The organism is Bernardetia sp. Wsw4-3y2, from assembly GCF_037126295.1.
Lineage (GTDB): Bacteria > Bacteroidota > Bacteroidia > Cytophagales > Bernardetiaceae > Bernardetia.
This window is the reverse complement of record NZ_CP147017.1, coordinates 1,739,556-1,970,241: the sequence shown is the minus strand read 5'-3', so window position 1 is coordinate 1,970,241 and position 230,686 is coordinate 1,739,556. Positions and strand designations below refer to the sequence as shown.

General features: G+C 31.3%; 181 protein-coding genes and 8 tRNA genes (1 of these 189 running past the window's edge). 80 read left to right on the top strand and 109 right to left on the bottom strand.

Annotated elements, in window-relative coordinates; translation table 11 throughout:
• Positions 1-301, bottom strand: partial view of a tetratricopeptide repeat protein gene (locus V9L05_RS07820; RefSeq protein WP_338793551.1) — the 5' portion only. The gene continues 2,927 nt to the left of window position 1, outside the view; only the first 301 of its 3,228 coding nucleotides appear in the window; its start codon is at positions 299-301; its stop codon lies off the left edge, out of view.
• A 307-nt stretch (positions 302-608) separates the two neighbouring features.
• A complete protein-coding gene (locus V9L05_RS07815) occupies positions 609-6,191 on the bottom strand; it encodes a translocation/assembly module TamB domain-containing protein (RefSeq protein ID WP_338815030.1) in 5,583 nt (1,860 codons plus the stop codon).
• Between the two features lie 395 nt (positions 6,192-6,586).
• Here V9L05_RS07815 and V9L05_RS07810 point away from each other — a divergent pair, with 395 nt between their 5' ends.
• Positions 6,587-9,670 carry a glycosyl hydrolase gene (locus V9L05_RS07810; RefSeq protein ID WP_338815029.1) on the top strand — a complete coding sequence of 1,028 codons (3,084 nt, stop codon included), beginning with the start codon at positions 6,587-6,589 and terminating at the stop codon, positions 9,668-9,670.
• Positions 9,671-9,763: 93 nt separating this feature from the next.
• On the opposite strand, the gene V9L05_RS07805 is transcribed toward V9L05_RS07810, so the two are convergent.
• The 3 genes from V9L05_RS07805 to V9L05_RS07795 form a co-directional block, all read right to left on the bottom strand.
• Positions 9,764-10,225 (bottom strand): macro domain-containing protein, encoded by a 462-nt coding sequence (locus tag V9L05_RS07805; RefSeq protein WP_338815028.1) that lies wholly within the window; start codon positions 10,223-10,225, stop codon positions 9,764-9,766.
• A gap of 95 nt (positions 10,226-10,320) precedes the next feature.
• On the bottom strand, positions 10,321-10,842 hold the full coding sequence (locus V9L05_RS07800; protein ID WP_338815027.1) for an outer membrane beta-barrel protein: 522 nt from the start codon (positions 10,840-10,842) through the stop codon (positions 10,321-10,323).
• A gap of 639 nt (positions 10,843-11,481) precedes the next feature.
• On the bottom strand, positions 11,482-12,003 hold the full coding sequence (locus V9L05_RS07795) for an outer membrane beta-barrel protein (RefSeq protein WP_338793546.1): 522 nt from the start codon (positions 12,001-12,003) through the stop codon (positions 11,482-11,484).
• Between the two features lie 498 nt (positions 12,004-12,501).
• Between V9L05_RS07795 and carB the strand changes: the two genes are divergently transcribed.
• On the top strand, positions 12,502-15,315 hold the full coding sequence (gene carB, locus V9L05_RS07790) for a carbamoyl-phosphate synthase large subunit (RefSeq protein WP_338815026.1): 2,814 nt from the start codon (positions 12,502-12,504) through the stop codon (positions 15,313-15,315).
• A 54-nt stretch (positions 15,316-15,369) separates the two neighbouring features.
• Here the strand turns inward: carB and V9L05_RS07785 are convergent, their stop codons facing one another.
• Both V9L05_RS07785 and V9L05_RS07780 read right to left on the bottom strand, forming a co-directional pair.
• Positions 15,370-17,040, bottom strand: a complete 1,671-nt coding sequence (locus tag V9L05_RS07785; protein ID WP_338812234.1) for an IS1182 family transposase — start codon at positions 17,038-17,040, stop codon at positions 15,370-15,372.
• Between the two features lie 128 nt (positions 17,041-17,168).
• Positions 17,169-18,734 (bottom strand): choice-of-anchor D domain-containing protein, encoded by a 1,566-nt coding sequence (locus V9L05_RS07780; RefSeq protein WP_338815025.1) that lies wholly within the window; start codon positions 18,732-18,734, stop codon positions 17,169-17,171.
• 280 nt (positions 18,735-19,014) lie between these two features.
• Between V9L05_RS07780 and V9L05_RS07775 the strand changes: the two genes are divergently transcribed.
• The 8 genes from V9L05_RS07775 to V9L05_RS07740 all read left to right on the top strand — a co-directional run bounded on the left by V9L05_RS07775 (position 19,015) and on the right by V9L05_RS07740 (position 32,642).
• The gene (locus V9L05_RS07775) at positions 19,015-19,947 is read left to right on the top strand and encodes a hypothetical protein (protein WP_338815024.1); all 933 of its coding nucleotides are present in this window, start codon (positions 19,015-19,017) and stop codon (positions 19,945-19,947) included.
• 218 nt (positions 19,948-20,165) lie between these two features.
• On the top strand, positions 20,166-23,462 hold the full coding sequence (locus V9L05_RS07770) for a carboxypeptidase regulatory-like domain-containing protein (protein WP_338815023.1): 3,297 nt from the start codon (positions 20,166-20,168) through the stop codon (positions 23,460-23,462).
• Positions 23,463-23,762: 300 nt separating this feature from the next.
• Positions 23,763-26,015 carry a GAF domain-containing protein gene (locus V9L05_RS07765; protein ID WP_338815022.1) on the top strand — a complete coding sequence of 751 codons (2,253 nt, stop codon included), beginning with the start codon at positions 23,763-23,765 and terminating at the stop codon, positions 26,013-26,015.
• Positions 26,016-26,262: 247 nt separating this feature from the next.
• Positions 26,263-27,483 (top strand): S41 family peptidase, encoded by a 1,221-nt coding sequence (locus V9L05_RS07760; protein WP_338815021.1) that lies wholly within the window; start codon positions 26,263-26,265, stop codon positions 27,481-27,483.
• Between the two features lie 267 nt (positions 27,484-27,750).
• Positions 27,751-30,348: a cytochrome c biogenesis protein CcsA gene (gene ccsA / locus V9L05_RS07755; protein ID WP_338815020.1), complete on the top strand. Its 2,598-nt coding sequence runs from the start codon at positions 27,751-27,753 to the stop codon at positions 30,346-30,348.
• A 126-nt stretch (positions 30,349-30,474) separates the two neighbouring features.
• Positions 30,475-31,491, top strand: coding sequence for a phenylalanine--tRNA ligase subunit alpha (pheS, locus tag V9L05_RS07750; protein WP_338793791.1), 1,017 nt, complete (start codon positions 30,475-30,477; stop codon positions 31,489-31,491).
• Between the two features lie 87 nt (positions 31,492-31,578).
• Entirely contained in the window at positions 31,579-31,986 is a 408-nt protein-coding gene (locus tag V9L05_RS07745; RefSeq protein WP_338815019.1) for a DUF3127 domain-containing protein, read from the top strand.
• Positions 31,987-32,099: 113 nt separating this feature from the next.
• Positions 32,100-32,642, top strand: coding sequence for an NADPH-dependent FMN reductase (locus V9L05_RS07740; protein WP_338815018.1), 543 nt, complete (start codon positions 32,100-32,102; stop codon positions 32,640-32,642).
• On the opposite strand, the gene V9L05_RS07735 is transcribed toward V9L05_RS07740, so the two are convergent.
• Positions 32,639-34,846 (bottom strand): tetratricopeptide repeat protein, encoded by a 2,208-nt coding sequence (locus V9L05_RS07735; protein WP_338815017.1) that lies wholly within the window; start codon positions 34,844-34,846, stop codon positions 32,639-32,641. The two genes, V9L05_RS07740 and V9L05_RS07735, sit on opposite strands and share 4 nt — an antisense overlap.
• 317 nt (positions 34,847-35,163) lie before the next feature.
• Between V9L05_RS07735 and trpA the strand changes: the two genes are divergently transcribed.
• The 5 genes from trpA to V9L05_RS07710 all read left to right on the top strand — a co-directional run bounded on the left by trpA (position 35,164) and on the right by V9L05_RS07710 (position 38,121).
• Positions 35,164-35,970 (top strand): tryptophan synthase subunit alpha, encoded by an 807-nt coding sequence (trpA, locus tag V9L05_RS07730; RefSeq protein ID WP_338815016.1) that lies wholly within the window; start codon positions 35,164-35,166, stop codon positions 35,968-35,970.
• A gap of 40 nt (positions 35,971-36,010) precedes the next feature.
• On the top strand, positions 36,011-36,679 hold the full coding sequence (locus V9L05_RS07725) for a DUF4328 domain-containing protein (protein WP_338815015.1): 669 nt from the start codon (positions 36,011-36,013) through the stop codon (positions 36,677-36,679).
• A gap of 110 nt (positions 36,680-36,789) precedes the next feature.
• Positions 36,790-37,110 carry a hypothetical protein gene (locus V9L05_RS07720; protein ID WP_338815014.1) on the top strand — a complete coding sequence of 107 codons (321 nt, stop codon included), beginning with the start codon at positions 36,790-36,792 and terminating at the stop codon, positions 37,108-37,110.
• On the top strand, positions 37,067-37,471 hold the full coding sequence (locus V9L05_RS07715; protein WP_338815013.1) for a DUF983 domain-containing protein: 405 nt from the start codon (positions 37,067-37,069) through the stop codon (positions 37,469-37,471). Before V9L05_RS07720 ends, V9L05_RS07715 begins: the two co-directional genes overlap by 44 nt.
• A 137-nt stretch (positions 37,472-37,608) precedes the next feature.
• Complete coding sequence (locus tag V9L05_RS07710) at positions 37,609-38,121, top strand: acetyl-CoA carboxylase biotin carboxyl carrier protein subunit (protein WP_338815012.1); 513 nt, start codon at positions 37,609-37,611, stop codon at positions 38,119-38,121.
• Positions 38,122-38,181: 60 nt separating this feature from the next.
• Here V9L05_RS07710 and V9L05_RS07705 read toward each other — a convergent pair whose 3' ends face one another.
• The 3 genes from V9L05_RS07705 to V9L05_RS07695 all read right to left on the bottom strand — a co-directional run bounded on the left by V9L05_RS07705 (position 38,182) and on the right by V9L05_RS07695 (position 40,171).
• Positions 38,182-38,844 carry a hypothetical protein gene (locus V9L05_RS07705; RefSeq protein WP_338815011.1) on the bottom strand — a complete coding sequence of 221 codons (663 nt, stop codon included), beginning with the start codon at positions 38,842-38,844 and terminating at the stop codon, positions 38,182-38,184.
• Between the two features lie 273 nt (positions 38,845-39,117).
• Entirely contained in the window at positions 39,118-39,411 is a 294-nt protein-coding gene (locus V9L05_RS07700) for an RNA-binding protein (RefSeq protein ID WP_338793801.1), read from the bottom strand.
• Between the two features lie 238 nt (positions 39,412-39,649).
• Positions 39,650-40,171: a 3-hydroxyanthranilate 3,4-dioxygenase gene (locus V9L05_RS07695; RefSeq protein WP_338815010.1), complete on the bottom strand. Its 522-nt coding sequence runs from the start codon at positions 40,169-40,171 to the stop codon at positions 39,650-39,652.
• A gap of 254 nt (positions 40,172-40,425) precedes the next feature.
• Here V9L05_RS07695 and V9L05_RS07690 point away from each other — a divergent pair, with 254 nt between their 5' ends.
• On the top strand, positions 40,426-41,763 hold the full coding sequence (locus V9L05_RS07690; RefSeq protein ID WP_338815009.1) for an amidohydrolase family protein: 1,338 nt from the start codon (positions 40,426-40,428) through the stop codon (positions 41,761-41,763).
• 300 nt (positions 41,764-42,063) lie between these two features.
• A complete protein-coding gene (locus V9L05_RS07685) occupies positions 42,064-47,361 on the top strand; it encodes an AAA family ATPase (RefSeq protein ID WP_338815008.1) in 5,298 nt (1,765 codons plus the stop codon).
• Positions 47,362-47,415: 54 nt separating this feature from the next.
• Here the strand turns inward: V9L05_RS07685 and V9L05_RS07680 are convergent, their stop codons facing one another.
• Positions 47,416-48,189 carry an ATP-grasp domain-containing protein gene (locus V9L05_RS07680; RefSeq protein WP_338815007.1) on the bottom strand — a complete coding sequence of 258 codons (774 nt, stop codon included), beginning with the start codon at positions 48,187-48,189 and terminating at the stop codon, positions 47,416-47,418.
• Between the two features lie 140 nt (positions 48,190-48,329).
• Here V9L05_RS07680 and V9L05_RS07675 point away from each other — a divergent pair, with 140 nt between their 5' ends.
• Positions 48,330-48,980, top strand: coding sequence for a peptidylprolyl isomerase (locus V9L05_RS07675; protein ID WP_338815006.1), 651 nt, complete (start codon positions 48,330-48,332; stop codon positions 48,978-48,980).
• 87 nt (positions 48,981-49,067) lie between these two features.
• On the opposite strand, the gene rimK is transcribed toward V9L05_RS07675, so the two are convergent.
• On the bottom strand, positions 49,068-49,943 hold the full coding sequence (gene rimK, locus V9L05_RS07670; RefSeq protein ID WP_338793807.1) for a 30S ribosomal protein S6--L-glutamate ligase: 876 nt from the start codon (positions 49,941-49,943) through the stop codon (positions 49,068-49,070).
• Positions 49,944-50,090: 147 nt separating this feature from the next.
• Between rimK and V9L05_RS07665 the strand changes: the two genes are divergently transcribed.
• Positions 50,091-51,593: an FMN-binding glutamate synthase family protein gene (locus V9L05_RS07665; protein ID WP_338793808.1), complete on the top strand. Its 1,503-nt coding sequence runs from the start codon at positions 50,091-50,093 to the stop codon at positions 51,591-51,593.
• Positions 51,594-51,668: 75 nt separating this feature from the next.
• Here V9L05_RS07665 and V9L05_RS07660 read toward each other — a convergent pair whose 3' ends face one another.
• The 3 genes from V9L05_RS07660 to lpxK form a co-directional block, all read right to left on the bottom strand.
• A complete protein-coding gene (locus V9L05_RS07660; RefSeq protein WP_338815005.1) occupies positions 51,669-52,271 on the bottom strand; it encodes a hypothetical protein in 603 nt (200 codons plus the stop codon).
• A gap of 189 nt (positions 52,272-52,460) precedes the next feature.
• Positions 52,461-53,270, bottom strand: coding sequence for a helical backbone metal receptor (locus tag V9L05_RS07655; RefSeq protein WP_338815004.1), 810 nt, complete (start codon positions 53,268-53,270; stop codon positions 52,461-52,463).
• A 1-nt stretch (position 53,271) separates the two neighbouring features.
• The gene (gene lpxK, locus V9L05_RS07650) at positions 53,272-54,348 is read right to left on the bottom strand and encodes a tetraacyldisaccharide 4'-kinase (protein WP_338815003.1); all 1,077 of its coding nucleotides are present in this window, start codon (positions 54,346-54,348) and stop codon (positions 53,272-53,274) included.
• A 348-nt stretch (positions 54,349-54,696) separates the two neighbouring features.
• Here lpxK and V9L05_RS07645 point away from each other — a divergent pair, with 348 nt between their 5' ends.
• Positions 54,697-56,661 (top strand): ABC-F family ATP-binding cassette domain-containing protein, encoded by a 1,965-nt coding sequence (locus V9L05_RS07645; RefSeq protein WP_338815002.1) that lies wholly within the window; start codon positions 54,697-54,699, stop codon positions 56,659-56,661.
• 652 nt (positions 56,662-57,313) lie between these two features.
• Here V9L05_RS07645 and V9L05_RS07640 read toward each other — a convergent pair.
• Genes V9L05_RS07640 through V9L05_RS07630 form a run of 3 tightly spaced genes read right to left on the bottom strand, consistent with a single transcriptional unit; the run spans position 57,314 to position 58,073 of the window.
• Entirely contained in the window at positions 57,314-57,505 is a 192-nt protein-coding gene (locus V9L05_RS07640) for a hypothetical protein (RefSeq protein WP_338815001.1), read from the bottom strand.
• A gap of 23 nt (positions 57,506-57,528) precedes the next feature.
• Entirely contained in the window at positions 57,529-57,837 is a 309-nt protein-coding gene (locus V9L05_RS07635) for a hypothetical protein (RefSeq protein WP_338815000.1), read from the bottom strand.
• Entirely contained in the window at positions 57,825-58,073 is a 249-nt protein-coding gene (locus V9L05_RS07630; protein ID WP_338814999.1) for a hypothetical protein, read from the bottom strand. The genes V9L05_RS07635 and V9L05_RS07630 overlap by 13 nt, the downstream gene beginning before the upstream one ends.
• Positions 58,074-58,249: 176 nt before the next feature.
• Here V9L05_RS07630 and purS point away from each other — a divergent pair, with 176 nt between their 5' ends.
• Positions 58,250-58,510, top strand: coding sequence for a phosphoribosylformylglycinamidine synthase subunit PurS (gene purS / locus V9L05_RS07625; protein WP_338814998.1), 261 nt, complete (start codon positions 58,250-58,252; stop codon positions 58,508-58,510).
• Between the two features lie 70 nt (positions 58,511-58,580).
• Here purS and V9L05_RS07620 read toward each other — a convergent pair whose 3' ends face one another.
• The 6 genes from V9L05_RS07620 to V9L05_RS07595 form a co-directional block, all read right to left on the bottom strand.
• The gene (locus V9L05_RS07620; protein ID WP_338793815.1) at positions 58,581-59,411 is read right to left on the bottom strand and encodes a hypothetical protein; all 831 of its coding nucleotides are present in this window, start codon (positions 59,409-59,411) and stop codon (positions 58,581-58,583) included.
• A 58-nt stretch (positions 59,412-59,469) separates the two neighbouring features.
• A complete protein-coding gene (locus V9L05_RS07615) occupies positions 59,470-59,796 on the bottom strand; it encodes a nucleotide pyrophosphohydrolase (RefSeq protein WP_338793816.1) in 327 nt (108 codons plus the stop codon).
• Positions 59,797-60,015: 219 nt separating this feature from the next.
• A complete protein-coding gene (locus V9L05_RS07610; protein WP_338793817.1) occupies positions 60,016-60,507 on the bottom strand; it encodes an Hsp20/alpha crystallin family protein in 492 nt (163 codons plus the stop codon).
• A gap of 346 nt (positions 60,508-60,853) precedes the next feature.
• Positions 60,854-61,768, bottom strand: coding sequence for a mechanosensitive ion channel family protein (locus V9L05_RS07605; protein WP_338793818.1), 915 nt, complete (start codon positions 61,766-61,768; stop codon positions 60,854-60,856).
• Between the two features lie 115 nt (positions 61,769-61,883).
• The gene (locus V9L05_RS07600) at positions 61,884-64,064 is read right to left on the bottom strand and encodes a TonB-dependent receptor (protein WP_338814997.1); all 2,181 of its coding nucleotides are present in this window, start codon (positions 64,062-64,064) and stop codon (positions 61,884-61,886) included.
• A 271-nt stretch (positions 64,065-64,335) separates the two neighbouring features.
• Positions 64,336-65,280 (bottom strand): glutamate--tRNA ligase family protein, encoded by a 945-nt coding sequence (locus tag V9L05_RS07595; RefSeq protein ID WP_338814996.1) that lies wholly within the window; start codon positions 65,278-65,280, stop codon positions 64,336-64,338.
• A 156-nt stretch (positions 65,281-65,436) separates the two neighbouring features.
• Here V9L05_RS07595 and tsaD point away from each other — a divergent pair, with 156 nt between their 5' ends.
• Positions 65,437-66,438, top strand: coding sequence for a tRNA (adenosine(37)-N6)-threonylcarbamoyltransferase complex transferase subunit TsaD (gene tsaD / locus V9L05_RS07590; RefSeq protein ID WP_338814995.1), 1,002 nt, complete (start codon positions 65,437-65,439; stop codon positions 66,436-66,438).
• Between the two features lie 244 nt (positions 66,439-66,682).
• Here tsaD and V9L05_RS07585 read toward each other — a convergent pair whose 3' ends face one another.
• Together V9L05_RS07585 and V9L05_RS07580 are read right to left on the bottom strand one after the other, a co-directional pair.
• Positions 66,683-67,186, bottom strand: coding sequence for a hypothetical protein (locus V9L05_RS07585; RefSeq protein WP_338814994.1), 504 nt, complete (start codon positions 67,184-67,186; stop codon positions 66,683-66,685).
• 3 nt (positions 67,187-67,189) lie between these two features.
• On the bottom strand, positions 67,190-67,597 hold the full coding sequence (locus tag V9L05_RS07580) for a helix-turn-helix domain-containing protein (RefSeq protein ID WP_338814993.1): 408 nt from the start codon (positions 67,595-67,597) through the stop codon (positions 67,190-67,192).
• Between the two features lie 153 nt (positions 67,598-67,750).
• Here V9L05_RS07580 and V9L05_RS07575 point away from each other — a divergent pair, with 153 nt between their 5' ends.
• From V9L05_RS07575 to V9L05_RS07540, 8 genes are all read left to right on the top strand, one after another.
• Positions 67,751-68,053, top strand: coding sequence for a hypothetical protein (locus V9L05_RS07575; RefSeq protein ID WP_338814992.1), 303 nt, complete (start codon positions 67,751-67,753; stop codon positions 68,051-68,053).
• 63 nt (positions 68,054-68,116) lie between these two features.
• Complete coding sequence (locus V9L05_RS07570; RefSeq protein ID WP_338814991.1) at positions 68,117-68,542, top strand: hypothetical protein; 426 nt, start codon at positions 68,117-68,119, stop codon at positions 68,540-68,542.
• Between the two features lie 126 nt (positions 68,543-68,668).
• Entirely contained in the window at positions 68,669-70,099 is a 1,431-nt protein-coding gene (locus tag V9L05_RS07565) for a primase-helicase family protein (protein WP_338814990.1), read from the top strand.
• A 386-nt stretch (positions 70,100-70,485) separates the two neighbouring features.
• Positions 70,486-71,373 (top strand): toprim domain-containing protein, encoded by an 888-nt coding sequence (locus V9L05_RS07560; protein ID WP_338814989.1) that lies wholly within the window; start codon positions 70,486-70,488, stop codon positions 71,371-71,373.
• Between the two features lie 42 nt (positions 71,374-71,415).
• On the top strand, positions 71,416-72,678 hold the full coding sequence (locus V9L05_RS07555; RefSeq protein WP_338814988.1) for a site-specific integrase: 1,263 nt from the start codon (positions 71,416-71,418) through the stop codon (positions 72,676-72,678).
• A 1,273-nt stretch (positions 72,679-73,951) separates the two neighbouring features.
• A complete protein-coding gene (locus V9L05_RS07550; protein WP_338814987.1) occupies positions 73,952-74,434 on the top strand; it encodes a hypothetical protein in 483 nt (160 codons plus the stop codon).
• A gap of 5 nt (positions 74,435-74,439) precedes the next feature.
• The gene (locus V9L05_RS07545) at positions 74,440-74,886 is read left to right on the top strand and encodes a hypothetical protein (RefSeq protein ID WP_338814986.1); all 447 of its coding nucleotides are present in this window, start codon (positions 74,440-74,442) and stop codon (positions 74,884-74,886) included.
• A 24-nt stretch (positions 74,887-74,910) separates the two neighbouring features.
• Positions 74,911-75,168, top strand: a complete 258-nt coding sequence (locus tag V9L05_RS07540; RefSeq protein WP_338814985.1) for a hypothetical protein — start codon at positions 74,911-74,913, stop codon at positions 75,166-75,168.
• 94 nt (positions 75,169-75,262) lie between these two features.
• On the opposite strand, the gene V9L05_RS07535 is transcribed toward V9L05_RS07540, so the two are convergent.
• From V9L05_RS07535 to V9L05_RS07465, 15 genes are all read right to left on the bottom strand, one after another.
• Entirely contained in the window at positions 75,263-76,384 is a 1,122-nt protein-coding gene (locus V9L05_RS07535; RefSeq protein ID WP_338814984.1) for a site-specific integrase, read from the bottom strand.
• Positions 76,385-76,510: 126 nt separating this feature from the next.
• A tRNA-Leu gene (locus tag V9L05_RS07530) sits at positions 76,511-76,584 on the bottom strand.
• An 86-nt stretch (positions 76,585-76,670) separates the two neighbouring features.
• A tRNA-Pro gene (locus V9L05_RS07525) sits at positions 76,671-76,742 on the bottom strand.
• 6 nt (positions 76,743-76,748) lie between these two features.
• Positions 76,749-76,843, bottom strand: a tRNA-Phe gene (locus tag V9L05_RS07520).
• Between the two features lie 8 nt (positions 76,844-76,851).
• Positions 76,852-76,922 (bottom strand) — tRNA-Trp (locus V9L05_RS07515).
• 6 nt (positions 76,923-76,928) lie between these two features.
• Positions 76,929-77,000 (bottom strand) — tRNA-Gln (locus V9L05_RS07510).
• Between the two features lie 14 nt (positions 77,001-77,014).
• Positions 77,015-77,086 (bottom strand) — tRNA-Asn (locus V9L05_RS07505).
• 133 nt (positions 77,087-77,219) lie between these two features.
• Positions 77,220-77,292 (bottom strand) — tRNA-Glu (locus tag V9L05_RS07500).
• A 6-nt stretch (positions 77,293-77,298) separates the two neighbouring features.
• Positions 77,299-77,372, bottom strand: a tRNA-Ile gene (locus V9L05_RS07495).
• 149 nt (positions 77,373-77,521) lie between these two features.
• Positions 77,522-78,316, bottom strand: a complete 795-nt coding sequence (locus V9L05_RS07490; RefSeq protein WP_338814983.1) for a heavy metal-associated domain-containing protein — start codon at positions 78,314-78,316, stop codon at positions 77,522-77,524.
• A 41-nt stretch (positions 78,317-78,357) separates the two neighbouring features.
• Positions 78,358-80,919 (bottom strand): multicopper oxidase domain-containing protein, encoded by a 2,562-nt coding sequence (locus tag V9L05_RS07485; RefSeq protein WP_338814982.1) that lies wholly within the window; start codon positions 80,917-80,919, stop codon positions 78,358-78,360.
• A 77-nt stretch (positions 80,920-80,996) separates the two neighbouring features.
• Positions 80,997-81,317 (bottom strand): four-helix bundle copper-binding protein, encoded by a 321-nt coding sequence (locus tag V9L05_RS07480; protein ID WP_338814981.1) that lies wholly within the window; start codon positions 81,315-81,317, stop codon positions 80,997-80,999.
• Between the two features lie 72 nt (positions 81,318-81,389).
• Positions 81,390-81,854, bottom strand: a complete 465-nt coding sequence (locus V9L05_RS07475; protein ID WP_338814980.1) for a DUF305 domain-containing protein — start codon at positions 81,852-81,854, stop codon at positions 81,390-81,392.
• Between the two features lie 107 nt (positions 81,855-81,961).
• Positions 81,962-82,540 (bottom strand): AraC family transcriptional regulator, encoded by a 579-nt coding sequence (locus V9L05_RS07470; protein ID WP_338814979.1) that lies wholly within the window; start codon positions 82,538-82,540, stop codon positions 81,962-81,964.
• Positions 82,541-82,689: 149 nt separating this feature from the next.
• Positions 82,690-83,316, bottom strand: coding sequence for a hypothetical protein (locus tag V9L05_RS07465; RefSeq protein WP_338814978.1), 627 nt, complete (start codon positions 83,314-83,316; stop codon positions 82,690-82,692).
• Positions 83,317-83,577: 261 nt separating this feature from the next.
• Here V9L05_RS07465 and V9L05_RS07460 point away from each other — a divergent pair, with 261 nt between their 5' ends.
• Positions 83,578-85,107, top strand: coding sequence for a TIGR00341 family protein (locus tag V9L05_RS07460; RefSeq protein ID WP_338814977.1), 1,530 nt, complete (start codon positions 83,578-83,580; stop codon positions 85,105-85,107).
• Here the strand turns inward: V9L05_RS07460 and V9L05_RS07455 are convergent.
• Positions 85,104-85,559 carry a hypothetical protein gene (locus tag V9L05_RS07455; protein WP_338814976.1) on the bottom strand — a complete coding sequence of 152 codons (456 nt, stop codon included), beginning with the start codon at positions 85,557-85,559 and terminating at the stop codon, positions 85,104-85,106. The genes V9L05_RS07460 and V9L05_RS07455 overlap by 4 nt on opposite strands.
• Before the next feature lie 230 nt (positions 85,560-85,789).
• Here V9L05_RS07455 and V9L05_RS07450 point away from each other — a divergent pair, with 230 nt between their 5' ends.
• A complete protein-coding gene (locus tag V9L05_RS07450) occupies positions 85,790-86,281 on the top strand; it encodes a sigma-70 family RNA polymerase sigma factor (RefSeq protein WP_338793830.1) in 492 nt (163 codons plus the stop codon).
• 55 nt (positions 86,282-86,336) lie between these two features.
• Complete coding sequence (locus V9L05_RS07445; RefSeq protein ID WP_338814975.1) at positions 86,337-86,927, top strand: hypothetical protein; 591 nt, start codon at positions 86,337-86,339, stop codon at positions 86,925-86,927.
• Between the two features lie 210 nt (positions 86,928-87,137).
• On the opposite strand, the gene V9L05_RS07440 is transcribed toward V9L05_RS07445, so the two are convergent.
• Positions 87,138-87,719 carry an IS982 family transposase gene (locus tag V9L05_RS07440; RefSeq protein ID WP_338814974.1) on the bottom strand — a complete coding sequence of 194 codons (582 nt, stop codon included), beginning with the start codon at positions 87,717-87,719 and terminating at the stop codon, positions 87,138-87,140.
• A 183-nt stretch (positions 87,720-87,902) separates the two neighbouring features.
• Here V9L05_RS07440 and V9L05_RS07435 point away from each other — a divergent pair, with 183 nt between their 5' ends.
• A complete protein-coding gene (locus V9L05_RS07435) occupies positions 87,903-89,180 on the top strand; it encodes a hypothetical protein (RefSeq protein ID WP_338812774.1) in 1,278 nt (425 codons plus the stop codon).
• Between the two features lie 112 nt (positions 89,181-89,292).
• On the opposite strand, the gene V9L05_RS07430 is transcribed toward V9L05_RS07435, so the two are convergent.
• On the bottom strand, positions 89,293-89,523 hold the full coding sequence (locus V9L05_RS07430) for a hypothetical protein (RefSeq protein ID WP_338814259.1): 231 nt from the start codon (positions 89,521-89,523) through the stop codon (positions 89,293-89,295).
• Positions 89,524-89,663: 140 nt separating this feature from the next.
• Between V9L05_RS07430 and V9L05_RS07425 the strand changes: the two genes are divergently transcribed.
• Positions 89,664-90,299, top strand: a complete 636-nt coding sequence (locus tag V9L05_RS07425; protein WP_338814973.1) for a DUF1801 domain-containing protein — start codon at positions 89,664-89,666, stop codon at positions 90,297-90,299.
• A 69-nt stretch (positions 90,300-90,368) separates the two neighbouring features.
• Here V9L05_RS07425 and V9L05_RS07420 read toward each other — a convergent pair whose 3' ends face one another.
• The 3 genes from V9L05_RS07420 to V9L05_RS07410 form a co-directional block, all read right to left on the bottom strand.
• Positions 90,369-91,190, bottom strand: a complete 822-nt coding sequence (locus V9L05_RS07420; protein ID WP_338794192.1) for a C4-type zinc ribbon domain-containing protein — start codon at positions 91,188-91,190, stop codon at positions 90,369-90,371.
• 252 nt (positions 91,191-91,442) lie between these two features.
• Positions 91,443-92,258 carry an SDR family oxidoreductase gene (locus V9L05_RS07415; RefSeq protein ID WP_338814972.1) on the bottom strand — a complete coding sequence of 272 codons (816 nt, stop codon included), beginning with the start codon at positions 92,256-92,258 and terminating at the stop codon, positions 91,443-91,445.
• Positions 92,259-92,302: 44 nt separating this feature from the next.
• Positions 92,303-92,782, bottom strand: coding sequence for a MarR family transcriptional regulator (locus V9L05_RS07410; RefSeq protein ID WP_338793833.1), 480 nt, complete (start codon positions 92,780-92,782; stop codon positions 92,303-92,305).
• Between the two features lie 385 nt (positions 92,783-93,167).
• Here V9L05_RS07410 and V9L05_RS07405 point away from each other — a divergent pair, with 385 nt between their 5' ends.
• Complete coding sequence (locus V9L05_RS07405; protein ID WP_338814971.1) at positions 93,168-96,212, top strand: bifunctional acetate--CoA ligase family protein/GNAT family N-acetyltransferase; 3,045 nt, start codon at positions 93,168-93,170, stop codon at positions 96,210-96,212.
• Positions 96,213-96,496: 284 nt separating this feature from the next.
• On the opposite strand, the gene V9L05_RS07400 is transcribed toward V9L05_RS07405, so the two are convergent.
• Together V9L05_RS07400 and V9L05_RS07395 are read right to left on the bottom strand one after the other, a co-directional pair.
• Complete coding sequence (locus tag V9L05_RS07400) at positions 96,497-97,012, bottom strand: hypothetical protein (RefSeq protein WP_338814970.1); 516 nt, start codon at positions 97,010-97,012, stop codon at positions 96,497-96,499.
• 99 nt (positions 97,013-97,111) lie between these two features.
• Positions 97,112-98,080 carry an acetyl-CoA carboxylase carboxyltransferase subunit alpha gene (locus V9L05_RS07395; RefSeq protein WP_338815417.1) on the bottom strand — a complete coding sequence of 323 codons (969 nt, stop codon included), beginning with the start codon at positions 98,078-98,080 and terminating at the stop codon, positions 97,112-97,114.
• An 882-nt stretch (positions 98,081-98,962) separates the two neighbouring features.
• On the opposite strand from V9L05_RS07395, the gene V9L05_RS07390 reads away from it, so the two are divergent.
• Positions 98,963-101,452 carry a GEVED domain-containing protein gene (locus V9L05_RS07390; protein WP_338793837.1) on the top strand — a complete coding sequence of 830 codons (2,490 nt, stop codon included), beginning with the start codon at positions 98,963-98,965 and terminating at the stop codon, positions 101,450-101,452.
• A gap of 186 nt (positions 101,453-101,638) precedes the next feature.
• Positions 101,639-102,118, top strand: coding sequence for a hypothetical protein (locus tag V9L05_RS07385; protein WP_338793838.1), 480 nt, complete (start codon positions 101,639-101,641; stop codon positions 102,116-102,118).
• A gap of 93 nt (positions 102,119-102,211) precedes the next feature.
• On the opposite strand, the gene V9L05_RS07380 is transcribed toward V9L05_RS07385, so the two are convergent.
• The 4 genes from V9L05_RS07380 to V9L05_RS07365 all read right to left on the bottom strand — a co-directional run bounded on the left by V9L05_RS07380 (position 102,212) and on the right by V9L05_RS07365 (position 106,224).
• A complete protein-coding gene (locus V9L05_RS07380) occupies positions 102,212-102,511 on the bottom strand; it encodes a type B 50S ribosomal protein L31 (protein WP_338793839.1) in 300 nt (99 codons plus the stop codon).
• Between the two features lie 189 nt (positions 102,512-102,700).
• The gene (locus V9L05_RS07375; RefSeq protein ID WP_338814969.1) at positions 102,701-103,291 is read right to left on the bottom strand and encodes a hypothetical protein; all 591 of its coding nucleotides are present in this window, start codon (positions 103,289-103,291) and stop codon (positions 102,701-102,703) included.
• A gap of 528 nt (positions 103,292-103,819) precedes the next feature.
• Positions 103,820-105,157, bottom strand: a complete 1,338-nt coding sequence (locus V9L05_RS07370; protein WP_338793841.1) for a tetratricopeptide repeat protein — start codon at positions 105,155-105,157, stop codon at positions 103,820-103,822.
• A gap of 407 nt (positions 105,158-105,564) precedes the next feature.
• Positions 105,565-106,224, bottom strand: coding sequence for a hypothetical protein (locus tag V9L05_RS07365; RefSeq protein ID WP_338793842.1), 660 nt, complete (start codon positions 106,222-106,224; stop codon positions 105,565-105,567).
• Between the two features lie 167 nt (positions 106,225-106,391).
• Here V9L05_RS07365 and V9L05_RS07360 point away from each other — a divergent pair, with 167 nt between their 5' ends.
• Positions 106,392-107,564 carry a DUF1573 domain-containing protein gene (locus tag V9L05_RS07360; RefSeq protein ID WP_338814968.1) on the top strand — a complete coding sequence of 391 codons (1,173 nt, stop codon included), beginning with the start codon at positions 106,392-106,394 and terminating at the stop codon, positions 107,562-107,564.
• Positions 107,565-107,570: 6 nt separating this feature from the next.
• On the opposite strand, the gene V9L05_RS07355 is transcribed toward V9L05_RS07360, so the two are convergent.
• From V9L05_RS07355 to V9L05_RS07345, 3 genes are all read right to left on the bottom strand, one after another.
• On the bottom strand, positions 107,571-108,131 hold the full coding sequence (locus tag V9L05_RS07355) for an NUDIX hydrolase (protein WP_338814967.1): 561 nt from the start codon (positions 108,129-108,131) through the stop codon (positions 107,571-107,573).
• A 100-nt stretch (positions 108,132-108,231) separates the two neighbouring features.
• Complete coding sequence (gene smpB / locus V9L05_RS07350) at positions 108,232-108,693, bottom strand: SsrA-binding protein SmpB (protein WP_338793845.1); 462 nt, start codon at positions 108,691-108,693, stop codon at positions 108,232-108,234.
• A 117-nt stretch (positions 108,694-108,810) separates the two neighbouring features.
• Positions 108,811-108,951, bottom strand: a complete 141-nt coding sequence (locus tag V9L05_RS07345; protein WP_338793846.1) for a DUF2256 domain-containing protein — start codon at positions 108,949-108,951, stop codon at positions 108,811-108,813.
• Between the two features lie 143 nt (positions 108,952-109,094).
• Here V9L05_RS07345 and V9L05_RS07340 point away from each other — a divergent pair, with 143 nt between their 5' ends.
• Positions 109,095-109,988 (top strand): dienelactone hydrolase family protein, encoded by an 894-nt coding sequence (locus V9L05_RS07340; RefSeq protein ID WP_338814966.1) that lies wholly within the window; start codon positions 109,095-109,097, stop codon positions 109,986-109,988.
• A 102-nt stretch (positions 109,989-110,090) separates the two neighbouring features.
• Here the strand turns inward: V9L05_RS07340 and V9L05_RS07335 are convergent, their stop codons facing one another.
• The 3 genes from V9L05_RS07335 to V9L05_RS07325 all read right to left on the bottom strand — a co-directional run bounded on the left by V9L05_RS07335 (position 110,091) and on the right by V9L05_RS07325 (position 113,502).
• On the bottom strand, positions 110,091-111,575 hold the full coding sequence (locus V9L05_RS07335; protein ID WP_338814965.1) for an outer membrane beta-barrel protein: 1,485 nt from the start codon (positions 111,573-111,575) through the stop codon (positions 110,091-110,093).
• Complete coding sequence (locus tag V9L05_RS07330) at positions 111,556-112,221, bottom strand: RNA polymerase sigma factor (protein WP_338793849.1); 666 nt, start codon at positions 112,219-112,221, stop codon at positions 111,556-111,558. Before V9L05_RS07330 ends, V9L05_RS07335 begins: the two co-directional genes overlap by 20 nt.
• A gap of 531 nt (positions 112,222-112,752) precedes the next feature.
• Positions 112,753-113,502, bottom strand: coding sequence for a hypothetical protein (locus V9L05_RS07325; protein WP_338793850.1), 750 nt, complete (start codon positions 113,500-113,502; stop codon positions 112,753-112,755).
• 203 nt (positions 113,503-113,705) lie between these two features.
• Between V9L05_RS07325 and V9L05_RS07320 the strand changes: the two genes are divergently transcribed.
• The gene (locus tag V9L05_RS07320) at positions 113,706-116,810 is read left to right on the top strand and encodes a PD-(D/E)XK nuclease family protein (RefSeq protein ID WP_338814964.1); all 3,105 of its coding nucleotides are present in this window, start codon (positions 113,706-113,708) and stop codon (positions 116,808-116,810) included.
• A 107-nt stretch (positions 116,811-116,917) separates the two neighbouring features.
• Here the strand turns inward: V9L05_RS07320 and V9L05_RS07315 are convergent, their stop codons facing one another.
• Positions 116,918-117,142, bottom strand: a complete 225-nt coding sequence (locus tag V9L05_RS07315) for a hypothetical protein (RefSeq protein ID WP_338814963.1) — start codon at positions 117,140-117,142, stop codon at positions 116,918-116,920.
• 383 nt (positions 117,143-117,525) lie between these two features.
• Between V9L05_RS07315 and V9L05_RS07310 the strand changes: the two genes are divergently transcribed.
• Entirely contained in the window at positions 117,526-117,783 is a 258-nt protein-coding gene (locus V9L05_RS07310; protein ID WP_338793853.1) for a hypothetical protein, read from the top strand.
• 97 nt (positions 117,784-117,880) lie between these two features.
• On the opposite strand, the gene V9L05_RS07305 is transcribed toward V9L05_RS07310, so the two are convergent.
• From V9L05_RS07305 to V9L05_RS07290, 4 genes are all read right to left on the bottom strand, one after another.
• Complete coding sequence (locus tag V9L05_RS07305; protein WP_338814962.1) at positions 117,881-118,819, bottom strand: hypothetical protein; 939 nt, start codon at positions 118,817-118,819, stop codon at positions 117,881-117,883.
• A gap of 122 nt (positions 118,820-118,941) precedes the next feature.
• Positions 118,942-120,789, bottom strand: coding sequence for an AAA family ATPase (locus tag V9L05_RS07300; protein ID WP_338814961.1), 1,848 nt, complete (start codon positions 120,787-120,789; stop codon positions 118,942-118,944).
• 61 nt (positions 120,790-120,850) lie between these two features.
• Positions 120,851-121,942 carry a PDDEXK nuclease domain-containing protein gene (locus V9L05_RS07295; protein ID WP_338814960.1) on the bottom strand — a complete coding sequence of 364 codons (1,092 nt, stop codon included), beginning with the start codon at positions 121,940-121,942 and terminating at the stop codon, positions 120,851-120,853.
• A 211-nt stretch (positions 121,943-122,153) separates the two neighbouring features.
• The gene (locus V9L05_RS07290) at positions 122,154-124,205 is read right to left on the bottom strand and encodes a DUF3857 domain-containing protein (RefSeq protein ID WP_338814959.1); all 2,052 of its coding nucleotides are present in this window, start codon (positions 124,203-124,205) and stop codon (positions 122,154-122,156) included.
• A 775-nt stretch (positions 124,206-124,980) separates the two neighbouring features.
• On the opposite strand from V9L05_RS07290, the gene V9L05_RS07285 reads away from it, so the two are divergent.
• Positions 124,981-127,071 (top strand): hypothetical protein, encoded by a 2,091-nt coding sequence (locus tag V9L05_RS07285; RefSeq protein ID WP_338814958.1) that lies wholly within the window; start codon positions 124,981-124,983, stop codon positions 127,069-127,071.
• A gap of 141 nt (positions 127,072-127,212) precedes the next feature.
• Here V9L05_RS07285 and V9L05_RS07280 read toward each other — a convergent pair whose 3' ends face one another.
• Positions 127,213-127,965, bottom strand: coding sequence for a hypothetical protein (locus V9L05_RS07280; protein WP_338793858.1), 753 nt, complete (start codon positions 127,963-127,965; stop codon positions 127,213-127,215).
• A 237-nt stretch (positions 127,966-128,202) separates the two neighbouring features.
• On the opposite strand from V9L05_RS07280, the gene V9L05_RS07275 reads away from it, so the two are divergent.
• Both V9L05_RS07275 and V9L05_RS07270 read left to right on the top strand, forming a co-directional pair.
• Positions 128,203-129,693: a UvrD-helicase domain-containing protein gene (locus V9L05_RS07275; RefSeq protein ID WP_338814957.1), complete on the top strand. Its 1,491-nt coding sequence runs from the start codon at positions 128,203-128,205 to the stop codon at positions 129,691-129,693.
• Between the two features lie 231 nt (positions 129,694-129,924).
• Positions 129,925-131,397 (top strand): hypothetical protein, encoded by a 1,473-nt coding sequence (locus V9L05_RS07270; RefSeq protein WP_338814956.1) that lies wholly within the window; start codon positions 129,925-129,927, stop codon positions 131,395-131,397.
• Between the two features lie 62 nt (positions 131,398-131,459).
• Here the strand turns inward: V9L05_RS07270 and V9L05_RS07265 are convergent, their stop codons facing one another.
• Together V9L05_RS07265 and lysM are read right to left on the bottom strand one after the other, a co-directional pair.
• Positions 131,460-132,353, bottom strand: a complete 894-nt coding sequence (locus V9L05_RS07265; RefSeq protein WP_338814955.1) for a lytic transglycosylase domain-containing protein — start codon at positions 132,351-132,353, stop codon at positions 131,460-131,462.
• Positions 132,354-132,666: 313 nt separating this feature from the next.
• Positions 132,667-133,158, bottom strand: a complete 492-nt coding sequence (gene lysM, locus V9L05_RS07260) for a peptidoglycan-binding protein LysM (protein WP_338814954.1) — start codon at positions 133,156-133,158, stop codon at positions 132,667-132,669.
• A gap of 143 nt (positions 133,159-133,301) precedes the next feature.
• On the opposite strand from lysM, the gene V9L05_RS07255 reads away from it, so the two are divergent.
• The 5 genes from V9L05_RS07255 to V9L05_RS07235 all read left to right on the top strand — a co-directional run bounded on the left by V9L05_RS07255 (position 133,302) and on the right by V9L05_RS07235 (position 143,142).
• Positions 133,302-134,495, top strand: a complete 1,194-nt coding sequence (locus tag V9L05_RS07255) for an ISL3 family transposase (protein WP_338812543.1) — start codon at positions 133,302-133,304, stop codon at positions 134,493-134,495.
• Positions 134,496-135,216: 721 nt separating this feature from the next.
• Complete coding sequence (locus V9L05_RS07250; RefSeq protein ID WP_338793865.1) at positions 135,217-135,675, top strand: hypothetical protein; 459 nt, start codon at positions 135,217-135,219, stop codon at positions 135,673-135,675.
• Between the two features lie 243 nt (positions 135,676-135,918).
• Entirely contained in the window at positions 135,919-137,106 is a 1,188-nt protein-coding gene (locus tag V9L05_RS07245) for a hypothetical protein (protein WP_338793866.1), read from the top strand.
• Positions 137,107-137,196: 90 nt separating this feature from the next.
• A complete protein-coding gene (locus V9L05_RS07240) occupies positions 137,197-142,203 on the top strand; it encodes a C25 family cysteine peptidase (RefSeq protein ID WP_338814953.1) in 5,007 nt (1,668 codons plus the stop codon).
• Positions 142,204-142,503: 300 nt separating this feature from the next.
• Positions 142,504-143,142 carry a DNA-3-methyladenine glycosylase gene (locus V9L05_RS07235; protein WP_338793868.1) on the top strand — a complete coding sequence of 213 codons (639 nt, stop codon included), beginning with the start codon at positions 142,504-142,506 and terminating at the stop codon, positions 143,140-143,142.
• Positions 143,143-143,148: 6 nt separating this feature from the next.
• Here V9L05_RS07235 and V9L05_RS07230 read toward each other — a convergent pair whose 3' ends face one another.
• Complete coding sequence (locus V9L05_RS07230) at positions 143,149-143,697, bottom strand: Crp/Fnr family transcriptional regulator (protein ID WP_338814952.1); 549 nt, start codon at positions 143,695-143,697, stop codon at positions 143,149-143,151.
• 230 nt (positions 143,698-143,927) lie between these two features.
• Entirely contained in the window at positions 143,928-144,383 is a 456-nt protein-coding gene (locus tag V9L05_RS07225; protein WP_338814951.1) for a PaaI family thioesterase, read from the bottom strand.
• 165 nt (positions 144,384-144,548) lie between these two features.
• Between V9L05_RS07225 and V9L05_RS07220 the strand changes: the two genes are divergently transcribed.
• Both V9L05_RS07220 and V9L05_RS07215 read left to right on the top strand, forming a co-directional pair.
• Entirely contained in the window at positions 144,549-145,805 is a 1,257-nt protein-coding gene (locus tag V9L05_RS07220) for a chromate transporter (protein WP_338793871.1), read from the top strand.
• A gap of 180 nt (positions 145,806-145,985) precedes the next feature.
• Positions 145,986-147,380 (top strand): hypothetical protein, encoded by a 1,395-nt coding sequence (locus V9L05_RS07215; protein ID WP_338814950.1) that lies wholly within the window; start codon positions 145,986-145,988, stop codon positions 147,378-147,380.
• Between the two features lie 328 nt (positions 147,381-147,708).
• Here V9L05_RS07215 and V9L05_RS07210 read toward each other — a convergent pair whose 3' ends face one another.
• Both V9L05_RS07210 and V9L05_RS07205 read right to left on the bottom strand, forming a co-directional pair.
• The gene (locus V9L05_RS07210; RefSeq protein WP_338815411.1) at positions 147,709-148,572 is read right to left on the bottom strand and encodes an IS3 family transposase; all 864 of its coding nucleotides are present in this window, start codon (positions 148,570-148,572) and stop codon (positions 147,709-147,711) included.
• 32 nt (positions 148,573-148,604) lie between these two features.
• Positions 148,605-148,988 (bottom strand): transposase, encoded by a 384-nt coding sequence (locus V9L05_RS07205; protein WP_338811880.1) that lies wholly within the window; start codon positions 148,986-148,988, stop codon positions 148,605-148,607.
• Between the two features lie 262 nt (positions 148,989-149,250).
• Between V9L05_RS07205 and V9L05_RS07200 the strand changes: the two genes are divergently transcribed.
• Positions 149,251-150,921, top strand: coding sequence for an IS1182 family transposase (locus V9L05_RS07200; protein WP_338812234.1), 1,671 nt, complete (start codon positions 149,251-149,253; stop codon positions 150,919-150,921).
• A 48-nt stretch (positions 150,922-150,969) separates the two neighbouring features.
• On the opposite strand, the gene V9L05_RS07195 is transcribed toward V9L05_RS07200, so the two are convergent.
• Complete coding sequence (locus tag V9L05_RS07195; protein WP_338793873.1) at positions 150,970-153,249, bottom strand: RelA/SpoT family protein; 2,280 nt, start codon at positions 153,247-153,249, stop codon at positions 150,970-150,972.
• 427 nt (positions 153,250-153,676) lie between these two features.
• Between V9L05_RS07195 and V9L05_RS07190 the strand changes: the two genes are divergently transcribed.
• Complete coding sequence (locus V9L05_RS07190; protein WP_338793874.1) at positions 153,677-154,273, top strand: NUDIX domain-containing protein; 597 nt, start codon at positions 153,677-153,679, stop codon at positions 154,271-154,273.
• Positions 154,274-154,351: 78 nt separating this feature from the next.
• Here the strand turns inward: V9L05_RS07190 and lysA are convergent, their stop codons facing one another.
• Entirely contained in the window at positions 154,352-155,632 is a 1,281-nt protein-coding gene (gene lysA, locus V9L05_RS07185; RefSeq protein ID WP_338793875.1) for a diaminopimelate decarboxylase, read from the bottom strand.
• 254 nt (positions 155,633-155,886) lie between these two features.
• A complete protein-coding gene (locus V9L05_RS07180) occupies positions 155,887-156,042 on the bottom strand; it encodes a hypothetical protein (protein ID WP_338793876.1) in 156 nt (51 codons plus the stop codon).
• A 743-nt stretch (positions 156,043-156,785) separates the two neighbouring features.
• On the opposite strand from V9L05_RS07180, the gene V9L05_RS07175 reads away from it, so the two are divergent.
• Positions 156,786-157,610, top strand: coding sequence for an IS5 family transposase (locus V9L05_RS07175; protein WP_338814949.1), 825 nt, complete (start codon positions 156,786-156,788; stop codon positions 157,608-157,610).
• 237 nt (positions 157,611-157,847) lie between these two features.
• On the opposite strand, the gene V9L05_RS07170 is transcribed toward V9L05_RS07175, so the two are convergent.
• From V9L05_RS07170 to V9L05_RS07135, 8 genes are all read right to left on the bottom strand, one after another.
• A complete protein-coding gene (locus V9L05_RS07170; RefSeq protein ID WP_338814948.1) occupies positions 157,848-158,999 on the bottom strand; it encodes a substrate-binding domain-containing protein in 1,152 nt (383 codons plus the stop codon).
• Positions 159,000-159,048: 49 nt separating this feature from the next.
• A complete protein-coding gene (locus V9L05_RS07165) occupies positions 159,049-159,486 on the bottom strand; it encodes a hypothetical protein (protein ID WP_338814947.1) in 438 nt (145 codons plus the stop codon).
• Between the two features lie 8 nt (positions 159,487-159,494).
• Positions 159,495-159,953 carry a hypothetical protein gene (locus V9L05_RS07160; protein ID WP_338814946.1) on the bottom strand — a complete coding sequence of 153 codons (459 nt, stop codon included), beginning with the start codon at positions 159,951-159,953 and terminating at the stop codon, positions 159,495-159,497.
• Positions 159,954-160,041: 88 nt separating this feature from the next.
• Positions 160,042-161,544: a 1-hydroxycarotenoid 3,4-desaturase CrtD gene (crtD, locus tag V9L05_RS07155; protein ID WP_338814945.1), complete on the bottom strand. Its 1,503-nt coding sequence runs from the start codon at positions 161,542-161,544 to the stop codon at positions 160,042-160,044.
• Between the two features lie 81 nt (positions 161,545-161,625).
• Positions 161,626-162,063: an SRPBCC domain-containing protein gene (locus tag V9L05_RS07150; protein WP_338814944.1), complete on the bottom strand. Its 438-nt coding sequence runs from the start codon at positions 162,061-162,063 to the stop codon at positions 161,626-161,628.
• Between the two features lie 117 nt (positions 162,064-162,180).
• Positions 162,181-162,768 carry a Crp/Fnr family transcriptional regulator gene (locus V9L05_RS07145; RefSeq protein ID WP_338814943.1) on the bottom strand — a complete coding sequence of 196 codons (588 nt, stop codon included), beginning with the start codon at positions 162,766-162,768 and terminating at the stop codon, positions 162,181-162,183.
• A gap of 18 nt (positions 162,769-162,786) precedes the next feature.
• The gene (locus V9L05_RS07140; protein ID WP_338814942.1) at positions 162,787-165,711 is read right to left on the bottom strand and encodes an MSEP-CTERM sorting domain-containing protein; all 2,925 of its coding nucleotides are present in this window, start codon (positions 165,709-165,711) and stop codon (positions 162,787-162,789) included.
• 108 nt (positions 165,712-165,819) lie between these two features.
• On the bottom strand, positions 165,820-167,052 hold the full coding sequence (locus tag V9L05_RS07135; RefSeq protein WP_338793884.1) for a M14 family zinc carboxypeptidase: 1,233 nt from the start codon (positions 167,050-167,052) through the stop codon (positions 165,820-165,822).
• Positions 167,053-167,222: 170 nt separating this feature from the next.
• Here V9L05_RS07135 and V9L05_RS07130 point away from each other — a divergent pair, with 170 nt between their 5' ends.
• Positions 167,223-167,360, top strand: coding sequence for a hypothetical protein (locus V9L05_RS07130; RefSeq protein WP_338793885.1), 138 nt, complete (start codon positions 167,223-167,225; stop codon positions 167,358-167,360).
• A gap of 36 nt (positions 167,361-167,396) precedes the next feature.
• Here V9L05_RS07130 and V9L05_RS07125 read toward each other — a convergent pair whose 3' ends face one another.
• A complete protein-coding gene (locus V9L05_RS07125; RefSeq protein ID WP_338814941.1) occupies positions 167,397-168,251 on the bottom strand; it encodes a mechanosensitive ion channel family protein in 855 nt (284 codons plus the stop codon).
• Positions 168,252-168,706: 455 nt separating this feature from the next.
• On the opposite strand from V9L05_RS07125, the gene rnr reads away from it, so the two are divergent.
• Positions 168,707-171,124 carry a ribonuclease R gene (gene rnr, locus V9L05_RS07120; RefSeq protein WP_338814940.1) on the top strand — a complete coding sequence of 806 codons (2,418 nt, stop codon included), beginning with the start codon at positions 168,707-168,709 and terminating at the stop codon, positions 171,122-171,124.
• Positions 171,125-171,255: 131 nt separating this feature from the next.
• On the opposite strand, the gene V9L05_RS07115 is transcribed toward rnr, so the two are convergent.
• From V9L05_RS07115 to V9L05_RS07105, 3 genes are all read right to left on the bottom strand, one after another.
• Positions 171,256-171,891, bottom strand: coding sequence for an NAD(P)-binding oxidoreductase (locus tag V9L05_RS07115; RefSeq protein WP_338814939.1), 636 nt, complete (start codon positions 171,889-171,891; stop codon positions 171,256-171,258).
• A 126-nt stretch (positions 171,892-172,017) separates the two neighbouring features.
• Positions 172,018-172,614: a DUF6134 family protein gene (locus tag V9L05_RS07110; protein WP_338814938.1), complete on the bottom strand. Its 597-nt coding sequence runs from the start codon at positions 172,612-172,614 to the stop codon at positions 172,018-172,020.
• 424 nt (positions 172,615-173,038) lie between these two features.
• Positions 173,039-174,442, bottom strand: coding sequence for a hypothetical protein (locus V9L05_RS07105; RefSeq protein ID WP_338814937.1), 1,404 nt, complete (start codon positions 174,440-174,442; stop codon positions 173,039-173,041).
• 1,167 nt (positions 174,443-175,609) lie between these two features.
• On the opposite strand from V9L05_RS07105, the gene V9L05_RS07100 reads away from it, so the two are divergent.
• Positions 175,610-177,130: a T9SS type A sorting domain-containing protein gene (locus tag V9L05_RS07100; protein ID WP_338814936.1), complete on the top strand. Its 1,521-nt coding sequence runs from the start codon at positions 175,610-175,612 to the stop codon at positions 177,128-177,130.
• Positions 177,131-177,200: 70 nt separating this feature from the next.
• On the opposite strand, the gene mfd is transcribed toward V9L05_RS07100, so the two are convergent.
• Positions 177,201-180,644, bottom strand: coding sequence for a transcription-repair coupling factor (gene mfd, locus V9L05_RS07095; RefSeq protein ID WP_338814935.1), 3,444 nt, complete (start codon positions 180,642-180,644; stop codon positions 177,201-177,203).
• Positions 180,645-181,109: 465 nt separating this feature from the next.
• On the opposite strand from mfd, the gene V9L05_RS07090 reads away from it, so the two are divergent.
• The 3 genes from V9L05_RS07090 to V9L05_RS07080 all read left to right on the top strand — a co-directional run bounded on the left by V9L05_RS07090 (position 181,110) and on the right by V9L05_RS07080 (position 183,234).
• Complete coding sequence (locus tag V9L05_RS07090; protein WP_338793893.1) at positions 181,110-182,003, top strand: S1-like domain-containing RNA-binding protein; 894 nt, start codon at positions 181,110-181,112, stop codon at positions 182,001-182,003.
• 318 nt (positions 182,004-182,321) lie between these two features.
• On the top strand, positions 182,322-182,834 hold the full coding sequence (locus tag V9L05_RS07085) for a SiaB family protein kinase (RefSeq protein WP_338793894.1): 513 nt from the start codon (positions 182,322-182,324) through the stop codon (positions 182,832-182,834).
• Between the two features lie 13 nt (positions 182,835-182,847).
• Entirely contained in the window at positions 182,848-183,234 is a 387-nt protein-coding gene (locus V9L05_RS07080) for a DUF1987 domain-containing protein (protein ID WP_338793895.1), read from the top strand.
• Positions 183,235-183,336: 102 nt separating this feature from the next.
• Here V9L05_RS07080 and V9L05_RS07075 read toward each other — a convergent pair whose 3' ends face one another.
• Positions 183,337-184,899: a hypothetical protein gene (locus V9L05_RS07075; protein WP_338793896.1), complete on the bottom strand. Its 1,563-nt coding sequence runs from the start codon at positions 184,897-184,899 to the stop codon at positions 183,337-183,339.
• A gap of 314 nt (positions 184,900-185,213) precedes the next feature.
• Between V9L05_RS07075 and V9L05_RS07070 the strand changes: the two genes are divergently transcribed.
• The 4 genes from V9L05_RS07070 to V9L05_RS07055 all read left to right on the top strand — a co-directional run bounded on the left by V9L05_RS07070 (position 185,214) and on the right by V9L05_RS07055 (position 189,502).
• A complete protein-coding gene (locus V9L05_RS07070; protein ID WP_338793897.1) occupies positions 185,214-185,858 on the top strand; it encodes a riboflavin synthase in 645 nt (214 codons plus the stop codon).
• Between the two features lie 222 nt (positions 185,859-186,080).
• The gene (locus tag V9L05_RS07065; protein WP_338793898.1) at positions 186,081-186,767 is read left to right on the top strand and encodes a LytTR family DNA-binding domain-containing protein; all 687 of its coding nucleotides are present in this window, start codon (positions 186,081-186,083) and stop codon (positions 186,765-186,767) included.
• Positions 186,768-187,184: 417 nt separating this feature from the next.
• Positions 187,185-188,546, top strand: a complete 1,362-nt coding sequence (locus V9L05_RS07060; RefSeq protein WP_338815416.1) for a (Fe-S)-binding protein — start codon at positions 187,185-187,187, stop codon at positions 188,544-188,546.
• A 161-nt stretch (positions 188,547-188,707) separates the two neighbouring features.
• A complete protein-coding gene (locus tag V9L05_RS07055; protein WP_338793899.1) occupies positions 188,708-189,502 on the top strand; it encodes a (Fe-S)-binding protein in 795 nt (264 codons plus the stop codon).
• A 233-nt stretch (positions 189,503-189,735) separates the two neighbouring features.
• Here V9L05_RS07055 and V9L05_RS07050 read toward each other — a convergent pair whose 3' ends face one another.
• Positions 189,736-190,335, bottom strand: coding sequence for an arylesterase (locus V9L05_RS07050; protein ID WP_338793900.1), 600 nt, complete (start codon positions 190,333-190,335; stop codon positions 189,736-189,738).
• Between the two features lie 403 nt (positions 190,336-190,738).
• On the opposite strand from V9L05_RS07050, the gene V9L05_RS07045 reads away from it, so the two are divergent.
• Positions 190,739-191,539, top strand: coding sequence for an IS5 family transposase (locus V9L05_RS07045; RefSeq protein ID WP_338811837.1), 801 nt, complete (start codon positions 190,739-190,741; stop codon positions 191,537-191,539).
• Between the two features lie 73 nt (positions 191,540-191,612).
• Here V9L05_RS07045 and V9L05_RS07040 read toward each other — a convergent pair whose 3' ends face one another.
• Together V9L05_RS07040 and V9L05_RS07035 are read right to left on the bottom strand one after the other, a co-directional pair.
• Positions 191,613-192,779: a SpoIIE family protein phosphatase gene (locus tag V9L05_RS07040; RefSeq protein ID WP_338814934.1), complete on the bottom strand. Its 1,167-nt coding sequence runs from the start codon at positions 192,777-192,779 to the stop codon at positions 191,613-191,615.
• Between the two features lie 116 nt (positions 192,780-192,895).
• Positions 192,896-194,014 carry a glycosyltransferase gene (locus V9L05_RS07035; RefSeq protein WP_338814933.1) on the bottom strand — a complete coding sequence of 373 codons (1,119 nt, stop codon included), beginning with the start codon at positions 194,012-194,014 and terminating at the stop codon, positions 192,896-192,898.
• A 182-nt stretch (positions 194,015-194,196) separates the two neighbouring features.
• Here V9L05_RS07035 and V9L05_RS07030 point away from each other — a divergent pair, with 182 nt between their 5' ends.
• The 6 genes from V9L05_RS07030 to V9L05_RS07005 all read left to right on the top strand — a co-directional run bounded on the left by V9L05_RS07030 (position 194,197) and on the right by V9L05_RS07005 (position 201,609).
• Positions 194,197-195,246 carry an NAD-dependent epimerase/dehydratase family protein gene (locus V9L05_RS07030; protein WP_338814932.1) on the top strand — a complete coding sequence of 350 codons (1,050 nt, stop codon included), beginning with the start codon at positions 194,197-194,199 and terminating at the stop codon, positions 195,244-195,246.
• Between the two features lie 89 nt (positions 195,247-195,335).
• Positions 195,336-195,908, top strand: coding sequence for a hypothetical protein (locus V9L05_RS07025; protein WP_338814931.1), 573 nt, complete (start codon positions 195,336-195,338; stop codon positions 195,906-195,908).
• Between the two features lie 288 nt (positions 195,909-196,196).
• Positions 196,197-198,575 (top strand): TonB-dependent receptor, encoded by a 2,379-nt coding sequence (locus tag V9L05_RS07020; RefSeq protein ID WP_338814930.1) that lies wholly within the window; start codon positions 196,197-196,199, stop codon positions 198,573-198,575.
• A 178-nt stretch (positions 198,576-198,753) separates the two neighbouring features.
• Positions 198,754-199,680: an ABC transporter substrate-binding protein gene (locus V9L05_RS07015; RefSeq protein ID WP_338814929.1), complete on the top strand. Its 927-nt coding sequence runs from the start codon at positions 198,754-198,756 to the stop codon at positions 199,678-199,680.
• A complete protein-coding gene (locus V9L05_RS07010) occupies positions 199,667-200,725 on the top strand; it encodes an iron ABC transporter permease (RefSeq protein WP_338814928.1) in 1,059 nt (352 codons plus the stop codon). The genes V9L05_RS07015 and V9L05_RS07010 overlap by 14 nt, the downstream gene beginning before the upstream one ends.
• A 47-nt stretch (positions 200,726-200,772) precedes the next feature.
• A complete protein-coding gene (locus V9L05_RS07005) occupies positions 200,773-201,609 on the top strand; it encodes an ATP-binding cassette domain-containing protein (protein WP_338793908.1) in 837 nt (278 codons plus the stop codon).
• A gap of 17 nt (positions 201,610-201,626) precedes the next feature.
• On the opposite strand, the gene V9L05_RS07000 is transcribed toward V9L05_RS07005, so the two are convergent.
• Together V9L05_RS07000 and V9L05_RS06995 are read right to left on the bottom strand one after the other, a co-directional pair.
• Positions 201,627-202,157, bottom strand: a complete 531-nt coding sequence (locus V9L05_RS07000) for an N-acetyltransferase (protein ID WP_338814927.1) — start codon at positions 202,155-202,157, stop codon at positions 201,627-201,629.
• A gap of 311 nt (positions 202,158-202,468) precedes the next feature.
• Entirely contained in the window at positions 202,469-203,320 is an 852-nt protein-coding gene (locus tag V9L05_RS06995) for a hypothetical protein (protein ID WP_338814926.1), read from the bottom strand.
• Between the two features lie 300 nt (positions 203,321-203,620).
• Here V9L05_RS06995 and V9L05_RS06990 point away from each other — a divergent pair, with 300 nt between their 5' ends.
• Positions 203,621-206,260, top strand: coding sequence for an AAA family ATPase (locus V9L05_RS06990; protein WP_338814925.1), 2,640 nt, complete (start codon positions 203,621-203,623; stop codon positions 206,258-206,260).
• A gap of 182 nt (positions 206,261-206,442) precedes the next feature.
• Here the strand turns inward: V9L05_RS06990 and V9L05_RS06985 are convergent, their stop codons facing one another.
• Positions 206,443-207,387 (bottom strand): DMT family transporter, encoded by a 945-nt coding sequence (locus tag V9L05_RS06985; RefSeq protein ID WP_338814924.1) that lies wholly within the window; start codon positions 207,385-207,387, stop codon positions 206,443-206,445.
• Between the two features lie 102 nt (positions 207,388-207,489).
• Positions 207,490-208,053: a hypothetical protein gene (locus V9L05_RS06980; protein ID WP_338814923.1), complete on the bottom strand. Its 564-nt coding sequence runs from the start codon at positions 208,051-208,053 to the stop codon at positions 207,490-207,492.
• A gap of 208 nt (positions 208,054-208,261) precedes the next feature.
• Between V9L05_RS06980 and V9L05_RS06975 the strand changes: the two genes are divergently transcribed.
• Positions 208,262-209,149, top strand: coding sequence for an RluA family pseudouridine synthase (locus V9L05_RS06975; RefSeq protein ID WP_338814922.1), 888 nt, complete (start codon positions 208,262-208,264; stop codon positions 209,147-209,149).
• Positions 209,150-209,345: 196 nt separating this feature from the next.
• On the top strand, positions 209,346-211,436 hold the full coding sequence (locus tag V9L05_RS06970; RefSeq protein ID WP_338814921.1) for a M13 family metallopeptidase: 2,091 nt from the start codon (positions 209,346-209,348) through the stop codon (positions 211,434-211,436).
• Between the two features lie 548 nt (positions 211,437-211,984).
• Here V9L05_RS06970 and bioD read toward each other — a convergent pair.
• From bioD to V9L05_RS06930, 8 genes are all read right to left on the bottom strand, one after another.
• On the bottom strand, positions 211,985-212,623 hold the full coding sequence (gene bioD / locus V9L05_RS06965) for a dethiobiotin synthase (protein ID WP_338814920.1): 639 nt from the start codon (positions 212,621-212,623) through the stop codon (positions 211,985-211,987).
• A 17-nt stretch (positions 212,624-212,640) separates the two neighbouring features.
• Positions 212,641-213,150 (bottom strand): hypothetical protein, encoded by a 510-nt coding sequence (locus V9L05_RS06960; RefSeq protein ID WP_338814919.1) that lies wholly within the window; start codon positions 213,148-213,150, stop codon positions 212,641-212,643.
• Between the two features lie 68 nt (positions 213,151-213,218).
• A complete protein-coding gene (locus tag V9L05_RS06955; RefSeq protein WP_338814918.1) occupies positions 213,219-214,256 on the bottom strand; it encodes a saccharopine dehydrogenase NADP-binding domain-containing protein in 1,038 nt (345 codons plus the stop codon).
• Positions 214,257-214,268: 12 nt separating this feature from the next.
• The gene (locus V9L05_RS06950; RefSeq protein WP_338814917.1) at positions 214,269-214,691 is read right to left on the bottom strand and encodes an SRPBCC domain-containing protein; all 423 of its coding nucleotides are present in this window, start codon (positions 214,689-214,691) and stop codon (positions 214,269-214,271) included.
• A gap of 21 nt (positions 214,692-214,712) precedes the next feature.
• On the bottom strand, positions 214,713-215,075 hold the full coding sequence (locus V9L05_RS06945) for a hypothetical protein (protein ID WP_338814916.1): 363 nt from the start codon (positions 215,073-215,075) through the stop codon (positions 214,713-214,715).
• 36 nt (positions 215,076-215,111) lie between these two features.
• On the bottom strand, positions 215,112-215,561 hold the full coding sequence (locus V9L05_RS06940; protein WP_338814915.1) for a DUF2147 domain-containing protein: 450 nt from the start codon (positions 215,559-215,561) through the stop codon (positions 215,112-215,114).
• A gap of 38 nt (positions 215,562-215,599) precedes the next feature.
• Positions 215,600-216,415, bottom strand: a complete 816-nt coding sequence (locus V9L05_RS06935) for an SDR family oxidoreductase (RefSeq protein WP_338814914.1) — start codon at positions 216,413-216,415, stop codon at positions 215,600-215,602.
• Between the two features lie 160 nt (positions 216,416-216,575).
• Positions 216,576-217,151 (bottom strand): TetR/AcrR family transcriptional regulator, encoded by a 576-nt coding sequence (locus V9L05_RS06930; protein WP_338814913.1) that lies wholly within the window; start codon positions 217,149-217,151, stop codon positions 216,576-216,578.
• A 298-nt stretch (positions 217,152-217,449) separates the two neighbouring features.
• Between V9L05_RS06930 and glyA the strand changes: the two genes are divergently transcribed.
• Positions 217,450-218,739 (top strand): serine hydroxymethyltransferase, encoded by a 1,290-nt coding sequence (gene glyA, locus V9L05_RS06925; protein WP_338814912.1) that lies wholly within the window; start codon positions 217,450-217,452, stop codon positions 218,737-218,739.
• A 166-nt stretch (positions 218,740-218,905) separates the two neighbouring features.
• Here glyA and V9L05_RS06920 read toward each other — a convergent pair whose 3' ends face one another.
• Complete coding sequence (locus V9L05_RS06920) at positions 218,906-219,706, bottom strand: hypothetical protein (protein WP_338814911.1); 801 nt, start codon at positions 219,704-219,706, stop codon at positions 218,906-218,908.
• Between the two features lie 138 nt (positions 219,707-219,844).
• Positions 219,845-221,719, bottom strand: a complete 1,875-nt coding sequence (locus tag V9L05_RS06915; protein ID WP_338793926.1) for a potassium transporter TrkG — start codon at positions 221,717-221,719, stop codon at positions 219,845-219,847.
• A 342-nt stretch (positions 221,720-222,061) separates the two neighbouring features.
• On the opposite strand from V9L05_RS06915, the gene asnS reads away from it, so the two are divergent.
• Together asnS and V9L05_RS06905 are read left to right on the top strand one after the other, a co-directional pair.
• Entirely contained in the window at positions 222,062-224,074 is a 2,013-nt protein-coding gene (gene asnS, locus V9L05_RS06910) for an asparagine--tRNA ligase (RefSeq protein ID WP_338814910.1), read from the top strand.
• 2 nt (positions 224,075-224,076) lie between these two features.
• Positions 224,077-224,505 carry a hypothetical protein gene (locus V9L05_RS06905; RefSeq protein ID WP_338793928.1) on the top strand — a complete coding sequence of 143 codons (429 nt, stop codon included), beginning with the start codon at positions 224,077-224,079 and terminating at the stop codon, positions 224,503-224,505.
• A 441-nt stretch (positions 224,506-224,946) separates the two neighbouring features.
• Here V9L05_RS06905 and V9L05_RS06900 read toward each other — a convergent pair whose 3' ends face one another.
• Positions 224,947-225,564 carry an SET domain-containing protein-lysine N-methyltransferase gene (locus V9L05_RS06900; RefSeq protein WP_338793929.1) on the bottom strand — a complete coding sequence of 206 codons (618 nt, stop codon included), beginning with the start codon at positions 225,562-225,564 and terminating at the stop codon, positions 224,947-224,949.
• A 457-nt stretch (positions 225,565-226,021) separates the two neighbouring features.
• Positions 226,022-226,738, bottom strand: coding sequence for a YceI family protein (locus V9L05_RS06895; RefSeq protein WP_338814908.1), 717 nt, complete (start codon positions 226,736-226,738; stop codon positions 226,022-226,024).
• Between the two features lie 225 nt (positions 226,739-226,963).
• Here V9L05_RS06895 and murF point away from each other — a divergent pair, with 225 nt between their 5' ends.
• Both murF and V9L05_RS06885 read left to right on the top strand, forming a co-directional pair.
• Positions 226,964-228,322 (top strand): UDP-N-acetylmuramoyl-tripeptide--D-alanyl-D-alanine ligase, encoded by a 1,359-nt coding sequence (gene murF, locus V9L05_RS06890; RefSeq protein WP_338814907.1) that lies wholly within the window; start codon positions 226,964-226,966, stop codon positions 228,320-228,322.
• 73 nt (positions 228,323-228,395) lie between these two features.
• The gene (locus V9L05_RS06885; protein ID WP_338814906.1) at positions 228,396-229,226 is read left to right on the top strand and encodes a hypothetical protein; all 831 of its coding nucleotides are present in this window, start codon (positions 228,396-228,398) and stop codon (positions 229,224-229,226) included.
• Positions 229,227-229,361: 135 nt separating this feature from the next.
• Here the strand turns inward: V9L05_RS06885 and phaC are convergent, their stop codons facing one another.
• A complete protein-coding gene (gene phaC, locus V9L05_RS06880) occupies positions 229,362-230,441 on the bottom strand; it encodes a class III poly(R)-hydroxyalkanoic acid synthase subunit PhaC (protein ID WP_338793933.1) in 1,080 nt (359 codons plus the stop codon).
• Positions 230,442-230,686 lie beyond the last annotated feature (245 nt).

The following is a 230,686-nucleotide window of genomic DNA, read 5'->3' as shown; positions in this document are numbered from 1 at the left end:
GAGCTTGTAAATACCAACGCAAACTACTTGTAAACTGCTTTTTACCTCTATAAATATGAGCAAAATGAATAATGCTTGTTGTTAGTTCAGTTTGTGCATTAGATTGAAGTGCAGAACTAAATCCTTGTTGAGCATGTAAAAGTCCACGTTCATAGTTTTTTTTCTCAATCTCAATGGCAGCCATTTGATTTTTGAGGTGTGCTTTTACACTATCAGAATTTGTTTTTTGAAACTCTTCTTCTAACTGCTCCATGTCTAAGGTCTGAGCAATTCCATTAGTAGTAGAAAAAATAAAAAACATAAAAAAAAGCAATCCAAAATTCAATTTTGAATAAAAATTACTTTTTATATGATTAATGAGAATGATATTCATAAAATGAAAAAACAGAGTGGAAAGCTACATAAAAAAATAAATTACTGACTATCATTTGATTGGTATTAATAATAGTTCAATATGTTAAATAATATTCACACTTACAAAAATTTAGAGTGAGATTATATATAATACTTTTAATAGTAATAGACTATCTGATTATTTTACATTAAAACAGAAATTTTCACACAAAAAATACAAGGTAGAAAACTTATGTTAGCTATTTATGAGGCTTTTAGAGGAAAACATCAATTTCCAAACCAAAGTCTTCTTTTCGGTTCTGTAAAATCAAATCTAATGAAGAAGATGTTGTATTTTCTTCTTGGTTTTTGCGTTCTTCTTTCTCCTTTTCTTCTTCCTCTTTTTTACGTTTCTGTTCTTCTTTACGCTGTTTTTCTCGCTCTTTATTTTCTTTTTTTATTTTTTCAAGTTCTTTGTCTTTTTCGAAAAGCTCACTAAACTCATCATATTCTCTTACAAAAATAAGAGAAGCTCCTGTTTGAATAATCTGTCCATCAATTACACCAGCATAACTATTTTCTCTAAAAATCTGAACTTTATAACGCCCATCTTCTGTAATTAGGTAAGAAATAATAACATCACCTGCAATACTACTCAGACCTTGTTGTTGTTGCTGTGATGCTGCATCACCTTCCAAATCTACATTTGTACCTACTTGAAAAGTAAGACGGTCGTCTAAAAACGATTTTGAAAGATTGATTCCTAATTCTGTTCTATTTTGTGACTCTCCTGTTGAATAATCTTCATACGAGTTGAGATCAAAAGAAAGACCAATACCTGAAAGGTTTTTGTCAGCTAATTTATTTAACTGGTCTGTCAAAAGTCCACTTACTGTATTTCTTGCTGTTGATTCTGCAAAACCCATTTCTCCTTGCGCTCTATCCAATGGATTTTCTGAAATAAATCCACCCAAAATAAGAAGTGCAAAAACTTGTTTGTTGAGTTCAGACTCTTGTTTGTTTAAAAGTTGCAAACGTGTATTTATTGTTCCTCCCATTGCGCCACGTTCTGCATCAGCAATATCAATATCAAAATTAATATTTGGATTCAAAACTTCACCATTCATATTCAAAACAACCTCAAAAGGTAATTTTTGCTTGTATTTATTAAGTTCTGACTCTGAAGCACTACCAAGTTGATTTGCCATAAGCTCATACGATGCAGCTTCAACTGTATGAATTGCTGTAATATCAGCTTTCATGTCCATTATATCTCCATAAAAAGTAATTGCACTTCCTTTTTGAATCTTGAAATCTCGCTTAGCAATATTAAAGAAATTGAGTTTGTAAATTCCATCTGTAATTTCATAACGTCCTGTTAAAGACATTTCCCCACTAGGATTCAGATTGAAATTAATATCTCCTCCTCCTTGTACTTCCAAACGATTAGAAGGATCTATTTCTACATTTACTTTGGCAGCAGGATTAATCGTAATGACAGCACGAATATCCATATCTGTTCCATATTGTGTACTATCTTCATCAACAGGTGCAACTGAAATAAGAGAATCACTATAAAAGTCTCTATCTACAAATTCTACAACCCCTTCTTTATCAATCGTTGCTATCTCTGATTCAGGTAATAAATATGTTAAATCTGTTCCTTCTAAAACATTTACATTTGCTGTCACTACTGGACTTGTGGCACTTCCCTTTACATCTACGTTCAGACCAGCAAGAGCTTTTCCAAAAAACATTTGCTTCGCTTTTGGATTGTCATTTTTTTCACTATCTACAAACAGAAATTTATCACTCTTTACATTCAAATTCAGTTTTAAGTCTGTAAAAGTAGGTGTGTTTATTCTACCATTTATATAGAGTGCATTTTCTTTTTTATCTTGAAGAGTAAAGTTTTTGAAAGCGATTCCATTATTATCAAAATTGATAGTTTCTTTTTCTAACTCAAGATATGTTCCTGTAGCTGTAAGAAAGAAAGAAGTTTGATTAAAATCTAATTTCCCTAAAATAGCTGGTTTTGTAGTTGTTCCTTTTATTTTCAGATTTCCTGTAACTGTTCCTTCCATATCTTCTAAATTTCCCATAGTGAGATTTTCTAAAGTCGGAAGTGAAAGCCTTTGAATATCCAAATTCATATTTAGAGCATCGCTTGCATTTTGTGCAGCATTATAATAACCTGTCAATTCGAATTTATTTTCTCCAGTCAGATTTACCTTTACATCATAACGATTTAAAGCATTACTATTTTCTGCATTGATAGATAAATTTCCTAGTTTACTATTCAATACACTAAGCTCATCAATTCTTAAATCTGCCAAAAACTGCAATTCAGTTTGAAAGTTTTGTAGATTTACTTTTCCGTTTAATCTACCTGCTGCTAGTTTTGTAGTATCATTTGGTGCAGCAATATCTGTAATAGTTGCGAGTTCAAAATTTGTAAAATTAGCTACTAGATTTTTATCATTATCAGTAGTTTGTGCACTAAGTGTTTGATTTTGATTACTCAATAAAAAGTCTTTTATACTCAAATTTTGATTTTCGCTACTTGGCAAAATAATTTGATTTCCTTTTCTTACTGTCCAATTATCATAATTCAGAATTTGAGTGGGAGCAAGAGAAACAATAAATTTTGTTGTGTCTGGACGTTCTAAAAAGGTTGTAATTTCAAAACGCTCTTTTCCTTCTTCATCTTTGAGGTTTATAGTTAAGTCAGCTTTATTATTGGCTGCTTTTCCAGAAATGAGTGGATGTTCAAACTGATATGTTCCGTTAGTTACTTCTGCTACACCGATTCTATAATTCAAGGCTTCTCTATCTGAGTCAATATTAATTGTCAAAGAATCCATTGTAATTCCTGCATAAACAATAGAAGGAAAATCTCCATTTAGCTCAAATTTTTTGGAATCACTACGGTATTTTCCATCAAACGAAGCAGGTTCAAATTTTGTTAAATCAGGAACTAAAGCTGTCAGCAGTTCAGATTTATGAATCTGAATAGAAAAATCCATTTCTTGAGTTCCGATTTCTTTATTGGGCTGCACAGGGTCAAGTTCAATATAGGTATTGATATGGTTTTTGAGAGTCGCTACAAAGGTAGAAAAGTCTAAATTTCCTTCAATTTTGGCAGAGACAATATCTGAACGAAGATTGATATTTGTTTCCCCTTTTTGAGAAATAGATACAAAAGCTGCCGAATCTATTCTGAAATTTTTATTTTTTGTATTGATAACTACTTTTTGAAGTCCGACATTTCCTCTGATATTATCCAAATCCATTCCTGTAATATCTCCATTCAGCATTAGGGCAACTGTTAGAGGTTCTTTATATAAATTTAGAGCCTGTAAATCAGCTTTTTTCAAATCCAAATCAACAACAAACTTAGGATTGAGTGTATCCCAAACTACGTTTCCATCAAAATCAAAAGTGAGGTTTTTGTCTCTCATATTTAACTTTCCATTGTAAGACATTCCATCTACTATTCCATCAATTTTTAAATCTTTATAGATATATTTCTGATACTCAAACTTATTTACGTTTCCGTCAAGAGTAGCTTTCATAATTTCAGGCTCAAAACCACTTCCATCAGCTGTAATCTTCAAATCAGCAATTCCTAATGTTGTGTCTTGCAAAATTTTTCCTAATTGTGCATTTTCTACTAAAGCTGTAATGTTATAAATAGGCGTTTGTGTTTCAGAAATGGCGTTTTTCATTGTTCCTTTTGCACCCACATTTCCTAATGCTGTATTAAATTTTGTATCCGTTTCAAAATCATTCAATAATCCTGTAAAGACAATATTTCCATCTATTTTTGGAGGAAGATTAAGATTTGAAGGAATAAGCGTATCGGGTAACCAATTTTTTACATCACTCAAATAAACTAAAAATTGCTTTGTTGAAATATCTAAATACATTTTTTGTGGGTCAGTCGGATTTTTGACTGTTCCACCTAATTCTATTTTTGTATTATCCAAATTTGCCAAAAACTCTACAAACATATCATTCATAGAACCTTTGGCAGAAGCTGTCATAGAAATTTTTTGAGGAAAATTATAACCTGCTGGAAGTGTTCCAGTAGGAATTACTTTTCTTAAATCTTCTCGTGAAGAAGTCAGTTTATTGATTTTGGCATCCAAATACATATTCTCTACATTTGGCAATCCTTTCACTTTTCCATTGACAATTAAATGGGTATTATTTAATCCTTTTATTTGAAAATTTTTGAGAGTAGCATCGTTTGCTTTTCCTGTGGCTTGCCCAGATATTTTGATAGTTTCGGTTGTTTGTCTTGATAGGCTAACTTGTTTTGCCAAATCAGGAACAAAATAAAATACGTCAGCTAAAGCGATTTCTGTTCCATCTAAATTAATATCTAAGTCAGCATTTTGCCAATCATTAGCAATATTTTCTAATGAAGCTGCTAGTTTTACTTTCTGTCCTATTTTGCTTCTTGAAGTTTGAATGTATAAATCTGTAACAGCCACGCCATTCGAATCCATTCGAATATTTCCATCAAAATCTTTGAGTTCAAATTGTTCTCTGTTGTCTGTTGCTTGAATTGTTTTTATGTCTGCTGCAATGGTAGTAGGATAGAATTTGAAATTTTCAGCTTCTAATGCAATTCCTTTAAAATGAATATGATTAGTATCAAAACCATAGTCAATTTTGTCAATTTTATCATTATCAAACACAATTTCATTATCCTCTAACAAAACATTTTTGACTTCGATAACCCAAGGTTTTCCTTCATCTTTTTTTGTTCCTGCTACTTGTTGTGCTTCTTCACTTACTGTTTTGGCTGACTCATTTATGGCAGAATCTAAAGCTGTTGTTACAATGCCTTGCTTATAAGAAAGATATGTTTTTTTGAGTTCTACATCTTGAATAATAATTTTTTGAGTTCCTAAATTGGTTTGTTGTGCATTTATAAAAAGACTGCCAACTTTTCCATCTACTTGTTGCCCTGTCACATTGCTTTGATAAAAAGCTGTTACGTTTTCTATATTAATTTTATTCAGATCAATCTGAAAGCCAATTTCTGAACTTGTTGTATCAGGTTCTTCGGGCTTTGGAGGTGGCATTTTGGTCTGAACATAACGCAAATCAGTGTCTTTGAGCAAAATGTCTTTTACAGTAAAGCTCAGATTATTCAAATCAAAATCATCAACATCAATTTTGAGTTGTCCTATTTTCCCCTTAATATCGTTTCCATTGTATCTGTCATCAAATTTCAAATTGATATTTTTGAAGTCTGCACCACCCAAAGAAATAACAAAACCTACACCTGTCGTGTCATTAGATTCAATTTGAGTAGTTGTTTGGTCTTCACTCATTTTTGCCGAATCAGTAGGCGCAAAAGCAGCATTTACAAAATCAATATTCGAAACACTGTCTTCATCTATCCAAATATTTGCATAGACATCATCTAGTTTTATTTCTGTAATTTGGAGTTTTTTCTTTATTAAAGCAAAGGGATTAATATCAGCCTCAAAATGACCTGCATAAAGTAATGTATCTTGTTCTAAATCCTCAATATAAAGTCCATTGATAGACAAACCCAAAGGCAAACTAAGTCGAATCGTTTCTACGTCTACTTTTGTAGTTAATTTTTTACTCAAAAAATCCTCTGCTTTGTGTGTCAAAAAATCTTGAACTGGAGGAAGAAAAAGAAGAACAAAAACAAGGGCTAAAAGTCCGAAAATAGAGCCAAAAATCCACATAAAAACCTTTGCTATTTTCCACAAAACACGTTTTATTTTAGATTGAGGTTTTTGTGGAGTAGTGGTTTGGTTTTCAGTAGGTTTATTTGAAAATTTATTTTTTATTTTTTGAAAGAAATTCATAAAAGTACACTAGATAGTAAGCTGAAAAAATGGACGTTAAAAATAGTATTTTAATCTGTAATGAAAATACTTTACGTCATAGCCTATCTAACGTGTAGATTAAGGTTTTTGTTTGGTGGTTTATATAGATTCTGTATAATCAGAAAATATAGAAAAAAGTGGATAGTATAATTTAATGAGTGGTTTGTTATCTTTGTTTTATTTCCTAGGTTTTACTTTTTGACAGATGATTACTACTCCACTTGCTTGCTATAAATAAAGAAGCTGAGCGAAAATATTTGAAATTACTCAAAATGTAACACTAAAGAGTTTTCTTTGCTATCCTTATCTTAGCAAAAAGACAAATCAAGAAAACCATATTCTATAAACACACCTTTACAAACAAAACCCAAAAAATGAAACAACAATTAAAAACGTACTTCATAGCAATATTGCTTCTAGGAAGTACAATCACATTTACAAAAGCACAAGAAGTTTTCAAACCTGACACCACTTATTTTTCTTCTACAAAATGGCGGCAAGTAAGTCCTTTTCGTGGTGGACGTTCAGCAGCTGTAACAGGTGTAGCAGGAAATCCAGACCTTTTTTATTTTGGTGCAACAGGTGGTGGAGTTTGGCGAACTGAAGACGGAGGAATGAGCTGGAACAATATTTCTGATCCAGATTTTGGAGGCTCTATTGGTGCGATTGCAGTTAGTGAATATGACAATAATGTGATTTATGTAGGAGGAGGAGAAAAAACAGTTCGTGGAAATGTTTCGCATGGAAATGGAGCTTGGAAAAGTCTTGATGCAGGAAAAACATGGCAAAAAATAGGGTTAGAAGATTCTCGTCATATTACACGCATTCGAATTCATCCAAAAAACCCAAACTTAGTTTATGTTGCTGTTTTGGGTCATTTATTTGGTTCTAGTGAACAAAGAGGCGTTTTTAGAAGTAAAGACGGAGGCAAAAATTGGGAACAGATTTTATTTTCAACTAAAGATGCAGGCGCAGTAGATTTGATTTTAGACCCAACCAATCCACGAGTAATTTATGCAAGTACGTGGAAAATTAGAAGAACTCCATATAGCTTAGAGAGTGGTGGCGAAGGGTCTGCATTGTGGAAAAGTACAGACGGTGGCGATACGTGGAAAAATCTTACAAAAGAATCTAAAGGACTTCCAAAAGGAGATTTGGGAATCATTGGTGTAACTGTTTCTCCTGCTCAAAAAGACAGAGTTTGGGCAATTATTGAAGCAAAAGAAGGTGGTGTTTTTCGTTCTGATGATGGTGGAGAAACATTTGCAAAAATAAACGATGAACGAAAATTACGTCAAAGAGCGTGGTATTATACTCGTATTTATGCACATCCAACTAATCCAGAAGGCGTTTATGTTTTGAATGTAAATTTTCATTTTTCGTCTGATGGAGGAAAAAGTTATACAGAAATAGGCACACCACATGGCGACCACCACGACCTGTGGCTTGACCCTCAAAATCCAGAACGCATGATTATTGGAGATGACGGAGGGGCACAAGTTTCGAAAAATGCAGGAAAGAGTTTTTCTACGTATATGAATCAACCGACAGCGCAATTTTATAGAGTAAGTACTGATAATCATTTTCCATACAGGCTTTATGCAGGTCAGCAAGATAACTCTGCACTTCGTATTTCTTCACAAGACCAAGGCAAATGGGAAGAAACAGCAGGAGGAGAAAGTGGACACATCGTAGCCGATCCAAAAAATAATGATATTGTTTATGGTGGGTCGTATGGTGGTTTTTTGATGCGTTATAATCACAAAACAGAAGAAACTCGTTTGGTTGATATTTATCCTGATAATCACATGGGTTGGGGAGCTGCTGAATTGAAATATCGTTTTCAGTGGAATTTCCCTATATTTTTCTCGCCAAACAATCAAAATACGCTTTATGCTGCTGCAAATGTTTTGTTCAAGACTACCAATGAAGGGCAAAGTTGGGAAGCCATTAGTCCAGATTTAACACGAAATGATAAATCAAAAATGCAGCCTTCGGGAGGAGAAATCACAAAAGATAATACAAGTGTAGAATATTATGGGACTATTTTCGCTGCTGCCGAATCGCCTGCTGAAAGTGGTGTTATTTGGACAGGATCGGACGATGGACTTATTCAGATTACAAAAGATGGAGGCAAGAATTGGGAAAATGTTACGCCAAAAATTCTCCCAGAATGGGCAATGATAAACTCTATTGATTTGCATCCAACTAAAAAAGGTGTTGCTTATGTGGCAGCTACTCGTTATAAGTCGGATGATTTTGCACCTTATTTGTACAAAACAAAAGATTATGGCAAAACATGGACAAAAATCACAAACGGAATTCCAAATACTGATTTTACTAGAGTTTTACGTCTTGACCTTGTGCGTGAAGGTCTTTTGTATGCAGGAACAGAAAGTAATGTGTATGTTTCTTTTGATGATGGTCAGAATTGGCAACCGATGCGCTATAACTTGCCGATTGTTCCGATTACAGATTTACAAGTAAAGGAAAATGATTTGATTGCAGCTACCCAAGGCCGAAGTTTTTGGATTTTTGATGATTTGAATCCTCTTCGTAATTTTGATAAAACAACTTTAGAAAAAATCAAAACCGAAAATTTCTTAGTCTTTAAGCCATCTGATACCTATTTGAGCGAACGAAATATGAAATTGAATTTTTATCTAAATCAAAAACCAGATACATCAAAAATTTTAGAAATTGAAATTTTGAATAAAGATGGAAATTTAATTCAAAAATATTCTTCTGATGATAAGGTAACAAAGGATAAAGATTCTAACATTAAAAAATTAGATGCTCAAAAAGGCGCAAATACAATCACTTGGAATATGCGTCATGAAGATGCAAAGAAGTTTGATGGAATGATTCTTTGGTTTGGTGGAACGCAAGGCGTTCAAGCTATGCCAAACGACTATAAAGCAAAAATTACTTTTGATGGAAAAACCCAAGAAACGGATTTTAAACTCTTGAAAGACCCACGTTGGAGTGTTTCTGATGAAGGTTTACAAGAGCGTTTTGTGTTTTTGAACGAAATAAGAGACAAACTTACCGAAACGCACGAAGCTATTATTAATATTCGTAAAATTCGCTCTAGTTTGAATGATTGGAAAACAAAAGCGAGTGCAAAAGAAGAATGGAAAGTAGTGGCAGATTCGGCAGAAAGTATCGTCAAAAATCTAACAAAAATTGAAGAAACTTTATACCAAACTCAAAACAGAAGTGGACAAGACCCTTTGAATTTTCCTGTTCGTTTGAATAATAAATTGAGTGCTTTAGCCACTACGGTAGGTTATGGGAATTTTCCTCCCAATGAAGGAGCAAAAGAAGTAAAAGCTGATATTACTAAGAAAATTGATGAACAATTAGAAAAGTATTACGAAATCTTGAAAATAGATATTCCTACTTTTAATAGACTAGTAGCTGACAAAAATATTCCTGCTATTGAGGTAGAGAAATAAAGAAATGGTATTTTTAATTCCCTATTTAATTTTTACTGATTAGATGGGGAGTTTTTTACAATTGTTCTTTGTACAACCTTTACAAAACATTTTTTAAGAAGGTTCATAAATTGTAATTTTAATCCCTTCTATTTTTTCTAAATATTTCTCCAATAAAAAACGTACATCTTCCCATTCTAATCCTCCCAAGCCACATCCTAAAGCAGGAATAGCCATACTTTCAAATTTTTGTGTTTCTATAATTCTAACTAAATCTTTTAGACCTTCTTCAATGTATTCTATTTTGGACGGATTGCGCCAATGTTTTTTTGTAGGAAAGTTTATGATAAATTGTTTTCTCTCCAAATTAGATTCATTTTTAAAATCACTGACCAAAAGCAACTTTCCAATATCGATAGTTTTGTTTTTACAGGCTTCCTTATAAATTTTATAATTGGTAGGGAATTTTTGTTTGAATTGTAAGGCAAGACCTTTTCCCATCACTCCAACTGTATTTACAGGATTGATGATTACTTCTGTATTTGATTCTAATATATTTCCTTTTGTGTAGTTCATAGAATGAGGTAACATAAAAGACCATTCCAATAAATTATTAGAATGGTTTTTTTATATGCGAGCAAATTATGCTCAAACTTGATTGCAAATCTTGATTAGAATTTCAAATTCAATCCTAATTGAAGTACAGAAATACCATAACCTAATTCTGCAAAAGCGCCAAGATTATCTGTAAATCTATATCTACCACCTAAGAATACAGAGAAAGCAGCAGCACTAGCAGCAGCTCCTGTAAAACTATCATCTCCACTAAAAGAAACAATATTATAACCTAATAAACCACCAGCATAGGTATCAAACTTTTCACTACCTACATCGAAATGATAGGCACCCCTTACTCCAATAATAGTATAATTATAACCCCAATCGTCAAAACCATCAATTTTAGTAGAAGCATAAGCAGCATACCCTCCTATACTAATTTTATCAGAAACACCATAATCTACACTAAGACCAACAGGTGGAATGGCTTGAGTAGTTCCACTTCCATAGAAAGTAGGAAGAAGTCCAACACCAAGATTTACATCAAGTTGTCCTTGCTCATATTGAGCTTGAGCAGTAGAAAAACTAAAAATAAACAAAGCACACATGATTACTGAAGCAAATAATTTTTTCATTGAAATGTAATAATTAAAGTTTAAGATGAATAAATTGCAAATGAAATGCAATATTAAGTAAAAAAACAAAAGAAACAAATACCAATAAACACTTATTTTAAAAAAATAGCTTTTAATTGGGATTCTCTTGAGAAACGTGTTTTTTTTGATTTATTATAAGTTTATACGTTGTTTTATAATTTTTTGTTCAAAAAAGTTGTTTTTTTTTTCTAAAAAAAATAAATTTTAGCAAATATCTGATTGTTTTCAAACCACAGAATAAAATAAATATTTATTTTTAACTCTTAACTTACGCCATTTTTTAATAAAAAATCTAATGTTTGTTTTTTCATCAAAAACTACTTATTTCTGAATTTTAGTATTTAAGCATGTTTTATTTTGAAAAATTTTGTTTTCAGCAAAAAATAATCTTTGTTTATTTAAATACTCAGAGTAATGATTAATGGATTATTTGAATTGTAAAGTCTTTTACCATCACACACTATATTTATTAGGATTGATGATTACTTCTGTGTTTAATTCTAGGATATTTCTTTTTTTGTAATTCATAGAATAAGCTAACATAAAAAACCATTCTAATAATTTATTAGAATGGTTTTTTATGTTAGCAAATTATGCTCAAACTTGATTCAAAGAAGTTTAGAACTTTACATTTAAACCAAGTTGAAGAACAGATATGCCATAACCCAACTCTGCAAAAGCTCCTAAGTTCTCTGTAAATCTGTATCTACCACCCAAAAATACAGAGAAAGCAGCAGCACTAGCCGCAGTTCCTTGAAAATAATCATCTCCACTAAAAGAAATAATATTATATCCTAACAAAGCACCACCATAAGTATCAATCTTTTCATGGCCTAAATCAAAATGATATGCACCTCTAACTCCTATAATAGTGTAAGTATATCTCCAATCATCAAAAGTATCAAACTTAGTAGAAGCATAAGCAGCATAACCACCTACACTAATATTATCTGTAACACCATAGTCTACACTAAGACCAATAGGTGGGATACTTTGAGATAATCCAGAACCATAAAAAGTAGATAAAAAACCTACTCCAAGATTTGCATCAATTTGACCTTGTTCATATTGAGCTTGAGCAGTGGATAAAGTAAAGGAGAAAGAGAAGCATACGATTAAAAATACAATTAATTTTTTCATTAAAAAATGTGATAGTTTATTTGTAAGAATTATATAACAAAGTGTAGTCGTAAAGTGACTACATCTTACCTTACAACTTTAAATTGAAGAATAGGTCATTTTAGCATAAAAAATTTTTACAGTAGTTATTTAACTATAAGCTTTGTTTATTGGTTGAAATCAATTAATAAAACATAAAAAAGGTTGTATTTTCCATGAATTAAAGTTTGTAAATTCATTCTACTGAAAAATTCAATTTTCGTTTTTGTTCTATAGTCAGTATGAATATTTTTTTTCAGAAAACTTCACTAACAAATCAAATAATAGAGAAAGCTTTCTCCTAATAAAGATTTTTATACGATAAAGTGAATCTGAGAACTGGGGAGTAATTAGAAATATATTTCCTTTGTACTTACAACAATTTCCTCAAAAAGAAATTTTTCAAAAACCATAAAGTTGTTACCTTTGTAGAATTTATAGATACAACCATCATAAAAAGGAAACCAAAAATCTGTTCTCATGCCTAGAAATAAATCTATTCGTCATATTCTCATTATTGGAAGTGGTCCTATTGTCATTGGACAAGCCTGTGAGTTTGATTATGCAGGTTCGCAAGCTGCTCGTTCGCTTCGTGAAGAAGGAATAAAGGTCTCGCTCATCAATTCCAATCCTGCAACGATAATGACCGACCCTATCAATGCAGACCACGTCTATCTGTTGCCACTCACACCAGATTCTATCGAAACTATTTTAAGAGAACAAGAAATTGATGCCGTTTTGCCTACTATGGGAGGTCAGACGGCATTAAATTTATCCATAAAGTGCAACGATATTGGACTTTGGGAAAAATACAACGTCAAAGTAATTGGTGTGGACTTTGAAGCCATCGACACAACAGAAGACAGAGATAAGTTTAAAGCCTGTATGGAAAATATGGGTGTTGGAGTAGCTGTTGGACAAACAGCAAAATCATTTTTGCAAGGAAAGAAAATTGCTCAACAAATAGGTTTTCCTTTGGTAATTCGTCCATCTTTTACACTTGGAGGAACAGGGGGAAGTGTTGTTTATGACAAAGAAGAATTTGATAGCTCACTTTCAAGAGGTTTGCATACTTCGCCTATTCACGAAGTTTTGATAGAACAATGTGTAGTAGGTTGGAAAGAATTTGAGTTGGAATTATTGAGAGACTCGGCAGGAAATGTAATCATTATCTGTTCGATTGAGAATTTTGACCCAATGGGTGTTCATACTGGAGATTCAATTACAGTTGCACCAGCAATGACATTGCCTGACACTGTTTATCAAGAAATGCGTAGCCTTGCTATAAAAATGATGAACGGAATCGGAAATTTTGCAGGTGGTTGTAATGTTCAGTTTGCTGTCAATCCTGACAACGATGATATAATTGCTATCGAAATTAACCCTCGTGTTTCTCGTTCGTCTGCACTTGCTTCAAAGGCAACAGGTTATCCAATCGCTAAAATTGCTGCAAAATTAGCTATCGGTTATAATCTTGATGAGCTAGATAATGCCATTACAGGAACAACTTCTGCATTTTTTGAACCTTCTATTGATTATGTAATTGTAAAAGTTCCTCGTTGGAATTTTGATAAATTTGAAGGTTCGGATTCTCGTTTGGGCTTCCAAATGAAATCGGTAGGAGAAGCAATGGGAATTGGTCGCAATTTCCAAGAGGCACTACAAAAAGCCTGTCAGTCTTTAGAAATTCGCAGAAATGGATTAGGTGCAGACGGAAAAGAAGTTACAAATCAAGAAGAAATTCATCAAAAACTAAAAGTGCCTTCTTGGGATAGATTATTCAGAATTTATGATGCTTTCAAATTAGGAATACCAATGAAACGTATTTTTGATTTGACAAGGATTGATAAATGGTTCTTACACCAAATCGAACAAATTGTAGAATTAGAAAACGAAATTCAAAAGTATAAGCTAGATTCAATTCCTTACGATTTACTTCTAAAAGCAAAGAAAAAAGGATTGGCAGATCGTCAAATAGCACATTTGATGAACTGCTTAGAAAGTGATATTCATAAAAAAAGAACTGATTTAGGAATAAATCGTGTTTGGAAAATGGTCGATACTTGTTCAGCCGAATTTGAAGCACAAACGCCTTATTATTATTCTACTTTTGAAACCGAAAACGAATCTATCAGAAGTGACAAGAAAAAAGTTGTCGTTTTGGGTTCAGGGCCTAATAGAATCGGACAAGGAATTGAATTTGATTATTCGTGTGTTCATGGTGTTTTGGCTGCAAAAGAAGCAGGTTATGAAACCATTATGATAAATTGCAACCCTGAAACGGTTTCTACAGATTTTGATATTGCTGATAAACTCTATTTTGAACCTGTTTTTTGGGAACACATTTATGATATAATTCTGAATGAAAAACCAGAAGGTGTTATCGTTCAATTAGGAGGACAAACAGCCTTAAAACTTGCCGAAAAATTAGAGCGTTACGGAATTCCAATTTTAGGAACAAGCTATGAAGCACTAGATTTGGCAGAAGATAGAGGTCGTTTTTCTGATTTATTGAAAGAAAATGATATTCCTTATCCAAAATACCACGCTATCAAAACGGCAGAAGAAGCCATCGAAAAAGCTGCTGAAATGGAATTTCCTTTGCTTGTTCGTCCTTCTTATGTTTTGGGTGGACAGCGTATGAAAATCGTTATCAATGAGCAAGAATTAGAAGAACACATCATCAATATTTTTAAAGATTTAGGACAACAAACCATTTTGATAGATGAGTTTTTAGATGGTGCAATCGAAGCCGAAGCCGATGCAATTTGTGATACCGAAGACGTTTATATTATTGGAGTAATGGAACACATTGAGCCTGCTGGAATTCACTCTGGCGATTCGTATGCCGTTTTACCTCCTTTTGATTTGGATGAAAACATCATGAAACAGATTCATGACCACACCAAAAAAATTGCATTAGCTCTCAAAACAAAAGGTGTCATTAATATTCAGTTTGCCATAAAAGATGGAATAGTTTATATCATTGAAGCCAATCCACGAGCATCACGAACTGTTCCTTTTATCTGTAAAGCCTATCAAGAACCGTATATCAAATATGCCACTTGGGTAATGCTAGACCATAAAAAGGTAAAAGATTTTGATTTTAAGCCCCAACAAAATGGTTATGCTATCAAAATTCCTGTTTTCTCGTTTGATAAATTCCCTAATGTAAATAAAGAATTAGGACCTGAAATGAAATCTACTGGAGAAGCCATTTATTTTATTCATCACTTAAAAGACCCATTCTTTAAAGAGATTTATAATGAACGTAATTTGTATTTGAGTCGTTAATTCTTTCATTTTCTTGTAACTTAAAAGAGGCTGTCCGAAAAGGTCAGCCTCTTTTTATGCAGCTATTTTTTGTAATTCTTCTTTTTGGTTGATTTTTTTGATGATGCAAACAAATTTTGTCTTTTGGTGATTTTTTTGAGTATAAAAAAAGGTGCAAAAAGATGATTTTTTAGAATTGAAAGTATTTTTTAGCTTATCGGCAGTTTTTGCCACCATTTTTCTAAAATTATGCCCAAGAGCCATCAATAGAAACTCCATTTCTACTTTTACTAATCCCTTAAAAGTAAATCGATTAAACTTATTATTATATTTGAGATGCCCAAAAACAGCTTCTACTTCTATAGGGCGTTTACTGCGCTGCTCTAATCCTTTCTCACTAGTTAGTAAATTTCTAGCTTTCTCTTTTAGTTGGTTTAAACGATGATTCACTTGTATTATTCTATTGCCTTCAGCTTTATGACATAAATTGCGAAGAGGACAATCTTGACACCTTTTTGCTTGATAATAAGATACTTGCGATTCGTATCCATTACTTGAAGTACGTTTTCCATCTCTTATTTTCTTCATTCTTTGCCCCATCGGACAGACATAAAAATCTAATTCTTTGTTGTAAAATAAATTCTGAACTAAAAAAGGATTATTTTTCATTTTCCTTTTTTGCTCTTTATGGAAATAATTGTACTTAACGTAGGCAGTAATTTCTTTTTTTTCAAGTAATTCATAATTTTCTTCACTTCCATAACCTGCATCAGCTACTACTTCTTTACTTTGTTTATTGTACTGATTTTCAAATCCTTCTAAATGAGAGGATAAAGTGGTGGTATCTCCTGCCGTTTGATGAATAGAAACGTGGGTAATAAATTGATTTTCTGTGGACACTTGAGCATTATAAGTAGGTTTGAGTTGTCCATTTTTCATGTGATCTTCTTTCATCCGCATAAAAGTAGCATCCGTATCTGTTTTACTATACGAGTTTCTACAACCTAAAATTTTCAGAGACTCTTCATATTTACTTAATCTAGGAAGATATTCATCTTGCATTTTTTTTAGTTCTCTTGCCTGTTGTTTACTCGGTTCTTTTAGTTTTTTATTGATTTGAGCGAGTTTTTCTTTTAATAATTCTGAATCTAATGGAGTAGATACTTCTTCTTTATTTTCTTCTTGATTATCTGATTGAATACTACTTTCAATATCAGATAAAATTTTATTTACTTTAGTTTCTAACTTTTCTTTATTTTTTTCAATACTACCACGCCAAACAAAAGTATAACGATTAGAACAAGCCTCTATTTTTGTTCCATCAATATATTGAACATCAAGACTTACATAACCCATTTCAACCAACATTTTAACAACTTCTCCAAATAAACGATGAATGTGTGCCTTCAAAATTTTACCTCTAAAGTCATTAATTGTTCTAAAATCTGGTGTAGAATTGCCTGATAAATACATAAAATGAATATTCTCCCCAAGAGCTTTAGCTATTTTACGACAAGAATAAATATTGGATAAATAAGAATAGAATAGCACTTTAACGAGCATTCTTGGATGATAAGCTGAACAACCTCCACCTTTGTATTGAGAAATCAAATCGCTAATATCCAATGAATCAACCACCTTTTCAACTAAACGAACAGGATGGTGAGCTGGAATTTTGTCAAATATATTGACAGGAAAAAGTTCGGGCTGCTTACCACTTTGGTTTTTGAAAACTACTTTTGCCATAGGCTATATAACGTTAGTATAAAAGTATATATACCTCGAAAATAAAAAAAATTAACCATAAAAAAAAGGCTATCCGTACTTTTCGGACAGCCTCTTTTTTTTGTGATTTGAAAAATGAAAGTATCATTTTAATTAGCTCCATCTGGTCTTCTTAAACGATAACCTTCTAAGTTACTGCGCTCTCCTGTTGGAAGCTGTAAATAAACTTCAAAATCGATAAAAGTTGCTTCTGCAAAGCGAATACTTTGTCTATAAAAAAGGTCATCAAAATCATTATCAAAGAAAATTCTGCGTCCATCTGTCCCTGAAACAGTTACAGTAAAAGAATCTCTAATTCCTCTATTTGTAATTATAGTAACTCTCAAAAAGGCATTTTCAGTAACTAGGTTTTGTGGATCAATTACTTGAAATTCTTTTTGAAAAAGTGTGCGATTTTCTCCTGTATTAGAAGGAATTGTATTTAGTCCATCAGGAACAGTAACTGTCAAATAATTAATACGAAAAGCAGGTTCTTTTACAGTAAAACGAATTTTGAAAGTAAATGGGTTTTCATCAGAATCATTGCTCTGAATGCTTATCGTTCCTATGTTTTCTCCTAAAGTAATTGCTGTAAAACGAACCAAAAAACTCGTTTTTTGACCACTCTCTAGGCTATTTGTCAATATATTAGAAACCTGAAAGTTTGGATTATCGCTCTGTAAAGTTGAAATGTTAAGAGTTCCATCTCCTTGATTTTCAATTTCAAATTCTAAAATTTCTCGAAAACTTGTTTCTAAATCTCCTCCTTCTATAAATTCAAAACCATTTTGTAGTTCTGTATTTTGATTGTTTTTTCGATGAAAAACAGCTATTTCAGGTGTAGGTGCAGGGTTTGGATTAGCAACTATTTCAAAAACATAAGGGTTTTCTTCATTATCTGGGTCATTATTTTCAATCTGAATTTGTGTAAAATAACTTCGAACACTTATAGGTTCAAAAATGACTACAAAAGTAGTTTCTTGATTTGGTAAAAGTTCATTTTGAGCTATATTCTGAACATCAAAATCACTTGTCGTAGAAATAATATCTGAAATAATAAGTTTTGCTTCTCCTTCATTCTTAATCGTAAAAATAGTTTCATATCGCTGTCCTACTTCTGTATCATTAAAAGTATAACTTCCTGTTTGAGTTGGAATAAATGTAGTTTCTTGATACACTTTTATGTTAGGCAACTTTGGAGGAGGTGGGGCATTTACAATTATTTTAATAAAAAAAGTAAAAATGGGTTCATTCCAATCATTCGAAAAAATAGTAATCGGAATTTGATGTTCTCCTTCCGTCAAGCCTTCAAAATTTACTTTAAAAGAATCACTCTCATTTTTCTCAAATCTATTTTTTAGAGGTTGTACAAGCTGAAAGCTGATTGTAGAATCTATAGAAATCGACTCTATTTCTCCTATTTTAAGGGTATTTCCTCCTTTATTTTCTAGTAAGAAAGCTAATTCGAAGGCTTTCTCGGCTTCTATTTCATAATACAGAATCTGATTTTCAGCTATTTCATTTTTTGCAGAAATATCTATTTCACTTTGTAAAGAATAAACCTCTAATTCGGGACAAAGAAGTTCTCCATCATCCTGACAACCCACTAAAAGTAAACTAGAAAGTAATATTGAAAAAATTAGAAACTGAAAATATTTTGAAAGAATAGAATTCATAACAGATTGGTGGTTTTGATAAAGAAAGCAAAATACAATTTATCCTCATTACAAGTATAAAAAGCAATTATAAGGAAAAGAGTTTTACAGAGTTTTTGAAATTTATATCAAAACAGAATAACATTTTCTCAAAAAATTTCGTTAATATTAATCAAATGTTACTAAATTGTTAATATATTTATTTATTTAATCCCTATTTATTTTGGAATCTCCATCAAAGAGCCTTTTAAATTCTTCTTGATTTACTGATTATTCTGATTACCTTTTAAATTTTACTGCTTTGAAACACATTAAACACCCATTACCTTATTGTAAAAACTTTTTACTTGATTCAACAAATATAGAAACTACATTTTTTTCAAAGAAGAGAGTTTTACTTCTTGTTCTTTATTTGTTCACATTGGCAATTCCAAATTATAGTTTTGCTATACCTATTATTTCTTCAAACTCTCATAATGAGCAGAAAATGTCTTCAAGACTCTCTAGTTTTTTAGATGCTCAAGATTCTATTACTCCTGAGATGAAGGAAAAAGCAATTCAAAAAGTGATTGATTTTAATAAAGATTTTAAAATTACACCTACCAATGAATCAAAAACATTGAGAAGATTATTTTTTGCTGTTCAAGAAACATTTTTAACAGAATATGTTTTGTACTCTAGTTTTTTTCAAACTATTGATAGTGGTAAATATGATTGTTTGACAGGTTCGGTATTATACGCTGTCTTTTTAGAAGAAATAAAACAAAAAGGAAATTTTAATTATACCTATCAGATTATTCAAAATCCTATTCATGTTTTTATAAAAATAAAATTATCTGATAACAGTGAGATTATTTTTGAGAGTACTAGTTTGGAAAAAGGATTTATTGCTACCCCAAAAGGAATTGCGTTTTATTTGCAAGAGCAAGCAAATAATGTTCAGAAAGAAGTACAAAATCAGAATGTAGTTTTGTTAGATAATAAGATAATTAACAATTTGGTAACATTAGAAACAGCTTCTGCTTTACTTTATTTTAATCAAGGAGTTTTGTTTTTTAACCAAAGAAAATTTGGAAAATCTCTCTTAATGGCTAAAAATGCACTTTTTTTTCAAAAAAATGAAGCATTTTATGATTTGATTATTCTTTCTTTACAAGAATTGTTGAAAAATAATTTAATTTCAGAAAAAGAATATGATTTAAATATAAAAAAGTGTATTGTGATAAATAATTAAAATAAAATTATAACTTTTGGTAAATATAATTTGAAGTTTTATGTCTTGTTAAAAATCAATAATTTGAATAACGATTATTCTTAATTTGTTAATAATGTTGAAACGTAAAGATTGCTAGGTGTGTCTTACCTTTGTGGAAACTTAAATCAAAATCTCTAACTACTTTGGTTAGAGTTACTTAATTTTACTCATTCAGCAACCTTTTATACAATCTTATGATGAAGCATTACATCTTAAGCCTTATCGCTTTCGTATTTGCTTGTTCGGTAGCATTCAATTCCTTCGGACAAGGCTCTACGACGGCAGCCCTTAGTGGTGTCGTAAAAGACAAAAATGGAGAAGAACTTCCAGGTGCTACTGTTTTGGCAGTGCATACTCCAACAGGTTCTCAATTCGGTGCTGTTACTACACTTAGTGGTAATTATACAATCCTTAATATGAATGTTGGTGGCCCTTACACTATTACAGTTCAGTATGTTGGATATGAAGACCAGAAAAAAGAAAATGTATATCTTTCTTTAGGACAAACACTTCGTATGAACTTTGACCTTGCAGAAGATGTAGAAACAATTGGTGAGGTAGTAATAACTGGAAATGCAGAAATTATTGATGGAGAGCAAACAGGTGCACAAACAACCGTTTCTCAAGAACAAATCAATGCTTTGCCTACTATTTCCCGTGAGTTATCAGACTTTACTCGTACAACTCCTCAAGCTCGTGTAACTCCAAATGGTGGTATCACTATCGCAGGACAAAACAACCGTTATAACTCTATCATGATTGATGGAGCTGTAAATAATGATGTTTTTGGTCTTTCTGAGTCAGGTACAAATGGTGGACAAGCTGGGATTTCTCCTATCTCTTTAGATGCTATTGAGCAAGTTCAAATTGTAGTTGCTCCTTTCGATGTTCGTCAAGGTGGTTTCTCTGGTGGTGGTGTAAATGCTGTTACTCGTAGTGGTTCTAATAAAGTGGAAGGATCTGTTTACTACCTTTTCCGTAATGAAGGATTAGCAGGAAAAACTCCTACCGATGATGAAAATTTTGATCGTCAGAAGTTAGATGATTTCTCATCTTATATAACAGGTTTCCGTGTAGGTGCTCCACTTAAAAAAGATAAATTATTTCTTTTTATAAATGGAGAAATTGAGCGTCGTGAAACTCCTCAGCCTTTTAATTTTTCTGATTATAGAGGAGCTTCTTCTCAAGCAGAAATTGAAAACTTACGTTCTCAACTTCAATCTAAATACGGATATGATGCTGGTACCTTCTTAGATAATCCAGAAGAGGTAGAGTCAAATAAGTTATTTGCTCGTTTGGATTGGAATATTAATAAAGACCATAAACTTACTGTGCGTCATAGTTATACACAAGGAGATTTCTTAAATCGTTCTCGTTCTTCTTCAAATACTATTAATTTTGGTAATAATGGTATTGCTTTTCCTACTGTAACTAACTCATCAGCTTTAGAGTTGAAGAGTCGTTTCGGTGATAACAAATCTAATAGTTTGATTATTGGTTATACAAGCGTAATTGATGATCGTGATCCTATTGGTAGTGATTTTCCTCGTGTTGGTATTAATGATGGTTCTGGTTTTATTTCATTCGGTTCGGAAGCTTTTTCTACTGCTAACAAACTAGAACAATCTACTTTAACTATTACTGATAACTTCAGTATTTTTAAAGGTAAACATACTATTACTATTGGTACACATAATGAGTTTTATTCTACATATAACTTGTTTGTTCGTCAGAATTATGGAGAATATCAATTTGCATCTGTTAATGATTTCTTAAATGATTCATTATCTACCAATTACAACCGTAGTTATTCTTTAGTAGATAATGTTACTGGTGATGGTTCTGCTGCTGCTGCTGATTTTACAGGGATGCAATTAGGTTTTTATGCTCAAGATGAATATGCTGCTTCTGAAAAGTTAAATGTTACTTTTGGTCTACGTGTTGATATTCCAATTTTTGCAGATCCTACTACAAACCAAGGATTTAATGATAGTACACTTGCTAAAGTGAAAGAATTTTATCCTGAAATAGGCAATCAAGTTCAGTCTGGACAACTTTGGAAAACACCTATTTTATTGTCTCCTCGTATTGGATTCAATTATGATGTAAAAGGTGATAAATCAATTCAAATTCGTGGTGGTGTAGGTATCTTTACAAGTCGTATTCCTTTAGTATGGCCTGGTGGAGCTTATAACAATAATGGACTTGTGGTAGGTTCAGCTCGTTCAAGTAATGCACCTTTCCGTCCAGATCCATTCAATCAATATACTGCAGAAGACTTTGGTCAAACAGTAAGTCTTCCTAGTGGGCAAATGGATTTATTTGTAGATGACTTTAAATTACCTCAGGTAGTTCGTGCTTCATTAGCTATTGATAAATCATTGCCTTGGGGAATGGTAGGTACTTTAGAAGGTATTTATACTAAAACAATGAATAACGTTATTTATTACAATGTAAACGTAAAACCTGCTACACGTAATTATTCAGGTGCTGATGATCGTCCTTACTATGATAGAGGAGATGCAATAGAATCTGGTTATGATCGTATTATGGTAGGTGATAACACAAACAAAGGCTACTCATATAATGTTACTGCTCAACTTCAAAAACCATTTGATAATGGATTTATGGCTAGTCTTGCTTATACATATGGACGTACAATGGCTGTAAATGATGGTACTTCTTCTCAAAATTCTTCTCAGTGGAGATATATTGAAAATGTAAGAGGTAAAAACGATTTGGATTTGACTTACTCTGACTTTGATTTGGGCTCTCGTGTAATTGGTATGTTATCTTACCGTTTAGATTACCTTGACCATGCAGCAACAACTATTTCATTATTCTATGAAGGACGTTCTGGTACTCGTTACTCTTATATTTATGGTACACCTAACAGAAGACACTTGTCTAATGATGATACTGGTTCTAGTTCTACTAATTCGGATCTTATTTATGTTCCTGCTAACCAAAACGAAATAGTATTTGTTCCAATTACTCGTGAAGTTGATGGTGCAACAGTAACAGTAACTCCAGAACAACAATGGCAAGCATATAATAATTATATCCAAAACGATGAATACTTAAATTCTCGTCGTGGTGATTATGCAGAGCGTAATGGTTCACGTTTGCCCTTCATAAATACATTAGATTTACGTTTGTTACAAGATTTTTATATCAAAACTTCTAATGGTACAAAACATAATCTTCAATTGTCTTTTGATATCTTCAACTTTACAAACTTGTTGAATAAAGATTGGGGGCGTATGTATTTCTTAGGTAATGATAATTTCTCTCTTGCTAATTTGAATGGTGTAACTACTACTACAAATACTGATGGTTCTAAATCATATGTTCCTAACTTCACTTTTGGTAGTATCAATAGTGATGGATCATATCAAACTATAAAAGAAACAAAAGATATTTATAGTATTGATGACTCTGGTGTAAATAGTTCTCGTTGGCAAATGCAAATCGGTGTTCGTTATTCGTTCTAATCCGATTGTATAAATCAATAAACTTCATTCAAAACCCTTTCAGAAATTTTTCTGAAAGGGTTTTTTGATGCCTGTTATTTTTAGAAAAAATTGGACAAACCTAATTTTTTATCTAAATTGTATTACCCTTTTAAGATAACCTGTCTAAATTCCTATCGAAAATCTTTTTTAATCTTTTTTATTAAGTAGCTTTTTGGTTATCTTTCCCATTCAGTTAGGTCAATTATTAAACTACAGATTACAAATTATAATTTCATAGTAATCATTAATCACTAAAAACTAATCACTATCTAAGTGTTTATGTGGAAACTCAATACTATTGGCAAGCGTGTCTTGGCTGGTAATCTTATCATTGTTATTGTTGCTTTACTTAGTTCTTCACTAAGTTTGGTTATGCTTACCCGTAGCCAAAGTATGCTTCATCAATCCTTTTCCGTAATTACTCCTTCGGTAGAGGCTATTAATGATTTGCTTTTGCTTGTAACACGCTCAAAGATGTATATTACCAATTGGATTCATCTGCCTGATAATATTGATGATAAAGAAGACTTGATTTTGCTACATAATGAGCAGTTTCCTGAGGTTAAAGATAGAATAAGCCGACTTAAAAGAGACTGGCAAAACAAAGAAAATGTATATCGTGTAGACTCTATTATTATTGCTTTTGATGATATTCTTCAAACAGAGCAAGAAGTAATGAATACACTTAATCGTTCGGAGGATTATAATGATGGAACAAAAAGAGAAAAAGCAATTCGTCTAGTCAATGAAATGATTATTCCCAATAGCAATACGCTTATAAAGAATTTAGAAGACTTAGAAACTAGTAAACTAAAAGAAAAACAAGCTGATGGAGATTCCGTCGAACGATCACTAAATTGGCTATATAGAATTATTCTTGTTCTAGGATTGACTACACTCACTATTGGTACAATTGCAAGTATTGTTTCTCTACGAATTGTGTCAAAACCTATTCAAAAATTGAATCAAATACTAGGACAACTTGCAAAAGGTTCTATTCCTAATTCAGATTTTGGATTACGAATAGGTAATCATGAAATTGGACAAATGACACGCTCTTTACAAGAACTTATCAAAAGTCTGAAAAATACCTCTGAATTTGCTCGTAAGATAGGAAATGGAAAATATAATAGTGCTTTTGATGTTTTGGGTGAAAATGATATTCTTGGAAATTCGCTCTTAGATATGCGTAATAGTTTAGCAAAAGTGGCTGAAGAAGATCGTCGAAGAGCTTGGATAACAGAAGGAATTGCCCAGTTTGGAGATATTCTCCGTGCTAACTATGATGATACAGAAGAATTTGCTGCTGCTATTGTTCAGCGTTTAGTGAAATATACCGAAGCCAATCAGGGAGGTGTTTTTGTAATTTCTGAAACTCCTGATTCAGAAGGTGAATTTATGTACTTAGCTGCTGCTTATGCGTGGGATAAACCTAAATACTTAGAGAAAAAAATCCGAAAAGGGGAAGGGCTTACAGGACAAGCATGGCAAGAAGGCGAAACGGTATTTTTGTCGTATGTTCCTGATGATTATATTCATATCACTTCTGGACTCGGAAATACAAACCCATCTTCTATTTTGCTTGCTCCTCTAATTTACAATCAAAAATTATATGGAGTAGTAGAATTAGCCTTTTTTAATCCTCCAGAATCGTATCGTATAGAGTTTGTTGAAAAAATTGTTGAAAGTTTTGCTTCTACACTTTCTTCAGTAAGAGTTAATCAACGTACTCAACTTCTTTTGAAAGAATCACAAGAAATGACTGAACAGATGCGAGCGCAAGAAGAAGAAATGCGCCAAAATGTCGAAGAGCTACAAGCAACACAAGAAATGGTAGAAAGAAAAAGTAGAGAGTTAGAAAACCAACTCAATGCTATCAATCAGGCTGCTGCTATGATAGAGCTAAATCCAAGAGGTATAATTACAGATATAAATGGACTTTATTTAAAAATATCTCAATACTCAAAAGAAGAAATACAGGGACAACCTCATACTATTTTATTGAAAGATGGCTATGAAACATCTAATAAATACATGCAGCTTTGGGAAAACCTAACACAAGGAATTGTAGTAGAAGGAGAATTTGAACGTCAAGCAAAAGATAAATCTTCGTTTTGGCTCAGGGCTACTTATTACCCAGTTATGGATGACTACAAAAATTTGGAACGTGTCATTCATATTGCAACCGATATTACGGAACAAAAACTACAAGCAATTCGCTTAGAAGAAACTCTAACTGAACAAGCAGAAGCAGTAGAACAGATGCGTATGCAAGAAGATATTATGCAACAAGCTATGGAACAAATGCAAGAAGCACAACAAGAAGTAGAGAAAAGAGAGGAATTACTAGCAGAGGCACATAAAGAACAAGAGCAGTATATCGAACAAATGAATTCACAAGAAGAGATGATGGCAATGAGTATGGAGGCTATGAACGAAAGTATAGAAACACTTGCCAAACAAAAAGAAGAAATAGAACAAAAACTGGTAACTTGTCAGAAAAAAGTAGAAGAATTAGAGAATAAAAAATAAACATTAGGAATGAAAAGTAAATAAACTCTACAAGTTATTTTGTGAGCAAACGAATAAAATGCTGAAGAATTTCATTCAGTTCTAAGGAACTGAAAGCACACACAAAGAACAGTTCTAAATGTATATCTTATTTAATTCTTGTTACTTAACTTGCTAATTTTAAAAATAAAATAAAATAAAATAAAATAAAATAAAATAAAATAAAATAAAATAAAATAAAATAAAATAAAATAAAATAAAATAAAATATGAAAATTATAATTACTATCATTTATCTTTTTACACTCTCATTTTCTAGTTTTGCCCAAGCTCAAGTAGATAAAGAAAAAGCAAGAAAAGACTTACAACAAATTATAGGTGATATTTCTACTGATTATGTTTACTTAAACGATAAAAATATAGATTTAGAGTGTGTCAAGAGATTTTATAATAAGCAGATTGATAGTAGTAAAAACAAAACAGATATAGTTTTATTGTTCGAAAATCTTTTGAACGAGTTTTATGATAGTCATCTTATTCTGAATACCAATACTAACTCTTCTTTTCGATTATATTCACCTATTTATGCTATTTTCGAAAAAGAAAAAGCAGTTATTACAAATGTATGGCAAACTGAATTAGAAAACTTAGAAAGTAATATTATTGGGTATGAAATACTGAAAATTAATGGTAGAAGTATACAAGAAAATATCGAAAGATTTCCTACACATTGTCAAAATAAAAACTTGCCTCAAGTAAGAGAATGGATACTTAATAAACTATTAGCTGGACAATATGATAAGCCTAGAATACTTACTCTAAAAACAAAAAATAATGCTGTAATAGAACTTGATTTAGATAAACTCAAATTGAAACAATACAACGAGTTGATAAGTAGTAAAAAAGTAAATAATATTGGAATTATAGAAATACATAATTCGCTGGGTGCTAATAATCTTATTGCCAAATTTGATAGTGTATTGAATAGTTTGATGAATACAGAAGGATTAATAATTGATTTGAGAAACACAGTAGATGGAGGCAATTCGTATGTAGCTCGTGCAATTATGGGACGGTTTATTAATGAATCTTTGCCTTATCAAGTTCATACAGTAGAAGAAAAATATGATAATAATCCGAAAGTGGATAGAAAATGGATAGAATATGTAAATCCTAGAGCAGAACAGTATAAAAAGCCTTTAGTAATTTTGGTTGGTAGATGGACAGGGAGTATGGGCGAAGGAGTAAGTATCGGCTTTGATGCTATGAAACGAGGAAAAATTGTAGGCTCAGAAATGGAACGTTTGGCAGGAGAAATATATTATTATCCTTTCGAAAATCAAAGTTTTGGATATAGATTGTCAACAGCAAAATTGCTTCATGTAAATGGCACTCCAAGAGAAAAATATATTCCAAAACATTATATAAGACAAACTACTACACAAAAAGATGAAGTACTTCAAAAAGGACTAGATTTGATTGAAAATTAGAGGGAAAACGAATACTACAACTTAAAATAAGTGAAAAGAACACTTTCTACAAACCCTTACTTTCTGTTTGTATTGATAATGAATGTTTTAGGTCGTACCTTTGCACAAAATTAAGTGGCAGAACTATAATTTGTTGATTTATAGATTTTTAACCAACAAATTTTATCTACAACTTATTTGAATGTAGCTCACTCTTTAGAGTGAGTAGCAAAGCTCCGACTGCTTTAGCTTTCGGATAAAGTATAAAATTATAGATTTTGTTCCTCTATGAACTTACTAATTGGTCAGATAGGACATTTATTTGTCATCATTTCCTTTGTTACTTCCATTGTGGCTGCGATTGCCTATTATTTTGCAAGTCAAAACACACATTTAACTTCTCCTAAAAAAATACAAGAAATACAGTCTTGGAAAAAAATGGCTCGTGCTGCTTTTGGAGTTCATGCTTTTTCTGTAATTGGTGTGGTAGTCGTTCTTTTTTCGATTATCTACAATCATCAATACGAATACCATTATGCGTGGAGTCATTCATCGAATAATTTGCCATATTATTATATGATTTCTTGTTTTTGGGAAGGACAAGAAGGAAGTTTCCTGCTTTGGATTTTTTGGCATGTCTGTATTGGCAGTATAATTATTTTGCGTTCCATTTTCGTCAAACACAAAAAAGAAAATACATGGGAAGCTCCTGTAATGATGGTTTTTGCAACTGTACAGGCATTTTTGACTTCTATGGTTTTGGGCGTAATTGTTCCTTTAGCTAACCTTAAAATAGGTAGTTCGCCTTTTATTTTGTTGCGTGATGCTATGGATGCGCCTATTTTTCAATCTCAACCTGACTATATTCCTGTTGATGGAACGGGGCTAAATCCACTTTTGCAAAACTATTGGATGGTTATTCATCCGCCTACCTTATTTTTAGGTTTTGCGCTTTGTCTTGTTCCTTTTGCTTTCGTAATTGCTGGTCTTTGGAAAAAAGAAACAACTAAATGGCTTAAACCAACTTTTGCATGGGCATTATTAGCTGCTGCTGTTTTGGGAGTAGGTATTGTAATGGGTGCTTATTGGGCGTATGAAACACTTAATTTTGGTGGATATTGGAACTGGGATCCAGTAGAAAATGCTGTTTTCATTCCTTGGCTCGTTCTGATTGCAGGAATACACGCCATGACGATGCAGCAAAAACGCCCTTCGATGGCAAAACTTTCTGCTATATTGATGCTTTCAACTTTTCTTCTGATTTTATATTCTACTTTTCTTACTCGTAGTGGAATTTTGGGAGATAGTTCGGTTCACTCATTTACTGATTTAGGACTTTCAGGACAACTTTTAATTTACCTTTTATTTTTTGTTTTAGGAGCTAGTGTTTTATTCTTTATGAATTGGAATAATTTTCCAAAATCAAAAGCAGAATCTAGCTTTTATTCAGGCGAATTTTGGGTTACTCTTGGCGTAGTGGTTTTAGGACTTTCGGCTTTACAAGTTTTAGTTCCAACTTCAATTCCTGTTTATAATGCGATTTTGGATAATTTAGGAATAGACTCAAATGTTGCTCCTCCAGCTGACCCAGAAAGTTTTTATACAAAATGGCAACTTTGGTTTAGTGTCGGAATTGCTTTTCTTTCTGCAACAGCACAAGTATTTTGGTGGAAAAGAATTGAAAAATCAAATATTAAAGATAATTTTGTTATTCCTCTTATTCTGACTGCCATTGGAACGACACTAATTATTGCAATCGCTCAAATAAAAGATGCTTCTTATATGATTTTGGTTCTGACTTCGGTCTATGCACTTGTCAGTAATGGAATTTCTATTGCAAGAACAATAAAACTGAATCCAAAATTAGCAGGTGGTGCATTGGCGCATATTGGTGTTGCACTTATGTTTTTTGGTATTTTGTCTTCTTCGGGATATGATGAAATTGTATCTATGAACATGTCAGGACTTTTATATAATAAAGAATTTTCTGATGAGGTAAACCGAGAAAATGTTTTACTTTTCCGTAGTGAACCTACCAAAATGAATAAATATACTATTACCTACAAAGGTCAATATTGGGATTCTCCAGATTTCTCAGAGTATGTAAATAAAGAAGATGTAAAAGCAACAGCCTATTCCCATAAAGTAGTTGCTAAAAAAGATTTGGTGCATAATGATAAAATAGAAGTAAAATTAGGAGACACACTCCGAATTTTTGAGGAAAATACGTATTACAAAATTGATTATGTAGATACACTTACACAAGAAACTTTTACACTTTTTCCTCGTGTTCAGCAAAATCCTCAAATGGGTTTTGTGGTAAGTCCAGATATTTCGCAAGGCATTAAAAGTGACCTTTATACGCACCTTAGTAGTCTTCCAGACCCTGCCGAACAAAGAACATGGGCAGAAGCTGAAATGAAAACCTTATCTCCTATGGATACATTCATCGTAAATGATTTTGTGGCAGTTTTGGACGGAGTGCATCGTGGAAAACCTTTAGCTGATGAAGATTATATGGTGTATGCCGAAATTAGAATTTTGGATAAAGAAGAAACTTATACTGTAAAACCTGTTTTTCAGATAAAAGGAAATGAAGTGCGTGGTGTTCCCAAAATTGTAGAATCAGCAGGTGTAGAATTTACAATGATGAACATCAATCCAAAAACAGAAGAATTTACCTTTAAAATCCGAACCACTCAAAGGGATTGGATAATCATGAAAGCCTTAGAAAAACCGTATATTAGTTTGCTTTGGCTGGGTGTAAATGTAATGACTTTAGGGATTTTGGTGGCAATGTGGAGAAGATATACAGAAGCAAGAAAAGTAACTGTTTCTAAAAAGTCAGATTCGAAGAAGCCAAAAAATGAAATGGAATTGGTTTAGAAGGTTTATAATTAATGAACTTCCAAATTCCAATATTTGCACAAAACCACTTTTTTAACGAAATTGCAACCTAATTTTAGTTGAAAAAATAGTCTTCATTCATCATCGATCATTGATAAAATTTTTATGTTACAAGAAAAAGTAAATTCACTACTTTCGGAAGTAGAAAATTTTGAAATTCAAAGTGTGGAACAGTTAGAAACCTTTCGTTTAGATTTTATTAGTCGAAACAGCAAACTCTCTTCGCTTTTTGATGAATTTAAGACCGTTCCTGCTGAAGAAAAACGTACTTTAGGACAAAAAATAAATGTCTTAAAACAAGCTGCTGAATCAAAATTCCGTACTAAAAAACAGGAAATTGAAGATGCACAAGATGCAAATACAGGTACAGATTTAGATATTACCTTGCCTTCTGCTTACGAGCCCTTGGGAAGTTTGCACCCAGTTTCACAAGTTCGTGATGAAATTATTCAGATTTTTGAAAGAATTGGTTTTAATCTTTCTGAAGGACCCGAAATAGAATTGGATTGGTACAACTTTACAGCTCTTAATTTCCCTGAAAATCATCCTGCTAGAGAAATGCAAGATACTTTTTTCATTGAAAAAGACCCTGATATTTTGCTCAGAACACATACTTCGCCAGTACAGGTACGTGTCATGAAAAACCAAGCACCACCTATCCGAACTTTATCGGTTGGGCGAGTTTTTCGTAATGAAACTATTTCTTCTCGTTCGCATTGTATGTTTCATCAGATTGAAGGATTGTATGTCAATGAAGGTGTTAGTTTTGCACAATTGAAGCAAACACTTCTTTATTTTGCAAAAGAATTTTTCGGACAACATGCCAAAATTCGTGTTCGTCCTTCTTACTTTCCATTTACAGAACCAAGTGCAGAAGTTGATGTTTATTTAGGAACAAAAACAGAATCCGATTATCGTCTTACAAAAGGAACAGGCTGGCTAGAAATTTTGGGTTGTGGAATGGTTCATCCCAACGTTTTAGAAAATGTAAATATTGATTCTAAAAAATATAATGGTTTTGCTTTCGGAATGGGAATTGAAAGAATTGCCCTTTTGCGTTATGATATTCCAGATATTAGAATGCTCTTCGAAAATGAAATGCGTTTTCTAAGACAATTCTAAAAATTAAAATCTCGTTCAAGCGTCGACGCTTGAACAAGATTTTGCAAATAAAATAAAAAATTAAGAACTCCAAAAACTCCAAATAAAATGCCTTCATTCGAAACAGAGGGAACACTCGTAAAAATATTTCCTACTAGCGTAAAATCAGAACGCTTTCAATTAAGAGAATTTGTACTCAATGTAGAGGAGGGAAATTACCCACAAGAAATTATTTTTCAATTTACACAAGATGATTGTGATAGATTAGACAAATTTAAAGAAGGAGAAAAAGTAAAAGTAAGTAGTTGGGTACGTGGCAAAAAATGGCAACGTTCGCCTCAAGACGAACCTCGTTGGTTTAATAGTTTGGCTGCTCGCTCAATTGATCATTCTGACCCAATGATGAATGATATGAACCAAGATACTGGTAGTAATGATAATCCTTTTGCTGGTGATATTCCACCTCCAACCGAAGATACTTCTTCATCAATGGGAGATGATGATTTGCCATTCTAATTTTTTATAGATTTATAATTATGCTAAAACCCTAAGAATTTTTAAAAAAGTTATCAAAACAATTTTGAAGATTTTTAGGGTTTGTATTTTATCTTTCAAATGAAAAAATAATTATGAAAAAAAAGAAAAAAGTATTTATAATTATAGGAAGTGCAAGCGATAATTCTACCAATCAAAAATTGATTGAAAATTTTGTCAATAGTACAAAAGACGACTTAGATTGTCTTGTTTATAATGAATTAAAGTTACTTCCACATTTTGATCCACTACTTTCTTCTCAAAATTCTCCAAAAGAAATAGTAGAGTTTAGAGAAAAGATACAAAATGCAGACGCAATAGTAATTTGTACTCCTGAATATGTTTTTAGTATTCCAAGTGGGTTAAAAAATGCCATTGAATGGTGTGTTTCAACTACAGTTTTTTCAAATAAGCCTACTGGACTAATCACAGCTTCTGCAAATGGACAAAAAGCACATGAAGAATTACAATTAATTATGAAGACAGTAATGGCAAAATTTACAGATGATACTGTTTTATTAATTGAAGGAATAAAAGGGAAAATCAATGAGCAAGGACAAATTACTGATTCAAAAACGAGTGAAGATTTGACACTATTTATCAATCAGTTCAAAAATTTATTAAATACAATTTCTTAATCTACATTTCCTATCTTGAATCCCATAAACGAAATATCATCACGCTGTTGTTCTTTATCTTGATGTATTTTTAGTTTTTCTACTAAAATTTGATGTTGTTGATGTAATGGTTTTTGATGATTTTGCAATAAAACTTCTTTAAGTTGGTTAGTACCAAATTTTTTGCGTTGTGGATTGTGTTGGTCGGTTAATCCATCTGTAAACATATAGAAAACGGCATTTTCATTTACTTCAAAGGAAGTATTTTGAAAAATACCTGATTTGTAACTTGCTCCTCCGATATGTTTATTATCACCTTTTACTTCAGTAATTTGATTGTTTTCGATAAAGTACATTTTTGATTTTGCTGCTGCAAACGTAATTTTAATTTTATTTTGGATAGGCATTTTTTCAAAAACACAGATTGATATATCCATTCCATCATCATTTTTTCCTGTTTCTTGTTTTAGTATCTTATATATTCCTGCATTTAGGTTATTTAAAATACGAGCAGGATCGTCGTGTATTTTTTTAATATTGACAATTTCGTGAAGAAGTGTACAACCCAACATAGACATAAATGCCCCAGGTACACCATGTCCTGTGCAATCTGACATTGCCAAAACTCCCATTTGTGGATTGATTTGAGAAAACCAATAAAAATCACCCGAAACAATATCCTTAGGTTGGTAGATCAAGAATAGATTATTAAAAAAAGAAGTAAGCGTACTCAGTTCGGGCAAAACAGCTTCTTGCATATCAGAGGCATATCTTATACTTGCATTAAACTTTTCTGTTGTCATTTGAAGTGCGCTATATGTTTGTTCTAATGTTTCCTTTTGAGATTGCAACTCTTCATTGGTTACATTTAACTCTTCATTTTGGGTTGCTATTTGAGTTTGTTGAAGTTTGATAGCTTCATTTTGTTCTTCAAGTTTAGAATTTGCTTTTCTTTTCTGATTATAGCCTATCACTAAAAGTATAGCAATAATAAGAGCTGTAAATAATCCTCCTAGATATATGTTTCTTATACGTTCTTCTTCTGCTCGTTCGGTGCGTCGTTGTAATTCTTTTTTCTCCTGTTCAACTTTTAACTGTTCTTCTTTATAAGTAGCCTCTTTTTGTAAAAGCTCTCTCAAGTTATCTAGTTTAGACAGGCTGTCTCCCCAAACAACATATTCTTTGTAAGTCTGATAAGCCTTATCACTATTGCCTTGCTTTTCATAGGTTTGATAGAGTATTTCGAGTACATTCAATCCTTCACTATTTTGTTGAGTTTCTTTAGCAATACGCAACCCTTCTTCTAATTCTATGAGTGCTTTTTGTATTGCATTTGTATTAAGATAACTGTCTCCTAATATAGTTTTACTTCTAACAAGTCCACGCTTAAAATCAATTTTTTCAGCTAACTGAATGCTTTTAGTTGCATAAATAATAGCAGAATCATATTCTTCTAAGTCATTATATGACTCTGCAATGTTACCTAGCATAATAACATCTCCTATGGAGTGCTTTACTATTTCATTAATTTTTAATCCTTTTTGATAGCTATTTAGTGCTTCTCTATAATTCTTCTCAGCTCTGTAAACAATGCCTAAGTTATTATAAGCACGTATTTGAAAATTAAGATTACTTTGCTTTTCACTAATATCAAGAACTTTTTTGTGATATAATTTTGCTTTTTCTAGCAACTGTTGCTCATAATAAAGTATTCCAATATCTGTATAAATAGAAGTTAACATACCTTTCATTTGATTCTGCTCGTAATATTTCATTGCAGGAAAAAGATTGTTTGAGGCTTTTTCGCTATCTCCCATTTCAGAATAAAATACACCACTTTGATGTTGAATACGAGCTAATAAAAATTTATCTTCAATTTCTTCTGCTAGTTTCTGTGCTTCATCAAATACTTTTATTCCCTCTAGATTCTCTGTTTTATACCAATAATACCTACCCATCAATAACTTTATCTCTGCTTTCCATTTCACACTTTCAAGTCTTTTTGCTTCTTGTAAAGATTTATCTAAGTAAAACAGTGCTGAATCAATTTGTCTTTCTAATAAGATTTCTCCCAAACGAACATGAGTACGCAAGTGTGAGGTATCTGATACTTGTTGTGTCCAAACAATTTGTTTTAAGCTATCAATAGAACTTTTTTGAGCAAAAGCTAAAGAACTAACTCCTATCAAAATAATAAGACAGACAAGACGGAAAAAAAGAATCATATAAGTTTCTTGTTAAAAATAAGAAGGGGTAACAAGCAGAATAAAGCAGAGAAACTAAACTCCGTATAAGATAATAAAAAAATAAATAGAACACAAAAAAATAAATGATACTACGATTATTTATAGAGTTGAATATCAATAAGTTGCTCAAAAGTTTTCAATGGTTTTAGAAGTCACAAATAAAAAAAACGTATATTTGCCTCTCAAAACACATATAAGGAAACATATAAAAGAAGAGTATGATAGTTTAAAACACATTTATTTTAGATTTCTTCTTACTTTATATAAAATATTTTCGTGCTGATAATTATTTTGCCATGATAACCACTACTACAACAAACCGTATAGATTCTCTCTTCCAAAAAAAAACAAACGGAGTTCTGACTATTTATTTTACAGCAGGTTTTCCAAAATTAGATGATACTCGTCGTATTTTGGTAGAACTTTCTGATGCAGGAACAGATTTGATAGAAATTGGAATGCCTTTTTCTGATCCAATTGCAGATGGTGAAACTATACAATACAGCAACAAAATAGCTTTAGATAATGGAATGAGCATCAAAAAGATGTTCGAACAATTAGAAGGAATTAGAAATGAGAATGGCAAAATAAAAGAAACTCCTATTGTCTTGATGGGATATTTGAATCCTGTTTTACAGTTTGGAATAGAAGAGTTTTGTAACAAATGTAAAGAAATAGGAATTGATGGACTAATTTTGCCAGATTTACCATTATTTGAATATGAATTGACATATAAAGCTGTTTTTGAAAAATATGGTCTGCACACTATTTTCCTTATCACTCCTCAAACTTCTGAAGAGCGTATCAAAAAAATTGATGAACTAAGCAATGGCTTTGTCTATATGGTTTCTTCAAACAGCACAACAGGAAATACAACTGAAAAAAGTGCAGAAGTATCAGAAAAACAAAGTGATTATTTCAAAAAAATAAAGTCGTTACAACTCAAAAATCCAACACAAATTGGTTTTGGTATTTCGGATAAAAAATCTTTTGAGCAAGCTACTTCTTATGCGAATGGCGCAATTATAGGCTCTGCTTTTATTCGTCATTTGGAAAGTGGAAAGGCTGTTAAAGAGTTTGTAGAGTCAGTTATTGGTCATTAGTTTATTTCTTAATTTTTAGCTCCTAATCCTTAATAATAAAATGGAAACTCAAATCCTTGATGATAATGATTTTGGCAACAAAAAAGAAGAGTCAATGCGTAATAACATTGATAGAGCAAATTATACCATTTATGCATATAGTTTTATTTTTATTTTAAGTATTATTGTATTAATAATAAATGTTTATTCTATTAGTAGTCCTTCAAATGCCAATTCGGTACTATTTATTAAAGATATTATACTGGGTTTTAATTTATTAATATTTGTTGTAGCTTTTATTTTGTTTTTAATGTGGTTTAGAAGAGCGTATAAAAATATTCAAATCATAGGCTATGAAACCAAACATACAGATGGTTGGGCAGTAGGAGGTTTTTTTCTTCCTTTCAAAGGGTTATATTATCCCTACAACATAATGACAGAGATATGGCAAAAGATGAAACTTACAGCAGAAGGAAATGGAATAAAACATTATTTAAAAGGAGGAATACATGGTTGGTGGTGGTTCTTTTGGTTAATGAGTTTTATTGGCTATTATTTTTCTTTTAAAATGGAAATGAGAGGAGAACTTGAAAATTTTACTACTGTTATACCTACGTTTGGAGATGTGTTTTTGAATATAATAGATGTTCTTGATGCTTTATTTACTGTCTTGGTGGTAAAGAGTCTGAGAGATACAGAAAAAGAACTAAGAGAACATGGAGGTTTTTAGAACATTATGATTTCTATCATAGAATAAATCTATAAAAACACCGAACTTTGTGTATATCAGTCTGTTATTAGATAAATTAATTTGATTAGAAAATAAAATAAATAAAAATTATGAAAAAGATAAATAAAAACATATTTTCAAGCATTATTTCAAAACTTCTTTTTTTATTTTTCGTTTTAATGATATTTACTTTTACATTTGGAATAACAGATGCAGAAGCGCAATGTGCTATGTGCCGAGCTACTGTAGAAACCAATTATAATAACGGGGCAGGAGAAGCCAGTACACGCCTTAATTCAGGTATCTTGTATTTGCTTTGTATGCCTTATCTGCTTATCGGAACAGTCGCTTTTTTCTGGTATCGCAACAAACAAAAAAACGAACGCAATGGAAAACGAACTCTCAAAATCTCAAGCAATCCTTCAATGTAAATGTCCTAGATGTAGAAAAGGAGAAATTTTTGAAAATTCTGCTTTTAGTCTAAACTTTGCTAAAACACACAAAAACTGTCCTGTTTGTAACCTTAAGTATGAACGAATATTAGGCTTTTTTTGGAGTGCTATGTATGTGAGTTATGCCTTTACCGTAGCCCATATGATTACACTTATGGTAGCTATTAATGTGCTGACAGATGAACGTCCTGCTTTATGGGTCTTCTTTGCAGCTATTATAGGAAGTTTTGTGTTTTTTGTTCCTGTTTATTTTAGATATTCAAGAGTAATTGTTTTGTATTTTCTAGGAGGTATAAAATATAATCCTAATCCTAAAGTTTGGGAAGAGCAGGGAGAATAAATCTAATTACGAATTATGAAATAATCAGCGTAGCTAATTAAAAATTATGAATTACGCTACTTTTTTATTAAAAATAAATCCTTATTTCTTAATTTCATATTCGTAATTTTTAATTTTTAATTCGTAATTGAAATAATATGCAAATCACAACCAAATCAACTACATATCAAGTTAGAAAAGAAAAAAATACTTCTGCCAAAACAGAGTCTCTTTTCTTAAATGATAATTTAATAGAAGCAGATATTCAACGTATTTCTGAAAGAGAGTTTCATATCTTGAGAAATAATATATCATATAGAGTGGAAGTATTGAAATCTGATTATGAAGCTAAAGAATTTGAAATCCGTATCAATGGAAATATTCATACGCTGACAGCAAAAGACAGAATGGATTTGCTTTTGGAAAGCTTAGGAATGGAAAATGCAGCTTCTGCAAAAGTAAGTGACTTAAAAGCCCCTATGCCTGGACTCGTTTTGGATATTTTGATAGAAGAAGGTGCAACTACCGAAAAAGGAACTCCTCTAATGATTTTGGAAGCCATGAAAATGGAAAATGTTTTGAAAGCAACAGGAGAAGGAAAAATAAAAAGTATTGCTGTAAATAAAGGTCAAAACGTAGAAAAAGGAGCTGTTTTGATAGAATTTGAATAAAAATAAAAAAGCCTTTTCAATTTATTTTGAAAAGGCTCTTTTGATAGTAAAAAATGAAAACTATTTAATAGAATAATCTATCAAACGAGAATAATCTCCATCTTCATATTCAATGGCAATAATACCAATTCCTTTAGCAAAATACCATGTCGACTTATCTGTGGTTATACCATCAACTAAAGGCGTAAAACTCTCATCTTGCTTAACAACCATTACATTATCATAACTTTTGCCGTTAATAGTTTTTGTAACATCTTTTTCTAGTAAGGTCATTTGATAGCTTAAAGTAAATCCATCATCTTCAAATGTATCACTCCAAGTATCTCCTATTTTGGCATCTAAATCTGCAATAGCAGTTACGAAAAGTACTCCTTCATCATCTGTAAAATCATATCCATAATACACTTTTTGAGTAGATGGGTCAATACGGACTAATAACTCTTCATCTATATTATTAGGTTCTACACTAATCATATTCCAAGTAAAACCACCCACACTTTTTGTTTGGCTAGTAAGAGTTTGAATATAAGTTTGGTTTTCTTCATCTTGATATGTCCAAGTAGAAGTTGTTGTTAGAGGAAAATAACTTCCTTGTTCTTTTGGATTTTCATCTTCATCATCTTTTTTACAAGATGAAAATAAGAATGAAAAACTGATTGAGAAAATAAGAACGAGAATGAAAAAATGATACTGTGATTGAATTTTATTTTTAGTGAATTGCATAATAAAAATGAGTTAGTTTTATAAATTTGGATTAAAAAATAGAATTAATTCTGTCTTTACATACAAAAATGCAATTCAAAAAGGCTCATTATTCTAAATATTTCTACACGATTAAAATTTAATCATAAAAAAAAGCAACTCTCTTGTGAAAGTTGCTTTTTGTGTCGTCAATGTATAAAATAAAATTTTTTACACTGAGCTAAACATATATTGATTCAATTAAAAACAGATTCAGTACGAATACTTCTATTGATAACTAATCAATTTGTTTGTTTAGTAATCACGTGATGGACGTCCACCACCGAAGTTTCCGCCACCTCTGTTTTCTCTAGGAATGGCTTTTTTTACTTGGATCTCACGACCTTTAAGTTCGATACCGTTCAATTCTTCAACAGCTGCTTCGCCATCTTCTTCTGATTCCATTTCAACGAAACCAAAACCTCTTGAACGATGTGTTTCACGGTCTGTGATAATTTTTGTTGATGTAACTACACCAAGCTCTGAAAATACTGCCTCTAATTCTTCCTCTGAGATAGAATAAGGCAAATTTGATACGTAAAGATTCATAAAACTAATTAACGAAAAAAACTAATAAATGAAGGATCTAAGTTGTTCCTTCGCTTCAAATATACAAATAAATTTTTTATAAAACTACTACTTGTATCAATTAATTTTTAATTATTTTCAAGTATTTCGTGTGTTTTTTATGAAATACTTCCAAATAACTCTTTATTTAAGGGTTTTTTGAGAATATAAAAATAAAATATAGCCAATTAATTTCTAGAATTTATGTTACATTTTTAATTTATTTCGATTTTTGAGGAGGCTGCATAACTACTTGGCAATTATTACATGTTCGTAATTCTTCTGAATTATAAAAAGTTTGCATTACTTTAGGCAATTGTTCCACAATATCAGTCAGTTCAAAACGCTCTTCATACAGTTTGTTTCCACAGTTTTCGCAATACCACATAAAGCCATCTTCTTCTCCTTCTCTTCTATAACGCTCAATGACAAGCCCAATAGAACCTTCAGTACGCTGTGGAGAGTGAGGAATTTTAGCAGGTAATAAAAACATTTCGCCTGCACCAATAGGTACATCAACAAATTTTCCGTCTTCGATAATCTTGACAACAATATTTCCCTCTAGTTGATAAAAAAGTTCTTCACTTTCATTATAATGATAATCTTTTCGACTATTTGGTCCTCCAACAACCATTACAATATAATCTTCATTATCCAAATATACTTGCTGATTGCCAACTGGTGGTTTTAAAAGATGACGATTATCATCGATCCATTTTTGAAGGTTAAAAGGTTTTTTCATGAATAAATTTAGAATTGGTGTGTTGGATAAAAAATTATACTACTTTAATCAAAAAGAACTTATTTATGTTTGTCTAAATTAATAAATTCTTGCTGTATTCTCCAATTTCAAATTTCACTTATTTCATTTCTATGTCTTTTCACAATTTATAACATTCTTTCAAAAAAATAATTTCGCATATTGCAGAGTAGCTCAAAGCTATTAAATTAAGAATTAAAATTGCTCTCATCTCTTTTTTATTAAAATATAGAACTATGCAACTCAAAAAAATACCCATTTTCATCTTTGTCCTTTTACTTTTTAATTGTTTTTTTATATCTCCCAAAAGTTATTCTCAATCTCCTTTACCAGCTCAAAAACAAAATCAACCCATTGTACTCAAAAATGCAACACTTCATATTGGCGATGGAAATACCATTATCGAAAATGGTTCTGTTCGTTTTGAGAATGGAAAAATTACTGCGTTAGGAGAATCTTCAAGTGTTTCTCAAGAAGGTGCAAAGGTTGTTGATTTGTTTGGAAAACATATTTATCCTTCTCTTATTTTGGCAAATACAACACTTGGGCTTAAAGAAATTGATGCAGTGCGTCCTTCAGTAGATGAGGCTGAAGTAGGGGATATGAATCCTAATATTAGAGCCATTAGTGCATACAATGCAGAGTCTGATGTTACCACAACTGTTAGAACAAATGGTGTTTTGATTGCACAAGCAACTCCTCGTGGGGCGTTAGTAGCAGGACTTTCTTCTATTGTAAATCTTGATGCATGGAATTGGGAAGATGCTGCACTTAAAATAGATGATGGTTTACACATTTATATGCCTGCTTATATGCAACAAGGTGGTTGGTGGGCTGCTCCTGCTGAACCTAAGAAAGCAAAGGAGGAAGAACGAAATGCAGAAATAGCAAAAATAAAATCTCTTTTGAGTGAAGCAAAAGCCTACAATCAAATTGAAAATCCAACTACAAAAAATTTGAAACTGGCAGCTGTAAAAGGTCTTTTTGATGGAACAATGCGTCTGTATTTGCATGCCGAATGGGCAAAAGATATTATTGAAGGAGTTAGCTTTGCAAAAGAAATGGGGGTTCAGAAAGTTGTTGTTGTGGGTGGATACGATTCTTGGCAAGTAGCTGAGTTTTTGAAAAAAAATAAGGTTCCTGTTATTGTAGGACGTACTTTAGAATTACCTCAACGTACTGATGATGATATTGATGCACCTTTCAAACTGCCTTATCTATTACAAAAAGCAGGTGTAGAGTATTGTTTGAATTATGCTGGTGATATGGAAACAATGGGTGCAAGAAACCTTCCTTTTTCAGCAGGAATGGCAGTTGCTTTCGGACTGACTAAAGAACAAGCCTTGGCAGCTATCACAAGCAAAGCAGCTTCTATTTTAGGAATTAATGAGCGTGTTGGAACATTAGAAGTAGGAAAAGATGCAAGTATAGTGGTTTCAGAAGGTGATATTTTGGATATGACTACCAACAAAGTTATTCATGCTTTCATTGAAGGACGAGAAATTGATTTGGCAAACAAACAAAAAGTTCTCTATCAAAAATATAAAACACGTATTGAGAATGTGAAGGAGTAGGTTACCCAAACAAATTTCTTCTTTATCAAACAAAAAAAAGGATTCTCTATGTAGTATCCTTTTTTTTGTTTAGAAGAAGAAGTATAGAAAATGATATAAGTATTATTCTTAGAAACGAATATCTGATTTGCTAAATATATTTTTTATTCTCTATAAACTCATATTTATTCTTCTTATATCCTTATTTTTTTGTAGAAAAGTGGTATATTGACTACATATTAGCTATTTCATTAGATACCTATATTGCTTGTCTTTTGTACTTTCGAAAAACTAATCCTCTTTTTAGTAAAAAATATTTATATGGACAATCTATTTCCCTTTGCAGAAAATATAAAAGAAATACATGTCGGACAAATTACAATTGTTTATGAAGGTTGGCATAAACAGTTAAATAAAAAAATCGCTATCAAAGTATTGCGTGATAGCCTGCCATCACTAAAGAATATTGCCAAATTTAATGAAGAGTATGTCCTCACAAATAATATAAAATCTAATATAATACGAAAAGCAATCAGTCAGCATCGAATTAATGACCGACATGTTCTTGTTTTAGATTATATAGATGGCTATTCATTGAAAGAATATATAGAAAACAATGGACTTTCTTTAGAAGAAAAATTAAATATTGCCATAGCCATAACAATTGCTTTACAAGAAGTACATCAGTTTAATATCATTCATAAAGATATTAATCCTAAAAATATACTCATTGGAAAAGATAATCAGATTTATATTATAGATTTTGGGATTGCGTCACAGTTCAAACGTCAAAAAAAAAATGCTGAAATAGCCAATACAATGGAAGGCACAATAGCCTATATTTCGCCCGAACAGACAGGAAGAGTAAACCGTTCGATAGATGTTCGTACTGATTTATATTCTTTGGGAGTTACCTTTTATGAGCTGTTTACAGGTGTTTTGCCTTTTCAGTTTTCTGATATAATGGAGCTTATACACTCACATATTGCACTTACTCCTACACCTACACACGAAAAAAATCCAAAAATCCCTTTGATGCTTTCTAAGGTATTGGAAAAATTACTATACAAAAATGCAGAAGCACGTTATCAAACAGCTTTTGGCTTACAAAAAGATTTAGAAAAAATTCTTAATAGTCTAGAAACTGGAAAAGAAATAATTGATTTTGAGTTAGCTCAACAGGATTTTACAACTACTTTTCAAATTCCTGAAAAACTATATGGAAGAGAAAAAGAAATTCAACTACTCACTAAAACATTTGATAAAGTAAGTTTGGGTGCAAATTATCTTGTTCTTTTAGGGGGGTATTCAGGAATTGGAAAAACAGCGTTAGTAAACGAACTTTACAAATCAATTACTCAAAAAAGAGGCTATTTTATAAAAGGAAAATTTGACCAATTTCAAAATGATGTTCCTTATAGTGCCATTATTGAGAGTTTTAAAAATTTTATAAATCAAATACTTACCGAAACTCAGGCAAGAATAACGGCATGGTCAAGAAAAATAAAAAAGGTTTTGGATGTCAATGGAAGCGTACTGACAGACGTTCTTCCTTTATTAGAATTAATAATAGGAAAACAAAATCCTGTTCCTAAATTAAGTCCTAGTGAATCCCAAAATCGTTTTAATTTAGTTATTCAAAGTTTTGTCAGAGCAATTAGTAAACAAGAACATCCTTTAGTTATTTTTATAGATGATTGGCAGTGGGCTGATAGTGGAAGTTTGAGTTTACTAGAGCTTTTGATGACAGATATAAGCAATACACATTTGATGCTCATCGGAACATATAGAGATAATGAAGTAGATGCTTCTCATCCTTTTTCTATTCAACTAAGAGAATTAGAAAAGCTAAATATTCCCCTTTCTAATATAATTTTAGAACCATTAAGTTTTGAGAATATTTCCGTTTTGGTAAACGAAACACTCCATCAACAAAATAAATCTAGCCATTATTTAGCTAAGGTAATTTATAAAAAAACACAAGGAAATCCGTTTTTTACAAATCAATTTTTAGAATCCCTTTATAATCAAAACTTACTAGAGTTTTCTCATCAGAAAAAAGAATGGATATGGAATATTGATAAAATAAAAGAAAAAGATAGCACTTCTAATGTAGTGGATTTGATGAGTCAAAAAATACAAAAATTAGACAAACAAACTCAAAAAACTTTGCAATATGCTTCTTGCATTGGAGGAAAATTTGACCTTCAAATCCTTGCTCATATTTTGGGTTATTCAATCAAAGAAACAGTTGAAAAACTTATTCCAGCTCTTAAAGAAGAATTGATTCGTTCAGAAGATGATAGTTATAAAGGTCTTGATAAAACAACAAAAAAAGTACGTATTGCTTTCCATTTTTTGCACGACAGAGTCCAACAGGCTGCTTATTCTGTAATAAACGAGCAACAACAACAAGAAATAAGTTTGAAAATAGCTCGTTTCGTTTATTATGAAAGAAGTCAAAAATATATCAATGAATGGATTTGTGATATTGCAAATCACTACAACAAAGCAAGAGGCTTAATTCAAGATAAAAAAGAACAAAAGGAACTCATTCAGGTAAATTTAAGGGCTGCAAAAAAAGCAAAACAATCATTAGCTTATCTACCTGCAATTAATTATTTAAAAATAGCTGTTTCATTATTAGAAGAGGATGCTTGGAAGAATACTTACCAAGAAACCTTTGAAATATATAGTCTATTGGCTGATTGTCTATTCTTAAAAGCAAAAAAAGAAGAAGCAGAAGAAATTTTTAATCTATTACTAGAAAAGTCCCAATCTAGATTAGATACAATTAAGATTTATAGTACTCAGATTATTCTGTTAGAAAGTTCGCTTAAGTTTGTAGAAGCTATAGAGTTAGCCCGAAAAGCTCTTGCCATTTTGGATATAGAGTTGCCTAGAGAAGAAAATAAAAAAATAGAATTTTTTCAAAATGAAGTGGCTTTTATCAATTCTAATTTAGAAGCAAAAGGAGGAACGGAGTTTTTAGAAAATCTTCCTATCATGCAAAATGAAGAAATTGATGAAGCTCTCAAAATACTTTATCTTACTTGGTCATCTTGTTATATGTCTGGAGATATGAATTTGGTTGTACTGACGGCTGCTAAAATGGTTTTTTTAGGTATTAAATATGGAAATACTGCTGAAACTGCTTGGGCTTATACAGCTTATGCGATTTTTGTTTCTTCAGGAATGGGAAATTATAAGTTGGGTTATGATTTAGGACAATTGTCACTCAAACTAAATAAAAAATTTGGAGATTTACGTACTAAAGGACCTTTAAATCATTTGATAGGAATTTTTTTACATCATTACAGAAAACCTATAAGAAATGGTTTTCATTATTTCAAAACAGCTTTCGAAGCAAGTCTAGCTGTAGGAAGTTATGGATATGTAGCTTATGCACATTGTGTTTTGGCAAGACATCAGGTTTTGGCAGGAGTGAGTTTGGAAAAGGTGGCTTCTGAAACAGATACAAATATGGCTATTCAATATAGTTTGAAAAATCAAGGAACTGCACAACTTGGAATAGTAGTAAATGCTTTTGTGAAAAATATGTTAGGGCAGAGTAAAAGTCCTGATAGTTTTGATAATGATGAGTTTGATGAAAATGCGTATTTAGAAGGTTTCAAAACTCTTCCAATTGGTGCAGCCATTTACGAACCTCTCAAAGCAAGAATGTATTTGTATCAAGCAGATTATCAAAAAGCCATCGAACATTCTGAAAAAGCAATACCTGTAATGATAGCTCTTTTTGGTTCAGAATGGAATTGGTTTCATAATAATAATTATAGCTTGGCTTTGTGTGGTATAATTATCCAAAATCCTGATCATCCCAAGAAAAAAGAATATTTAGACATAATAGAATCTAATCAAGTACAAATGAAGATTTGGGCAGAGAATTGTCCTGAAAATTTTTCTCATCTGTATTTGATAATTGAGGCACAATTGGCTCAAATTAACCAAGATATTCTTGCTGCTATGAATTTGTATGATAAAGCTATTCTTGCTGCACAACAAAATCAGTTTGTACAAGATGAAGCTCTTTCAAATGAACTTGCAGGGAATTTTTATTTGAGTTTAGAAAAAAAGGAATTCGCACGTATTTATATTCAAAAAGCACATTATTTATATAAAATTTGGGGAGCAACCAAGAAAGTAATTCTATGTCAGAAACAATATAGATTACTTCTTGATGATACTAGAAATGGAGATGTATTTTTGTTATCTCCTACTATCCAATCATCTTCTAGTATTTCTTCTACTTCTTCGTCAAAGGGAACGTCAATAGGAAATTCATTAGATTTAAACACTATTTTAAAGGCAAGTCAAGCCATTTCTAGTGAAATAAAATTAGAAAATTTACTTGCCAAAATGATTCATATTATTGTAGAAAATGCAGGAGCTGAAAAAGGATATTTGATTCTGAAAAAAGAGGAAGGATTTCAAATTGATGCCTATTATTCGTTAGCTGATAAGATTATAGAAGTAATGCAATCAGAATCTGTTACAGACAATGAAAGTTTGCCCAAAAATGTTCTTAATTATGTAATTCGTACTAAAGAAACCCTCATTTTAGACAATGCACATAAAAATATGAACTTTAAGCAAGACAATTATATTCAAAAAAATGAAGTTAAGTCTTTGCTTTGTATGCCAATTATAAAACAAGGAGAAATACTAGCTTTAGTGTTTTTAGAAAATAACCAATCACATACTATTTTTAATAAAGAACGATTAAATATACTTAATCTTCTTTCTGCACAAATTGCTGTTTCAATTGATAATGCTTTAGTATATGAAAATCTTGAGCATATTATAACCGAACGAACTACTGAACTCAAACACTCTCAAGAACGCATTACATCAAGTATTCGTTATGCAGAAACAATTCAGAAAGCTATTTTTCCAAATCAAAAAGAATTTAACTCATATTTTGATGATTCTTTTCTTATTTTTCTGCCCAAAGATATTGTAAGTGGAGATTTTTATTGGACAACAAAAATTAATGGATATGTATTTATTGCTGTCATTGATTGTACAGGACATGGCGTTCCTGGGGCGTTTATGTCTATGATAGGAAATACCCTACTCAATGAAGTTGTTTTACAAAAAGAAATAACAAAACCCTCATTAATTTTGGAAGCATTGCACCAAGCCATTCGAAAAGCATTACGACAAACCACAACAAGAAATAGAGATGGTATGGACATGGTTATTGCAAGAGTAGAATATACAAAAAATGAACTAGTAAATATAGAAATGGCAGCTGCAAAACGTTCATTATTATATTCAAAAAATGGTGATTTTTTGAATATTAAAGGAGATAGACGCTCTGTAGGAGGAATTCAAAGAGAAGACAAACGTACTTTTAAAAACCATAAAGTTCAGCTCAAAAAAGGAGAATGTTTGTACATGTTTAGTGATGGTTTTAGCGACCAAGCAGATAAAGATTTAGAGAAATTTGGTTCTAGAAGACTAATAGGATTACTTGAATCTATAAGTAAAATCAAATCTATGAAAATACAGAAACAAACCCTACTAAAAGAACTAGAAAATCACATGGAAAATACCGAACAACGAGATGATATTACACTTATCGGTATTCGCTTATAATATTCTTTTATACCAAAAAGGAGTTTGATTGTTTTCAAACTCCTTTTATTTTTATCAAAACTTGAAATAATCTTTACATTCTACCAATTCGCTCCAACGTGTATAATTCAGTTTTGCATAATCTAAAAAATTAAGTCCATACTCTCCCAATGAAAAACCATCGTTTACTTCTAAAAGTAATGTTTTGCCTTTGTCAGTTACACAAAAATCAATTCCATACGCCAAAGGACTAGAACTAAAATCTTTAATACACTTTTCAATGATTTTATAATCTGGATTGATGTCATAATTGCCTCTGTATCTTCGTATATCTAAAATTTCTCCATATCTGACAAAAACTCTGAACTCTGCAACAGGATTGATAAGCTCTGAACACCAAACCTGATAATTTTGTCCTTGAATACCTTTTCCTATCAAATCTTTTGAAGAACTGATAACCAAACCTGTAAAGAATTTTTGTTTGTCTTCTCCTTTTGGTTTAATGAAAATATTTGGAAGTGTTCGGCTGATTTCATCAATGGTAGCAGTCCAAATTTCTCTTCCTAAATAATTTCTAAGTTCAAGAGGGTAATCCAAATCTGATTCTAATTTATGGCTATAACCTAGATATTCTAATCTGCTTTTTACAAAACCTATTCCACCAACAGCAATATTTTCTTTATTATCTATATCAGTTTCTTGGTTATTTTTTAAATTTTTCATTCCTACAATATTATCTACAAGAATGTTTTTTGCTCCCATAAACTCAAAACCTTTCATAGCTGTAAAAGCTCCAAGTTGAGGGCGATTAGAAACAAGTGTCGGATTTAGAACATATACATCAATCATTTTTAAAGTAAATTTTAATGAAACTATTTTTAGTGGTAAATTTGAATGTAAATTTTACTTAGTGTATAAACTACAAATCTAATTTTATAAAAGTTCTGAGACTTTCTAAAAAACAATTCATACTAAAATCATTTATTACAATGAAAAAGAATAATTTAATTCGTTTACTATTTTCATTTATTTTAATTTCAACACTTATGAGCAGCAAATGTAGCCCAGACAAAGACCAAGTAGTAACCCTTACTACAAAATTTGGTGATATGAAACTTATCCTTTTTGATGACACACCACTTCACAAAGAAAACTTCATCAAATTAGTAGAAAATGGAACTTATGATGGAACAATTTTCCACCGAGTAATCAAAGGATTTATGATTCAGGGAGGAGACCCATTTACAAAAGATGAGTCAAAAGACCCTAGAGAATATGGAACAGGAGGACCTGGTTATACAATTCCAGCCGAAATCAAAGATAATCATCCACACCGTAAAGGGGCAGTTGCAGCAGCAAGAATGGGAGATAATGTAAACCCAAAAAGAGAATCTAGTGGTTCACAGTTTTATATTGTTGAAAAAGACAATGGTGCAAATCACCTTGACGGACAATATACTGTTTTCGGGCAAATTATTGATGGATTTGATGTAATTGATAAAGTGGCACAACAAACAACACAATATCCTGATCGTCCTGTAGAGAAAATTGTAGTTAATTTCAAAGTAGAAGAAATTTCTAAAGAAAAAATTACAGAAGAATATGGTTACAAATATCCTGAAGTAAAAGAGGAGAAATAATAATTTGTACTATAAAAAATGGTTAATGAAAGAACAAATGTTCTTCATTAACCATTTTTTTATGACTCTATAAATGAAAAATCTTCTTTATTCTACATTACGTTCTATATATTTTATTATTGCTGTTGCAATATCTTTTCCTGTTGCTGCTTCAATTCCTTCTAATCCTGGAGAAGAATTTACTTCCAAGATAAGAGGTCCTCTTGCAGATTGCAACATATCCACACCAGCAACTCCTAAACCTAATACTTTGGCAGCTTTTAAGGCTGCATTTTCTTCTTGGTCTGTTAGTTCGATAACATTTGCGCTTCCTCCTCTATGAAGATTCGAACGAAATTCGCCTTCTTTTCCTTGTCGTTTCATTGCACCTACCACTACACCATCAACGATAAAGACACGAATATCTGCTCCTCCTGCTTCTTTGATAAATTCTTGTACAATAACACGAGCTTTTAAGCCATTAAATGCTTCTAGCATAGATTCAGCTGTATTTCTATTATCTGCCAGAACTACTCCTAATCCTTGTGTTCCTTCCAAAAGTTTGATAACTAAAGGTGCACCACCTGCTTTATCTACTACACTTGTGACATCTTTTGAATAATTACTAAAAACAGTTTTTGGTAAATCAAGACCAGCTCTAGCCAAAATTTGAAGACTTCTTAGTTTGTCTCTTGAACGAACTAATGCTTGGGATTCAGTAGAAGTAAAAATTTTCATCATCTCAAACTGACGCACAACAGCAGTTCCGAAAAAAGTGACAGAAGCACCAATACGTGGAATTACACCATCAATATCAGACATTTCTTCACCTTTATAAATGACACTTGGTTTCTTTTTTTGTATTACTAAATCACATTTTGTGTGATCTATAACTACCATTTGATGCCCTTTTTTTTCTCCAGCTTCAATAAGTCTTTTGGTTGAGTAAAGATTTTTATTTGCTGATAAGATAGCTAATTTCATGAATTTTATTTTAAATAATTTTGTTTTAAGTTTTATCCACAAAAGATAGTCATTAATCTATCAAATCCAAAAAAAACAAATCTTAGTACAGGTTGTTTCTTTGTTAATTAACAAATCTCATCTAACTTTATCTTTATTACTTTCTCAATGAAACATGTTGTTGTTTTTATAGGAGCTATATTTTTTGTTATTATAGCTGCTTATTTATTATTTTTCTTTCCTATTTATACACTTATAGGGATTTTGGTTTTAATAATTTTAGTAGGTATTTATGATTTGAACCAAAAGAAACATGCTATTCTACGTAACTTTCCTGTAATTGGACATTTTAGATATATCTTAGAAAGTATAGGGCCTGAAATCCATCAGTATTTTATAGAATCAGATACAGATGGAAAACCACTCAATAAAAATCAAAGAAAGTATGTATATTCAAGAGCAAAACTAGAGAATGATAACCATCCGTTTGGAACAGAACATGATTTACAAACTGAAGGAATGGAATGGACAGCACATTCTATTTACACTACTGAAAAACTAGAAACTCCACCACGAGTAAAAATAGGAGGTAAAGATTGCAAACAACCTTATGAAGCAAGTTTATTAAATGTGTCAGCGATGAGTTATGGTTCTTTGAGTAGCAGAGCTATTGAATCTTTGAATTTGGGAGCAAAAGAAGGAAATTTCTACCACAATACAGGAGAAGGAGCAATCTCTGACTACCACAGAAAAGGGGGAGATGTAACTTATCAAATTGGTACAGGTTATTTTGGTTGTAGAGATAAAGAAGGAAATTTCTCAGCAGAAGAATTTATCAAAACCATTGATTTTCCAGAGCTCAAAATGGTAGAAATAAAATTATCTCAGGGTGCAAAACCAGGTCATGGAGGAGTTTTACCAGCCAAGAAAAATACGGAAGAAATAGCAAAAATTAGAGGAATAGAACCTAATACTGTTGTAAAATCACCTAATTCTCATAAAGAATTTCAGTCTGCTGAAGGGTTATTGCGTTTTGTACATACATTAAGAGAACTCTCAAAAGGTAAGCCTATTGGTTTCAAACTTTGTATTGGTAGCAAAATGGAATTTGGAGATATTTGCAAAGCAATGGTAGAAACAGGAATAAGACCTGATTTTATTACTGTAGATGGTGCAGAAGGAGGAACAGGAGCAGCACCAATTATTTTTTCTGACCATGTTGGAATGCCTTGGGAAAATGCACTTGTCTTTGTAGATGATACACTCAAAAAATATGATTTGAGAAAAGATATACGAGTGATTACATCAGGTAAAATAGTTGATGGATTTGATATATTTAAAGCCCTTTGTTTAGGTGCAGATTTATGTAACTCAGCTCGTGCTATGATGTTGTCTTTAGGTTGTATTCAAGCTTTAGAATGTCATATGAATACGTGTCCGACAGGAGTTGCTACTTCAGATCCATCAAAAATGGGAGGTTTAGTAGTTTCAGAAAAATATAAAAGAGTAAAAAATTATCATGAAGAAACTCTAAAAGATTTCTTAGCCTTATTTTCTGCAACAGGCTGTAAAGATTTATCAGATCTTAATCGTTCACTTATTTTTAAGCAAATACAAGGAAAAGAAGTTTGTTTTGCAGAACGTTATCCAGAAGTAAAACTATTGGGTTAAAATTATAAAATAAAAAAAGGGACTTCTTTAGCTGAAGAAATCCTTTTTTTGTAAGTAAGTGAAACGTATTTTCTTTTACAATTTCATCATTTTTGGATATTTGTAAATTGCATAAGCAATAGAAGCTGCAGCATGGCGTACAAATGTATCAGTGAAATTTGGATTTAAATCCGTTTTTTGTTTGAACTGTGATGCTGAAAGTCCGTGTCCATTATCTTCAAATTTAGACATCTGTCCTGTTGCTTGATAATCTACCGAACCATCTTTTTTATATGTGATTCTAAGCATTGTATTTCTGTCCATATCCCATTTATAGCCTTTATTTACAGAATAAAATATTTTAATTATATATTCTCCTGTTGAGCTACGTTTGTCGATAGCAACCATTGTTGTATTATAAACAAGATTGGATTTTCCTCCTCTTTCTCTGTGTACAAAATAAGTATATTGCCCTGGACGTGCAGATCGCTCTAATTCCCATTTGTATTTTACGCCCTTGCGAACTAAATAGCCACGAGGATTGTCTTTTACTTTATTAATTTCACTTCTAGCATTCAAATCAGTAAAAATAGAATTGTAATATTCATTAAATGAAGTGGTTGCGTAACTACTTCCTACAAAGCAAGCAAAAATAGAAGCTAAGATAATTGTCTGAATTTTTTGAATCATTTTTGTCATTTTATAAATAAGATTTGGGGAAAGAATAATAATATTTTGATAGAGTAATTTATGAAAAAAGTAAGTGGAATAAAATCTTTTTGTTACTTTGTTAATTTTTTGTAACAATGTACTTCATTAAAAAACACAAACCACGCCAACTATTAGTTTTTGAAGGAAAAAAACGGGGAAAAGGTGGTTTTAATTTAATTAAAACTTACTAAAGTGCAATTTAATGTCTTTTTGTAGATTTTTTAAATAATCTATAGTATAGTTTAGTCTACTTCCATACCACGAAAAAAGTTCGCCATCCACTACCCTAATATAGGCATTTGGCAACATTTGAGCAAATTCTTGAATGTGTTTTTCTTTAAAAGGATAAGGTTCAGAGGAAAGCAAAATAATTTGAGGATTCAATTCTTTTATTTTTTCTTCATCAAGAATAGGATAACGAGTTGAAGTTGTGCTATTTTCTAAATTTGTTCTTTCTAAAATATCTTGAATAAAAGTATCTTTCCCTGCCACCATAAACGGGTCTTTCCAAATAAAATAAAGGACTTTATACCTTTCAGGTAATGAATCTGTTTTTGCTAATTCTTTAAAATCTTGATTCAATTTATAAACTAAATTTTTAGCTTCTTTTTGCTTTCCTACCAATTTTCCAACTTCTGAAATCATTTCAAAAGAGGATTTCAAATCATTTATATCACTTATCCAAACAGGAAATTGTTTTTCTAACTGCTCAACTCCCTCCTTATAATTTTCTTCTTTGTTAGCAATAATCAAATCAGGATTCAATGCAATTATTTTATCGATATCAAAATCTTTTGTTCCTCCAACTTTAACTATTTTCTTTACATTTTTTTTAGGATGAATACAGTATTTTGTAATTCCAACAACATTTTGACCAACTCCCAAATCAAAAAGAAGTTCTGTTTGAGAAGGAACAAGCGAAATAATACGTGTTGGAAATTCTGTTACTTCTACTTTACGATTGAGCTGGTCTGTATAAATAGGCATTTTAGTATTGTTGTATCAATTTTTGAAACTGTTTTTCTTCATTCTGATCTAAAAAAACAACTTTTATAGGAATATAAAAAATAGAAATTTTATTTTGTTCTTCTTGACTAAATGATTCTAACAATGGACGAAGTTTGACAGCGTCTTTTTCTGTGGTAAACCAAATAGTATCTGATTTTTTCAGAAACTCAATATCTTTTTCTGTATAATTATAATGGTCTGGAAAGTGTTTATTCTTTTCTGTTTTTCCAAATGTTTTTTCTATATACTTTTGAAAAGGTTGATAATTTGCAATTCCTGTTAAGATTCCAAAAGAATATTTTTTATCAGTATTCGATTTTAGTTCTAATTCCAAAACTTCATTATTCAATAAATCAATAGGTTTATCATAATCAAAACTCGTAAAGAAAACAGGCGATTTTGTGTAATTATTAATTTTCTGACGAATAAACTCTCTTTTCTCAGCTGTCAAATCTAAAGGACATTTACTTACCAAAACTACATTTGCACGTTTTGCACCTTTTCTATTTTCTCTAATTCTTCCCATTGGCAATAAAAAATCTTCATAAAAAGGACGATTATAATCAGAAAGTAAAATCGAAAAATGGGGTTTTATGGCTCTATGTTGAAAAGCATCATCTAATAAAATTGTTTTTGTTTGGGGAAATAACTCAAGAATTTTCTGCGCTCCCAAAACTCGTTTTTCACAAACAGTAATATTTACTTTTTCTAATTTATTATTTGCTACAAATTTTTGATAAAACTGCATCGGTTCGTCGCCTATTTCAGAAGCTGTAGTTTTTGGATTTGCTAAAACAAACCCTTTTGTTTTTCGTCCATATCCTCTTGAAAGGGTAGTTAATTTATAATTTTCTGCATTTTTATTTTTCTCTAGAAAATATCGAATCAAATATTCTATGTGTGGCGTTTTTCCTGTTCCTCCTACGGTCAGGTTTCCGACTGAAATAGTAAAAACAGAAGGCTGGATAGACTCAAACCATTTTTTATCGTAAAAATAATTTCTGATTTGGGTTATCAAATCGTATAAAACGGCAAAAGGAAAAAGGAGGTATTTCAAAATATAAGAGGATTAAAGTAGTGTAAGTAGTAAGACATTATTAGCAAGTGATTTTTATGATTACTATGATAATTACAGGATAATACAATAAAATTTAAATAAGTATTAAAAAGATATTATTATTTAGCTTCACTAAACTTCATTTGTATTTATCTTGCATTTCATCTTAAAAATCAGGTAAATCACTCGCTAATCAGTTATATGTATTATTAATTTTGTACGACTACTTACAGTATATAAAAGTTTAAACAAAAATAGAATCAAAATACCTCAAAAGTATCAAATAATTTAATCTAGCAAGTTGTTTTCCTTTTGTTTTGACAAGAAACTATCGTAATTTTGCTGATTATGCTTAGTATCAACAATCTCTCGTTTTATTTTGCCGATCGCCCTATTTATTTTGAGGCTTCTTTACACGTTAAACCTAAAGAACGTATCGGTCTTATTGGTGCCAATGGAACTGGCAAATCTACACTTTTGCGTCTTATCGATGGCGAATATACGCCCGACGAAGGCGATATTAGCAAGGCTAAAGACTGTACACTTGGTTTTCTGAATCAAGATTTATTATCTTATGAAAGTCATGAGCCGATTATCAATGTGGCAATGCAGGCTTTTACTCGTGAAAACGAACTTTCTGCACGTATCAATAAAATTCTATCCAAGATAGAAACAGAATATAATGACAAACTTTTAGACGAACTCGCAACGCTTCAAACAGAATTCGAAACGCTAGGAGGATATTCTATTCAAGCTAGAGCAGAAGAAATTTTGGAAGGCTTGGGCTTCAAAACGGCTGAACTTACAAAACCACTTGCTCAGTTTTCGGGAGGTTGGCGTATGCGTGTAATGCTTGCAAAATTATTATTGCAAAAACCTGCACTTTTGATGCTAGATGAGCCTACCAACCACTTGGATTTGCCTTCGATTGAATGGTTAGAAAGTTATTTGAACAACTATGAAGGTTCGATAATGATTGTTTCTCACGACCAAGATTTTTTGAATAATTGTTGCAATGTAATTGTTGAGGTTTGGGGACAAGATTTGATTCGTTATTCTGGAAATTATGACTTTTATAGAGAAGAAAAAGCATTAAGAGCCGATTTGCAACAAAAGGCCTACGAAAATCAGCAATCAAAGATAAAAGAAGCAGAACGTTTTATTGAGCGTTTTAAAGCAAAGGCATCAAAGGCAAAACAAGCACAATCAAGAGTAAAACAACTAGATAAAGTAGAAAGAATTGAAGCTGTAGAATCAGATGCTCCGACAATGAGAATGCGTTTTACCTTCCAAAAACCATCTGGAAAAATAGTAGCCGAATTAGACCATGTATCAAAAAGTTATGGACAACTTCAAATTTTAAATGAAGCAGAAGCCATGATAGAAAGAGGCGACAAAATTGCCTTAATTGGTGCAAATGGAAAAGGAAAATCTACTGTTTTGAGAATGCTCGCAGATGCAGAAAGCTATAACTCTGGAGAACTCAAAGAAGGACACCACGTAAGACAATCATTTTACGCACAGCATCAATTAGAAGCCTTACATTTAGATAATGACCTTTTAGAAGAACTTCGCAGCGCAGGAGCAGACCGAACAGAAGCAGAATTGAGAGCTGTTTTGGGTTGTTTCTTATTTGCTGGAGATGATATTTATAAAAAAATCCGTGTTCTTTCAGGTGGTGAAAAATCAAGAGTTGCACTTGCAAAAATGTTGCTTTCAGAAGCAAATTTCCTTTTGCTTGATGAGCCTACCAACCACTTGGACATGAAGTCTGTCGATATTTTGATAGAAGCTGTCAATAATTACGAAGGAACTTGTATTGTTGTTTCTCACAATCGTCATTTTATCCAAAGTATAGCAAATAAAATTTGGTGGATTGAAGAAGGTAAAATCAAAGTTTACCCTGGTACGTATGACGAGTTTAAGTATTGGAAACAGCTACGAGATGCAGAAGAAAAAGAAAATAAATCAACTAGCTTAGAAGCAAAGAAAGCTAAAGAAGAAAAACAGGCAAAACAAGAAGAGTACAAAAATAGTAAACAAAATAATCAACATCTTTCACAAGAAGAGCAAAAAGAACTTCAAAGAAAGGTTCGTCAAGCTGAACGCAATCTTGAAAATGTAGAGAAAGAAGTCAATAAATTGGAAACCGAAATTAAAGAATTGGAGAAAGAACTTGCCTTACCAAGCACTTACGAAAACCCAGAAAAAGCTGAAAAATTATCTAAAAAACATGCTTCTCTCAAAAAGAGTTTGGAAATAAGAACTGCTGAATGGGAAAATGCAATGTTAGAAGTAGAAGATTTGAAGTAAGAATTTTATTTAGTAAGAAAGTCATTTTAAGAACACTTATTTTTTTTCAGAAAAATAAGTGTTTTTTGTTTTAGTATACATACCATCAATAAAAAAACACACCCTTCACATGAAAAGTGCGTTTTTGATAGGTTTGCCCCATAATAATTTTCACAATGAGATTTTTACAGATTTTAATGTCACCAACTAAAAATATTTTTTGTTAGTTTATATATAGCATTGATTTTCTGATTTTTTTTAATTAAGAAGGTCAGAGAAATTTAATGTATACAGCAGTATTCCCCTTACTTCTGCATACGTTTCTTTTTCATTTAATTAAATACTGATATTCAATTTATTTGAGTACTCGTCCCCTTAAAATTTTCCTCAAACAAAAAAAGAAACATTCTCTGACCTACTGCCTGTTTGAAATAATAATATCTCCAAACGAAGGACTTATATATCCCCTTGTTACTACTTAATGTCAAAAAGTAGGTAATCATTACAGAATATTTGTAAAATAATTCGATTAATTTTAAATTTTTATTTTAAGTTGCTGATTTTCAGTGATTTAATAAGTAAATATTTTTTTGTTTTAGGTATAAAAAAACTCCTGTAATTGTTAATAAATATTAATTTATACTCCTTCAAATTAATTTCTTTTCTGTATAATTTAAAAATCTGTATTAATTACTCTTAGGTTATAGGGAAGTTGGGAAATAAAGTTACTCCACTCTGGAATAGTTTCTTTATGAATAGTAGCGTAGTAAGTTATTGCTGCGTAGCCCTCTATTCTTAATTTTAGCTGACAAAATAATTTTGAACTAAGATCTTGAGTAGGATGATAATTAATAAAATACTTCAATTCGTGTATATTTTCAAATAGAATTAATTTTTCTTTATAACTATTCCTTGTTTTTTTAGATTTACTCCAATATTTAGATGTGATTTTGTGTTCTCTATTTGTTTTCTTGTTGGATTTTTGAGTTTTAAAGGTTTGCCATTATGCCATTCTATCCAACCAATAAAACCTATCACAGATAAGAAAAATAAAATAGCTATAGCCCAACCCAATGTTATTCCTACGATGGGAAACAAAATAGGAGAAACTACCAACATTAGAAAACCTAAAACCTTTAAACCACTATCGGGAACATACATAGGACGATAGGCAAAACCAAAATTCAAAAACTCCATTGGTTTGCTTCTAAAAATAAATTTTTTGAAATAGGAAGCTCTTTGAGACTATCAAACTGTTCACAGTGTGATTCATTAATATATTGCCAGCTTTCTATAAAAAAAGCAGATTTGCAGGCTGCACAAATTACGATAGTATGTCCTTCTTCTATTTTTTCGCCTGTAATGGGGTCAGTTCTGTCTTGATTCAAAAAATCCTGATGAGTTTCTGAACTAATAGTATGTGTGTATGTCATAGAGCAATTTTACGTAAAATTACTTTTAGAAGTTTAATTAGGTTTATTTTAATCTATGAAAAAAAGGTAAGTTATTAACTTAGTTGTATATTTGTTGTCATAAATGGTTTTGTACAAACATTGCTGATTCAACCTTATTCATCAATAATTAACCTCACTCAAAATTACATAAAACTATGAAATTCAGAGCAGAAATTGACGTAATGCCACTCAAAGAAATCTTAGATCCACAAGGAAAAGCTGTAAAACTAGGCTTGGATAATTTGGGAGTAAAAGAAGTACATGATGTACGTATCGGAAAACATATTCAGTTGGAAATTGAAGCAACTGATAAAGCTGAAGCCGAACAAAAAGTAGAACTGGCATGTAAAAAATTATTAGCTAATTTGATTATGGAATTCTACGAATACAAAATATTTGAGGCAGAAATGGCTTAATTATTTAAGAAAAATAAATATTAACCGTTAATAATTAGTTTATTGACGGTTTTTTTGACATATTAAGAGTTTATACAATATTCAAAAAACCCACAGCTAAAAGTTGTTCTTCCTCTTTAAAGATAGAAATACGATAAGTTCCTTTTAACTCAAAGGCTTGCTCAAAAAATGAAAAACGCAGTTGTTTATCTATAAAAAAAGTTTCTTCTGTATATTTTTGATAGATTCCTTCTTCATTTTGTTTTTCAATTACAACTTTTAAGGATTGCGAATTAAAAGGAGTTTCATCTTTTATAAAAATATAAATTCCTTCTTTTGCCTTCTCTAATTTGAATGTTTTTTGATGTGAAATAGGATACTTCTGTTGGTTTAAATCATTACTAAATAAAATTTTTGATTTATAACTAATTGTTATTTCCTTAGAAATAATGATTTTTTTATCAGCATCTGCAATCGAAATTTTATAAACTCCTGCTTGCAAAAAAGTATATTGAAGAACTGCCCAATTTCGTTTTTTATTGATATAAATCTTTTTGTTGTCATACTCTTCAAAGCTAGATGTTGTCTCATTCTCTTGCTTAGAAACTACTTTTTTATCTATAAAAAGATATAGTTTTGGATCAGTAATCTGCTTTTCACTTCTAAACAAAACATACAAAAAACTACCTTCAATGGCATCAATTTTCCATTCGTTACTAGTATAATTTGGGTCAGCAGTTCCATTTTCATTGTATTTGGCTGTCAGAAAAAGCTCTTGTGCAGACAGAGAGGAAGTCAAGAAATAGAAAGTCAGAAACCATAATACATAACAATATACTTTCTCAAACTTGGGTTTAGAAATATATTTATAAATGAAGGATAATAAAAAAAATGTTGAGAAATTCGCTAGAAAGCGATTCATAAAATTAAATTATTGATAGGTAATTAAAGTAATTATTTGATTAGAGAGTAATTTTGAACTATTGCAATTTTTTGTTTTCCTTGTGTCTTGTACTATCTCGTTGTGTTTTTTTGTCCAAATTTTTCTGTAATGCTTCGGTCAAATTTACGCCTGTTTGGTTTGCCAAACAAATAACCACAAAAAGAACATCAGCTAGTTCATCAGAAAGCTCTTTGTCTTTATCAGACTCTTTGAAAGACTGCTCACCATATTTTCGTGCAATTATTCTAGCCACTTCTCCAACTTCTTCGGTCAGCATTGCCATATTGGTAAGTTCATTAAAATATCGTATTCCAAATTGGTTTATCCAATCATCAACTGTTTTTTGAGCTTCTTCTAAAGTCATTTGAAATGTGTTTTTTGTGAGAACAATAATAAAGATTACAAAAACAAAGGCTATTTGTTTAGAGCTATTCGAACAAAAATCGAACAAAAAAACCGTTTCAAGGAAACGGTTCTTTTGGATTTCACAACTTAACTACTGTTGATCTTAAATATTTTTAGTATTTTCTAATGTCTATATATTTTCTAGTATTTCTACTTGTTGGTAATTTTCTCAACAAATTTATGCAATACTTACTTTTTTCTTGTTAACTACTTCAGCTTTCTTTGGTAAAACGAGTTTTAAAATTCCGTTTTGATAAGAAGCTGCAATATTTTCGCCATCTACATTTTTAGGAAGTGTAAATGAACGTTTGAAAGAAGAAGAACGGAACTCACGACGGGTGTAATAGTTCTGTCTTTTTGATTCTTTCGCTGTATTATCAGATTTTTTATTATCTGAATCTTCATTTGATTTTTCTTCTTTTTCCTCTTTCATTTCTGCTGAAATAGTAAGTTTATTATCTTCTATTTCAACATTAAATTGGTCTTTTTCAAAACCTGCTGCCGAAACTTCAATTAAATGTTCGTTTTCATTTTCACTGATGTTAACGGCTGGTAATGAAAGTTCTGAACCAAATTTAGTCATTCCATTTGAAAGGAAATCTTGGTCAAAAAACTCTGCAAAAGAGTTAGGCAAAAAAGAATTGCTAGGTCTATATTTTATAAGTGTCATAATAATAAAAATTTAAGTGATTAAGGAATAAATTATAAAAAGATTCTTTAAATAAATGTGACTACTAATAAATAATTATATTATTCGTAGTTACATTTGACTTATATTATTCAAATTATGAACCAAAATGCTTTTAAGCTATTTTGTAATAAAAAAATGACAAATTGACATTTTTGATTGTTTTATCTGTGAAAAGTATATTTTTAATATGTCAAAATGACTGTGTCTATTACGCAATCAATATGATATATGAAAATTTAATGCCAAAAAATCGATGTTACTTTTTTTAACTTCTCTTTTAGCTGTTTTCTATACTATTAACAAGCTCTACTTCAAATTGTTTGATTTACTGCTTTTCTGAACTTTCTGACCCGTTTTGTTGAGATTTAGAAGGTTCTACTTCTGAATTGAAACTTTGGCTTAAATGACGATGAGGAACGCCTATTTTTATTCCTTCTTCATCGAAACGGTATTTTATATCTCTAATCAAGTCGCAATACATATCAAAAGAAGTTGAAAGATCTTTTGCCCAAACGCTTGCTCTTATTTTTATTCCTCTCTCATCCATTCCAGTAGTTCTTACCAAAACAACAGGCTCTCCCTTTATTTTTTCTTCTAATGTTCTTCCATCTATCATATCAGGGTGTTTCATAGATTCTTCTTCCATTATAGATATTGCTTTTCTCAAATCAGTATCATAGGTAATCCAAATTTCTACGAAACGTTGAATGGTGGGGTCTTCTATAGTAGAATTAACAATTACATCACTACTAATATTGGAATTAGGAATAATAATACGTTTGTTTTCAAGTCCTTTTATGACAGTATGACGAAGTGTAATGTCTTCTACCACTCCAAAGTAAGTTCCCACAACTACAATATCTCCGACTCTAAAGGGTTTAAACCAAACAATGAAAATTCCACTCACAATATTACTAAATGCTTTTTGAGAAGCAAAAGCAATAAAAGCAGCAAAAATACCAGCCCCAGCAAAAAGCGTAACAGCTAATGCACGTAATGAAGGAATTGTATAAGTGATAAATAAAATAGCCAAAATGACAATAATAAAATTTACGCCATTTTTGAAAAAACGAAGGCGAGTCGCATTATCATAGTCTTTTGATTCTTGAGAGTCTGCAATATTTCGCAAATGCTTATTGATAGCTGATTTTGCCAAACGAGAAGTAACCCCTGAAACAATGAGAATCAAAATAATGGTTAGTAATAATCCTGTATCGAAAGGAATAATTTTGTCTATCATAAAACAAAGTTAGAAATCAGATATATGAAGTTAGAAGTGAATACAAAGGTAAAGTTTAGAATTTAAAGTTAGTATAGCTAAAAAAGAAAAATAATTCTACCTTCTAAATTTATTTTCAAAACTTCCAATTAATTCCAACATTCCATCTCAAAGGATCTTGTGGAACGCCTACAAAAGTAGTTACATTAGGAACAGATGTATTGTAATAACGAGTATCTAATAAATTTCTGAAACGAGTAAAAATAGTAAAGTTATCTTTGATGTGATAACCTGCATATAAAGAAGCCACCCAAAAAGGCTCATTTCCAAGCGCATTTCCTGCATCATCTTTGAAAGTTGTGTGATAACTTGTACTTCTATACAAAATAGATGGTGTAACATCAAAATTCTTATAAGAAAACTCACCTATCAATCTCAACGTGTGCATAGCACTAAGAGGAAGTTGTCCTTCATTTAATTCTCCACCTGAATAGGAATAGGCTAGATTTGTATGTACTTTCCAATCTCCAAATGTTTGATGATAAATAGCTTGAAAAGTTCCTCCATAGGTTGTAGCATCTCCTTGATTTATGGATACTTCAGCAGCACTGACTTCAATTCCTTTAAATGTCTTACCTGATTGAATAACATCTGTAATCAAATCTGTAAGTGTATTGTAATAAATATCACCACTAAAACGAAGAGTAGTCATTGGAGCATAAGACGCATTGACTTCAAAAGTTTGATTTCTTTCTGGGCGAAGCTCTGAGTTAGGAAGATGATAAAAAGGTAACGTAAAACCAGTAATCTGATTATTATCATTTGTGGTAGGAATAAAATCACCAAACTGCTGAAATGTCTTTTGATTAGAAGGAGCTAAAAATGCTTGTCCATACAAAAGTTTGATATTGAATTTTGCATCAGGCGAAAAAACAAAACCTACACGAGGATTGAAAGCACCTTGATAGCGAGTATTATAGTCGTAACGAGTTCCTAAAGTCATGTACAAACGGTCTGCAAAGCTAGTTTTAAACTGTGCATAAACGCCATAATTTTGATATTGTGTCCAATAGAAATTTTGAAAAATCGTCAAATCTTTTCCTAAAGAATCTGTTACATTTGTTCCAATATAATATTGTTGTGTCGAAAACTCAGGTATATTTCCATCATAAGGCAAAGGCAAATCTCCTGTTTGTGGAAGTGCTTTCGAACTCTGAAAAAGAACGCCAACAGTAAGATTTGTTTTTTCTGTAAAATAATATTGAAATTGTTGGTCAAACTGAAAAGCTGCTTCTGAAGCATATTTATAACCTTTTTGATAACCTGAATATACATTTTCAAAATTAGAATCTTCATCTACTGTAAAAGAGTTAAAAGAGGCAATTGTTCGAAAATAAAACTTGTCTATTGTTCTTTGAAAGGAAGTATAAATGTTTGTCAGATTTGTACCATAGCGAATATCTTTTTTGAATAAAGTATATTCTGGACGATTAGCTACTGAAGTAGAATGAATTTGTTTGTGATGTGTAAAACCAACTGTAAAATTTTCTCCTACACTTACTTTTGCACCCACATTATAGGCTTGTGTAGGCATTGCAAAAGGCTCTATTTCTACTGTTCGTGTTACATCTGGCACAAACTGACTTGCCAAAACTTCGCCATTAGTTTGATAACGATTGATATACCAATCAAAATCTTCTTGATAAAACTCTGGAAAATTTGGCTCAGCAGAATAATACTGTTTTCCATAAATCATAACTGAAATATCTTTGATAGCTGCACCTGCAACGAATGAATTGTCAGCCGTATTAAATCTTCCAAACGAAGAGTTTATCTCAGCTCCTTTTATTTCAGCTCCATTTTTGGTAATAATATTTATGATTCCTGAAAAGGCATCTGCACCATAAAGAGCTGAGGCAGGCCCTAAAATAACCTCAATTTGTTTTGCATGATAAATTGCAAAATTATGTTGAACAGGATGCAAAACGCCAGTAATTGAACTAATTCGGATTCCATCTTGCAAAATAACAAAACGCTCGTTGCCACCAATTCCACGAATGGAATAATAACTATTGGTATAAGTATTTGCTTTTTGTTGAATTTCAATTTCTGGAATGTCTCCCAAAACATCTTCCAAAGATGTATAGCCTCGCTGTCTAATTTGATCTTCTGTAATTACATAAATTGTAGCTGGAGCAGTTCCAATACGCTCTACACTTCTACTAGCTGTCATTACTCGTGCGTTTGACCATAAATTTTCATAATCAACTTCTTCGTCTAAAAGCTCTTGCAGACTTGCTTCAAAAGAATGTCTCATAGTCGAATCTGGAGTCGCTTTTTTTATATTGTCTTGATTGTTATCCTGACTATAAGAAAAACTTATTTTTGTGAAAAAAAGAAAGACGCAAAAAGTAAGAAAGTAATAATTTTTAGTCATAATCAAGAGCAATTTTTAGGAAAATAAAAGACAGAAAGCAATCACAGAATAAAAGTAAAGTTTTTGCTTATCAAATTACTCATAACTAATCTTTTTTCAAAATTCTAATTCAGAAAATCAACTTTTTATATGACTGTTTCTAAAGAGTCAGTTACAGCAAATCTAGAATTGTTTGCAAACTTTGTTTTGGTTCTATCTTTATCCATTCACAAAACTGTTTTAAAAATTGTTCTTTTGTTCCTCCATTTTCTCTAAAATACTTAACAGAAAAAGAATCATACCTACTTCCTGCTGATTTAGAAATTTTATTTCCTGCTGTATCTTCAATCAAATCATGATGCAAAAATATAATTTCTGAAAAAGAATTTTTTTCTAAAATTTCTGCTAAAAAAAGCTGTGCTGCTGTTGAGTTTATCAAATCTGAACCTCTGACTACAAAATTTATATTCATTCTAACATCATCTATCAAAGAAGTGATTTGATAAGCTGGTAGTTTTATATCTCTCTGAGCTTTTTTCTGTACAATAAAGAAAGGTATTTTCTTTTCTAAATTAATTTCAAAATTACCTCTATTACAATCATTGATTAGAATATTTTTTTTATCAAAATAGTTTGTATTTATTCGAAGAGCAGACTTTTTTTGATTTTCTGTATGTAGTGAGTTTAAGCAAAAGCCATCATAAATATTTTTGTTATATAAGTTCCTTTGTTGAATTTCTGAACGAGAACAGAAACACTCAAAAACAGCATTTTTGTGTTTAAGAATTTCAATTTCTTTTTGATAAATTTCTAAAAAATGATGCTGTGAATAATTAGATTCGAAGTCAGTTGGGGTCTTTGCTCCTTTATCCCAATCTATTCCCAAAAAATCAAGTGTTTCGAAAATATCCTGTAAATACTCTGGTCGTTTTCTAGTCTTATCAATATCATCAATACGCAAAGTAAGTGTTCCACCTGTTTTTCTTACCAAAATCCACGTCAAAAGGAAAGAAAAAGCATTACCTTTGTGTAAAAATCCAGAAGGTGTGGGCGCAATTCTTGAATGAATCGGTTTTTGAATAGAATTTAATACTGATTTGATTTTTGAATGGTTCATATTGATTTGTGTGTTCAGTTTAGCTTCTCTGAGGACTACGTCGTTCTCAGAACTGAATAAAACGCTTCCTCAGAAGCGTGTTTTTTTATTTGTTTATCACGCTTTTGAGAAAGCGTAAAGTTCGTTTCTGAGGAAACGAACACACTTTACAAAAATATGACAAAAATATTAGCTATTGAGTCAAGTTGTGATGAAACTTCGGCTTCTGTAATTATAGATGGGCAAGTAAAAAGTAATTTGATTGCTACACAGGCAATTCATCGTGCTTACGGTGGTGTTGTGCCTGAACTTGCTTCTAGGGCACATCAACAAAATATAGTTCCTGTTGTGATGGAAGCCTTAAAAGAAGCTCAAATTACGACAAAAGATTTAGATGCAATTGCTTTTACTCGTGGACCAGGTCTTTTGGGTGCACTAATTGTTGGGACAGCTTTTGCAAAATCGTTGGCTCTTAGTTTAGAGATTCCATTGATTGAAGTCAATCACATGCAAGCACATGTTTTGGCACATTTTATTGATGAACCAAAGCCAAAATTTCCGTTTTTATGTCTGACGGTTTCGGGTGGACATACACAGATTGTTTTGGTAAAAGATTATTTAGAAATGGAAGTTATTGGAACTACACAAGATGATGCCGTAGGAGAAGCATTTGATAAAACAGCTAAAATGTTGAGTTTGCCTTATCCAGGGGGAGTAGAAATTGATAAATTAGCTCAAAAAGGGAAAGTTCAAGATTATGGTTTGCCAAAAGTAGATTTACCAAATCTTGATTTTTCATTTTCTGGACTCAAAACGGCAATTCTTTATTTTATAAGAAAACAAGAACAGAAAAATCCGAATTTTATAAAAGAAAATATAAATGATATTTGTGCTACCATTCAACATACACTTATCGAAACGCTTTTGAGAAAAATTATTCAAGCTGCTGAACAGAAAGGGATAAATCAAATTGCAATTGCTGGAGGAGTTTCTGCCAATTCCGAACTTAGAAAAAGAATGACAGAGTTAGGAGAAGAAAGAAACTGGGATATTTTTATTCCCAAAATGGAATACTGTACTGATAATGCTGCTATGATTGCGATGGCTGCTCACTATAAATTTTTGAAAAAGGAATTTAGTAATCAAACTGTTGCTCCACTTTCAAGAATGAGTTTTTAATGGTACACCTGAATCCTTGTAAGAATAGAAAATATGGATTATGTTCTTTAATTTTGTAGCGATAAAGGGAATACAACGAAACACACCAAAAACACGCATACAAGCACATAGGCGTGTTTTTTTGTTAGACCTAAGTTTGGCGACTGCATAAAAAGTGCGTTTAGAGTGTATAAATGGCTATTTTTTGGCGATAGCGAAATAAGGAAAACACTTTGATTTGTGGTACTTTTTCAAGAAATTAAAATTAGTTAGGACTATATTCTTTAGCATCTAATAAACGAACATCCATTTTACGAGTACCTTTTGGTAATTCAGTTTCAAAGGTTACTTTTTGTTGTGTTCCATTGAGTAAAATTATATCATAAGTTTTATCTCTTTGTGTAAAAACATAACCACTAGAATTAATAAAATCTACTTGTATTTGTAAATAAGAGTAGTTGTACATTTTTGAAAGATTAGTAAGTGTAATGTATATCTTATCTCTTTTGAATGTTTTTTGACTTACTCTATATTCTAAAACAATATCTTTTCTCCAGTCGCTTTTTTTCTTTTTATTTATCTTGTTTGGAGGAGTAACAATCATTTGAGGTTCATTATTTTGCTCATTTGTTTGAGTATTTTGAGCTGCTTGTATTGAATCCCTTATATATTGTCCATACTCTTCTAAAGCTACTTGTTGGTTATAATCTGTATTACTACTACAAGAACAAATAAAACACGTCAAAAAAAACAGTAAAAAATATTTCATAGTTTATTGATTTTGAGAGTTAGCTTTTTCTAAATTTTTGATTTTTTCTTGTAATAAAGAAATAATCATTTCCTTATCTAATATAGTTTTTTCTAGTTCCTTTATATACTTGTTTTTGTCTTTTAATTGGTTCTCAATTACCTCTTTTTCCCTTTCGTGTTGCTCCGAAATATCTTGATACATAGCCGTAAACTCATTTTTATCATTAGTTATTAGTTCTGTATAAGGTACTTTCAAAATAGTAGCTATCTCTTTTATTCTATCAATAGTGAGTTTTGTTTCTCCTCTTTCAATACGACTATAAGCATTTTGACTAATACCTAAAATTTCGGCTATTTCTGTTTGTGATAGCTTCTTTTCTTTTCTTAGGTAAGCTATTTTCAGATGAGTTTCTAATGGTGTAAATATCATAATTGTACTTTTTAAGCAAATATAAAACCTTTGTAGGAGTTATATAAACCAATTTAGTTTTAAATATGCGTATTTGTTTTAAAAACTTGAAACTTTATTTGTTAAATATGCGTATTTGTTTTAACTTTGAACCAGTAAATAAAATTAAAACCTATGAATACAATAATAGCAAACAAACTCTCTCAAATTATTGAGAGCAAAGAAAGTAAAGAAAACAACGTTTTTAAACCTAATAGGCAATTTTTTAAAGATGTAGAAATAGGTCAAAAACGTTTTTGGCAATTAGTAAGGAATGAAAAGAACCTTACTATTTTAGAGATGAAACGGTTAGCTTCTTATTTTGGTGTCCATATTTTGGAGTTGCACGATTTTACACTCAAGTATTTATCAGAAGACAATCCAATATCACAAAAAAATAAGCTAGACTACAAAAAATATGGTTTAGTAAAATCATAACTAAAAAAATAGTTTTCCCACTATCAAAACAAAGTTTTCCCACTTTATTAAAATTCATTTATTATGTTAGATTCCACAAAAGCAATTCTCAAATTAACTGATATAGGAAGGGTTTGTAGAGAGCTAAACGCTATTTGTATAGACTGTAAAGACAATGATTTGGAACAATTCAATTATTATAGTTCAATGTTCAGGTTATTACTTCCTGAATATGAATTTTTACACTCCGAAGCCAAAATCCAAAACGACTTGCAAACCGAAATTTGGGAGAAGGAGCGCATAAAAAGAGAAAATAGTAGCTATTATCTTGAAGGAAAAAGGCTAACCTATGAAGCTGAAGAAGTAGCTACTGACAGCAAAAAAACTACTCCAGTAGTAGAACAAATTATTTGTACAACAGAACCAAAGAAAATGCCTTTCGAAAGGCAAGTACAATTTAATTTTTTTGGCTACAAAATATATTCTTTTTTAGAAATAGAAAAAATGTAGTATAGGCACAAAAAAACCGTTCAGAAAGGTTCTGAACGGTTTTATTAGTGTCTAATTTGAAAGGAAAAAGTTTTTTGAGCCGACCAAGACATCAAAATTTTTATTCATTGATAACACCGTAAATATATGGAATTAAACGCAAAAAACAAAGATATTGTTTCAAATAACGAAACAAATACAACTACTCAAAAGCCTCAAAATGAAGTAGTTAAGAGTAGAAAAAATAAAGAAAAAAATAAAGAATCTGAATACATACGAGTAGGTATAAAATATTACCGTATTGCAAAAATGCCAACAGGCAAACACCCAGTAGAACAGGGTAAATATATTTATGAAAATGTCCTTTTGCATTGGGATAAACAGACTATTAAAGATGATTATAATAATAGTTTTGTCCACGATGTGCCAAAATATACAGGATTTATAACTTTTCCTTCACACACAAATTATCAGCAAAATGTAAATGGTTTTTATAACCAGTATCACAAATTGAAGTTTGAACCACAAAAAGGAGAATGCCCTACTACACTCTCTTTTATTGAACATATTTTTGGCGAACAGTATGAATTAGGTTTGGACTATTTGGCAATTTTATATTTAGAGCCTATGCAAATTTTACCTATACTTTCCTTAGTCAGTAATGAAAGAAGTACAGGAAAAAGCACTTTTATTTTTTGGCTCAATGAGTTGTTTGGCTCAAATGCTACTGTCAATGATAATAATGATTTTGAAGGGCGTTTTAATAGTGATTGGACTTCCAAACTAATCATTGCAGTAGAAGAAACACTAATAGAAAAAAAGGCAGTTTACGAACGCATAAAAAGCCTTTCTACTGCAAAAAGCCACAAAACAGAAGCCAAAGGAAAAGACAAAACAGAAGGTAAATTTTTTGGTAAATTCATTTTGTGTTCCAATTTCGAAGAAACTTTTATGCCTATTGGTTCAGATGAGATACGTTTTTGGGTTCGTAAAATTCCAACATTCAAAAGCAAAGGAGTAAAAGAAAATGTAAAAATGTTAGCCACTCTAACAAGTGAAGTTCCTTATTTCCTTCATTTTCTGAAAAATAGAGGTATCAAAAGTAAAAATGAAAGTCGTATGTGGTTTACTACAAAACAAATCCATACAGAAGCATTACAGCGTGTTATGGATGCTAATATGCCAAAAGTTCATAAAGCACTAAGGAACTACATAGGAGAAATTTTAGATACCTATGATTTGGATTTTGTAGAATATCCAATGAAGGAGCTTATTGAAATAATGAAAGAGGAAGGTTTGAAAAATGTAGAAAAGTCGTATTTGAAAAATGTTTTACTTAAAGATTTTTCTTTGACTTCCAGTAACACCAAAAAGTATAAATACTATGATGAGAATAATGAAGCTATTAGTAAAACAGGCAGGTGTTACCGTTTTACTCGTGAATGTTTAGGATTAGAAGTAAAAACAGAAACTTTGAAAAAAGAAGTTTCTGAAAATGAGCAAGTTGAAGCTCCTGATAATCCTTTTGTTGATGCTACTGAACAAAATACCAAAAACTTAACAAAAAACTTATTTTAATAATTTCTTACACGATAAAAATACACTCTAATTTTACGACCTCAAAAAAACGTTACTTTTGTTACTTTGTTACTTTTTTTTATAAAATCTAACTCTAATACATTTTAAAGCTACTTTTTTCTAAAAAATAAAGGTAACAAACACGGTAACAAATCGGTAACAAATTGAGATTCTTTGAAAGTGAATGGTAACAAAAAAAATAAATTGTGATTTTGTTACCAGTTTGTTACCACTTTTGTTACCGTGTTAAGCAATTGTTTTTCAGTTATTTAAGGTCTTAAAATGGCAAAAGGTAACAAAGTAACGTTTTTTTTTACTTCTCCACACACACTTTTTAAAACTAGGTTTTGAAAGAAAAAAGTACAAGGCTTTAAATTTATACAATTATGCAAAATAACAGATTTACACCCCAGCAAATAGAGAAAGCTAATAAAACAGATTTAAGAGCTTTATTAGTAGAATTTGGTTTTATAAAACTTTCAAACTCACTTTTTGAAAATCCTTTTCGAAAAGAAAAAAGTAGTAACAGCTTTTCAGTATTTGAACACCAAACGCAAAATATTTGGATAGCAAAAGATTTGAGTAGTGGAAGAATTTGGAACGTCATGACGCTCACAATGGAATACAAAAGAAAATCATTTGTAGAAGCCATGTATTTTCTTTTAGAGTTTAATAAGGAGTTTGTCGAACAACCAAAAGAAGATAACTTTTTTCTTTCAAAACCTCATTTCAATCAGCCATTACCAAATCACAAAGAAGCAACCGACAAACAAAAAAATAATCTAAACTACTATCTAAAAAAAGAACGTGGTATTAGTCCATCACTTGCTAGAGAATACATAAAATACCAACAATACGAAATAAAAAGTAAATGGTATTACGGTTTGTTTTTCTCAAATGATTCAGAAGGTTATGCAGTCAGAAACAAGAGTTTTAAAGGCAATTTTGGAAAAGCTGATGTAACTACCATTTTATATAAAAACTCTAGTTTGTGGGTTGTTTTTGAAGGCTTTATAGATTTTCTAAGTGCAATCACTCATTACAAAAAGAATTTTAAGGCAAATATTTTAATTCTGAATTCTACTAGCCACTTAGAAAAAGCAAAACAGATACTAAAATCATTGGCAGCTACCAAAATTTATACTTTCCTAGACAATGATAAAGCAGGAAAAGAAGCCACAAATGAACTAAAAAAATTATCTATTCAATTAATTGACAAGTCAGAAGTTTACGAAGGATTCAACGATTTTAACGAATTCCTCACAAAAAAATAATCAATTCTTAAAACAAAGTTTTCCCACTTTAAAAATAATAATATGTTTCAAAAAAATAGATTTATGAATGTTGTCTTTTCAATCAGGAAAGACCAAAAAAACACAAATGGACAAGCTATGATTTATTGGTATCTTTCAAATAATGGTCAGAGGTCAAGGAAATACTCTACTGGAATAAGAGTAAATTATAAATTTTGGGAACGTAACCACGCTACAGGAATAAATGCAAAACCAATCAATGATGCTTTAGATAATTTGAGAGCAGATTTGACAAGTAAATTTAATCAGTATCAGGATACTATCAGCAATATTCAAGAAATTGCAGATTATCACATCAAAGGATTTGAAAAAGTTACAGTCATCGAATTGTTTGATTTTCTCATTGAAAGAAAAAAAACAGAAAACTGGACGAAAGGAACATTAAAAGTATACCAATCTTTTCGTAATGTTTGGCTAGTTCCTTTTTGTAATTCTGTAGGAGTTCCTTTTTATGCCGAAAATTTCAGACCTCTACATCTTGAAAATCTTTGTACAGAAATGCGTAAACGGTGCAAAGAGGAATTTATCAGGAAGTCAATAGGAATGGTAAAAGCTGCTTTTAATTTGGGTTTTTCATTAGAAAAAATAAAAATCAATTATTTGAAAGACTACAAATTATTTCATTACTCCAATACTGTAAAAGAGTATGTTTATTTAGATAGTGATGAACTAGAAAGATTTGCAGCTCTTACATTTACAGATAAGGAACAAATCTTGGAAAGAGACAGAGATTTATTTTTGATACAATGTTATACTAGTCTTGCTTTCAGCGAAATAAGTAGTTTAGATTTTTCAAATATAGAATTTGATAAAGATTGGAATTGGATAAATATAAGGCGTGGAAAAACAAATACTTTGCAGCAAATCCCCTTATTACCTCAACCAATGGCAATTTTAGAGAAATATAATTTTCAATTACAAGTAACTGCAAATTATAGATATAATTCAAATATTCGTATTTGTGCTTATCGTGCCAAAATTGATAAACATTTACATTCTCATTTGGGGCGCACTACATCAGGAGCATTTTTCCTAAATAGTGGAATTGATATAAATGTAGTTTCTCGTGTGATGGGACATAAGTCATATAAAATGACTGAAAAGCATTATGCAAAAATTATCGATAAATGGAGAGTAAAAAATGAATTTAACAAAGTCTTTCGTAGTGAGCAACTACAGGAACAACAAAAGGAAAAGCCGAACAAAAACGAACCTCAAAAAAGAGTTACTACAAATTTCAATTTCATTTATTCTTATCAAAAATAAATCAATAGCCAAAAAAAACGCCTAAGCAATAAAGCAAAGGCGTTAGTTTGGTCTTAAAACAAAGTTTTCCCACTTTTTAAAAAACCACATACAAAGTTATGCAAAAATTAAGCAAAAACAGAAAACAAAAACAACACAAAAACAGAAACAAGCCAAACCACAGCCGTACAAGGCGAAAACAGAAAATAAAAAGATAGGCACATACCAAAAAACCTACCAGTAACCAGTACATATACCTACTACATTAAAGGTTTATATATAGGTTTCTGATAGGTTTTTCTAAGGTTTTATAATGGTTTTCATAAGGTTGCTATTTATCTCTAATTAGTCAAAAACAGACTATACAACAAGGAAACGCATATAATAGAGTGCAAAAGCCGTATATCATTGAAAAAAGGCAAAATCAAGGTTTCAGCAAGGTTTATTTTGAGGTAAAAATGGCAAAAAACATCCTTTATACTATCAAAAATAAAGATTTTATACAAAATATAGTCAGAATCACTAAAAAAGGCAAAATCAAGGTTTTACTAAGGTTTTTCATAGGTTCTCATTATCATAGACAGAACTAATGAAGATAAACACCGACCAACAACAGTCGAAAAGCTCCCAAGAAACACCAAAACGAAACAGAAACAGAAACAAGAAACAGCCGAAACAACACCGTAAAGGCGTGTTTCAATAAAAAAATAATAAGACACACACAGGAAAATCAAAAAAATAGGTTAGAAATGAGAGTCAAAAAACAGAAAGATAGGAAAATCAAAAAACGTCCTCAATTATCTTGTAATAAGGTTTTTATAAGGTTTTATGAAGGTTTATAAGCATAATCAGAAAGATAGAATAGCAAAAAGATAAAAGTTACTATTTTTTCTATTCCTTACAAGAGAAAATATTTTTAATTCAACCAGGAGCATAACGAGCTGAGAGCATGACAAAATTTAAAAAATGCGTTTGCAGCCTATGAATAAGGATTTGTAAAAATAACAGTTTTTGAAGTAGTACATTTTTGTAAAATTACTTACTTCAAATCTGAACTATTATAAAAGTTAATCAAAAACCATCTTACCCTATCTGTTCCTTTTTTTGCTAAGTGTGAAAATTTGCAACTTCAAAAAACTGTATTTATGCCTATCAGGAGTTTTATTTGATATAATTGTTAATTATTGACATTTGGTAAGTGTGAACAAAAGATTGAAAAACACATCTTTCCAGTACAGAAAGCCGTATATTTGTATATGATTTAATAAGAATACAATAGAAAATTTTAAAGAGAATGCAATTTAAACCAAATAGAGAAATTACAGGTTTAGGCAATTTTGATGCGTTAATAGGAGCAGATGACAATAAACCAGTTTTCACACCTAGAACACAAGAAGAAATAAATAATCATTTCCAAGATAATCCAATAGTAGGACAAGGCAACCCTCCAAGTTTTTCAGATGAAGCACAAAAGGAAATTGATAATTATTTTAAGGATAAGCCAAAAACACCAGTAAGTAATACTATTACTACACCAACTGTAACAACACCAGTTTATACACCACAAACAAGCATAAATACTCCAGTAGTACAGAAAGCTCCAGTTTATACACCACAAACGAGTGTAAACACTTTAGTATCACAACAACAATCAAATGAATCTGCAACACCTCAAAAGCAATGGATAAAAGGTCTTACAAATATGCAAACAGGTTTAATTGGTTTTGGAATTTTGGCAGGTACAGCAACCGTAATAATAGTAGTAGCTAAAAAATAATCTCAATGGGAAAAGAAGTAATCAAAGAAAGGAAGTGTTTAGCATGTGGACAGATTCTACCAAGAAAATCAAGGTCAGACAAAAAAACGTGTGATGATAAATGTAGAAAGAAATATAATGATTGCATTGCAACTGTAGGAAATACCGAATATAAAAGAAGCGAAATTTCAAACGAAGGTAAAGAACTATTTGCATCATTAGGAGAAATAACAGAATACGTAGAATACGCTCAAAACTTAGTATTATTTAGTGATACGTTAAAAACAGAAGAAGACAAAGAAAATTACAAATCTAAATTCAAACTTCATTTAGTTTATTTCTTAGAAAGAATTAAATATTTAGCAGAACAAAAAGTAGATGAGGTATTAGGTGTAGAAATTACAGAAGTACAAGAAATTTTAGACGAATTAGACGACAGAGACAACGACAGAAACGACAATTTATATTTTTAAACAATCAATAATTTCAATAGAAAAATGGCTAAAAAAGCAACAACAACAAGCGATAAAATGAACGGTTTTAATATTTACCGAGTAACAGGTGGAGGCGTAAGAAAACAGTTTATGGATGCAGAACCAGCACAAAAATATTTTGAGACTCGTGAACGTGCATTAAAGAAAAAAGAAGAAGGTTTTAGCCTTAAACTTTATGCAGCTATCAAAGTAGTAGGCGAAAAAACAGAATGGATATTACTCCAAGAGACTAGTTACTCTGATGATTCTTTTGAGGACTAGAAAAATATGTAAGACGGTTTTTTTGGACTTGCCATAGTCTGATAAATAAATTAAGTGTAGAGTAAAAACTCTATGCTTTTTTTGTGTCTAAATTTTAAAGCTCAGGAAAATTATTTTTTATTTTTTCACTTGAATAAACTCCTAAACCTCTCAAATAGGTTCTAGTTTGGTCTAAATCATGATGCCTACATTGTTGGCTAATTTCCAGTATATCCACTCCATTTTTATATGCTGCTATAGCTCCCGTATGTTTCCAACTGTATAAAGTGTATTTATCTGAAAGTTTTAATCTATCCTTTATTATTTTATATTCCTTTGTGAATTGACCTTCTTTTGTTGATTTATTTGAAGGAATGCCATCTATTCCAAACAGATAACAATCTGAATGATAGGACAAAAAACCACTTTCTATAAAAGCATGCATCAAATAGTTAGGTATATCTACTCTTTCACTTTTTCCATTTTTTGATATTTCAGCAGGTATATATAACTTGTTAGTTTCTTTTTCTATATAGCCAACTTTTAAAAATCTTATTTCTTGAGGTCTAACAAAAGTGTAGAATATAATTTGACATACTAGCCATAAATTAGGGTTTTCTTTGCTTATTATATCCTTTATTATTTTTTTCTGATCTGAATTATAGAATTTATGAGCCATTGTTTTTTGAACCTTTAATTTTTTGAAATTTTCCATAACATTACTATCTATATAACCTAGTTCCTTTAGTTCAGATAAAAGGATAGATATAGTTGAAGCATATGCGTTTCTAGTAATGTTGCTGACTTTTTTGGTTCGTTGCAAATCATTCAAAAACTCTTTGACATGGATTTGTTGTAGACTTCTTATATTGAGTTCTTTATAGTTTTGATATAGGAACAGACAGAAGTATTTTTTATGACTTCTATAACTACTTATTGACCTTTTTCGAAGTCGTGGTTTTGCATTATTAAAAGCAAGTTCAAAAGCATTTATAGCTGTTTCAGACCGTCTCTTTTTTTCCTTTTCTATAAGCAATTTATCATTACTTGTAAGAATACGCAAGCCGTTTTCTAAATCCGTATTTATCTGTTTGGCTAAGTCTTCACTAGCATTTTTATAGATTCTTTTTCTGACAATTTTTTGTTTGTCTATATCCCAGGCCCCGAAATCTATATACGGTTTTTTTGCATTGACAAATTGAGCAGCTTTATAAGGGTATTTTTCGTTTTTATCCATTCCTAGGTTTTTGTACAAATCAAAGGTTATTAGAAATACCAATGAGTTAAGTAATAATAGTAGTTGGCAATGATTTGGCGATAATAATACTAAATATAGTTCTATAATACTTAAAAACCTATTTTGTAGCGATAAAGGGATTCGAACCCTTAAAACTTAGTTTCTAAAACTAATACGTATGCCAGTTCTGTCATATCGCTATTTAATTAAAAAACTAACTCTTCTTACCCTAAAGATTTTCTCACTCCATTGAATGAAGATTTCAAATAAGACCAAATTAGTTTAGTATAACAGGCAAGATTCGAACTTGCGACCTCTTCATTCCAAATGAAGTAAACTACCACCGTTATCCTGCTATATGTTGTGGAAAAGATTGGATTAGCTTCGCTGAATACTTATTTCGAACCAATGCCCAACAGATTTTTAGTCTGTCACTCTACCTGTCTGGGTTACTTCTCCATTTTTTGCACGTTCTAGAGGAATCGAACCTCTCTTTTCGGTTTTGGAGACCGAAACATTACCACTATGATAAGAACGTAGTTTGTTACCTCGTCAAGATTCGAACTTGAAAAATCAGACTCAAAATCTGATGTGTTACCAATTACACCACAAGGCAATAGTTATTTTTTGCGAGAATGGTAGGTTTCGAACCTACGACCAATTGATTAACAGTCAATTGCTCTACCACTGAGCTACACTCTCTTTTATTTTATTTTTTTTTGTGGGAACGCTAGGATTAGCTTCGCTGAATACTTATTTCGAACCTAGAAAGTTTCACAACTCCAGATTTACAGTCTGGTGCAGATTGCCATATCTACAAAGTTCCCTTTTTTTGTACTCCATAAGAGATTCGAACTCTTTTTATATCTTAGAAAGAGATATGTGATAACCAATTACACTAATGGAGCAAATTGTAAGATTAATAGGATTCGAACCTATGACCTTCTGCTTATCAGACAAACACTCTAACCGACTGAGCTATAATCTTGTGGTATGCTAGTAAAACCACTATTGAGTTTTTATAGTTCCTGACAGTTTAAAAATTCCAAAAAAACACCTTACTAGGCTTTGCTAATAAGGTGTTTAATTATTGTATAACTAATTTGAATAAAATGGATTTCGTAGTTCTCTTCAATTTTAAACCACAAAAAGCATCACTACAGCCATTGCTACCATTGATAAATCTTCAATAATCGTAACGGTACTCATTGGCAAATTAAAAACATCTCCCAAACAAGCACATTTGATTTTTTTCTTATCCAAATTACTTTTTATAACACCAATACTACTAATTCCCAAAACAAAAATTGTAATTAGATTGACATAGAAAGGAAAAATATTGATTAAATAAGCAATACCTAAAGTAAGTTCGACAAACGGATAAATCAATCCCCATCCTTTCCATTTTGCTGCTACGATGTCATACATTTGGTAAGAGTTTGCAAAACCTTCCAAGTTAAGGAGCTTGAAAAATGCAAAGACAATAAAGAATCCAGCCATAAAATGACGCATTAAAAGCATTCCTGAAAAATCAGTAAACGGATATTGAACCAAAATACTTGTTCCCAAAATAAAAGCAACAATCAAGAAGAGAGGTTTGTAAGTAGAAAATGATTTGTTTGGTAAATCTAATTCTTCAACATTACTAGCATCTTTTTTTTCTATTTCTTCATAAACGATTTCATTCTGACTTGGTAAATTTTCTTTTTCTATAATGGTATAATTTCCTATTTCAGAGAGTTTTTCTTGTAAAACATTTATAGAAACATCTTCTTCAAAATAAATTTTCCCATCAGAATTTTCTACACTAATATCTGCTTTTTCTATTTCTGTAAATGCTTCTAATGTTTTTTTTACTTTTGCTTCGCAGCCTTTACAGGTCATTCCTGTAATATTATATTGTTTTATTTGAGTTTTTTCTAAAGTATTCATAGTGGTTTTGTGTTTAGACCCAAAGGGCTTTAATAAATTATTTAATACATAATCTGCAAACCTGCTCCCCATTTATAACGGTTGTCATAATTAGCAGAAAGCGCAAAATATTGTCCTAAGATATAACTCGTTCCTATTGTATATCTAAATTCATCTTGATTGATAAGATACTCTACACTTGCATTTGCTCTCCAACGTTTAGTAAGAGGAAAATCTTCTCGTTCTAGTTCTACTTGAAAATTTCCTTCGTTATCGGCTCTAAAATCTGACCATACGTGCATCGGTAAAAAATATCGAATACCAACTAAGCCTTTCATTTTTGCATCTGTAATAGGTTGATCGTCGCTTGTTCTGTTAATTTCTTCTTGTTCAATTTCTGTCCCTAGATAAGCCGTAAAAAATTGTTTTGCTCCAAAATAATGCATTGCTTTTGCTTCTACTTCAAACTCTTCGGTATAATTTGTATTTCCTTCTATACTTATTTCATTTCTGAAATTAAAAATACTTGCATCTGCCCAAAGTCCGTTTGTTTGTCCTGTTAGGTTTGCCATTGCATACCATTTTTTATCTTCTCTAGCAAAACGTCTATAACCTGCTTTTGTAGTAATCATTGGTGTAGTATTTTGATAATTTACTACTCTAGCCATTCCAGACATCATGTGATACAACAAATGACAATGAAAAAACCAATCTTTTTCCTCAATTGCATCAAATTCTATAATTGTCGTTTCCATAGGAGCAACATTGACAGTATGTTTGAGAGGAGCAAAATCGCCTTGTCCATTTATAATTCTAAAAAAATGTCCGTGCAAGTGCATTGGATGGCTCATCATGGTTGTATTGTGCATCACAAAACGAACCGTTTCACCTTTCGTTATTTTTATTTTATCAGCTTCTGAAAGTGGCGTATTATTTATCATCCAGACATAACGCAACATATTTCCTCCTAAATACAAATGAACAATTCTGACAGGTTTTTCTTCATTTTGTTCACTTATTTTGGTAGAATTTGGAGATTTTAGCATTGTATAATCAAAAATAGTTTCGTCAGGATTCTGTTCTTTGAGTTGTTTGTAACCTGTCATCATTACACCAATTGGTTTGAGTATAGATTTCATCATATTTGCTTTAGGGTCATCTTTGCTCATCATCATTCCTTCTTTTTCTGCCTCATGAATTTTTCCTTCTTGCATTTTCATGTTGTCATGATTCATTCCGTCATGATTTTGATGATTCATTTTTGAAGTGTCCATTTCCATTTTATCATGCTTCATTTCATTATGGTTCATCTTGTCATGATTCATTTTCTCACTTTCGTTATTCATTTTCATTCCTCCATGTTCCATTTCCTCATTCCCATGTCCCATTTGCATTCCCATTCTATTCATATCTTCCATCAAAATATCGTGATTGGTAGGAGCTTTTCCATTTTCATAAAATCCATTTTCCATTCTGTTTTTGGGAGCTTTACCCATCTTCATTTTGGGCATCATTTTCATCATATCTTTCATTTCGTTTACCAAAGCAAAATAATCTAATGGTGGTAAATCAGTTGCAGCTTTTTGAGTTGCATTTTTGTCGCCTAACCAAACCGAAGTATATTTGTATCTATCCCAAGAAGTAGCACGAAATTCATATTTTTTTGTATCAGAATCAGCATTTTGAGGAATTGTAACTTCAATATCATAGGTTTCAGCCGTTGCAATGAGTAATTTATCTACTAGGGTAGGCTCAACATCAATTCCATCGGCAGCCACAATTTTCATTTTGCCACCTGCGTAATGCAGCCAAAAATGTGAAGAAGCCGAACCATTTATTATTCTAAGACGAATCGTTTCTCCTGCTTTGAGATTTTCTACTTCTTCTTTTATTTTTCCATTTGCCAAAAAAGCATCATAATATACATCTGCTAAATCCATATCAGGCATTCTTTTCCATTCTAACCACGCTTTTGCAGCCAAATTTCCTGTTGCAATCGCTTTTCCATAACTCTGAATAGCATTTCTTTTGATGGCATACCAATCCGTATGACGCTTTAAAAGGCGAATTACATTATGTGGATTTTGGTCTGTAAAATCTGAAAGAACAATTACTTTTTCCTTCGTTTTTATAGGTTCTTTGGGCGCAATAGAAATTCCTCCATACAATCCTTTTTGTTCTTGATACATGGTGTGAGAATGATACCAATATGTTCCGTTTTGAATAATTGGAAATTTGAAAATATGCGTTTCTCCTGCTTTTATAAGTTCGGTTGTCAAGAGTGGAACTCCATCATATTGATTAGGTAAAATTAATCCATGCCAATGAAAAGAAGTTGTTCCTTTTGTATTATTTTTGACATAAATAAGTGCAGTGTCTCCTTCTACAAATTCTAAAGTAGGCGCAGGAATTTGTCCGTTTGTAGTAAGCATTTTAGCTTTTTTTCCTGCAATTTCCATAACAGTATCATTTACATTGAGATGATAAATGACTGTTTTGTTTTGAATTTTACTATCCTTTTTTTTGGTAGAATGATTTGAATGTTGAGAATGTTCGTGCTGTGCTTCTGCATTTTGAGTAAAAAGAAAAGTAAGAAATAAAAATAGTAGTATTTGATTTTTCATAATTGTTTTTTAGTTTAAAAAATGGTGGAAAAAACCCTAAGGGACTCTGAAGACCCTTAGGGTTTGGGAACTAAAAATTAAGCTGCCATTTTACGACATTCTTCGGCACATTTGCGACACGATTCTGCACATTTTTTACAATGTTCGTGATTGTGTTCTCCACATTGTTCGGCACACCATTCACAAATTTCTGCACAGATTTTACAATAGTCTTTTGCCCATTTGCTATCGTTTATCATTGCTTTAATAGCAACTTGACACGAATCAACACATTCTATGCAACAGCGAGGACAGTCATTCATACTTTCTTTGGTTGCCATTTGATACAAACAACTTTGGCAATCGATAAGACATTGTTGGCAGGCTTCTATACACGATTGAAATTTTGAATTATTCATAATTTTGGGGTTTTAGGTTTAAAAATTTAGATTAAAAAATCGTAAAGGGGATTTTATTTTTTTTAGTGAAAATTATTCTACTACTTCAAGCAGTTTTTTCATTTCGGCAATTTCTTTTTCCTGTGCCTTTATAATTTCTACTGAAAGCTCTTTTACTTCTGAATTTTTGAAAGTAGCATTTTCACTAACTAAAATAGCTGAAGAATGATGAGGAATCATAGCTTTCATATATTGCTCATCAGAAATAAAGGTTTGAGTTCTCAAAAAAAGCAAGGCTGTTATGAAAATATAAACACTCAAAAAGACAATTCCAATATTGAGTTTTTTGTCTTTGTACATGTCACTCATAAAAAACAGTTTCAAAATTGCCATTGGAGAAACCATCAGCAAAGTCATATACAAACGAGTATTGCTTAGGTAAATATGATTCAGTTCTGCCACATTCAAAAACATTACGCCATACATAATGACAAATGAAACAGTTAGCATCAAAGCAAATTTGATATAAGGTTGGTAAGAAGAAGAGTGCTTTTGCATAAAAATGAAGTTTAAAAAGTAGAATAATTGGTTTCTACTTTATTAAACGCTACTAAAGCCAATCAGTTTTTCAGAATTTTGACAAAAATTTATACTATTTTGACTTATTATTGTAAAGCATCTATTGTTTTACGTTTCTCTGAAATATTTTTTTGATAATAAGAAGGAGTTTGTCCTGTTACTTGCTTGAATTGTGTAGAAAAATGAGAGGTATTTTTATAATATAAAAAGCTCGCTATTTCATTTATTCTATACTTTTTGAGAGATAAAAGTTCTTTGGCTTTTTCTATTTTTTGTAACACAATATATTTTTCTATGGTCATATTTTCAGAGGTAGAAAAAAGACGACTCAAATACGAATATTCGTGATACAGTTTTTGAGAAAGATATTCAGAGAAATTGATATTTAATGGTTTTTCTGAATAATGAATTTGATTAATGATAGCTGTTTTGATAGAGTTGATAAGGCTTTTTTTATCTGACTCTATCAATCGTAATCCTATTTTTTGTAATTCTTGTTTTAATTTTTCTTGTTTTTCTGCTGAAATTTCTGTGTTTTCAATAAGGTAAATTTTACCTAACTCTACTTTTTCAAAATCAATATTTAGCTCTTGACATAGATTTTCTACTGCCAATACACAACGTGGGCAAACCATATTTTCTATATCTAAGACAAATTTGTTCATTCTTTTTCTAAAAAAAGTAATCTATAGGAAAGAAGTAAAAGAGAGCTTTTTGTGTGAAAAATATCTTCATTCAGACTAAGAAATCTGAACTACTTATAATCTACAACTTAAATTAGATATACACTCTCAGTACTATAAATGTTTTTATTCTAAAAACTAAGCGCAGAAAGAGCAAGTATAAGAAAACCAATAGCAAGAAGCGATAAAAAAGCCAAAATACCTCCAATTAATGCTAAAGTAATGGTGTGTGATTTATGATAAAGTGTTGTATCATTACTTGCCACAACTGAAATACCAATAATACTTGCAATAAGAGAAACAACTAATAACCCTATTGCAAAAGGGACTAAAAAACTAAAAATAGCATACATAGTTGCAAAGAAAAAAGCTGCTACAAAAATACCTAAAGCAAGTAAAGTGGCAAAAAAAGACAAATAAGCAGCCCAATGTATTTTTGGTTTTGTATTTTTGATTCCTACTTGTTTATTTGCTTTATTTATTTTGCGTTGTTCTTTAAGAGCTTTCCAAACTGTTTTTCTCAATTGCTTTTTTTGTGTTTTGGCTATTTTGCGTTGCTGTTTTTTCTTTATTTTTGAGTTTGGCTTATAAGTCTGCTTTTCAGTGTTTACTGTTTTTTCTGTAGCAGAATTATGTTTCTTTACAGTTGATTTAGGTTTTTCAGAATAAGAACTAGAAGAGTATTCAGATAAAAAGTGAGCTTTCGTAGTAGTAGTGAAACTCAAGAATAGAAATAGAAAAACAAAAAAATGGCGCATAATTGAAATAGTTTAAAAAATGAAATAACGAAAAGGCAAAAAATGAATCATCAGAAAATAAAAATAATTGTTTTTTCTGAGATTATTCAAATTTATGTTCTCAAAAAAACAGAAAAAATCTTTATTAGAAAAATAATACTTGTTAGAAGCCTAAAAACCAACTAAATTTCGGTTCTTAATTAGAAAATAGTATTTTAGAATCTCAAAATAGCAAGAACTCATTATAACACAACGATTTATAAATTAGTAAGTTATTTTATTATGAATGAAGAACAAAATTCTACTCCTAAAAGTGATTACGATTCAGAAAGTATAAATCATGGTTATCCTGAATGGCAACATGGTTTTCGTGATTCGTGGAACTTTATTAAAGATTTTTTCTTTCGTCTGACTCACTTGGCTTCTGACACAGATTATGTTGGAACAGTAAAGAGCATTAAATCAGGTGTTGTTTTGGAAGGTTCAAACCTTTGGGTGTTGATTTGTTCGGTCATGATTGCCTCTATTGGTCTTGATTTGGATTCAGCTGCTGTTATTATTGGAGCGATGCTTATCTCTCCCTTGATGTCGCCTATCTTGGGAATTGGTTTGGGTGCTGCAATTAATGATAGAGAAACACTAATAAAATCGGTTCGAAATTTTTTGAGTGCCATTATTCTGACTTTAGTAACAAGTGTTGTTTATTTCAAAATTACTCCTCTAGGACTTCTGACAGACCAAATGCTTTCTCGTACAGAACCTAATTTATTAGATGTTTTGGTTGCCTTTTTTGGTGGTTTGGCGGGTATTATTGCAGGCTCTCGCACAGAAAAAACCAATGCCATACCAGGGGTGGCAATTGCAACTGCTTTAATGCCTCCTTTGTGTACTGCAGGTTTTGGATTAGCAACAGGAAAATGGGATGTTTTTGCAGGAGCATTTTATTTGTTTTTCATTAATGCTGTCTTTATTAGTCTTTCTACCTACATGATTGTGCGTTTTTTGAAGTTTCCGTATGTGGAGGTTTTAAATCCTGTTTTGGCAAGGCGAGCAAGGCTTACAGCGTATGTTGTTCTGACAATCTTACTTATTCCGAGTGTGATGTTTTTATTCAGAAAACTGACAGAAAACTTCCGTAATCAGCGTATTGCTACTTTTATTACTCAGAATATAAATCCAAATTATGATTTGAATTCGGTACAATGGAAAGTAAAACTAGATTCTACCAATATTTATAGGCTTCGTGTGATTAGTTTTGGAGCAGGAAGTTATATCAATTATGATTCTTTGCTTAGCCTAGAAAAAACATTTAATGATGAAGTAAAAACTTCTTGGAAACTTACAGGTTTTGATGCAGAAGATAGCATTCATATTGAACTTGTTCAGTCAGAAGAACCTGCCGATTCTGAAACTCGTGTCGAACGTACTGTGATGAACAATGCAAAGCGTTATATTGAGATAAAATTTAGAGAAGAAATGGGAACTTATAAACAAAAAGATGAAATCATAACAGGAAAAGACAAAGAAATAGAAGACCTAAAACAAGAGCTTTTATATGCGAGAGGAGATACATTACCTTTTGAAACTATAAAAAACGAACTCAAAGCTATCTATCCAGAACTGAAAGAAATTGGTGTGGCTAGAGTAAGACAAACTGATTTTAAAAATGATTCTTTGGCATTTATGTTATTGGTAAAATGGGAAGGCGAACCAGCAAGAAATAAATATACACGCAAAAAATATGAAGACCGTTTGAAGAATTTTATTAATGTAAAACTCAAAGACAAGAAAATTGGAATTATCAATTATTAATAATACAATCTTCTCTCAACTATTTTTTGAGTCCTATTTTCTAAAATAGTAATATAAACATAGCCAATCGCAAAAAAATGACTAACTCCATAGATATAAAAATAACCCACAACACCCAGTAACCACATCATATTAAAAGTAAGGGCAACTAAATATCCTAAAATACCAATAGCTAAATAGGCTAGAATAGCAAAGGTGTAATTTTTACGAAGTGCATGAGTTTCATCAGAATAGTTTCCCAAAATTAAATGCAAAATATTCATTATTGGATTTGTCAAACCCAAAACTGCTAAAGCTAAAACAGGAAAAAGAAAAGCAAAACTAAATTCTGATAAAGCAGAGATTTGCGAACCCAAAAAAGTCAGTCCATAGCCACCAAAAAGAATTACTAAAAAAAATAATTGAATAACTAAGTCTATTCGTAATAAAGGTTTTTTGTAAGGAGAGACCATAATTATACTATTTGAGATTAATTTTAAATTGTTTTATAGTTTTACTAAACGAAGAGAAGATATAGAAGTTTCACTTCTTTCAAAAAAAAATGAAAGTTTGTAAAAATAGTTATTTCTTTAACTTTAATTACTAAACTGATTTTATAAATTTGTACTTTAGACGTTCTATTTTGAATGAATTTTATTTTATCTATTTTCATTCTCACCAAAAATAAACCTTCTTACTCATTTTGGAAAAAGATTTTGTAACATTTATTCAGAAACATCAAGGTATCATACATAAAGTATGTCGCATGTATTGTGATTCTGAAGATGATAGGCAAGATTTGTTTCAAGAAGTTTTGTTCCAACTTTGGAAATCCTATCCAAAGTTTAGAGGTGATTCCAAAATTTCTACGTGGATGTATCGTATCGCTCTTAATACAGCAATTGCACGTCTACGTAAAGTCAAACGTAAACCTTCTGAATTTTCTATTTCAGATTCTACACTACAATTTCCTGATACTCCGACAGATACTGAAAAAGAAGAACAACTCAAAAATCTTCAACTCGCTATTCAGAAATTATCAAAAGTAGAAAAAGGAATCATCATGCTTTACCTAGAGGAGAAAAGCTATGATGAAATTGCCGAAATTATAGGTATTACCAAAACAAATGTAGGTGTGAAAATCAATCGAATAAAGAAAAAACTCAAAGAAACATTGGAAAAATTGCCTCAATAGAAAAAAAATCACAACTATAAAAAAATCATTTTATAAAAGATAAGTACAATCTAAAATGGATATAGACAATCTAAAATCTACTTGGCAAGCACTTCAAACACAGCCAGAACCTGTTCTTGAAAATGAGCAAATTAGAAAACTGCTGAGAGGAAAAGCAAATGATAGCATTTCTAAAATCAAACGCAGTATTTTGATAGAAGCAGCATTTGTAGTTGTATTAAGTGTTTTTTTAATGTTTAATCAACAATGGTTTTATTCGCCTTTTGTCATTCCTTATTTGGGTTTTGTGATGGTGCTTTCCCTAATTTGGTACACTTTCAAATATCTCAAAATCAGAAAGATAAATTTACAAGAAAATCTCAAACAAACTCTAAATCAACTCATTTCTACACTAGATTTGTACCTAAAGGTATATTTATATGGCTCATTAGTATTAGGTGTTTTTGCTGCCATGTTGCCCTTGCTTTGGAAAAATGTATCTTTTGAAGATTTTACTTTGACTAGAGTGCTTTTGATTGTGATAATTGCTTTAGTTGCTGTTCCTGCATATTACTTTGTGATAAAATGGTATATCAAAAATTTATACGGAAACTATGTGGAAGAGCTAAAAGAAGAATTAAAGGAACTTGAAGACTTAGAAGATTAAATATAATAGCTATTTTAGAGAATAAAGGTTGTCATGTTTATTTTTGCATAATACTCTTCCAAACTTTTGAATAGGATAAAGTACTGTTTTTTTATGTTCAGACAAGATGTCTGAATTACCTTAATGCAAACAGTAATAAGGTTTAATGTGAAATCAAGAATATAGTACTGTAAAAATTGTATTACTCATTAATTGAACGTGAACTCGGTATTATTTAGGTACAAATATTCTAGGTTTTTCTGGGTAGAAATGATAAGCTACTATTGTAGCTGCCATATGCGTAAATGCGTTTATAGGCTTCCTATGTCTAGAATGTTCTAAGTCAAAAACAGAAATTAAAATATCATTTACAGATTCAATAATGGCTCTTTTTCTAAGTGTGTATTTTTCTTTCAATGTGATGAGTTGATTCTTCATATTTTTTTTTGTTTTAGTTATCATTTTAAGTCCCTTTTCATAGAGTTGTTCCCAAAGTTTTGTCAAATACCCTTTATCACCAAAGCAATTTCCTTTCAAATTTTTTAATAAATTTTTGAGTAGATCGTGGTTATTATCAGCCTTATTTGCTGCTGTAATTTCAAAAGCCATTACCTCTCCTAAATGATTGATGACTAAGTGAAGTTTAAATCCAAAAAACCACCCCATTGACCCTTTTCCTCGTTTTGCAATGTCTTTGAACACTTTATGAGAGTGAATACGACGATTATCAGAAACAACTATTTTCTTAGAATCAATGAAGTAAGTACCTGTTTCTTCACTTTTAGCACACAGGAGTTTGGCGAGTACATACATAGGTAAACTTACCCTTTCTATTAATTTGTAGAGTTTAAAATTGCCGTATTTTGCTGAATATCAACTCTGTACGGCAATTATATTTTGCAAAAGTCCTATATTTGTTTTTACCACAAAATAAATAATTAGATTTTGTAAAATACACTACAATGATAAAAAAAAATAGCCACAAAAATAGTTTCTTTGACAAAAAAATATTTTGAACAGGAATTTTCAGCTACTTCTACTCTTTTTCAGAACTCTTTTTCAGAATTAGATATTTCTAATGTAGATGAATCTGATACATTACTTTTTGAAAAAATGCAAACTGTATTTTTTCTAGGTCAATTACTAGGTTTGCCTACCTTGAAAAGTATTTTAGTCAAATTTGGTATCACAAGTAGTCAAGTATCCATCAATTACAAAAAGTTGTATAAAAAACTGACAATCAACAAAATACGTGTACTTTATGAATATGTATTTAAAACTCAAGTGGTTCATTTATTGAAAGAAATGGCTTCAAAAGATAGTAGTATTTGGTCAAAAAAAAGAGTTACGGCAGTTTTAGATGACAGTATTTTTCGTCAATGGCTCTCTGAGTTAGGTAGAGAAAATGATTATTTTGGAAGTTTCTTTAGTGGACAGTATCGTGCTACTACTCTAGGCTTTAAAGTGGTTTGTTTTGGATTATATATTGAAGATGTTTTTTATCCTTTATTTTTTGATTTTGTTAGAAAAAAAGAAAAAGCTGATAAAAAAGAACCTATTCAAATAGCTAAAAAATTAGTGAATCGTTGGGGAAAGTTACAAGAAAAATTAGCTAAAGAAAATAGTGTATTACCTTCTATTCATTTTAGTTGTGATAGTGGCTATAGTGATGTTTCATTGAGTGAAGAATGTACCAACCAATCAACAAGTTTGATTTATATTAGTGTACCTAAAAAAAATCATATTATTATAGTAAATAATAAAAAAACAAACTCAAAAGAATATATAGATCGTGTTTTTTTAGAACAAGAAAAAAAACATCAAGAAGCGCAAAGACATCTCAAGGAAGAAGAAAAAACACCTTTTACTTTACGTCTAAAAGCGTTCTATCAATGCCAAAAAAGAGAAGTTGTTTTATTATTTTTTAGGTTAAATGGCTCAAAAAAAGTAAGTGTTATATATACCCCAAATTTGACCGTTTTTGCAAAAACATTACGAAGACATTGGTTCAATAGAACCTATATAGAACAGTTTTTCAAAACACTCAAACACGTATTAAAAATTAGTGAACCTAGAACAAAAAATAAAGAAGAATTTGAAAATAAACTTTTAAAATTTGCATTTTTGGCGATTGAAGTTCAAAAAATAGTCCGATTTATTAGAAGAAAATGTAAACAATTTAAACAAAAAGGATTTATTTCTTTACAAAGGATACTCTGCTCTAACAAAGAAATACTAGACCTTTTGCAAAATCAAATCAATATAAAAACTTGATAATCAAAATAGTAAACTAAAATCAAACTCTACAAATTAATTCTAAAAATCGGTTATAGGAGCAAAGTTTAGGAAAATAAGGGACTAAATCGTTACACACAAAACGTTGATACTAGTATTGAAAATTCTTATAACCTGAGTAATTATAATATACTAAAATAGTCATTATTTCACTAGCTGATAACTGGGGAACACGAGTAGGAGAAGGGGTGAAAGTAGAACTGCTTTTTGTTCCCACCCATTTACTAGATACATAAGATTGAGCTTGTAAACAGAACTCATCTACTAAATAAAAAATACCGATTAGGTGGTCTTCGTCGAATTTTATAGTTTTGTCAAACATAAGGCTAAAGAGGTTAAAGTTGAGTAGAGCTATTCAAAAATAACCTTTTTTAGCCTTTTTTGACAAAAATAACTGAAATAAGTAAACAAAACACTGAAAGTCAATTAGTTAAAAACCGAGTTCACGTTAATTGAATGAAAATGAATATAAAAGTTGATGAATTTTTAAGCAAAACTAAAAAGTGGAGTCTAGAATTAGAAAAACTGAGAAGTATTTTTATTTACTGTGGACTTACTGAAGAATTGAAATGGCGAGTTCCTTGTTATACGTTCAATGATAAAAATATAGCTTTATTGGGAGGTTTTAAAGAATATTGTGTAATTAGTTTTTTTAAAGGTGTTTTATTGAAGGATAAAAGTAATATTTTAGTTTCAGTAGGAGAAAATACACAATCTAGTAAAGTGATTAAATTTACTCATCTTGAAGAAATAATTGAATTAGAATCTATTATTAAAGCCTACATTTTTGAAGCCATTGAAATTGAGAAACTAGGACTAAAAGTAGATTTTAAAGCAAATGAAGATGTGATACTTGTTAAAGAACTTCAAGACAAATTAGATGCAGATAAAGAATTCAAAACTGCTTTTGAAAAACTAACAAAAGGAAGGCAAAGAGGATATAATCTTTATTTTTCTGCTGCAAAACAATCAAAAACAAGAATTGTAAGAATTGAAAAATATAAAAATCAAATTTTTGAGGGCAAAGGAATAAATGATTGTACGTGTGGGTTATCCAAAAAAATGCCTTCTTGTGATGGTTCACACAAATTTATTTAATCAAAAAAAAACTCCTATTCTGTCAAATAAACAAAATAGGAGTTTTTGCTACAAAAAATAATACTAGAATTATTTTTCTTTGCTTGCAGCTTTTTCTTCTGCTTCTTTTTCTTTCTTAGTAACACGTTTACGGCGAGTAGTACGTTTTTTCTCTACTACTTCAACAGCTTCCACATCAGCGAAAACACGTCCACAGTGTTCACAAACTACTAATTTCTTTCTTTCTTTAATATCAACTTGACGTTGTGGAGGAACAATATTAAAACAACCACCACAAGCATTACGCTTTACATTAACAACAGCAAGACCATTGCGAGCATTTTCACGAATACGCTCGTAAGATAAGTATAAGTTATCAGCAACATTTTTTCTACGTTTTTCACGCTCTTTCATTAATTTTGCTTCTTCTTCTTCACTTTCTTTTACGATACCTTCTAGCTCATTTTTCTTGTTCTCTAAATCTTTTTTACGCTCTTCTAAGGTAGCCGTTGTTTCTTCGACTTGCTTTTGTTTGCGTTCTATTTTGTATTGTGTATCTCTAACAGCTTTTTCAGCAAGACGAATATCAAGTTGTTGATTTTCTATTTCACGAGCAATGGCTTGAAATTCACGGTCATTGCGAACGTCCATTTGCTGTTCTTCGTATTTTACGATTAATTTTTTATGATCTTTAATAGAATTATCTTGTGTTGCTTCAAGGTCGTCTAATGATTTCTTTTCAGATTCGAATTTTGCAATTCGTGTCTGATACCCTTCTATTTCGTCCTCCAAATCTTGGACTTCTTCGGGCAAATCGCCTTTTATCTTACGTAATTCATCTAATTTAGAATCAACTTCTTGAAGTTTTACTAGGGCATCTATTCGTTTGGCTACTGGAGTAGGTTGTTCCATAAAATCGGTTTGGGACTCAGGTGATTGTAGAATGAGTTTTGGAATATCTTTCATTCAAATCTAATTTTAGAATCAGAATTGAATGAAAGACAATGATTTGCAAAGGTACGTTTTTTTGTTTAATAAATGAAATTGATAAAGATGCTTTATTTTTCTAAAAATGATATTAAACACAGAGAGATGGCAAAGAATGCAGAAGAATAAAAATATTGTTTATTGTGTTTTATTTTCGAAGATGCTTATTTCCTAACTTTACTTAGGTATTTCGCCTTCTTTTGCAATAGCATTCAAAACTAATTTATCCATAAAAGAAGGAAATAATTTATTCAAAAAAACTGTCATTTTACCTTGTAGGGTCAGTATTAAAATGTTTTTACGTTTTTTAGTAGCTTTCAAAATATAGTTGGCACACTCTTCAGAAGTCATCATTTTACCTTCATCTTTGGGCGAATCACCTTGTGCTCTGCCATCTTGTAAAAGAGCTGTATTTCTGATATTAGAAGAGGTGTAACCAGGGCAGGCAATCAAAACATGTACGTTTTCAGCCTTCATTTCTGTTCTTAATGCTTCCAAAAACCCCTGCATTGCAAATTTAGAAGCTGAGTAACCCGTACGAGCTGGCAAACCTCTAAATCCTGCAATAGATGAAATTCCTACTATTGAACCTTTTGTTTTGATAATATGAGGAATACAGTATTTAGTAGCATAAACAGTTCCCCAAAAGTTAATATCCATTAAGCTTTTCAAAACTGATAAATCTAAATCTTTGAATAAAGCACGCATCGAAATACCTGCATTATTTATCAAAATATCTATTTTTCCAAATTTTTCAACTGTCTTTTCTGCTAATTCTTTATTATCACTTTCCTTACTGACATCTAGCTGAAGAGGCAAAACTTCTATATGCTGATTTTCTAAAAAATCTTGTGCTTCTTTTAGTTTTTTACTATTTCTACCTGTAATAACTATTTTAGCACCTTCTTTTCCAAAGGCTTCTGCACAAGCTCTACCAATTCCAGAAGTTCCTCCTGTAATAATAACAACTTTATTATCGAATGTTTTGCTCATATTTGTATTTAGAATTTTTTGCAAAATTAAGAACTTTATAAATATTATATTCTTCCGTGCAAACGGTCAAGACAGTGCATAAGTTTGGCAAGCAAATCGTCTTTTTCTTCCTCTGTAAAATCATTCAATAATCTCATATTTGCATTTTCTCTCAATGGAGCAACTTTTCCAATAGCATCCTTGCCTTTTCTTGTCAATACCAATACTTTTCGACGTTTGTCTTTTGGGTCTTTGTCTTGTTTGATTAGTCCTTTATCTGCTAAAACTTGTATTAGATTTGTAATATTAGGACGAGAAACATTCAATGCTTCAGCAATGTCAGAAGCCAAAATTCCTCCTTGTTGAAGGCGTTCTTCAGCATAAGGAATATTTTGATCTCCTTGTACATACAAGAGAACCATCCACTGCTGAGTAGTTAAACCAATGATGTTAGTGAGGTTTGAGCCTTTTTTGAGCATTTGCGCAGCTATTTCAATTATAGCAAGCACAATCGATTCATTGTTTGTTTTCTGAATTGTAGTCATTTTTTTGGTAGTAATTTGTTAATAATTAATTTACACGTTTTTTGTACGGCAAACAAAACTTATTTGCAAAAATAGCGTTTCTAACTTTATAAGTAGTAAAAGCAGTCAAAAAATTCAAAAAAATATAACTTTAATTGAATAAAATCTGAGAGTAACTATATTTACCTATAAAAAATGAGCGTAAGGTTTTTTCTATTTGATTTAAAAAAAAAGTCTTAATATGACTAAGGGTCATTTTTTAACAACTTTTTATAAAAAAAAGGAGCAAGTACACAGTGGCAACCAATTAGATTTGGTTTCTTGATAGGAATACAAAACATACACAAAACACTCACAAATAGCAATTTTCATTAATTTTTATCTGTTTACATTACATTTTTTACAGATGCCTGTTGTATATTTGAGTAATAAAGATTCGAAAAGGAAAGAAGTTAAATCATCACAATCATCTCAAAATAAAATAAATATTTTTGAGATAAATAATACTAAAAAATCAAATTCTTTTCTACCTTTAAAAAGAAATTATAATTACCTAGCCAATCAATTGGCTATCGGAATCCAAACTGTCATGCAGCATTCTTTTCAACGTATTTTAGAACGAGTTTTGGAAGGTATTCGCTCTTGGGGCGAAGGCGTTTCGGCGCATCATTTTCATCCTTCTTACGATAAAAGTAAAATGGAAGCTCTTTTTCATCCCAAAACTATTGCAGTTATTGGAGCAAGTAAAAGAGAGAATTCTTTAGGAAAAAGATTATTCGAAAACTTAACTTTATTAGATTATAAAGGAGAGGTGTTTCCTGTTAATCCAAAGTACGAAGAAATTAATGGTTCTGTTTGTTATAAAAGAATTGAAGATATAGATGAGTTTATAGATTTAGCAATTATCATTACACCTGCCAAAACAGTTGCCGAAATAATCAGAGAGTGTGGACAAGCCAATGTAAAAAATGCACTTGTTCTTTCAGCAGGGTTTAGAGAAACAGGGGAAAAAGGAGAAGAGTTTGAAGCCGAAGTATTATTAGAAGCAAGAAAATCTGGTGTTCGTGTTATTGGTACAAACTCTATCGGTTTTATACGTCCCCATCTCAATTTGTTTGCTACTTTTTCCAATCAAAGACCAAAAGAAGGAAGTATTGGTTTTGTTTCTCAAAGTGGAGCAATGGGAGAAGGTGTTTTAGATTGGGGCAATAGTCAGAATGTAGGTTTTAGTGCTTTTGTTTCGATTGGTGGAATGATTGATATAAGTTGGGGAGATGTAATTCATTATCTAGGGGATGATACAAGAACAAAGGCAATTGTTTTATATATGGAAACAATTAATTATGCTCGTTCTTTTTTATCAGCAGCTAAAGAAGTTTCTTATTCAAAGCCCATTATTGTACTCAAAACAGGTAAAAGACAACAGATAGAAAATGATAGTTCTAGTCAAGCAGTTTCTCCTATTCGTTTTGAAATAGATGAAGACTTAATTTTTAATGCTGCTTTTCGTCGTTCGGGAATGCTTCGTGTTGATACAATGGCAGAAGTATTTTTTATGGTAGAAGTAATTTCTAAACAACCTCGCCCAAAAGGAAAGAATTTAGCCATTCTAACCAATGCAAATGCGCCAGCACAGCTTGCAACAGCCATGCTCACAAAAGGTGGTGGGCAGTTGGGACAACTTTCAGAAAAAACAATTGAATCACTTTCTGAATTCCTACCTAAAGGCTGGGTGTATGAAAACCCATTAGATTTACATCAGTTTGCTACTCCTGAACTCTATGAAAAAGCTACTGAAGTTTTATTAGAAGATACAGCTATTGATGGACTTTTGGTAATTCTTGCTCCTCAAGCAGTCAGTAAACCTACTGAAACAGCCAAAAACTTATTGCGTTTTGCTTCTCTCAAAAAGAAACCTTTGTTAGTTAGTTGGATGGGAGGAGACACAACAAAAGAAGGACGAAAATTACTTTCGAAAGCAGGAATTCCTAATTTTCAATATCCTGATGCAGCAGCACATATTTTCAATTATTTGTGGAAATATGCCTATAATTTGAAAGGGATTTATCAAACACCTCGTATTTCGGATTCAATGAAAAAAAATCCACCAAATAGAGTGACAGTAACTCAAATTATAGCAAATGCAAGATTAGAAGGACGTACAATTTTGACAGAATGGGAAGCAAAGTTGATTTTGGCAGCCTATAATTTACCTATTGTTGATACCCGTTTGGCTCTTTCAGAAGATGAAGCATGGCAACAAGCAAAAGCAATAGGAAAGCCAGTTGTTTTGAAAGTTCACTCTCACTCTATTATTAATAAGAGTGAAGTGGGTGGAGTGCGTCTGTATCTTAAAGAGGAACAAGCAGTTAGAAGTGCCTATCAAGAAATTAAGAAAAATATAGAAGAGCGTGTAAGTCCTAATGAATTTTTGGGTGTAACTGTTCAAGAAATGAACACACATGATTCTATTGAAATGCTAATGGGAAGCAAAGTAGATGTACAATTTGGATCTATTATTTTCTTTGGAAATGGTGGAAAATCATTGCAATATTATCAAGATAGAGCTGTTGCTTTGCCTCCTCTCAATGCTACTTTAGCAAGAAGAGCAATAGAACAAACAACAATTTTCAAAAACCTTGTAAAAACAGAAGATTTACATGAACCTACTTTGATACTTTTAGAGCAATCAATGGTTCGCTTTAGTCAGTTAATTATTGAGCAACCTTTTATAAAAGAAATTTATCTTAATCCAATTTCTGTTTCTCGTACAGAGGGCGTTTCGATTCTTGATGCTGTCATGATTTTACAACCTAATGAAGTAAAAGGAGAAGAACTTATTCGTTTGGCAATTCGTCCTTATCCTTCAGAATATGAAGAAAAATGGATTTTACCAAAAAGTAAACAGCAAGTTTTGATTCGTCCTATTCGCCCAGAAGACGAACCTTCAATGGCAGAGTTTCATAAAAAACTCTCTCCTCAAAGTGTTTATTTTAGATTCTTTCATGCTGTTAGTCTTGACCAAAGAACATCTCATGAAAGACTTTCAAGAATTTGTTTTGCTGATTATGACCGACAAATTACACTTATTATAGAAAAAGAGAAAGAAGAGCTACTAAATACAAATACTACTCAAAACGAAATTATAGGAGCAATCCGAATAATAAAGGTGCATGGAACAAAAGAAGCTGAATTTGGAATGACTATCGTCGATGGTTATCAAGGCGAAGGACTAGGTTTTGAGCTTTTGAATAGAGCTGTCGAAGTGTGTCGTAGTGAAGGAATAGAACTATTAACAGCCGATATTTTGTCAGAAAATAGAGCTATGAAAAGAATTTGTGAAAAATTAGGTTTTGTAATGGAATATAATTCTGACGAAGGAACAGTAAAGGCTTCACTTTACATTCAAAATGTTTTTGATAGTGAAGATATAAATGATGAAGAAGAGTAAGTTGAATATTTATTTCTATTTCTGTCTAGAAATATACTACTGTACTCTACTTTTTAAAAATGCTTTTTAGTTGCAGAGCAACGTTATATAATTTATAATATTCAGACAAAAAGAATATCAATATTGCGTTGCGCTGCAACTTTTATAACTTTACACTTTTACTTTTTTCTACAAATATTTCGTTGCTCTGCAACTTGAATGTCAAAGCAAAAAAAAGTAGAGTACAGTAAAAATATACCACTATAGGGAAGTTTAAATGACTTTTTTTTTTGAAAGATTGAAAGTTAATTCAAAAACTCATTATATGAATTGAATACTTCATCAAAAATATCTTCTAGTATTTTTTTTTGTCTTTGGATACTCAAAATACAGACAGTTGTATGAGCCAACGTAAAAATACCTGCTAAAATGCCGTAGAGAACATTTATTTTATAAAAACTAAAATATAAAGTCATGCAAAGACCCAAAACTCCCCAAAACCAAATAAGTATTCTAGTGAATTTGAATGTTTTGTATTTGATTTGAATAAAACAACCCTTCGAAGTTGATTCAATTGTTCCTTCTGCAATACTCAAAAAATTATTGGGTTCTAGAACTGTTCTTGAGAGGCGAAATTTGTTTTTTTCTATTTTACCTGTAAAACGGTAACGCTCATAATCTTTTTTGCGTTTGGGTTTATCTCCATAAGGTTTTGTTAGCTGTTTTAGATAAGTAAGCAAACGGCTTTTTTCAAAGGGCAAGACATACGTTCGTTGGTTAAGATTCCAATTATGAGAATGAAAATTTTGCAACTTTTTCATTTCGTTTGTATTTGGCGTTAGTTTTAATCCTAATTTATTAGAAACTGGATAAAATCATATACTCATTATTGATATATCTTCCTTTTTTAGATTTCTGTTTTAGCTCGCCTTACTGATTTGTGCTTCTTCAAACTCACCCATTTTAGAGAATTTCTCTGTGCGTTGTTGTTTTAATGTCTTGCTATCTAGTTTTGAAAGCTCCTCTATCATTTCTAAAACGGCTTTTTTTACAATGTGCATTGTTTCTTCTTGATGACGATGTGCTCCACCTAAAGGTTCTTCAATTATTCTATCAATCAAACCAAATTTGTGCATATCTAAAGAAGTAAGTCGTAATGCACTTGCAGCTTGTTCTTTATAATCCCAACTACGCCACAAAATAGACGAACAAGATTCAGGGGAAATAACCGAATACCATGTATTTTCAAGCATACAAACTCTGTCTCCAATCGCAATACCAAGCGCACCACCCGAAGCTCCTTCACCAATAACAATACAAATAATAGGAACATCTAATAAAAACATTTCCTTCAAGTTTCTAGCAATTGCCTCTCCTTGTCCTCGCTCTTCGGCTTCTATACCAGGATAAGCACCAGGAGTATCTATAAGTGTAAGGATGGGCATTCCAAATTTATTTGCAAGCTGCATCAAACGCAATGCTTTACGGTATCCTTCTGGGTTTGCCATTCCAAAATTACGATATTGTCTTTGTTTGGTATTTCGTCCCTTTTGTTGTCCAATAATCATTACAGACTGTCCATCAATTTGAGCAATACCTCCAATCATAGCTTTGTCATCACCAAAACCTCTGTCTCCGTGTAGTTCCACAAAATTATCAGTCAAGTGAGCAATATAATCAAGTGTATAAGGACGGTCTGGATGACGAGAAAGTTGTACACGTTGCCAACGAGTAAGATTTTTGAAAGTTTCTTTTTTTAAATGAACTATACGGTCTTCTAATAATTTTACAGCCTGACTCACATCCATATTATTTTTGGCAGCAAGACTCTTTGTTTCCTGTAGTTTTTCTTCTAATTCAAAAATGGGCTTTTCAAAATCTAACAACATAGCAATAAAAATAAACGGATTGACAATTAATATAACAAAAGACAATAAGTAAAAAAGGATTAGATCAAAATCTGATAAAATCAACTGCAAATATACTAAAAAAAGAATGAGAATAAATTACTGATATTACGTAGTTATGTCAATCGAATCTAAATTTGAGCATTTTTTTTATTTATGAATGAATTTAACATTGATTTTTTTGAAAAAGTAAGTAGAAATTCCACAATACTGTTGCTGATGTTAGCGAAGTGACACCAACAACCAAATAATTTTGTACAACAGACCAACAAGTGAAGTAAAAAATAGAACTCATGTTTACCAATAATTGAGCAAGCTCTTAGCAACTATTTTTAGAGTAAGATGTATTTTTATAAAGTTTAGCTGAGAAGCATTGTTTTTTGTGGTTGCAGCTATCTGTATAATGTCATTCAGTGAGTTATAGAAATTGCTTTACGAGATTAACTAAAAAAAGTTGCGTTTTTATTGCAACCTTGTTGCATTTAGAGGTGTTTTTTGAGAGTAACTCTACCAATTTGAGTACTTTTTTTATCTAAAAAGTTTAAAATTTTGATTTTTTTCAAAAAAATGAAATTTATTTTGGTTAAATTTAGATTATTCAATATAAAATATTATTTGGAATGTTGAGCTATATACGTATAATTAAGAATATTATTTGGTTTAAATGGTTGTTTTTGTTTTAAATATTTGGTTTGTTGTGTTTTTGATGTGTTTTGTGTTGTTAAAAAATGGTTTTGCAGAATTTTGTTTTTCTAAAAAAGCGTCGTATGTTTGCAACACCTTTCAAGAGTAAGGTTTAATTAAGGATTTAACACAATCTAATTAATAAATTCATTTCCCCTTTAACACTTTTATAGATATACAATGACTTTTACAAAAACAATCAAACACACACTTTTTAGCTTTGGACTCGGCATAGGAATGCTTGCAAGTTCAACATCATTTGCTCAAGATTCACATGGTCACAAAGATGGTCGTTCTTGTACTACAGACCACAACTTAGAGCGTTTGCTTTCTATCAACCCAGAAGCAAAACAAAAAATGCGTAACATCGAAACATTTACGCAAAATTATATTCAAAATCAAAAAAATCAGCGTACAGAAGCTACAGTTTATACAATTCCTGTTGTAGTTCACGTAATTTATAATACTTCAGCTCAGAATGTGAGTCAAGCACAAATTCAATCTCAAATTGATGTATTGAATCAAGATTTTAGAAGAACAAATAGTGATTATACACTTACACCTTCTGAATTTGCTGGTTCAGTAGCTGATACAGAAATAGAGTTTGTTTTAGCATCTACTGACCCTAATGGAAATCCTACAACAGGTGTTACACGTACTCAAACTAGCAAAACATCTTTCTCTACAAATGATGCAATGAAATTTACTTCTCAAGGTGGTAAAGATGCTTGGAATACTCAAAAATACTTAAATATTTGGGTATGTAATATGAGTGGTGGAATCTTGGGTTATGCTCAGTTTCCAGGTAGTGGTGCTGCAAACACTGATGGTGTTGTAATCCTTACTACTGGTTTTGGTTCTACTGGAAATGTAGGTGCTCCTTTTAATTTAGGTCGTACTACAACTCACGAAGTAGGTCACTGGTTAAATCTTCGTCATATTTGGGGAGATGGTGCTTGTGGAGCTGATGACTTTGTAAGTGACACTCCTATTGCAGCAGCTTCAAATGGTGGTTGCCCTTCTTATCCTTCAAAATCTTGTTCTAACAACGGAGGTTTTTCAAGTGATATGTTTATGAACTATATGGATTATACAAACGATGCTTGTATGTATATGTTCACAGAAGGTCAAAAATCTCGTATGCGTGCTGTTCTTACAGGTTTTCGTTCTGATTTAGTTTCAGGTGGTACAACAAATCCTCCAACAACTTCTTACTGTGCATCTAAAGGAAATAGTGTTTCTGATGAGTGGATTGCTGGTGTAAAAGTTGGTTCTTTAAACAAAACAAGTGGTGCTAATGGTGGATATGCAGATTTTACTTCTAATTCTGTAACTCTTTCTCAAGGAAGCTCTAATGCTCTTACTCTTACTCCTGGTTTTTCTGGAACTTCATACAATGAATACTGGAAAGTATGGGTTGATTTTAATAAAGATAATGATTTTGATGATGCAGGTGAGTTAGTTTATGATGCTGGTTCTGCTTCAAGTGCTGTTCGTACAGGAACATTAGCTATTCCTTCAAATGCTCCAACTGGTTCTACTCGTATGCGTGTATCTATGAAATATAATGGCGCACAAACTTCTTGTGAAACATTCTCGTATGGTGAAGTTGAAGATTATACTATAAATATCACTAGTGGTTCTACTCCTTCTTGTGGTGTTCCTGCTGGTTTATCGTCTTCTTCTGTAACAAGTTCTTCATTTACAGCTTCTTGGTCTTCTGTATCAGGTGCAACTTCGTATGATGTTCGTGTTCGTACAGGTGGTGGTTCTTGGAATGTGCTTAATTCTACTTCGACTTCTCTTGGTCTTACTGGTGCAAGTGCTTCTACTCAGTATGAATTCCAAGTTCGTGCAAACTGTTCGGTAAGTAGTGCATACTCTTCTAGTGCTTTTGTAACTACTTCTTCTGCTCCAGTTGTTTCTTACTGTGCATCTAAAGGAAATAGTGTTTCTGATGAGTGGATTCAAAGAGTACAAGTTGGTTCTATCAACAACAACTCGGGTGCAAATGGTGGATATGCTGACTTTACAAATCTTTCTACAACATTTGCTAAAGGAACTGCTTATACAATCACAATCACTCCAGCGTGGGCAAGTCGTACTTATAGCGAAGCATATGATGTTTGGGTAGATTATAATCAAGATGGCGATTTTGATGACTCTGGCGAGAAAGTTTATACTCGTACAAGAAGTACAAGCTCTTCTGTAAGTGGCTCATTCACAATTCCTTCTTCTGCTGCAAACGGTTCTACTCGTATGCGTGTATCTATGAAATATAATGGAAATGCAACTCCTTGTGAAACATTCTCTTATGGTGAAGTTGAAGATTATACAGTAGTAATTGGTAATACAAACAGAATCAATCCTTCTCCAATGGCTTATCATAATGATAAAGCTCAAGATGCTAGAGTGGATGGAACTAAAGATGGAGATGTTGCTTTTGTAGCATTCCCTAATCCTGCAAGCCAAACATTGAATATTCGCTTAGGATACTTTAGCTTAGACTCAGAAGTTGTTATCTACAGTGTAACAGGTGCACGAGTTTTAAATACTACACTTACTTCTCAAGAAACTTCTATCAACGTTTCAAAACTTCCTAAAGGAATGTATATCTTGAGCGTTAATAATGGTCGTGAGATAGAAACAATGAAATTTATCAAAGAGTAACTCAAACTATAATTCAAGTATAAATAAGTAAAATTATTTATCTTTGTATAAAATAAAAAACGCCTAACCTAGTTTATTCTAGTAGTTAGGTGTTTTTTTGCTATAACTTTTGAGTAATACTATTCTGAACATTATTATTTAATATGTTATTCCCTTATTTTCAATCCCCCAATATTTAAAACAAAAATGAAAAAATCAATAAATTATTCCGTTTCTTTTATACTACTATTTTTTATATTTCTTTCTGTTGTAGCGTGTAAAGATGATAAAGAAGAGGTAGCACCTATAATTAGTTGTGAAAACTCAGTTAGTCAAGTTGCAGAAGCAAATGCTATTCTTACTGAAAGTAGCTGGGAATGGGTAGAATCTCGTCGTCAAACAAGAAATGGTGAAATAGTAAGTACGCCAGAGACAGACCAAAAAACGATGTCTTTAGTCTTTAACTTAGGTGCAACAGTAGAAGAACTTGAAAATGGTCAAGCAACAGGAATTTGGGAGTATAGAATAACTGCTTCTTCAGATACTACCTTAGGGGCATTTAGTTTTGTTTGGTTAGATGCAGGAAATACTGATCGTAGTTATTTTGTAGATGTTTGTCCAGAGCTTCTAAAACTGACAGATACCTCTAATAGTTTAATGACAGTATCTACTTATAAGAAGAAATAAAAAAATGAAAATTTTCTAAAAATAAAAAGCCTTCAAAAATCTAAATAATACTTAGAATTTGAAGGCTTTTTTAGTGCTAAAGAAAAATAAAGATTACTTTTCAGTAGACTCTTCTGTTGTTTCTGCTTGAGCTTCTGCATTTTTATCAGTACGCTTATAACGACGATTGAAACGCTCAACACGTCCAGTAGTACGTCCAAAGTTTCCTTTTCCACCTGTATAGAATGGGTGAGATGCAGAACTAACCTCTACTTTAACTAATGGATACTCTTTTCCATCTTCCCAAGTGATAGTCTCTTTTGTAAGGATAGTAGAACGAGTCAAAAATTTGTAGTCGCTTGAAGTATCTAAAAATACTACTTCACGATAATCTGGGTGAATTTCTTTTTTCATTTTATAAACAGTTTAATGTAAGAGGATTGCGCCACTTACCCTATAAATTTAATTTAAATTTTTCTAATTAGAGCGTGTAAAACTACAAAACTCTAAAAAACGAACTGCAAAATTAAACATTTTATTCCAAATTACAAGAATCAAAAAGCCTTTAATTCAGTAAATTATCAAAAAATAAGTCTAAAATTACTATTTATAAACCTCATTATAATAACGAATCATCTGTAATAAATCTTCTCTATTACGCAGTTTGTTGTTGTGGTCTATTAAATAAAGTTCCATTACGTCTTTTTTCTTTCCAAAAAGATTCATAATTGCTTCTCTATCTTCCTCTACATCAACAACATTTCCTTCATTATTTAATAAAAAATAATCATCTTCTTGAACTACATAACTTCCTCCATTTGTCCAACCTCCCCACATATAAGGCGAATAGTAACCTACTTGTTTTACTACAAAGTTTTCTCTACAAAGAAGTGTAATTTTGCCTTCAGTCAATAATTCAAAGAAATAAAGGACTCTATAATCATCTTTAGTAATCTGCGGAAGAGAATAAAAATAACGAACTCGCTTTTGAAGTTCGTCCTCAATCCAAAATTGTTCTACTTGTGAAGCATTATAAGAACGCAATTTGTTATCAGGCGTTCGGATAGTAATATTATTTTGGTCTAGGTCATATCTAATACTTCCTTTTATACTTTCTTCTGTAAATAAATAGACTTCTCCTTTGTGCCAATATTCTTTTGAAAAATTTTGTGCAATGACTGTACTTAGAGTCATTTGAAAAATTAGGATAAAAACGGATATATAAAATCGCTTTTTCATAAGGGTTTTATCAAATTAAAAAATAAAAGTGTGCTATTTGCAATATAAACACTTTTTAGTTTAGACAAATTGAGATAAACTAACTATTTTATGCAACAGTAGTTTTACCAAATTCTATTTTATGCAGTTATTAACTGATTATACCTTTCTTAATCAAGTTACTACTTTATATTTAGAAGCAAAAAAATAAATAAAATCAGTTTCAGACTACTGCTAAAAAAAGACAACAATTCATCCAAAATATGACTATTAAAATGGATTCATCCAAAAATATCTTACAAAATATAAAATGTTATGTTGATTTAAAACCTGATGACTAAGAAATGTTTTTCTATAATTCGCAGAAGTAGAATAAAAAAAAGGCAGAATTTTTTTATAGCACAAATAAAAAAGCCATTTTTATATATTTAAAATCTGAATGATTTAATTATATAAAATGGCTTTAGATAGTAATAGTAGTAAGTGAAATTTATCTTTAAAATCTTATAGTTCTTCTTCGCCTTCTGTAGCTTGCTGTATTAGTTTTACTTCGTTAGTAGCTGCCATTTTGAAAGGCTGCGCTTGTACATTTGCAAATGCTCTACGAGCAATATCTAATTTGTCTCCATTGCGATAAACTAATCCTAATAAAAACATACAACGAGAATGTTCAATAGGGTCTCTCATCTGAGCAAGAGCTTTCTGAAGTGCTTCAGCAGCTTCTTGATGTTTGTGTAGATGAAAAAGAGTAAGTCCATTTAAGTAAAGCAAATTTTTATTTGCTGAATTAAATGTTAAACCATTTTGTGATGCTTTAAGTGCATTATCGTAATTATCTTTAGAAAGTTCTAGTCGTGCTATTTGCTCATAAATCTGTGTACTGCGTTTCAAATCTTTCTCAAACTTAGCTGATTTATAATAGAGTTCTAGCGTTTTGTCTACATTTGCTGTTGCTTTGTTATCTTGTAAATTAGCTAGAGTAAAATAAGCACTTGCATTATTTGGGTCTATTTTTAGAGCTTGTTGAGCATAGGCTTGCGCTTCATTAAACTGACGAACTTCTACATAAGCCTCTGCTAGATACGCATAACGAGCAGGAGAAAATTCTTCTATCTTATTTTTAAAGTTACCATAGCTTGCCTTTGACCACGTTTTGAAAGCCTCTTCAAAATTATCTAAATGATAGTAAGCATATCCTTTTTGATAATAATAACGAGCATTTTCGCTAGGATGTAAGGTTGTAATTTTGGGTTCAATAGTTTCGATAGCTTCAATAGCTTCTCTATATTTTCCTAAATAATTAGCTACCTGAGATTCTAAATAATAAAGTTCAAGATTTTCAGGAAATTCAGTTTTGGTAATTTTGATTTTTTCATAAGCTGTTGCCCAATTTTTTTTAGCTAAACTTTCTTTAATCACAAAGAAACGATAGAATTGTTTTTTGTCTTTTTCTTGCTCATAACGTGCTGCAATATCATAGAGTTGAGCAGCTTTTTCATTGTCATTCTGATCTGCATAAATTTTGGCAAGCAAAGCATAAGCAGGAGAGTAATTACTGTTTAAGCGAATAACATAACTTAATGATTGTGCTGCTTCTTTTGGCTTTTTGAGTTGGTATTCACATTGTGCTTTTGAGTAAATATAAAGATGATTACGTGGCTCTCTCTGAACAGCTTTGTCATATTCTTGTAAGGCTAAGTCATAACGAGCTTGTTGTTTATGACGCTCTCCATTAGCAAACCAATCTAAACCTTCATGTTGGGCATAAGCGAAGTTAGTAAAAGTAGTAAAACTAAAGACGCTACCTAGTAAAATAAGTGTAAAGTAAATCGTCTTTTTCATAATTTTTTAGTTATTTATTGAATTGATGAGTAGTAGTATTTTATATAGATATTTTTTTTGTTAAAGTGATAATTACAAATAGTTGTTGGGTTTACTTTGTTAAACGAGTAAATCAGGTTAAAAGGTTACCTAAAAATCAGTTTTTATACTAAAGCACTAAACATTTTTGCTAATAGTTTGATACTTCAAATTATTATCTGAATATTGTGTCATAAAAACTTTAAATATTTCAATTCAAGCCAAGCGTTTTTCATTTTGAAACTTTTAAAAAGCTCTTTAACTTATTGGAAAATAGAGTTTTATATTTTAGTGATATACAAAAATTGACAAAAAAAACATGCACTATTTATAGATAATGCATGTTTTTTAGAAGGTACTCTTATTAAAGCTTGCTTGATTATTTCATCTTATAAACTATCTAATTCCTCTCTAATATTTTCTCGTGCTTGTTTTTCTAATTGCTCTTTAAAAAATGTAGTTTGATAAATAGTAGGTCTATCTAAAAAGTTTTTTAAAACTAGCTTTCGACCTCTTTTGTATAAAAAATTAGGAACATAACCAAACTCTTCTCTTACTTGCTTAGAGTAGTTCTGATATACCGTTGGTGATTGCCCTAAAATCGCTAAATCTAAATCTAAAAGCACTTGTAAATCTCTATCTGTTGTTTTAGAATGATTTTTGGTAGCTTCAATATAATTCATCACTTTTCGCACTCTTTCCATAGGTAAGTATAGAGATAATTGTTCGTGAAAAAATTTTGCGCTCCTGCTTTCGTTATCTTTACGAAGTGGGACGTAAATAGCATCGTGAAACCAAATAGCTAACTCAATAGAAAGTATGTCATTTATTTCTTCTGGATAATCATACAAGCCTTTAATCATCGTTTTGATATGTGTCCAGTTGTGATAATAACGAGTATTTTCTTTGTATTGAGAACCTAGAAGTGTAAAGATTTCTATGTTTTTATCTTCAGGAAGTGAAAAATTAGCTACCATATCTACCCAACTTACTAATAAAAAATTAGCACCTTCAAAGTTGTTTTTTGTTACTTTTGTATTCAAATCCATAATTTTGCTTTAGAAGAAAACTAGTTGTGTCAGCTTTTATAGGATATATTCTAATAAAAGTTTTACAATTATTTTAAAATATTTTTCCCAGTTCTATTTCTATTCTTTTTCTGAAAAAATAATAATTTATACTCATTTTATAAAGACAAGTTAATAAGTAATCAGCTATGTACAAAATCCAATTTGCATTAAAAGAAGCATTTCTATCTTCTATGTTTTCTAAATTCCCTTTTAAAGTTTTCTCTATTTCTGTTTTTAGTTTAGCTTTTATTCTATTTTCAACAGAGCTTTTGGCTCAAAATTCTACCTTAGATTTTGAAGAAACAGAATTTGATTTTGGAAAAATAGAATTTCAAGACACACTTACTCATCGTTTTTACTTTACAAACAATTCAGAAAATGAAATTAAAATATTAGATATTTCAACGGATTGTGCTTGTAGTTTTTCGAATCAAAACTCAAATAGAAGTATAGAAAAAGACGAGCGTAGTTTTATAGAATTAGTTTTTTTACCTTATAATTACGGCAATTTTGTTAAAGTGTTTACAGTAAAGACAGACAATGCAGGGACACAAACACTAATGTTGAAAGGAGAACTACAACCTGTTTTGGATAAGGATAGAGATTTTAAATATAAGTTAGAAAAAACACCACAAATTCGTACCCGAACTAAATATCTTCATTTTGGGAATATGTTGAATAAAGTTCCGATGACTAAAAAGTTTGAGTTTTATAATTCAAGTAAAGAGGACTTTGTATTTACAGGAAAGATGGAAATGCCAAAACATTTGCAAGTGCGTTTTGATTCTACACATATTTTAAAGGCAGGAGAAACTAGTGCTATCTATGTTATTTATGATCCACTTTTAAAGAATGATTTTGGTTATTTAGAAGATATTGTACTGCTTTTTGGGGAACAAAATAAAAAAACAATTAAGTTAGAGTTTAAAGTAACAGCCAATGTAGAAGAATACTTTCCTAGCTTAAATATTGAAATGTTAGAAGCCTATCCAGAGCTTAAAATAGAAGACGATTACATAAACTTAGGCAGTCATTATCTAAAAAATTTGGAAGGAAAGGATTCTTTAGAAGCTACTTTTGTACTCAAAAATGAAAGTAATATGCCTTTGAGAATTCATAAAATAATAGAAGGATATGGGTGCAAACTACTTACAGAAAAATCAGAATGGAACGAGGTTGCACCTCATAGTAATGCCATTGTAAAAATTATCTTTCAAACACCAGAAGACAGAGGAACATATATTCGTTCTCTGACTGTAATTTGCAATGACCCTAGAAAACCTATCAGAACAATGAAAATACAAGCTATTTTGAAGTAAACTAGCTTACAAAGCTATCATCTTATCAACCATTCTTTTCATAGATTGATTTATAGAAGTGTTTGATTCTGCTAAGTTTTGAACTTCATGTAAATTATACCATTTAATATCCAAGATTTCGTCATTTTGAGGAGTCAAATCTTCATTTTCATCTGCTTCTACAATTAGGCGAATGTCAAAATGTAAATGCTCTGTAACTTCCTTTTTTGGAGGAATAGTATGAATGTCAATATCATAAATAGAAGAAGAAAGTAGTTTTAAATTTTTAAGACCACTTTCTTCTTTTACTTCTCTCAAAATAGTTTCTTCAATAGTCTGATCAGTATCTTCTATATGTCCACCAATTTGTAACCATTTATTTAGTTTCTTATGATGAATCAAAAGAACTTTTGTACGTTCTTTATTGACAATCCAAGCTGAACCTGTAATCTGTCCAATTAGATTAGAACGTAAGGCAAAATCATCATTCTCTTCTAAAAATTTAATTATCTGTTTTTGAAATTCTATTTCTTCATCAAATGAAGTTTGATGTTTTTTTATTAAATCTAAAATGGATTTTTTGTTCATAAACATATAAGAAAATCAGAGTTAAAACCCTGCTCAATTGGAAAAAAGTTTTTTGTATTTTCAAAAATGTATTTGAAATTAATTGGTAACTGATTACTTACTAAAAACGGTCAAGTTCTCTTTTTGCATCTTTTGCTTTTAGGTCTTGGCGTTTGTCATATAGTTTTTTACCTTTTGCAAGCGCAATTTCTATTTTTGCAAGCCCTCTATCATTAACATATACTTTTGTCGGAATGATTGTCAGACCAACATCTTGAGCATCATATTGAAGTTTTTTTAGTTCTTTTCGCTTCAAAAGTAATTTTCTATCTGCTTTTTCTTCGTGATTATGTACATTTCCCATATCGTATTGCGAAATATGTAGATTACGGAGAAACAATTCATTTCCAATAAACAAGCAAAAGGCATCACTTATCGTAACTTTTCCCATTCGGATAGATTTGATTTCTGTTCCCTGCAAAACTACTCCAGCTTGATAAATATCTATAAAATGATATTCATGGGAAGCCTTACGATTTTTGATACTGACTGACTTTTGTATTTCTTTCTTTTTACCTGACATATTTATTTGATTTAATTATTAGTGAGTATTTCTCTTCAACTTATTTTGACGACTATAAGTTCGCTTTATTTTTTACTTATGATTTAACAAAATTACAAATTTAAACACAGAGTTAATTTATTTTGCTCTTCTACATCTTTCACTACAATATTTTACATCCTCCCAAACTTTTTCCCATTTTTTTCTCCAAGTAAATGGTTTTTGACACACAAGACATATTTTTTGAGGTAAATCTGATTTTTTGATATGCTTACTCATCTGTATTGCTTTTATAAAAGATAACTGTTTTAGATTCTGTTTCAAAACAACTTGCTATTACTTTTTGTTCGCACTACGTATTTCTAAAAAATACACTATTTTTCAATTATCTTTTTTGCATCTATAATCTAAACTACTACAAAATGTTCTTCTCAAAAAATTATCTCTTTCTATCACTTATTGCTGTTTTTACAGGGATAGGTTCTTATTTTTTATTATTCAATGATTCTGAATCAGAAAACAACGCATGTTGTGCTGTTGATGAGTTTGCTAAATTCACAACAGATAAAGAATTTGTAAACAAACATCCAAATCCTATTGCATTTGATTTTACTCCTCAATATGGCAAAATGTCAGAAATAGCAGTAGAAGGTGGCGAAGCTGCCAATGTCTTTATGGTACAAGCCAAAAAACCAACAGGAAAATATTTATTTGTTTTTCACGAATGGTGGGGACTTAATGATTATGTGAAAAAAGAAGTAGAAAAATACTACGAAAATTTTGGAAAAAAAGTAAACGTAATTGCTATTGATTTGTATGATGGAAAGGTTGCCACAACACGAGAAGAAGCTCAAAAATATATGCAAGGAATGGACAATGCTCGTGCAACTTCAATTATTGAAGCTGTGACAAAACATGCTAAAGAAAAAGCTATTGAAGATGCAAGCGCACCTTTAGAAATTGCTACAATTGGTTGGTGTTTTGGTGGTGGTTGGTCATTACAAGGTTCTATTATCTCAAATGAACATACAAAAGCAACCGTTATGTATTACGGAATGCCTGAAAAAGATATGGAAAGAATCAAGACAATCAAGTCACCTGTTTTGGGAATTTATGCTAATAAAGACAAATGGATTACACCAGAAGTAATGAAGGAATTTGAAAAATCAATGAAAGAAGCAGGTAAAACAATTACTATTTTAGGATATGAAGCAGACCATGCTTTTGCAAATCCAAGTTCACCAGCTTATAATGAAACGGCAGCTAAAGAGGCTCGCAAACAAACCATTAAATTTTTGAAAAAGAATTGGTTATAAAAGTACAACAGACTTCCTAGTCTGTTTTGAACAAATATAAAAAGCAAGAAAGCCTATTCACTAAAGAAATGAATAGGCTTTTGTATTTTTTTTTAAACAAAATTATTTTCCACTCTTAAAAATCGTAAAACGAGTTCCTACTTGCCAGCCGTAAGCCTGTGAAGAAAAAGTAACTCCATTTTCATTGATGAGTGAAGAAAGTGAAGATTTATAAGTTCCTCCTCCCCAAAGTGTCCAACGGTTTGTAATGTGATAATTAATTCCTGCTTGAGTCCAAACCTGTGTGTTTGTAGTTCTGTGATTTCCTAATGCATAGGTAAAAATAACATCTGGGTTGAGACTTGTATAAGAATAACTACTCAAAAATTCTATTGCTGTTCCGAGCTGTGCAAAACCACTAAATTTTTTGACTCTACTTTCTCCAAATTGATAGCCAATAGCTATAGGAAGTTGCAGCCATTCATATTTTGCTTCAACTTGATTATTTGGATATTCTCTCAAGTTTAATGGATCTGTTAAATCTACATATATACGCACATAATTTGTAGAACTAAAAGAGTAATTAGCTTTTCCCATTCCAAGTCCTGTATTGATACTCCAACGTTTATCTTTTCCAAACTGTAAGGCTACATCAAAACCTGTTTGTTGATAAGTTCCACTAATGTTGGTTTTTGGAAGTGTATCAGCAAGATTTGAACTATATGCTTCAATTACTGTTAGACCAGAGTGAAGAGAATCAGTTCTGAAAGTAGGTTTATAAACTCCTTGGGTATGATTAATACCAAAAGTGATGGCTATTCCAGATGATTTTTTTATATTTTCTGTTGGGTTCTCACTCTCTTGATTACTTGCAATAGCTTCATTTGTACTATCCATTTTTAGAATAACTTCTTTTTCAAAGTAAGGATTTCCAACAGGTAAATATTTTGACCAATCAATTTCTTTTAAGACAACAAGTTCTAGTGTATCATTTGCTTCTGCAATTACTTCATCCAAATTACTATTTGTATCTAAATCCTTATTTTTATTCTTGTCTTTATCATTTAAGGAAATAGAAATAGCTACATCAGTATTTTCTTTACTTGTGTTTGTAGAAGTATTTTGTGAGAAAGTAGAGTTTTTATCAGAATTATTTTTGTGAGAAGAATTAGAATGTATTTTTTTTGTATCAGATTTACTAACCCATTCAGTTTTTTGAGTTGGATTATTTGCTTCTACATTACCAAAAGCTGTATCATTAGGCGTTTGAATAGTACGAATTCCTTCATTCTTTGAAGAAGAATTTTCTGTATTATTATCTATATTATTTTGAGTATTTTCAATTTTATCAGAATTTGCAACATCGTTGTTTGAAGGCGTATTTGAATTATCATAAACTAGCGTAAACCAAAACATAACCACCAATAGGAGTGCTGCCACTAGCCCAGAAGTCCAATAAAATAAAGGACGTTTGTACCAAGGCTTTGCATCTAAAGCAGCATCTATTTGTTCCCATAAGTGAGCAGGTGGACTAAATTGAGCATTTTCGAATTTGTTCTTAAATTGCTCCTCCAACTGCTTTCGGTTATTAGTTCCGAAGTTGTTCATAGCTTTCATCTTCTTTCAAGAGCATTTCTTGTAATTGTGCTCTTGCTCGTGCGTACTGTGATTTCGATGTTCCTACACTGATTCCTAATAGTTCTGCAATTTCTTTGTGTTTGTATCCTTCAATAGCATACAAGTTGAAAATTTGCTGAAAACCATCAGGCAGTCTACGAATGATTTGTAAAAGTTCCTCTAAGTCAAATTGATCCAAAATTATATTTTCTTCTGAATTATAATTTACATCTGTTACTTCTTCTTTGAAGGCTTTATCATATTTGTTTCTACCTGTTTTGAGTGCTTGATTGACAACAATCCTACGAATCCAAAATTCTATTGGACAATCTTGTGCAAAACTATCTATATGTTTGAAAACATTGATAAAAGATTCTTGCAAAATATCATCAGCTTCTAGTGTCGTTTTGGCATAACGCATTGCGATAGCATACATCTTTGGAGCAAATTGTTCGTACAGAGTACGTTGCGCCTGACGTTTGCCCTTGATGCAATCATTGATAAGTTGAGATTCTTCAGAAGAAGGAATATGAGCAGTACGAGTAGTCGTATTCTCATTATCTAGTTCCTGATTTTCTTGTTGATTTTCAACATTTTCAATGGATTGACTTCCGTTATGTTCAGAAATGTTTGACATAAAAGGAAATTCACTCATATAAAAGACCCACAGTGAGTATAAAATGGTTGCACGAAAAATTAAAATAGCCAAAATAAATTAGCTCACTTAATCGATACTATTACTTTTCTTTAAATAATTATATTTATTTACCTAAGGAAAACTAATTAGTATAACTTTATTCTAATACAAAATCTATACTAAATCAACTTATCATCAGTATAAATTGTTGAAAATGAAGGGGATAGATTTTTAGTCGTTTTTTTTTTTCTCTAAAAAATTAATTTTGATTATTAAATTGAATCATATTTGGTACGAAGATAGAAACAAAAGTGCAGCACAAATTCATAAAAAAATGAAATAAGTCTGTCAATAATCTAAAAAGAATTTAATTTTAGATTCGTTAAGAATAAGATAAAAATAGTAATTGGGTAGTAGTAGAACGCAAAAATACAAAAAAAAATCTTGTTTTGTAAGTTTTTATAAAAAAAACAACATTTTTCCTCAAAGGCTAAAAATGTTGTTTTTCTATTTATTAATAAGATGAATGCATTATTGAGCGACTTCAAAAGAAATAGAAGTAATTTCTACTCCATTATTATCACTAGAGTGCATTCTGAAATCATATTTTCCTTCTTTTGTAGGTGACATAAATTCTATAACTCCATTCTCTTGATTATCAAAATATTGGTAAGAAACATCATGCATATCGTTTCTAGATTCATCGCCATGTTCTATTTCAGAGGGAATAATACCAATCCAAGGGCGTTTGTCTAGCTTCTGACTGACCTTAAAAGTAAGCATAATTTTTTCCCCAGGTGTGAACATAGTTCTTTCCAAACTCAGTTCGCCAGTTACATCAGAAGTATTTGTATCTTCTACTTCAAAAGAAATAGAGGTAATTTCTACTCCATTATTATCACTAGAGTGCATTCTGAAATCATATTTTCCTGCTTTTTTAGGTGTATAAAATTCCAATGTTCCACTTTCTTGGTTATCAAAATATTTATAAGAGACATCGTGTTGGTCATTTTTAGATTCATCACCGTGAGGTATTTCAGACGGAATAATTCCAATCCAAGGACGTTTATCTAATTTCTGATTTACTTTGAAAGTAACATTAATTGGTTCTCCTGTCTTAAATTTTGTCTGTGTCAGACTCAATTCTCCTGTAACTTCGCCAGCTACGTTTGTTTCTACAGTTTCTTCTTGAGTTTCTGCTTTCTTTTCGCCTCCACATGAAGCAAGCGTTCCTACTAAAAAAGCACTAATCAAAATTGATTTGAATGAAATAATACTCATAGTTTTTCTAAGTTAAAATGATAAAATAAATTTGGTAATAATGAAGTTCAATTAAAAACTTGATTAAAAATAAGAATTTTTTTTGAAAAAACATATTTTGCTAATTTTTATCAGTGAATCTAAAATAATTAGAACTCAATTAAAAAATATGCGTAATTTGTAATTCCAAATCAACAAAAAGTAGTTTTTTATAAAATAAATATATGTCTTTATCTTCTCCTTCTTTCCTCCACAAAGTAGCAACCGAATTATACCAAGAATGGAAAACAGAAATTTCTGATTTGCATATTGTTCTTCCAACTAGAAGAGCATGTTTGTATTTCAAGACTTTCCTTTCTGAAATAGCAGAGGAAACTATTTTTTCTCCAAAAGTAATTTCTTTAGAAGATTTTATTGTGGGTTCTTCGGGTTTGGAAATTGAAGATACAAGCGCACTTGTTTTTGAATTGTATGATTCTTACCAAAATTTTGATAAAGGTGTAGCAGGTTCTTTAGAGCGTTTTGCACCAATGGCAATTACGATGCTATCAGACTTTAATTTGATTGATAGAAATTTGATAAAATCACATGAGCTTTTTGAGTATTTGGACGAAGTAAAAACGCTAGAACGTTGGGGAGATATGTTTGGAGAAGAAGGACAAGAAGAAGCCATAAGTTCGCTAAGTAGAATTACAGAATATTATCTTTTTTGGCAAAATGTTGAAAAGACCTACAATCATTTTAGAGAAAAATTAGAAAGTTCGGGTCGTGCTTATAGTGGTTTGGCTTTTCGTTGGGTTTATGAAAATTTGGAACAAGTAATTGAAGACCAAAATATAAAATGTGCTGTTTTTATAGGCTTCAATCAACTTTATAAAGCTGAAGAATTAATTATTCGAAAACTAGAAAAGCTAGGAAAAGCAAAAACGTTTTGGGATATGGATTCTTTTTATATCGATGCTAAATGGCATGAAGCAGGAAATTATTTTCGAAAATTTACTCAAAACGGATTTATAAAAGGTAGAAGAGAAGAAGTTAGTTTTGTAGAAAATTTGATACAAACTCAGAAAAAGGAAATTGAGGTAATTAGCGTAGTCAATACAATTACACAAGCCAAAACAGCAGGACATCTTCTTAATGAAATGATTGAGAGAATGATTTATAAAAATGAATTTTTCAAATTTTCAGAAGCACGAAATCATACAGCCGTTTTATTGCCAGATGAAACAATGCTTTTACCGATGCTTTATTCTCTTCCAAAAAGTAGCGAAGGCGTAAATATTCAAAAACTCGTCAATATTACAATGGGTGTTTCGCTTCGAAATACGCCACTTTTTTCTCTAATAAAAAATCTTTTTCAGGCACAGGAAAATATGTTGCGTGATGAAGACCAACCTCTTAGTGTTTATCACAAAGACTTACAAAGAATTTTGCAACATCCTTATATTCGTCCGATTGATGAAGATGAAAATCCACCCTTGAAGCGAATGCACGACGAAAATATCATTTATTTTTCTGTAAAAGAATTATCTGATTATAAGAAAAATGGTTGGTTGTACGGACAACTCTTCGAAGATTGGGGGAAAAATGAACGAAATCCGAAAGAAAAAGATACCAATAATTCGGGAAATATCCATAAGGCTTTACGTTCTTTTTTCAAGATTATTGAGGCTTTGGCGCATCGTTTTACACAAGAAGAACATTCTTTGGAAAGTGAATATTTGTTTGAGTTTTATAAGCTCTTAAAACAGATTGAAAGAATGATAATTACTTATGCACCAAATAAAGAAACACATATCGGAAATTCTATTTTTGGAGAAATTGATGAAGAATTAGATAGAAAATTAAATAAAGATAAGTTTAAAAATGAATCTGAAAATCAAAGTGAAAATAAAAAAGGAAAGCTAAAAATTCCTTTAAAAATAGAATCTTTTGAAAGACTGCTTTTGGAACTTATGAGAGATAGAAAAATTCCGTTTACTGGAGAACCTATTGCCCCTATTCAGATTATGGGAATGTTGGAAAGTAGAGCTTTAGATTTTGAAAATGTAATTATTATTTCGGCAAATGAAGGAATTTTTCCTCGTGGAAAAGTGCTGACTTCTAGCATTCCGTTTGATATTCGTTTACAGTTCAATCTTCCGACACACACCGAAGATGATGCTGCGTATTCCTATAATTTTTACAGACTTTTACAACGCAGCAAAAAAATAACACTTATTTACGCATCTGATATGGAGGGAATGCGTGGAGGAGAACCGAGCCGTTATGTCAATCAAATAAAGAGTGAATTGTCTCATTTAGAGAATATTAGTTTTTATGAGTCTCGTTTAGAATTGCCTTTACCAACTTTCGAAAATAGCACTAGAATTGTAGAAAAAACACCTGCAATTATTCAACGACTAGAAAAATATTTGACTCAAGAAGGATTGTCGCCAAGTTATATTAGTCGTTATTTGGAAGAACCGATGCGTTTTTATGAGCAGAAAGTTTTGAAACTCAATGAGCCTCCAATGATGGAAGAAGATTTGTTTCAACATACGTATGGACAGGTTATGCACGAGGCTTTGGAGGAACTTTTTGAGCCGTTGGTAGGAAAAGAAATAAATGAAGAATGGCTAGACAAAACACGAAAAAACAAAGAAAACCTAAAACTTTTAGTAGAAAAGCTCATCACAAAACTGGCTGGTGGTGTGATGCACGACACAGGAAAGAATTTTTTATTGAAAGAAGTTACACAGTCTTTGATTCCTGAATTTATGCGTTTGCAGAAAGAAGAAGCTCCTATTCGTCTGATTGCACTAGAACAACAACTTAAAAATACTATTACTTTTGATATAAAAATCAATGGACAAATCAGAAAAATTCCTCTAAAACTCATCGGAACGGCTGATAGAATTGATATTATTACAACAAAAGAAGGAATAAAAAGGCTACAAGTCATCGATTACAAAACTGGAAAACTAGATGCAGCAGCACTAAAAGCCGATACTTTCGAACAGCTTTTGAGTGATGAAAAAGCCAAAATTATTCAACTCGTTTTGTATAAATATTTGTTTATCAAAACCTATCAAGCAGGACAAATAAATCATTTGCCAACAGACTTTAGCTTAGAAGAATATCAAATTGTTTCGGGTTTTTGGTTTTTCAGAAAGCTAAGTTCTAATTTTACGCCTTATACTCTAAAAGCCGAAAAAGATTTGACTTTAGATGGATTTTTGGCAGAAGTAGAAACATTTTTACAAAAAGTAGTAGAAAACATGCTAGATGCAGCCATTCCGTTTTCTGATGTGATTGATGTGGATATTTGGGAGGAGGAGACAGAGTAGGTCAAAGCTCGCCTTTGACTTTTGATAAATTGTGATTAATAAATACTTTAAAAGGCAAGCCTTTAACCTACAAATATCATTTTCATCCATCCAACAAATCCAGTTTCTTAGCAATATAGTAGGTAAATGTGGAAAGTGGGTGCAGAATAAGGTTGATTTGTTGTTCCGTATTGACTTAATGATTTTAAGGAAATACTACCATACCAATCCTTTAATTTTTCAATTTTAGAAGGGTATTTTTCTTCTTTTAATTTAACAACATATTTTTCTAGTTCTCGTGGCTTTGCTTTCACAATAGTTTCAAATTCTATATTTCTACCATTTGAAAACATTTTTAATAATCCGTTTTAGAGAATTCAGTAATATCTCTTTTTAATCTTAACTCCCAATGCCTTTGTACCATTTTCTCTACACCTTGATATTGTATTGGGATCATCTTATCGGTGTTTGTAAACTATTGAGAGACTTCTGAAAGAAACTGTTAAAGGAATAAAAAATAAATAACTTATTTATAATTTTAAAACACAGCTAATAATTTTCCTAAATAGTGAAAATAATATTTGCATTATTCAAATAAATACTTACCTTGTGATTAGTTTGTTAGAAGTTAAAATTTGTTTTAAATTCATTTATATTACATGATAGCTAAATTAGCTTTTTTAAAACTAACAGAACTAATATTAATTAATCATTATTCAATCTAATTATCATTTTTATGAAAAGTCTAAAAGATTTTAAAAAGTTTGCTGTATCTCAAAAAATAGCTTCAAGTGTATCTGGTGGAGCTGTTGCTCCTATCGATGGAGATGATGATAATCCTGGTGGTGGTGGTGGTGGCAATGCTGGTGGTGGCACAAGAACACTCTATTGTTGTAAAAACTGTAATACTGCTCTTTGTGGCTACAATGCTTGGACAGTTAAAATGGCTTGTTTAAACTCAACAAATCCTGGACCTGTAGTAGTATGTAACTAAACATCACGATAATGTTTAGTATCAAAAGCATTTGGTTTTTAATGAAATCAAATGCTTTTTTTTATCATTTTTTAATAAAAAAAATTATAATGTACTATTACTCCAACATACTCAATTCTTTAGCGATGTCGTGAGTAAGTTTGGAAAGTGGGCGCAGATGAAAATTTTCTTCTTCCATAATTCCGTTGGAAAGATGCCGAATTACGTCTTCTTTATTCCTGAAAAAAGTGCCTTCATATTTTTGAAATAATTCATCGATATAGGAATCTGGATAAGTAATTTGTTTTTGGATAAGTTCTAAAATTTGGTCTTTGTGTTGGTCGTAAAGTTCGTTTATACGAAAAACTTCAAAATTTTTGCCTAATACTTTTTTAGCTTTTTCATAATCAATACAAAATCCATCTTTATCATAATAGAATGTTGAATTTTTGATTTTTAGACTAAAACTAAACTCTTCTATTTTAGAATATGGATTTACTGAAACTAATTTTGTTCCTTTAAAAGTCTGATTACAAGTTTTGCAGCTTGGAATGAGATTATAAAATGATACAGCTAAAAAAGGATATTCTGATTTTGGATAAAAATGGTCTAGTTCGTCAATTCGTATTACTGTATCTTCTATTTTCTCTTTTTCTTGTCTTTCTATTTCAACAAGTTTGATATAATTTCGATTGCAGTACGGACAAACTGAAATATTTAAACTTTCTATAAGGTCTTTAGAACTATACTTGATTTCTTTATCATTTTCTTCTTTCTTAATAAAACCAGTTGTCAAGTAACCATAATAAGTTTCAAAACCCTTAAAATCACTTTTATCTTTACATTGATGAGCATTCCAAATTTCTACTAAAGCATCTATTTCACTAGGAGAAGCAAAGACAATTTTCTCAAAATCAAATTCTGCAAAATACTTTTTTATAGCATCATTGAAGTATTTTAAATCAAACTTTTTATTTCCACTATCAGCATAATTCTTTATCGCTTCCCAATGCCTTTGCACCAGTTTCTCTAAATCTCTATGTTGTATTGGAATCATGTTATTGGGGTTTGTAAACGAGATAAATGTCTTAAACCGTCGTTGAGACTTCGCCGTCAACGAGGAGTAATCTAAATTCCTCAACGACGGCAACGCCTCGTTGACGGTTAAAAGCAAAAGAACTATACTGGATTATCGTTTTTCAAAATACTTTCTAAACTATGTATTCTAGCTTTTAATTCTTCAATTTCTGTACTATGTTTATCTACTTTTCGAAGGCGTTTGCTATCCAAAAGTTTCTGCAACATCGTTTTTACAATCGGCTCGCCAATCATTGAAATAATCATTTCACATTTATCTAATTCTTTTGGTTTAGGTTCGCTTTCATTCAAAATATCAATCGCTTCGTCAATCTTACTTTGAGCAAACTCTCCCACCAAACCACCTTTCATAAAAAACGAATCGGTCAGAAGTGTATGAATATTTGCACCAAAAGTATGTTTCATACTCTCTAATTTGGACACTTTACACAAACCTGTATCCTTTTCTTTCTCCAAAAAAATAACATTCTCTTTCGGCAAATCAGAAACCAAAAAAGGAGAGTGAGAAGTAAGAATAAGCTGGATTTCTTTGTCTGGGAATATTTTTGGTAAAGTTTCAAGCAAGATTTTTAAATACTGCTTTTGCCATTGGGGATGTAAACCTAGTTCGCCTTCGTCTATGAGAATGGTAATATAATCTACACTATTTATTGAAAATTCAGTTTCCATTGCATAATCATCAATATTTATTAATCTTAGAAAAAAGGTTGATAGTGCTTCCTCACCATTGCTTAGAATTATTTCGTTACCTTCATTATTAGCAAAATCAATATTGAAGTTAGAATGATAAAAGGAAATAAAAAAATCTTTTACTACAGAAAAGACCTCTTGTTGATTAATATTAATAAGAAAAAAATTATCAAAAATTTTGACTTCATCTATTAGATTTATTACTCTATCAGCTAATTCAAAACTTATAGACCAGATTGAGTTTGAGTTCTTCTCTTTTATAAGGTTATACTTAGTAGATATGCTAATACTATTATCATATAATATTGGGGTAATGTCATCAATTTTTTTTAAAATGTTGGTTTGACTAGAACCATAATATGTAAACCTATGTTGAATAGCTCCTAAAATAGCTATGTGGTATATTATTGTTAAAAGCTCTTCTCTATTTTTAAATTTAGCCCCCATTCTTGAGTCCCAAGAATTAGTAAAAAATGAATGTAAATTTTGTATTTTATCATCAACGCCTACAACTTGCTCTATGTACTCTAAAAAGTCGTGTAAAGCTGGTAAAGTGACTTTAAGATGTTTTATAGGTTGAAAGTATGTAAATTCATCAATCAAATTAAAACTAGATGATTTTGACCTTAATAAATTATTAATGAAACCTATTTTGTATTTTATATGATGATTTAAATTTATTACAAAATTTTTATCTGTAGGGTGTCCTCTATCAGTATAATAATGAGCGTCCATAAATATTTCTGTGCTGGAAATATTTATAAAATTTGGATGATTATACACGTTTATAGGAGCTGTATAAGCATTTTGAAATAAAATATTTGTAATACCATTCAATTCTCTGAATGAAGATTTATTTAAGTCTATTTTATCATAAAAATTCAAATGGTTGTTTATTTCTACTTTATTATGAAAAATAGTATTACCATATATCATAATAAAACAATTTTTTTCAAAAATTTCTGAAAATAGAAATTTTATCAAACTACTCTTCCCAGCCCCATTCGCCCCAACAATAGCTGTTACATTGCTTATATTCTCTCCAAAAAAATCCTCATAAAAAGCTGCTTTTTTCTTTCTGTCTTCATCTGTTATTTTATCTGTCAGCGTTCCACTAACAATTTTTCCATTTTCATCTGGCTTGTCTGGCTCAAAATGAAAATCATACAACGGACTAAAATTAAATCCTTGTTGTTTGATATTTTTATAATCTTCAATCCAAAGGTAGAGGAGTTGCATAGGTGGAAGGTAAAAAAGAGTGTTGATAGAATAGAAAACAAGATACAATAAAAAACGAATACTATCTTTTTTTGAGTTCTTTCAAAATAAAATTCTGTAACTCTTCTTCCGTAGGTAGTTGTACTTTGTATTTTGAGATAAAAAGTTCGTTGCCTTGTGTAGGCATCGCATAGCGTACAAGAGCCTCATTTTTATCTGTTACTAGCAAAATACCAATAGGAGGATTATCGCTTTCTTCTTTGATTTCTTGTTGGTAATAGTTGAGGTAGGTTTGTAGTTGGGCAATGTGTCCGACTTGCATTTTATCCACTTTGAGTTCTATAAGTATGTGGCATTTGAGCAAACGATGATAAAAAACTAAATCTACAAAAAAATATTCTTCGCCTATCAAAATACGTTTTTGCCTTGCTTCAAAACAAAAACCATTGCCAAGCTCTAAAATAAAGTCTTGTAAGTGTGCAATCAAGGCACTTTCCAAATCATTTTCATCAAAAAACTGTTGTGAGCTTAATCCTAAAAACTCAAACACATACATATCTTTGATAGCATCTTGTGGCGTTTGTACGGCTATGGTTTGTTTTATTTTCTCAAAACTCAACTCTTTATCTGTAGATAATCCCAAACGCTCATAAGAAAGTGTATTGATTTGCCTTTGCAACTCTCTGACAGAAGGCGTAGTTTTGAGGGTAAGCATTTCATAATAACGACGTTGTTTGGGGTTTTCTACAGTCATCAAAACAGAAAGATGCGTAAATGAAATTCGTTGCAATAACAGTTTTGTGTATTCAACTTCTTCATTTTCAGTATTTTGCAATTCGACCATCACTGATGGTCGAATTGAAACAGGTAGTAATTGTTGTTCTTGTTGAGCCAAGACTTGACTAAAAAGTGGATAGGTTTGATAAAACGTTCTGCATCTTTTCAAATCTGTTGTACTTCTCAAACCCTTTATAGATTTGAGTTCTTGAGCTAGAGTTTTAAAAAGTTTAGTACCATATTTTGCTCGGTCATTTCCATTTTGTTCATATTCTACAATGTACGCACCAATGCACCAATTTCGAATAGTCAAAAATTGATTTACGCTTTGTGTCGCTTTTGTTTGCAGTTCTGCGTGTGTATTGGAGATATTTTGTAATAAGTCTTGAAATTTCATACTATTTAATACTAACTAAAGGAGAAAAGAGTGTCGATAGAATAGAAAACAAGATACAAGATATCTCATTAAAAGCCTAAATCATTGCACCAAAAAAACAAGAACTAAAACAAAGAAAAATCCTATGAAAAATGAATCTCATAGGATGGTTTTATAAGTTTTATAATAAAATTAAAAGGGGAGTTTACCTGTATGTTTTCCTGTTTTTATTTTATTTCATTTTTTGAAGCATCACAACAGCATTGCTAAAATTTACTGATGCAGAGTTAATACGTTCGAAGGCTGCTAATTGCTCTTTTGTTTGTATTGCATCTCTATAAAATTCTGTTATTTCTACTGTCAAAGTCCCATTTTTGATATTTGCTTCTGTTTTGAAGTGCATAAGCATCTGTCCCATTTCTGCATTCCAAACCTGCTTTTTGAGGGATTCGAAATTTCTAATATAATAGCCTTCTGGAATTTCTATTTCAATGATAGTTTTGAATTCTTCTGGGTAACCTTTTTCTACATTTCCTTTTTGTAAATATGATTTTGGATGTGCATCTAAAAGACTTCCTAATTTGAATAAGTAGGTTTCGTTGGCTTGTTCTACAAGTGTATTTGAAGATATTTTTCCTTCTACTTTAAACAAATCCATACGAACTGTTTCAGTATCATAATAATTATTTTCTATAGTTGTAATATCTACACGTTCTGGAATAGCGTGTTCTCCTGCACGAATATCAAAACGACTAGCAACAGCTTTTTCAGGCTCATCAGATAAATAGTAATAAGCGTGGTAATCTATGGCAGAATATCCAGTGAGTTCTCTCTTTAAATTAATTTTTGTAGTATTTAATTCGTCTTCAAAACTCACTTTATAGTATGTATTAGTATGGCTTTGAGAAGGATTAAAATTGATAGTACGAATATCTGAATAGGCAATAATATCTTCTCCCAAAATTACAGGTGGCTTTACAAAAATACCTTTGTTATTAATGAGCGAATACGGAATATATCCATAACGATAACTAATTTCAGTAGGCATCAAATAGCTTTTCATAGAAGGGAAATAGAACAAATAAGCGTGGATAAAATCCCACGAAGGAAAATTCTCATCAAAGGCAAAATATTTTTTATCAGAAGTTCCTACCAAACGATGGTCTATTCCTGCATTTTGAAAAAAAGCTCCAAACAAACGCAAAACACCATAACTATCACTCATTCCATTTTCTAAAGAAGCCAAAAGAGAATACGAATCGTGGCTAACATTTTCATCTATACGAATATGATTTTTGATATAATCTTCAATTGCTTTTATTTTTTGTTCCTGTGGAAGTAAAGACGTTTTTTGAGCATTTAATTCTTCTAAAATAGAATTAATTCGTCTGTTTTCATCTTTCAAACTCAATGGATAAACTACTGAAGCAAGTTGGTTTGCAATAGTTTCCCAACTATTATCTGCATATTTTTCATCAGCCAAAACATGTGAAAAACGATAGTGCAAACGCATCAAATTTCCTTCTCCTAAAATAGATTTTGAAGAAACTGTATTTATTTTATCAGTTGATATAGAAAGTAAATTTCTTCCCATTGCATCACTCTGTTGTTTTGCTTGTGGAAGTCCGTTATAACTTTTGCTTGTAAAAAGAATATTTGCAGGAGTAATAAGTTCGAAGCTCACATTTTTCAAGACTACATTAGCAGGATACATATAATGTCCAGAAAGAGATGCCGAACGCTCTATTACATAAAAATATTCAATATTGCTTCCTACTTGCGCTCCCTCAATAGGAAAACGAGTAGAAGAAGTAAAAAAGCCATTTTCTTCTATTTTACGAATCTGAGAAAGGTCTATTTCTATTGTCTTTCCATCAGTTTGAATACTTCTAGCTTTCAAACTTACCAATTTTTCGCCTTCTTGAAGAGAAACAAATACTTTATTATATTGCTTTAGTGCATTCTCTGAATTGATTTTTATGATATGATGTGTCAGTTCCCACATTTTAAAATCACCTTTTTCATCATAAAAATACTCTAAACCATAATGATATTTTTCAAAAGTAGTTGGTTCGTTATTCTTCTCTGTACTTGCCTTTGCAGCACTAGGAGAAATATCCCAATCATAATTAAGAAGTTGGAAAGGTTCTGTATAAGGAAAGATTTCATTATTTTCATTTTCAGAAAATTCAGTCGCTACTTCTTGAGCTTCTACATAAACCGAAAAAGTTGTAATCAAGAATAGAGAAGAGAAGAGAAAAAAGAACCGTAAGTATTTATTCATAAAAATATATAGGAAAGGAAATATCTGTGACTTATTTGATTGTGAAATATAAAATAATGTTTGAAAACACTATTTAAATTATCACTTGTCTTGAAGAACAGTTGTTGAAAATAAAATTCTAAAAAAGAAGCTAAAAATCTGCTAATCAACTAACTACCCAGTCTAATAACTGCAAAAACTAACCCTAAAGTTTGTAAACTGCAAATAAGCGAAAGAATAAAAAATAGAGTTTGATGTGTGTTTTCTACTAAAAACGCAGTGTTTTTTAGTTAAAAAAATAGAATCAACATAACAGTTTTCTAATTTTTCTGAAAAAATGGCTTATTTGTTAAGTATAACGCAGAAACAGCCAATAAAGTTAGGCAAAATTCCGTATTGCAAACTATAAAGGGCTTTTTTTTACGCTAGTAGGTTTATAAGATGTTTTTATCCTAAAATAAGAATTATAGAAAACAAAAATCATATAATCTAGAAATTATTAGAATAAACTCCTGAAAATAATGATAGCTTGACTTTTTCACGTGAAAGATTGTTTTTTATAATTTAATAGCAAATTTCTGAAGTAGAAATGAGAATACTTTAATTGGATAATGAATTTATTTGTCTGCTATTTTTGATAAACCCAATACTATTTTTTCAACAAAAACATGTTGAAAAAAAACATTCACCTCATAAATGACGTTGATTATAAAGACAGAGTTACGTAGTTTTTGATAAACTACATTCCTCCATTTTTTGAGTTGTGTATTATAATTCGCTTATTATTCCCAAGTTTATGAATAAGCAACTGGTTTCTGACCAATCTAACAGCAACTTAGAGGAAAACAGAATTTCATTTTTTAGACTAGATTTAGATTTACTAAATTCTCTTTTTTTCAGTTGTATTGCTTCTTTTAGGTACTTTTTAAATTCTATTTGTAATGTTTTTTTTAATAAAAATATAGGAATAGGCTGTTTTACTGTACTTTCCTGTTTGTTTTTTTGCCAAAAAAGTAAAGCTCAAAAAGCTCCTTATACACCTTCTTATTCTGTTACAATTACACAAGATAGCATTGAGAGAATAGTTGATAATTATTATAAAGAAACAAATGATACCACCACTACGGATAAAATTAGATATTGGGCAGCCAAGAGAAAATGGACAAAAGAAGTAGTTAGTTGGATTATAAGCTCAAAGAAAGAACCTAGTTTTTGCCCTCCTGCTGATGTTCTGCATTATCCAGATTGGAAGGCACAAGAAGGAAAAATAATAGGAAAAATTGATGTTCTTACTTTAGATGTTTTTGGAGCAAAAGCAACTGATACTTTACACGAAACAAGAAATTGGTTAGAAAGAGCTGCAAATACAATTCATATCAAAACACAAAGTAGTGTAGTAAAAAGACGTTATTTGTTTTTCAAAGAGGGAGAAGAATTGAATCCTGATTTGATAAAAGATACAGAGCGAGTTTTGAGGCAATTAAGAGCTATTGGAGATGCTCGTATTTATGTAAAAGAAAGGCTACGAGTAGATGGAACAGTAAGTGATACCGTTGATATTGAAGTAATTACTCACGATATTTGGTCGCTTGTTCCAAGTGCAGGTGCATCAGGAATAAATAGTGGTTGGATTCAGTTACAAGAGCGAAATTTATTAGGTTTTGGACACAATGTAGAAGGAGAATTGATGTATTCGCCAGATTCTCAACAACCTTTTGGACACCGAGCAAAATTTGAATCTGCTTATTTGGGAAATTCATTTTCAGTTTTGAGTGCTGAATATTGGAATACTTATGAGCGAAAAAGTTATAATGCAGCTTTAGAACGTCGTTTTCTTTCACCTGATATGCGTTGGGCAGGTGGTCTAGAAGTTGGTTATAGACGTTGGTTAGCTCTTCCTTTATCTGAAAATGACACAATTACACCTACTTTTTTTTATAGTTATTTACTTACTGATGGTTGGGGAGCTTATTCTTTTCCCATCAAAAATAAAAAAATAAATAATGGAGGAAGAACATCAATTATCACAGCTGCTCGTTTTACAAATTATTATTATACAGACAGACCAGAAATAAGTGCAGACACTAATCTTTTGTATCAAAATCAAACTCAACTGCTTTTGAGTGTCGGACTTTCTACTCGTAAATATGAAAGAGATTATATGATTTATGGTTTTGGAAGAACAGAAGATATTCCTATTGGTAGACGTGCCGTTCTTACCTTTGGAAAGTCAAATACAGACCTTGAAACAAGATATTATACAAGTTTAGAACTTAGCAAAGGTATAAGGACTAAAAAAATAGGTTATGTGCGAGCTTCTTTGGCTTTAGGTTCTTATATGACTACTGAAAAAGAATTGGAACAAGGCATATTTGAATCAAAATTTACTTACTTTACCCCTTTATTGTGTTTGGGAAGGTGGCGTTTAAGGCAATTTGTTAGGGGACGTTATACTAAAGGATTTAATAGATTTGAGAGAGAGTTTAATGACATCAATAGTAGTGAAGGCATTTGGGGAATAAGCGATGACCAATTAAAAGGAACAGAAGTAGGGTTCATTGGAACAGAAAGTGTTTTTTTTACGCCTTGGCGATTTTTAGATTTTCAGTGGGCATTTTTTCTTCGGGCAGATATTGGTGTTGCTACTTTTGGAGGTTCTGTGTCGCAAAGTCCTATTTTTCAGGGTTATAATGTTGGATTTAGAATGTATAATGAACGTTTTTCCTTTCGTACTCTTCAAATACGTTTTGGTGTCTATACAGGTTTTAATGATGCACCTTATTATCTTCAAACTGTTATTGATAATGTCCCACGACTAAGGATTGAAGATTTTGATATAGAAAAACCTGATGTCATTTATTTTCATAAAGGTAACGAAGGAAGATAAATCAAGTCTGAAGTCAGATTTTAGAAGTCAGAAGTAAAACTAATTTAATTTCTTTTTTTTGTGTTTGACAAATTTAGAATTAAAAAAGGTTTTGAAAAATAATGTTTTCAAAACCTTTTATTATTTTTAATATCTAGGAAATTATTTCAAAATTCCTTTGTGGATAAATTCAAAAATATCTTTTCCTACTTTTGTATTCTTTACTTCTGCATTATTTGCCTTCGAACGAGCAATTTTAACAGCTTCTAAAAGCTCATCAATACGTGCAATCATATCGTTTTTTTGAGAGGAAGTAACTTTTCCTGAGATATAAACTGTTTCGTATTTACCTACTTGAAAATCAAGATTCAAAAGTTCAGTTTGTGCTGGGTGTTCTTTTGTAGCTTCATATTTCACAATAACCTTTGGACGCTTAACAGTACGAAATTTTACTTCTTCTGGTGTGCGATAAACATTTGTTTTGGTATCAAATTCCCACTTACGAGTTTGATCTAGTGTAGGAATAGCATTATACAAATCTTTCAAACGGTTAATATTGCTTTCCAATGCCAAAAGCGAAGTAGCCGAAAATGTACCAAATTTTTTGTTTCCAATTGTTAGTTCAGCTTTGGCAACATCAGCAGAATTGGTTTCTTCTTTCGAAATATTAGCATCAATTCCTGCAATGATAAGTTCCATTGCCTCCTCCAATTTTTTCTTAACTGTCGTTACCATTTCCTTTGTTTCGTCAGGAATTTCATCAGAGTTTTCTTCTAAAGAAACATAGTGTTTTACCATTCCATCAAAATAAGGGTCATTTTTAGTAAAAGTCTTTTTTGCTTCACCAATTGCTTGATTGGCTTTATTTTTTCTTTCTTGTTCGACAGCTAAAAGCTCGTGTAATTTGTTTGACATAAGTTGTGTGTGTTTAATTTTTTGATAAATAAATTGGATATTTGTTATATGAATTTCTAAACGCCATTATTTTTAGAAAAGTTTCTTTATCTTTCAATTTATGAAAAAAAATCGCTTTTGTTATCTTTTGAAATATTTTTTTAGAATCAATTTTTAGCTTCAATAAAATTTGATTTATAAAACAAACTACTTTAATTTAGAATAAAATTAATAGCTAATAGATTATTTGTTAGATAAATGCCTTTAGAAATCAATTCCAATTTTACTTCTCAACAAGAATCAATCATCGAATCAGAAGGTGATTTGAAAGTCGAAGCTGTGGCTGGTTCTGGAAAAACTACAGCTCTTTTAGAATATGCCAAAAAACGAGAAGGTGAAGGCTTTATGTTGTATCTAGCTTTTAATAGAGCTATAAAAGAAGAGATTTTAAGAAAATTACGACTAAATAATCAAAATCATATTCCGACACTTTGGGTAGAGACAGCGCATTCGTTGGCGTATAGAAGTCTTTTTAAGAAAAAAACATCGCCTTTGATTTTGGATTTATCACTTTCTTCTATCAAAAATTATTTTCATTTATCAGATACTGACACTACAAATAGCTATCTTTTGGCTCGTCATACCAAAGATTTTTTTGATACCTTTTGTCAGAGTACGCACAAAACAATTTCAGCATTTGATTATACTGAAAAGCTCACACCACGAAAAGGACTTTCTTATGCTCAGAAAAATTATGACCAATTAGAAAAACAAGTAAAATGGCTTTTTGATAAAATGAGTGATACCAAAATTCCGATTACACACGATTTTTATCTCAAAAAATATCAACTTTCAAACCCTAAACTTTCCTTTGATTGGATTTTGTTCGATGAAGGACAAGACGCTTCGCCTGTTATGCTAGATATTTTCATGAATCAAGAAGCTACAAAACTGATTGTAGGCGATGAACATCAACAGATTTATGGATGGAGAAGTGCTATTAATTCGCTTTCAAATACAGATTTTCCAAAATTAAATTTACAAAAAAGTTTTCGTTGTCCTGTTGCTGTAACTGATTATGCAAAGGAAGTTGTAGCATGGAAAAAACACATCTTTCCAGATTTTAATAGTAATGACTTTGAAATGATTCCTCGTTCTGTTTTATCAAATCAAGAAACAAATAATCAGAAGAGAACTCATGCAGTCATCGCAAGAACGCATCTAGGACTTATTCAGACAGCAATAGAATGGCTCTTTGAATCTAAAAAGGTAAGTTCAGTAGCCTTTGAAGGAAATTTTGAACAATATCTTCAATTAGATGATGGTTCTTCTATTTCTCAATTAGTAAATCTGAATAACAAAGCGAATCGAAAAAAAGCCTTTTGGCATGATTGGAAACAGATTGAGGAAACAGCAGCAGCTTCTCAAGACCGTTCACTAAAAAGATTAGTAGAGCTTGTCAAAAAATATGGAAATGAACTTCCAAATCTTTTAGAACGACTTCAAAACCGAATTACAGAATCTCACAAGGCTGACATTACTTTCACGACAGCACATAAAGGAAAAGGGTTAGAATGGGATAATGTTTATCTTCAAAATGATTTTGTAAGTGAAAAACAAATCTTGAAAGCGATACAAACAAAAGCAGGAAAGCCAATTTCGGAAGCTAGAAAACAAGCCATTAATGAAGAAATAAATATTCTTTATGTTGCGCTGACACGAGCTAGAGAAGAAGTTAGGAAGATTTGAGAGTAATATTTATTAGAAACTGCAAGAGTAATTTAGCTTAGAACTTTTTAAAGTATTATTTCATTATACTATCATTATTTTCAATAAAACTGAAACAGATAGTTGTATTAAATCGTACCTAATTTACTACGTTTTGTTTTTATTAACTCTTTGTCTATAACCTAATTAAGATATTAAAGTTAGTGTTTTAATCAGAGCTAGTAGAAAAGGAATTGAAAAAATATCCCCATTATGAAAAAATCTACGTCAAAAATTTATTCTCATTTTATAGATAAAAACAAACATGCTCATTTTCTTGCTCAAAAAAGACAAGATTCTATCACCCATGAGATTATAGAAGAAGGTGATGAAGTAGTGTTTTGTAGTGTCTGTAAGTCGGCTTTTATGGTAGATTCTTGGGAATATATTGGTCGTTCACACTGTCATCAGTCTCAGACTCTCAAAAAAGTGCCTGCTTTGCGTGCGCTTTCGTTAGACAGAAAGAAAATTGAGAAAAGGAAAAAAGTAGCCTTTTACAAAAAACATTCTGGAGGAGTTTTGATAGCTATTTTTGTTTTGGGTAGTGTTTTTGGAATGATGGGAATGGCAATCAATGCACTTACTTCGCCAGCAAAATCAATGAGTGTTCAGGGAATTACAATTACAGAAAAGCACTATATAAATAATGGAAAAGAATATTATAAGGTACAAGATTACACAAAAGCTGAAAGTTTTTATATAAAAGCTCTAAACATAAACCCAAGTAATACAGAAGCTTTGCATCTTTTAGAGCAACTTGAAAATGAGTATTTATTAGCTTTGGAAGAAGCAGATCGTTTTTTCAAAATACAGAATTATAAAGATGCAAAATATTGGTATAAAAAAGCTGTAAAGTATAAACCCAATTCAGATTATCCGACAAAACAGCTTTCTCTTATCACACAAGCACAAGCTGAGCCTCCAACGTCATTTATAAACAAAGAAGATTTAGAAACAGAACTATCAAATTCCATTTTGAAAGAATATCCAAAAGAGTGGGAAGAGTTTATAAATAAAGATGAAAAACTCTATTTTTGGGTAGAGAATTTACAAAAAACAGAGCTTCTTTTGAGTTATGAAAGTGGACTTGTGGAGCTTAGAAGTTTACGAGAAAAAGGATTAAAAAATGATAAACAACCAAAATGGCTTATAGAATCAACTCATAAAAACCTAGATAAGGAAGAATTTAAAAGAGTTGATGAAATAAAGGAACAAGATAGTAAAATAGGAAAACTTCTCAATACTTTTCAAGGTGCAAAAATGTCGCAAGCAGTTTTTGTTTATGGAGAATTATTTTTGAGGGAATTTGAAAAACTAAATGATGATGAAAAGGAAAAAATAGATGAAAAAATGTTTAGATATGAATCTATTTCTGTAAACAGTAAAGGAAATAAGATTTATTATTATACTTTAGATACACGAGGAGCAAGACAGGTAAATGAGTTTTCTACATTCCACTTTAAAGAAAATGAAAAAGTAATTTTGAGTGATGATGGAAGATATTTCCTAACTCAAAGCGAAGATAAAATACTTCATTTGTATGATACTAGAAGTAAAGTAGTAATCAAATCTCTACGAACAAATGAACATCAACCATTTCTAAACAATGCCTATTTTGATTTGGAAAGCAACGAAATAGTTGCACATACAGAAAGAGGGGAGAGTAGGTGGAAAATTACAGATTAGAAAGTTGAGAGTATAATTCCTTTTATCAATATTCTATAAACCTATATTGATAAGGTTAAGAACTATTTTTTCTTCTTCACACGAAAGACATAACCCCCTTTAGGAACTACAAAATTATATTCATTGTCATTAATTGCAATGGCAGGATTGTACAAACGAAATTCTTTGTAAGTCATTCCATGTTTTTTTGCCCATTCTGGAACGCTCTCAATATTCTCTGTAATTTTTATTTCATCAAACTCAAAAGTATCATAATATTCATACTCTTCTATACAATAACCATATTTTTTAGGATTTTCTAAGACCATTTTTAAGGCTGCAATTCGAAGTACATAACGAGAGGTTTCTGCATTGAGGAATAAATCGTAATAATTTCGTGTTCCCTGATTATCCATTGCTTTTTCTAAACCTGCCATTCCTCTATTATACGAAGCTGCAACGGCTGCCCATGTTCCAAATTTTTTGTAGGCTTGATTAAAATATTTGGTTGCTGCTACACAAGATTTCAATGGGTCTTGCCTTTCATCGATATTATCATTTACAATTAGTCCAAACTGCTTTCCTGTTTCTTCCAAAAACTGCCATGTTCCTAAAGCATCTCTATTCGATTTTATCATTGGTTCAAGGCTACTTTCTGCAATTGCTAAATAGAAAAAATCTTTATGAATTCCGTATTTTGTAAGGCTGTCTTCCAACGGTTTGCGCCACTTACCCGAACGCTTCAATAAAAGCATCGTATAAGCATGTCCGTATACAATAGAAATAAGTTCTCTATCTAATCGTTCTTTTATGTCTTCGTCTTCTAAAGGAATTCTTTCACCTGCAAACATAACTGTATCGGGTATTTTGATAGGCACAACAGTTTGAATATCGCTAACTTGTTGAGCAACACAAGAAGAAGAAGAAGTGAAAATTATAGCAATTATGATCAATAAAGTAAAATAAGTAGTTTTCAAAGTAGAATAGTATAAATGAGTGAGCTATATAGAAATTTAGTAAGATAAATATAAGAGAAAAATGACTTAAATAGTGTTTTTGGAACACTTTTATTTTTAGTTTAGTATTAAAGTTTCTAAATATAAGACGAGGTATTATTAAAACACAAGAATCAATCTATACTGATAATTTTATAAAATAAAACAGGCTGACCTTTTAAATCAACCTGTATTATAATAGTATCTTTTTGATATCAACAAAATATTAGTTTTGTACTTTAAATATTTTTTGTAATTATACTACTAACTTTTTTAATGAAAAAAACTTCAAAAATTATTGTGCAGGAATACGCAATACTTGACCTGGATAAATCAAACTAGGGTCTTTAAGCATTGGTTGATTTGCTTCAAAAATTATAGGATATGCTTTTACATTATCATAAAACTCTCCTGCAATTTTGGATAGGCTATCCCCTTTTTTGACAGTATAAAATTGAGCTTCTTGCTCTGCTTGTACAACTTCGATTTTATCTTCTACAATAGAAACTCCTTCTACATTTCCGATAGCTAAAATAATTTTTTCACGCTCTGCATTTGTTTGTGTTTTTCCTGTTACAGTCACAGATTGTCCAAAAGAAAGATTCATGTTTTCGATAGGAATATTGAGAGCTACTACTTGATCTCGTAAAGACTCTAATTTAGACTTTTCTACTTTTTGTTCTTCTTCTATGTGCTTTGCAATTTGAGGGTCTGGAGCTTGTCTTTTTTCCTCTTTTTTGCCAAATACTTTTGCTCCTGCTTCTTTAATAAATGAAAATAATCCCATAATGAAAAATAAAAATTAAATCTTGAAAAAATAAGGTTAAAAAATAGAATTGTTAAATCCCATTACAATAAAGCTAAAATATAAGAAAAAGTTTGGTTGTCTGACAATTTTTGTGGAAACACAAAAAGTATTTATATTTAGCAATGGAAAATTTAGAATTATATGAACACTTACTCAATTTGTCTTCTGTAAAAGTAGAAGCTGTTGAATTGACAAAAGACAAAGTTACTATTTCTTGTAAATTATCAACGAGTTCTTGTATTTGTCCTACTTGTGGTCAAGTTAGTTCTCAAGTTCATCAGAGTTATAAACGCATTGTTCGTGATTTAAATTTAATTTCAAGAGAGGTTTATTTATCCATAAAAATACGTCAATTTTACTGTAAAACCTGTACTAGTTATTTTACTGAGTCACTTGATTTTGCAGATGCGAATAAATCTCATACTCATCGTCAAGAAGATTTTATGTTTATGGTGGCTCGGAAACAAAGCTATTCAGAAAGTGCAGTCATTTTAAATGTTCATCCTAAAACGGTTGAGCGTACAGTTTTGTCTCTTTGTAAAGAACGAGTTGATTTAGCCCAACGTTATGCTCAAGTAAAACGTTTAGGAATTGATGAACAAAGCCATAGAAAAGGTAAGAAAGATTATCTATGTGTTTTAACAGATTTAGATAGAGGAACACTAGTAGATATACTAAAAAGTCGCAAAAAAGAAGATTTGATTGCTCATTTTGAGTCGTTAGGTAGTTCCTTCTGTGAGCAAATTACAGATGTTTCTTGTGATTATTGGAGAGGTTATATTAGTGTAGCTCAACACTGTTTTCCTAGTGCAACTATCGTTTTAGATAGATTTCATGTGACTAACTTACTCAATAGTTGTGTTGATAAATTTCGTAAACTGCTCAGAAAGTCAGAAACTGATAACCTAAATTATCGCCGTTTAAAGTGGATTTTATATAAACAATATCATAACTTATCAGACAAGGAATTAATTAACTTACAACTTTGTTTTGAAGATTGTCCCTTGTTAAAAGAAGTCTATTGGAAAAGAGAACAGTTTCATCATATTCTTGATAATAACCAAAAAATAGAAATAGTACTACAAAAAATAGAGGAATGGGTAGGAAGTATGAATGAGGAGCTGAAAAACATCTTTAAATCGTTTACAAATACTTTAAATAGTACAATGGAATATGTAGCCAATTATGTCAAAAATTCATTATCAAATGCTGTAACAGAGGGATTAAATAATCTAATTAGAAGTATAAGAAGAGTCGCATTCGGAATGCCTAACTTTGAGCATCTAAGATGGAGAGCATTAGCTATTTCAAACTAAAACACAAAAATTGTCAGACAACCAAAAGTTTTATAAAACTGCTTATGAATAAATTTTCAAAATCTCTTTTTTCCTGAATTAGTATATTAAAATAGACAGATTTTTCTATTCACTTCTAATTTAGAGGCAAGATATTCTATCTATCATTAAATAAGGTAAATAAATATGTTCTTGTCAGCTAAAGCACTTTAGAAAAACAGGAGTTTTGTTATAGAAAATTTAAAATAAAAGGCGATTTTTCTATTTTGGTTTCACAAAACTATTAAAATATAAAAGAATAGATGTATGTATAGCTAAAGTATAAAAGCTAGGTTGTATTTAATGAAAATAAAATAAAAATCAAAAATCTTAAAAAAATTTTACAAAATCTGTTGTTATTAGAAAAACTTTGTTATTTTTGCCATACAACAAAGTCATTTTATATATTATATTCTTGAATATCATTTTTATATAAAACATAAAAAATGATATTGCTTTAATTAGTTGATTAATTTCTAAAAAGAGAGAAAATACCCCTTATATTTTTATCAAACTATCGAAATTAAAAAAACAAAAATAGAATTATAAAGTGTCTTCACAGGCAAAAAAAGAAATATTTAATTTGAATTTAAAATTGAATACAAATGTCTCTATTAAATATTCCCAGTTATTTTTTAGTAAGAGAAAAATTTTTGCTTTTTTACCCAAAATAACTTGATTTTCACACAAATTTTTTACCGTTATGACAAGATCTGTCAATTTTAGTGAACAACAACTTGCAGAAATTACTGCTCGTTATGAGCGTCGTTTGGCTGCAATTACCAAAGAATCAGAGGATATTCGTGCTGTGCTTGCACGTCTGAAAGGAGAAGAAAGACACAGTAGCCTTAGTGGTAGTGGTGATAGAGGAATGCGTCGTGGACGTATCCAATGGGAGAAGTTTATCCTAGACAAATTACAAGAAAAAAATGAGCTTTTATTCAAATATGAAATGCGTGATTTAGCTTTTGAAGATGACCGTATTGGTGATCGTAGTGCAATACAAGTAGATAGAGCATTGTCTGCGGCACTTTACAAACTCAAAGACCGTATTCAGAGTTACAACGTACCTGGTAAAAAAGGATATGCGTATGGCTTACCAGAATGGTTTGATGCAAAAGGTAAAGCGAAAGAAGAATTTTCAGACAAAGAATGGGATTAATCCTACTTTGTTCTATTTTTATACAAAAAAAGGCTTTCTACTATTCGTATTGGAAAGCCTTTTGCTATTTAAAATAAGTTGTGCACAAAAAAATTAAATTGTTAAATAAGTTATTAATTCTTTCCATTGAAAATAAAATTTAATGATTTGTGTATCTTTGTATATAAGGTATTTACCTTAATAACTAACTAGTTATAAAGCTATTCGTGTCTTTTATTATCATTCCATTTTTTTAATTAATTAATGAATTCTATTTCTACTCTGTATATAAAGTTATTTGGCTCTCTTCTGATTGCACTAGTATTTTTTTCATCATCATCAGCTCAAAATGCTCCTAAGTATAGTAATGAGTTTTTAGCTATTGGGGTAGGGGCAAGAGGACTTGCTATGTCAGGAACCCCTGTGTCTTTCACAGATGATGTAACAGCTGCATATTGGAATCCAGCAGGGCTTTTACGCTCAAGAGAACAGTACGAACTCTCTCTCATGCATGTTTCTTATTTTGGAGGAATTGCCAACTATGATTATGCAGGCTTTTCGGCTGCGATTGATTCTACCAACAGAATTGCTTTTTCAGTTATTCGTTTTGGTATTGATGATATTCCTGATACACGTTTTTTGATAGATGAAAATGGAAATGTAGATTATAATAATGTAGGTTCATTTGCAGAGGCTTCTTATGCTTTTATGTTTTCCTATGCTCGGGCTATGAGTTTGAAAATAAAAGAAAGAGAGGCAACAGAAGAAAAAGAATATAGAGCAGAAAAAAAATATCCTATTTATTTGGGTGCAAATGCAAAAGTAGTACATCGCTCGGCTGGGATTTTTGCTACTTCTTGGGGCTTTGGAATTGATATAGGAATGCAAACACAAATAAAAAATTGGCAAATCGGAATTATGGGACGTGATATTACAGGAACATATAATGCCTATTCTTTCAATAGTGATGCTGTTAGAGAAACGTTTTCTAGAACTGGAAATGAAATTCCGACAAACTCATTAGAAGTAACTCTTCCACGTGTTACACTAGGAGTTTCTTATCCTTGGCGCACTAAAAATCAACAATTTGGAGCTATGGGAAGTTTAGGATTAGAAACTACTTTTGATGGAAAAAGAAATACAGTCATTAAAGGAGATTTTGCCTCTGTTGCACCCACCTTTGGAGTAGAGCTAGATTACAAAAATACAGTTTATTTGCGTGGTGGAATAGGTAACTTTCAGCAAGTTACAGATTTTGACCGTAGTAAATCTTGGACATATCAACCTAACTTTGGCGTAGGGATTGTAGTTAAACAGTTTGTAATTGATTATGCAATTACAAATGCTTTTGACCAATCTGTTGTTCCTTATTCACATGTTTTTTCACTTCGTTTTATGTTTAATCAACAACAAATAAATTCCTTGAAAACATCTAGTAAAAAAGGACAGTAAATTATAGGTATTTTAATTTATAGTATTAGCAAGTAAAGAAATATCACAACGAAAATAAATTTAAGGTTTACAAAATATTCATTCATAGCTATGAACAAACATATATATTCATTTTTATTTGTATTGGGAATACTATTTTCCTTTTCTAATAAAGCAAATGCACAACTTTATTTTCCTCCATCTGATTTTAGTCAGTATATGGATTGGATAGATTATGATAAAGTATATTATAAAATTACTGTCAATGAAGATGGTATATACAGAATTAACTTTCAAGAATTAGTAGATGCAGGAATTCCCGTTTCTCTAAACCCTAGTCGTCTTCAAATGTATTATCACGGAAAAGAGATTCCAATAAAAGTAGAAGGTGAGATTGATGGACGTTTGGATTCGTTAGATTATGTAGAGTTTTATGGAAAAAAAAGAGATAGCGAACATGATAAACTTCTCTACCCCGATCCGAATGGACGACCTACGCCTGAATTTTCTTTATATGGAAATACGTCTGTTTATTTTCTTACTTATACAAAAAGTGTTTCAGAACAAGGATTACGTACTCAAAAGTATTATGAACAAAATACACAAGGCTTAGAAGCTGAACGTTTTCATATTCAAGAAACTCAAAAGTCACTCGCAACTCATTATACTTTTGGACCTCTTTACCCACTAAGTTTTCTTTCGACTGATGGGAGAGGGTGTTTAGTGAGTGATTGGGAAGAGGGAAAAGGCTTTGCAAGTATAATGCTTACAAATGGTCTGAATAATCCTCGTCGTATTGATGTACTACCTGTTGTAGATTATGTGGGAGATAGTTTGGTAGAAGCAGAAGTGGGCATAAGAATAGTCGGACGTATCAATCAGCCTAATAAAGTACGACTAGTTTATAATATGAATTCAATTAGAAGGGTAATCGATGAGGTTGAATTTGAAAATTATCAAGTAGTAGAGCGTTCAGAGTCAGTACCTGATTCTTTGGGTGTTTTTCAAGATGGTTCAATAACAACTATTACAGAAGATTTATATAACTTGACAGGAAGAGGTAGAATAAGTTATTGTGAAGGTTGGACAAAGTATCCACAAGCCACTCGCATGAATGGAGAAAATGCCAAAAGATTTAATTTACAAGCCAACCTACAAGGTAAATCATATCTTGAAATAGAAAATCCTACTTCATCAGTTCGCTTTTTTGATATTACTAATCCTCAAAATGTAATAGAGATTCAAGCAGATAGTGTAGAAGATAAAAGAACAATGATTGTTCCTAATACAGGAACAAGACGAACTATTTATGCTGTTTCAACTGCCAAATCTGTTTCTTTAGCTTCAATATCAAGAGCTAATTTTAGACCTATTACTGCATTTGATGCAGATTATATTATTCTTACTGCCAAAAATTTAAGAGAAGGTTTTGGAGAGTATCCTGACGCTGCACAAGCGTACGCAGATTATCGTGCTAGTCAAGAGGGAGGAAGTTATACACCTCTTATTGTAGAAATAGATCAGCTTTATAATATATTTTCTTATGGTGAAACAAGCCCTCTTTCTATTCGTCGTTTTGCAAATTATATGCTGACAAATGGAGACCCTAAATTTTTATTTATCTTAGGAAAAAGTACAGGAATACTCATTACCAACCCTAATAGCAATAGTATTTTGCCTTATGGCTTTCCAGGTTCTGATCATATGCTTACAGCAGGACTCAGAAATGCTAGTTTAGAGCCTGCACTAGCTACAGCTCGCCTTTCTGCTATCACTCCAAAACAGGTAATAGACTATCTCAATAAGGTAAAAGAACACGAAACTATTGAAGGTGATCAAAGTTGGAGAAAAAAACTTCTTCATCTTAGTGGAGGATATTCTCCTTCTGAACATGCTAGTTTTAAAAGATATGTAGAAGGTTTTGAAAGTATAGCAGAAGGGCAATACTTGGGGGCAGAAGTAACAACACTTTCCAAGAAAACCACTGATTTTGTAGAATTTATTGATATTTCTGATGAAGTTAATGAAGGACTTTCTCTAATTACTTTTTTCGGACATGCAGGTGTAAACTTTACAGATATAGAAGTAGGAAAAGCAAGTGATCCTCGTTTAGGATATGCCAATAAAGGACGTTATCCAATGTTACTAGTCAATGGTTGTGGAACAGGAAACCCTTATGGTGCTCAACCATCTTTAGCTGAAGACTGGACACTTACAGCTGATAAAGGAGCAATTCTTTTTCTTTCTCATGGAGAATTAGGGTTTAGTGGACAACTTCGCCTTTATACACAAACTTTTTATGAAGAGGCTTTTACAGAAAAAGAAAATCTAAATCTTCCCATAGGAGAAGTGATGCAAAAAATGCTACGTACTTATATGGCAAGAAATGGAGTTCAAAACGAAATTGCACGAGCAGCAGCACAACAAATTACACTACATGGTGATCCAGCAGTTCGTCTTATTCCTATCACTAAGCCAGATTATATGATAGACAATTCTCGTGTAAGCCTTGTACCTTCAGAGAACGAAACATTTGTCAATGCAAACAGCGATAAGTTTAGAGTCAAAATTGCTGCTAAGAATTTAGGAATTATGGATTTTAATAATAAAAGAATAACTGTTCGTGTCAGAAGGACATTTCCTGATGGAACAGCAGATTTTTATGCTGTTAAAGATTATCCTTCTATTGCTAGTGAAGATACACTCTATTATGATATTTTTATAGGAGAAGATGTGAAAGCAAAATCAATTGGTCTAAATAAATTTGAAGTTTTTTTAGATTACTTTGAGGAAATTGATGAATCCGACGAAACAAATAACTCAGCTTCTTTTGAGTATTTTATGCAACGTGGAACAATGATTACACTTGCGCCAAAAGAGTATAGCATCGTAAATACGACTTCTCCTACGCTGATTGCTCAAAATAATAATCCATTTACAGACGTAAGAAGCTATGAATACGAGCTTGACACAACACATTTGTTCAATAGTAGCGTGAAAAAATCGATTGTATTACAAGACTATATCACAACTGAATGGAATGTAAGTCTACCTGCTTTGAGAGATAGTACAGTTTATTATTGGCGTGTTCGTTATGCAGAGCCACAAGGAGATGATAATCCTGAATGGGCAACTTCATCTTTTATTTACATTAATAATAGCCCTGCTGGGTGGTCTCAAAGCCATGTGGCTCAATTTGAAAAAGCTACTTTTGAAGGAGTTACTTATACAGAACAGACTCGCAAATGGGAGTTTAAACCTTATGAACTCAATTTCGAAATACAAGCAGCAGGAAGGTTTTCTTCACAAGCAGGAAATTATTATATCAAAATGAATGGTGTCGAATTAGTAAATGGAGATTGTTATAGTAATAGATTAATTGCACTTGCAATAGACCAACGTACAGGAACGATATACAATCCATATCCTAACGAAGCTTGTGGAGCTTCACTAGCAGCAACAGGAATTCCTCCTATCTTCTTTCAGACCAATGAACTCAATGATTATTTTAATAATCTTAGAGAGGGAAGTTATGTAATCATGATGAACTCTGTAACAGTTAGTAGAACAGGCTCACAATTAAATCGTCTTGTAGAATTAGGTCTTTCTGCTGAACAAAATGCTACATTGAGAGCATTGCCAGATGGGTCTGCATTCATAATAGTAGGTAGAAAAGGTGCGCCAGCAGGGAGTGCAATGATTGTAAATCTAAAAACTCGTAACGATGTAATCAATGAAACATTCACAATTTCAGGTATTTCAGATAAAGGAATTGTAACATCATCATTAATTGGTCCTGCTGCTGACTGGGGAAATATGTTTAGAAAAGTACGTGCAAGTGGAAATGACAAATGGAAAATAGATGTATTAGGAGAAAACTTCACAGGTTCTCAAAGTATTCTTGCTCAAGATGTAACTCAAGATAATTTTCAACTTAGTCAGATAAATGCTAATCAATATCCATATTTGAGATTACGTGCAACTCTTAGTGATTCAATAGATCAAACTTCTCCACAACTAGATCGTTGGCAAGTTATTTATAGAGAAGTTCCTGAGGGAATTTTATTGTATGATACACTTTCTTATCGTCAAAATACAAATCTTCAAGTTTCGGCTGGCGATTCGGTAGATATTCGTTTCCGTTTTCGTAATATTTCAGGCAATGACTTTGTAAGTCCTTTGGTTGTTCGTTATACTGTCAGAAATGCTACAACAGGAATTACAACAGAATCCTATGACACATTAAGTTCTTTAGCTAGGAATGAAGAGCTTTTGTTTGATGCAAAGTTTTATTCATTAGAGTATTTTGGAGATAATTTATTGACCGTATTTATAAATCCAAGAATACAGGGCGAACAGCTTTATGAAAACAATATCTTGCAAGCTAATTTTACTGTAATACCTGATAATGTAAACCCAGTTTTAGATGTTGCTTTTGATGGAATTAAAATTATGGATGGAGACGTAATTTCACCGACACCTCTTATTTCTATCCAACTTCGTGATGAAAATAAGTTTTTAGTACGACAAGATACTGTTGGAATAAATCTTTATTTGAGTAAATGTGATAGTTGTGAACGAGTAAGGTTGAACTATGATGGACAAAATGTACAGTATTTTGCTTCACAGGATAATAATTTCCGTTTAGAATATCGTCCTGAGCGTTTGGAAGATGGAAAATATACATTATCTGTAGAAGCACAAGATGTAAGTGGAAATAAAGCAGGTGCAGAAGATTATAAAGTTAATTTTGAGGTAATTAATAAATCAACTTTAACTCATTTCTATCCATATCCAAATCCATTTTCTACCAAAATGCACTTTGTATTTACACTAACAGGTGCAGAAGTTCCTGATGATATTCGTATTCAGATTATGACTATTACAGGAAAAATAGTCAGAACGATTACAAAAGACGAACTAGGAGCAATCCGAATCGGAGACAATGTTACTGACTTTACATGGGACGGAACAGATGAGTATGGTGATAAACTTGCTAATGGCGTCTATCTTTATAAAGTAGATATTCGTGATAATCAACTTAATTTTGAACACAGAGAAACAGCAAAAGATAATCTGTTCAAGAAAAATATAGGTAAAATATATATTATGAGATAAATTTTTTAGTGCTGAAATAACGTTAAAGGTATTTAGATAAATTATATATTAATCAGACAGTCTCTAGATTGTCTGATTTTTCTTTTTAATAGGTTTTTATTTAATGATTTCTTCTTTGTGTATTTTAATGATTACAAATGTAACAAACAAACTCACTTAAGTTTGAGTTTACTGATTATCCACAGCCTTTATTTAGTAATTTTGGCATAGAGTAAAGTAAAAATATATGATAATTGCTAAGACTGAGTTTACATTAAATATTTTATAGACTAATAGAAAAAATTAATTTATTTTAAAGATATGTTACAAGCCAAAAAGCTCCCAAAATCATTTTATACTCGTTCTGATGTTGTTCAAATTGCTAGAGAGCTGTTAGGAAAGTATTTAGTAACTGATATAAATGATAAAATCACAGTTGGCAAAATAGTAGAAACAGAAGCTTATTGTGGTGCGATTGATAAAGCCTGTCATGCACATCTGAATAAGAAAACAGAGCGCACCAAAATTATGTTTGAGGAAGGGGGTGTGGCGTATGTATATTTAGTATATGGAATGTACAAACTTTTCAATATTGTAACCAATGAGTATGGAAAAGCTGATGCTGTTTTGATTCGTGCTCTTGAACCTATTGAGGGAGTCGAAACGATGTTAGAACGTAGAAAAATGGAGAAAATCAAAGATAAAGATGGAAAGCTCAAATTAAAACGAAACCTCACAGCAGGACCTGGAGTTCTTTCTATTGCAATGGGAATTGACCTTTTTGATTATGGACAAGATTTGACAGAAAATCGTATTTGGATAGAAGATAGAAGAGAAATAATTGAAGAGAATGAAATTATTGCATCTGCTCGTGTCAATATTGATTATGCTCAAGAAGATAAAGATTTGCCTTGGCGTTTTCGTGTCAAAAACAATAAATGGACAAGCCCTGCAAAGTAAGTGATTTTATTTATGATTTGAATGCAGACGACTAAATGTTTCGGGAGTCATTCGAAGATAAGCTGCAATATATTTATGAGGAATTTCTTGAAAAAGTTGTGGACTTCGTTCATAAACACGCTTATAACGTTCAATAGGGGAATTATTTAATAAATCAACTTCTCTTTCCAATTGTTGTAAAACAAGTTCTTCTAAAAGCATACGCCAAAGGTTTGTGTATTCTGTACTTGATAAAAGGAAATCTTTAAAATCAGTTGCATTTATCCGAACCACTTTTGATTTTCGGATTGCTTCAATAGAATAAATAGTAGGAACATTTCTAAAAAAAGAATCCAAAACCGTAACAAGCGAACCACGATATGCAAAACGAGTAGTATGGATTTCATTTTCACTTTCTACACAAATTCTTAATGCACCACTTTCTACATAATAAATCCAATTATCAATATTGCCTGTCTGAACAAGCATTTCATTTCTTGATAGAATAATCTCTTTGTCCCATAAATCAGGATTTTTTCTATCTATTGCTGCTTTGAGTATTTGTATTGGATTCATAAATGATTATGTAACAACTTGTTGAGGGTTTAAAGATAAGAGTATCAAGGGGCAGTGATGATGAAGTCTCAACAAGGTTTTTTAAAAAACTTGTTTATGGCAAAATTTCATCAATAAAACCAACTCTCAGACACTTTTGAACAAATTTGCCCCTTAACAAAGTTAAAGTGTCTAAATAAGAATGAAACAATCTCAAAATGGTTGTATTCTGTTGTTTTTAAAGTTTGCTTTTACTCTTCCTCTTTTGCCCAAGCCGATTGCATACCCGAATTTACCATATTCGAAGTAGCACGACTGATAAGCTGACCTGTTGCTGAATGATGAATTTCTGCTGAAAAGTTTATCATTGTTTTTCCTTTTCTGACCAAAATAGTTTTTGCAATTACTTTATCACCTATTTTTGCTTGTCCTAAAAAATCAACAGTCAGATTTACTGACAAATAAACCTGTGGAAGACCCAATGAAAAACAAGACATTCCGATAAGGTCATCCATGATAGCCGAATGAATTCCACCATGTAAAATACCTACAGGGTTTGTCATTTCTTCACGTACTTCATATTCCATTTCCATTTCTCCTTCGTTTGCAGAAATAAGTCTTCCGTCAAGCCATTGAGAAAGAGGTGGGTTCATTGCTCCTAGTTTTTTTCCTTCTTGCGACTTTATCATCGCCAAAATTGGATTCATAATTTTATATTTTAAGTTTAATTTTCGTATTTACTGCAAAAATACCGTTTTATTTTAGCTTTATAGTTTAACTTATCTAAAATGACAAAAACATTCTTATTCGAATCAAAAACTGTATTTTTGTCAGAAATTAGTATTGATTATTTTTTATAGACGTAGCTGAACGTGAAAAAATTACGTAATTATATTTTTTTGAAGGATATTTTACTTCTTGCTCTAACTGCTTTTGGAGGTCCTCAAGCACATATAGCTATGTTTTTGGATATTTTGGTAGTCAAACGAGGATATTTAACAGAAGCCGAACTCATTGAGCTAAATGCCCTTTGTCAGATTTTGCCAGGTCCTACTTCTACTCAAACTCTGATGGCTGTAGGCTACAAACGAGGAGGAACATATCTTGCTTTTTGGACACTTTTAGTTTGGATTTTGCCTGCAACAATTCTGATGACTACTGCTGCCATTGGACTGGCTTATATTCAAAAACAAGAAATTTCATTAGATTTTACTCGTTTTATTCAACCTATGGCAATTGGTTTTGTGTCTTTTGCTGCGCTGCGAATTTCTCGTAAGGTGGTCAAGACAAAGACTGCTTTCATACTCATGATTTTGGCTGGAATAACTTCTTATTTTTATCGAACGCCTTGGGTTTTTCCTCTGATTTTGATTGCTGGTGGGTTAGTAACAGCCATAAAATTTGATAAAGAAGAAAAAGAAGAAAAACAAAAGTTTGATATTCGGTGGCGTTTCTTGATTTTGTACGGAGGTGTTTTTATTGGTGTGGCTATTTTAGGAAATGCTACAAAAGGCGTTTTGTTACTTATTTTTGAAAATTTTTATAGAAATGGAAGTCTTATTTTTGGAGGTGGACAGGTTCTTATTCCTGTGCTTTATACTGAGTTTGTAACTTTCAAACAGTTCTTGACTGCCGATGAGTTTTTGTCTGGTTATGCGCTTGTACAAGCTGTGCCAGGTCCTGTGTTTTCGTTTGCTGCCTTTGTAGGTGCGCTGACGATGTACAAGCGTCTTTCTTGGTTGCAAACCTCTTTTTTAGCTAGTTCTGGCTATTTTGGAACTTTCTTTAGTGGTGCTTTTGGAGGAGCTTTCGGAGGAATTTTGGGTGGAATACTAGGAGGTTTTACAGCTTCAATAGCCGTTTTTTTACCTGGAATGTTTTTGATTTTCTTTGTTATTCGTTTTTGGGAACAACTCAAAAAATACCGTCCTGTAAAGGCTTCTTTAGAAGGAATAAATGGCGCAAGTGCAGGTTTAGTAATTGCAGGAGCTTTTTTGCTTTTAGAACCTATCGAAAAATCGCCTGTTAATGTTAGTATTATGCTCACTACTTTTCTGATTCTTCAATTTACAAAAATACCTGCTCCTTTTTTGATTTTGATAGGACTTTTAATTGGGTTTATTTTTTGATTCTTTTGTCGTTGTTGGGGAGATCAACAATGGAGAGGTGAGTACAAATGAAATTTTCAATTATTTATAGCGTTTTTCTTTTGTATAAAACTTTGTTAGTAGTCTGTTAGACTATCACAATAGTTTCAAACACAATCAGAACTACTATCAAAGTTTAATGAACCTATCAATTATTTTTCTATGAAAAATCTAACCCTACTTTTCCTTTTATTCTTCCAAACTCTCTCTCTAGCTTTTGCAAACGGAGGAGTTGTAGATGAAAATTATTTCAAAAAAACGGGCAATATTCGTTTACTTCAAAAAGCTGATATTTCACTTTTGAAAGAAGATTTGAGAATAAAAATAGTAAGTGATACTACGTTTATTGAAGTTACTTATTTTTTGAAAAATAATGGAAATACGCAGTCTGTCCATTATGGTTTTCCTGTGGATATTTACGAAACGGAGTACACAGTAAATCCTTATGTAGGTGTTTTGTATTTTGATGTTGAGGTTAATAATATACCTAAAAAATATGCTTATTGGAGAGTGAATGATGCCTATGAAAGTAATAAATATAACGAAGAAAATAATAAAAAGTACACTTCCAAAGTAGATAGACAATGGTATGCACTAAAATTAGATTTTGAAAAAGAAAAGACACAAACTTTAACTATAAAATATGCTGTCCGAAATTATGCTAGTGATTATTATTATGGATTCGGATTTATTCCTACGCCTTCTGAAAGGCAATTTGTTTATGACTTGTTTCCTTCAAGTAGTTGGGCAGATGGGATTGTAAAAGATTTTTCTGTAACAATGGATTTATCAGATTTATATCAACATAAATGCAATCCAAAAATTGAAGGTTTAGAAAATCTAAAAAACGAAAAGGGAATTTATACTTTTCAAACTCAAAATTTTGACCTCAAGAAATGTTCTTATTTAGCTGTTATTTACAATAATCAAAGAAGAGTAATTGCAAATAATTTGAAGAGAGAATATGAATTTTTTCCAATTACATCAATTTCTTCATCAGCCGAAAATGCAGAATATTTGATTGATAATGATCCAAACACAGTTTGGAAAGGGAAAGAAGGAGATTGGATAAAAATAAAACTTCCTAAAGTCTTGACTTACATAAAAGACAAAAATGGAAAAACAAAAAGTAAAATTATATATCCTATGGGAATCGGTTTTTTGAATGGAGATTATTCTTCAAAAGAAAATTTTGATAGTACAGGGAAGATAAAGAAAATGTTATTTCAAGTAAATGGAATAACTATTATCAATTATGATGATGCAGATGCAGTTATAAATGCTATAAAACTAAAGAACACTTGTTTTCTATCTCATTTTGATACTACTTCTATATATGAACATTTGGTAACACCTTTTGGAGAACATTTTTGGAATTATATTGCTGATGATGGAAATGAAAGAGCTGTAAAACTATTAGATAAAATTAATGAAGAATATTTTCATACCTTTTACATTCAAATAAAAAAATCAGATAGAGAAAATAAAGAAGTTGCTCTTTCAGATTTACATATTTTTAGATACAAGAAAAATAGTAGAAAGCATTTGCCTTATTAAACCAATAAAAAGGAATTGTGCTTATTTCTTAAAATGATAAAAGCATAACTGAACAGTTAAAAAATAAGGATTTGCTAAAAATAATCATTTCTGACTAACAAACCACATACTGCTCAATTTTCACTTTCTTGATGAATGATTCCTAAAAAATAAAGTTACTGTTAAAAAATTTTTGCTTAGCTTTTCAGTTTTGCAAATCAGTTACTTTGAGAGCCATTCATTTGACTTATATATTTCAATAGGCTTGCCAATAGCAAAATAGATAAGAAAATAATTTCTGTCTAGTCCTGAAATAGTGTTACAGTTTTTTAGATAGATTAAATATATATCAGGCAGTCTTAAGATTGTCTGATTTTTCTTTTTTATAGGTTCTTATTTCAATATTTTCCTTTTGATGTGTTTGCTCTGGTGTTTGCATATATAAAGAAAAATGAGGTCTTTCTTGATTATATATTTGTACACTTTGTTGTACTAATTGTTTCATCCAAGTCAAATACGATTGTTGAGTTTCTAGTAAAAACTCTTGTTTGAGAATACCATTGACACGTTCTGCTACTGCATTTTCGTAAGGGTCATAACATTCTGTCATACTACAACGAATACGATTTTTAGTTAAAATCGTCTGATATTCATCACTACAATATTGGACACCTCTATCTGAATGATGAATCAATTCTCGTAACGGATAATTTCTGTTTTTCAATGCCATTTTTAAAGCATTTGAACAACCAACAGTCTCTAAGCTATTAGAAACATCAAAACCAACTATTTTCTTTGAATACGCATCAGTAACCAATGCCAAATACATCGGATTTTCTCGTGTTCCAATATAGGTAATATCACTTACCCAAACTTGTTCTGCTCCATCTACCTTCAAGTTTGCAATTAAATTTTTATGCTTTTTGAAACGATGAAAGGAGTCTGTAGTAACATGATACCTCCGTTTAGGTAAAATAAGAAGATGATTAGCTTCCAAAATACGAAATAGTTTATCTCGTCCCACTTTTAAAGCCTTTAAAGGAATTTTTAAAATGTGGTAAAGTTTACGAGTACCCACTCGTGGCATTCGATGTCTAACTTCTTTGACTAAATCAACTACTTTTTGAGCTAATTCTTTGTATTTATCTGTCCGAAATAAAGAATAATAATATACCCGTCTAGATATCCCAAGCAATTTACAGGTCTTTTCAATACTGGTTGCAGGCTGTTCACTAAATGAACTAACTACTTGGGGTTGGAGTTTTTTCGTATAGAAATTTTATATTCTTTTTCGGCTAAGTCAATCATCATGTCAAACAAAATGGCTTTCTTATCTAAGGTAGATAATTCTTCTTGTAGAGTGGCATTTTGTTTTTTAAGAAGACGAATTTCCTGCTCTTGTTCCATTAAACGTTGTTCTGCTGTTTTCATAGGACGAATTACTTTATAAGAATGATCAAAATTACCGTATTTTTTTAACCAGTTCACAACAGTATGACGACATTGAATACCATAATTCCGTTGTGCTTGAGTTATTGTAAAAAGACCTTGTTCTATTTCCTTAACTACTTGAAGTTTGAACTGCATGGTATAGTCTTTCTGTGTACGTTTTACATAGGTACGTTCCATAATAAAATTGGTTGTGTAACACTATGTTAGGACGAGACATTCTAATTATAAAAAATAACCATTTAAAGCCCAGATAAGAGGATTTTATTTTTTTGACAAAATTTTTACAACATCTTGTTTTTCAAATTGGAAAGGTTGTTTTTCTGTTTTGGAAAATAATCATAAAATGAGGCTGTCCGAAAAGTACGGACAGCCTTTTTTTTATGGTTAATTTTTTTTATTTTCGAGGTATATATACTTTTATACTAACGTTATATAGCCTATGGCAAAAGTAGTTTTCAAAAACCAAAGTGGTAAGCAGCCCGAACTTTTTCCTGTCAATATATTTGACAAAATTCCAGCTCACCATCCTGTTCGTTTAGTTGAAAAGGTGGTTGATTCATTGGATATTAGCGATTTGATTTCTCAATACAAAGGTGGAGGTTGTTCAGCTTATCATCCAAGAATGCTCGTTAAAGTGCTATTCTATTCTTATTTATCCAATATTTATTCTTGTCGTAAAATAGCTAAAGCTCTTGGGGAGAATATTCATTTTATGTATTTATCAGGCAATTCTACACCAGATTTTAGAACAATTAATGACTTTAGAGGTAAAATTTTGAAGGCACACATTCATCGTTTATTTGGAGAAGTTGTTAAAATGTTGGTTGAAATGGGTTATGTAAGTCTTGATGTTCAATATATTGATGGAACAAAAATAGAGGCTTGTTCTAATCGTTATACTTTTGTTTGGCGTGGTAGTATTGAAAAAAATAAAGAAAAGTTAGAAACTAAAGTAAATAAAATTTTATCTGATATTGAAAGTAGTATTCAATCAGATAATCAAGAAGAAAATAAAGAAGAAGTATCTACTCCATTAGATTCAGAATTATTAAAAGAAAAACTCGCTCAAATCAATAAAAAACTAAAAGAACCGAGTAAACAACAGGCAAGAGAACTAAAAAAAATGCAAGATGAATATCTTCCTAGATTAAGTAAATATGAAGAGTCTCTGAAAATTTTAGGTTGTAGAAACTCGTATAGTAAAACAGATACGGATGCTACTTTTATGCGGATGAAAGAAGATCACATGAAAAATGGACAACTCAAACCTACTTATAATGCTCAAGTGTCCACAGAAAATCAATTTATTACCCACGTTTCTATTCATCAAACGGCAGGAGATACCACCACTTTATCCTCTCATTTAGAAGGATTTGAAAATCAGTACAATAAACAAAGTAAAGAAGTAGTAGCTGATGCAGGTTATGGAAGTGAAGAAAATTATGAATTACTTGAAAAAAAAGAAATTACTGCCTACGTTAAGTACAATTATTTCCATAAAGAGCAAAAAAGGAAAATGAAAAATAATCCTTTTTTAGTTCAGAATTTATTTTACAACAAAGAATTAGATTTTTATGTCTGTCCGATGGGGCAAAGAATGAAGAAAATAAGAGATGGAAAACGTACTTCAAGTAATGGATACGAATCGCAAGTATCTTATTATCAAGCAAAAAGGTGTCAAGATTGTCCTCTTCGCAATTTATGTCATAAAGCTGAAGGCAATAGAATAATACAAGTGAATCATCGTTTAAACCAACTAAAAGAGAAAGCTAGAAATTTACTAACTAGTGAGAAAGGATTAGAGCAGCGCAGTAAACGCCCTATAGAAGTAGAAGCTGTTTTTGGGCATCTCAAATATAATAATAAGTTTAATCGATTTACTTTTAAGGGATTAGTAAAAGTAGAAATGGAGTTTCTATTGATGGCTCTTGGGCATAATTTTAGAAAAATGGTGGCAAAAACTGCCGATAAGCTAAAAAATACTTTCAATTCTAAAAAATCATCTTTTTGCACCTTTTTTTATACTCAAAAAAATCACCAAAAGACAAAATTTGTTTGCATCATCAAAAAAATCAACCAAAAAGAAGAATTACAAAAAATAGCTGCATAAAAAGAGGCTGACCTTTTCGGACAGCCTCATTATTTTTTATTAAAAATTCTAATCCGTCAAAATTTCATCTTCATCCTGCCTCATAACTTGTACGACTCCATCAAGTTCTTTGAGTTCCATAATTAGTTTTTGTACTTGCTCAGTATTTAAGACACGCAGACGAACTTTTCCCTCAAATACTGTTTCTTTATGAATATCAAAACTAATTCCACAAATATTAACTTTATTTTGATTAGAAATAATACGAGTAACATCATTGACAAGTCCCATTCTATCAGCTCCAATAATGGTAAGAAGAACCTCAAATGTCTGTGATTTCTGACTAGCCCAATTTACAGAAATAATTCTGTCTCCATAGGATGCCATAATTGCAACAGCATTCGGACAGTCTGTTCTATGAATACGGATTCCTCGTCCACTTGTAGTAAGTCCAAAAATATCATCACCAGGTATTGGATGGCAACATTTAGATAAGTGAAATTCTATGGTAGAATCTCCACCAATAAGAAGAATATCATCTTTTTTCTTCTTTTTGTGTGCTTTAGTTTCTTTCTTTGGTTTTACTTTTGAAGCTTTGTATTGTTCGTCTTCTTCTTTAAACTTTTTAATTTGTGTATGCTCAATTTTTCCTTTGCCAACAGCATAATAAAAATCAGAAGCATATTTATAACTAAAATAATCTAAAAGTTGATTGACAGTCTCGTCATTAAATTCAAGCTTGAGTTGTTTGAGTTTTCGTTTTACAATATCTTTTCCATCTTCAATAACTTGTTTTTGGTCTTTTTTAAGAGCCTGACGAATAAGTTGTTTTGACTTTGAGGTACGAACATAAGAGAGCCAATCTTCACTTACTTTTGTTTTAGAGGAAACTAATATTTCTATTTGGTCACCATTTTGAAGTTCGTAATTAAGAGGAACAAGTTTATGATTTACCTTGCCACCCATACAACGTTCACCAATCTCTGAATGAATATCAAAAGCAAAATCCAAAATAGTAGATTGTTGAGGCAAAACTTTTAAATCTCCTTTTGGTGTAAAGACATAAATCTCATCACTAAAGAAGTTATTCTGAAACTCATCAATAAACTCTAATGCAGATAGGTCTTTGTTCTCAATACTCTCTCTCACTCTAGCAATCCAACCTTCAATACTAGATTCACTCTTATCTGTACCTCCTTTGTATTTCCAATGTGCTGCATACCCTTTTTCGGCTATTTCATCCATTCTGTGGGTTCGGATCTGTACTTCTACCCATTGTCCTCTTTTACTCATAACAGTCGTATGAAGTGATTCATAACCTGTCGTTTTGGGTGCGCTAATCCAATCTCTCAAACGCTGTGGACTAGGCTGATAAAAATCAGTTACGACAGAGTACGTGCGCCAACAAGCAGCTTTTTCATCCTCTCCTACTCCTGTATTTAGGATAACACGAATAGCAAACAAATCATAAACTTCATCAAAAGGAATTTGCTGCTTAACCATTTTCTTCTGAATAGAAGAAATAGATTTCATTCTACTTTTAATTTCAAAATCAAGTCCTTGGCGTGCTAATTCTTCTTCAATTGGCTTCTTAAATTCATTAATAAAACGAGTACGAGAAGCTTTAGTTCTTTTGATATGCTCAACAATTTCATTGTATGCCTTTCTGTTGGAATACTTTAAAGACAAATCGTCGAGTTCGGAACGAATGTTATACAACCCTAGACGGTGAGCAAGAGGAGCATAAATGTACTGTGTTTCTGCTTTTATTTTGAGTTGTTTTGCACTTGGCATACTTTCTAGTGTACGCATGTTGTGCAAACGGTCTGCAATTTTGATAAGAACAACACGAATGTCTTCCGAAATTGTCAAAAGAACTTTTCTAAATGTTTCGGCTTGTTGAGATTTTTCTTGCCCAAACATATCACTAGGCACTTTTGTAAGTCCATCAATAATTTTGGCAACACGGCTTCCAAACTCTTTTTCTAATCTTGAGAGAGGAATATCTGAATCTTCAACAACATCATGCAAGAGAGCACAAATAATTGAAGTTGTTCCCAACCCCATTTCTTCTACAACAATTCGTGCAACCTCAATAGGATGAAAAATATACGGTTCTCCTGATTTTCTACGTACATTTCCGTGTGCTTCGGTTGCTATCTGAAATGCTTTTTTGATTTTTTTTGCATCATCTCCTTGCATATATGGACGTGCTAATCGCATTAAGTGGCGATAGCGTTGCAAAATATCATTTTTTTCCTGTTCTAATTGTTGTTCTGTAAGTCCTTGTTCTTTTTTTGCTTCTTCTGTTTTATTGGGAATTTCTACTCCCTTTTCTGGTATGGACATATCTTTTCAGTAAATTAAAATACAATCTTAATCGAATTATTAGTTTATTTTTGGTTATTTTATTTAAGTTCCTAATTCTTAAACTACTTCTTTATCTATTTTTACATCATTTTTTTATTCAGTAAGTCAATTAACTAGATAAGTAGCTAAACTAATTTAATCATTTTATTCCATATATTCTAACTCTTTAGAAAAAATATATTTATCAATCAACAAATAAGCTACTTATGTGGTTACTAATCATCAAGAAGAACTAAATAGTATTTATGTAATTTTTTAAATATAAAATTTGATTATATTTATATTTTAAGAAAAAATACTAGTCTAAAAGGGATTTTTTTTGCACTTTTGTAGTGTATAACCTCTAGTTTTTAACTCTTGCATTTAAAAGTTCTCTATTATCTTATCAAAAAAAATAAAAAAATCGATGCGTATTTTTGTTCAAAATAATTATTTAGAATTTGTCAATGAATATCCTGAAGTAACAGGAGGACGTATTTTGCAAACTGAAAAAATAAAAGACAGTTATAAATTATACCTTTCTTTAAAAACAAGAACTGATTTTACTAGAGCTTATATAAAAACGGATGATATAGCAAAGTCATTTGAAGAGTTTGCTAAAAAATTCAAAATCAGAGAAGCTGCTGGAGGTTTGGTTATTCGTAATACTCTACAACTTTGGATTTTTAGAAATGGAAAATGGGATTTGCCAAAAGGACATTTAGAAGAAAATGAAACCAATGCAGAAGCTGCTGTTAGAGAAGTGGAAGAAGAGTGTGGAGTAAAAGCAGAAATTGTAAAAGAATTGCCTACTACTTACCATATTTATACATACGAAGGAAAAGAAATTATCAAAAAAACCTACTGGTTTGAGATGAGCACAGAAGATGAAAGCACACCACAACCACAAATTGAAGAAGGAATAGAAAAAGTAACATGGCTTAAAGAAATTGAAATTCCTTATATTTTGAATAATACTTGGGCTTCGATTGAATATTTGTTATCTCAGATTATTGAGTTTTAAAAGTGTCTGTACAAAAATGATTTGCCTAATAATAAATAATAGTAGACAAATCATTTTTTGGTTTATTATTATCATCACCTAGGAAATTACTTCCTCTTTATTTTTATTTGCAACAGAAATAGTTGAAAAATCCATCTCTACTTGGTTTCTTGTAATATCTTCAAAGGTTTCTCTTTTTCTAATAAGATAATCTTTTCCTTCATATACTAAGATTTCAGCAGGACGAAAACGAGAGTTATAATTAGAAGACATCATAAAAGAATACGCACCTGCGTTTTGGAAAGCAAGAACATCATTTTCTCTTACTTCTGAGAGTTTACGATTTGCACCAAAGGTGTCCGTTTCACAAATATAACCTACCACATTATAAATTCTGGCAACTCCTGTTGGGTTAGAAATATTTGTAATATGATGATAAGCCTCATAAAACATAGGACGAATTAGATGGTTCATACCTGAATTAAGACCAGCAAAAACAGCCGTAGGAGTTGTTTTGAGAACACTTACTGAAGCTAGAAATGTTCCAGATTCGCTTACCAAATATTTTCCAGGTTCGAAAACGAGTGTCAAATCTCTTCCATACGATGCACAGAATTCATTAAAACGCTCTGAAACTTGCTCACCTAAGGCATCAATATCAGTTGTAATATCATTTTCTTTATATGCTACCTTAAAACCACTTCCCATGTCTATATATTCTAAATCTGGGAAATCTTCTGCTGTTTCTAATAAAATATCTAATCCTCTCAAAAATACTTCTACATCTAAAATATCAGAACCTGTATGCATATGAAGTCCTGTAATTTTCATTTTATAGGCTTCTACGATACGCTGCACATGACGCATTTGATACAAAGAAATTCCAAACTTGGAATCTATATGCCCCACAGAAATTTTTGCATTTCCACCAGCCATCAAGTGAGGATTTATACGTACACAAACAGGAACTTTTCCTCCCCATTGATGTCCAAACTCTTCTAAAACTGAAATACTATCAATATTTACTTGTACCCCCAAATTTACTGCCTCATTTATTTCACTTAACGCAACTGAATTCGGTGTAAATAAAATATCAGAAGGCTCAAAACCAGCTAAAAGACCAAGTTGAACTTCTTCAATAGACACAGTATCTAACCCTGCACCCAAAGATTTGAAGAATTTCAAAACCGAAATATTTGTAAGAGCTTTACAAGCATAGTGTACCTTCATTTTGGTTTTTGAAAACGCCTTACAAAGCTGTTTGTATTGTGTTTCCATTTTCTTTGCATCATATACATACAAAGGAGTTCCATATTTTTCTGAAAGTGAGAGTGCAGAAATGCCCCCAATATAATATTCGTCTTGATCGAATTCTAACATGATTGTGAATAAAAAAGTTAATTAAATAAAAGCACAAAATTGTTCTAATGAAATACATAGAACTAAAAACAAATTTAATAAAGTAATAGTTCGTTTTGATGTTTAAAAAGAAGTTATTTATGAAAAATTAAATTTTATAAATATAAAAGCCCTATCTAATTACATTAGATAAGGCTCATTAATTAATTAAACACATATTTTATTTTTTGAAAGTATATATAGATAAGTTCGACCTATTTTAAAACACTTAAGTATTAACCAGGTAGTTTTGGTGGATCGTTATCTTCTGTACTTGCACTAGTAGTCATTTCTAGTCTTTCTTCTAATTCTTCAGTAAGAAGTTCATTTTCTAATTCTGCAAAAAGCTCATTTTGAGCATCAATTTGCTTTGAGTTATTTTGAGTATTCATAGCGTAAAATTTTTGAAGTGTAAAAGTATATTATAATTTTAAATAAAAAAACAAGGGTCTTGAAATAGTTTAATGGAAAGACAAAACTAAGAGTGATAAAGAAGTTTTGTACAATTCCTTGTTTTAGTATACTCCAAATATAGGGCTTAATATTGCAGAATCAAATACTGATTAATATGTTTTTATTACTTGAGTTGTGTGATTGTGATTAATAAGTCAAAATTAAATTTGGTAAAATTAAATTTCAGCCAAATAATGCAACTGTGTTTATTATAAAGGTTAATTATCCTTACTATTTATATAAAAAATCCAATTTTAGAGCACTCGAAAGATACTATTAGTTTTTTTTAATTTAAAAAATAGATTCTTTAACAAAGTCATAACACGCTGAAAATCTACGCTTTATACAATAAAATTACATAATGATAAATTACATAATCTATTTTTTAGGACTTTTTTAGGTAAAAATTAGCTTAGTTTTATTAGAAAATAGTGCAAAAATATCTAAACATACTGAAAAGAGCATATCTATACCATCAGATTTTGGCAAAAATGAAGCAACTTTATTAATTATCAAAACTAAAAATTGGATTTTTACTAAAAAAAATAAAGCCATAAGTGAATACAATGGTAATTATGAAATAATGAACTTGTTTAAGAATGGTTATTTATTTTTTTAAAAAGAGGTCAAAATAGTTATACTTGTAAATCATCACATTTTCAATCTAACTATTTTTCCCTCTATGTACGTAAACTTATCAAAAAAATTTATAACCGAAAATATTTTACCTTATTTACATCAATTTACAAAAGGTCGTCGTATAAAAGTAGCTCTTTGGCGTATTATCCAAGCCATTGTGTATCGCTTAAAATCAGGGAGTCAATGGCGAGAACTTCCTATGAAACAATTTTTCGGAAACTTATCAATTAGCTGGAATACAGTATATTACCATTATAATAAATGGTCAAAATTAGGAAGTTGGAAGAAATTATGGATCAAGTATTTAGAAGATTATCGTGGAGAATTAGATTTTTCTATTTGTCAGCTAGACGGCAGCCACACTTCAGCTAAACGAGGAGGAGAAGGTATTGGATATTCCAAAAGAAAAGCAGGAAAAACAACCAATGCACTTTTTCTAACGGATAAAAATGGTATTCCAGTAGCGATGTCTGTTCCAAGAGCAGGCAATCATCACGATGCTTTTGAACTTGAAAAAAATATGCAATCTATGATAGATGATTTGAATGCTTCTCAAATTAGAGAAGGAGGAATTTTTCTCAATGCTGATGCAGCCTTTGATACACAAGCCTTTCGTTCTTTTTGTAATCATTTAGATATTGTAGATAATATAGATTTTAATAAAAGAAATAAAAAAGACCTTGATAATCAACCATTTAAAGATGAAGAAATGTATGAATTGAGATTCGTTATTGAAAGAACTAATGTGTGGTTAGATGCTTTCAAAGCCTTAATTATGAGGTACGAAACTAAAATTCATACGTGGCAAAGTTTACACTATTTAGCCTTTACTTTAATATTTGCCAGAACTAGAAAAAAACATTCTTAAACAACTTCAATAAAAGAAACAGATTTAATCTCTAGTAAATACAAAATACATCGAAGTACAGATATGTATTAGAGTTTGGAATACGTTGTATTATTTGGGAAGGATATAAAGGAGAATCATATAGTAGAATGAAATATGCACCACCTCACATTAATAGACACAAAGAAGAATAAAAAATACATTGATTCTGAGTCTGACAGATTTAAAGTATTAGTATAGACCCTGTTTCAATTCATTCTACAAAAAATCCACAATAGACCATTCCGAAACTTCACCCCATTTTTTGACTTGCTTTTTAAAGGTTTTAAAGCTCTCATAAACACGGGCAGCAAACTCATCTTTTGCAGCAATTTCATCTAAAATCTCTGTTGTTTTTTCTTTTAATAAATCCAAAACTTCTTTTGGAAATTGTCTTAATTCTACATTTGGAGCTTCTTTGAGTATTTTTTGTAGATAAAAATTATTCTTTGCTTCAAATTCTGATAAAATTAAAGAATTGTATTTTAAAGCTGCCGTTTTTACGATTTCTTGTAAGTCTAAAGGTAATTTCTCAAAGGCTTTTTTGTTTACAATAAGCTCTAAAACAGAACCTGGTTCGTGCCAACCAGGGTAATAATAATACTTTGAAACACGATGAAAACCCATATTGTAATCATGATAAGGTCCTATCCATTCGGCTGCATCCACTACGCCACGTTCCAAACTTGTGTAAAGTTCGCCACCAGCCACAGTAACAGCCGAACCACCAGCAGCAGAAATTACTTTTCCACCTAATCCAGGGATACGCATTTTAAGTCCTTTCAAATCTTCTGGCGTATTGATTTCTTTGTTAAACCAACCTCCCATCTGTACGCCAGTATTTCCACACGGAAAAGGAATCAAATTATAAGGTTCATAGAGTTCTCTCCAAAGCTCCAAACCACCACCATAAAACAGCCAAGCACTCATTTGTTGGGCATTCATTCCAAAAGGAACAGCCGTAAAAAACGAAGATGCAGGCAAGCGACCAGCCCAATAATACGCTGCACCATGCGCCATCTGAACACCTCCCAAAGAAACAGCTTCAAAAGCCTCCAAAGCAGGTACAAGTTCGCCACCACCAAAAACAGTAATTTTGAGTCTTCCTGCTGATAAAATCTCAATTTCCTTAGCCATCTTTATCACTCCTTCTCCCAAAACAGGAAAATTTGGAGGCCAAGTAGTGGTTGCTTGCCACTCAAACACCTCATCAGAAGTAATAGGAACATCAGATTGTTTTTCTTTTATTATATTTTCAGACGAACAAGCAGAAAAACCTCCTGTAAGTAATGCAGCAGCAGTCAGTGAGCCTTTTTTTAGAAAATCTCTGCGATTGGTAAGATTGTTTTTTTTGTTGGACGGATTTTGCATTGGATTGGTTTTATTTTTTTATACGGATAATTTGACTGAACTAAATGGGTCAGTCAAAACATTTAGTAATTGTTACTAAAGTCCATTTGTCATTAATGTCTTTTCTATTTGCACACTCAAGAAACTGTTCATAATGTACAAATTCTTCTTTATTTATCTCATCAACTACATATAAAAGTTGTTTATAAGTTTCTATACCACCAAAATTTAATCTATAAGCAATACCCTTTTTTATTGTTTCTCCTCCTATATTATAAACTTCTATTTCAGATAATTCAAGTTCTGACTCTAAAAAGGTTATTTGAGATGTAATCTCTGGATATAAAATTTTTATAGAATCAAGAGAAATGGAATGGTCAGTATATCTTTTTTCACTTAATATTATTTGACTGACTTCCTCAAATGTTTTTATATTATTTATTACGCTAGAATCTGATACACAGGAAGTTATAAAGTGATAAGAAAACAAAATTAATAGCTTTTTCATATGAATATTTAGTTGTTTTCTTGCCTTGCTTTTATTCTCAATTCATTTTCTATGTCTTCTTTTTTGCTATACATTCTAGTTAACCATAATTTAGCTTTTTTAGGGTCTTCAAAAACTTCTATTTGATAGTCACTAAATGATCTCTTGACTTTATCAATGTATTCTTGTCTAAATGCATCTTTAGAAACTAAAAAAGCCACTCTTCGAAGCGAACTTTTAGAAATATAATTAGGTATAAAATCAGTAATCATCCATTTTTGTGCCTCAGTTGAAACTACTTTTCCTTCTCTTGTATCAGTGAGCCAACGAGTAACTTCAAGTTCTACGGTTTTCTCATAAGCAATTTTTACTGCTGTTCTGTATTCTTCATCAGCTACAGCTCCTAACCATTTAAAAGAAATCATATCATACTCTCTATCATAGAACAGAAAGGCATTTTCCACTTCATATAAAACCATAATTTTCATTTTGTTTAGTGATAATCTACAAAACCAATTCAAAAGTAAAAGGTTTTTAAACATACAGGAAACAAAAAAAGACATAACTTCCTTAAAGTTAAGCATTTTCGATCATTTCTCCCACAATTTTGGCAGACGATAAAGCAAGTGGAATTCCTCCCCCTGGATGAACACTTCCCCCACAGAAATACAAACCTTTTGTTTTGGAAAAATTAGCATGTCTTAAAAAAGCTGCATAACGATTGTTGCTACTATTGCCATACAAAGAACCTCCTAAAGATGACGTTCTGAGTTCGATTTTCCGTGGGTCTAAAATGGATTCTGAAATAATATTTTCTTCTACATTTCGCATGAGTATGCGTTCCAATTTTTTGATAATATCTTGTTTTGCTTTTTTTATTAAACTATCCCAGTCTTGCGAACCGTCGTTTAAGTTATGAGGTGCATTTATCATTACAAACCAATTTTCACAGTCTTTTGGAGCATCGGTTTTGATATGTTTAGAAGAAACAAAAATATAAACTGTTGGGTCTTGGTAGAGTGTTTTTCCATTAAAGAGAGCATTAAATTCTTTTCTATAATCTTTAGTAAAGAAGATATTATGTAAATCTAATTCTTTGTATTCAGCATTCATTCCCCAATAAAAAATGAGTGCTGAAGACGATTTTTGTTGTTGTAATAAAAATTCAGGAGCTTTTTCTTTTGGTAATAATTTTTTGTAGGTATGTACAATATCCATATTCGAAACAACTACATCAAAATCTAAATTTTCAGTAGTTACATTTTCTAATTTAGTATCCTTTACTTTTATTCCTGTAATTTTATTATGAGTTTTATCGATTATAATTTCCTCTACTTTTTTATTGAAATGATACTTTACACCCAAATCTTCTCCTAATTTCACAAGAGCTTTCGTAATGTCAAACATTCCACCATCAGGCAAAAAAGCTCCTTTATTAAACTCTAAATGAGGAATTACATTCAAAAGCGCAGGTGCAACATAAGGCGAAGAACCATTATAAGTGGCATATCGATTGAAAAGCTGAACCGTTTTTTCCTTCTCAAATTTAGAACTATTTGCTTGGTTCATGGTCTTGAAAAGCTCTAATTTCCAAATTTGTGAAACAGCTTTTAGTGCTGTTTTATTAAAATAAGTTTCTGCTTTATGAAGCGAACGAGTAAGAAATAAATCTGCCGTCAAATCATATTTTTCTTTACTGTTTTTGAGAAATTTCAACACGTTTTCTTTGGGTTCGCCAATTTTTTCTTCTAGCTGACTAGCAAAAGTTTCTATGTCTGCGCTGACTTCTAATTTTGTTCCATCTTCCCAAAAATATTTATTGATGGTTTCTAGTTTTTTATACGAAAAATAATCTTCTACTTTCTTTCCAGACTTCAAAATCAATTCTTCGACACGCTCTGGTAATGTAAAAAGCGAAGGCCCAGCATCATAACGAAACCCATCTTTCCAAAACTCTGACAGTTTTCCACCTGCATAACTATTGGCTTCAAAAACTTCTACTTTATATCCTTTATTGGCTAAGTGAATAGCTGTTGCTATTCCTGCTATTCCTGCTCCTATGATGGCTGCTTTTTTCATTAAAACGTAACTTAATTCTAGTTTGATTTTACTGATATATAATTACAAAATTAAGTTTTATGTTTTAATATCAGTATTATTTTATATTTTTTCAGCCAATTCTTTTAGTTTTTGATTCATCAACTCAAAGCCTTTTCTAGTATTTTTGTCTAACTGACTTTTGAAAATAGGAACAAGCAAACCTTTAAAGTTTTCGCTTTGAATAAATGTAGTTGTTCCATCTTGGTTGTCGATGAGTTTAAAATGATGTTCTCCATCAAACAATCCTTTAAAAAGTAAATTTCCTAACCAAACAAATTCTTTATTTTCATCAAAAACAATAACTTTTGGCATAAAGGTGATTAAATTAGAATCAGGAGGCTGAATTTTAGCTGTTATTTTATTTCCTACTTTTGGATTTCCTTCTATAAATTTTATGAATGGATTCCAATTTGGGTAATTTTTAAAATCTGTCAGAATTGACCAGATTTTTTGAGCAGGAGAATGGATGATAATCGAAGTTTGAATTTGATAAGCCATAATGTTTTGATATGAGTGATGTTTGTTTCTTAGTTGAATAAGACAAATATCCGTTTTATCAAAATTCATTTTCTTGATATAGATCAAGAAAATGATATCCTTTATTTGTTAGATAGATTATAATTCAAGCTGTTTTTTTCGAATTCTACTCAATGTTTCAGGACTCATTCCCAAAAGAGAAGCAATATATTGTAAAGGAACTTGATTAAAAATTTCATTATTCATATCAAAATAGGCATTGTATCTTTCTTCTGCATTCATAGAAAGGTGACTAAAAACTCTGTTTTCTACCATTTCAAAACATTTTACAATAAACATTTTTTCAAAATCAAACCACTTGGGTTCTATACTTTCAATTTTATTGTAATCACTTCTTTTTATGATATAAATTTCTGTATCTACTAAGGCTTGCATATTCCAACGAGATGGTTTTTCGAACATAAAGCCTGAAATATCTGTCACAAAATAACCTTTTGTAGAAATCCATTGTGTAACTTCTCTGTCTTCTTTTAAAACATAAATGCGTAACAAACCACTTTTCATAAAACAAAGTTTGTCACAACGTTTATTTTCTTTTAGGAAAAACTCTCCTTTTTTGAGTGTTGTTAGTTTAAACAAATCACTTACCTTACGCAACTTTTCAGCTTGTTGAATGCCAAAATAAGAATTGATATATGTTTCTAACTCTGTAAGTGATGTGTTCATAAATTTATACTCATTGAATCAAGATTTGATTTTATATTTTATCAAAAACAGAACTCCAAAAATTGCCATAAAAATCCAAAGACTAGGTTCTGACGAGCGTCTTGCATCTGTCAAATCTAATAATCGTTTTCCACTCAAAACTTCTTCTTGTTTTTTCAAAAGTGCATTTCGTTGTGCTTCCGTTTCCAAAACCATAAAGGTAGTAACAGGTGTGAGAATGCGAGCTGTAAAACTTTTTTGAACTTGCTCTAACCAACGTTTTTCGGCTTGAGTAGGATATAAAGCCATTGTTTCATTGAGATTTTGCAAAGATAAAGCCTGTGCATATTTTGGTAGTTTTTCAAAGGCTTCTATATCTGCGCTTGTAATTTCTTCTTTTTTATCAAATTCGGTAATGGGTAAAGTAATTCCATTTTTGATAGAAATAGGTAAAAAGTAATTCCCTTTCTGTTTTACTTCTTTAATTGAAATTTTATCAACTGGTTCTCCTAACATTTTAAAATGCTCAAAATTTTGAAGCATAATTCTATTATTTGAAGCCAATTCATAAAAATCAAATCCTTCTGGAACATACTTTTTCCATTCGTGCAAAGAACCTGTCCAAACTCCATCTTCTAGCTCGTCACTTACAACTACAATAATCGGATAAGTAGCTTTATCAGAATTATCAAGATTCAAGTTTTGTAAATAGTTTTCTAGCCAAATTTTCTTGACAGCTTTCTCTAAAAAGAATCCACCTTTGTTTGTGTTCTTTAAGTAATCTTGCTTCCAATTTGTTTGTAAGTCATTTACTTCAAAATCAACAAGCGTATATTTTGATTCTAAATCATTTTCTAATGGATTATTTGATATAAATTTCTCTATTCGTTCAATATATTTTTCCTTTCCTATTCCTCCATATTTCGAATTATCTAAGACAAAATGATAATAGGGTTTTCTAGTAATCGTTTTTAAATCTGTTAATTCTTTAGCAGAAACGTAATTTGAATTTGATGTAGTTTTGAAATTTTCCGTATTATTTTTTGAATAATCTTGAACATTAACACCAATTCCATTTGTATCCGTAATCAATACTTTATCTGTCAAATCTTCTTTTTCTCCTAAAAAAACAGTTGTAGAATCATCAATTTGTAACTCAAACGGTTCAGCATGTAGAATTTCAAATCCTGTCTTTCTATATTCATTTCTTATAAATGGAAAAACACGAAAGCCAATTTTGCCTTTGTCGTTGTAATACAAAATCCCTGGGTCTTTACGAGTATTTACAATCTGACGATAAACCCACAAAGCCGTTTTTTTCTCTGCTAAAAGTGCCTCTACTTTCTCTTCTCCAACATACAAATAATAATTGCTGATAAATGCTCCTTCTGGCAAATCAAAAAAAGTAGCATATTCTCGCTGCCCAAATCCTTCTTCTGCATTGTGTAAAACCAAATCTACTTGACTTACCCAAGCATTTTGTTTTTCATCAAAAACTGAAGTAATTTTTGTCTTATCTATTTTTACTGTATTGTCTCCTTTTCCTGTTTCGAAATTTCTATTTTGATTAATTTGTCCTTGCCAAAAACGCCATGTATCAGTTGGTTTGGGCATATCTTCTCCTACAAAAACATTATTCAAAAGATTTATTTTTGATTCTGAAAGTGTCATATTATCCAAAACAAGCCATTTATAAAAACTATCTAATAATGGAATTCCATCATTTCCAATACTTAACCAATCTCTGTTTCTTCGTACTTTAAAATTTTCTATATGGCTCAAAGTTGCTGAAATAGAATTTGGATTTGGAACACTTTTATTTTCATCATAATCCGAACTATACAAATAATCTAAGCCTTTATGTAGTTGAACTCTGTCATAATAAGTATTTAATGAAAAAGCTAAAGGAACAATGAGGGCAGCAACTAAAAAACTAATAAATAGCGAAGAAGTAGAATAATTTTTGGTTAGATAATCATAATCTTGATAGAGTTGTTGAGCATGAATGAGAAATAAAACCAAAGGAGTTAGCATCAAAAGACCAAAGCCAATAATTACCATAACCACAGAAAGAGGTGTAAATGGCATAAAAACAACCATAAAATAAACTGTATAAGGAAAAACAAAGGCTTTTAAGAGAAAATGAAAAAAACGATATTTGTATAATTTAAAAGAAGAAGAAGGAGTAATCAGAATAATAGCAGCAAAAAGTGCAAAACTGAAAAACCAAACACTTTGAAAGTTTCCTAGTGGGTTATCTAGTTCTTTACTCAAATAAAGTCCTACTAATGGAAAAGCTCCTATAAATAAAATTTCTAAAACTCTGCGAAGATGAGGAAATTTATTGTTGAGATAAGCCAAATAAACTAATCTAAACAGCCAAAATAAAGCAGAAATAATCATGACAGACATCAAAATTGTCATGGCAAATTCTGTGAATTTATAAGAGAAGGCTTGATTTAGAAATGGAACGAGAAGTGTGATAGACAAATAAATAGCCAATGGAATAACCAAAATTGCCCAAAAATGATAACTTGACTCTTCTTCTTTTCCTGTAAAATGAACCACAGCCACAATAATGGCATGCAACATAGAAGGAAAAACAAACATACCCATAAAACTCTGCACATCAGTAACACCTTGAATCCAATCAGGAACAGAACGAGGAACTAAATCTTTTGCTTGTAGATAATAAGAAAGCATTAAAAACAAATAAATAGCAATTGTAGCGACCGACCAAATACCATTTACAGGTTTTGAGTGATAGGTCAAATATGCAGCATAAATAGTTTGAACAATGATAACCCCAAAAAAACTAAAACCATAGACATACCAATTACTTACTATATTTTCCTCTAGCTGCATTCCAAAAACCTGAAAAGCATTGTAGTAAATAATAAAAAGTGTCAGTTGTGGAAGGATAGTAGAAAAAAATATCCAACGAGGATGCAAAAATGGATTCATAGTTTTTATATTTTATTCAACAGAAAGAGATGTATATTATACAAGTATCAAATTACTAATTTTCTTTCTTAAATGATGCAAAACGGAATTAAATTGCATAAAATTAATCTATATCAATCCAGAAACCACACCATTCAAAACAACAAAACGCTTTTGTGGATTTTCTATATTTTCAAATACTAAATTTGGATTACTTTCAAGTGCTATTTTTTCACTTTGCATTACAAGAGCATAATTTTCAAAATTATGTTCTTCGTGTCCGTAAAAGGTAGATAAATCTCCAATATCAACTATTTCACTTTTAAAAAGATACTGATGTTCTTTTATATCAAATTTAGAATGTCTTTCAAAAGCTATATCTGCTCTAAATTTTACAAACTGAGGAAATTCTATTTCTACATTCCTCAAAATGACATCATAAAACTGTGTTCCATTTAAAGGTAATTTTTCGTAGGCCTCTATTGATTTGTCTTTATGCAAATTATTTGCAACTGATAAAAGTCCATTCAAAATAGAAACATAATTATACTTTCTAACTTCCTGTTTTTCCCAGTCGTTTGGATAATGCCCCGATTCTATCAAAATTGTTCCGTAGCCTAATTTCTGAAAGCCATCTCCAAAAGCACGAGGTTCGAATTCATCGTCATATTTTGCCATTTTCCCACCTAATTCTTTTTCTAATCCTTCCACCATTAAAGAAATTACTTGCATGGCTTCTAAACGTCGCATTCCTCCTTTTTTAATAGTTGTTTCTTTATCAAAAGCAGGTGCAAGAAAAGCAAGAGTAGTTGGAACTGGATTTTTACCAACAGAATATTTTGAGCGTTGGTCGTGCAAATTAAAACTGAAATGAGGCTGTACTTTTGCTGCTAAGTCTATGAGTAAATTTGCTTCTGGTGTTTGTCGTTGAAGAAAATCTCTATTCATATCAATTCCTTGAGCTGTTCTGCGTGTAAAAAGTGCTGTTCCATCAGGATTCAGAACAGGAACAAAATGCAGCGTGAAATGACTTTTAAGTATTTCTACTAACTTTTTATCTTCATCTGTGATTGGATTTTCTAAGAAATGAAAAATATCTAAAAGTGCCATGGTTGCTGTCGGTTCGTTTCCATGCATTTGAGACCATAGCAAAACAGGTGTTTTTCCATTTCCAAAAGTAAGATGATAAACAGGTCGTTTTTGGGCAGATTCTCCTAACTTTTTTAGTTCAAAATTAGAATTTTGCTTTTTTATTGTATCAAATAAAACTTGATTGAACTCTTCAGGCTGAAAATGTCTATATACAAGTAATCTTTCTTTGTAGAGAGAATAGTTTTCTAAAAGTTGGGATGTAAAATTCATTTAAACTGCTTTTATTGTAGGATTATAAATGATTGTCTATTTTTTTAAAGTTACTTAGGAATCAGTTTTTCTATAAATTATCTTTGTTGATTAATCTGATAAAAACACCTATTTTTCAAACAACTTGAATTTATTAATTTAGTTTGAAGTTCACAAAAAATCAAATCAGTATGAAAAATCTAAAAAAATCATTTCAAGAATGGTATCAGAAATACAAAAAATATCTTTACGTAGAACCTCTTATGTACGGAACAATGATTTTGATAATCATCATCAGCATAATTCTAGTAAAGATATTTAAAGATTAAATAACAAAGAGACCAAAGAGATTAATTAACGATTCTCTAGCTGTTTTTGGTGTCTTCGCTAACGACATTTTCTGTCTTCATCCAAACTGTACGTTGAGGAAATGGAATTTCAATTCCTGCTTCGTCCATTTTATATTTTAATTCTTCAATCAAATCATTATGTACAGACCAATAATCTGGAGTTTTTGCCCAAGAGCGCACAGCAATATTAACTGAGCTATCTCCCAAACTAGTTACTACAATAACTGGATTTGAAGGAGCATCTCCTTCTTTCAAAACAAGTGGATGTGCATTTGCTGACTTTGACATAATTTCTTTTGCTGTTTTTATATCATCTCCATAACTAATTCCAATTGTGATATCTACTCTTCTGATTGGTTCTCTTGAATAGTTTGTGATTGGACTATTTGAAAGCTCTCCATTTGGAATAATAATGAGTTTGTTGTCTGTTGTATTCAGAAGTGTATAAAAAATCTGAATTTCTTTTACTGTTCCGAGCATTCCTTTAGCCTCAATGAACTCACCTATACGATATGGCTTTAAAAGGATAATCAAAACTCCTCCAGCAAAATTAGACAAACTTCCTTGCAGAGCTAAGCCAATTGCCAAACCTGCAGCACCAATAATTGCAGCAAAAGAAGTAGTATCAATTCCAACAATAGAGGCAACGACAATGAACAAAAGAACTTTTAAAAGAACTCCAATAATGCTTGTCAAAAAGTTTGCTAATGCTAAATCATTAATGGCTTTATGCAATGCTTTTTTGATAAGTTTGATAATGAAACCGACGACTACCCAGCCAATAACGAGTGCAATTAAAGCATAAACTACTTTAAGTCCATAGGTTACTAGAAGTTCTTCAATATTTATATTTTTGATGTCAAAATCCATAAGTAGTTGTTATTTTTTTATTAAACGATTAAAATTAAAATACATAAAAACAAACTTTTGCTCGTCTTTTTATGTTTAATTCATAAAGATAAGGGAATTGGTGGTAGTATTCCAAATCAAAAACCCCTTGTCAATTAAGATCATATTTGCAAAAAAAGTCTTTTTGAACTTTATTAGCTTCTTTATTGGTTAGGCATTTGTAGTTAGATAGTTATAATTTTCAAATCGCAATTATTTCATGTAATTTGCAATTAATTATTTTTTAGACTTTTATTTATTTCCTAATAATACAGAAAAGAGAAAAAAGAGAGAATAAAACAATCATTTTTTAAACTATATATTCAAACAAACACAATTTAAACACTTACGAAATTAGAAGAATCTAAAAATAGATTAGAATGACTAATTCTGATTTAACTCTTTAGTTTTTAGCTTCTAACTTCTAACTTTATTATATGACAAAGAGAAAAAAAACAAAAAACGAGAAAAACCCTCGTCTGAGCCGTGAAGAAATACAAAAATTAGCCACAGGACTCATAGAAACGCTTGCTCAAAGCAAATCTGAAAGTTTTACACTTCGCCAACTCTATAAAAGAATTGGCTTGACAGAAAAAGAACAAAAAGAAAATTTAAGAGAAATTGTAGATACAGCTTCTGCTGCTGAAAATACGACTACAAAAAAAGAAGAGCCTAAAACACAATCCCAAGAGGTAAAACAAGAGACAAAAAAGGAAGAACCTAAAACGAACTCTTCGCAGCAGCAAAAACAAAACAATCAACAAAAACATGCTGCAAAAGAAACCACTAGAGATGTAACTGTACAAAAACAAGCTCTTTCTAACAAATCTAATCGATTAGAAAACGAACAAAAAGACGAAGCGAAAGAAGTAAAATCACATACTGAATTACAAAAAAACGAATACATTGGTACTGTTGATGCAGGACGTGATTCTTCATATATTATCTGTGAAGGCTTAGAAGAAGATGCTTGGGTAGGAGGACATAAGATAAAAGGAGCAATTACTGGAGATATTGTCAAAATTAGATTAACAGGAAAACAAAAAGGAAAAAATCCAGAAGCTGAAGTAATAGAAATAGTAGAGCGTGGAAGAACCGAATTTGTTGGAAATGTTCAATTACTCAATCGCTTTGCTTTTGTAGTGGTAGAATCTAAGAAATTAAAAATGGATATTTTTGTTCCTTTGGATAATTTAAATGGAGCAACTAATGACGATAAAGTAGTCGTTAAGATTGTAAAATGGTCAGAAGAAAAGGGTAAAAACCCTGTTGGAGAAGTAACTGAAGTTTTAGGAAAAGTAGGAGAAAACGAAGCCGAAATTCATGCCATTATGGTAGAGTTTGGTTTGCCAATGGAGTTTGATGAAAAGTTAATTAAAAAAGCAGAAGAAGTTCCAGACGACCTTACAGATAAAGAATTCAAAAAACGTAGGGATTTCCGTCCTATTCTCACTTTTACAATTGACCCAGTTGATGCAAAAGATTTTGATGATGCCATTTCGCTTTCTTATTTACCAAATGGAAATTACGAAATAGGTGTTCATATTGCAGATGTTACTCATTATATTCGTCCGAATACTTTATTAGAAAAAGAAGCTCAAAAACGTGCAACTTCTGTTTATTTAGTGGATAGAGTTGTGCCAATGTTACCAGAAAGAATTTCAAATAACTTGTGTTCGTTGCGTCCACAAGAAGAAAAATTAGCTTTTTCGGCTGTCTTTGAATTAGACAAAAATGGAAGTGTTCATAAACGTTGGTATGGCAAAACAGTTATTTATTCAGACCGTCGTTTTACCTATGAAGAAGCACAAGAGCGCATCGAAACAAAAGAAGGAGATTATGCAGATGAAATAAATGTTCTTAATGATCTTGCAAAAAAACTACAAGCCAAACGATTTAAACATGGTGCAATTAGTTTCGAAACTCAAGAAGTAAAATTTAAGTTAGACGAAAATGGAAAACCTTTAGGGGTTATTCCAAAAGTTCGAAAAGATGCTCACAAACTTGTAGAAGAATTTATGTTGCTTGCTAATAAAAGTGTAGCAGAATTTGTCTACCGTTATAAAAATGGAAAAGAGAAGAATACAATGATTTACCGTGTTCATGATGATCCAGATCCAGATAAATTAGCAAATTTGAAAGCTATGGCAAAAACATTTGGCTATGATATAAATGTAGAACCAGAGCATTTTGCAGCTTCTTTGGCTAAACTTGTTCAAGATACAGAAGGAAAACCTGAATACGAAACACTTCAATCTTTAGCTATTCGTTCGATGGCAAAGGCAGTTTATACCACCAAGCCAACAGGACATTTTGGACTTGCCTTTGAGCATTATTCTCACTTTACATCACCTATTCGTCGTTATCCTGATATGATGGCGCATCGTCTGATTGAAAAATACCTAAAAAATAATATTAAATCTGTTGACCCAGCCAAATATGAAAGTATGGCTCGTCATTCTTCAGATATGGAAAAACGAGCTTCTGATGCAGAGCGTGCTTCTATTCGCTTCAAACAAGCTGAATTTATGGCTGCTCATATCGGAGAAGTTTTTGAAGGAATGGTTTCAGGGGTTACAGAATGGGGTTTGTATGTAGAAATTACCTCAACAGCTTGTGAAGGAATGATTCGTCTATCAGATTTGAAAGGCGATTATTTTGAATATGAACCGAAAAATCAACGAGTAGTGGGTCGTAAATCTCAAAAAACATATACACTAGGAAATAAAGTAGAAGTACGAGTAAAAGGTGTTGATATGGAAAAAAGAACGATAGATTTGTTGATGGAAACAGAGGAAGACAATTATGTAAGTTCAAATAAGTCTCGTAAACCTCGTAGTGGAAGAAGAAAATAAAATCTGAATTCTAACTTCAAATTATTTTTAACATAAAAACAGGTCAAAAAAGAATAGATAACTACTCTTTTTTGACCTGTTTGTATTTGAGGTGTTGCTATACTAAAATCCCAATAAAGACAATATTATTTTTATAATTGAGCTAGAGCTTCTTCAATTTTTTTCTCTCCACTATGCATTGTAATTACTTTCTTAGAGGCAGAGCGATTAGTCAATGTTTTAAGCAATGTTTCAGCGACATCATCAATAGAATTTTCGCCAGCACTATCAATATTCACTTCTATTTTCCCTGTTGCTTTTTCTTCTTTGAGTGTACTCGGTTGTAAAATGGTATAATCCAAATTAGTATTTTTCATCAACCACTGATCAGCATAATGCTTTGAAATATAATAATCCATCATATCTTTTGGAATTTCACTCCACTTATCTGTATCTGTTGCAAAAACAGTACTTAGCATAATATAACGCTTTACATTTTTCTTTTCTGCAACCTGCATTGTCTTGATTGCGCCGTGTAAATCAGTTTGTAAAAGGTCTTCACCTCTAGAACCTGAAACAAAAAATACAGCATCTACATCATTTGGAAATTGTTTTTCCATTTCTTCAACAGAAGCGTTTAAGTCTAATTCTATTTGAGAATAATTTTTTGCATCAAAAAGATATTTATCTTTTCTAGTTGTGCCTATCACTTCATGTTCTTTGGCTAGAAGTTTTTCAGTTAATGAACTTCCTACTCTTCCACTTGCTCCAATAACTAATGTTTTCATTTTAATATTTTTTAATTTATTTGAATTTAATATATATTACAAATAGACTAACAGTTATTACAAGCCAATAGTTTTTATTTTTTTATTTTCGTACTTTATCTTTTGAAATAAGAAATATGTCTCAAATCAATTCTCTTTAACGACCATTTCAAAACTAACAATTCCTCCATCAATGACTGCTTTTTCTAAGCTGCCATTTTTATAAAAAAAGAAACTCTCCCTACCACTTGTATTTGTTTTTTTGTATTTATGGTTTCCCAAGTGAACAATAGTATTAAAATCTCCTTCTTGTTCTGAGTAACAACGCCCAATATTTACAGGTTCTTCAAAATACATGGAAATGGTAGAATAACGAATAGTTTCTTTAAATGTAGTTTCAAGTTTGCCATCTTTCATTACTTGATACTCATTATTTTTTCGTTTTGTATCAGCTTGAGCATGATTGTTTCCATTATAATTTATATCTACGTGTGCGCTTTGTAATATCTCATTATCAAACAGCACATCATATTCATAATTTACATCAAAGGTCTTAATAAACTTTATTTGAATGTTGGTCGAACTCTGATAATGAGTTTTAGAATCAGTCTTTTTTTGAGTTGCATACAAAGTACCAACTGATTTCCCTCTCCAAATCATATCAAAAGACAGCTTTTTTTCAGAAGGTTCAGAAAAATTAAATTGACAAATAACAAAGCTAAAGAGAAACAAATACCAAGTCATAACATGTTTTTTAAAAAGAGTAAAGAGTCCTAGATTACTGTAAAATATCCATTCAAAACAGTAACAGTAATATATTTATTCATGTGTTTTTCATTTTGTGTAAGTTCCTACAAGGTAGGAAATTTATAAGTAATATTGAATACAAAAAAAACTCTTTATCTATAAAAATAAAGAGTTTTAAAATGTTTTTTTTGAAAAAGAAAAAAATACCAATACCTCAGACTAAAATCATCTTTTGAAATGACATCGGTTTTAAAAAGCAGCAGTGAGAAAATAAAACACCTCTCACTCGCAAATCTGAAGATTTGCCAAAATGATAAATCGTAGTCAATAGACAACGCTTAACTACGATTTTATTCTAAGCTGAACGGAGAAATAGCACAAGTGAGGCTTGTGTATCGGTTACCGTTGTTATAGGCAGTTTTTATTCCGTTTCTATTTCGTTAATCGCATTCTCAAGAGCTTTTTCACTATCGAAATATTTAGCTTTTAAAAGATTAAATTCCTTATCGTCTTTTAATGTGTTTTGTAATGTTGAAGCTAAAAAATCATAATTCGTAAATTTGGTTGGCGTATTTAAAATATTGGTTAGCCAATTCCACATTTTTTCTTTTCCAATTTCTTTTTCTATCGCAGTAAAAATAATAGGTGCAAAATCATAAACATATAACTGTCTATTCTTGTATTCCGAATCGGACTTTATTTGCTTAAATGGTTTTGCTTTGAAGTCTTTTAGATTATTAAATTTTTCAGTTATTTTTTTGTCATAAATCTCTTCGCCTATTATTTCTTTCGTTAATTGCAATGACATAAATTCTGAAAAGCCTTCACTCAGCATATCGCCAAGTTCTGAATTGAAATCCTTGACCGTTCCGAAATAATAGTGTCCTAATTCGTGTGCAATAAATGGTCTGTAAAAATCTTGATATTTAGGATTGATTATATTTTTCAACCCATTTTGCCACCCAATACTCATTATTGTAGGATATGACACAAACATCCAACCGTCTTTTTTTGATGTAGGTGTAGTTTGTACAAAAGAAACAGATTGCTTGAATGGAATATTCAATTTGTCGGCATAGAATTTTTTATAGGAATTAATCATCTCACTAAAGTTTTTTGCCTCACTCTCACTAAAGTCCGAGTTCAAAATATATGTATCGTTTATGTCTGTAAAATCGTAATTACCACAAAACAAGGTTAATTCCCGAGGAACGTCACTTTTGAAATTGGCAGTTTCGGCTTTAATCGGTTCGTTCCCATTTACATACAATGTTTTACAATCTTTGCAGGATATATCGATGTCATATTTGACTAAATGAAAAATTTTGTCACTCCTAATGTCATATAAAATGGGATACCACGAAGATTGACGACCATCTGACCTGACGGAATTTTGATTAAATGCAATATTGCCTTTCCAATCTTTTCGGCTATAATTCGCAATTGTATCGTTAGCAACGGGAAATTTACCAACATATCTAAATTGAATAGATTTGGGAAGAAACTTACCTTTTCCAGTATTATCTTTAAAATAGTATGCAATAGATTCTCCCGTCGAAGTTGTATCAGCAAGAGATTTGCTGAAATAAATTAAAAAGTCGTTTGGCTTTTTACTTCGTATATGAAGAATATTCATACCAGAATTTAGTCGAATGAAATAGTCCTTTATTTTCGGAATATTGCTCAAGGTTAAATCACAATCAAAAGTTCCTTCTTTTATTGAGATTTCGACTTTTCCTGTTAGAAATGGTGTGTTTTCTTGTGCGATAATGTTCGTTAATGGTAAAAGCACAAAGAAAATTACCTTGATTAAATGCCCTCTCATAATTTGTATGATGATGTTTTTTTTAAATTGCCTAAAACGATTACGGCTTAGCGAAGATGGAATTTCTTAGTCGTTTCTCTCTAAACCTCCAAAATTTATTTTTATGTTCAAATATCTGGGTCAAAACGTTACGCCCATTTTTGCTAAGCTAATGTTAGCAGCAGGTTTTTGTTACCAAGCAGGGATTTACGAAGGTATAAAATTCCGACTGTAGAGAGGGAAATTTTATAATTTTGTAAATCTCGTGTTGGTTGAAGTGCCGTAGCTTAGGCATTTCCCTCCCAACTGTTATAAACTCAACACTACAAAAATAATATAAAGCTCACAAGAAACAGCTATATAACCAATCAAATTAGTAGTTATGTAAGTTCAGTTGCAGTTAGTAAATTCGTAGTGGAATACATGCGAACAGATGGTACTCAAAAATACAAAATTTATCCTTAAATAAGCGTGGGACGAATAGATTTGAGGTAGTGTTTGTTGTTGGTCATCACAACGGCAAGCCGAAGTAAAGACAAAGGCAATGGCATTGATACCCATCACTCGCAAGTCTAAGACTTGTCAAACTGATAGGTCGTAGTCATCGCTTCGCTAAAGACAATGCCCAACCTACTTTTTTATTTATTTTGGAACACTACGAAGAACGGACAACGCTTAACTACGATTTATTCTAAGCTGAACGGAGGGTTTTATTTATTAAATTGAATGAAATAAATACAAAAGCCACGGCAGGATGCCGAATACATATAAGTCACTCGCAAAATGCGAGCGACGGCTGGGGAGTGAGACAAATAGATTTGTGGTAGTGTTTGTTGTTGGTCATCACAACGGCAAGCCGAAGTTAAAGACAAAGGCAACGGCATTTTTTTTATTCCTTTTTTTGGAAGACCAACAAGAACGAGGAGTAATGTAAAAAAATAACTTTATATTTGCATTTCAAACCATTTTAATAAAAATAAAGGTTCTCTGACAATTTTTGCACCTGCCAGTTTTTGTCTGCAAATTTTGAGGTTGATATTTTTATTTAATAACTCACTTCAAAATACTAAGTGTTTGATTATCAAGTCATTAACAAACATTCTGTATTTTCTTTTTAAATAATGAGTCTAATACTTTAAGCTGTATTTAGAACAAAGTGCAAAAATTGTCAGAGAACCAAAATAAATTATGAAAAAGAAATCTACTCTAAAAAAATTGATAAGAAGTCTTTTATTTACATTATGCCTTTCTTTTATTGTTTCTGTATCACATGCACAAATAACAAAGATACTATCGAATGACTCAACTTCTGTTGGTTACTTTGGTAATTTTGTAGATATATCTGGTGATTACGCTATCGTAGCAGCTACTGATGGCAATGGAGTAAGACCTGCTGCTTATATATTTTTTCGTAGTGATTCAGGTTGGATACAACAAGCAAAGATAGAAACAAAGGATATAGTAGGAAGCTATGGGGGGATAGGTTCTGTTGCTATTTCAGGTGACTATGCTATAGTAGCATCTTCTTCAAAAGATACTGATATAAGAGGTGAAGGGGTAGTTTATGTTTTCAAACGAAATGGTGAAAATTGGATATTAAATAGCACATTGAAATCTGGAGATTACCCATCCTCAGGTAGTTTTTTATTTGGGCATCGTATAGATATTTTAGGTGACTATATATTAGTAGGAGGATCTGGATATTATGATTCTGGTTTTCCTAGTAATCAAAGTGTTGTACATATTTTCAAACGTAGAGCTAATGGTTGGTCTTTAACTCAAAAAATAGATGTTACAAGTTGGGGAGATTTTAGGTTTGGTCGTGAAGTGTTTCTGTCTAATAACTATGCATCTGTACTAATTGATTATACTTCAGGTAGGGTTAATGGAATTGAGGGAATAAACTCAGCTATATATATGTCACGTCGTGATGGTAACAGATGGGTAGAAGATGGTTTAATAAGGATAGATGATGATGAGAAGGAGGAAATAGTGCAGTTTGCTGAATCAGATGGGAATGTTGTCGTAATTAGTAATACTAGAGATGGGCACTCACTCTACTCATTTAAAAAAATAAATGGCATATGGAGTAAGACTTCCAAAACAAGTATAAATCGTAGTGATACCAACTGGATTTTGAGTATGGATGTTCACAAAGACCAATTGATTATAGGAGGATATATTAATGTAGAAGAATATGGAATACCAGACTATGAAGAAAGAGGTGTAGTGTTATTGTACAAATATTTTGGTAACACTTGGAATCAAGTCTATATTATAGAAGCTATTGACGGAGAACAAGGTAAAGAGGAGCGAGGAGACTTTGGAAAGTCAGTTGCAATATCTGAAAATTACGCTATTATAGGCGATCCACGTGAAGGCTCATCCTCTTATCATCAAAGAGGTGCTGCTTATGTATGTGATATTTCATCTTTACTTATTACAGGTAACGAAGATATTACAAATAAACCATTCAATATTTATCCTAATCCTAATAACGGTACTTTTGCAGTTCATTTCGAAAATACATTACTTACAGATAACGAAATAATTGTATCTGATATAAGTGGTAGAATTGTAAAGAAACTACTTATTAAGAAAGGACAACAAAATTTCAAAATCAATTTATCAGACTTAAATAAAGGTTTGTATATACTGCGTTTTGTAGATTCAGAAAAAGTGTATTCTAGCTCAATAATAATAGAGTAGAAAGTAAAAATGTAAACCATAAAAAAGTCTTTTCAAATCAAGAAAAGACTTTTTTATAGAGTTATAAATTTTAGTCCTCCAAAATCCCCCTAAAAACATTCATCACACCATCAAGGGTTTTGACTTGCTCCATAATAAAAATAACACGGTCGCCTTTTTCTTTAAGTTTGCAACGGTCTGGACGTTTTTGAATGTAACTCAATACTTTTCCGAAGGCATCGGATTTGTAATAGTCTTCTCTGCCTGCAATGAAATAACCACGTATTTTTTCATTTTTGATGATGAGCTTTTCAAAACCGATTTGTTCTGCCATCCAACGCAGACGAACAGCTTGTAATAAATTCTCAAAATCGGCTGGAGGAGTGCCGAAACGGTCTTTTACAGTTTCTTTAAATTTTTCTAATTGTTCTTCATTTTTTAGTCTATCGGCTTCAATGTAGAGTTGGAGGCGTTCGGAAATATTGGAAATATAACTCTCTGGAATAAGAATTTCTAAATCGGTTTCTATCGAACACGTAATTTTGAGTTCTTTTGGTTTGGTAGCATTTGGATTTTGGAAAAGCTCCTTAAACTCTTCTTCTTTGAGTTCTGAAATGGCTTCTTCTAGCATTTTATGATAAGTATCTAACCCTAAATCGTTGATAAAACCACTTTGCTCTGCTCCCAAAAGATTTCCTGCACCACGAATATCCAAATCACGCATCGCAATTTTGAAGCCGTCGCCAAGTTCATTAAATTCTTCCAAAGCCTTCAAACGTTTTCTTGAATCGGCTGGCAAAGTAGCCTGTGAAGGAATCAAAAGATAACAAAAAGCCTTCTTATTAGAACGACCAACACGACCACGCATTTGGTGCAAATCTGAAAGACCAATCAAATGAGAATTATTGATAATAATCGTGTTAGCATTCGGAATATCCAAACCCGATTCAATGATATTTGTCGAAACCAAAATATCAGCATCGCCATTTATAAAAGTCATCATTGTTTTTTCCAACTGGTCGTTTTTCATTTGACCATGTCCGACAACGACTTTTGCATCAGGAACTAATCTTGTCAAAATTCCTGCAACTTCATAAATATCAATCACTCGGTTATGAACAAAAAATACTTGTCCACCTCGTCGGAGTTCCAAACTAATGGCATCTCTAACCAAGGCTTCATTAAAACTATGTACTTCCGTAGTGACTGGCTGGCGATTGGGTGGTGGCGTGTGCATAACAGACAAATCTCTCGCTCCCAAAAGTGAGAATTGTAGCGTTCTAGGAATTGGTGTAGCTGTCAAAGTCAAGCAATCTACATTTACACGCATTTCTTTGATTCTATCTTTTGTCTTTACTCCAAATTTTTGTTCTTCATCAATTATGAAAAGCCCCAAATCTTTAAATTTTACTTTTTGACTTACAATTTTGTGCGTTCCTACTAAAATATCAATTTGTCCTTCTTCCAATTTCTTTAAAATTTCTCGTACATCTTTTGCTGTTCTGAAACGATTGATAAAATCTACATTTACACCAAAATTTGAAAGACGTTCACTAAAAGTACGATGATGTTGCGCTGCCAAAACCGTCGTAGGAACTAAAACGGCAACTTGTTTTCCATTCGAAACGGCTTTAAAAGCTGCACGAACAGCAATTTCTGTTTTACCAAAACCTACATCTCCACAAACCAATCTATCCATCGGAACAGGTTTTTCCATGTCTTCTTTTACGTCGTTGGTTGCTGTGGCTTGATCGGGTGTATCTTGATAAAAAAACGAAGATTCGACTTCGGCTTGCATATAATTATCTTTTGGATAGGCAAAACCTGTCGCAGTTTGACGTTTGGCATACAAGGCTATTAATTCTGTACCAATATCTTTTAAATGCTTTTTTACTCTACTTTTTTTGTTGTTCCAATCTTGCGAACCGAGTTTACTAAGCGACATTGAACTTCCATCCTGACTAGAATGCTTTGAAATTTTGTGTAACGAATGCACGCTGACATACAAAACATCATTATCTCTATAAATCAAACGAACGGCTTCTTGCTCATTTCCATTGACATCTAATTTTTCCAAACCTGCAAAACGACCAACTCCATAATCAATATGTGTAACATAATCGCCTGCTTGTAGCGTATTGAGTTCTTTTAACGTAAGAGCTTTTGATTTTGTAAAACGTTCTTGCGTGCTATACCTGTGATAACGCTCAAAAATTTGATGGTCAGTATAACAAACAAGTTGTTGATTATGGTCAATAAAACCTCCACGCAAACCAATATTAAGACCATAAAACTGAACGCCAACTCCTTTTTCTTCAAAAATGGTGTGCATTCTATCAATCTGTTTTGGCAAATCAGCAGCAATAATACATTGATAGCCTTTTTGATTATAATTTTCTACATCAAAAACTAAATTTTGAAGATTTTTGTGGAATGTCGGTTGTGGCTTGGCATCAAACTCAAAAATGGTATAGTTGGCTTTTGTCTTTTCTGTAATACGTCTGAATTTTCTACCAAATTCTATCTGAATAAATTTTTCTATCTGATTTTTGAATTCTTTTTTAGTAATAAATAATTCTTCTGGGTCGGAAATAATTTGTGTATAATTCGAAACCTGTAAAATTGTATCAAAATCTTCTGTCGCTCGTTCAAAATATTTTTCTACTACATCAACTGTCAAAGCATAATCTTTTAGCCATAATCTAGTTCTTTTTGGTACAAATTCTAAAAAATTCTCTCTCGTTTGTTTTTGTACTTTTTCGGTAACATTTGGAACAATGACAGCACGATTTACTTTTTCGATGGAAAGTTGGTCGGTTGGTTTGAAAGTTCGGATACTTTCTATTTCATTTCCAAAAAATTCTATTCGATACGGATATTCATTTGAATACGAAAAAATATCAATAATTCCACCTCTAACTGAATACTGTCCTGCTTCAAAAACATACTCTTCACGTTTAAAACCATATTCATTCAATATTTCAATGACAAAATTGGGTTCTACCGTTTCATTGATTTTTACTACAAATGTATTGGCAGACAAAACCTGTTTATTGATTACTTTTTCGCTCATAGCAGACGGATAAGTAACTATGATAAGTCCGTTTTCTTCTGAATGATGATTGTTAAGTCTAGTCAGAACCTCCGAACGTTGCAAAATATTGGCATTATCTATCTTTTCAAATTTGTATGGCTTTTTATAAGAAGTAGGAAAAAATAAAATATTTGGCGCAGAACTAGACAAGGTTTCACCAAGCAAATGTTGAATATCATTATAAAAATAAGCAGCTTCTTCAGCATCCTCCATTATCACAAAATGAGAAAGCGCAGGATTCGAACGATAAATGGCAGCCAAAACAAGTGCATCCTGACTTCCCATAAGTCCTTTCAAATGAATGCGTTTTGGTTTTTCTTCAGTTAGCCCTGCTGAAATTGTCTGAATAATACCATCTTTTTGGTATTTTTTGACAAAATCTCTAGGAGAGAGTTTTAATACTTTTTCTTCTGTTTGCTCGTTCGTTTCTAGCTGGTTCATCTTAGAATAGAGTACCACAGACTTACCAGTCTGTGAATTAGGATTATATTTTTTGCACAGATTAGGAAGTCTGTGATATATTTTTTCGAATAGAAATAACAAAGAAACGGTTTTGTCTCTTTGTTTTCAAACTATTGATAACTTTACAAGGACTGTCAAAGTTTTTGATTTTTAAACTTTGTCAGTAGTTTTTTGGTAATCCAAAATAACTCTGACAATAGTTTGTATAGGATAAACGCCTGTAAAGTAAATAGGTTTTGAGATAGATACAAAATTACTTGCTGAGTAAGTTTTTCGTATTTTAATGATTCTCAAGCTATAATGACAGAAATAGAGATAGCTGTTTCTAAAAATAGAAATGATAAAAAATAGAGCGAAATAAAAAAGCAGAAATAAAATTATTTTATTATGCCTTAAAATAAAGCTAAATTTGTAATTCAAATTACAAAGTAAAAAATAGAAATTATGCCAATCAAAAATATACAAATCGGTCAATATAATACACTTACCATTTTACGCACTTCTCCTAATGGTGTGTATGTTGGAAGTTCACTCTTAGATGAGGTTCTTTTACCTCAAAAGTATGTTCCCGAGACAGCAAAAGAAGGAGATGAAATAGAGGTTTTTGTTTATACAGATACGCAAGATCGTCCTGTTGCAGTTATCGAAAAACCATTTGCAGTTGTTGGAGAAATTGCAGCCTTGAGAGTAGTTGATATTACAAGAATTGGATTCTTTTTGGATTGGGGACTCATTGAAAAAGATTTATTTCTTCCTCATGATGAAGTACCAAAAGGTAATAAAGAAGCAAGAGAAACTCAAGATCCAATACGAATAGGAGATTATATGTTCGTCAAACTTGTACTAGACCACAAAACAAATCGTGTAATCGGTTTAGGAAAACTAGGGAGCTTTGTAGAACGAGAAGATATTGATTTGCAAGAAGATGAAGAAGTAACAGCAATTATTGGTGCAGATACAGAAATTGGTTATCGTTGTATTATAGAAAAAGAGGGTATTTATTATTATGGAATGCTTTATCACAATGAGATTTTTGGAGAAGAGCAATTGCACGGACAAAAAAGAACGGCTTACATAAAAAAAGTGCGTGAAGATGGTCGTATTGATTTAAGACTTCGCAAAGATGGTTTTGATGGAATTGCTGATCAAAGCACTCTGATTATGCAAAAACTAGAAGAAAACAATGGGTTTTTGCCTATTTCTGATAAAAGTAGTCCAGAAGAGATTATGGATTATTTTAATATGAGTAAGAAAACATTTAAAAAGTTAATTGGAAATCTTTACAGAGAACGAAAAATTAGTATCGATAAAAAAGGAATTCAAAAAACAGAAAAATAATGTTTGTGTTTTAAAATTATTTTATATATTTACGATATGTAGGGTATTTTAAAATTCTCTTTATTTTTTAAAGAACACACAAAGCTATAGAACTAAGACAAAATTATAGAATTACTTTTTTTGATATATTTTTTTGTAAACCAGCTATTTTGTGTATATTTCTAAAAATTAGTCTGTCTTGATAAAATTCTGAAAAACAAAACAGAATCAAAATTGTCTAATTACTAAATTATAAAATAGACTAGAAAACTCTAAAAAATTTTAGTTCCACTCTAAAGCAGTATAAAAATCTTGAACCTGAATGATTACTATAGAGAAATGCTGGAAGGCGAAGTAATTGTATCGTACAAAGGAGCTCCATCACAGCCTCTTTTCGATGGGATTTTGAGTGTAGCAGACGAGCGATTAGCTGCCCTCGAACAAAAATCTAAAATTCGAAAAAAGGTCTATCACATTATGATAGAAGCTCTTCAAAACGTTTACCATCACACGCAGGGAGAAGGTGTGCAAAAGTCTGAAAGCCCAGAAACAGTATTATTTGTTCTTTCCAAAAATACAACAGGATATGAAATTTCTACTGGAAATTACATTCCAACCTCTCTTGTCGATACCTTGAAAGCACATATTGAACGCATTAATCAGTCTTCTGCTGAACAAATCAAACAGCTTTACCGTGAACAATTACATGGTGGAGAGGTTTCTGTAAAAGGTGGAGCAGGGTTAGGAATAATTGACATCGCACGTCGTTCGGGCGAAAAACTCGTTTATGCTTTTGAAGACACTGGCGAGGATAATTCTTTTTTTAGTTTGAAAGTAAAAGTTTCGGCTTAAACAATATATTTGAATGGAAAATTTTTTCTTAGAAGGTACTAATAAAACACCTCAACTAGATTTTAACTCTAACGAAGGACGCTTCCTGATAGCAGGACGCTCTATTCCAGAAAACTCTATTGAGTTTTACAAACCTCTCTTTGAGTGGTTAGATAATTATGTCAGTCAAGCAAAATCAAATACGATTTTAGATGTAAAATTGGAATACTTTAATACAAGTTCTTCAAAATGTTTAGTAGAGATATTTAGAAAGTTAGAAGCTCTACAACAAAAAAATGACAATGTTCTTATCAACTGGTTTTATGAAGAGGATGATGAAGACATGCAAGAATCTGGCGAAGATTTTCAAGAAATCATAGATGTAAAAATTGTCTTAAACCAAATGGAAGAAGAAGATTAAAAATTTTCCTACTGCCAATTTGAGATACAAATTAGATAGCTATTCCTTTTATACATAATGGAATAGCTTTTTTATTTTTAACTATTACTCTAAATTGTTTTTTTATAAAGTTGTTTTGAGCCTTCCATTTTGCCAAATTCCAGTTTGTTGTTTTCCATTTGTTTTGTAGAGAGTTCCTTTTCCAGTTTGGGAGTTGTATGACCAATCTCCAATATAATGTTCGCCATTAGGATAATACATTGAGCCTTCTCCATGTCTTTGGTCTTGATACCATTGCCCTTCATAACGACTTTTATTTTGATAGTGCATTGAACCTACCCCATGTTTTTGATTATTTTTCCAATTTCCTATATATTTACTGTTATCTGACCAAATATAAGTTCCTCGTCCGTCACGCATTCCTGCCGAAAAATTCCCTTTATAATATCCACCAGAGGCATAATACATAGTTCCTTGTCCATCAAACTTTCCATTTTTAAACTTACCTATATACCTTCCAGATTCAGATAAAAGTTCTCCAAAACCATCTTCACAATTTCCAGTTTTACAATTTCCTTCTTCAGCATTTACTAAAATATCTTCGTCATTTACTGTTACATCAATTCCATCCATAATTCCGTTTTTAGTAAAACGAATACGCAGGTCAAATTTTTTATCTTTATAGAGCCACGTCGAACCTGTTCGATAATTATATTTCTTATAGGGAGTTCCCATAATATAAGCTACATAATTTTGATCTGAATAAGGAGTTACTTTTTCAGTTAGAGGATGCGAAACTTCACCAAAACCAGATTTATTGACAGCCACTTTATACAAAAACCCATAATCATTAAAATAAAAACGAAGTTTATTATTATTAAAAACATATTGAAAATGGTCATAAGCAAGATGAATTTGTTGATACCCTTCTTTTTGTCTCTTACTTGCTAATTTTACTTCTTCACTATCTTTATGCTTTCCTAATAAGTCGTATAATCCATTTGACTCAAAAAAATCTTGTCCTTTATAAACGCCTCCTTCCCAAAACCCTTTTTTTGTTACTCCATTTTGATATACAAGTTGTCCTTTTCCGTGTCTTTTGCCATCTTTCCATTCACCTTCATAACGAGAACCATCTCTTTCTACATAAACTCCTTCTCCCTCTTGACAGTCTCCAGAAATACAATTTTTAAAATGCAATAATACTCCTCTCAATCTTGATTTTATTCGTGAACCAGTATAATAAAACACTACTTCGACAGGAAGATTGCTATATTCCATATAATTTGCATTGTCTTTTGAAGGTTTACCTAGTTTGACTATTGTAGAAGATTTTGTGTCATTCCAAGTCAAATTTTTGGGTAATTTGTTAGAATAAGCTGCAAATTGTTTTTCATTTACTGAATAACTATCATCATACAGCATTATTTTATCAATAATATTTCCTTTATAAAAACCTATTCTAATTCCATTACTTGGATATGTCCAAATAGAAGTAGAGCTAAGAGACTCATCTTTGAGTCCTAATTTATTCAAAAAATCTCTTACTAAAGGATCTGTTTTAGATTTACCAATTAGTTTAAACAAATTATCTCCATCTACCGTATTAGTCAGTACATTTGTTGCAGAAGCAAAAGTAGAAAACAAAAAAATAAGGCACAAAATACCTACTAAACTATTCTTCATTTTGAATAATGAAAAAGAATAGCTTTTATGAATTTTTATAGTAAGGTTGTAATAATTAAAAAAATATAGAGTAAAAAAAGTCAAATTGTTTGGATAGAATAATAGTGTATAAAGATAGATTTTTGTTACAGTAACACGTTTACTTACAAAGTGTTACCTGTTTTTAGAAGAATTATTAGTCAATAAATAAAACATTTATCATTATAATTGAGTAAACGAATTTGACTAAAATAAGTTCTATTTGTATTTTGAGAAAGTATTTTGGAATTTAGTAATCAGAAATTAAAGTTACAAATCAACATAAGATATATAGTATGTTTACAGGAATTATTGAAGAAATAGGAACACTTATTTCTATAAAAAAAGAAGGTACAAATCAGATGTTTGAAATAGAATCATCTATTTCTAATGAACTCAAGATTGACCAAAGTGTTGCTCATAATGGCGTGTGTTTAACGGTGACAAAAGTTGAAAAGAACAAAAATAGACATTTTGTAACAGCTATTGAAGAAACTCTTCAAAAAACAGATTTAGGAAGTTGGACAGTAGGTTCAAAACTAAACTTAGAACGTTGTATGCCTGCTAATGGTCGTTTTGATGGACATATTGTACAGGGACATGTCGATCAAACAGCTGTTTGTACAAAAATAATTGATGAGAATGGAAGTTGGCGTTTTTATTTTGAATATGAAGATAAAGGAAACTTTACTGTTCAGAAAGGGTCTATTTGTACAAATGGAGTCAGCCTTACCGTTGTAGATTCAGAGAGTGGCTCAAAAATAAATGGAGAAACTAAAAAAGGTAGTTTTAGTGTTGCTATTATTCCTTATACCTATAAGCATACTAACTTCCATAAATTAAAAGTAGGTGATACAATCAATCTTGAATTTGATATTGTTGGAAAATACATGAAATTACTTTTTGAAAAACACATCGGAGAATTAGCAATTAAAAGTTAAAAATCACACATTTTTATTTAGTAGTAAAAGTAAGTATAATTTTTAATTCGTAATTGATTTTTCGTATCTTTCAATTTATTAAAAAAACGCTTTTGATGAGATATATTATTCACTTTTACAGCTTATAATTTCTCATTAGCTTCACTGCTTTTAAAAAGTCGTAATTCATAACTGTTCCAAACCTACTCCTAACCTAAGTAAAAACTACCAGACCCTATATATATGAATTGTTTAATTGTAGATGATGACGAGTTTTCTCGCAATGTAATAAAGCATTTTGCTAACAAAACAGAGAGTTTGACTGTACTTGAAGAAACAGATAATGCTGCTGACGCTTTTACAATCATCAAAACAAAAGAAGTTGATATTGTTTTTTTAGATGTTGAGATGCCTGAAATGACAGGACTTGATCTAATGAAAACACTTGATGATATGCCTCAAATTATTTTGGTTACCTCTCGTGCAAGTTATGCTGTTGAAGCATTTGAATATAATGTAACTGATTATTTGGTAAAACCTGTAAATTATGCTCGTTTTTTGAAGGCAGTAGGAAAAGCAGAAGCCAATCTAAAAGCCTCAAATGTAACTGTTGAGAATCAAGATGAAGTATTTATCAAAGCTGATAATAAAATTGTTCGTTTGCGTTTGAGTGATGTGTTTTTTATTGAAGCACTGTCTGATTATGTGATTATTAATACAGAGACACGTAAATATATTATTCATTCGACAATGAAAGGGTTAGAGAAAAAATTGCCTGAGTCTGATTTTATACGTGTACATCGTTCGTATATTGTCAATTTCACTAAAATAATGAGCATTGAAGATGCCAGTGTAGTAATGCCTAGCAAAACAATTCCGATTGGAGCATCTTACAAAAATCGTTTTATGAAAAAACTGAATTTATTATAAACAACAAAGTTTATAAATTAAAATTTGTTAGTCTATACTATAAAAGTCTATTTGATAATTTAATCAAGTAGACTTTTTTTGATTTAGAAGTAATTTTTACAAAAAAAATAAAAAATAGAATCATTCTAAATTAATATAAAAACGAGTTAATTCTATCTCTAAATTATCAAAATCAGTTCTTTATTTGCAAATTTGTTATGCAAACCGACTAAATTTGTTAATTCTCTCTATTTATTGTCTTTACAATTATCTATATTTAATTTCTTCTCAAAACTTTCAGGTTTATTTTGAAGTTGCATACTCAATAATTAGAACAAAAAAAATTAAGACAATAACCATATATTTAATTAGATATTCATTTTTATATAGCCCTTTTTTATGAAACAATTAGAAATTTTTACGTCTCTATTTCAAATTATGCTTTTTGTAACTGCACTTTTGGTTACGGCAGGCGTAATTTTCAGTCGTTATAAATATATTCGACGCAACATCGAATTAGGAAAATCTTGGAAAGGAGAACACAATCCTGCTGAACGCCTACGATTAATGATTTTGATTGCCTTTGGACAGAAAAAAATGTTTGCACGTCCGTTTGTAGGCTTAATGCACTTTGTCATTTATGCAGGTTTCCTTTTAATTAATATTGAAATTCTAGAAATTGTAATTGATGGAATTACAGGACATCACCGTATTTTTGCTCCTTTATTTGGTGCAACTATTTATCAAATCTTAATTGGATTTTTTGAATTACTAGCTCTTGGTGTCTTGACTACTTGTATTGTTTTCTTGATTCGCAGAAATATAGTCAAAGTAGAACGTTTTGATAAACCAGAAATGAAAGGCTGGGCGCATCTTGATGCAAATCTTATCTTAATTTTTGAGATTGTATTAATGTTTTTCTTATTTACAATGAATGCAACAGATGCTATCTTGCAACAGGAAGCCTATAATTTAGTACAAAATGGTTTGCCATTGGGAGATACAGAACATTACAAAGTTTTTGATACACCTTTGCGTTTTTTGGTAAGTCAAGCACTTATTCCTCTTTATGATGGACTTACCACTACTCAACTTGTCTTGTTAGAACGTGCTGCTTGGTGGTTTCATATTGTAGGAATTATGGGTTTTGCCATTTATGTAACTTATTCAAAACACCTTCATATTTTCCTTGCTTTCCCAAATGTTTATTTTACTCGTTTGCAGCCTAAAGGCGAAATGAATAACATGCCTTCTATCACTAAAGAAGTCAAAATTACAATGGGAATGGAAGAACCAGCAGCAGATGCAGGTATGGAAGACGAAATTCCTTCTTTTGGTGCAAAAGATGTAACAGATTTGACATGGAGAAATATCTTAGATGCTTATACCTGTACACAATGTGGACGCTGTACAGATGTTTGTCCTGCAAACATGACAGGTAAAAAACTATCTCCTCGTAAGATTGTCATGAATGTCCGTCAGCGTGCAGATGAAATTGGACAACGTATGGATGAAATGGGTGAATACTACAAGCCAGATGATAAAATGTTGTATGGCGATTATGTAACCAAAGAAGAATTAATGGCGTGTACTTCGTGTAATGCGTGTGTAGAAGCATGTCCAGTAAATATTAATCCATTAGAGCCAATTTTGGAAATGCGTCGTTATGTAGCGATGGAAGAAGCTGACGTTCCTGATGCGTGGAAAGCAATGCTAACTAATGTAGGAAACAACGGTGCGCCTTGGGCATTTGCGCCAACAGAGCGTTTTAAATGGGCTGATGAAATGAAAAATCAGTAAACAGTAATTTTTCAGTTATCAGTTAATACAATTTTGTTAGAATTAAAACTTTGCTAATAGTCAGTAGTCTGACTTTGACAATAGTTTCTAAAATAAAGATTTAATCCTTTTCTCTAGTTCAAGCGTCGACGCTTGAACTAGAGAAAATAAACATAAAAAATATGAGCGAAGAAACATTAAGAATTCCTACAATGGCAGAGCTATCTGCTGAAGGAAAATCTCCAGAAATATTATTTTGGGTAGGTTGTGCAGGTTCGTATGACGACCGTTATAAAGCTGTTACTCGTGCGATGATTCGGATTTTGAATAAAGCAAATATCAATTTTGCTGTTTTGGGAACAGAAGAAAGCTGCACAGGTGACCCTGCTCGTCGTGCTGGTGATGAATTTACTTTTCAGATGCAGGCAGCTATGAATATTGAGGTATTGAATAATTACAATATCAAAAATATTGTTACGGCTTGTCCTCATTGTTTCAATACATTAAAAAATGAATATCCAGAATTGGGTGGAAACTATGATGTTATTCACCATTCTACTTATCTTCAAAAACTAATTAATGAGGGTAAAGTGAAATTTGGAGGAGGAGAATTTAAAGGAAAACGAATTACCTATCACGATTCTTGCTATTTGGGAAGAGCAAATGATATTTATGAAGCTCCTCGTGAAGTTTTGGAAAAATTAGATGCTGAGTTGGTAGAAATGAAACGCTGTAAATCTAAAGGACTTTGTTGTGGTGCAGGTGGCGCACAAATGTTCAAAGATGCTGAAAAAGGCAAAAAAGAAGTTAATATCGAACGTGCAGAAGAAGCTGTTGCAGTTCGTCCAGACTATGTAGCTGTGGGATGTCCTTTCTGTATGACAATGATGGGAGATGGAATCAAGCACTTCAATAAAGAAAAAGAAATTAAAGTATTAGACCTTTCTGAATTTATTGTAGGAGCGCAAGATTTATAATATTTGTGTTTTTTTGATAAAAAACTAAATACTCTTTATTTTCTTTGAAAAGTAAAGGGTATTTTTTTGTTTTATCTTTTCTTTCGCTGGTAAGATATCACCAATGGCAAAAAAATTAGTAGAGTAATAATAGAATTAAAAATTAATACCATGATTTATTACTCTACTATTATTTTAGTGGGAAATAAATAAAAAAATTAAAGTAGTATATAAGTAGAAAATAAGAGTGATTTTTAATTAGCGTAAGTCTGACGTAAAAGAGGATAAATAGTTTGCCATATTGTATCTGCTACAATCTCATAACCTTGTGCATTAGGATGCAAACGATCTGAAAGGTTTAGATTTACTTCTCCCATAACACCTTCTAATAAAGAAGGAATAAGAGGAGAGTTGTATTTTTTAGCTAACCTTTCATATACTTTTTGATATTGAACAGCATATTGTGCAGCAATTTGTCCCATCATTCCAAAACCAACAAGTAATTCAATAGGTAATTTGACTTTTGCTATCACAACCATTACATTTGGATATTGTGCTTTTGTACGTTCGATAATTTGCATAAGGTTTTGTTCCATTTTTTCAGGAGTAATTCCTCTAAAAAGGTCATTTATACCTAAAGCAAGTACAAAAATATCTACTTCTTGCTGTTGAAGTACACTAGGCAAACGCATGATAGCACTATGTGTAGTATCACCACTCACACCAGCATTAATGGTGTTGTAAAGTAAGCCGTATTTATCTATTTTCTGTTGAATAAGAGCAGGAGGAGCTTGACTTAATTGCAAACCATATCCCTCTGTCAAACTATCACCGAAGAATATTATATTCTTCATAATCATAATATTTTTTAGTAAAAAAAAACTAAAGAAAATAATTACTTTTTTATTTGAAGATAAAAAAGGTAACTTTTCATTAATTATAATGACAGTAGTTGATTATAGTTATGATATAGGTAGCTATACAAAAATCGTGTACTTTTCAAAGAATTTTATTTTTCATCAAAAAAAACGCTCTTATTTAATAATTAAGAATTACTCAAAAAATAAATATAATATCTTATTGTTGAATCTTTACCCTCCAAAAACACTTATTACCTAAACAACTGTTATTTTATTTTTAATTTTGTTTATTGAAGGCTTCAGAGCCTGTTCGAGTTTAGATACATAAAAAAGAACATCAGATTTTTTTATTAGTTAAGTTATTGATTTTCAGTTACTAATTAAAATATCAATGACTATGTTTACTAATGAATATTTATCTGATGCTCTTTGGCAATATATGAAAAAATTTATACCTTTTTCGTACTTGGAAAGAAAACGCAAACACAGTTTGTATAATATCTTTTCAGGACTATTTTACATCACTCGTTCTGGCAGTAGTTGGCGTTTACTTCCCAGTAGTTATGGTATTCCTTGGAGTAGTTTGTATGACTACTTTAGCAAATGGCAGAAGATGGGTTGGTACAAAAAACTTTTGGACAAGTTGGTCACAAGAGAACGGTTGGCTCAAGGTAGAAATGCTAAACCCTCTTTGGGTTCTATAGACTCTCAAAGTGTACAAAGTGTATATGGAGGGGAAGCTATAGGTGTAGATGGTTACAAGCTCAAAAAAGGACGTAAACGGCATATACTGGTAGATACGCAAGGAAATTTACTAGAATTAGAGATTAGTCCAGCCAATGAAGCTGACGTGAATCAACTTGCTTATCTAGCTTATTTAGCTCAATTTAGAGGAAGAAAATTCTTTAAAATTCTTGCTGATGCAGGCTATAGAAGTGCTAGTTTGGCTGCTGAAATATTTAGTCAAACAGGAGTACAAATTGAGATTGTCAATAGTCCAAGAAGAGAAAAAAAAGAGGATAAAGCATTTGTACCTCAACCCAAAAGGTGGGTAGTAGAAAGAACTTTTGCTTGGCTTAATCAAAACAGAAGACTAAAAGTAGATTATGAGAAAACTGTAGATTCTGCTAAAGCATTTGTGTATTTAGCTATGATTTTAAACCTCATAAATAAAGGGGCTAGAAGAAAGAAAAAATAAAAACTCGAACAGGCTCTCAATTAGATATTTTTCTTTTTGGTAGAAACTTATTGAAATAAAATCTTGATTGGTATTATAATCTTATGCCCAATACAAGCACATCATCTATTTGATCATAGTTTCTTTTCCAACTTTCAAATTCACTAGAAAGTTCTTCTAATTGTTCTTGAGATGTTTTACTTTTTATTCTTTGGAATAAGTCTCTAAGTTTTTTACTCATAAAACGTCTATTTTCTTTTCCTCCAAACTGATCTTGATAACCATCTGAATAAAGATAGATTTGAGTGTTGGGTTGTATTTCGAATTCATGTTTGGTATAAATAGCATTTTCTTTTCCGTCTATTCCCACTCTATCTCCTTTTATATAGTACAATTCATCATTTTGAATAATACAAATAGGTCTTTTTGCACCTGCAAACGATATTTTGTTTTTCTCTTTATCAATTACACAAATAGCGATTTCCATCCCTTCATGAATACTTGCACGTTCTCCATTCCAAACTGCTCTTATTGCTCTATTTACGTTTTCTAAAATCTTTTCAGGTGAATATATTTTTTTATCTATAACAGCCCGATTGAGAAGTTGATGTCCAATCAAAGACATAAAAGCTCCTGGCACTCCATGTCCTGTACAATCAGCAACAGCAATAACTATTTTGTTATCCTCATCTCTACACCAGTAAAAATCACCACTTACTACATCTTTTGGTTTATAAAATACAAAGTAACTAGGAAGTAATTCTTTAAGATAACTAGAAGAGGGCAAAACAGCCGATTGTATACGTTCTGCATATCGAATACTAGATTGTATTTGTCTGTTTTGAGATTTTAATGTTTTGTCTTTTTCATAATTTTCAATGGCACTCTCAACTGTCATCATTAAGTCTTTGGTACTCCAAGGCTTTGAAATATATCTGTATAAATTAGTACGATTCACTGCATTTGTAACCCCTTCAAGACTTGCTTGCCCTGTCAAAAGGATTTTCATACAATTGGGTAACACCCGATGTGTTTCTATCAAAAACTCATCTCCTCGCATTTGAGGCATAATATAATCTGAAATAATAACAACAATTTCTTTTCCTTTTTCTTTAAAGAAATCAATAATTTCTAATCCTTCTTCTCCACTTTCAGCTACTTCTATAATCATAGAATCAGCAAAGTGTTGAGATAGCTCTTGCTTTAAACTATTTAGAATAATAGGTTCATCATCAACACATAAAATAATTTTTTTATCCATATTAAAAATTGAGTATTCTTTTTATAGGGTAAGTGAACGTCAATATACTATATTTTATTTGATAATAATAGTTTTTTATCGAATAAAACACTAAAAACCAATCACTTATATTTTCATTATGCATTTATATTTTTGCATAAAAATTGAGCTGCTCGGTCTGCCCCATCAGCCTGAAGAAATATAGACATACTTTGAGACATCTTTTTTTTCTTATCAAATAAAAGTTGTAATTCTTTCATTAAATGAGTTTTAATTTGGTTTTCTTCCAAAAATAAGGCTGCCTTTGCATCAAAAGCTCTTTTTGCTCTTCCATATTGGTCGTCATATCCCCTTGCTTTTGGAATAAAAATAGTTGGAATTCTACAAGAAAGAAGTTCATTGAATGTATTATATCCTGTTGCAGAAATGGCAAAATCTAAAGCAGGCATTAATTCTATAAGTGGAAAATGAGAAAATGAAATAGTAGAAGCAGGAAGTTTTAAGAAAATTTCTTTCAGTTCATTTGTAGAATTTAAAGGAGGTTTGGGAACAAGTAATCGTATCTTTTTTTGTCTTAGTAAAGAAGAAGAATTTAAAATCAAATCAAAAATTTGTTTGTAGTTTTCTGTTGTAGTGGTGTCTCCTCCTCCTCCTAGATTGACTAAAAGTAAATTTTCATCTGCTGCCACTCCCAAGTTTTTTCTAATTTCTTCTCTTGATTGTAATTCTGATTTTTCTCGTATCAAAATTTCGTTACTCCAAAACAAACTATCTTTCTTATTGGCTGGAATAGGAATTTTTGTAATTCCTTGACTATGTGGTGCAATTATATAATCATAAAAACTCTGTGTTTCGATTTTATTTCTGTCCATATTCATTTGTTCTCTATGAATAAAGAATTTTTTCCATTTTAGAGGAAGTCCCAAAACAGAAAGCAAATCGTTCATCGAACCCAAAGGAAAAGTATCTACTACCAAAGCCACAGGACGGTAGGTATTTACAATCGAAGTTAGAATTTCAGAATAAGAAATAGCTAAATCTCGTTTAAAAAGTTTAGAGTCTCTAGCAATTGTTTTACTAGGTACTTTGTAGTAGGCAAAACCCTCTTGATACAACAAATGCGAACCTTCCGAAGCTGTAAAAAATAGTGGTACAAGCGAAGAATCTTGTTTTTTGAGCTGACGAGCAATAGCCAAACAGCGAGTAAGGTGTCCTAATCCCAAGCCATTTACAGTATAAAAAAGTACGTATTTCATAAGTAGAGTTTTGTTTTTCCGAAACTACTAAAAAAGTATACAATTCAAAAATTCCTTTTCTAAAAATGGTGTTTTTAATTTTCGTATTTTTGTAAATTATTAATTGATTAAAAATCAAATCATTTTTTCTAAATTTGAAATTCATTAATCACTAATAATTTATCACTAACCACTATATAAAGATGAATTATTTTATCACAGGTGCAACAGGTTTTTTGGGAAGTTATTTGGTAGAAGAATTGATAACTACAAGTAATCAAAATCAGCAAACCATCAAAATAATTGCTTTAAAACGAGCAAGTAGCCAAATTCCTATAAAACTACAAAATTATCCTTCTTCAATTTTGGAATGGGTAGAAGGTGACTTGTTGGATGTTGTCTTTTTGGATAAAATCACAAAAGGAGTTGAAAGAATAATTCATGGTGCAGCTATTGTTTCCTTTGACCCAAAAGACAAAAAAGAAATGCACCAAACCAATGTAGAGGGAACAGAAAATATAGTAAATGCAGCTCTAGCCAATAATGTAAAGGTATTCTGTCAGATAAGTTCAATTGCTGCGCTTGGTCAGCCATTGGCATCACAGCAAAATAAAAACATAAAAATAAATGCTAATGATAAAATAAATGAACTTACCTTCATAGATGAAAAAGCACGTTGGACACCCGAATATACAGGTTTTAGTGCATATTCTTTTACCAAAAATTTAGCAGAACTAGAAGTTTGGAGAGGACAAGCAGAAGGGCTTGATGTAGTTGTTGTTAATCCCTCTTTTGTGTTGGGCTACGATGAAAATGGTAGAAGTAGTACTGTTTTGATTGATTATATAAAAAGCGAAAAACCATACTATGGAAGTGGCTTTAGTAATTTTGTAGATGTGCGTGATGTTGCAAAAATGACAGTTTCACTTTTAGAAAATTCAGAGTTGTATAATGAACGTTATATTTTGAATGGTGGAACGGTAGCTTATTCGGAACTAATGCCAAAAATTGCTATTGCACTAAACAAAAAGCCTCCTCACAAGCCCATTCCAAATTGGATAAATAAATATGGTTGGAGATTGATTAAAGTATGGAGTTTTATTAGTGGAAAATCACCTATTATTACAAAGGATTCTTTAGAATCGGCAAGCCGAACTACTACTTATTCTAGTCAAAAAATAAAAGACAAGTTAGATACAGATTTTAGAAGTTTAGAGGATACAATAAGGTGGATTGCAGAGAAATACAAATAATATTTTTGATTTTATTAAAATTTTAGTTGTAATTCTTATTTTTTTTCTAAATTTGCTTGTAATTCAAAATTCTACCTGTTATATCTGTAGTGAAAAAAATAATTACCCTTTTGCTACTTTCTCTGTTTTCTTTCCATATTTTGGGTGTTTATGTTTCTTTCCAAGTAAGGGAACACTATATCAAAAAAGATATTAAGAGACGCATCAAAAAAGGCGTTCCAGAAGAAGAGTTAGCACACATTATTTATAAACCTTCCATTAAGAATCAGTTTGATTGGACAACTAAAGCTGAATTCCGTTATGGAGGAACTATGTACGATATTGTAAGAACAGAATTTGTAAACGACTCTACACAAATTTTTCATTGTGTAAATGACAGCCAAGAAACTATCCTTTTTAAAGATTTAGAAAAACGATTAGAGGAAGAATTAGCACTACATTTATCTTCTAAAAATGAAAAAAAAACTCCTACATCTGCCAAAACGCTATACAAAACACTAGCTAAATATGTGTCAGATACTCAATTTACTATTTTAAATGCTGATTGGATAGCCATTTCTTTAAAAGAAGAAAATACCACCTTGGGCTATTATTTCAACTTTTATCATTCACTTCATTTAGATATTCATAGCCCACCTCCTAGGCACGTTTTATTTTCTTAAATTTTTGGATAAACGACTTACTTAGTCTGTCGTTGGTGGAGACACCAACAACGGCGAAGATAAGTCTATAAGTTGAAGGCTTTTGTTTGTGCTTTATAATTCTGTCGTTGGTGGGGACATCAACAACAGCGAAGTATAACAAAAACAATCAAGTTCTATTTTATCCTCCTCATTCAATTTTATAGACAACTCCATTTATATTATCAATAAGCAAAAAACAATTTTCTGCTTAGGTTTTTTGGTGCGTCTAATTTTAAAAAATATTGACCTTATTTTAATTTAAAAAAAATGAAACGTATATATTTATCTTCTATCCTAATTTTTTTAGGACTTGTTTTTTGTGCTACAAATTTATTTGCTCAAACTAAGTTAAAAGGAAAAGTAGTTGATGCAACTACCAAAAATGCTATTTCGGGAGCAAAAATTCAGAAAAATGGAAAAGTTATCTTCATCTCAAATGCAGAAGGCGAGTTTTCTATTGATTGTGAAGCTCAAATAACTCTTTCGGTAGGCTTTCTTGGCTACCAAACTTCTACAATAAACGTAGAGAATTGTGAAGAATTTTTGACTATTTCTTTGGTTGTTGCTACTGAAAATCTAAATGAAGTAGAAGTTGTATCAACAATAAATTCTGATAAAGAGCTTTTAGAAAAACCAGTTGCGCAGGTTCATCTTACTACACGAGAACTAAATCGTGGTTTAGGACTCTATTTAGATGATGCTATCAATGCAAATGTTACTGGAGTTACGATGCAAAAACGTGCTGTTTCTTCTGGGCAGCAGTTTAATATTCGTGGTTATGGAAATGGTGTTGGCTTTAGAGGAGCTTCTAATAATTTTGATGGACAAGGTTATAAAGTCTATTTGAATAATATTCCAATTACTGATGCCGAAGGTGTTACTTTAATGGACGATATTGATTTTGGTTCGATTGGAAATGTTGATGTAATTAAAGGTCCTTCTGGTTCTTTGTATGGTTTAGCGATTGCTGGTGTAGTTAATTTGAAAACTATCCGTCCAGAAAAAAATAAAACTTCTATCGGACAAAGTGCTATGTTGGGAAATTATGGATTGATGCGTTTTACAACAACACTTCAAATAGCTACTGATAAAAATTCACTTTTGGTAAATTATGGACATCAACAATCTGACGGATATATGGATCATAATTCTTCAAAAAAGGATTTTATGAATTTAATTTTTGATACAAAATTGAGCCAAAAGCAAACCATTACAGCTTATTTTGGATACAGCAATAGCCATGATAACAGAGGTGGAGAACTTTCTAAAGAACAATATGAAGCTAAAGATTATAGTGGAAATGCTCGTTATATTAAAAATAACGCTCATTCAGATGTAGTCAGTTTCAGAACAGGAATTAGCCATAAATATGATTTTAAAAACTGGATTTCGAATACGACAACTATTTTTGGAACAGGTTTGACAAGCAATGTAAGTTCGGCTGGTGGTTGGACAGACAAAGACCCAATTAATTATGGTCTTCGTTCTACTTTTGATTTTAAATTTAATTTAACTCAAAACATAAGTCTTACAGGAACAGCAGGAATTGAAACTCAACAACAACTTGCTCAAATTATAGGCTACAGCATGGTAACCAATCCGAAAGATTCATTGGGTTATAATATCATTGGAGGAATTCGTAGTAATCAATATTCAAATTCAAAAACGAGTTCTATTTTTACAGAATGGGTACTTCATTTACCAAGCGATATTTCAATTACGGCAGGTGTGGGAAGTAGCAATTTGAAAATAGATTTAGATAATAGATTATATAATCCAACTAGCGACAAACCTACCCATGTTTCTGCTAATTATGACAATATGGTTTCTCCTAGAATTGCTATCAATAAAGTATTCAATAATTCGGTTTCAGTTTATGCTTCGTATAGCAAAGGCTACAAAGCTCCTGTAAGTGGAAACATTGTACTTTCTACAAGTGGAGAACTCAATACAGGTCTAGTTCCTGAATTTGGAAATCAGTTTGAAATTGGTTCTAAAGGAAGTATTCTGAATGGAAAACTAAACTATCAAGTAGCTATTTTTGAAACTATTTTTGAAAATAAATTTACTTCTATTGCTGTGCCTTTAGACGCTAATACAACGGCTTACACATATATTGCTAATGGTGGAAGTCAGAAAAACAAAGGTGTAGAAGTTTTGGTAAAATATAATGCGTATCAGTCTGAAACAGGCTTTTTGAGTGGAATTAATCCGTATATGAATGTTACTTATTCAGATTTTAAATATGATAATTTCAAATATCAATCTCTTGCAAATGGTGAAGTTGCTGAAGTTGATTTTAGTGGAAAAGCTGTTGTAGGAGTTGCTCCTTGGGTAGCTAATGCAGGTGTAGATTTCAATACAAACTTAGGATTTTATGGAAATGTAGCTTATTCGTATCGTGATGCTATGCCTTTTACTTCAGATGGCGAAAATGTTACAGATGCGTATAGTTTGGTCAATGCTAAAATTGGTTTTAGAAAGACAATTTCTAAGTTTAGTCTTGATATTTATGCAGGTGCAAATAATCTTGGAGGAACTCAATATTATTATATGGTTTTCTTGAATCAATTACCTGATGCTTATTTACCAGCTCCAAAAGGAACACAATCGTTTGGAGGAATTAGCTTAAAATATAATTTCTAAATTAATAGCTTTTATTATGTCCCATAAGGACACAAGCAACGGTAGATTTGTTCATCCTAAAGTAAAATTGAGTTTCTTTTAGAGTAGTTAAAACCGACTATTTAGCTACACCTATAATCTTACCGTTGCTCGTGTTCTTATGAGCGACATAAATAATTTTCAAAAATAACCATTTAAAATGAATAAAATATACTATCTAGTAATTCTAATTTTCATCTCAGTTTCTACGTTTTCCTGTGGAAGATTTGGTAATAAAGAAAAAGAACAAACAGAAAATAAAACGACAGATTCTACAAATGTAGAAGGCAATAAAAATCAAGAACGAATTGTCAGTCTTTCCAAGCAATACAATGAAATTATTTATGCTTTAAATGCAGAAAAAAATATTGTTGCCGTCGATCTTTCAAGTACTTACCCACCAGAAATAAAAAATATACAAACGGTTGGTTATCATCGTGCTTTGAGTGCAGAGGCTATTTTGTCTATGAAACCAACTTTGATTTTGGAGGATAATAATATTGGACCTGAACATGTCGTAACCCAACTCAAAGACTTGCAAATCCCAATGAAACAGTTTGGAAAATATGAACATACCATTGCAGGAACAGATTCTTTGATACGTGAAATGGGAATTTATTTTAATGCTTCTCAAAAAGCAGAAGAATTATGCAAAAAATTAGATGAGGACATGGAAAAAGCAAAACAAGAAATTGCTAATTACAAAACTATTCCTAAAGTATTAGTAATTCATTTTGGTAGAGCTTCGAATGTCTATTTGGTAATGACAAAAAAGAGTACGGCAGCCAAAATGATAGAATGGGCAGGGGGAACAATGGCAGTAGAAGACCAAAAAGGAATGAAACAATTTTCTCCTGAAGTAGTCGCACAAGCTGACCCAGATATTATTTTACTGACTGATTTTGGTTATGACAGATTAGGTTCGACTCAAAAAATTTCGGAGTTAGCAGGAATAAGCACCACAAAAGCATTCAAAAATAATCAGATTTATAGAGTCGAAGAACACGACATGGTTTATTTAGGTCCACGAACAGGCGAAAATATCCTTCTTCTTCAAAAATTAATTCATCAAGATGCAAAAAAATAAAAATAAATTTTCTCTTGCTAATTCTAGATTTATCTTTCCGTTTTTGATCATTTTGCTTGTCTTGATGGTGCTTTTTTCGATGCGTTATGGAGCAGTAGAAATAAGCTTAGAAGAAATTTTTTCTTCTATTCAAAAATGGTTTTCTAATACAGAAAACAAAACACTTACCGAACGTATTTTCTTAGAAATTCGCTTGCCAAGAGCCATTTTATGTGTTTTTGTAGGTGCTAGTTTAGCTGTTGGAGGAGTTTTGTTACAGGCTTTATTCAGAAATCCGATTGTCGAACCTGGGTTAATAGGAACTTCTTGTGGAGCAGCATTTGGGGCAGCTTTGTATTTTACTTTAGGTGCAACTTTTAACTTTAAAGATGCTGATTTTGGAGAATATACACTTCCTTTGGCTGCGTGTTTGGGAGCAATGATATCGACAGGACTTGTCTTTTTACTTTCTCATTCCAAACAAACAGGAAAAAGTGCTATTGTTTCCTTACTTCTCACAGGAATTGCCATTAATGCTTTGTTTTTGAGTGGAGTAGGATTTTTGTCTTACATCGCTAGAGATCCACAAGCTCGTTCGATTATTTTTTGGAATTTGGGAACGCTTTCTGGTGCAAATTGGTCTTCTGTTACGATAGTTGGGATAGTTACTTTTGTGTCAATTTTGATTGCTCTGCGTTATGCCAAACAACTCAATGCACTTATGATAGGCGAAGAAGAAGCACAATTTTTAGGGGTTCGTTTGAATAGCTTGAAATGGAAAATTTTATTAATCAATGTTGTTATGGTAGCTGTTGCGACAGCTTTTGTAGGCATTATTAGTTTTGTTGGATTGATTGTTCCTCATTTATTACGCATTTTGAAAGGTTCGGATAATCGTTTTTTGATAAAAAATAGTGCTGTTTTGGGAGCGTTATTGCTTTCTTTGGCTGACCTTCTTTCTCGTTTGATTGTTGCGCCTGCTGAACTTCCTATTGGGATTGTTACCTCATTAGTCGGAGTTCCTGTTTTTATTATTTTGTTACAAAAAAAGAATTATTTGTTTTAACGTAACTGACAGCTTCCAAGCTATTGGCTACTTTTAAATCCTAAAAAATGATTACCCTAAAAAACATAACCTACAAAATAGGACAAAAAACTATTTTAGAAGATATTTCAGTCAATTTCGAACCTTCAAAACTTCATTTAATCATTGGCGCAAATGGCGCAGGAAAATCTACTTTGATAAAACTAATTTGTAATCAAATAAAGGCTACAAAAGTAAATGGAACAGAGGGAACAATTCTTTATGAGAATCAAGAAAGTAAAATCATTTCAATTTCAGAATTTGCACGAAATAGAGCAGTTCTTTCTCAAAATATCGAACTTGCTTTTCCTTTAAAAGTACACGAAGTAGTAATGATGGGACGTTATCCCCATTTTGGGGCAGCAGCAACCCAAAAAGATTACCAAGCCATAGAAGAAGCAATGGATTTTTTTGGCGTAATGGAAATGGCAGAAAGAGAATATTTGACACTGAGTGGAGGAGAAAAACAGCGAGTTCATTTTGCTAGAGTGATGGCACAGATTTGGAATTTTTCTTTTTCGAATACATCTAACTCTACCAAAAATTCAAAGCTAAAAAACAGGTATTTGATTTTGGACGAACCTCTTACTTTTTTGGATGTTCGTTATCAATTTGAGTTTATGCACAAAGTTACAGAGCTTTTAAAACAAAAAGATTTGGTAGTTATTGGTGTAGTGCATGATTTGAATCTAGCTGCAAAATTTGCTGACCAAATTGTCTTACTTTCCGACTCAAAAATCTTAGCAGCAGGAACTAAAGAAGAAGTTTTGACAAAAGAAAATATCAAAAAAGCTTATTCTTTAGAGCCTGTCATTCATACCGATTTCCGAAACGATAAAAATGAAATGTATTTGTTTTTTGAATAGAAATACTTCAAAATCAATTACAATCCAAATTCTTTTGGATACTCTATAACTCCACTTATATTTTTTAATGCTCCTTTTGTAAGCTCAATCGCCATACAATTTTCCTTTGGCACATCAAAAGGTAACTCAATATCAAATGTATGTGCTTGTTTATAGCCAAACTTTGGATAATAGTTTTTGTGTCCCAGCAAAATAATCGAATCAAAACCTAACTCTTTTGCTTTTTTATGAGCTTCTTTGATAAGTTGTGTGCCTACTCCTTTTCCTTGAAATTTCGGTAATACAGAAACAGGTGCAAGAGCAAGAGAATCATACGTATTTCCTTGATTTTTTATCTTAATTTTTGTCATAAGAATATGCCCAATGATTTGATTTTCAAACCTAGCAATCAAAGATAATTGAGGAATAAAAGCATCAGATTTTCTCAACCTTTCTACCAAAAAATGCTCTTGTTGGTCGCTATATTCTTTATCTTGAAAGGCTTCTTTTATAATTTCAAAAACAAATGCTTCATCTGATTTTTTTTCTTGTTGTACGTCAATATTCATTTTCAAACTATAATATTTAGAGATTTTTTAATTTACTTTTATCCATTTATGTGCTGTTGTGAATTCTATCAAACCTTCTGGTTTTGTGAAAATCACCCCCTTCATAGGATAAATCTGGTATTGCCAATCAACTATAGCATTTTTATTTTTTATAAGAAAACCCTGTTATAATTGAAGTTGTTTAAGAGTAGAAAAAATCCGTGTTTTGTGACACACAAATAAAGCATTCATTTTAAACAACTTCATTGAGAAAATAGAAGATTGACATAATTTGAGCTTGTAAAATTTATAATAGTGAATTGTATTAAAGTTTAAACTGGCAAAGCCTCTTCTTTGATTTTCATGTCATGCAAAAATGTACTTCCGTCAGAATGATAAGATTGTTGGGCTGCAAAATCAGTAATAAAATGATTTGCTTTTGCTTGAAAAATGCTTGAAGGAGTTTGTTCATTAAACTCAGCAAAATTACCACTTCCTATCTTTTCAGAAATAATTTTATTGTTATAATCAATCCCCTTTGGTGTGAGTTTGTGCCAAGTAACCTGTACATGAATAACTTCTTCACGTCCAAAATAATATCCACGAATAAGCTCAATTCCTGTAATAAGATAACCTTCTTGATAAATTTCAGTCGGACTTCCACCATCGCCTCCAAAATGTTTACCCATTCTTTTAGACTTAAATAATTTATCCTCTGTACCTATTTCACTAAAAATGGGTGTAAAACCATCAATAATATCTCCACTACGAACCACAAAACCAGTCAGAGCTAAAAAATTATCTTGTTCAATCGGATTTCCTTCCCCTTTTTCTTTATCCAATAACTGACTTTTTGCACTTTTCATTTCTGTTACACCAATTTTGTCTGTTTGCACAATACTTGGAGCATTAAATTGAGGTAAGAGGTCTAATTCTTTAGATGCAAGAATTTCGTTTACTCCTGCTTTTATTTTTTTATCGTCAATAAGGTTTACTTTTATCAAAAACTCTAATGATTTGGCTCTTATCTTGGGGTCTGCTGATTCTAGAGCCTTTTGAATAAGAGCAGATTGTGTGTTTTTTTTTGCTAATTGTGTAGCCCAATATCCACTAATTATATTTCCAACAACAGTTCCTAAGATTGCTAAAAGTCCTGTAATGAGTAAAGGAGTAATTTGTTCCATAAGTTTTGTAGTAAGTTTTGATATTTACTTTTAAATATAAGAAATTTGACTGTTTATTCTAAATATTTTATACTTTAAATACATTGTCTTTTATCTACTTGATTACACAACAAAATTTTATTTACTCTGTATTAATTGTCCTTAATTATATTTTTCGTATTTTAATTGTTCAAATGTTTTTTTATAACTAAACGAAAACTATTTTCTTCAAAATTTCGTTTTGAAAAACCTGTCTCAGCTTATTTTTTTTAAAAATTTCGTTACCTATTTTTCCTCTATTTTACCCTACATTTTCAAATGATGTTTCGCAATAAAAAAAGTGAAGAAAAACTTTATAAATTTAAAGACCTAAAAATCTATTCTTCTCCTGAATGGCTCGCTAATGGAATGCGAAAATACAGAACTGTTTTTGAGAGCATCGAAACGAGTTATTTGTATGTAGAGCTTTCTTTTTATAATAAATTATTTGATGTAGAAGAGTGGGAAGCTGCTATTTTACTCAAATGCTACCGTTTGAGCAGTCGAAAAGAGCGAGAAATCGTTTGTGAAATAAATGTAAATCAGGTTATTTCACCTCAAAATAATATAGTGAACATTAGAGAAGGTTGGGGAAATGATGAAGTAGGAACATTTTGGACACGAGGAGATTATGTTTGGGAAGCCTATATAGATGGTGAAATTTTTGGTACGAAACCTTTTTATATAGAAAGTGGAGGTCCTGTCACAACTCAAAACAATCCCTATTTTGAGATGCAAACTATAAAACTCTATGAAGGAACACAAGATGGAGTAGATGAAGAAAATAGAGTGTATCATAAACAATTTTCAGCCACTGAGGCTAGATATATTTGGGTAGAATTTAATTTTGAAAATCTGCAAGAAGATGACTTTTATTGTGAACTAACTTTTAATATATACAACGAAACTCGCCAATTAAAAGGGCAGACCATAGAAATAAAAAAGGTAGAACAAGATGAAGATTTTGTAGAAATAATTTCGGGTTATGGCTCTGATGTAAAAGGTTCATGGATTCGTGGACATTATACATTAGAAGTTATCTTTATGGACAGACTTATTGCAATTGTTCCATTTGAGGTGGGCAAAAAATTTGTAATTGGAAATACGGTTATCTATCCTCCCTCGTCGTTTTTGACAGGAAGAGCCTATTCGAATCCTGCAAAAGAAAATGAGGAGGATGAAGAAGAAACCTATGAACAAGTAGTAGAAAGATTAAATAATTTAATTGGACTCAAAGACCTCAAAAAAAGAATTCATGATTATACCTCTTATCTTCAATTTACTCAAATACGTCAAGATAAAGGACTTAAAGAAGATAAAAATCTAAATTTACATTTAGTTTTTAAAGGAAATCCAGGAACTGGAAAAACTACAATAGCTCAAATGATGGGAAAAATTTATCATCATTTAGGATTGCTTTCAACAGGAGAATTACACGAAGTAGGAAGAGCTGAACTTATTGGGCAATATATTGGACAAACTGCCCCAAAAGTAAAAGAAATAATTGACAGAGCAAGAGGAGGAGTTTTGTTTATTGATGAAGCCTATTCGTTGGTTCGTTCAGGAGAAGATAGCAAAGATTACGGACAAGAAGTAATTGAAATTTTGGTAAAAGAAATTTCGGACGGAAAAGGTGATATTGCTATTGTTTTGGCAGGGTATACACAACCTATGGAAACACTTTTAGAATCAAACCCAGGATTGAAATCTCGTTTCCCTGTTCAGTTTGAATTTCCAGATTATACTCCTCATGAACTTTTAGAAATTGCACAACTGACAGAAAAAGAAAGTGATTTGCAGTTTACACCCGAAGCTCTTCATATTTTGAGTAAAAAAATTACAGAAGAATATCGCAAAAGAGATACTACTTTTGGAAATGCTCGTTTTGTCAAAACTACAATTAGAGAAGCAAAAATGAATTTGGGAGTCAGGATTATGAAAATCGAAAATCCTAAAGAACTTTCAAAAACCGAACTTTCAACCGTTCATGTGGCTGATGTGGCGCATCTTACAGCAGGAAAAACAGTTACTCCTCTTTTGCTTTCTATTGATGAGGAAGAATTGCAGCGTTCGATGGCAGAACTTCATGCTTTAGTTGGACTTTCAGAAGTCAAAAAACGTATCAACGAACTTATTGCTTTGGTTCGTTTTTATCAACAAACAGGACGCAATGTATTGAATCAGTTTTCACTGCACATGCTTTTCAAAGGAAATCCTGGGACTGGAAAAACTACCGTAGCTCGTATTTTAGCTACAATTTATAGAGCCTTAGGAATCTTGGAACGTGGACATTTGGTAGAATGCGACCGTCAGAGTCTTGTTGCTGGTTTTGTAGGACAAACAGCCATCAAAACACAAGAAAAAATCAATAGTGCCATTGGTGGAATTTTGTTTATTGATGAGGCGTATTCTCTTACTTCAGATTCAAAAACTCAAAATGATTTTGGAAAAGAAGCCTTAGAAACCATTTTGAAACAAATGGAAGACAAACGAGGCGAATTTATTGTCATTGCAGCAGGTTATACTCAAAATATGGAGCAATTTGTAGAAATGAACCCTGGTTTGAAATCTCGTTTTGATAGAACCATTATTTTTAAAGATTTAACAACAGAAGAACTTTTAGAAGTAGCAGATGGATATTTTGAGAAAGAAAAATTGACTTTGACAGCAGAAACAAAAGAATATCTACAAAATCAAGTGACAGTTCTTCATGCACAGAGAGATAAATATTTTGGAAATGCACGTACTATCCGAACTATTGCTGGGGAAGCTGTCAGACAACAACATTTGCGTATGGCATCGCTTCCTGAAGCTGAAAGAACTGAACAGATAATGCAAACTTTAGAAAAAATTGATTTAGAAAAAGTCAATTTCAATTATGAAGAATTGACAGGAAAACGTAGAATGGGCTTCAAAATGTAATCCTGTCATGATTGATTATGAAGATGATATGTTGGAGTAAAATGTATACCAAAATAAAAGGTATTTCACCCTTTTATATTTACGGATATAGTTTACGAAAAATAAAGTTTTTGGTGCATTTTTCTCACGCTAAAGCGTAAACTACAGGTAAAAGCAATTACTAAAAAGTATTTATTTTGGTATTACCTATCCAAAATTTTATCATCTAATTCTGTTATTTCTTTATTCTTGCTTTTAAAAGTAACATTCAAAATTACTCCCAACAACATAAGACCAATTCCGATAGCAACATAGATATTAAAGACCTCGTGAAAAAATAAAAATCCAAAACCAAGTGCATACACTATGCCTGTATAGCTCACACTTGCAACTTTTGCAGCTTCTTCAACTTGATAGGCTTTTGTCATATATAATTGTGCAATTTGTGTCAAAATTCCTATCAAAAGTAAATATAACCAATCTATTCCCACAGGCATTGTCCATTCATAAAAAATACAATACAAACTAGCGATAGGCAGCGTTACAAGTGGAAAATAAAGAATTACCATAAGAGGATGTTCCGAAGTTTTGAGTTTTCTGATGCAATTATATGCACAACCAGCAAGAAAAGCTGCTGCAATTGCCATCACAAAATAAATTGTATCGACACGCTCATCAAAACCTTTTACCATCGTTACACCAATAAAAGAAATCAAGAAAAATAACCATTGAAGAGGCACTAAACGCTCTCCCAAAATAAGCCACGCAATAATTGCCGTAAAAATTGGAGATAAATAATGTAACGTAATTGCAGAAGCAAGAGGAATATTTTGAATTGTGGTAAAGAATAGAAAAAGAGCCATTCCACCAAAAAGACCACGCAAAAAAAGAATTTTTTTATTTGTGCCTAATCCTTTTACTTTTTGCATTTTGAGTCCAACTACACAAATCACAAAGGAAACAGAAGAACGAAAAAGTATAATTTCCATTGCAGGAATATGAGGCAACATTTTGACTATCAAATTCATGATAGCAAAACAAAAAATAGCAAAAAGCATATATATAATGCCTTTTGAAATGCCAATTTTTGCAAATAAATCATCAATTTTTGAAGTAGAAACGGAAGAGGAAGGAGTAGAATTTTCCAAAGAATATATTTTTTGTAGATTTTCTGTATAAATTATCCACAAAGGTAAGCAAGCCCAAACGAAGTAAAACAAAAGCTAAACTATAAATAACTAAAATTAAGGTTAGCGAATTCCGAGAAAATCTTCGTGAACATTAAAAATCAAAGAAAATTGATGATTTGAGATAAATGGAAATACTCGTTCTTTATTTCGACGAGTAGAAAAATTATAGCCATAATACAACAGCACATCTCCAAAAAACCCCAAACCTATTTTTGGCGTAATAACAAAAGCATTTTTGGAAAAATCCGTTTGATATTTTGCTTCTAGTGCTAGAGCTAGTAACATAGCATTTACTTCTACTCCTGTTTTTATTCCATAGACATTTTTTGATTGACTCTCATTCAATTGAAAATTAGGAATAACTTCTAAAGCTGTATAATAGGAACGACTAAAATAACCTGTACAACCAAAGTTTCGCATCTGAAAAGCTACACCTGCTTCTGAATAAAAGTCTTTTTGTAATCCTGCACCAATACGAATAGAAATGTAATTTAAAGAAGAGTAATTTCTATTTACTACTGCATACGGTCTATGCAAACTATCTTCTTGTGCAAAAACAGAAGATATGGAAAAGAGCCAAGTAAACAAAAGAGCTATTACAATAAAAGTTTTTTGATGATTCATTTTTATAAAAATAAGGTTAGTTTAAAAAAAACGTTTTTGCTTTTTTAGGGCTAATCTACTGTAAGATAAGTATTTTTGCCGTTGTTGGTGTCCTCATCAACAACAATATTCACATATACCATACTCTACATTTACTGCTCATCGTACAGAGACTATAAAATCAAGCTAAAAGTTATTTCTTTACTTACCTTTGTTCTTTTAAAACTTATTGGAAAAAGACATAGTTACAATCTACACTACCGAAAAACATACCGTTCCACAACAACTAAATTCTCCTATTCGTCTTCAAGAATATGGAGTAGGTATTTTTGCACTCATCCCTACCAAGTCAGCTTTCAAAAAAGCTTTGAAAAAAAATTATATTACAGTCAATAGTAAACCTGCCACGACGGCTACTTTCATAACTGGTGGGGAAACAATTGTGTTATCGCTTCCAAAAGAAGAAAAAATAAAAAGAGAATTTATTTTTCCTCTCAAGGTTTTGTTTGAAGATGAATATTTGGCAATCATTCATAAACCTGCTGGTATTTTGGTAAGTGGAAATAGTTTTAAAACGATTGCAAATGCGTTACCTCAAAACTTAAAAAAGAGTAATCTTGATGATGCGACCATTCCACAGCCTGTTCATCGCTTAGATTATGGAACAACAGGAGTTTTGCTTGTTGGAAAAACAGCTAGTAGTATTCGTGCTTTGAACAAACTTTTTGAAGATAAAGAAATTCAAAAAAACTACTATGCTGTTGCGATTGGAAAAATGAAAGAAAAGCAGGGAGTAATAAATACAGAAGTGGATGAAAAAGAATCAAAATCAAACTATCAGATTATAGAATCTGTAATTTCTCCAAGGTTTAAATTTCTGAATTTGGTAAAACTAGAACCCAAAACAGGAAGAAGACATCAACTCAGAATTCATCTTTCAAGTATAGGAAATCCAATTTTGGGAGACAAAGAATATGGAATTGAAAATCTAATTCTGAATGGAAAAGGAATTTATCTACATGCTTATTCCTTGGAATTTATCCATCCCTTTACAAAACAAAAGATTTACATAGAAGGCAAATTGCCTCCAAAATTTCTAAAACTATTTAATTTATAGAGCATAGTTATTCTTAAAAAAAACTAAATTTCTATTGTGTTTCTATAAAAAGATAAAAGGAGTTGCTTTATTTTACTAATAATCTTTAAAACTTCATTGCTATTTTTTGGTGAGTTTCTGAATTATGTATCTTGCTATGATATATAACTTAAACTAGCCATACACACACATTTTATTTTATCCCTATTTCAAATTTATGAGACATTCTATCTACAAAATTGGAGCTGTTACACTTGGTCTGACTATCGGATTAGGTCTAACTTCTTGCAATGAACCTAAGAAATCAACAGCTACCGAAGCAACTGAAGAAGTAGCAATAGATAAAAAACCAACTGATTATTTAGCTATTGATTTGGCTAACTTTGATACAACTGTTCGTCCTCAAGATGACTTTTTTATGTTTGTCAATGGAAACTGGCTGAAAAATAATCCTATTCCTGCTTCTGAAACTCGCTGGACAAGTTTTAGCGAAATATTGGAAAGAAATAGAGAAATTTTGAAGCGTGTTGCTGAAAATGCAGCAAACAATACTTCTGCTTCACCTACTTCTGCTGAAGGACATGTGGCAGCATTCTATAAAAGTGGAATGAACAAAGAAAAACGTGAAGAAATGGGTTTAAAGCCTATGGAAATATACTTAGAAGCAATTAATAAAGCAGCTACTTTAGAAGAGTTTTTGAAAGTTTCGGCAGACCAAAAGTCTGTTGCAGGTGGCTTGTTTAGTATGTATGTAACGGCTGATGAGAAAAATAGCTCTACAAATGCTCTTTATCTTAATCAAGGTGGAACTTCTCTTCCAAAATCATATTATGAAGTTGCAGACCTAAAAGAAAAACTCAATGCTTTTGAAAAGCATGTTGCTAATATGTTTGTTTTGATGGGAGAAAATGAAGAAACGGCAGCAAAAAAAGCGCAACATGTAGTTGCTATCGAAACGGCATTAGCTAAAGTTTCTCGTACACCAGCAGAGCGCAGAGATACAGAAAAGAATTATAATAAAATGACGTTTGCAGAACTTCAAAAACTTTCTCCAAATGTAGATTGGAAAGCGCATTTGTCAGATGTTGGAGTTCAAAATATCGAAAGTGTAGAAAATGTTATTTTAGGCACACCTGAATTCTTTACAGGATTGAGTAAAATTTTGAAGAGTAATTCTTTAGATGCTCTTAAAGATTATCAAAAATATCAACTTGCAAGTAGCTTTTCCAATTTCTTAAATAGTGCTTTTGAGAAAGAAGCATTTGATTTTTACAACAAAACAATGCGTGGACAAAATGAAATGCAAGAGCGTTGGAAACTTGTTTTAAACGTAATCGATAGAAGTGTAGGTCATTCGTTAGGTCAGCTTTATGTAAAAGAAGCATTTAGTCCAAAAGCAAAAGAACGTGCTGAAATAATGATAAAAGACGTTCGTGCAGGTTTTGAAGACCATATTAAAAGTTTAGAGTGGATGGGAGAAGACACAAAGAAACAAGCTCTTACAAAACTTTCTGCCATCACTACAAAAATTGGCTATCCTGACACATGGAAAACTTATGAAGGTCTTGAGCTTTCAGAAGACAATTATGCTCAAAACTTTATGAATGCAAGTAGCTGGTGGCTAAAAGATAATTTAGCAAAAGTAGGTCAGCCTGTAGATAAAGAAGAATGGCACATGACACCTTCAACTGTAAATGCGTATTACAATCCAACAAGCAACGAAATTGTATTTCCTGCAGGAATCCTTCAACCTCCTTTCTTTAGTGAATACGCTGATGATGCTGTGAATTATGGTGGCATTGGTGCAGTTATCGGACACGAAATTTCTCATGGTTTTGACGACCAAGGAAGTCAGTACGATGCAGAAGGAAACATGAACAACTGGTGGACAGACACAGACAAGGAACAATTCAAAGAGCGTACAACTTCACTTATCAATCAATACAGTGAATATACGGTTTTAGAGGACATTAATGTAAAAGGAGATGCTACTCTAGGTGAAAATATTGCTGATTTGGGTGGAATGGCTGTTGCTTATGATGCACTTCAAAAGGCGTGGGCAAGAGATGGAAAGCCAGAAAATGAAAGTGGATTTACACCAGAACAACGTTTCTTTATAAGCTGGGCGCAAATTTGGCGTGTAAATTTCACAGATGATGAACTTCGTAACCGAATTGAAACAGATTATCACTCTCCAGGAATGTTTCGTGCAAATGGTCCTTTGAGTAATTTTGATCCATTCTTTACAGCTTTTGATGTAAAAGAAGGTGACAAAATGCGTAGAGAAAAACAAATCGTTATTTGGTAGAAAATTGTCACATTACTTTCTTAAAATAAGAAAACCGTTTTATTATTTTTTAGATAGTAAAACGGTTTTTTGATGCTTATTTCTTGAAAAATTTAGACAAAACAAAAATCCCTTCTTTATACAAAAAGGGATTTTTCGTCTGTTTCTTTTAAAAGTATAACTGAGTAATTTAAAAGTGAGCAGTTGCAAAAAATATTCATTATTAGCTAATGAAGCAAACTACTGATTACTCTGTTTTAACTTTCTGTTTTTGGTTCTGAAAAAATAAAGTTACTGTTAAAAATTTTTGCTTGTTATGATTTCCTTCTAAAATCTAAACGTACAAATCAGTTACTTTGAGAACCTGTCTTACTTTTATACTTACTTACTTGACTTATATATTTCAATAGGCTTGCCAATGCCAAAAAATAGTTAGAAATAATTTTTTTTACTAAAAAACAGCTTTTACAGCTTATAAAGGCGTATTTTGTTTTCTGCAAAATAAATACATAGAAAACATTTTTTCAAAATAGAAAGGTGGTTTTTTCAGAATAGAAAAAAATACAGATTTACCACCCAATTTGTTGTGCATATTTCTTTACTGTTTCCTTCGAAATTTCCTTTTCTTGTTTAATTCTTAAAAGAACTTTAGAATCTAATTGATGAAGGATATAATTTTCGATAATCTGTTCTGATTCTGGATTAGATTCTCCATTAAAAATAATTCCTTTTAACTTGATATTTCTGTTTTTGATGGCTTCTAAGCTCAAAATGGTATGATTGATACTTCCCAAATAAAGATTACACACCAAAATGAGAGGTAAACTTAATTTTCCTATTATATCAATTACATAATCAGCTTTTCCATTTTGTCCGTAATTAATTGGAACAAATAATCCTCCTGCACCTTCCACAATAAGATTCTTATCCTGACTTTCTTTTGGTAATTCAAAATCTGAGAGATTAATGTTTATATTATCAATATTGGCAGCTGCATGAGGCGACATAGGAGCTGTAAGACAAAAACGTTCTTTCAAAAAAACACTCTCTGTATTCGAAACTAGATTTTTCACTTGGTCTGTATCTTTTGGTAAACCTGCCTGTATAGGTTTCCAATAATGAGCCTTTAGAGCTTCTACCAAAATTGCACTAACGAATGTTTTTCCACTATCTGTTCCGATGGCAGAAATAAAATATTGATGTTGCATAAAATTTCAAATAGGTTTTAATTTTTGTCTAATTGAATAAGATATTCTAAATATTCATGTCCTCTTTTCTCTGCAAAGAAATCCAAACTTAACATTAAAATTGCCTGAATCGCCAAACCCAATCCTAAACCTTTCAAAAGACTTGTTGTAAAAGTCTGAGTAGAAAAAGTGAAATAAAGGATAATTCCTAAAGTAGCCAATGCTATTTCTACATAACGATAAATAACAAAATTTTTCATTACCACTTCCATACGTGGAATTTCCTGTGTTTTGATACTAGAAGGTTCATTTTTGAAGATATTTTCTACTCGTATAATGTCTTTAGGAGAACGAAAAAAAACGGTTGTTCCAACAACTAACTGAATGAGAGCTACAAAAATAAGAGAAATTGCCATTCCATAAAAAAATGGTTTTTTTACTACAAATATAAAATAAATTGAAATGAGCGTAGCGATAATTCCTACGCCTGTAAAAAATAGACTTTCGAAGCGTTCGGCAGTAAAATAATCTTGAATAAAAGAAGTCATTTTTTTAAAATTATGTATTTGTTAGGTGTCGCTGCACTAAAACACCAACAAACACAGGTAGTAACAAATTAATTATTTTTTATTTGAAGAGAAGGAATTTTTTGAAGTAGAGTTGTACTAAAAGCAGTTACAGGAGTTTGAAAACCAAAAGGAAAATCTTTTTTTTCTTGCATTGTTTTGATAATAAAAAGTAAGGCTTGAACTGTAAATAAATAGGCTTCTGAACCTATAATTTCTACTGTTGAAGTTTCTCCTTTTTCATTTTTAGCTTCTACATAAACAATGGTTTTTCCATTTTTGAGTTCTTTTTCTGATGAACCTTCAGGAAGCAAATTTATCAAATTATTCAAAATGAAATTACGTAACCAAAGTAATTTTCCTTTCATCATACTCACAATCGGCGAAGGAAAAGTAGAGTAGGTTTCAATATTTGGAATAGAAGTAGAAATTCCAGCCGTAAACAAATCTGCTCGCCAAGGATTATAAACAGCTTCGTATTTTTTGTTTTGAGAAGTGAAAGTCATTTCTTTAAAAGCTGGTTTTGCCTTTTCTAATTTATTATTTATTCGAATTACACCTTCTTTATTAATGTCTTTCAAAACCGTTTTTAGAGTTCCTCTTGAAACTCCTCCAGTCGTAGAATAAGCAATTTTGAGATGAGTCACATTTGGTAAGTTTTCTTTTGCAAGATTAGCAGCCAAGTCTGTCGGAACAACTCCAAAACCTGCACCTGAAAGTAACAAAATACCTACTTCTTGTGCTTTTTGAGTATAACTATGTACAAGTTGAAACTCAGGAACTTCTCCTGCAATGTCCAAATAATGCGTTTTTGTTTCCAAACAAGCCTCAATCAAAGGACGAGCTGTAGCTGAAAAAGGTCCTGCCAAATTGATAAGAATGGCTATATCTTTTAAATTTTCAATGAGAACAGAAGGTGTATCAAGAGAAAAAACACGACTTTCTAAATCCATTTTTTGAGCAAATTCTGAAATATTATTTCCTCTTCCAGCTAAAATAGGCTTTAATCCAAATTTTAGAGCTTCTTTAGCAAAGAGCTTTCCGACATATCCAGATGCTCCATAAATAAGAATTTTAGTAGTTTTCATAATGTGGAAATTTTATTTTTCTAAAAGTGTTTTTAATGCTTGATTGTGTTCTAAAAAGGCATTTTCCATTTTTTGAAGTAGCTTTTTAGGAATAAAAAAGGATAATAATCCTGTGAAATACTCGCCATGTAAAAGCTCAGTATTTTGATTATCTACTTTTCGCAATTTGTAATAATGCTCTCCAGCAATCAAAAAACTAGCTCCTTGTATGCCTTTCCAAGTGAGTTGATTGTAAGGAACAAAAGCAATTATTTTAGGAGAATAGGTATTACCTAATGGAATAATGTATGTTTTTATGGTTTGTTCTTCTGCTAAATTTCCTTCCAGCTTACCTACTAAAGGATTCCAATTTGGATAGTTTTCTGTATTTACTAAAGCTGTCCAAACTGTTTCTAAAGGCGAGTTTATTGTGATTTTGGTGTGATACTGTTTCATTTTACCAGAATAAGAAAATAATTAGTTACTTTTTTGAGTTCGAAGAGCCAAACCTGTCCAAGTTGCTCCTAACAAATCAGCCGAAGCAATCAAAATCAGCATCTTACTTTGATTCAGAATGAAGACTAAAGCAAGAGTAGCTAAAAAGAAAAAAATACGTCCAATTACAGTAGCTTTGAAAAATGCGTTTTGCTCATTACGAGAAGATTGAAAATAATATATACCTGTCGTAAATGTAAAGACTCCTAACATTCTTATCCAAACTTCGTGGGTAGGCTCAAAGCCAAATAGACCTAACAAAATATTGGGTATTATTATCATTCCCAATCCCATCAAAAAGAGATAAAAACTATATACAAAAATTGATAATGCAGCTTTGCTCATAACTAATGAAAAATTTAAGAATAAGAAATCAAAAAATTATTTCACACGATACCAATATTGTGTTCGTCCCATCAAAGAAAAACCAATGTAACCACGTACTTTGAGTTTGTCATTTGATTCTAATTCTACTTGACAGCTATACGTTTTTCCATTATTTGGGTCTAATATTTCACCATCTTCCCATTCTTTATCAGATTCTTTTTTCAAATCCCAAAGAATTTCCATTCCTAGAATTTTTTGATTTTTGCGTTTACCACTACATTCAGTACAAAGGCTATTTTCATCTCTGCCTTCTTGTAATAACTCTATAAGTTTTCCATGAACTTTTCCATTGACTTCATAGATTTCAATAATCGAACTTGGCTTTTTGGTTTCGTCATCAATAGTTTTCCATTTTCCTAAAATGGTTTGATTTGGACTACTGGAAGTAAAGCTAAATACAAGACAAATAATACTAAAAAGCGATATTTTTGATATAAAATTCATATTACGATGTGTTTTGAATGGATAAATAAAAAAATAATTTAGATTTTATAAGAAGATTTTACAAGCGAATAAAAAGCTGTTTCTGGAAGTAATCTTTTTGCAGGTAAAAGAACATTAGCAGGATAAGCGATGGGATAACGCATTTTATTTGAATTGCTATTAGCAGCCTTAAAGATTGTTTTGGCTACTTCTATTGAATCTGCCCCTTTGTCTCCTGCATCTTGACTTACTTTTTCACATTTTTCGACAAAATTGTCATACGCATCCGTATAATCTGGCGTACTAAAAGCTCGGCTACGACCATAAAAATCGGTCTTTATTGCACCTGGTTCAATAATTTTGAGTTGAATATTAAACTGTGCAACTTCATATTGAAGCGATTCTGTAAACCCTTCAACTGCCCATTTTGTAGCATGGTAAATGCTATACAATGGAAAAGCAACACGTCCACCCACACTAGCAATTTGAATAATTTTACCTCCATTTTGCTCACGCATCAATTTTATAGCCTCACGAGTAACTCGCATTAATCCAAAAACATTGGTATTAAACTGACTTTCAATAAATTCATCGCTCATCGATTCAAAAACTCCGTCTGCACCAAAACCTGCATTATTTACTACGACATCTATTCTACCAAAATCTTTTTTTGCTGAGGCTAAAGCAGTTTCGATAGTTTCATTTTTGGTCACATCTAACTCATAGAGTTTTATGGAAGAGTTTTCTTGTAATTCTGTTTCTCTTGAAGGTGTACGCATTGTTGCTGCTACATTCCATCCTTTTTCGGCAAAATAAAGAGCTGCATCTCTTCCAATTCCTGTTGATGCACCTGTAATTAAAATGGTCTTTTTCATAGTTTTGATGAATTTAAATGAATAAATATTCATTATTTGAACAAAAAATAGTTTATTAAAATGTTGTTGGTGCGACACCAACAATGGCTAGTATCTTTTTGTTGGTGTTGCTATCTAAAACTCCAACAAAGACTGAAATATTGATAAAATATCATTAAAATTAATTTTTAATTGCGTCCCAAGACATTTTAAACATCGCTTCTGTCTGTTTTAGAGAAAGCTCTGTTTTCGTTTCTTGTTGTAAGTTTACGAGTGCTGATATTACACCAATGAGCTGACAAACAAGAAGTTCTAATGGTAAATCTTTGACAAGTTCTTCACTTTTTCCTCTTTCTAAAAGATGATAAATAGGAGAAATAAGCTCTTCAGCATGATTTCTGTATTCCTCTTTTATAAATGGTGAACGATAGTATTGGTCTGTGAAAATGGCATATTCTGGATTTTTGGTGTTTATTTCCATTACTCTAAACCAAAGTTTGCGAAAGTTTGCCATAAAACTGTCATTTTCATTATAATCCAAAAAATATTGCTTCGTTTGTTCTTTTTTTATATGAAGATAAAGCGCACTAATTAACTCCTCTTTATCTTTAAAATAAATGTAGAGTGTTCCTGTGGCTAGTTTTGCTTGCTGTGCTACTTTGTTCATTTTCAACCCAGTAAACCCATTTTCTAAAACTAATTTCAGAGTTGCTTCATAAATTGCCAAAACTTTATTTTCATCTCTTGCTCTTGCCATAATGTTATGTACTTCTTAATTTGTTTGATGATACAAAGATAGGTGAATATTTATTCACTATCAAATATTAGATGAATATTTTTTCATTTATTTTTCTATTTTAGTGCTAAGCTAAAGACTTTTTAGTTCATTGGAATTATTAATACCTTTTGAAAAAGTTTAAAACATTCAAAATTTGATGAGATTAATCTAATTCTATAGAATGAAAAATTAATAATGCCCTAAATTTTCCGTATTTTTGGAAAACCTAATTTTTTGGATTTAATACTCAAATAAACTCAGAATAAAACAGAATATTATGCAACGAGATACTCAAATTTTTGATTTAATAGAGCAAGAACGCCAAAGACAAGAACATGGCATCGAACTAATTGCTTCTGAAAACTTTGTTTCACCACAAGTAATGGAAGCCATGGGAAGCGTTCTGACAAATAAATATGCTGAAGGATTACCTGCAAAAAGATACTATGGTGGTTGTGAAGTAGTTGATAAAGTAGAGCAGTTAGCTATCGATCGTTTGAAAGAACTTTTTGGTGCTGAATGGGCAAACGTACAACCTCACTCTGGCGCACAAGCAAATGCAGCTGTTATGTTAGCTGTTTTGAATGCTGGTGACAAAATTTTAGGCTTTGACCTTTCTCATGGTGGACACCTTACACATGGCTCAACTGTTAATTTTTCTGGAAAGTTATATGAGCCTTCGTTTTATGGAGTAGAAAAAGAAACAGGTCTTATCGATTGGGATAAAGTAGAACAAAAAGCAAAAGAAGTTCAGCCAAAATTATTGATTTGTGGTGCTTCTGCTTATTCTCGTGAGTGGGATTATGCTCGTTTGCGTAAAATTGCTGATAGTGTTGGTGCGCTTTTATTGGCTGATATTGCTCACCCTGCTGGACTTATTGCAGGTGGAATTTTGGCTAATCCATTGCCTCATTGTCATATCGTAACTTCTACTACTCATAAAACTTTGCGTGGAGCAAGAGGTGGAATTATTATGATGGGCAAAGATTTTGAAAACCCATTTGGTATCAAAACGCCAAAAGGAGAATTGAGAATGATGTCTTCTTTGTTAGATTCAGGTGTTTTCCCAGGTACTCAAGGAGGTCCTTTAGAACACGTAATTGCAGCAAAAGCAGTAGCGTTTGGTGAAGCTCTCAAACCAGAGTTTAAAACTTATATCAAGCAAGTTGCAAAAAATGCTCAAGCGATGGCAAAAGCATTTGTAGATAGAGGGTATGAAATTATTTCAGGTGGAACAGACAATCATTTAATGCTTATTGATCTTCGCAATAAAGATATTACTGGTAAAAAAGCTGAGGGTGTTTTGGTAGCAGCTGATATTACACTCAATAAAAATATGGTTCCTTTTGATGACAAATCTCCTTTTGTTACTTCAGGAATTCGTGTCGGAACGGCTGCCATTACTACCCGTGGAATGATGGAAAGTGATATGGAACGAATTGTTGAGTTAATCGATAAAGTTTTAACAAATGCTGATGATGAAAAAGTAATTGCTGATGTTCGTGCAGAAGTAAACAACTGGATGAAAGATTTTCCTTTATATAAAGAATTGGAAATGAGTGTTTAATAGTTGTAAGTGATAAGTTATTAATGATAAATGAATAAGAATTTGATAAATTGAATTTCTAGATTCTGTAATGTAGAAGTTTGATTTATCAAATTTTTAATAGAATTAAATCACAGGAAAAATAACGTAGATTTTGAAAGCAAAGAAGATGAAAAATAGTATGTAGTTATTTTTGATTTAATACAGGAATAGTATAAGGTAATTCTTCTAAAAATTTACTCCAATATGGGATTTCATGTGCAAGTACCATTGTATGATAACTTATTTTTTGCTGTTGTGTTGTGCTAATCTCTAAAGAAAGTATATGACTATCAGCTATTGCATTGGCATACATAGAAGACATAAATTTGAGTGAATACTTTAGTTCTTTAATTTCATCAAACTTAACTCTAATCTCTTTATTATTTCTTTTATAATTGATGGATTGATTTTTTGAATCAAGCACTATATAAGTAGCTTTTTTAGGATTATCTTTTATCTGAAATGCTTGCTTCTTCTTATAGATTTTTGCTATAATACCAAGAACTCCTAACTCTAGAAAACCAAGTAAAGCACCAAATATCGGAGAAGTATTTGCTCCAAGCCAAAATGTAGAAACCAACAGGAGTATCATAAAAAAAACACCTCCTAAAACCATTATCATAGCAGTTTTGGCAAACTCTCTATTTCCTTCTTTGACTTCCTTAGCAAAATAATTTCCTTTTCTAAACAAAAAAGGTAAATACTCTAAAGGTTTTGCAACCAACTGTAAAGATTTAGCAATAGGAATTTCAGAAAGCGTTTCTTCTTGATTACAATGCGTACCTCCCAAATACTCCCAACTTTCTATAAAAAAAGCAGACTTACAAGCAGCACAAATCACAACAGTATGCCCTTCTTCTATTTTTTCGCCTGTGATTGGGTCAATTCGTTCTTGTTTTAAAAAATCTGAATGGGTGCTTTGGTCTAAATGATGCTTATTTAGCATTTATAAAGAATTATTGTTGTAAGTAAGTAACAGGTATTGTAATTGTAACTTTCTCAAAAAAGAAAAAACCTCTACTTGTTTAACGACTTTTCACGTTCTAGGTTCTGTTTTATTGTGGCTTCTAAAATCCAAATTAGTTTATCCTACCATTACGTGAGCATTCGGATAACGATACGAGTTCGTAACAACAGCATTACTAAGAGCAAGAGCAAGTGTAAGTGTTCCGACACGCCCTAAATACATAGAAGCGATAATAATTACTTTTCCCCAAAAAGAAAGTTCACTTGTTAAGTTCATACTAATTCCGACAGTTGCAAACGCCGAAACCTGTTCGAAAATAATCTTTAGGATAAATTTTGTATCATTTGGAGAGGAGGGTTCTTGCACCAACAGCAAAAGAAAAATAGCTAAGATATTATAAGCAATTGCAAATATAAAGATTGCAAATGCCTTTCTGATAAGTTCATCTGGAATAGTTCGGTTTGCAATTACGATGCGTTCCTGTCTTCTAATACTAGCAACAGCAGCCACAAAAACCAAAACAAAAGTAGTGATTTTGATACCTCCAGCCGTCGAACCAGAAGATGCACCAATAAACATCAGAACCAAACACATCATAATTGTAGCAGGATTTAGAGCTTCAAAATCCATTGTATTAAAACCTGCAGTTCTTGTTGTCATGGACTGAAAAAGGGCTGTTACAAAGGCTTGAATAATTGTTCTATCAGTTAGTTTTTCTATTTCTAACAACAAAAATCCAATTGTACCGATAGCAAGTAATGTAAAAGTCGTATAAACATTGATTTTGGTTACTACATTCCATTGTTTCCAAGGTTTGACAAAACGCTCTTTTATACTTTTGAATGAAAAAATATCCTCAATGGTTGTATATCCAAGTCCACCCAAAACAACAATCCAAACAATAATAAAATGTAGGTTATACATTCTATCAATTTTATAATTTGTATCTGCCATTCCACCAGAAAATAAACTAAAACCACCATTACAAAAGGCTGAAACTGAATGAAAAAAGGAGAAAAATATTTTATCTCCAATACCTTCAAACTGCTGACTTTGCTCCCAAAGTTCTTCATCCCAAGCATAGTAAATACCTATTGTACCCAAAATTTCTATAAAAAGAGTAATCAAAACGACTTTGCGAAGAAGTTTTGTAGCAGAAACTAGTGATTCACTACTCAAATAATCTTGAATAATAGATTGATGTTTTATACCTACACCTTGTGTCAGAAAACTTGCAAAAAATGTAGCAAAAGATACCATTCCTATTCCTCCAAGCTGTATCAAAACAAGAATTACAATTTGTCCTTTTAGTGTAAAAGCAGTTGCTGTATCAACTACAATAAGTCCAGTAACACAAGAGGCACTTGTAGAAGTAAAAATGGCATCAATCAAATCCATACTACTCTTCCCAGGAGTCATTGTAGGAAGCATAAGCATTCCTGCTCCCATCAAAATCAAAAGAACAAAACTAAGGAGGAATGTAGTGGCTGGTTTATAACTTATTTCTGAAAGATGTGTGGTAATTCGTGTCAAATCCAATCCCACCATTAAAAGCATATAGATTGACAGAAAATGCTGATTAGATAACTCTGGATTAGAAAAACCCAAAAGCTCAAAGTAATAATAGGTTATTCTAAAATTAAGAATATAATTAATTGACCCACAGAAAATAACAAAAGCTATCAGAAGAGCTTCAAACCAATTTCTGCGTAAAAAATCTATCCAATGCGAGTCATAAACAACCCGAAAGATAAAAAATATAGCAAAGGCAAAAAATATAATATCAAGTGTTCCAAAAATTACTCGTTCTATAGCAGCATCTACATAAAAACCATAACGATATACCAAAAAACCAAGCGCAATAGCTGAACAGATTACTGAAAGAGTCTTTATCAGTAATAAAATTCTGTCCCTACTTTCATACACATGATTTTGGTAACGTTCCCGAAAAGTATTTTTGTAATTAAAAAAACGAGTTTTAAAATTGTTCAATTAGTATTTATAATTTTACTTTTTAATCAGTTGTGTAGCTAGATAAATCTATAAGAAAAATAGAGTTTACTAGTTGCAATACGAACATAAATTGAATTTTAGTTCAAAGAAACAAATTTTTTTGGCAAAATAATAATCAAATAAACTTGAAACTTAGTAGATTAAGTCTATTTTTATAAAAAAATGAACCTTACAGCGACTATTTTGGGTTTCAATTTTATATTTTGAAAAAAATGACGTTGTTTTGTACTACGTAGCTGTCAGCTTCCAAGCTGTCAGGAAAATACAAAGACTTTAATTTATGATACTTTAAACGATAGCTTGGAAGCTATTGGCTACATTATGAAAAGACAAGATATAAAAGACTTATTAGAGTCAAAAGAATTTGACCAACCTGTCCATACAAAAGGATGGATTCGTGGAGAACGTGGAAATGCGTATGTTCGTTTTTTAGGACTTAATGACGGTTCTAGCCTTGAAAATATTCAAGTAGTGGCTGATGCCGAAAAGTTTGATGAAAATCTTAGAAAACGTTTTAATGTAGGTGCTTCTGTTTCTATTACAGGAACTTTAGTAGAATCAAAAGGAAAAGGACAGAATGTAGAAATTATAGCTGATTCGATAGAGATTTTGGGTGATGCTGATGCTGAAAAGTATCCTATTCAACCAAAAGCGCATTCAATGGAGTTTTTGAGAGAAAATGCTCATTTGCGTAGCCGTACAACTACTTTTGGTGCAATTTTTCGTTTGCGTCATGCGCTTTCTTATGCTATTCATAATTATTTCAATGAACGTCGTTTTTATTACTGGCATTCTCCAATCCTTACAGCTTCTGATGCAGAAGGAGCCGGAGAAATTTTTAGAGTAACTAATTTAGGTTATGATGAAAAACCTCATTACAAGGTAAACGAAATCTCATTTGGTAAAAATATTATTTGGGGAGATTTCACGTACTCTGATAAAGAAAATAGAGGTCTAGATAAGTTAAAGTATCATTTTTATATGGAACTGATGCAAAAAACTAGAAAGACTTTTGAAAATTACATTAGGGAAAACGAGGATTTTAAAGAGTTACTATTAAAATATCTTGATTTCCAAAATGAAGAAGCTAGAAAATCAAGTGAACTTGACGACCTACGAGTTCGTACAAATCACGAATCAATAACAGAGCCACCAGCAGAGAGGATTGATGAAGATAGGCTTTCTGAATACATAGTTGGACATTTGATTAGATATAGAGAAGCTTCTATGATTAAAATCGTAAAATTATGGAACGATTTTACAGACGATGAAAGCAAGTGCAAAATAGAAAAATATATTAATAAGTTTTTCAAGGAAAACGAATCTGAATTTTTAAATATTGTAAAAAAGAATTTTGTTCAAAACACAAATCATGAAATAGAAAGTATAGAGTTTTACGTAGATAATCCACTATTAAAGTTTTGTTTTAATAACTGGACTTTAAAAAGCCACCCTACTGAAATTCTTAACGAGTTCTTCGGAAAACCAACCAACCTTACTGTTTCTGGACAGCTAGAAGCCGAATTAGGAGCTTTAGGTTTGGGAAGAGTTTATACTTTTGGACCTACTTTTAGAGCTGAAAACTCAAATACTGCTCGTCATTTAGCCGAATTTTGGATGGTAGAACCAGAGATGGCTTTCTATGATTTGAAAGATAATATGGATTTGGTAGAAGATTTCTTGAAGTATCTTATCAAATATGCTTTAGAAAATTACAGAGAAGAAATTGAATTTTTAGATGCAAAATTTGTAAAAGAAAATTCAATGAAGAAAAAAGAAGAACGTGCAGAAATGGGGCTGATTCAAAAATTAGAATTTGTTTTAGCAAATGATTTCAAGCGTATTACTTATACAGAAGCGATTGATGTTTTACTTAACTCTAAGCATTACAAAAAAGGAAAATTCACGTATGATGTAAAATGGGGAGTTGATTTACAATCCGAACACGAACGTTTCTTAGTAGAAAAACACTTCAAAACGCCTGTTATTCTTTATAACTATCCAAAAGACATAAAAGCATTTTATATGCGTCAAAACGATGGCGAAGAAGCAGGAAAAGAAACCGTAGCAGCAATGGACGTACTTTTCCCAGGTATTGGGGAGATTGTAGGAGGTTCACAGCGTGAAGAGCGTTTAGAAAGATTACAAGCACGTACTGATGCAATGGGAATTACGGAAGAGCTTTGGTGGTATTTGGATACTCGTAAGTTTGGAACAGTTCCACACTCAGGTTTCGGACTTGGTTTTGAGCGTTTGATACTCTTTATTACTGGAATGGGAAATATTAGAGATGTAATTCCTTTTCCAAGAACACCTAAAAATGCTGAGTTTTAAGAATGCAGGAAATAACAATAGAAATTGATTCTAATGAAGATATTTGGAAACTTGTTGATAAAAGTTTGAATTATATTTTTATCAGTAATTTTAATCCAAATTCTTCTATTTCTTGGTGGAAAACAGATTTAAAAGTTTCAGAGAATCAAAATTTAAGGAATATTTCTGTTCGAGATATGAGTTTGGATTTACAAGTAGATTTAGTAACTCTTAAAGAAATAATTGAATTAAATACACGAACTTTGGTTATCTATCAGTTTGCTAAACCTATTCCAGACACACTTTTAGTAAATCAGTTAATGGAACAATCAAAAGAGAATATCCTAATTCAGAATGGTTTAAAACATTGTTTTAGTGCTGTTTATGAATTCTTGACTATACGGTCTTTTGATGAAAATTTTATCAAAAATATTCAGCAAAGCATAGAGTAATCTCAAAAAGTCTTTTCTAATTAATTTAGGAAAGACTTTTTACTTTTTTAGTTTTAAATGTAATTTGTGTAGATTTATTAAAAATCAATTAAACTAACTTGGCTCTTCTGACAATTTAGCGAAATTATAAAAGGATGTGCGTTCGTTTTAGCTTCGCTGAGGGTTACACCGTTCTCAAAAACGAACGAAACACTTCCTCAGAAGCGTGATATTACTTAAATCACGCTTCTGAGGAAGCGTTTTTTTCAGTTCTGAGGAACTGAACACACAATGTTTCGCTAAAAAGTCGGAAGAGCCACTAATTTTATGAAATAAGGAAAATTCAAGAACGCTAAAAAGTCAGAAGAGGCAAAAAAGTGAGGTCAATAACAAAAATCCTTTCCATAATTATATTGAAAAGGATTAGATATAATTTCAAAAGAAAACTACACACTTTTTTATCTATGAATGCTGTAGAATTCCATTATTCTCACTTTTTTTTAGTCGCAGTGAATAAACGGATTTGTAATTTTTCCCTGTGTCTAAATAATTTTTGAGTTTCTGAAATAGATTTTCATCAATATATTTTTCTAAGGCTTGTTCTGAATCTTTGTAATGCTTCATAGCATCTTTTATTTCTTCGTCCCATTTGCCAAACAAAACATCAAAATCAGAAGGACTGATATGTTTTCTGCAATCTTTTGAATCACATCCACACTCAAAATTCTGTTCTAAATTGAAGATAGCATATTCATCTGTAATTTCTTCATCAGGCTCAATATCACGAAGCGCAATTTCAAATCCGTAGCCTGTACTGATTGTATTTCGGCTACACGAATGATTTACATATTTTGCAAAATCCCAACTTACAATTCTATATCCTCGCTCATCACGATATGAATATTTATCTACTACACCACGAGCATACTCATCTAGTTTTGCGTATTTTTTTGGAGTTACCTCAATTTCTAAACTGTCTTTTACATAGACAATTGTTCCTTTAGGAATAAATTCTTTTGCGAAAACGCCATAGCCAATTTCAGGACTTACAAAGCGAAGTTCGGTAGAGGGATGAATCATGTGTTATAAAAAGTTTATAAAAACAATGAATGACTGAAAGAATTTTGAACAAAATTAATTAATTTAATAATTCTACTAATTAATAGACTTTTACTGCCTTGATAGCAATAAGTTTAAATTTTATCTGCTAATAATTAAATAAAATTGTGCTGAATAAGAACGTAAAAATGAGAAATTAGTTGTAGAAAAAAAGCCTTTTTTGAATATTTTTGAAAAAATAGATTTTTAGCAATAAAAAGTCTCTTTCGATATTAAAATTTTAAAATAAGGTGATTAATAGATTTATTTTTATCAAAAATTTAAAAATGCTTATCTTCTAATTTTATTTCTCTACAAAAAATAGTAACCCACAAAAAAAGCCAACAAAACTAAAATAGTCTTGTCGGCTTGTCTTTAAACTTGATTTTCGAATTTCATTCTGATAATGAATTCAAAAATTTCTCTAAACAAACGATTTTTACATACCTGCTTTAGCAGTGATATCAAATCCTACATTTACAGTATTATTGATAAATTTGTCTTTTACTTTAGCAGTACCTTCTGCCATAAAGCTAACATTGAATTCTGTACGGTCAAGGTTAAATTTTGCACTTGCTTTTACTTCACCTTCTGCTGGCATAGTTACATTTGCATAAAAGCTAATTGCTTTTTCTACATCCATCATTTTAAGGTTACCTGTAATTTTGTGAGTTGGGTTCTCAGTAGAATGTTCTCCTTCTACTACTTCAATTGTTGAAGCATCAACAGGCTCAACATTTGTGATAGTGAAAGTAGAAGTTGGATATGTTTCAACAGCAAAAAAATCAGGGCTTTGAAGGTGTCCTACCAATTTACCATTATCTTCAGCTTCTTCAATATCTAATACTTTAATGTCTGTCATGTTGATAGTAATTGTACCACCTGTAAGCATGCCATTTTCTACCATTAATTTAGAATCTGGAGAAATGCCTAAAGTTCCATTGTGCTGACCACCTGGTTTTGAACCAATCCAAGTAACTGCACTAGCAGAAGGATCAACCATAAGTTCTTTGGAAGTTTGAGTGTCTTGAGGAACAACAGCAACTGTATCAGCTACTTCAGCCTCTTGGCTTTTAGGAGCATTGTTACAACTTGAAAGGAACGATAATGAACCTGCTACTAAAATAGCACTAGCAAATAAAGAAATACTTTTCATAATAAAGTGAGGTTAAGTTTTGAAAAGACAAATGTAAATAAAATAATTGTAGGTACAACTATTTCAACTACTTTTTTTTGATTTAAAATCGAAATATTTTTTTTTCTTTGATATTAGAGGGCATAACTCTTAGTTGCTACTATTGTTTTTGTATTTTTGTTCTGACAAATTATTAAATTCCTTCTTGAATTCTTTCTATCATTTTTATTCTTAATTATTTTTCAAATGACTACTCTTCCTATCTTATACGAAATCTTTTTAGAATCTTCTGGTGTTTCGACAGATACTCGCCATGTAAAAGACAACGAACTTTTTTTTGCTTTAAAAGGAGATAATTTTGATGGAAACAAATTTGCCTATCAAGCCTTAGAAAAAGGAGCTTCTCATGTTGTTATTGATGATTCAAGTGTTATTCCTAGTTTTGATGAACATGACCAAAAGAAATTAGCTTATAAGAACAAATATCTATTGGTAGAAAATGTATTAGAATCACTTCAAAAACTAGCTAATTTCCACAGAAAACAGTTTACTATTCCTTTTATCGGAATAACAGGAAGTAATGGAAAAACAACTACAAAGGAGCTTTTACGTTCTGTTCTTTCTCAAAAATTCAAAACATATTCTACTGAAGGAAATCTGAATAATCATATTGGTGTGCCTCTTACTATTCTTAGAATGCCAACAAATACAGAAATTGCCATTGTAGAAATGGGAGCAAATAAGGTAGGCGATATTGAAGAGCTTTGCAGCATTACAGAACCTAATTATGGAATGATTACCAATATTGGAAATGCTCATTTACAGGGTTTTGGTAGCTATGAAGGAGTTTTGAGAGGAAAAACAGAATTATATCAATCACTAATAAAAAATAATGGAACTGTTTTTATAAACAGTAATGATTCTGTTTTGATGAACATGGAAAAACGTTTTGAAGATGGAAAAGTAATGAAATATGGAACAGAGAATATAGAAAATTATTATTCGGCTACACTCTCTGAATCTGTACCTATCATTATTTATAAAGATGAGGACAATAATAAAGTTCAGACTCAACTTACAGGTGCATACAATTTTCCAAATATTTTGGCTGCCTTAGCTTTTGGCAAATTTTTCGGTCTTTCTTATTCTCAAATGAATAAAGGAATTTCAGATTATCTACCAAAAAATAACCGTTCACAAGTCGAAGAGCGAAAAGAAACGAAAAATACTTTGCTGCTTGATGCCTATAATGCAAACCCTGATAGTATGAAGGCTGCTTTACTGCACTTAGAAGCAATGCCAAGAAATGGAAAGAAGAAAGTCGCTATTTTGGCAGATATGTTTGAAATAGGAAAAGAATCATTTATCAAGCACAAGGAAATTTTAGGTTTTGCCTTACAACTCAAAATTGATAAAATAATCGTTTGTGGAAAAGACTTTTCAACAGCCAAAACTGCTGGAAATATTGTTTCTAGTCTGATTTTGAGTTTTGCAGATAAGAAAGAATTAGCTGAGTATTTAGAGAAAAACCCTGTTACAGAAAGTATCATTCTATTAAAAGGTTCTAGGGGAATGGGCTTGGAAACGGTGGTGGAGCTGTTGTAACTTTCACTATCAATATTTAATCACAGATGATTAATCAAGGAAAAAGTTTATATTCTATTTTTATCTTTCAATTATGAAAATCTACATTTTATCATTAATTCTTTGCCTTTTTTCTTGTAATCCAAAGCCTATTTCTGAAAATCAAGTTATTGAAAATCAAAAAATAAAAGTAGTAGAAAATAAACTGCCTAATTTTAATGCTTATACTTCTGTACAACTAGATTCATTTTTTCAAATTTATAGAGATTCTTTATTGGATATTGTTCAGAAAAACAAGTTTGATAAAGACACAACTATAAGTAATGAGTTCAGTCAAGTTATGTATGGAATAGCTGCAAATGATTTTCCTGCATTTGTTTTTGTAGAGAATAAATATTGTGATATAGGTGGAGATGATTTTGAATGTAAGTCATTTTTATATGCTGAAAAAAATGAAGTTTTTGAGCTTGCAGAAACTTTTACAAACAAAAATTCAACTCTTTATGCGTGGTATGATAGCAGAATAGAATGTAGAGATGTAGATTTTGATAACAAATTAGATATAATCATAAAACGTCCTTGGCACATGGTTAGTAGGAGTATTGCAGAATATTATCTATTTGCAAATAGAAATTTCAAAAATTCTGATATGATTTTTTCTACTGATACATTAGGCATAAATTCTGAAAATAAAACTATCGTTTCATTTTTAGATGGTGGAATGTGTTGTCCACATAATAAGACGATAAGTAAGTGGCAAAGTGATAGTTTGGTAGAAATAAAGCATTTAGGAAAAACATATAATCATCAAGAGGGAGGCGAAATTTTAGAAGAGTTTATAATCAAAAATGGAAAAGAAATAAAGGTCAAAAGCCAAAAATTAAAGCAAGATGAAGCAGAACAGTATTTTGAAAACTACAAATAGAAAAACAAAAAAAGCATTTATTCCAAAAACTAGAATAAATGCTTTTTATAAAAATACCTCAACGACGGCAAAGCCTCGTTGACAGTTGAAAACTATCCGTTGTCGGTGTCCCACCGACGACATAAAAATCACAAATTAATCACGCTCTTTCAACCATTCTGCAACCTTAGGAGCAAGTTCTTTTTGAGAACGTCCACCTACAAAAACTCCGATGTGTCCACCTGGGAATTCGTATAATGTTTTGTCTTTCGAACCTACATTATCATTCAAAGGTTTAGTTGCCGAAGGTGGAACTAAATGGTCTTCTGAAGCATAAATAGTCAGAATTGGATTTTTTATATCGCTTAAATTTACTGTTTTCTTTCCTAACGTAAATTCTCCTTTTATGAGTTTATTTTCTTGATATAAGTCTTTGATAAACTTACGGTAACATTCACCTGCTTGAGAAGGACTATCGCCTACCCATTGTTCCATACGCAAGAAGTTCATCATTTTACCTTTGTCTTCCATCATATTAGTAATGGTAGCCATTTTTTTGAATTTGCTAAGTGGTTTCAACATATCAAAACCCATATTCAGAAATTCCCCTGGTACAAGACCATCATTTCCATCTACTACTTTATCTACATCTAAATCTCTTGACCACTTGAATAAAAGACCATCATCTGTATTGAAATCAAAAGGAGCAACAAGGGTAATCAAATTTTTGATTTTGTCTTGATTAAGAGCCGTATAAATAGTAGAAAATGTTCCACCCTGACAAACACCAAGCAAATTTATTTTGTCAATTCCATGTTCATTTCTAACAAAATTTACACAAGAATTAAGGTAACCATTGATATAATCTTCCATCGTCAAATATCTATCTACACGAGAAGGATAGCCCCAGTCAATCAAATAAATATCAATGCCATTATCTAGTAAATTTCTGATAAAACTACGATCAGATTGCAAATCCATCATATCAAAACGATTTACGAGTGCATAAGCAATCAATAAAGGCGTTTTGAGACTACGTTTAGAAGAAGAATAACGGTATAATTTTACTTTATCTTCACTCCAAACAAGTTCTTTTTGAGCTGTTGCGACATCAATTTCTTCTACATCATTGAGCATTTGATAGCCTTTTACGAGCTTTTCAGTTTGCTCAGTAATTTCTTTTGTAAAACTTTCAAATACATTAGTAGGTGTATTTTCTTGGTTTTGATTTGCCATAATAAAATTTAGTTTGTGTGTATTTTGTATTTATTGTAGCACACTCTTTAGAGTGTGAGCATTTTTGTCATACGTATTTTCCGAACCTTAAAAGTTATGGTACGCTTCGCACACTAAAGTGTACGCTACAAAATACGCTTTTTTTCATCAAAAACCCCAACTTCACTATGAAGTCAGGGTTTTTATCGAAGGAAATGTTAGATTTCACTAGAATACAGTTTTACTAAAAAAACTATACTTACATT

Bases quoted from the DNA above. Each gene is read 5' to 3' on its own strand.
- V9L05_RS07000 (WP_338814927.1), bottom strand. From the start codon at position 202,157: ATGAATATTGACGTACAACAAGAAAAAAAATCAGATGAAGCATTTGTT.
- V9L05_RS07275 (WP_338814957.1), top strand. From the start codon at position 128,203: ATGCCTTTAGAAATCAATTCCAATTTTACTTCTCAACAAGAATCAATC.
- V9L05_RS07630 (WP_338814999.1), bottom strand. From the start codon at position 58,073: ATGACATACACACATACTATTAGTTCAGAAACTCATCAGGATTTTTTG.
- V9L05_RS07580 (WP_338814993.1), bottom strand. From the start codon at position 67,597: ATGATATTTACACCATTAGAAACTCATCTGAAAATAGCTTACCTAAGA.
- V9L05_RS06990 (WP_338814925.1), top strand. From the start codon at position 203,621: ATGTTTCGCAATAAAAAAAGTGAAGAAAAACTTTATAAATTTAAAGAC.
- tsaD (WP_338814995.1), top strand. From the start codon at position 65,437: ATGACAAAAATATTAGCTATTGAGTCAAGTTGTGATGAAACTTCGGCT.
- V9L05_RS07175 (WP_338814949.1), top strand. From the start codon at position 156,786: ATGTACGTAAACTTATCAAAAAAATTTATAACCGAAAATATTTTACCT.
- V9L05_RS07595 (WP_338814996.1), bottom strand. From the start codon at position 65,280: ATGAACCATTCAAAAATCAAATCAGTATTAAATTCTATTCAAAAACCG.
- V9L05_RS06945 (WP_338814916.1), bottom strand. From the start codon at position 215,075: ATGAGCAAAGCTGCATTATCAATTTTTGTATATAGTTTTTATCTCTTT.
- V9L05_RS07635 (WP_338815000.1), bottom strand. From the start codon at position 57,837: ATGGAGTTTTTGAATTTTGGTTTTGCCTATCGTCCTATGTATGTTCCC.
- V9L05_RS07135 (WP_338793884.1), bottom strand. From the start codon at position 167,052: ATGAATTTTACATCCCAACTTTTAGAAAACTATTCTCTCTACAAAGAA.
- V9L05_RS07015 (WP_338814929.1), top strand. From the start codon at position 198,754: ATGAATAAAATATACTATCTAGTAATTCTAATTTTCATCTCAGTTTCT.
- V9L05_RS07555 (WP_338814988.1), top strand. From the start codon at position 71,416: ATGTTTCAAAAAAATAGATTTATGAATGTTGTCTTTTCAATCAGGAAA.
- V9L05_RS06955 (WP_338814918.1), bottom strand. From the start codon at position 214,256: ATGAAAACTACTAAAATTCTTATTTATGGAGCATCTGGATATGTCGGA.
- lysA (WP_338793875.1), bottom strand. From the start codon at position 155,632: ATGTTAGAATTCGATCAAGACGAATATTATATTGGGGGCATTTCTGCA.
- V9L05_RS07080 (WP_338793895.1), top strand. From the start codon at position 182,848: ATGGAAAATTTTTTCTTAGAAGGTACTAATAAAACACCTCAACTAGAT.
- V9L05_RS07255 (WP_338812543.1), top strand. From the start codon at position 133,302: ATGGAAAATTTAGAATTATATGAACACTTACTCAATTTGTCTTCTGTA.
- V9L05_RS07320 (WP_338814964.1), top strand. From the start codon at position 113,706: ATGTCTTTATCTTCTCCTTCTTTCCTCCACAAAGTAGCAACCGAATTA.
- V9L05_RS07395 (WP_338815417.1), bottom strand. From the start codon at position 98,080: ATGTTGTTAGATTTTGAAAAGCCCATTTTTGAATTAGAAGAAAAACTA.
- V9L05_RS07680 (WP_338815007.1), bottom strand. From the start codon at position 48,189: ATGATTGATGTATATGTTCTAAATCCGACACTTGTTTCTAATCGCCCT.
- V9L05_RS07215 (WP_338814950.1), top strand. From the start codon at position 145,986: ATGAAAAATCTAACCCTACTTTTCCTTTTATTCTTCCAAACTCTCTCT.
- V9L05_RS07440 (WP_338814974.1), bottom strand. From the start codon at position 87,719: ATGTATGTACTCGCCAAACTCCTGTGTGCTAAAAGTGAAGAAACAGGT.
- V9L05_RS06895 (WP_338814908.1), bottom strand. From the start codon at position 226,738: ATGAAAAGTATTTCTTTATTTGCTAGTGCTATTTTAGTAGCAGGTTCA.
- V9L05_RS07655 (WP_338815004.1), bottom strand. From the start codon at position 53,270: ATGCCTATTTATACAGACCAGCTCAATCGTAAAGTAGAAGTAACAGAA.
- V9L05_RS07245 (WP_338793866.1), top strand. From the start codon at position 135,919: ATGAATTCTATTTCTACTCTGTATATAAAGTTATTTGGCTCTCTTCTG.
- V9L05_RS07360 (WP_338814968.1), top strand. From the start codon at position 106,392: ATGTACAAAATCCAATTTGCATTAAAAGAAGCATTTCTATCTTCTATG.
- V9L05_RS07575 (WP_338814992.1), top strand. From the start codon at position 67,751: ATGAATACAATAATAGCAAACAAACTCTCTCAAATTATTGAGAGCAAA.
- V9L05_RS07295 (WP_338814960.1), bottom strand. From the start codon at position 121,942: ATGAAATTTCAAGACTTATTACAAAATATCTCCAATACACACGCAGAA.
- V9L05_RS07035 (WP_338814933.1), bottom strand. From the start codon at position 194,014: ATGAAATACGTACTTTTTTATACTGTAAATGGCTTGGGATTAGGACAC.
- V9L05_RS07335 (WP_338814965.1), bottom strand. From the start codon at position 111,575: ATGAACAACTTCGGAACTAATAACCGAAAGCAGTTGGAGGAGCAATTT.
- V9L05_RS07735 (WP_338815017.1), bottom strand. From the start codon at position 34,846: ATGATTCTTTTTTTCCGTCTTGTCTGTCTTATTATTTTGATAGGAGTT.
- V9L05_RS07100 (WP_338814936.1), top strand. From the start codon at position 175,610: ATGAAAAAGAAATCTACTCTAAAAAAATTGATAAGAAGTCTTTTATTT.
- V9L05_RS07805 (WP_338815028.1), bottom strand. From the start codon at position 10,225: ATGAACTACACAAAAGGAAATATATTAGAATCAAATACAGAAGTAATC.
- V9L05_RS07310 (WP_338793853.1), top strand. From the start codon at position 117,526: ATGAAAAGTCTAAAAGATTTTAAAAAGTTTGCTGTATCTCAAAAAATA.
- rimK (WP_338793807.1), bottom strand. From the start codon at position 49,943: ATGAAATTAGCTATCTTATCAGCAAATAAAAATCTTTACTCAACCAAA.
- V9L05_RS07055 (WP_338793899.1), top strand. From the start codon at position 188,708: ATGAGCGAAGAAACATTAAGAATTCCTACAATGGCAGAGCTATCTGCT.
- V9L05_RS07180 (WP_338793876.1), bottom strand. From the start codon at position 156,042: ATGAATACTCAAAATAACTCAAAGCAAATTGATGCTCAAAATGAGCTT.
- V9L05_RS07105 (WP_338814937.1), bottom strand. From the start codon at position 174,442: ATGAGAGGGCATTTAATCAAGGTAATTTTCTTTGTGCTTTTACCATTA.
- smpB (WP_338793845.1), bottom strand. From the start codon at position 108,693: ATGTCAGGTAAAAAGAAAGAAATACAAAAGTCAGTCAGTATCAAAAAT.
- V9L05_RS06935 (WP_338814914.1), bottom strand. From the start codon at position 216,415: ATGAAAAAGACCATTTTAATTACAGGTGCATCAACAGGAATTGGAAGA.
- V9L05_RS07770 (WP_338815023.1), top strand. From the start codon at position 20,166: ATGAAGCATTACATCTTAAGCCTTATCGCTTTCGTATTTGCTTGTTCG.
- V9L05_RS07430 (WP_338814259.1), bottom strand. From the start codon at position 89,523: ATGTTTGACAAAACTATAAAATTCGACGAAGACCACCTAATCGGTATT.
- V9L05_RS07300 (WP_338814961.1), bottom strand. From the start codon at position 120,789: ATGCAACTCCTCTACCTTTGGATTGAAGATTATAAAAATATCAAACAA.
- V9L05_RS07200 (WP_338812234.1), top strand. From the start codon at position 149,251: ATGGCAAAAGTAGTTTTCAAAAACCAAAGTGGTAAGCAGCCCGAACTT.
- V9L05_RS07810 (WP_338815029.1), top strand. From the start codon at position 6,587: ATGAAACAACAATTAAAAACGTACTTCATAGCAATATTGCTTCTAGGA.
- V9L05_RS07380 (WP_338793839.1), bottom strand. From the start codon at position 102,511: ATGAAAAAAGAAATTCACCCAGATTATCGTGAAGTAGTATTTTTAGAT.
- V9L05_RS07370 (WP_338793841.1), bottom strand. From the start codon at position 105,157: ATGAAAAAGACGATTTACTTTACACTTATTTTACTAGGTAGCGTCTTT.
- V9L05_RS07445 (WP_338814975.1), top strand. From the start codon at position 86,337: ATGGATATAGACAATCTAAAATCTACTTGGCAAGCACTTCAAACACAG.
- V9L05_RS07610 (WP_338793817.1), bottom strand. From the start codon at position 60,507: ATGACACTTATAAAATATAGACCTAGCAATTCTTTTTTGCCTAACTCT.
- V9L05_RS07250 (WP_338793865.1), top strand. From the start codon at position 135,217: ATGACAAGATCTGTCAATTTTAGTGAACAACAACTTGCAGAAATTACT.
- V9L05_RS07785 (WP_338812234.1), bottom strand. From the start codon at position 17,040: ATGGCAAAAGTAGTTTTCAAAAACCAAAGTGGTAAGCAGCCCGAACTT.
- V9L05_RS07290 (WP_338814959.1), bottom strand. From the start codon at position 124,205: ATGAATAAATACTTACGGTTCTTTTTTCTCTTCTCTTCTCTATTCTTG.
- V9L05_RS07585 (WP_338814994.1), bottom strand. From the start codon at position 67,186: ATGAAATATTTTTTACTGTTTTTTTTGACGTGTTTTATTTGTTCTTGT.
- V9L05_RS07615 (WP_338793816.1), bottom strand. From the start codon at position 59,796: ATGACTTTAGAAGAAGCTCAAAAAACAGTTGATGATTGGATAAACCAA.
- V9L05_RS07620 (WP_338793815.1), bottom strand. From the start codon at position 59,411: ATGAATCGCTTTCTAGCGAATTTCTCAACATTTTTTTTATTATCCTTC.
- V9L05_RS06905 (WP_338793928.1), top strand. From the start codon at position 224,077: ATGCAGGAAATAACAATAGAAATTGATTCTAATGAAGATATTTGGAAA.
- V9L05_RS07475 (WP_338814980.1), bottom strand. From the start codon at position 81,854: ATGCAAAAGCACTCTTCTTCTTACCAACCTTATATCAAATTTGCTTTG.
- V9L05_RS07815 (WP_338815030.1), bottom strand. From the start codon at position 6,191: ATGAATTTCTTTCAAAAAATAAAAAATAAATTTTCAAATAAACCTACT.
- V9L05_RS07745 (WP_338815019.1), top strand. From the start codon at position 31,579: ATGCCTTCATTCGAAACAGAGGGAACACTCGTAAAAATATTTCCTACT.
- V9L05_RS07365 (WP_338793842.1), bottom strand. From the start codon at position 106,224: ATGGATTTGAATACAAAAGTAACAAAAAACAACTTTGAAGGTGCTAAT.
- V9L05_RS07695 (WP_338815010.1), bottom strand. From the start codon at position 40,171: ATGAAAAAACCTTTTAACCTTCAAAAATGGATCGATGATAATCGTCAT.
- V9L05_RS07685 (WP_338815008.1), top strand. From the start codon at position 42,064: ATGGACAATCTATTTCCCTTTGCAGAAAATATAAAAGAAATACATGTC.
- V9L05_RS07270 (WP_338814956.1), top strand. From the start codon at position 129,925: ATGAAAAAATCTACGTCAAAAATTTATTCTCATTTTATAGATAAAAAC.
- V9L05_RS07145 (WP_338814943.1), bottom strand. From the start codon at position 162,768: ATGAACACATCACTTACAGAGTTAGAAACATATATCAATTCTTATTTT.
- V9L05_RS07710 (WP_338815012.1), top strand. From the start codon at position 37,609: ATGCAAATCACAACCAAATCAACTACATATCAAGTTAGAAAAGAAAAA.
- V9L05_RS06950 (WP_338814917.1), bottom strand. From the start codon at position 214,691: ATGAAACAGTATCACACCAAAATCACAATAAACTCGCCTTTAGAAACA.
- V9L05_RS07780 (WP_338815025.1), bottom strand. From the start codon at position 18,734: ATGAATTCTATTCTTTCAAAATATTTTCAGTTTCTAATTTTTTCAATA.
- V9L05_RS07150 (WP_338814944.1), bottom strand. From the start codon at position 162,063: ATGGCTTATCAAATTCAAACTTCGATTATCATCCATTCTCCTGCTCAA.
- lysM (WP_338814954.1), bottom strand. From the start codon at position 133,158: ATGGGATTATTTTCATTTATTAAAGAAGCAGGAGCAAAAGTATTTGGC.
- V9L05_RS07470 (WP_338814979.1), bottom strand. From the start codon at position 82,540: ATGAACAAATTTGTCTTAGATATAGAAAATATGGTTTGCCCACGTTGT.
- V9L05_RS07330 (WP_338793849.1), bottom strand. From the start codon at position 112,221: ATGTCAAACATTTCTGAACATAACGGAAGTCAATCCATTGAAAATGTT.
- V9L05_RS07725 (WP_338815015.1), top strand. From the start codon at position 36,011: ATGGAAACTCAAATCCTTGATGATAATGATTTTGGCAACAAAAAAGAA.
- V9L05_RS07545 (WP_338814986.1), top strand. From the start codon at position 74,440: ATGGGAAAAGAAGTAATCAAAGAAAGGAAGTGTTTAGCATGTGGACAG.
- carB (WP_338815026.1), top strand. From the start codon at position 12,502: ATGCCTAGAAATAAATCTATTCGTCATATTCTCATTATTGGAAGTGGT.
- V9L05_RS07040 (WP_338814934.1), bottom strand. From the start codon at position 192,779: ATGGATAAAAAAATTATTTTATGTGTTGATGATGAACCTATTATTCTA.
- V9L05_RS07660 (WP_338815005.1), bottom strand. From the start codon at position 52,271: ATGACAAAAATGATTCAAAAAATTCAGACAATTATCTTAGCTTCTATT.
- V9L05_RS07050 (WP_338793900.1), bottom strand. From the start codon at position 190,335: ATGAAGAATATAATATTCTTCGGTGATAGTTTGACAGAGGGATATGGT.
- V9L05_RS07460 (WP_338814977.1), top strand. From the start codon at position 83,578: ATGAATGAAGAACAAAATTCTACTCCTAAAAGTGATTACGATTCAGAA.
- V9L05_RS07280 (WP_338793858.1), bottom strand. From the start codon at position 127,965: ATGTCAAACAAATTACACGAGCTTTTAGCTGTCGAACAAGAAAGAAAA.
- V9L05_RS07325 (WP_338793850.1), bottom strand. From the start codon at position 113,502: ATGAGTATTATTTCATTCAAATCAATTTTGATTAGTGCTTTTTTAGTA.
- V9L05_RS07230 (WP_338814952.1), bottom strand. From the start codon at position 143,697: ATGAATCCAATACAAATACTCAAAGCAGCAATAGATAGAAAAAATCCT.
- purS (WP_338814998.1), top strand. From the start codon at position 58,250: ATGAAATTCAGAGCAGAAATTGACGTAATGCCACTCAAAGAAATCTTA.
- V9L05_RS07800 (WP_338815027.1), bottom strand. From the start codon at position 10,842: ATGAAAAAATTATTTGCTTCAGTAATCATGTGTGCTTTGTTTATTTTT.
- V9L05_RS07170 (WP_338814948.1), bottom strand. From the start codon at position 158,999: ATGCAAAATCCGTCCAACAAAAAAAACAATCTTACCAATCGCAGAGAT.
- V9L05_RS06980 (WP_338814923.1), bottom strand. From the start codon at position 208,053: ATGAATCATCAAAAAACTTTTATTGTAATAGCTCTTTTGTTTACTTGG.
- V9L05_RS07760 (WP_338815021.1), top strand. From the start codon at position 26,263: ATGAAAATTATAATTACTATCATTTATCTTTTTACACTCTCATTTTCT.
- V9L05_RS07740 (WP_338815018.1), top strand. From the start codon at position 32,100: ATGAAAAAAAAGAAAAAAGTATTTATAATTATAGGAAGTGCAAGCGAT.
- V9L05_RS07355 (WP_338814967.1), bottom strand. From the start codon at position 108,131: ATGAACAAAAAATCCATTTTAGATTTAATAAAAAAACATCAAACTTCA.
- V9L05_RS07205 (WP_338811880.1), bottom strand. From the start codon at position 148,988: ATGGAACGTACCTATGTAAAACGTACACAGAAAGACTATACCATGCAG.
- V9L05_RS07240 (WP_338814953.1), top strand. From the start codon at position 137,197: ATGAACAAACATATATATTCATTTTTATTTGTATTGGGAATACTATTT.
- phaC (WP_338793933.1), bottom strand. From the start codon at position 230,441: ATGGCAAATCAAAACCAAGAAAATACACCTACTAATGTATTTGAAAGT.
- V9L05_RS07345 (WP_338793846.1), bottom strand. From the start codon at position 108,951: ATGAGTAAGCATATCAAAAAATCAGATTTACCTCAAAAAATATGTCTT.
- V9L05_RS07045 (WP_338811837.1), top strand. From the start codon at position 190,739: ATGTTTACTAATGAATATTTATCTGATGCTCTTTGGCAATATATGAAA.
- V9L05_RS07600 (WP_338814997.1), bottom strand. From the start codon at position 64,064: ATGAGACATTCTTTTGAAGCAAGTCTGCAAGAGCTTTTAGACGAAGAA.
- V9L05_RS07225 (WP_338814951.1), bottom strand. From the start codon at position 144,383: ATGAATCCAATTTTGGCGATGATAAAGTCGCAAGAAGGAAAAAAACTA.
- V9L05_RS07160 (WP_338814946.1), bottom strand. From the start codon at position 159,953: ATGAAAATTATGGTTTTATATGAAGTGGAAAATGCCTTTCTGTTCTAT.
- V9L05_RS07305 (WP_338814962.1), bottom strand. From the start codon at position 118,819: ATGATTCCAATACAACATAGAGATTTAGAGAAACTGGTGCAAAGGCAT.
- V9L05_RS07190 (WP_338793874.1), top strand. From the start codon at position 153,677: ATGCGTATTTTTGTTCAAAATAATTATTTAGAATTTGTCAATGAATAT.
- V9L05_RS07415 (WP_338814972.1), bottom strand. From the start codon at position 92,258: ATGAGCAAAACATTCGATAATAAAGTTGTTATTATTACAGGAGGAACT.
- V9L05_RS07140 (WP_338814942.1), bottom strand. From the start codon at position 165,711: ATGAATCCATTTTTGCATCCTCGTTGGATATTTTTTTCTACTATCCTT.
- V9L05_RS07795 (WP_338793546.1), bottom strand. From the start codon at position 12,003: ATGAAAAAATTAATTGTATTTTTAATCGTATGCTTCTCTTTCTCCTTT.
- V9L05_RS07700 (WP_338793801.1), bottom strand. From the start codon at position 39,411: ATGAATCTTTACGTATCAAATTTGCCTTATTCTATCTCAGAGGAAGAA.
- V9L05_RS07550 (WP_338814987.1), top strand. From the start codon at position 73,952: ATGCAATTTAAACCAAATAGAGAAATTACAGGTTTAGGCAATTTTGAT.
- V9L05_RS07195 (WP_338793873.1), bottom strand. From the start codon at position 153,249: ATGTCCATACCAGAAAAGGGAGTAGAAATTCCCAATAAAACAGAAGAA.
- pheS (WP_338793791.1), top strand. From the start codon at position 30,475: ATGTTACAAGAAAAAGTAAATTCACTACTTTCGGAAGTAGAAAATTTT.
- V9L05_RS07410 (WP_338793833.1), bottom strand. From the start codon at position 92,782: ATGACTACAATTCAGAAAACAAACAATGAATCGATTGTGCTTGCTATA.
- V9L05_RS07705 (WP_338815011.1), bottom strand. From the start codon at position 38,844: ATGCAATTCACTAAAAATAAAATTCAATCACAGTATCATTTTTTCATT.
- V9L05_RS07490 (WP_338814983.1), bottom strand. From the start codon at position 78,316: ATGAATACTTTAGAAAAAACTCAAATAAAACAATATAATATTACAGGA.
- V9L05_RS07090 (WP_338793893.1), top strand. From the start codon at position 181,110: ATGCCAATCAAAAATATACAAATCGGTCAATATAATACACTTACCATT.
- V9L05_RS06920 (WP_338814911.1), bottom strand. From the start codon at position 219,706: ATGCTAAATAAGCATCATTTAGACCAAAGCACCCATTCAGATTTTTTA.
- V9L05_RS07675 (WP_338815006.1), top strand. From the start codon at position 48,330: ATGAAAAAGAATAATTTAATTCGTTTACTATTTTCATTTATTTTAATT.
- V9L05_RS07455 (WP_338814976.1), bottom strand. From the start codon at position 85,559: ATGGTCTCTCCTTACAAAAAACCTTTATTACGAATAGACTTAGTTATT.
- V9L05_RS07130 (WP_338793885.1), top strand. From the start codon at position 167,223: ATGAAAAATCTAAAAAAATCATTTCAAGAATGGTATCAGAAATACAAA.
- V9L05_RS06940 (WP_338814915.1), bottom strand. From the start codon at position 215,561: ATGAATTTTATATCAAAAATATCGCTTTTTAGTATTATTTGTCTTGTA.
- V9L05_RS07115 (WP_338814939.1), bottom strand. From the start codon at position 171,891: ATGAAAACATTAGTTATTGGAGCAAGTGGAAGAGTAGGAAGTTCATTA.
- V9L05_RS07005 (WP_338793908.1), top strand. From the start codon at position 200,773: ATGATTACCCTAAAAAACATAACCTACAAAATAGGACAAAAAACTATT.
- V9L05_RS07340 (WP_338814966.1), top strand. From the start codon at position 109,095: ATGTTCTTCTCAAAAAATTATCTCTTTCTATCACTTATTGCTGTTTTT.
- V9L05_RS07110 (WP_338814938.1), bottom strand. From the start codon at position 172,614: ATGACTTGGTATTTGTTTCTCTTTAGCTTTGTTATTTGTCAATTTAAT.
- murF (WP_338814907.1), top strand. From the start codon at position 226,964: ATGACTACTCTTCCTATCTTATACGAAATCTTTTTAGAATCTTCTGGT.
- V9L05_RS07030 (WP_338814932.1), top strand. From the start codon at position 194,197: ATGAATTATTTTATCACAGGTGCAACAGGTTTTTTGGGAAGTTATTTG.
- trpA (WP_338815016.1), top strand. From the start codon at position 35,164: ATGATAACCACTACTACAACAAACCGTATAGATTCTCTCTTCCAAAAA.
- V9L05_RS07425 (WP_338814973.1), top strand. From the start codon at position 89,664: ATGAATATAAAAGTTGATGAATTTTTAAGCAAAACTAAAAAGTGGAGT.
- V9L05_RS07075 (WP_338793896.1), bottom strand. From the start codon at position 184,899: ATGAAGAATAGTTTAGTAGGTATTTTGTGCCTTATTTTTTTGTTTTCT.
- asnS (WP_338814910.1), top strand. From the start codon at position 222,062: ATGAAAAGACAAGATATAAAAGACTTATTAGAGTCAAAAGAATTTGAC.
- V9L05_RS06960 (WP_338814919.1), bottom strand. From the start codon at position 213,150: ATGACTTCTTTTATTCAAGATTATTTTACTGCCGAACGCTTCGAAAGT.
- V9L05_RS07690 (WP_338815009.1), top strand. From the start codon at position 40,426: ATGCAACTCAAAAAAATACCCATTTTCATCTTTGTCCTTTTACTTTTT.
- V9L05_RS07375 (WP_338814969.1), bottom strand. From the start codon at position 103,291: ATGACTCTAAGTACAGTCATTGCACAAAATTTTTCAAAAGAATATTGG.
- V9L05_RS07085 (WP_338793894.1), top strand. From the start codon at position 182,322: ATGCTGGAAGGCGAAGTAATTGTATCGTACAAAGGAGCTCCATCACAG.
- V9L05_RS07390 (WP_338793837.1), top strand. From the start codon at position 98,963: ATGACTTTTACAAAAACAATCAAACACACACTTTTTAGCTTTGGACTC.
- V9L05_RS07485 (WP_338814982.1), bottom strand. From the start codon at position 80,919: ATGAAAAATCAAATACTACTATTTTTATTTCTTACTTTTCTTTTTACT.
- bioD (WP_338814920.1), bottom strand. From the start codon at position 212,623: ATGCAACATCAATATTTTATTTCTGCCATCGGAACAGATAGTGGAAAA.
- V9L05_RS06970 (WP_338814921.1), top strand. From the start codon at position 209,346: ATGAGACATTCTATCTACAAAATTGGAGCTGTTACACTTGGTCTGACT.
- V9L05_RS06995 (WP_338814926.1), bottom strand. From the start codon at position 203,320: ATGGAACAAATTACTCCTTTACTCATTACAGGACTTTTAGCAATCTTA.
- V9L05_RS07465 (WP_338814978.1), bottom strand. From the start codon at position 83,316: ATGCGCCATTTTTTTGTTTTTCTATTTCTATTCTTGAGTTTCACTACT.
- V9L05_RS07400 (WP_338814970.1), bottom strand. From the start codon at position 97,012: ATGAAAAAGTTGCAAAATTTTCATTCTCATAATTGGAATCTTAACCAA.
- mfd (WP_338814935.1), bottom strand. From the start codon at position 180,644: ATGAACCAGCTAGAAACGAACGAGCAAACAGAAGAAAAAGTATTAAAA.
- V9L05_RS07315 (WP_338814963.1), bottom strand. From the start codon at position 117,142: ATGTTTTCAAATGGTAGAAATATAGAATTTGAAACTATTGTGAAAGCA.
- V9L05_RS07765 (WP_338815022.1), top strand. From the start codon at position 23,763: ATGTGGAAACTCAATACTATTGGCAAGCGTGTCTTGGCTGGTAATCTT.
- V9L05_RS07565 (WP_338814990.1), top strand. From the start codon at position 68,669: ATGGAATTAAACGCAAAAAACAAAGATATTGTTTCAAATAACGAAACA.
- V9L05_RS07060 (WP_338815416.1), top strand. From the start codon at position 187,185: ATGCTTTTTGTAACTGCACTTTTGGTTACGGCAGGCGTAATTTTCAGT.
- V9L05_RS07065 (WP_338793898.1), top strand. From the start codon at position 186,081: ATGAATTGTTTAATTGTAGATGATGACGAGTTTTCTCGCAATGTAATA.
- V9L05_RS07480 (WP_338814981.1), bottom strand. From the start codon at position 81,317: ATGAATAATTCAAAATTTCAATCGTGTATAGAAGCCTGCCAACAATGT.
- V9L05_RS07540 (WP_338814985.1), top strand. From the start codon at position 74,911: ATGGCTAAAAAAGCAACAACAACAAGCGATAAAATGAACGGTTTTAAT.
- V9L05_RS07070 (WP_338793897.1), top strand. From the start codon at position 185,214: ATGTTTACAGGAATTATTGAAGAAATAGGAACACTTATTTCTATAAAA.
- V9L05_RS07560 (WP_338814989.1), top strand. From the start codon at position 70,486: ATGCAAAATAACAGATTTACACCCCAGCAAATAGAGAAAGCTAATAAA.
- V9L05_RS07285 (WP_338814958.1), top strand. From the start codon at position 124,981: ATGAATAAGCAACTGGTTTCTGACCAATCTAACAGCAACTTAGAGGAA.
- rnr (WP_338814940.1), top strand. From the start codon at position 168,707: ATGACAAAGAGAAAAAAAACAAAAAACGAGAAAAACCCTCGTCTGAGC.
- crtD (WP_338814945.1), bottom strand. From the start codon at position 161,544: ATGAAAAAAGCAGCCATCATAGGAGCAGGAATAGCAGGAATAGCAACA.
- V9L05_RS07420 (WP_338794192.1), bottom strand. From the start codon at position 91,190: ATGGAACAACCTACTCCAGTAGCCAAACGAATAGATGCCCTAGTAAAA.
- V9L05_RS06885 (WP_338814906.1), top strand. From the start codon at position 228,396: ATGAAAATCTACATTTTATCATTAATTCTTTGCCTTTTTTCTTGTAAT.
- V9L05_RS07385 (WP_338793838.1), top strand. From the start codon at position 101,639: ATGAAAAAATCAATAAATTATTCCGTTTCTTTTATACTACTATTTTTT.
- V9L05_RS07535 (WP_338814984.1), bottom strand. From the start codon at position 76,384: ATGGATAAAAACGAAAAATACCCTTATAAAGCTGCTCAATTTGTCAAT.
- V9L05_RS06900 (WP_338793929.1), bottom strand. From the start codon at position 225,564: ATGATTCATCCCTCTACCGAACTTCGCTTTGTAAGTCCTGAAATTGGC.
- V9L05_RS07125 (WP_338814941.1), bottom strand. From the start codon at position 168,251: ATGGATTTTGACATCAAAAATATAAATATTGAAGAACTTCTAGTAACC.
- V9L05_RS07645 (WP_338815002.1), top strand. From the start codon at position 54,697: ATGCTTAGTATCAACAATCTCTCGTTTTATTTTGCCGATCGCCCTATT.
- V9L05_RS07605 (WP_338793818.1), bottom strand. From the start codon at position 61,768: ATGATAGACAAAATTATTCCTTTCGATACAGGATTATTACTAACCATT.
- V9L05_RS07235 (WP_338793868.1), top strand. From the start codon at position 142,504: ATGTTACAAGCCAAAAAGCTCCCAAAATCATTTTATACTCGTTCTGAT.
- V9L05_RS07715 (WP_338815013.1), top strand. From the start codon at position 37,067: ATGGAAAACGAACTCTCAAAATCTCAAGCAATCCTTCAATGTAAATGT.
- V9L05_RS07010 (WP_338814928.1), top strand. From the start codon at position 199,667: ATGCAAAAAAATAAAAATAAATTTTCTCTTGCTAATTCTAGATTTATC.
- V9L05_RS07020 (WP_338814930.1), top strand. From the start codon at position 196,197: ATGAAACGTATATATTTATCTTCTATCCTAATTTTTTTAGGACTTGTT.
- V9L05_RS07570 (WP_338814991.1), top strand. From the start codon at position 68,117: ATGTTAGATTCCACAAAAGCAATTCTCAAATTAACTGATATAGGAAGG.
- V9L05_RS07405 (WP_338814971.1), top strand. From the start codon at position 93,168: ATGCCTGTTGTATATTTGAGTAATAAAGATTCGAAAAGGAAAGAAGTT.
- V9L05_RS07165 (WP_338814947.1), bottom strand. From the start codon at position 159,486: ATGAAAAAGCTATTAATTTTGTTTTCTTATCACTTTATAACTTCCTGT.
- V9L05_RS07665 (WP_338793808.1), top strand. From the start codon at position 50,091: ATGAAACATGTTGTTGTTTTTATAGGAGCTATATTTTTTGTTATTATA.
- V9L05_RS06930 (WP_338814913.1), bottom strand. From the start codon at position 217,151: ATGGCAAGAGCAAGAGATGAAAATAAAGTTTTGGCAATTTATGAAGCA.
- glyA (WP_338814912.1), top strand. From the start codon at position 217,450: ATGCAACGAGATACTCAAATTTTTGATTTAATAGAGCAAGAACGCCAA.
- ccsA (WP_338815020.1), top strand. From the start codon at position 27,751: ATGAACTTACTAATTGGTCAGATAGGACATTTATTTGTCATCATTTCC.
- V9L05_RS07720 (WP_338815014.1), top strand. From the start codon at position 36,790: ATGAAAAAGATAAATAAAAACATATTTTCAAGCATTATTTCAAAACTT.